The 186,054-nt window shown below is 67.0% G+C and carries 167 protein-coding genes and 2 pseudogenes; 87 read left to right on the forward strand and 82 right to left on the reverse strand.

The genetic code is table 11. The annotated features are described in order from the left end of the window. Window positions 1-433 precede the first annotated feature (433 nt). Both BLR75_RS18850 and BLR75_RS18855 read left to right on the forward strand, forming a co-directional pair. Window positions 434-919, forward strand: a complete 486-nt coding sequence (locus tag BLR75_RS18850; protein WP_090416124.1) for a glutathione peroxidase — start codon at window positions 434-436, stop codon at window positions 917-919. Next, window positions 916-1,410, forward strand: coding sequence for a MarR family winged helix-turn-helix transcriptional regulator (locus tag BLR75_RS18855; protein WP_084312117.1), 495 nt, complete (start codon window positions 916-918; stop codon window positions 1,408-1,410). The genes BLR75_RS18850 and BLR75_RS18855 overlap by 4 nt, the downstream gene beginning before the upstream one ends. Here BLR75_RS18855 and BLR75_RS18860 read toward each other — a convergent pair. After that, on the reverse strand, window positions 1,400-3,718 hold the full coding sequence (locus BLR75_RS18860) for a hybrid sensor histidine kinase/response regulator (RefSeq protein WP_084312119.1): 2,319 nt from the start codon (window positions 3,716-3,718) through the stop codon (window positions 1,400-1,402). The genes BLR75_RS18855 and BLR75_RS18860 overlap by 11 nt on opposite strands. A 123-nt stretch (window positions 3,719-3,841) precedes the next feature. Between BLR75_RS18860 and BLR75_RS18865 the strand changes: the two genes are divergently transcribed. Together BLR75_RS18865 and BLR75_RS18870 are read left to right on the forward strand one after the other, a co-directional pair. Then, on the forward strand, window positions 3,842-4,735 hold the full coding sequence (locus BLR75_RS18865) for an ATP-binding protein (RefSeq protein WP_084312121.1): 894 nt from the start codon (window positions 3,842-3,844) through the stop codon (window positions 4,733-4,735). After that, the gene (locus BLR75_RS18870; RefSeq protein ID WP_084312122.1) at window positions 4,732-5,214 is read left to right on the forward strand and encodes a GAF domain-containing protein; all 483 of its coding nucleotides are present in this window, start codon (window positions 4,732-4,734) and stop codon (window positions 5,212-5,214) included. The genes BLR75_RS18865 and BLR75_RS18870 overlap by 4 nt, the downstream gene beginning before the upstream one ends. Before the next feature lie 181 nt (window positions 5,215-5,395). On the opposite strand, the gene BLR75_RS18875 is transcribed toward BLR75_RS18870, so the two are convergent. The 5 genes from BLR75_RS18875 to BLR75_RS18895 form a co-directional block, all read right to left on the reverse strand. Next, entirely contained in the window at window positions 5,396-5,731 is a 336-nt protein-coding gene (locus BLR75_RS18875; RefSeq protein WP_139207044.1) for a hypothetical protein, read from the reverse strand. 55 nt (window positions 5,732-5,786) lie between these two features. Beyond that, on the reverse strand, window positions 5,787-7,130 hold the full coding sequence (locus BLR75_RS18880; protein WP_084312126.1) for a hypothetical protein: 1,344 nt from the start codon (window positions 7,128-7,130) through the stop codon (window positions 5,787-5,789). Window positions 7,131-7,487: 357 nt separating this feature from the next. Continuing rightward, on the reverse strand, window positions 7,488-7,988 hold the full coding sequence (locus tag BLR75_RS18885) for a hypothetical protein (protein ID WP_090416125.1): 501 nt from the start codon (window positions 7,986-7,988) through the stop codon (window positions 7,488-7,490). A gap of 68 nt (window positions 7,989-8,056) precedes the next feature. Beyond that, window positions 8,057-10,372: an Ig-like domain-containing protein gene (locus tag BLR75_RS18890; protein WP_084312128.1), complete on the reverse strand. Its 2,316-nt coding sequence runs from the start codon at window positions 10,370-10,372 to the stop codon at window positions 8,057-8,059. A 34-nt stretch (window positions 10,373-10,406) separates the two neighbouring features. Beyond that, window positions 10,407-11,783, reverse strand: a complete 1,377-nt coding sequence (locus BLR75_RS18895) for a hypothetical protein (protein ID WP_084312130.1) — start codon at window positions 11,781-11,783, stop codon at window positions 10,407-10,409. Window positions 11,784-12,337: 554 nt separating this feature from the next. Between BLR75_RS18895 and BLR75_RS18905 the strand changes: the two genes are divergently transcribed. Together BLR75_RS18905 and BLR75_RS18910 are read left to right on the forward strand one after the other, a co-directional pair. Further along, the gene (locus BLR75_RS18905) at window positions 12,338-13,837 is read left to right on the forward strand and encodes a sensor histidine kinase (RefSeq protein ID WP_084312134.1); all 1,500 of its coding nucleotides are present in this window, start codon (window positions 12,338-12,340) and stop codon (window positions 13,835-13,837) included. Beyond that, entirely contained in the window at window positions 13,812-15,245 is a 1,434-nt protein-coding gene (locus tag BLR75_RS18910) for a sigma-54-dependent transcriptional regulator (protein ID WP_084312136.1), read from the forward strand. Before BLR75_RS18905 ends, BLR75_RS18910 begins: the two co-directional genes overlap by 26 nt. A gap of 274 nt (window positions 15,246-15,519) precedes the next feature. Here the strand turns inward: BLR75_RS18910 and lysA are convergent, their stop codons facing one another. From lysA to BLR75_RS18935, 5 genes are all read right to left on the reverse strand, one after another. After that, on the reverse strand, window positions 15,520-16,764 hold the full coding sequence (gene lysA / locus BLR75_RS18915; protein WP_084312138.1) for a diaminopimelate decarboxylase: 1,245 nt from the start codon (window positions 16,762-16,764) through the stop codon (window positions 15,520-15,522). An 80-nt stretch (window positions 16,765-16,844) separates the two neighbouring features. Then, window positions 16,845-17,777, reverse strand: coding sequence for a LysR family transcriptional regulator (locus tag BLR75_RS18920; RefSeq protein WP_084312413.1), 933 nt, complete (start codon window positions 17,775-17,777; stop codon window positions 16,845-16,847). A 203-nt stretch (window positions 17,778-17,980) separates the two neighbouring features. Continuing rightward, window positions 17,981-19,291 carry an NAD(P)/FAD-dependent oxidoreductase gene (locus tag BLR75_RS18925; protein WP_084312140.1) on the reverse strand — a complete coding sequence of 437 codons (1,311 nt, stop codon included), beginning with the start codon at window positions 19,289-19,291 and terminating at the stop codon, window positions 17,981-17,983. 55 nt (window positions 19,292-19,346) lie between these two features. After that, window positions 19,347-20,726, reverse strand: coding sequence for a glutamine synthetase family protein (locus BLR75_RS18930; protein ID WP_084312142.1), 1,380 nt, complete (start codon window positions 20,724-20,726; stop codon window positions 19,347-19,349). A 97-nt stretch (window positions 20,727-20,823) separates the two neighbouring features. After that, window positions 20,824-21,003, reverse strand: a complete 180-nt coding sequence (locus BLR75_RS18935) for a hypothetical protein (RefSeq protein ID WP_084312144.1) — start codon at window positions 21,001-21,003, stop codon at window positions 20,824-20,826. A 168-nt stretch (window positions 21,004-21,171) separates the two neighbouring features. Here BLR75_RS18935 and BLR75_RS18940 point away from each other — a divergent pair, with 168 nt between their 5' ends. From BLR75_RS18940 to BLR75_RS18955, 4 genes are all read left to right on the forward strand, one after another. Continuing rightward, window positions 21,172-21,441 carry a MoaD/ThiS family protein gene (locus tag BLR75_RS18940; RefSeq protein ID WP_084312146.1) on the forward strand — a complete coding sequence of 90 codons (270 nt, stop codon included), beginning with the start codon at window positions 21,172-21,174 and terminating at the stop codon, window positions 21,439-21,441. A 2-nt stretch (window positions 21,442-21,443) separates the two neighbouring features. Then, window positions 21,444-22,550: a WD40/YVTN/BNR-like repeat-containing protein gene (locus tag BLR75_RS18945; RefSeq protein ID WP_084312148.1), complete on the forward strand. Its 1,107-nt coding sequence runs from the start codon at window positions 21,444-21,446 to the stop codon at window positions 22,548-22,550. Between the two features lie 134 nt (window positions 22,551-22,684). Beyond that, window positions 22,685-24,361 (forward strand): class II poly(R)-hydroxyalkanoic acid synthase, encoded by a 1,677-nt coding sequence (gene phaC, locus BLR75_RS18950; RefSeq protein ID WP_084312150.1) that lies wholly within the window; start codon window positions 22,685-22,687, stop codon window positions 24,359-24,361. A 118-nt stretch (window positions 24,362-24,479) separates the two neighbouring features. After that, the gene (locus tag BLR75_RS18955; protein WP_084312152.1) at window positions 24,480-25,067 is read left to right on the forward strand and encodes an eCIS core domain-containing protein; all 588 of its coding nucleotides are present in this window, start codon (window positions 24,480-24,482) and stop codon (window positions 25,065-25,067) included. 598 nt (window positions 25,068-25,665) lie between these two features. On the opposite strand, the gene BLR75_RS18960 is transcribed toward BLR75_RS18955, so the two are convergent. Continuing rightward, entirely contained in the window at window positions 25,666-26,574 is a 909-nt protein-coding gene (locus BLR75_RS18960; protein WP_084312154.1) for a DMT family transporter, read from the reverse strand. 131 nt (window positions 26,575-26,705) lie between these two features. On the opposite strand from BLR75_RS18960, the gene BLR75_RS18965 reads away from it, so the two are divergent. From BLR75_RS18965 to BLR75_RS18975, 3 genes are all read left to right on the forward strand, one after another. Then, window positions 26,706-27,143, forward strand: coding sequence for an Lrp/AsnC family transcriptional regulator (locus BLR75_RS18965; protein WP_084312156.1), 438 nt, complete (start codon window positions 26,706-26,708; stop codon window positions 27,141-27,143). A gap of 269 nt (window positions 27,144-27,412) precedes the next feature. Then, complete coding sequence (locus tag BLR75_RS18970) at window positions 27,413-28,411, forward strand: LLM class flavin-dependent oxidoreductase (protein ID WP_084312158.1); 999 nt, start codon at window positions 27,413-27,415, stop codon at window positions 28,409-28,411. Window positions 28,412-28,508: 97 nt separating this feature from the next. Then, entirely contained in the window at window positions 28,509-28,985 is a 477-nt protein-coding gene (locus BLR75_RS18975) for a nuclear transport factor 2 family protein (protein WP_084312160.1), read from the forward strand. Window positions 28,986-29,292: 307 nt separating this feature from the next. Here the strand turns inward: BLR75_RS18975 and BLR75_RS18980 are convergent, their stop codons facing one another. Beyond that, window positions 29,293-30,639: a nucleobase:cation symporter-2 family protein gene (locus tag BLR75_RS18980; protein WP_084312162.1), complete on the reverse strand. Its 1,347-nt coding sequence runs from the start codon at window positions 30,637-30,639 to the stop codon at window positions 29,293-29,295. A gap of 361 nt (window positions 30,640-31,000) precedes the next feature. On the opposite strand from BLR75_RS18980, the gene BLR75_RS18985 reads away from it, so the two are divergent. The 4 genes from BLR75_RS18985 to BLR75_RS19000 are packed head-to-tail and all read left to right on the forward strand — an operon-like array spanning window position 31,001 to window position 39,988. Beyond that, the gene (locus BLR75_RS18985) at window positions 31,001-32,302 is read left to right on the forward strand and encodes an MdtA/MuxA family multidrug efflux RND transporter periplasmic adaptor subunit (protein WP_084312415.1); all 1,302 of its coding nucleotides are present in this window, start codon (window positions 31,001-31,003) and stop codon (window positions 32,300-32,302) included. After that, window positions 32,299-35,430, forward strand: coding sequence for an MdtB/MuxB family multidrug efflux RND transporter permease subunit (locus tag BLR75_RS18990; RefSeq protein ID WP_084312164.1), 3,132 nt, complete (start codon window positions 32,299-32,301; stop codon window positions 35,428-35,430). Before BLR75_RS18985 ends, BLR75_RS18990 begins: the two co-directional genes overlap by 4 nt. Continuing rightward, a complete protein-coding gene (locus BLR75_RS18995; RefSeq protein WP_084312166.1) occupies window positions 35,430-38,540 on the forward strand; it encodes a multidrug efflux RND transporter permease subunit in 3,111 nt (1,036 codons plus the stop codon). Before BLR75_RS18990 ends, BLR75_RS18995 begins: the two co-directional genes overlap by 1 nt. Further along, the gene (locus tag BLR75_RS19000) at window positions 38,537-39,988 is read left to right on the forward strand and encodes an efflux transporter outer membrane subunit (RefSeq protein WP_084312168.1); all 1,452 of its coding nucleotides are present in this window, start codon (window positions 38,537-38,539) and stop codon (window positions 39,986-39,988) included. The genes BLR75_RS18995 and BLR75_RS19000 overlap by 4 nt, the downstream gene beginning before the upstream one ends. A 317-nt stretch (window positions 39,989-40,305) precedes the next feature. Here BLR75_RS19000 and BLR75_RS19005 read toward each other — a convergent pair whose 3' ends face one another. The 10 genes from BLR75_RS19005 to BLR75_RS19050 form a co-directional block, all read right to left on the reverse strand. Continuing rightward, on the reverse strand, window positions 40,306-41,052 hold the full coding sequence (locus BLR75_RS19005) for a class I SAM-dependent methyltransferase (RefSeq protein ID WP_084312417.1): 747 nt from the start codon (window positions 41,050-41,052) through the stop codon (window positions 40,306-40,308). Window positions 41,053-41,080: 28 nt separating this feature from the next. Next, window positions 41,081-42,541, reverse strand: a complete 1,461-nt coding sequence (locus BLR75_RS19010) for a mechanosensitive ion channel domain-containing protein (RefSeq protein WP_084312170.1) — start codon at window positions 42,539-42,541, stop codon at window positions 41,081-41,083. 480 nt (window positions 42,542-43,021) lie between these two features. Continuing rightward, window positions 43,022-43,984, reverse strand: coding sequence for an HlyD family secretion protein (locus tag BLR75_RS19015; protein ID WP_090416126.1), 963 nt, complete (start codon window positions 43,982-43,984; stop codon window positions 43,022-43,024). A 1-nt stretch (window position 43,985) separates the two neighbouring features. Next, window positions 43,986-44,192: a DUF1656 domain-containing protein gene (locus tag BLR75_RS19020; RefSeq protein ID WP_084312172.1), complete on the reverse strand. Its 207-nt coding sequence runs from the start codon at window positions 44,190-44,192 to the stop codon at window positions 43,986-43,988. Next, the gene (locus BLR75_RS19025; protein ID WP_084312174.1) at window positions 44,182-46,344 is read right to left on the reverse strand and encodes an FUSC family protein; all 2,163 of its coding nucleotides are present in this window, start codon (window positions 46,342-46,344) and stop codon (window positions 44,182-44,184) included. The genes BLR75_RS19020 and BLR75_RS19025 overlap by 11 nt, the downstream gene beginning before the upstream one ends. 9 nt (window positions 46,345-46,353) lie before the next feature. Then, window positions 46,354-47,271 carry a SphA family protein gene (locus BLR75_RS19030; RefSeq protein WP_084312176.1) on the reverse strand — a complete coding sequence of 306 codons (918 nt, stop codon included), beginning with the start codon at window positions 47,269-47,271 and terminating at the stop codon, window positions 46,354-46,356. Between the two features lie 66 nt (window positions 47,272-47,337). Further along, window positions 47,338-47,736, reverse strand: coding sequence for an OsmC family protein (locus BLR75_RS19035; RefSeq protein ID WP_084312178.1), 399 nt, complete (start codon window positions 47,734-47,736; stop codon window positions 47,338-47,340). A 235-nt stretch (window positions 47,737-47,971) separates the two neighbouring features. Beyond that, a complete protein-coding gene (ycaC, locus tag BLR75_RS19040) occupies window positions 47,972-48,592 on the reverse strand; it encodes an isochorismate family cysteine hydrolase YcaC (RefSeq protein ID WP_084312180.1) in 621 nt (206 codons plus the stop codon). A 30-nt stretch (window positions 48,593-48,622) separates the two neighbouring features. Then, window positions 48,623-49,309: a hydrolase gene (locus BLR75_RS19045; RefSeq protein ID WP_084312182.1), complete on the reverse strand. Its 687-nt coding sequence runs from the start codon at window positions 49,307-49,309 to the stop codon at window positions 48,623-48,625. Between the two features lie 107 nt (window positions 49,310-49,416). Then, a complete protein-coding gene (locus BLR75_RS19050; protein WP_084312183.1) occupies window positions 49,417-50,283 on the reverse strand; it encodes a pirin family protein in 867 nt (288 codons plus the stop codon). 140 nt (window positions 50,284-50,423) lie between these two features. Here BLR75_RS19050 and BLR75_RS19055 point away from each other — a divergent pair, with 140 nt between their 5' ends. Next, window positions 50,424-51,332 (forward strand): LysR family transcriptional regulator, encoded by a 909-nt coding sequence (locus tag BLR75_RS19055; protein WP_084312184.1) that lies wholly within the window; start codon window positions 50,424-50,426, stop codon window positions 51,330-51,332. 191 nt (window positions 51,333-51,523) lie between these two features. Here BLR75_RS19055 and BLR75_RS19060 read toward each other — a convergent pair whose 3' ends face one another. The 4 genes from BLR75_RS19060 to dkgB form a co-directional block, all read right to left on the reverse strand. Beyond that, window positions 51,524-52,621, reverse strand: coding sequence for an alkene reductase (locus tag BLR75_RS19060; RefSeq protein ID WP_084312186.1), 1,098 nt, complete (start codon window positions 52,619-52,621; stop codon window positions 51,524-51,526). A 95-nt stretch (window positions 52,622-52,716) separates the two neighbouring features. Beyond that, window positions 52,717-53,625, reverse strand: a complete 909-nt coding sequence (locus tag BLR75_RS19065; protein ID WP_084312188.1) for a LysR family transcriptional regulator — start codon at window positions 53,623-53,625, stop codon at window positions 52,717-52,719. Window positions 53,626-53,789: 164 nt separating this feature from the next. Continuing rightward, on the reverse strand, window positions 53,790-54,557 hold the full coding sequence (locus tag BLR75_RS19070) for an SDR family oxidoreductase (RefSeq protein WP_084312190.1): 768 nt from the start codon (window positions 54,555-54,557) through the stop codon (window positions 53,790-53,792). 47 nt (window positions 54,558-54,604) lie between these two features. Continuing rightward, on the reverse strand, window positions 54,605-55,408 hold the full coding sequence (gene dkgB / locus BLR75_RS19075; RefSeq protein ID WP_084312192.1) for a 2,5-didehydrogluconate reductase DkgB: 804 nt from the start codon (window positions 55,406-55,408) through the stop codon (window positions 54,605-54,607). Between the two features lie 541 nt (window positions 55,409-55,949). On the opposite strand from dkgB, the gene BLR75_RS19080 reads away from it, so the two are divergent. Both BLR75_RS19080 and BLR75_RS19085 read left to right on the forward strand, forming a co-directional pair. Continuing rightward, on the forward strand, window positions 55,950-57,329 hold the full coding sequence (locus BLR75_RS19080) for a DUF1329 domain-containing protein (protein ID WP_084312194.1): 1,380 nt from the start codon (window positions 55,950-55,952) through the stop codon (window positions 57,327-57,329). Between the two features lie 241 nt (window positions 57,330-57,570). After that, window positions 57,571-59,139 (forward strand): long-chain-fatty-acid--CoA ligase, encoded by a 1,569-nt coding sequence (locus tag BLR75_RS19085; RefSeq protein ID WP_084312421.1) that lies wholly within the window; start codon window positions 57,571-57,573, stop codon window positions 59,137-59,139. A gap of 279 nt (window positions 59,140-59,418) precedes the next feature. Here the strand turns inward: BLR75_RS19085 and msrA are convergent, their stop codons facing one another. Genes msrA through msrB form a run of 3 tightly spaced genes read right to left on the reverse strand, consistent with a single transcriptional unit; the run spans window position 59,419 to window position 62,435 of the window. After that, window positions 59,419-60,144, reverse strand: coding sequence for a peptide-methionine (S)-S-oxide reductase MsrA (gene msrA, locus BLR75_RS19090; RefSeq protein ID WP_084312196.1), 726 nt, complete (start codon window positions 60,142-60,144; stop codon window positions 59,419-59,421). A gap of 20 nt (window positions 60,145-60,164) precedes the next feature. Continuing rightward, a complete protein-coding gene (locus tag BLR75_RS19095; RefSeq protein ID WP_084312198.1) occupies window positions 60,165-61,931 on the reverse strand; it encodes a cytochrome c biogenesis protein DipZ in 1,767 nt (588 codons plus the stop codon). A gap of 15 nt (window positions 61,932-61,946) precedes the next feature. Next, entirely contained in the window at window positions 61,947-62,435 is a 489-nt protein-coding gene (gene msrB / locus BLR75_RS19100) for a peptide-methionine (R)-S-oxide reductase MsrB (protein WP_084312200.1), read from the reverse strand. 151 nt (window positions 62,436-62,586) lie between these two features. Between msrB and BLR75_RS19105 the strand changes: the two genes are divergently transcribed. The 4 genes from BLR75_RS19105 (at window position 62,587) to BLR75_RS19120 (ending at window position 68,149) form a co-directional block, all read left to right on the forward strand. Then, a complete protein-coding gene (locus BLR75_RS19105) occupies window positions 62,587-63,303 on the forward strand; it encodes a response regulator transcription factor (protein ID WP_084312202.1) in 717 nt (238 codons plus the stop codon). After that, window positions 63,300-64,748, forward strand: a complete 1,449-nt coding sequence (locus BLR75_RS19110; RefSeq protein WP_084312204.1) for a sensor histidine kinase — start codon at window positions 63,300-63,302, stop codon at window positions 64,746-64,748. Before BLR75_RS19105 ends, BLR75_RS19110 begins: the two co-directional genes overlap by 4 nt. A gap of 357 nt (window positions 64,749-65,105) precedes the next feature. Then, window positions 65,106-66,839: an ABC transporter permease gene (locus tag BLR75_RS19115; protein ID WP_084312206.1), complete on the forward strand. Its 1,734-nt coding sequence runs from the start codon at window positions 65,106-65,108 to the stop codon at window positions 66,837-66,839. Between the two features lie 8 nt (window positions 66,840-66,847). Then, on the forward strand, window positions 66,848-68,149 hold the full coding sequence (locus BLR75_RS19120) for an ABC transporter ATP-binding protein (RefSeq protein WP_084312208.1): 1,302 nt from the start codon (window positions 66,848-66,850) through the stop codon (window positions 68,147-68,149). 35 nt (window positions 68,150-68,184) lie between these two features. Here the strand turns inward: BLR75_RS19120 and BLR75_RS19125 are convergent, their stop codons facing one another. The 5 genes from BLR75_RS19125 to glcD form a co-directional block, all read right to left on the reverse strand. Beyond that, entirely contained in the window at window positions 68,185-69,855 is a 1,671-nt protein-coding gene (locus BLR75_RS19125; RefSeq protein ID WP_084312210.1) for a lactate permease LctP family transporter, read from the reverse strand. A gap of 324 nt (window positions 69,856-70,179) precedes the next feature. Beyond that, entirely contained in the window at window positions 70,180-70,581 is a 402-nt protein-coding gene (locus BLR75_RS19130; protein ID WP_084312212.1) for a heme-binding protein, read from the reverse strand. Between the two features lie 4 nt (window positions 70,582-70,585). Next, window positions 70,586-71,812 (reverse strand): glycolate oxidase subunit GlcF, encoded by a 1,227-nt coding sequence (gene glcF / locus BLR75_RS19135; RefSeq protein WP_084312214.1) that lies wholly within the window; start codon window positions 71,810-71,812, stop codon window positions 70,586-70,588. Window positions 71,813-71,824: 12 nt separating this feature from the next. After that, window positions 71,825-72,877, reverse strand: coding sequence for a glycolate oxidase subunit GlcE (gene glcE, locus BLR75_RS19140; RefSeq protein ID WP_084312216.1), 1,053 nt, complete (start codon window positions 72,875-72,877; stop codon window positions 71,825-71,827). Then, entirely contained in the window at window positions 72,877-74,376 is a 1,500-nt protein-coding gene (gene glcD, locus BLR75_RS19145) for a glycolate oxidase subunit GlcD (RefSeq protein WP_084312218.1), read from the reverse strand. Before glcD ends, glcE begins: the two co-directional genes overlap by 1 nt. A 206-nt stretch (window positions 74,377-74,582) precedes the next feature. Here glcD and glcC point away from each other — a divergent pair, with 206 nt between their 5' ends. From glcC to BLR75_RS19165, 5 genes are all read left to right on the forward strand, one after another. Then, the gene (gene glcC / locus BLR75_RS19150; RefSeq protein ID WP_084312220.1) at window positions 74,583-75,353 is read left to right on the forward strand and encodes a transcriptional regulator GlcC; all 771 of its coding nucleotides are present in this window, start codon (window positions 74,583-74,585) and stop codon (window positions 75,351-75,353) included. A gap of 217 nt (window positions 75,354-75,570) precedes the next feature. Next, on the forward strand, window positions 75,571-75,825 hold the full coding sequence (locus BLR75_RS19155) for a metallothionein (protein ID WP_084312222.1): 255 nt from the start codon (window positions 75,571-75,573) through the stop codon (window positions 75,823-75,825). A gap of 13 nt (window positions 75,826-75,838) precedes the next feature. After that, the gene (locus BLR75_RS19160) at window positions 75,839-76,354 is read left to right on the forward strand and encodes a CinA family protein (protein WP_084312223.1); all 516 of its coding nucleotides are present in this window, start codon (window positions 75,839-75,841) and stop codon (window positions 76,352-76,354) included. 11 nt (window positions 76,355-76,365) lie between these two features. Continuing rightward, window positions 76,366-76,518, forward strand: coding sequence for a PSPA7_2676 family Cys-rich small protein (locus BLR75_RS26570; RefSeq protein WP_139207045.1), 153 nt, complete (start codon window positions 76,366-76,368; stop codon window positions 76,516-76,518). A gap of 32 nt (window positions 76,519-76,550) precedes the next feature. Then, on the forward strand, window positions 76,551-76,997 hold the full coding sequence (locus tag BLR75_RS19165; RefSeq protein ID WP_084312225.1) for a phosphotransferase system, HPr-related protein: 447 nt from the start codon (window positions 76,551-76,553) through the stop codon (window positions 76,995-76,997). A gap of 287 nt (window positions 76,998-77,284) precedes the next feature. Here the strand turns inward: BLR75_RS19165 and BLR75_RS19170 are convergent, their stop codons facing one another. The 5 genes from BLR75_RS19170 to BLR75_RS19190 all read right to left on the reverse strand — a co-directional run bounded on the left by BLR75_RS19170 (window position 77,285) and on the right by BLR75_RS19190 (window position 79,685). Beyond that, entirely contained in the window at window positions 77,285-77,791 is a 507-nt protein-coding gene (locus BLR75_RS19170) for a DUF4142 domain-containing protein (protein ID WP_084312227.1), read from the reverse strand. Between the two features lie 112 nt (window positions 77,792-77,903). Further along, window positions 77,904-78,236: an ElaB/YgaM/YqjD family protein gene (locus BLR75_RS19175; RefSeq protein WP_084312229.1), complete on the reverse strand. Its 333-nt coding sequence runs from the start codon at window positions 78,234-78,236 to the stop codon at window positions 77,904-77,906. A 177-nt stretch (window positions 78,237-78,413) separates the two neighbouring features. Beyond that, window positions 78,414-78,593 carry a hypothetical protein gene (locus tag BLR75_RS19180; protein WP_084312231.1) on the reverse strand — a complete coding sequence of 60 codons (180 nt, stop codon included), beginning with the start codon at window positions 78,591-78,593 and terminating at the stop codon, window positions 78,414-78,416. Window positions 78,594-78,721: 128 nt separating this feature from the next. Further along, the gene (locus tag BLR75_RS19185; protein ID WP_084312233.1) at window positions 78,722-79,099 is read right to left on the reverse strand and encodes a Rho termination factor N-terminal domain-containing protein; all 378 of its coding nucleotides are present in this window, start codon (window positions 79,097-79,099) and stop codon (window positions 78,722-78,724) included. Window positions 79,100-79,253: 154 nt separating this feature from the next. Beyond that, entirely contained in the window at window positions 79,254-79,685 is a 432-nt protein-coding gene (locus BLR75_RS19190) for a Rossmann-fold NAD(P)-binding domain-containing protein (protein ID WP_084312235.1), read from the reverse strand. Between the two features lie 328 nt (window positions 79,686-80,013). Here BLR75_RS19190 and BLR75_RS19195 point away from each other — a divergent pair, with 328 nt between their 5' ends. Beyond that, window positions 80,014-80,532, forward strand: coding sequence for an MgtC/SapB family protein (locus BLR75_RS19195; protein WP_084312237.1), 519 nt, complete (start codon window positions 80,014-80,016; stop codon window positions 80,530-80,532). On the opposite strand, the gene BLR75_RS19200 is transcribed toward BLR75_RS19195, so the two are convergent. Both BLR75_RS19200 and BLR75_RS19205 read right to left on the reverse strand, forming a co-directional pair. Then, a complete protein-coding gene (locus tag BLR75_RS19200) occupies window positions 80,526-82,235 on the reverse strand; it encodes a sensor domain-containing diguanylate cyclase (RefSeq protein ID WP_084312239.1) in 1,710 nt (569 codons plus the stop codon). The genes BLR75_RS19195 and BLR75_RS19200 overlap by 7 nt on opposite strands. Window positions 82,236-82,327: 92 nt before the next feature. Then, the gene (locus tag BLR75_RS19205; protein WP_084312241.1) at window positions 82,328-86,383 is read right to left on the reverse strand and encodes a bifunctional nitrate reductase/sulfite reductase flavoprotein subunit alpha; all 4,056 of its coding nucleotides are present in this window, start codon (window positions 86,381-86,383) and stop codon (window positions 82,328-82,330) included. Window positions 86,384-87,049: 666 nt separating this feature from the next. Between BLR75_RS19205 and nirB the strand changes: the two genes are divergently transcribed. The 3 genes from nirB (at window position 87,050) to BLR75_RS19220 (ending at window position 91,800) form a co-directional block, all read left to right on the forward strand. Next, the gene (gene nirB / locus BLR75_RS19210) at window positions 87,050-89,602 is read left to right on the forward strand and encodes a nitrite reductase large subunit NirB (RefSeq protein WP_084312243.1); all 2,553 of its coding nucleotides are present in this window, start codon (window positions 87,050-87,052) and stop codon (window positions 89,600-89,602) included. Continuing rightward, window positions 89,602-89,988, forward strand: a complete 387-nt coding sequence (gene nirD / locus BLR75_RS19215) for a nitrite reductase small subunit NirD (RefSeq protein ID WP_084312245.1) — start codon at window positions 89,602-89,604, stop codon at window positions 89,986-89,988. The genes nirB and nirD overlap by 1 nt, the downstream gene beginning before the upstream one ends. A 168-nt stretch (window positions 89,989-90,156) precedes the next feature. After that, the gene (locus BLR75_RS19220) at window positions 90,157-91,800 is read left to right on the forward strand and encodes an acetolactate synthase large subunit (protein ID WP_084312247.1); all 1,644 of its coding nucleotides are present in this window, start codon (window positions 90,157-90,159) and stop codon (window positions 91,798-91,800) included. A gap of 65 nt (window positions 91,801-91,865) precedes the next feature. Here the strand turns inward: BLR75_RS19220 and BLR75_RS19225 are convergent, their stop codons facing one another. Further along, entirely contained in the window at window positions 91,866-92,312 is a 447-nt protein-coding gene (locus tag BLR75_RS19225; protein WP_084312249.1) for an anti-virulence regulator CigR family protein, read from the reverse strand. 56 nt (window positions 92,313-92,368) lie between these two features. Between BLR75_RS19225 and BLR75_RS19230 the strand changes: the two genes are divergently transcribed. Then, window positions 92,369-92,761, forward strand: a complete 393-nt coding sequence (locus BLR75_RS19230; RefSeq protein ID WP_084312250.1) for a GFA family protein — start codon at window positions 92,369-92,371, stop codon at window positions 92,759-92,761. 27 nt (window positions 92,762-92,788) lie between these two features. Here the strand turns inward: BLR75_RS19230 and BLR75_RS19235 are convergent, their stop codons facing one another. Further along, complete coding sequence (locus BLR75_RS19235; RefSeq protein ID WP_084312251.1) at window positions 92,789-93,610, reverse strand: PaaX family transcriptional regulator C-terminal domain-containing protein; 822 nt, start codon at window positions 93,608-93,610, stop codon at window positions 92,789-92,791. 117 nt (window positions 93,611-93,727) lie between these two features. Between BLR75_RS19235 and BLR75_RS19240 the strand changes: the two genes are divergently transcribed. Both BLR75_RS19240 and BLR75_RS19245 read left to right on the forward strand, forming a co-directional pair. Continuing rightward, complete coding sequence (locus BLR75_RS19240) at window positions 93,728-95,374, forward strand: isovaleryl-CoA dehydrogenase (RefSeq protein WP_084312253.1); 1,647 nt, start codon at window positions 93,728-93,730, stop codon at window positions 95,372-95,374. A gap of 188 nt (window positions 95,375-95,562) precedes the next feature. Beyond that, window positions 95,563-97,068, forward strand: a complete 1,506-nt coding sequence (locus BLR75_RS19245; RefSeq protein ID WP_084312255.1) for a class I adenylate-forming enzyme family protein — start codon at window positions 95,563-95,565, stop codon at window positions 97,066-97,068. A gap of 120 nt (window positions 97,069-97,188) precedes the next feature. On the opposite strand, the gene BLR75_RS19250 is transcribed toward BLR75_RS19245, so the two are convergent. After that, window positions 97,189-98,226 carry an ABC transporter substrate-binding protein gene (locus BLR75_RS19250; RefSeq protein ID WP_084312257.1) on the reverse strand — a complete coding sequence of 346 codons (1,038 nt, stop codon included), beginning with the start codon at window positions 98,224-98,226 and terminating at the stop codon, window positions 97,189-97,191. Window positions 98,227-98,464: 238 nt separating this feature from the next. On the opposite strand from BLR75_RS19250, the gene BLR75_RS19255 reads away from it, so the two are divergent. Beyond that, complete coding sequence (locus BLR75_RS19255; protein ID WP_084312259.1) at window positions 98,465-99,955, forward strand: PucR family transcriptional regulator; 1,491 nt, start codon at window positions 98,465-98,467, stop codon at window positions 99,953-99,955. On the opposite strand, the gene BLR75_RS19260 is transcribed toward BLR75_RS19255, so the two are convergent. Both BLR75_RS19260 and BLR75_RS19265 read right to left on the reverse strand, forming a co-directional pair. Continuing rightward, window positions 99,945-100,289, reverse strand: a complete 345-nt coding sequence (locus tag BLR75_RS19260) for a cupin domain-containing protein (protein WP_084312261.1) — start codon at window positions 100,287-100,289, stop codon at window positions 99,945-99,947. The genes BLR75_RS19255 and BLR75_RS19260 overlap by 11 nt on opposite strands. A 15-nt stretch (window positions 100,290-100,304) precedes the next feature. After that, a complete protein-coding gene (locus BLR75_RS19265) occupies window positions 100,305-101,690 on the reverse strand; it encodes an NAD(P)/FAD-dependent oxidoreductase (RefSeq protein ID WP_084312263.1) in 1,386 nt (461 codons plus the stop codon). A gap of 225 nt (window positions 101,691-101,915) precedes the next feature. On the opposite strand from BLR75_RS19265, the gene BLR75_RS19270 reads away from it, so the two are divergent. Beyond that, a complete protein-coding gene (locus BLR75_RS19270) occupies window positions 101,916-102,632 on the forward strand; it encodes a phosphatase PAP2 family protein (RefSeq protein WP_084312265.1) in 717 nt (238 codons plus the stop codon). On the opposite strand, the gene BLR75_RS19275 is transcribed toward BLR75_RS19270, so the two are convergent. The 4 genes from BLR75_RS19275 to BLR75_RS19290 form a co-directional block, all read right to left on the reverse strand. Continuing rightward, window positions 102,581-104,248 (reverse strand): phosphoethanolamine transferase, encoded by a 1,668-nt coding sequence (locus BLR75_RS19275; protein ID WP_084312267.1) that lies wholly within the window; start codon window positions 104,246-104,248, stop codon window positions 102,581-102,583. The two genes, BLR75_RS19270 and BLR75_RS19275, sit on opposite strands and share 52 nt — an antisense overlap. Window positions 104,249-104,390: 142 nt before the next feature. Continuing rightward, complete coding sequence (locus tag BLR75_RS19280; protein WP_084312269.1) at window positions 104,391-105,488, reverse strand: DUF1615 domain-containing protein; 1,098 nt, start codon at window positions 105,486-105,488, stop codon at window positions 104,391-104,393. Window positions 105,489-105,595: 107 nt separating this feature from the next. After that, entirely contained in the window at window positions 105,596-106,987 is a 1,392-nt protein-coding gene (ppnN, locus tag BLR75_RS19285) for a nucleotide 5'-monophosphate nucleosidase PpnN (protein ID WP_084312271.1), read from the reverse strand. 260 nt (window positions 106,988-107,247) lie between these two features. After that, entirely contained in the window at window positions 107,248-108,456 is a 1,209-nt protein-coding gene (locus BLR75_RS19290; protein WP_084312273.1) for an NAD(P)/FAD-dependent oxidoreductase, read from the reverse strand. A gap of 254 nt (window positions 108,457-108,710) precedes the next feature. Between BLR75_RS19290 and BLR75_RS19295 the strand changes: the two genes are divergently transcribed. Then, the gene (locus BLR75_RS19295) at window positions 108,711-109,613 is read left to right on the forward strand and encodes a LysR family transcriptional regulator (protein WP_084312275.1); all 903 of its coding nucleotides are present in this window, start codon (window positions 108,711-108,713) and stop codon (window positions 109,611-109,613) included. Here BLR75_RS19295 and BLR75_RS19300 read toward each other — a convergent pair. Beyond that, window positions 109,610-110,158, reverse strand: a complete 549-nt coding sequence (locus tag BLR75_RS19300) for a DinB family protein (protein WP_245726173.1) — start codon at window positions 110,156-110,158, stop codon at window positions 109,610-109,612. The genes BLR75_RS19295 and BLR75_RS19300 overlap by 4 nt on opposite strands. Window positions 110,159-110,347: 189 nt before the next feature. Here BLR75_RS19300 and BLR75_RS19305 point away from each other — a divergent pair, with 189 nt between their 5' ends. After that, window positions 110,348-111,205 carry an SDR family oxidoreductase gene (locus BLR75_RS19305; protein ID WP_084312279.1) on the forward strand — a complete coding sequence of 286 codons (858 nt, stop codon included), beginning with the start codon at window positions 110,348-110,350 and terminating at the stop codon, window positions 111,203-111,205. A gap of 473 nt (window positions 111,206-111,678) precedes the next feature. Here BLR75_RS19305 and BLR75_RS19310 read toward each other — a convergent pair whose 3' ends face one another. The 5 genes from BLR75_RS19310 to pchA form a co-directional block, all read right to left on the reverse strand. Beyond that, entirely contained in the window at window positions 111,679-111,963 is a 285-nt protein-coding gene (locus BLR75_RS19310) for a hypothetical protein (RefSeq protein WP_139207046.1), read from the reverse strand. A gap of 298 nt (window positions 111,964-112,261) precedes the next feature. Next, window positions 112,262-113,830, reverse strand: coding sequence for an FAD-binding oxidoreductase (locus BLR75_RS19315; protein WP_084312282.1), 1,569 nt, complete (start codon window positions 113,828-113,830; stop codon window positions 112,262-112,264). 13 nt (window positions 113,831-113,843) lie between these two features. Beyond that, window positions 113,844-114,533: a hypothetical protein gene (locus BLR75_RS19320; RefSeq protein ID WP_084312283.1), complete on the reverse strand. Its 690-nt coding sequence runs from the start codon at window positions 114,531-114,533 to the stop codon at window positions 113,844-113,846. Window positions 114,534-114,543: 10 nt separating this feature from the next. Next, complete coding sequence (locus BLR75_RS19325; protein ID WP_084312285.1) at window positions 114,544-114,879, reverse strand: c-type cytochrome; 336 nt, start codon at window positions 114,877-114,879, stop codon at window positions 114,544-114,546. Window positions 114,880-114,934: 55 nt separating this feature from the next. Then, window positions 114,935-116,410 (reverse strand): 4-hydroxybenzaldehyde dehydrogenase, encoded by a 1,476-nt coding sequence (pchA, locus tag BLR75_RS19330; RefSeq protein WP_084312287.1) that lies wholly within the window; start codon window positions 116,408-116,410, stop codon window positions 114,935-114,937. 540 nt (window positions 116,411-116,950) lie between these two features. Between pchA and BLR75_RS19335 the strand changes: the two genes are divergently transcribed. Beyond that, window positions 116,951-118,804, forward strand: coding sequence for a sigma-54-dependent Fis family transcriptional regulator (locus BLR75_RS19335; protein ID WP_084312423.1), 1,854 nt, complete (start codon window positions 116,951-116,953; stop codon window positions 118,802-118,804). A gap of 80 nt (window positions 118,805-118,884) precedes the next feature. Here the strand turns inward: BLR75_RS19335 and BLR75_RS19340 are convergent, their stop codons facing one another. Together BLR75_RS19340 and BLR75_RS19345 are read right to left on the reverse strand one after the other, a co-directional pair. Further along, window positions 118,885-119,820: a SphA family protein gene (locus BLR75_RS19340; protein WP_084312425.1), complete on the reverse strand. Its 936-nt coding sequence runs from the start codon at window positions 119,818-119,820 to the stop codon at window positions 118,885-118,887. Between the two features lie 208 nt (window positions 119,821-120,028). Further along, window positions 120,029-120,922 carry a helix-turn-helix domain-containing protein gene (locus BLR75_RS19345; RefSeq protein WP_084312289.1) on the reverse strand — a complete coding sequence of 298 codons (894 nt, stop codon included), beginning with the start codon at window positions 120,920-120,922 and terminating at the stop codon, window positions 120,029-120,031. 193 nt (window positions 120,923-121,115) lie between these two features. Here BLR75_RS19345 and pobA point away from each other — a divergent pair, with 193 nt between their 5' ends. Both pobA and tatA read left to right on the forward strand, forming a co-directional pair. Next, the gene (gene pobA, locus BLR75_RS19350; RefSeq protein ID WP_084312291.1) at window positions 121,116-122,303 is read left to right on the forward strand and encodes a 4-hydroxybenzoate 3-monooxygenase; all 1,188 of its coding nucleotides are present in this window, start codon (window positions 121,116-121,118) and stop codon (window positions 122,301-122,303) included. Between the two features lie 57 nt (window positions 122,304-122,360). Beyond that, window positions 122,361-122,600, forward strand: coding sequence for a twin-arginine translocase TatA/TatE family subunit (tatA, locus tag BLR75_RS19355; RefSeq protein ID WP_084312293.1), 240 nt, complete (start codon window positions 122,361-122,363; stop codon window positions 122,598-122,600). Between the two features lie 85 nt (window positions 122,601-122,685). On the opposite strand, the gene BLR75_RS19360 is transcribed toward tatA, so the two are convergent. After that, window positions 122,686-123,861: a lactonase family protein gene (locus BLR75_RS19360; RefSeq protein WP_281246556.1), complete on the reverse strand. Its 1,176-nt coding sequence runs from the start codon at window positions 123,859-123,861 to the stop codon at window positions 122,686-122,688. 201 nt (window positions 123,862-124,062) lie between these two features. On the opposite strand from BLR75_RS19360, the gene BLR75_RS19365 reads away from it, so the two are divergent. The 3 genes from BLR75_RS19365 (at window position 124,063) to BLR75_RS19375 (ending at window position 128,228) form a co-directional block, all read left to right on the forward strand. Further along, window positions 124,063-126,486: a glucose/quinate/shikimate family membrane-bound PQQ-dependent dehydrogenase gene (locus BLR75_RS19365; protein WP_084312295.1), complete on the forward strand. Its 2,424-nt coding sequence runs from the start codon at window positions 124,063-124,065 to the stop codon at window positions 126,484-126,486. Between the two features lie 748 nt (window positions 126,487-127,234). After that, complete coding sequence (locus tag BLR75_RS19370) at window positions 127,235-127,702, forward strand: PA2171 family ribosome-binding persister protein (protein ID WP_084312297.1); 468 nt, start codon at window positions 127,235-127,237, stop codon at window positions 127,700-127,702. Window positions 127,703-127,805: 103 nt separating this feature from the next. Beyond that, entirely contained in the window at window positions 127,806-128,228 is a 423-nt protein-coding gene (locus tag BLR75_RS19375; protein ID WP_084312299.1) for a low affinity iron permease family protein, read from the forward strand. A 62-nt stretch (window positions 128,229-128,290) separates the two neighbouring features. Here BLR75_RS19375 and BLR75_RS19380 read toward each other — a convergent pair whose 3' ends face one another. The 3 genes from BLR75_RS19380 to BLR75_RS19390 form a co-directional block, all read right to left on the reverse strand. Beyond that, the gene (locus BLR75_RS19380) at window positions 128,291-128,875 is read right to left on the reverse strand and encodes an HD domain-containing protein (protein WP_084312301.1); all 585 of its coding nucleotides are present in this window, start codon (window positions 128,873-128,875) and stop codon (window positions 128,291-128,293) included. Window positions 128,876-128,938: 63 nt separating this feature from the next. Continuing rightward, window positions 128,939-129,709 (reverse strand): class II aldolase/adducin family protein, encoded by a 771-nt coding sequence (locus BLR75_RS19385; protein WP_084312303.1) that lies wholly within the window; start codon window positions 129,707-129,709, stop codon window positions 128,939-128,941. Beyond that, window positions 129,702-130,796 carry a TauD/TfdA family dioxygenase gene (locus tag BLR75_RS19390; RefSeq protein ID WP_084312305.1) on the reverse strand — a complete coding sequence of 365 codons (1,095 nt, stop codon included), beginning with the start codon at window positions 130,794-130,796 and terminating at the stop codon, window positions 129,702-129,704. Before BLR75_RS19390 ends, BLR75_RS19385 begins: the two co-directional genes overlap by 8 nt. 200 nt (window positions 130,797-130,996) lie before the next feature. Here BLR75_RS19390 and BLR75_RS19395 point away from each other — a divergent pair, with 200 nt between their 5' ends. Both BLR75_RS19395 and BLR75_RS19400 read left to right on the forward strand, forming a co-directional pair. Continuing rightward, window positions 130,997-132,553 carry a long-chain-fatty-acid--CoA ligase gene (locus tag BLR75_RS19395; RefSeq protein WP_084312307.1) on the forward strand — a complete coding sequence of 519 codons (1,557 nt, stop codon included), beginning with the start codon at window positions 130,997-130,999 and terminating at the stop codon, window positions 132,551-132,553. Between the two features lie 83 nt (window positions 132,554-132,636). Beyond that, window positions 132,637-133,281: a TetR/AcrR family transcriptional regulator gene (locus BLR75_RS19400; protein ID WP_084312309.1), complete on the forward strand. Its 645-nt coding sequence runs from the start codon at window positions 132,637-132,639 to the stop codon at window positions 133,279-133,281. A gap of 52 nt (window positions 133,282-133,333) precedes the next feature. Here BLR75_RS19400 and BLR75_RS26790 read toward each other — a convergent pair whose 3' ends face one another. From BLR75_RS26790 to BLR75_RS19415, 4 genes and pseudogenes are all read right to left on the reverse strand, one after another. Further along, window positions 133,334-133,675, reverse strand: coding sequence for a cupin domain-containing protein (locus tag BLR75_RS26790; RefSeq protein ID WP_169720262.1), 342 nt, complete (start codon window positions 133,673-133,675; stop codon window positions 133,334-133,336). A 54-nt stretch (window positions 133,676-133,729) separates the two neighbouring features. Next, window positions 133,730-134,239 (reverse strand): annotated as a pseudogene (locus BLR75_RS26795) (MFS transporter); the annotation flags it as partial. 406 nt (window positions 134,240-134,645) lie between these two features. Next, complete coding sequence (locus tag BLR75_RS19410; RefSeq protein ID WP_084312313.1) at window positions 134,646-134,900, reverse strand: hypothetical protein; 255 nt, start codon at window positions 134,898-134,900, stop codon at window positions 134,646-134,648. 300 nt (window positions 134,901-135,200) lie between these two features. Continuing rightward, window positions 135,201-136,616, reverse strand: a complete 1,416-nt coding sequence (locus BLR75_RS19415) for a homospermidine synthase (protein ID WP_084312315.1) — start codon at window positions 136,614-136,616, stop codon at window positions 135,201-135,203. Between the two features lie 193 nt (window positions 136,617-136,809). Here BLR75_RS19415 and BLR75_RS19420 point away from each other — a divergent pair, with 193 nt between their 5' ends. From BLR75_RS19420 to BLR75_RS19465, 10 genes are all read left to right on the forward strand, one after another. After that, window positions 136,810-137,370: an ATP-dependent Clp protease proteolytic subunit gene (locus tag BLR75_RS19420; RefSeq protein WP_084312317.1), complete on the forward strand. Its 561-nt coding sequence runs from the start codon at window positions 136,810-136,812 to the stop codon at window positions 137,368-137,370. Between the two features lie 32 nt (window positions 137,371-137,402). Further along, a complete protein-coding gene (locus BLR75_RS19425) occupies window positions 137,403-138,188 on the forward strand; it encodes an exodeoxyribonuclease III (RefSeq protein ID WP_084312319.1) in 786 nt (261 codons plus the stop codon). A gap of 119 nt (window positions 138,189-138,307) precedes the next feature. Then, window positions 138,308-139,288 (forward strand): quinone oxidoreductase family protein, encoded by a 981-nt coding sequence (locus BLR75_RS19430; protein ID WP_084312321.1) that lies wholly within the window; start codon window positions 138,308-138,310, stop codon window positions 139,286-139,288. Between the two features lie 13 nt (window positions 139,289-139,301). Continuing rightward, the gene (locus BLR75_RS19435) at window positions 139,302-140,150 is read left to right on the forward strand and encodes a TauD/TfdA dioxygenase family protein (protein ID WP_084312323.1); all 849 of its coding nucleotides are present in this window, start codon (window positions 139,302-139,304) and stop codon (window positions 140,148-140,150) included. A gap of 76 nt (window positions 140,151-140,226) precedes the next feature. After that, window positions 140,227-141,279 carry a beta-keto acid cleavage family enzyme gene (locus BLR75_RS19440; RefSeq protein ID WP_084312325.1) on the forward strand — a complete coding sequence of 351 codons (1,053 nt, stop codon included), beginning with the start codon at window positions 140,227-140,229 and terminating at the stop codon, window positions 141,277-141,279. A 146-nt stretch (window positions 141,280-141,425) separates the two neighbouring features. After that, window positions 141,426-142,724: an MFS transporter gene (locus BLR75_RS19445; protein ID WP_084312327.1), complete on the forward strand. Its 1,299-nt coding sequence runs from the start codon at window positions 141,426-141,428 to the stop codon at window positions 142,722-142,724. A gap of 8 nt (window positions 142,725-142,732) precedes the next feature. Next, complete coding sequence (locus BLR75_RS19450; RefSeq protein ID WP_084312328.1) at window positions 142,733-143,401, forward strand: DsbA family oxidoreductase; 669 nt, start codon at window positions 142,733-142,735, stop codon at window positions 143,399-143,401. Next, a complete protein-coding gene (locus BLR75_RS19455; protein WP_084312330.1) occupies window positions 143,398-143,730 on the forward strand; it encodes a Rieske (2Fe-2S) protein in 333 nt (110 codons plus the stop codon). The genes BLR75_RS19450 and BLR75_RS19455 overlap by 4 nt, the downstream gene beginning before the upstream one ends. After that, a complete protein-coding gene (locus BLR75_RS19460; RefSeq protein ID WP_084312332.1) occupies window positions 143,727-144,737 on the forward strand; it encodes a YeiH family protein in 1,011 nt (336 codons plus the stop codon). The genes BLR75_RS19455 and BLR75_RS19460 overlap by 4 nt, the downstream gene beginning before the upstream one ends. Window positions 144,738-144,907: 170 nt before the next feature. Beyond that, window positions 144,908-145,651, forward strand: a complete 744-nt coding sequence (locus BLR75_RS19465; RefSeq protein ID WP_084312334.1) for a hypothetical protein — start codon at window positions 144,908-144,910, stop codon at window positions 145,649-145,651. Between the two features lie 129 nt (window positions 145,652-145,780). Here BLR75_RS19465 and BLR75_RS19470 read toward each other — a convergent pair whose 3' ends face one another. Beyond that, window positions 145,781-146,794: an AraC family transcriptional regulator gene (locus tag BLR75_RS19470; protein WP_084312336.1), complete on the reverse strand. Its 1,014-nt coding sequence runs from the start codon at window positions 146,792-146,794 to the stop codon at window positions 145,781-145,783. Between the two features lie 192 nt (window positions 146,795-146,986). On the opposite strand from BLR75_RS19470, the gene BLR75_RS19475 reads away from it, so the two are divergent. The 8 genes from BLR75_RS19475 (at window position 146,987) to BLR75_RS19510 (ending at window position 157,441) form a co-directional block, all read left to right on the forward strand. Continuing rightward, window positions 146,987-147,325, forward strand: coding sequence for a DUF6332 family protein (locus BLR75_RS19475; protein ID WP_084312338.1), 339 nt, complete (start codon window positions 146,987-146,989; stop codon window positions 147,323-147,325). 127 nt (window positions 147,326-147,452) lie between these two features. Beyond that, the gene (locus BLR75_RS19480; protein ID WP_245726174.1) at window positions 147,453-148,013 is read left to right on the forward strand and encodes an RBBP9/YdeN family alpha/beta hydrolase; all 561 of its coding nucleotides are present in this window, start codon (window positions 147,453-147,455) and stop codon (window positions 148,011-148,013) included. A gap of 103 nt (window positions 148,014-148,116) precedes the next feature. Further along, complete coding sequence (locus BLR75_RS19485) at window positions 148,117-150,033, forward strand: DUF1302 domain-containing protein (RefSeq protein WP_084312342.1); 1,917 nt, start codon at window positions 148,117-148,119, stop codon at window positions 150,031-150,033. A gap of 41 nt (window positions 150,034-150,074) precedes the next feature. Further along, on the forward strand, window positions 150,075-151,433 hold the full coding sequence (locus tag BLR75_RS19490) for a DUF1329 domain-containing protein (RefSeq protein WP_084312344.1): 1,359 nt from the start codon (window positions 150,075-150,077) through the stop codon (window positions 151,431-151,433). Window positions 151,434-151,496: 63 nt separating this feature from the next. After that, the gene (locus tag BLR75_RS19495) at window positions 151,497-152,549 is read left to right on the forward strand and encodes a WD40/YVTN/BNR-like repeat-containing protein (RefSeq protein WP_084312346.1); all 1,053 of its coding nucleotides are present in this window, start codon (window positions 151,497-151,499) and stop codon (window positions 152,547-152,549) included. An 18-nt stretch (window positions 152,550-152,567) separates the two neighbouring features. Then, window positions 152,568-155,006: an efflux RND transporter permease subunit gene (locus BLR75_RS19500; protein WP_084312348.1), complete on the forward strand. Its 2,439-nt coding sequence runs from the start codon at window positions 152,568-152,570 to the stop codon at window positions 155,004-155,006. Between the two features lie 64 nt (window positions 155,007-155,070). After that, window positions 155,071-156,741, forward strand: a complete 1,671-nt coding sequence (gene phaC / locus BLR75_RS19505; RefSeq protein ID WP_084312350.1) for a class II poly(R)-hydroxyalkanoic acid synthase — start codon at window positions 155,071-155,073, stop codon at window positions 156,739-156,741. Window positions 156,742-156,925: 184 nt separating this feature from the next. After that, a complete protein-coding gene (locus BLR75_RS19510; protein ID WP_090416127.1) occupies window positions 156,926-157,441 on the forward strand; it encodes a GNAT family N-acetyltransferase in 516 nt (171 codons plus the stop codon). A gap of 47 nt (window positions 157,442-157,488) precedes the next feature. Here the strand turns inward: BLR75_RS19510 and BLR75_RS19515 are convergent, their stop codons facing one another. Then, complete coding sequence (locus tag BLR75_RS19515; protein ID WP_084312354.1) at window positions 157,489-158,013, reverse strand: RrF2 family transcriptional regulator; 525 nt, start codon at window positions 158,011-158,013, stop codon at window positions 157,489-157,491. Window positions 158,014-158,277: 264 nt separating this feature from the next. Between BLR75_RS19515 and BLR75_RS19520 the strand changes: the two genes are divergently transcribed. Next, window positions 158,278-159,480: an NAD(P)/FAD-dependent oxidoreductase gene (locus BLR75_RS19520; protein ID WP_084312355.1), complete on the forward strand. Its 1,203-nt coding sequence runs from the start codon at window positions 158,278-158,280 to the stop codon at window positions 159,478-159,480. 35 nt (window positions 159,481-159,515) lie between these two features. Beyond that, entirely contained in the window at window positions 159,516-159,914 is a 399-nt protein-coding gene (locus tag BLR75_RS27110; protein WP_245726175.1) for a gamma-butyrobetaine hydroxylase-like domain-containing protein, read from the forward strand. Between the two features lie 3 nt (window positions 159,915-159,917). Here the strand turns inward: BLR75_RS27110 and BLR75_RS19530 are convergent, their stop codons facing one another. Beyond that, window positions 159,918-160,820 carry a LysR substrate-binding domain-containing protein gene (locus BLR75_RS19530; protein ID WP_084312357.1) on the reverse strand — a complete coding sequence of 301 codons (903 nt, stop codon included), beginning with the start codon at window positions 160,818-160,820 and terminating at the stop codon, window positions 159,918-159,920. 110 nt (window positions 160,821-160,930) lie between these two features. Here BLR75_RS19530 and BLR75_RS19535 point away from each other — a divergent pair, with 110 nt between their 5' ends. Together BLR75_RS19535 and BLR75_RS19540 are read left to right on the forward strand one after the other, a co-directional pair. Further along, on the forward strand, window positions 160,931-162,046 hold the full coding sequence (locus BLR75_RS19535) for an extracellular solute-binding protein (RefSeq protein WP_084312359.1): 1,116 nt from the start codon (window positions 160,931-160,933) through the stop codon (window positions 162,044-162,046). 4 nt (window positions 162,047-162,050) lie between these two features. Beyond that, window positions 162,051-162,815: an MBL fold metallo-hydrolase gene (locus BLR75_RS19540; protein ID WP_084312361.1), complete on the forward strand. Its 765-nt coding sequence runs from the start codon at window positions 162,051-162,053 to the stop codon at window positions 162,813-162,815. A gap of 100 nt (window positions 162,816-162,915) precedes the next feature. Here the strand turns inward: BLR75_RS19540 and BLR75_RS19545 are convergent, their stop codons facing one another. Next, a complete protein-coding gene (locus tag BLR75_RS19545; protein WP_084312363.1) occupies window positions 162,916-164,145 on the reverse strand; it encodes an OprD family outer membrane porin in 1,230 nt (409 codons plus the stop codon). A gap of 216 nt (window positions 164,146-164,361) precedes the next feature. Between BLR75_RS19545 and BLR75_RS19550 the strand changes: the two genes are divergently transcribed. The 4 genes from BLR75_RS19550 (at window position 164,362) to BLR75_RS19565 (ending at window position 169,500) form a co-directional block, all read left to right on the forward strand. Further along, the gene (locus tag BLR75_RS19550; RefSeq protein ID WP_084312365.1) at window positions 164,362-165,249 is read left to right on the forward strand and encodes a LysR family transcriptional regulator; all 888 of its coding nucleotides are present in this window, start codon (window positions 164,362-164,364) and stop codon (window positions 165,247-165,249) included. Window positions 165,250-165,343: 94 nt separating this feature from the next. Beyond that, on the forward strand, window positions 165,344-166,798 hold the full coding sequence (locus tag BLR75_RS19555; protein ID WP_371858128.1) for a YfcC family protein: 1,455 nt from the start codon (window positions 165,344-165,346) through the stop codon (window positions 166,796-166,798). Between the two features lie 29 nt (window positions 166,799-166,827). Then, window positions 166,828-168,693 carry a CocE/NonD family hydrolase gene (locus BLR75_RS19560; RefSeq protein WP_084312367.1) on the forward strand — a complete coding sequence of 622 codons (1,866 nt, stop codon included), beginning with the start codon at window positions 166,828-166,830 and terminating at the stop codon, window positions 168,691-168,693. A 138-nt stretch (window positions 168,694-168,831) separates the two neighbouring features. After that, a complete protein-coding gene (locus tag BLR75_RS19565; protein ID WP_084312369.1) occupies window positions 168,832-169,500 on the forward strand; it encodes a TIGR04211 family SH3 domain-containing protein in 669 nt (222 codons plus the stop codon). A 125-nt stretch (window positions 169,501-169,625) separates the two neighbouring features. Here BLR75_RS19565 and BLR75_RS19570 read toward each other — a convergent pair whose 3' ends face one another. Further along, entirely contained in the window at window positions 169,626-170,417 is a 792-nt protein-coding gene (locus BLR75_RS19570) for an alpha/beta fold hydrolase (protein WP_084312371.1), read from the reverse strand. Between the two features lie 164 nt (window positions 170,418-170,581). Next, window positions 170,582-170,734: a hypothetical protein gene (locus BLR75_RS26800; protein ID WP_169720257.1), complete on the reverse strand. Its 153-nt coding sequence runs from the start codon at window positions 170,732-170,734 to the stop codon at window positions 170,582-170,584. Between the two features lie 147 nt (window positions 170,735-170,881). On the opposite strand from BLR75_RS26800, the gene BLR75_RS19575 reads away from it, so the two are divergent. Beyond that, window positions 170,882-171,619, forward strand: coding sequence for a metallophosphoesterase (locus BLR75_RS19575; protein WP_084312373.1), 738 nt, complete (start codon window positions 170,882-170,884; stop codon window positions 171,617-171,619). A gap of 13 nt (window positions 171,620-171,632) precedes the next feature. Here the strand turns inward: BLR75_RS19575 and BLR75_RS19580 are convergent, their stop codons facing one another. Next, complete coding sequence (locus tag BLR75_RS19580; protein ID WP_169720258.1) at window positions 171,633-172,010, reverse strand: DUF3509 domain-containing protein; 378 nt, start codon at window positions 172,008-172,010, stop codon at window positions 171,633-171,635. 165 nt (window positions 172,011-172,175) lie between these two features. Then, window positions 172,176-172,325: a hypothetical protein gene (locus tag BLR75_RS26805; protein ID WP_169720259.1), complete on the reverse strand. Its 150-nt coding sequence runs from the start codon at window positions 172,323-172,325 to the stop codon at window positions 172,176-172,178. A gap of 155 nt (window positions 172,326-172,480) precedes the next feature. Between BLR75_RS26805 and BLR75_RS19590 the strand changes: the two genes are divergently transcribed. Continuing rightward, on the forward strand, window positions 172,481-172,906 hold the full coding sequence (locus tag BLR75_RS19590) for a LexA family protein (protein WP_169720260.1): 426 nt from the start codon (window positions 172,481-172,483) through the stop codon (window positions 172,904-172,906). 156 nt (window positions 172,907-173,062) lie between these two features. After that, window positions 173,063-173,902, forward strand: coding sequence for a UTP--glucose-1-phosphate uridylyltransferase GalU (gene galU, locus BLR75_RS19595; RefSeq protein WP_084312380.1), 840 nt, complete (start codon window positions 173,063-173,065; stop codon window positions 173,900-173,902). Window positions 173,903-174,114: 212 nt separating this feature from the next. On the opposite strand, the gene BLR75_RS19600 is transcribed toward galU, so the two are convergent. Beyond that, window positions 174,115-174,873, reverse strand: coding sequence for an SDR family NAD(P)-dependent oxidoreductase (locus tag BLR75_RS19600; RefSeq protein ID WP_084312381.1), 759 nt, complete (start codon window positions 174,871-174,873; stop codon window positions 174,115-174,117). Between the two features lie 113 nt (window positions 174,874-174,986). Between BLR75_RS19600 and zapE the strand changes: the two genes are divergently transcribed. Continuing rightward, the gene (zapE, locus tag BLR75_RS19605; RefSeq protein WP_084312383.1) at window positions 174,987-176,111 is read left to right on the forward strand and encodes a cell division protein ZapE; all 1,125 of its coding nucleotides are present in this window, start codon (window positions 174,987-174,989) and stop codon (window positions 176,109-176,111) included. Here zapE and BLR75_RS19610 read toward each other — a convergent pair. Together BLR75_RS19610 and BLR75_RS19615 are read right to left on the reverse strand one after the other, a co-directional pair. Continuing rightward, the gene (locus BLR75_RS19610) at window positions 176,090-177,115 is read right to left on the reverse strand and encodes a DNA topoisomerase IB (RefSeq protein ID WP_084312385.1); all 1,026 of its coding nucleotides are present in this window, start codon (window positions 177,113-177,115) and stop codon (window positions 176,090-176,092) included. The two genes, zapE and BLR75_RS19610, sit on opposite strands and share 22 nt — an antisense overlap. Continuing rightward, entirely contained in the window at window positions 177,112-177,822 is a 711-nt protein-coding gene (locus BLR75_RS19615; RefSeq protein ID WP_084312387.1) for a DUF421 domain-containing protein, read from the reverse strand. Before BLR75_RS19615 ends, BLR75_RS19610 begins: the two co-directional genes overlap by 4 nt. Before the next feature lie 130 nt (window positions 177,823-177,952). On the opposite strand from BLR75_RS19615, the gene BLR75_RS19620 reads away from it, so the two are divergent. From BLR75_RS19620 to BLR75_RS19630, 3 genes are all read left to right on the forward strand, one after another. Then, entirely contained in the window at window positions 177,953-178,450 is a 498-nt protein-coding gene (locus BLR75_RS19620) for a VOC family protein (RefSeq protein ID WP_084312389.1), read from the forward strand. Between the two features lie 51 nt (window positions 178,451-178,501). Then, window positions 178,502-179,440, forward strand: a complete 939-nt coding sequence (locus BLR75_RS19625; RefSeq protein WP_084312390.1) for a class I SAM-dependent methyltransferase — start codon at window positions 178,502-178,504, stop codon at window positions 179,438-179,440. Between the two features lie 421 nt (window positions 179,441-179,861). Continuing rightward, window positions 179,862-180,203 carry an FKBP-type peptidyl-prolyl cis-trans isomerase gene (locus BLR75_RS19630; RefSeq protein WP_084312392.1) on the forward strand — a complete coding sequence of 114 codons (342 nt, stop codon included), beginning with the start codon at window positions 179,862-179,864 and terminating at the stop codon, window positions 180,201-180,203. A gap of 44 nt (window positions 180,204-180,247) precedes the next feature. Here BLR75_RS19630 and BLR75_RS19635 read toward each other — a convergent pair whose 3' ends face one another. Next, a complete protein-coding gene (locus BLR75_RS19635) occupies window positions 180,248-180,715 on the reverse strand; it encodes a YbaK/EbsC family protein (protein WP_084312394.1) in 468 nt (155 codons plus the stop codon). A gap of 216 nt (window positions 180,716-180,931) precedes the next feature. On the opposite strand from BLR75_RS19635, the gene BLR75_RS19640 reads away from it, so the two are divergent. Both BLR75_RS19640 and BLR75_RS19645 read left to right on the forward strand, forming a co-directional pair. Continuing rightward, window positions 180,932-181,357, forward strand: a complete 426-nt coding sequence (locus tag BLR75_RS19640; protein WP_084312396.1) for a YciI family protein — start codon at window positions 180,932-180,934, stop codon at window positions 181,355-181,357. A gap of 17 nt (window positions 181,358-181,374) precedes the next feature. Beyond that, window positions 181,375-181,788, forward strand: a complete 414-nt coding sequence (locus BLR75_RS19645; protein WP_084312398.1) for a VOC family protein — start codon at window positions 181,375-181,377, stop codon at window positions 181,786-181,788. A 174-nt stretch (window positions 181,789-181,962) separates the two neighbouring features. Here BLR75_RS19645 and ppnP read toward each other — a convergent pair whose 3' ends face one another. Both ppnP and BLR75_RS19655 read right to left on the reverse strand, forming a co-directional pair. Continuing rightward, window positions 181,963-182,244 carry a pyrimidine/purine nucleoside phosphorylase gene (ppnP, locus tag BLR75_RS19650; protein ID WP_084312400.1) on the reverse strand — a complete coding sequence of 94 codons (282 nt, stop codon included), beginning with the start codon at window positions 182,242-182,244 and terminating at the stop codon, window positions 181,963-181,965. 76 nt (window positions 182,245-182,320) lie between these two features. Further along, window positions 182,321-182,872, reverse strand: coding sequence for a 3'-5' exonuclease (locus BLR75_RS19655; RefSeq protein ID WP_084312402.1), 552 nt, complete (start codon window positions 182,870-182,872; stop codon window positions 182,321-182,323). 99 nt (window positions 182,873-182,971) lie between these two features. Between BLR75_RS19655 and BLR75_RS19660 the strand changes: the two genes are divergently transcribed. Continuing rightward, a complete protein-coding gene (locus tag BLR75_RS19660) occupies window positions 182,972-183,844 on the forward strand; it encodes an NAD(P)-dependent oxidoreductase (RefSeq protein WP_084312404.1) in 873 nt (290 codons plus the stop codon). Between the two features lie 271 nt (window positions 183,845-184,115). Here the strand turns inward: BLR75_RS19660 and BLR75_RS19665 are convergent. Then, window positions 184,116-184,226 (reverse strand): annotated as a pseudogene (locus BLR75_RS19665) (DMT family protein); the annotation flags it as partial. Window positions 184,227-184,363: 137 nt separating this feature from the next. Between BLR75_RS19665 and BLR75_RS19670 the strand changes: the two are divergent. From BLR75_RS19670 to BLR75_RS19680, 3 genes are all read left to right on the forward strand, one after another. Then, window positions 184,364-184,618 carry a YkgJ family cysteine cluster protein gene (locus tag BLR75_RS19670; RefSeq protein WP_084312408.1) on the forward strand — a complete coding sequence of 85 codons (255 nt, stop codon included), beginning with the start codon at window positions 184,364-184,366 and terminating at the stop codon, window positions 184,616-184,618. Window positions 184,619-184,750: 132 nt separating this feature from the next. Continuing rightward, entirely contained in the window at window positions 184,751-185,362 is a 612-nt protein-coding gene (locus BLR75_RS19675) for an START domain-containing protein (RefSeq protein ID WP_090416129.1), read from the forward strand. Window positions 185,363-185,635: 273 nt separating this feature from the next. Then, a partial coding sequence (locus tag BLR75_RS19680; RefSeq protein ID WP_139207048.1) for an electron transfer flavoprotein subunit beta/FixA family protein occupies window positions 185,636-186,054 on the forward strand: 419 nt, incomplete at its 3' end.

Here is a 186,054-nt window from a genome sequence, read left to right on the forward strand (position 1 = left end):
AGCTTGCTGGCGATCCGAGGTATCAGCCGGCAACGCTGTGCACAGGGAAACCAATTGATCGCCAGCAAGCTGGCTCCTACGAAAACAGAGCCGTACCCCGACCGGTAGAAGCGCGCCATGCGCGCGATTCGCGGGCATGGCCCGCTCCTACACGGCCCATTGGATCCCCGCGTTCGCGAGGACGACGGGGGTTGGGAGTCGCACGGAGTTACCCGAGAAATCCGTCATTACTCGCTGCGCTCGCCCTTCGGGCCGCACTGAAGTGCGTTCAGCGCAAGCGCTGTCCCGCGGACGCGGGAAACCAGAAGACAGTTGCTCCTACAGGCTGCGCCGGCGTGCTCATTCCTGCAGGGTGATTCGCGATCAATTGAATTGTGTGCAATTGAATTGATCGCTATTCTTCGAATCCCACTTTCCGCCGGAGCCGTGTCCCATGAGCGATGCACTGCTGAACATTCCCTGCACCACCATCAAGGGCGAGCAGAAAACCCTCGCCGATTTCGGCGCCAAGGCCCTGCTGGTGGTAAACACCGCCAGCCAGTGCGGCTTCACCCCGCAGTACAAGGGTCTGGAAAGCATCTGGCGCAAGTACAGGGACCAGGGGCTGGTGGTGCTCGGCTTCCCCTGCAACCAGTTCGGCAAGCAGGAGCCGGGCAACGAGAAGGAAATCTCGCAGTTCTGCGAGCTCAACTTCGGCGTCAGCTTCCCGCTGTTCCGCAAGATCGAGGTCAACGGCGACAACGCCCATCCGCTCTATGTGCAGCTGAAGAAGCGCGCCCCCGGGGCGCTGGGCAGCCAGCGCATCAAGTGGAACTTCACCAAGTTCCTGATCGGCGAGGACGGCACGGTGGTCAAGCGCTTCGCCCCGCTGACCAAGCCGGAACACATGATCTCGGAGATCGAAGCGCTGCTGAAATGAACCAGGAGCCCCGCCAACTGCCCGCCGAGCCGACGCTGCTGCTGGACGACCAGCTGTGCTTCCGTCTCTACGCCGCGTCGCGGGCGGTCATCCGTGGCTACCGGCCGATGCTCGATGCGCTCGGCCTGACCTACCCGCAGTACCTGGCGATGCTGGTGCTCTGGGAGTGGCAGGCGCAGCCGCCGGAGCAGCCGACGGTGAAGGCGCTGGGCGAGCGGCTGATGCTCGATTCCGGCACCCTCACGCCCTTGCTCAAGCGCCTGGAACAGCTTGGCCTGGTGACGCGCCGCCGTGCCCGCCATGACGAGCGGGAAGTGCACCTGTGCCTGACGCCGGCCGGCCAGGCGCTGCGCGAACAGGCGCTGCCGCTGCGTGAGCGCCTGCTCTGCGAGAGCGGGCTGGACGCCTCCGCCCTCGGCGAGTTGCACGAGCGGCTGGGTGCCCTGCTGGAGCAGTTGCTGGCGCTGGACGGCGGCGCGCTCAGCCGCTGACCTTGCGCGCTGCCCAGCGGTCGAGGAGGGCGACCAGTTCGTCGCGGTGGAACGGCTTGGCGAGGAAGTCGTCCATGCCCGCCGCCCGGCAGCGCTCGCGCTCCTCGGGCAGGACGTTGGCGGTCAGGGCGATGATCGGCAGGTCCGGCCAGCGGCAGCTGGCGCGAATCCGCCGGGTGGTTTCGTAGCCGTCGAGGACCGGCATGTTGCAGTCCATCAGCAGCAGGTCGATCGGCTGTTCGGCGAGAATTTCCAGCGCCCGTTCGCCGTTGCCGGCGATGTGCACCTGGCAGCCGAGCTTCTGCAGCATGCCCCTGGCCACCAGTTGGTTGACCGGATTGTCCTCCGCCAGCAGCACCCGGGCGACATGCTGCCGTGGCTGCGGCGGCGGGCTGGCGGGTCGCGGCGCGGGGCGTATCGCCAGCGCTTCCTGCAGCGCCTGGTAGAGCTTGGTCCGGCTCAGCGGCCGCGCCAGTTGCCAGAGCGGCGCCAGCTGCCGGGCCTGCTCCGGTTCGAGGAAGCTGCCATAGGCCGCCACCAGCAGTGCCGGCGTGGCGCCGTGCCGGCGCAATCCGGCCAGGCATTGCGGCTGGTCGGAGAGCGCCACGTCCAGCTCGCCGGGATCCGGGCTGTCGCCGATATCCAGGCGCCGATAGTCGAGGCCCCAGCAGGGTGCCCAGGTTGCCAGCAGCTCGGCCAGGCCGCTGTCCGCGGCGCACTGGGCGACCAGACGGCCGCCGAGCGGTTCCGCCACGGCTGCGGGAGCGAGGCTTTCCAGCGGCAGGCCGACGCTGAATTCGCTGCCCCGGCCGGGCTGGGACTCGACCTTCAGCTCGCCCTGCATGACTTCGCAGAGCTTGCGCGTGAGCGCCAGGCCCAGCCCTGTTCCGCCGAACTGCCGGGTGATCCCGGCGTCGGCCTGGGCGAACGGCTGGAAGATGCGCTGGCGGGATTCCTCGGGAATGCCGATGCCGGTGTCGCGGACGCTGATGCGCACGCTACCGGCCGCCGGCTCGACGCGTACGTCCACCCGGCCCGCGCGGGTGAACTTGAGGGCATTGGACAACAGGTTGCTGACCACCTGGCGCACCCGGGTCGGATCGCCGGCCACCTGTGCCGGCAGCCGCGGGCTGACCAGGCAGGTCAGCTCCACTCCCGGCGCGGCGTTCTGCGACAGCAGGCTGGCGGTGTCCTCGATCAGCGTGCCGAGGTCGAAGGGAATCTTCTCCAGCTCGAACTGGCCGGCTTCGAATTTCGACAGGTCGAGCACATCGTTGAGCAGCTTGACCAGCACCTTGCCCGAGTCGTGGGCGATGGACAGCTGCTGGCGCTGTTCCGGGCCCAGCGGGCCGTCGAGGGCGAGGCCGAGCATGCCGAGCAGGCCGTTGAGCGGCGTGCGGATCTCGTGGCTCATGCTGGCGAGGAAGGTGGCGCGGGTCTGCGCCATGTCCAGCGCGGTCCGGCGCGCCTGGTCGAGGTCCCGGTTGGACTGCAGCAGGCGGGTGTTGGCCGCCTTCAGCTCGGCGGTGCGCGCGGCGACGATGTTTTCCAGCTCCTCCAGGTACTGGGTCAGGCGGTCTTCGGCCTCGCGCCGCTGCTGCATCTCCATGGCGATGCGGCTGAGTTGGTGGTTGGTGACCTCGGTCAGCACGCCGATCTCGTCATGCTCGTGGCCGCGCGGGCAGGGCAGGGCGTTGCGCGAGGGCGAGCGCGGGTCCTGCCGGCTGAGCGAGTCGATCAGGCTCACCAGCGGCTTGGTCAGCAGGATGTAGAACAGCACCAGCAGGATCAGCGAGAGCAGCAGGCTGCGCACGACGCCGGAGATGAAGGTCATGCCGGCGCGACGGAGGAAGTCGTTGCCGAAGACGAAGGTGTCGATCTTCAGGCGCAGGGTGCCCAGCGCCTCGCCGGTGGCGTGCTCCAGGTACAGCGGTTCCTCGTAGACGCGCATGTGGCCGAACAGGAAGTCGCTGACGCCGCGCAGGTTGCTCTCGTTGCTGCCGCGGCTGGCGTTGGCGAGGACGGTGCCGGCGTTGTCGACGATTTCCGCGTTGATCACCGCCGGCGAGCGCAGCAGGCCGGCCACCAGTTCCCGCGCCAGTTCGGTGTCGATGTTGTAGGCGATGCGTGCCGCCGGGTTGTGGCTGACATCCAGCAGCGCGCGTACTTCGCGGTTGATGGAGGCGTCCTGGCTGGCATAATCGACGCCCACCTGGATGACGCTGAGCAGCGTGCCCAGGATGAACGCCACCAGTACGGTAAGACCCGCCTGCTTGAACGAGAGGCGGTGGGTGAGCGCTATATCCATGGGGACGGGGCGTCGTCTCGGGGCGGCCTGAAGTGCCGCGTAGCATAGCCCATACCGACCGCCTGTCGGCAGCCGCCGGGACCTTCCCCGGCGGCCGAAACTTTCTGATTTCTGGAGAGCACCGTGGATTCCCGTCTGAACGATTTTCTCGCCCGCGCCGAAGGCGTGCTGGCGCGCCTGGAACCTCTGCTGCCGGCGCCCCGCGCGCCCATCGACTGGGACCAGTCGCTGGCGGCGCGCTGGCACCGCGACGGGCGCAGCGGTTACCTGCAGGTGGTGGATGTGAACCTCGACCTGCGCCTGGACGACCTGCTCGGCGTCGACCGCCAGCGCGAGCAGCTGACCCGCAACACCCGCCAGTTCGTCGCCGGCCAGCCGGCCAACCACGCGCTGCTGTGGGGCGCCCGCGGGACCGGCAAGTCCTCGCTGGTGCGCGCGCTGCTCGCCGAACTGGCGAGCGTCGGCCTGCGCCTGATCGAGATCGAGCGCGATCACCTGGCCGACCTGCCGCGGGTGGTCGAACAGTTGCGCGGTCTGCCGCAGCGCTTCGTGCTGTTCTGCGACGACCTTTCCTTCAGCGCCGGCGAGGACGACTACCGGGTGCTGAAGAGCGTGCTGGACGGCTCGCTGGAACAGGCGCCGGACAACGTCCTGCTCTACGCCACCTCCAACCGCCGCCACCTGGTGCCGGAGAAGGAGAGCGACAACCTCGACTGGGCGCTGGTCGACGGCGAAGTGCATCCGAGCGAGGCGGTGGAGGACAAGATCGCCCTGTCCGACCGCTTCGGCCTGTGGCTGTCCTTCTATCCCTTCACCCAGGAGCATTTCCTCGACGTCGTGCGCCACTGGGTCGAGGTGCTGGCGGCGAAGAACGGGCTGGCCTGGAACTGGAGCGAGGAGCTGGAGAAGGAGGCGATCCGCTGGGCCTCGCAGCGCGGCAACCGCAACGGCCGCTGCGCCTACCAGTTCGCCCGCCAGTGGGTCGGCCGCCAGTTGCTGGAGGGAGCGCAGGCATGATCGATCTGGACAAGGCCGGCGAAGGCCTGGACGGCTACGGGCTGCTGGCGGCGCAGGTGGAGGCGCTGTTCGCCGACGAGCGCGACTTCATCGCCAACGCGGCGCAGTTCTCCGCCTTCCTTTATCACGAGCTGGGCGACCTGAACTGGGCCGGCTTCTATCTCAACCGCGACGAGGAGTTGGTGCTCGGGCCGTTCCAGGGCAAGGTCGCCTGCGTGCGCATTCCCTTCGCCAGGGGCGTGTGCGGCGCCGCGGCACGTACCCGGGAGACCCAGCGGGTCGAGGACGTGCACGCCTTCCCCGGACATATCGCCTGCGATAGCGCCTCCAGCAGCGAGCTGGTGGTGCCGCTGGTGAAGGAGGGCCGGCTGATCGGCGTGCTGGACCTGGATAGCCCGCGCACCGGACGCTTCAGCGCGGAGGACCAGGCGGGTGTCGAGCGGCTGGTGGAGATTTTCCTGCGCCTGACCGATTGCTGATTTATTGGCGTCGGCGGGACCCGGAGGACATCCTCCGTAGGAGCGGGCCATGCCCGCGACCGGTCGCGCCCAGGTGCGCTCCTACACGGGGCAACCACCATCGTTCCCACGTTCCTGCGTGGGAATGCCGCTCTCGACGCTCCCGCGTTCCTGAAGTGGGAACCATGAAATGGTCCCCCCCTCAGAGCCGATGCAACGTCCGCTCGATCGGCTCCTGCTCGACCCCATCCACCCACCACCTCAACCTCGCGCGGATTTCCTCGCTGTTGCCGGCGCCGACCTGCAGGCGCACCGGGCAATGCCGCTCCTGCGCGGCGGTCAGGCCGCCGCTCTGGCGTGATCGGGCGCGGCCGCCCTGGCCGCGGGATTCGAGGTTCAGGTCGAAGCGCACCTGCTGGCCGTCGCCCTGGAAGCACAGGCGCACGGCGAGGCCGCCGGCGTCGGTCGGCTGCAGGTCGAGGCTGGGGCTGACCGGAACCAGGCCGGCCAGGAGCAATGCGGGGAAAAGATTGGACATGGTGAAAAAAATACCGCTGCCGCCGGGGGTGTGGCGACAGCGGCAAAAGGGGGAATTACTGCTGGGTAACCACGGCGATGTTGGAATTACCCGATTGCTGGATATTGGCCACGCCATTGGCTCCGCTCTGGTCGACCCTCGCGCTGTTGAGGGAACCGCTCTGCAGCACGTAGGCCAGGTTGGTGATGCCGGACTGGGTGATGTCCGCGGTGTTTTCGGTGCCGTAGCTTCCGCCCATGGCGATGTTGTCGCTGCCGCTCTGGGTGGCGACGAGGATGTTGTCGCTGCCGTTCTGCTCGAAATACAGCTCGTTGTTCGAGTCGGCCTGGCTGACGGTGGCATCGTTGAAGTCGCCGACCTGGCTCAGCTCGGCGGTCTGGCCGATACCCTTCTGGGTCAGGTTGGCGATGTTGTCGTTGCCTTCCTGGCCGATGGCCGCGCTATGTCCTTCGCCGAACTGGCCGCCTTCGCGGAAATCGCCGGAGAGGTTGGTGCCGTCCCAGTTGCTCATGTCCACCTTGTTGCGGTCGCCGACGGTGGTGATGGTCAGGCTGTGGCCGGTACCCTCCTGGTAGGTCAGGTGGCGGTTGTCGTCGCCCTGGACCGCCAGGTTCAGGCTGGCGCTGGAGCTGTTGAACTGGTCGGCGTAGGCGGCGTTGTTGGCGCCGGTCTGGGCTATCGACACGCTGTTGTCCGCGCCGGTGCCGTCCAGGCTGGTCTGGTCGACGCCGACGAACTGCCAGGTACCCGACTGGACGACCATGATGTCGCTGCCGAACTGGCTGTCCTGGTAGGTCTGCACGTAGTTGAGGTCGCCGCCCTGGTACACGGTGGTGTGACTGTCGCTGCCGGTGGCCTGCCAGACGTTCGCCTCGTTGACGGTGTCGGCCTGGTAGATGGAGGCCGTGCTGTCGGTTTGCTCGACCTGGTCGATCGCCGCCGAGTTGCCGTCGCCCGTCTGTTCGATGGTGGCCGTGTTGCCGCCGCCGAGGAAGTCCTGGCCGATCCAGGCGTAGTGATTGATGCCGGACTGGTTGGTGAACGCCTTGCTGCCGGTCTGGTCGGTCTGGAACACGTAGGAGCCGTTGAATTCGTCGGCCTGGGTCTGCTGGATCAGGTTGCCGCTGCCGAACGACTGGCTGCCGAGCATGTCCTGGTACTGACCGGTCTGGGTCTGGTTGATGGTGCTGGCGTTTTCCAGCGACTGGTCGGCATAGGCGCCGAGCAGGGTGCCGTTCTGGTTCTGGTTGATGGTGCTGTCGCCGGTGTTCAGCGACTGGAAGGTTTCGGCATTGTTCTCGTCGCCGACCTGGAGCTGGTTGGTCACGCTGTCCGCGGCCATGACATTCGTTGCTGCCACGAACAGTACTGCCGATGCGAGGGGGGTAAGCTTGAACATGATGTTGCCTCCTGGATGCACGTGTCCTGGGCGGCCTGCTCGTGCAGGCCTCCATTGCGTTGGCTTGGCGAATTTCAATGCGCAGGCCGGGGCTTGCGCTGGCGCCGGAAGGGTCGCCCGGGTGGTCTGTGGCGGGCTTCTCCCCGGCTGCCGTTGTGGCTGATCCGGATGCGGTTCGGCGAACCGCGCGTCATTTCGTTCGCTTGCTTCCTGCCTTGTCCCTCCCTGCTGGCGATGGCCATCCTGTCGGCGCCTTCCTGGTGAATGACGGCCTCCTGATTACTGCAGCTAGGGGCGTGAGCTTGAACATTTCGATGCCTCCGGGATGCACTCCCTCGTATGTCGGCAGACGATGTCTCATTGGCGTTGGCGGATCTCTATGCGCATGCCACTGCCGACCTGGCTTACGCTGGCTGCCAGCCCTTGCCCCGCCTGCTCGATGAGGGCGTAGTTCTGGTAGCCGTTCTGGCTGATCTGGGCGCGGTTGTTGGCGCCCCGTTGCACGATGTTCGCCTGGTTGCCATCCCCCTCCTGACTGATGAAGGCGATCTGGTTGATGCCTTCCTGGAGGATGAAAGCCTCCTGGTTGCTGCCCGCCTGTACGATCTGGCCGAGCAGCGAACTTCCCTGCTGTCCGATCACGGCGACATTCGCCTGCCCGGTCTGGCCGATGTTCGCCTGTTGTCCATCCGCCACCCGCGCCGGTACCAGCAGCACGACGTCGTCCAGTTCGCCGAAGCTCGCCAGGTCGCCGTTGTCCATCAGGTCATCGGCCATCGCCCAGGGGCTGAGGAGGCCGAACAGCAGACTGAAGGTCAGTCGTGCGATGAGTCGAATAGCCTGTGCCGGATACTGCATATCGGGGGGCCTTGTCCGTTGCCCTTCGTCACCCCCGCCTCCCCGGAGGGAGGCGGGGCACCGCGTCATTACCGGGTCTGTACCACTGGTACGGTGCGCTCCGTGCCGAACGACGAGCGGATGGTCGCTGTCGGGTTCGCGGCGGGCGCGATGTTGCTGTTGTTCAGGGTGAACCGCCACCGGCCGTTGGCCGCCACCGGCGCCGTGCCCAGGGTCACGGTGCCGGTACTGCTGGTCACCTGGATGGTCACGGTGTTGGCGTTGGTCAGGTTCGAGGTGCCGTCCAGGCTCCAGGTCCAGCGGTTGTTCGAGCGGGCCTGGAGTTCAGCGTTGGCGACGGTGAGGTTCTCGTTGGCCACCGGCCGCTGCTGCACGGTCACCGTGACGCTGCCGGGGGTCACCGAAACCGCACCCAGGGAGTCCCGCACCAGGTAGGTGAAGGTCGGGGTGATGGTGCCGGTGAAGTTGGCCGGAGGCGTGTAGGTGACGGTGCCGTCGGCGTTCGCTGCGACAGTGCCCTGGCCCGTGGCGGGCTGGGTGACGCTGGCGATGGCGAGCGGCAGGTTGTTTTCCGGATCGGCGTCGTTGGCCAGCACGGCGATGGTGACCGGCACGCCCAGGGTGAGGGCGGTGTCGTTCACTGCCACCGGCGGCTGGTTCGGACTGACGCTGACGGTGACCGTCACCGGGTCCGAGGCGAGCCCCTTGCTGTCCTTGGCCTTGTAGGTGAACACCGCTTCCAGCGGCACGTTGGTGGCCGGCGGCGTGTACACCAGGCTGGTGGTGCCGTTGAGCGCCACGGTGCCCTGGCCGGCTGCCGGCGGCACGAAGCTGTCGATGGCCAGCGGGGTGTCGTCGTCCGGGTCGCTGTCGTTGGCCAGCACGTTGATGGTGACCGGCACGCCGGAGCTGGTGCTGGCGACGTCGGCCACTGCGAGCGGCTTCTGGTTGTCGGCCGGAGCTTCGGCGGCACCAGCCACCACCACCGGTTCGCTGTCCGAACCGCCGGCAGCCGATTTCACCACGATGCTTTCCGGCGGCTGGGGCACGTCGTTCACCACCAGGGTTCCGTTGCCGGGCAGCGGGCCGAAGCCCTGGGCGACGAGCGAGGGATTGGTGACCTTGTCGCTGGAGCTGGCGGTGATGGTCAGCCGGTGGTTGGCCCAGTCGTAGCTCGCCGTGCTGATCTTCACCACGTCGACCGGCGTGCGCGAGACCGTGGTCGGCTTGTTCGCTCCGCCCGTTTCGCTGGCGGTCATCACCACGACTTCCGGCGGGGCACCGGCGGTGGTGAAGGTGGTGTAGAAGTAGCCGTTGTTGTCCGGCGTCAGGTTCGCGCCCGGCAGGCACGGCCCCGGCGGGGTGCCGACCAGGGTCAGGCTGAGGCGGTAGCACACGCTCGATGCGGCCGGTTCCGGCAACTGGGTCGTCGGGTTGGTGCGCAGCGAGTTGGCGAACACTTCCACGCGCGAGCCGCTGCCGTCACGCTGGTAGGTGACGCGCTCGACCTCGACCGGGGTTTGCGTGCGGTTGTCGTAGATCTTCCCGGAGAGGGCGAACAGGTCGGTGCGCAGCGTGCCTCCCGGACCGGAAATCTCCAGGTAGTTCTGCGGATTGCCCTGGGGGTCGAGGATCGGACTGCCCTTCACCTGTTCCTCGATGTTCGGGTCGCCGATGAACTGCTCCACCAATCCGGTTTCCGGGTTGGTCTCGGTGTAGTAGCGCGTCACTTCCTGGCCGGCTTCGTCGAGCACGACGTTGGGAGCGCTGGCACTGTAGAGGAACGGGCCGAGAGCTCCGTTCAGGGCACCGGTGTAGTTGAGGGTGGCGATGCCGACGTCGCTGGTGTCGTTGATCGCCCGCCGGCCGGTGCCGGCGACGGCGTAGACGTTGGTGCCGTAGGGATGGCGGACGGTATACATGCCGGGGGTCGGCACCGAGGCGCGAATACGGATGCGGGCGAAGTTGTGCTGCTCGCCGTCGATGATCTCCCCTTCGCCGGCAACCGCTTCCAGCGCGGCGACATACTGCTCGATACCCAAGGTGTCGCGGTCGCCGAGGCTGGCATCGGCAGTGAACCAGAAGCTCTCGCCCGGCCAGTTGTTGGGGAAGATGATGGGTTCGAGCGGGTTGAAGCCGCCTTCCGCGGGAATGGTGCACATGTGCCCGGGCGCAGCCGCGGTGCCCGGAGCGCGGGAACTGACTGCCTTGGACAGGCAGAGCTCCAGCGTCACCCCGTTGAAGTCCTGGTACCACATGGGGAACCGGCCGGTGGCGAGGGTGTAGGGACCGCGGTCGAAATCCTGCAGTGCAGCGTGCGCACCGCCCGCCATGGCTATGGACAGGCCCAGCGCGTTGAACATGAAACTTGGCAACTTGTTCATGATGCCTCCTGGCTCTTGAACCGAATTCGAACGGTCACTGGACGATGACCACTTCTTCTGTATCGCTGCCGCCGTTCGCCGAGGTCACCCGGACGCTTGCCGGAGGCACTGGACCGACACCGGGCGACATGCTCTTGTCGGCGCCGCCGGCGAGTTCGCCAATCAGTGCGCCGCTCGCGCCGGCGTAGGCGGTCAGGGTCGGTGGCGCAGTGCGGTCGCTGGTCGAGGCATCGATGCTCAGCTGGCCGCTGCCGAGGCTGTATTCGGCCCGGGTGATGGTGACCAGGTCGGTCAACGGGGCCTGCACCGTGGTCGGCGGAAGAGCGGTGGGGATTGCCAGGTGGTTGTCCGCGGTTACCGGCAGGCTCACCGGCAGCGTCGGGTCGACTGCCGACTGTCCGTACCAGCTGCCGGTGGAGTTGGCTTCGGTCATGGTCACCGGCGTGCCGGCGCTGTCGAGGAAGCTGGCCGTGCCGGGAGGCGGCGGCGCCATGGCGAACACGTCCTGCTGCGCCACCACCGCGCCGTCGCTGCTGGTCCGCGAGTAGGTGGCGCGCTGGACCAGGACCGGGGCGGGGAGATCGACGCTGGAGAGCTTGCCGGAGACGGCGAACAGGTCGGTGCGCAGGTCGATGCCGTTGGGGCCCTGGATGCGCACGTAGTTGGTATTGAACGGGCTGCCGGTGACCGCTTCCTCGATGTTCGGGTCGCCGATGAACTTCTCGGCCTGCTGGGTTACCGGGTTGATCTCGGTATAGGGGCCGTTGAGGCTGCGCAGGAACGGGCCGATGTCGCCCTTCAGCGCGCCGGTGTAGTCGATCCGCGGGGTGCCGATGCCGATGTCGCGGGTCATGTTGATCGCGCGGTCGCCGCCGGTGTCGGTGAACTCTTCCGGGGTGACGTTGAAGACCTCGACCCCGTACGGGTGGGTCACGGTGTATACCCCGGCGACCGGTACGTCGACGCGGATGCGGATGCGCGCGAAGCTCACCTGGTTGCCATCGGCGACGTCGCCGTTGAAGGCCGCTTCGATGGCCGAAACGTAGCCGAGATCGATACCGCTGGCGGCATCGGTGATGGCTGCGTCCGCGGTGAACCAGAAGGTTTCGTCCGGCCAGTTGTCGGGGAAGACCATCGGCTGGGCGGGATCGAATTCACCCGGGGCGGGGTTGAGGATGCACATGTACCCGGGGGCGGCGGCCGTACCGGGAGCACGGGAGCTGAGGGCCTTGCTTTGGCAGAGGTCCAGGATTCGACCGTGCGTATCCTGATACCAGGGGGCATAGCCGCCGGTACTGAGATCTCCTTCGGCCGGGGCTGGGGCTACGGCGTAGAGTGCTGCCTGCGCCGCACCTCCACTGATTGACGCAAGCAGTATCGAGCTTGCCAGTAGGGTCAATCTGTTGTGCATGATTCAGTCCTCACGAAAAGACGCTGGCTGGGAAATCAGCTCGGTCGAACGGAGCTGATGGGATATCGGCAACAAGCGTGCCAGCACCTTGACATTGGCCTGCAGCCCATGATTCGCGCGGGTTTCAGCGGCTCTCGGGTGGTCCGGGGAACGGTGGGGGTTGGGCTGGGCACCCAGGGTTGGGGAGATTTCCGGGTGCCCCGAATGTGGGGAATGGCGGGGGTGGAAGTGGGGGTGGTGGGGGATGCGTATGCCTGCAGGGTCGTTCTTCGCGGGATCGGCGTTTTGCGCGTCCGTTGATGCATCCCACGCAGGAGCCCGGAAAGGGCGAAGTTGCCCCGGCTGCCAAAAAAATCCCCGAACGGGAGGAAATCCTTCAGAAAGTGGCAATAATCCTTGTACGAATTCTTCCGTGGAGGGCGGAAGATTGACGTCAGAATCGGTAATGCCGGCGAATTACTATCAGGACGATCCTAAGCACGATTCGTGATTTAAATTCCCACAGGCACGTGGGCTATAACCACAAAAGAAATAAAGCGGATAGGAAATCCGACATGCAGATACTGCCGTTGAAGGGCGTGCTATCTCAGGGGCAAAAAGAAAGGGAGGCAGTGCAAGAGCAAAGTCCTAACAGGCAGTTCAACCTGCTTCGGTGGTTTTCTCTCGTCAGCCTTATCATCATTGCCACTGTGACCTTTTGTCTTGGTGTCGTCTCGATCCGCTTCGTGGTCAACGAAAGCGTCGAACGGGATGCGATGCTGACGGCGCAGTTCATCCAGACGATCGCCGCCACGGAAGTGCATCACGCGAACGTCTCCACCCGCCGCACCATGGGCGAATTCCTCGATACCCGCAAACCCCTCGATCTTCCCGGCGTACCGTCCGAGGTGGCGGCGCAGGCGCGGGAAGAATTCCTCGACCATATCGGTCGTCTTCCCGACGCGCTGCTGGTGAACATCTACGCGCCGGACCGGGTGATCATCTGGTCGACCAATCCGGACCTGGTGGGCAAGGCGGTGCTCGGCGACGAGGAGCTGGAGCAGTCGTTCAGCGCCAAGGTGCGCGTCGCCTCCAGCTACCACAAGATCGACGAGGAGCGCGAGGAGCAGGAATTCCTGCACCCGCCGGAAGACCTGTTCATCGAGAACTACATCCCGCTGTTCGACGCCGACGAGGACCACGTGCTGGCCATCGTCGAGATCTACAAGGAGCCGCGCGACCTGATCGAACGGATGGAGCGCGGCTACAAGGTGATCTGGATGGCCGCGGCCCTGGGCGGCACGCTGATCTACTTCGCCCTGTTCTGGATCGTCCGCCGCGCCGCCAGGCTGCTCGATTCGCAGCAGAAGCAGCTGCTGACCAACGAGACCTACGTCATCCTCGGCGAAATGTCCTCGGCGGTGGCGCACAGCCTGCGCAACCCGCTGGCGACCATCCGTTCCAGCGCGGAACTGGCGCTGGAGCTGGTGGACAAGCCGGTGCAGAAGAACATCGGCGACATCATCAGCCAGGTCGACCGCATGTCGAAATGGGTACGCGAATTGCTGATCTCCTCGCGCCCGCTGAGCGGGGAGTCCGAGGCGGTGGACGTGGTCGGCATCGTCGACGAGGTGCTGCACTCCTACGAGCAGCAGATCAGGCAGAACGATGTCCGCATCGAGTTCGGCAACCGCCAGGCGCCTTGCGTGGTGAGCCAGCGGATGCTGCTCTCGCAGGTGCTCAACAGCCTGACTGCCAACGCCCTGGAGGCGATGTCCGGCGGCGGCACCCTGACCGTCGACATCCAGCGGGAGCCGGACGGGCAGACGCTGATGCTGAGCCTGAGCGATACCGGCAAGGGCATGACGCAGCAGCAGCAGGCAATGGTGTTCAAACCGTTCTTTACTACCAAGCAGGGCGGCCTGGGAGTTGGCCTGACGTTGGTCAAGCGGATCATGGAACGATTCGGCGGAAGGGTGAGCCTGACCAGCCGCGAACACGAGGGAACCCGTGTGAACCTGGAATTCAAGATTGCCGAGGGTGGGGAGTATGGAACACAGCATCCTGTTGGTTGAAGACGACAAACTGCTGGCGGAGAACATCCAGACCTACCTCGAGCGCAAGGACTTCGAGGTGGTCGCCTGCCATTCGGCGGAAGACGCGCTGGAGCAGCTGAAGACTTTCCGCCCCGACGTGGTCCTCACGGACAATTCCCTGCCCGGGATGAGCGGCCATGAGCTGATCCAGAAGCTCAGCGCCAGCGACCCGGCGCTCAAGCTGATCATGATGACCGGCTACGGCAACGTCGAGGATGCCGTGTCGGCGATGAAGGAGGGCGCCTTCCACTACCTGACCAAGCCGGTGGCGCTGTCCGAGCTCAAGGTGCTGCTGGAGAAGGCGCTGGCCGCCGAGCGCATGGAGCGCAAGCTGTCCTACTACCAGGAACGCGAGGCGCAATCCTCCGGCCTGCAGGCGCTGATCGGCGAATCGACGGCGATGCGCGGGCTGAAGAGCGTGATCATGCAGATCCTCGACGCCGAGCGGCGGATGACCAGCAACGACCTGCCGCCGGTGCTGATCGAGGGGGAAACCGGCACCGGCAAGGAACTGATCGCCCGCGCCCTGCATTTCGACGGCGCGCGCAGCAAGGGCCCGTTCGTCGAGGTCAACTGCGCCTCGATCCCGTCCAACCTGCTGGAAGCCGAACTGTTCGGCCACGAGAAGGGCGCCTTCACCGATGCCAAGGAACGCCGCGTCGGCCTGGTGGAAGCGGCCGACGGCGGCACCCTGTTCCTCGACGAGATCGGCGAGATGGACCTGGTGCTGCAGGCCAAGCTGCTCAAGCTGCTGGAAGACCGCACCATCCGCCGCATCGGCTCGGTGAAGGAACGCAAGGTCGACCTGCGCATCATCAGCGCCACCAACTGCAACCTCGAACAGATGGTCCAGCAGGGCAAGTTCCGCCGCGACCTGTTCTTCCGCCTGCGCATCATCGGCATCAAGGTGCCGCGCCTGTACATGCGCGGCGACGACATCCTGCTGCTGGCCCGGCATTTCCTCGGCCACCACGGCAAGCGCTACGGCAAGCCGGACCTGCGCTTCAGCCCCGAGGCCGAGGAACTGCTGCTCGGCTACAGCTGGCCGGGCAACGTGCGCGAGATGCGCAACATGCTCGAACAGACCGTGCTGCTGGCGCAGAGCAACGAGATCCAGCCGAGCCAGCTGAACATCTGCCCCGGGCTGGTGGACGAGCCGCACCGGACCGCCGACCCGCACCCCTTCGAACGCCCGGCCCACGCCGAGACGCCGATGGACATGGGCAACATGAAACTGCCGGACGTCGAGCGCGACATGGTCATCCGCATGCTCGACAAGACCGACTGGAACGTCACCAAATCCGCCCGCCTGCTCGGCCTGACCCGCGACATGCTGCGCTACAAGATCGAGAAGCTGGGGCTGGTGCGGCCGGAGCGGCAGCATTGACGGCGTAGCTGACGGGAAGGTCGCGGGCATGGCCCGCTCCTACAAAAAATCGCGGCGCCACCTGTAGGAGCGGGCCATGCCCGCGACCCAAGAGCGGGGCAACCCGCCACAGGACACCTCAGCTCTTGCGTGCAAACGGCGGATGACGCTGGCGCGTCATGCGCCCTACGGTTACCGCCGTAGGATGGGTTGAGCGAAGCGATACCCATGCAGCTGCCGTAGGAGCGGGCCATGCCCGCGACCCAGGGGCGGGTGCAACCCGCCGCAATGAACCTCAGACGCCATCCAGCTCCAGCGCCAGCAATTCCTCGACGCGCTGCCGGCGGCGGATCAGCCGTACCTCCTCGCCATCCAGCAATACCTCCGGAATCAGCGGCCGGCTGTTGTAGTTCGACGACATGGACGCGCCATAGGCGCCGGTGTCGTGGATCAGCAGCAGGTCGCCTACCTGCGCCTTGGGCAGGCTGCGCGGGATCACCCTGCCGCCTTCGCCCTGGGTGAACACGTCGCCGGATTCGCACAGCGGACCGGCCACCACGCTGTCGATGGTCTTGCGCGAGGCGGCGTCGGCGGCGAGCAGGCTGATGCCGTGGTAGCTGCCGTACATCGACGGGCGCATCAGTTCGTTGAAGCCGGCGTCGATCAGCACGAAGTGGTTGCGGCCGACATCCTTGGTCGCGCGCACCTCGCTGAGCAGGCAGCCGGCCTCGGCGACCAGGTAGCGGCCCGGCTCGATTTCCAGGTGCAGCGGGTGGCCGAGCAGTTCCTCGGCGGCCTTGCGGGTGGAATCCCACAGCTCGAAATAGTGCCCGGTATCGACTTCCGGATCGCCGTCGCGATAGGGAATCGACAGACCGCCGCCCGCCGACAGCGCGCTCAGATCATGACCTGCGGCCTTCACTTCGCGGACCAGTCCGAGCATGGCGTTGCCGACTTCGGCCAGGTGCGCGTAATCCACGCCGGAGCCGATGTGCATGTGCAGGCCGACCAGGCGCAGGCCGTGTTCGCGGATCGCCGCCAGCGCCTTGGGCAGGTCGGCGTGCCAGATGCCGTGCTTGCTGTGCTCGCCGCCGGTGTTGGTCTTGTTGCTGTGGCCGTGGCCGAAGCCGGGGTTGATGCGCAGCCACACCGCATGGCCGGGCGCCTGCTCGCCGAGCTGGTGGAGCATGTCGATGGAGCCGGCGTTGACCGGCACCTGGTGCTCGATCACCGCCGCCAGGCTGGCGCGGTCGAGCAGGTCGGCGGTGTAGACGATGTCCGCGGCGTTCTCGCGGCAGGAGTAGCCGGCGGCCAGCGCGCGCAGCAGCTCGCCCTGGGAAACCGCGTCGACCTTCACTCCCTGTTCGCGCATCAGGCGCAGGATGTGCAGGTTGGAGCAGGCCTTCTGGGCGAAGCGGATGGTGTCGAAGCGCTGCAGGCGGGCGATCTGCGCGCGGATGACGGCGGCGTCGTAGATCCACAGCGGAGTGCCGAAGCGCTGGGCGAGATCCGTGGCGCAGGGCAGGGGAAGGCTTTTCATGAATAGGCTCCAAAGCTAGATGCCGCTAGTCTAACCCGGCCGTGGAAGGAGCTGTTAATGCCTGCTCTTCCTGGGTCTATTCATATCTGATATGTGCAGGTCGCGCCCAGGACCTGCAGCCGCCCGCTCAGGGCTTCGATCTCGCCCGTCAGCGCGCCGATGAAACGCTCGCGCAGCGGCGTCTGCGGCCGGTACAGCGGCATCACCAGGTTCACTTCGAAGGGCAGCGAGAACTCCAGCGGGCGGATGTGCAGGCCCTGGCCCTGGAACAGCAGCGCAGTGATCGGATTGACGATGGCGACGCCCAGCCCGGCCTTGACCATGCTGCACACCGACACCGCGCTGTCGGTCTCGACCCGCAGGTGGCGCTCGACGCCGGCCACCTGGAACACCCCGTCGATCAGTTGCCGGTAGCGGTCGCCGGCGGCCAGGCTGACGAACGCCTCGCCGCGGAAGTGCGCCGCTGCCAGCCGCCGGTGTTGCAGCAGCGGATGCCCGTCGGCCAGCACGCAGACCTCGTCCACCCGCAGCAATGGCTGCAATTCGCAGCCGCGCGGCGCCTCGCCGTGTTCGGTTAGGCCGATGTCGTGGCGCTGGGCGCTGAGCTGTTCCTCCAGGCGCGGCGATTCCAGCGCGGCGACCTCGATGCCGATGTTCGGGTTCTCCAGGCTGAAGCGCTTGCACGCCGCCGGCAGCAGCGCCTGGGAAAAGGCCGGCAGGCAGCCGACCGAGAAGCGCCCCTCGGCGAACTGGCCGAGCGTGCCGGCGTAGGCGACGATGCGGTCCAGCCCGGTGAAGGCGCGCTCCACCTCCTCGAACAGCATCAGCGCCCGTGCCGTCGGCGCCAGCCGGCCGCGCTCGCGGCGGAACAGCTCGAAGCCGACCAGTTGCTCCAGCCGCGCCAGCTCGCGGCTGACCGTGGGCTGGCTGGTGTTCAGGTAGAGCGCGGCGCGGGTGACGCTGCCGGTGGTCATCACGGCGCGGAAGACTTCGATGTGGCGGAGGCTGATCATGGCGTCGCTCGGCGGGAAGGACGCGGGCAGGGTACGACCGGCGCTCCGGGGTAGCAAACCGTAGGAGCGGGCCATGCCCGCGACAGCGCGGTTGGTCGCGGGCATGGGCCGCTCCTGCAAGGGTTCGCGAGCAAGCTCGCTCCTACAGGAAACACGCCGCTCGGCGTAGGAGCGAGCTTGCTCGCGAAAGAATGGCGGTTCGCTCAGCGCAGCTTTTCCAGCATCTGGTAGTACCACATCCCCGCCGCCAGCATCGGGTTGCCGAACACGTCACCCAGCGGCACCTTGATGTGTTTGCACTGGGCGAAGGTGTCGAACTTCTCCAGGTCGCCTGCCATCGCCGTGGCCATGATCTCGCCCATGATGTGGGTGGTCGCCACGCCGTGGCCGGAGTAGCCCTGGCAGTACCAGACGTTGCTCGACAGCTTGCCGAGCTGCGGGATGCGGTTCATCACGATGCCCATGGCGCAGCTCCACTGGAACTCGATCTCCACGCCCTTGAGCGCCGGGAAGGTGCGCTCGATGCACGGCCGCAGTTCGCCGGCGATGTCCCGCGAATCGCGCCCGGAGTAGTTGGCGCCGCCGCCGAACAGCAGGCGGCCGTCGCCGGTCAGGCGGTAGTAGTCGAGGACGAAGCGGCAGTCGTACACGGCGAGGTCCTGCGGGTTGATCCGCTGCGCCAGCTCGCCCAGCGGCCTGGTCGTGACGATGCCGCCCATGGCCGGGAAGATCATGCCCTTGAGCTTTTTGCGTTCCAGCTTGTGGTAGACGTCGCCGGCCAGCAGCACCTGGCTGGCATTGACCCGGCCCTGCGCCGTGACCACCGCCGGGCGCTCGCCGTGGACGATGTCCAGCACCTCGGAGTGCTCGAAGATCAGCGCGCCGAGGCTGGCCGCGGCCTTCGCCTCGCCGATGCACAGGTTGAGCGGGTGCAGGTGCATGTTGCGGGTGTTCTTCAGCGCTCCGCAGTAGATGTCCGTGTCCAGGTGCGCGCGCACGCCGGCGGCGTCGAGCAGGGTGACCTGATCGCCCATGCCGCGGCGCTGGGCTTCCTCACAGGAGGCCTTCAGCTCGTCCATGTGCGTCGGCTTCATCGCCGCGTGCAGGTGGCCGAACTTCAGGTCGCAGCGGATGCCGTATTTCTCCACGCGATTCCTGATGATGTCGTGCCCGCGCCAGCGCAGCTGCCAGATGAAGTCGTCGACGTCATCGCCCAGCCACTGGCTCATCTGCTTGCGCATGGCGCTGTCGCCGGAAAGGCTGCCGGTGACCTGGCCGCCGTTGCGCCCGCTGGCGCCCCAGCCGACCTTGTTGGTCTCGACGATCGCGACCTTGTAGCCGCGCTCGGCCAGCTCGACCGCCGTGGCGACGCCGGTGAAGCCGCCGCCGATGATGGCGATGTCGACGTTCACCTCGCCCTGCAGGGTGGGGTAGCTGGTTTCCTCGTTGAGGCTGGCGGAGTAGTAGGAGGGCGCACGCTCGGGGGCGGGCACGGGTTTGAGTGGGGCGTTCATTCTTTGTTGTCCTGTTACGTATGGGGCGGGGATTGGAACCGGCGGCTCCATCACTTCAGGCTTGCGTCAGATACCACCGCCAGTCCTGCTCCCCGACCTCGCCCATGAACTGGCGATACTCCTCGCGCTTCACCGCCAGGTACACGCCGAGGAACTCCGGCCCGAAGGCGTCCCGCGCCCAGCTGGAATGCTCCAGCGCGCACAGGGCGGTCAGCCAGTCGGTGGGCAGACGTTCTTTCGCCTGGGCATAACCGTTGCCTTCCACCGGGGCGCCGGGATCGAGGTTCTGGCGGATGCCGCGATGGATGCCGGCGAGGATCGCCGCAGCAGCCAGATAGGGATTGGCGTCGGCGCCGCAGATGCGGTGTTCGATATGCCGGCTGCTGGCGGGACCGCCGGGCACGCGCAGCGACACGGTGCGGTTGTCGACGCCCCAGGTCGGCGCCAGCGGTGCGTAGCTGTTGGCCTGGAAGCGCCGGTAGGAGTTGGCGTTGGGGCAGAACAGCAGCAGCGAGTCGAGCAGGCTGGCGAGCATGCCGCCGACTGACTGGCGCAGCAGGGGGGTGCCCGCCCCGCTCTTGATATCAACCAGGTCGCTGGCGAACAGGTTGCGACCCTCTGCATCGGCCAGCGAGACGTGCATGTGCATGCCGGTGCCGGCCAGATCGGAGAAGGGCTTGGCCATGAAGCACGCCTGCATTCCGTGCCTGTGCGCCACGCCCTTTACCAGTCGCTTGTAGCGTACCGCCTGGTCCATGGCTTCGAGGACATCGCCATGTTCCAGGGTGATTTCCACCTGGCCCGGCGCGTACTCGGAAATCGCCGTGCGCGCCGGAATGCCCTGGGCCTTGCAGGCGGCATAGAGATCGGCGAGGAACGGCTCGATCTGTTCCAGTTCGCGCAGGCCATAGACCTGTGTGCTGCGCGGCCGGCCGCCGTCGGCATCCAGCGCCGGTTGCGGGCGGCCGTTGGCGTCGCGCTGGGCGTCGAGCAGGTAGAACTCCAGCTCGCAGGCCATCACCGGGTGGAAGCCGTCGGCTTTCAACTGGTCGATCACCCTGACCAGCACATGGCGCGGGTCGGCGATATCCGCCGGCTTGCCCTCTTCGGGATGCATGCTGACCTGCACCGCGGCGGTGGGAATCCGCCGCCAGGGCAGGCGCACCAGGCTGCCGGGCAGCGGGTAGGCGCGGCAGTCGATATCGCCAACGTCCCACACCAGTCCGGAGTCCTCCACGTCGTCGCCGTTCATGGTCAGGCCGAGGATGGTGCTCGGCAGCGGCCTGCCGGATTGGTACACCGCCAGCAGTTCCTCGCGGTGCAGCAGCTTGCCGCGCGGCACGCCGTTGGCGTCGAGGATGAAGAGTTCGATCAGTTCGATATCGGGGTTGTGCGCCAGGAAATCCCGGCCTTCCTGCACGGAGGCGAAGTTCATTGTCGTTCTCGATAGGCGCCGGATGCGGCGCGCAGCAGTGCGCGGCGACGGCGAAAGTCGGAGTGCGCCGGTTCAGCCGGCGCCGGTTTCGATGCGGTCAGCGCAGGGAAACATCCGGCGGACGCGCATGGCGGCAGTGCCACAGCGCCCAGAAGGCCAGTTCGAGAGGAAGAGTCGGTGCGCTTCGGCGCGTGCGCTGGCGCGGCAGGCGGACCGGTGCGGCGGCCTTGGGGGCGGCAGCGGTGGCGATGCTGGCGAGCGCGGGGAGGAGGGGCATGGAAACTGCCGTGGCCGAAGATGCCGGACAGACTGGCACAGGGGAATGGATACGTTAAATGCGATTTTTACGACCTTTGGTTGAGCCAGTTCGAAACCGAATGCTGTCGATGGAGCGTGGTGCCGGACGACTAGACTGGAAAGGTTTTTCCACGAGCGCCGTTCGCCCATGCCCCGTGTCGTCTTCGCCCCATCGATCCAGCGCCACGTCCCCTGCGAGGAGCAGGAGGTGCAGGCGCGCACGGTCGGCGACGCGCTGGAGGCGGTGTTCGCACGCGAGCCGCGCCTGCGTGGCTACATCCTCGACGACCAGGGCGGGCTGCGCCGGCACCTGGTGATCTTCATCGATGGTTTGCGCATGCGCGACCGCGTCCGCCTGAGCGATCCGGTCGAGGCCGGGAGCGAGGTCTACGTCGTGCAGGCGCTATCCGGAGGCTAGCTATGGACGATCGACTGCTGGTGGGCACCCGCAAGGGGCTGTTCACTTTCCAGCGCGGCGCGGACAACCGCTGGAGCGAGACGCGCCGGGATTTCCTCGGCGAACCGGTGAGCATGCTGCTGCCCGACCCGCGCGACGGCAGCCTGTATGCCGCGCTCAACCTCGGCCACTTCGGCGTCAAGCTGTGGCGCCAGAGGGCAGGGGAGGACTGGCAGGAATGCGCCGTGCCGGCCTATCCGCCGCAGCCCGACCCGCTGCCCGCGGCGAAGGAAGGCGACGCCCCGCAGGCGCCCTGGAGCCTCCAGCAGATCTGGTGCCTGGAGACCGGCGGGGTGGACGAGGCCGGCGTGCTCTGGGCCGGGACCATTCCCGGCGGGCTGTTCCGCAGCGCCGACGGCGGCGACAGCTGGGAGCTGAACCGTCCGCTGTGGGACCGTCCCGAGCGCGCCCGCTGGTTCGGTGGCGGCTACGACTGGCCGGGCATCCACTCGGTGAGCGTCGATCCGCGCGACAGCCGTCACGTCACGCTCGCGGTGTCCTCCGGCGGCGTCTGGCAGACCCGCGACGGCGGCGCCAGCTGGGACTGCACGACCAGGGGCATGTACGCCGAATACATGCCGCCGGAGCTGCGCGAGGAGGGCGCCGTCCAGGACCCGCACCGCATGGTGCACTGTCCCGCGCAACCGGACGTGCTCTGGGTCCAGCACCACAACGGCATCTTCAGCTCCCGCGACGGCGGGGCGAACTGGCACGACGTGCGCGCGCAGCCGTCGAGCTTCGGCTTCGCCGTCGCCGTGCATCCGACGCAGCCGGATACCGCCTGGTTCGTCCCGGCGGTGAAGGACGAATGCCGGGTGCCGGTGGACGGCAACTTCGTCGTCACCCGCACCCGCGATGGCGGCGCCAGCTTCGAAAGCCTCGTCACCGGATTGCCGCGGCCACCGGCCTACGACCTGGTCTATCGCCACTGCCTGGACGTCGATCATGAAGGCGACTGCCTGGCCATGGGCTCCACCACCGGTGGCCTGTGGCTCAGCGAAAACGCCGGAGATGACTGGCATTGCCTGTCCGCGCACCTGCCGCCGATCTACTGCGTGCGCTTCGGCTGAGACAGGCGCGGCGCCGGATTCATACCGGAATTCATACTTTGGAGCGCTTCTGGAGTCAGCCCTTCCGGCCATACATTTCCTCGCCCAGTCCCTCCGGCACCGCCGGGGATTCGCACGATGTTATGGATGTCACGATGAGCAAGAAAGACGAGGAACTCTCCCGGCAAGCTGCCGAGCACACGCTGACCCTGAACCCGGTTGTCGGACCGAACCGCCGCGACCTGTTCAGCAGCGCCCGGAAGGTCCTGCGCCAGGCCCTGGTGCAGCCGCTGCACAGCGCCAGGCATGCCGCGGCGCTGGGCGGCGAGCTGAAGAACGTGCTGCTGGGCGGCTCGGAACTGCAGCCGGAGGCAGGCGACAAGCGCTTCAGCGATCCGGCCTGGAGCAGCAACCCGCTGTACCGCCGCTACATGCAGGGCTACCTGGCCTGGGCCCGTTCGCTGAACGAGTGGGTCGCCAGCAGCGACCTGTCCGAACAGGACGCCAGCCGCGGCCAGTTCCTCGTCGGCCTGCTGACCGACGCCCTGGCGCCGACCAACACCCTGGCCAATCCGGCGGCGCTCAAGCGCCTGCTGGATACCGGCGGCAAGAGCGTGCTGGACGGCCTCTCGCAACTGGTCAAGGACCTGGTCGAGAACGGCGGCATGCCCAGCCAGGTGGACAAGACGGCCTTCGAGGTCGGCCGCAACCTGGCCACCACCGAGGGCTCGGTGGTGTTCCGCAACGAAGTGCTGGAGCTGATCCAGTACCAGCCGCTCACCGAAAGCGTCTACCAGCGCCCGCTGCTGGTGGTGCCCCCGCAGATCAACAAGTACTACGTGTTCGACCTCTCGCCGGAAAAGAGCCTGATCCGCTATGCCGTGGGCAGCGGCCTGCAGGCCTTCGCCGTGAGCTGGCGCAACCCGACCACGGCGCAGCGCGAATGGGGCCTCTCCACCTACATCGAGGCGCTCAAGGAAGCCGTCGACGTGGTGCTGGCGATCACCGGCAGCGACGACCTCAACCTGCTCGGCGCCTGTTCCGGGGCGATCACCATGGTCACGCTGCTCGGCCACTACGCCGCCCTCGGCGAGAAGAAGGTGAATGCCTTCACCCAGATGGTCAGCGTGCTCGACTGGGAGATGGACGGCGACGTCACCCTGTTCGCCGACGAGAAGAGCCTGGAGGCAGCCAGGCGCCGTTCCTACCAGGCCGGCGTGCTGGAAGGCCGCGACATGGCCCGGGTGTTCGCCTGGATGCGGCCGAACGACCTGATCTGGAACTACTGGGTGAACAACTACCTGCTCGGCAAGGAGCCGCCGGCGTTCGACATCCTCTACTGGAACAACGACACCACCTCGTTGCCGGCGGCGCTGCACGGGGAGTTCATCGATTTCTACCAGAGCAACCCGCTGGCCCGCCCCGGCGCCCTGGAAGTCTGCGGCACGCCCATCGACCTCTCCCGGGTCACCCAGGACTTCTACTGCCTGGCCGGGTTGACCGACCACATCACCCAGTGGGACGCCTGCTACCGCTCCGCGCAGCTGCTTGGCGGCAAATGCGAGTTCGTCCTGTCCAGCAGCGGCCACATCCAGAGCATCCTCAACCCGCCGGGCAACCCCAGGGCGCGCTTCATGACCAACGGCGAGCTGCCGGACGACGCCAGCGACTGGCTGGCAGGCAGCAGCAAGCATGCCGGTTCCTGGTGGCCGCACTGGCTGGAATGGCTGCACGCGCGCTCCGGCGAAACCCGCAAGGCGCCGCGCAAGCTGGGCTGCAGGAACCATCCGGCGGCCGAGGCGGCGCCCGGCACCTACGTGCACCTGCGCTGAGGAACCGCGGCGGGCGGGAAATCTCCGCTGACAAGACGACGGGAACGCTGGCGCGCGGCCAGCGTCAAACCGCGCCAGATGGGGGAGAATAGCCCCTGCCGTCCGTCCGGAGTCTTTGATGTCGATCCCCCTGCTGTCCCGCGCCGCCGCGCTGTTCCTTTCCCTGGCCGTATCCCCCGTCCTGCTGGCCTGCCCGCAGGGGCAGCATGAAGTGTGCATCGCCGACTGCGTGTGCGTGCCCGATCCCGGGCCGATCTTCGGCGATATCCAGGAGAACATGGGGCGCATGGCCGCTTCCGCGCTGGAAACCTGGCTGATCCAGTCCCGCGAGACGGCGCTGCGCGAAGGCAGCGAGCCGATCCCGGCGGACATCCGCGAGCAGATGCGCCCGTACTTCTCCGAACAGGTGCTGGACGCGGCGCGCTTCAAGGTCGGCGAGGGCGACGAGCTGAACATCGGCGCCGCAGTGATGCACAACCAGGACACCGAGGCGGTGACGCTGGTGGACGTGATCGTCTTCCGCAGCCTCAACGACGCCATGGAAAACCTGCCGCTCTGGGCCCACGAGCTGAAGCACGTCGAGCAGTACCAGCAATGGGGCGTGAAGGAATTCGCCACGCGCTACAGCCGCGACTTCGACGCCGTGGAAAGCCCGGCCTACGAGATGCAGACCCGCGTGACGCGGGCGCTGCAGGCGAAGAAGTAATCCCGCCATGGTTCCCACGCTCCTGCGTGGGAACCCATCCCGGGACGCTCCGCGTCCCATCGACGCGGGAGCGTGGGAACGATCGCCATGCTCTGGTTCGCGGGCATGGCCCGCTCCTACACAGAGTCGCGCCGCCCCTGAAGCACGCACAGAACTTGTAGGAGCCAGCTTGCTGGCGATTGCCGTGTTCTCCTTCCACGCCGACGTTGAGGGAAAACCTGGATCGCCAGCAAGAACTAGGCGTCCCCCTGGCTCCTACAGGTATGGCGTCAAGCGGGCCATGAGCAGCCACGTAGGGCGCATAGCGCGCCAGCGCTATCCGCCATCCCATCGGCGTGGCCTGGTCGGCGGATGAAGCGTTCCGCTTCATTCGCCCTACACCTGCGCTAGGCCATGGCGCGAAGACAGTTGCTCCTATAGGTACGTTCCCGCTCGTCGTAGGACCGAGGGGGACGCCCAGTCCTTGCTCGCGAACAAAATGCACTGAGATACCAAGACAGTTGCTCCTACAACATCGCCGGTTTATTGGATCCCCGCGTTCGCGGGGAAGACGGAGCGCGTAGGGCGAATAACGCGTCAGCGTTATCCGCCGTCATCGTCACGAATTGATTGCCCGCCACCAGCGCTGCGAATGCTGCCGCAGATTGTTGCCCCAACCCCGCTGCATCCCCGCCGCCGCCAGCAGGATGGCGGCCACGCCCAGCCATTGCAGGGCGCTGAGGCGGTGGTCGAAGGCGAGCCAGTCGACGAAGATCGCCGCCACCGGGTAGATGAACGACAGCGCCCCGGTCAGCGCGGTCGGCAGTTTCTGGATCGCGCCGTAGAGCAGCACGTACATCAGCCCGGTATGCACGATGCCCAGGGTTCCCAGGCTGGCCCAGGCGGTGCTGTCCTGCGGCAGCGGCGAGAAGTGCGCCCAGGGCGCCAGCAGCGCCACGCCGGTGAGGGTCTGGATCAGCGCGATGAGGTGCGGCGGGATGCCGTCCAGGCGCTTGATGATCAAGGCCGCCAGCGCATACAGCAGCGCCGCGCCGAGGGCCAGGGCGATGCCGCCGAGGTAGTCGCTGCCGCTGTGGTCGCCGTGGGCACTGACGATGGCGAGCATGCCGGCGAAGGAAACGCCCAGCCAGGCCATCTTCTGCAGGGTGATCTTCTCGCCGAGGAACATCGCCCCCAGCAGCACCAGCATGAACGGCTGCACGTTGTACACCGCCGTGCCGATGGAGATCGACGCGCGCGGGTAGGAGGCGAACAGCAGCAGCCAGTTGCCGACGATGAAGACGCCGCTGAGCAGGGCGAGGAGGAAGGTGGTGCGGTCGAGAATGCCGGGGCGCAGCAGCCCGAGCGCGGCGCAGACCAGCAGCAGGGTCACGGCGCCGAAGGCGCAGCGCCAGAACACCACGTCGAGCACCGCTTGCCCGGAAATCAGCACCAGCCAGCCGATGGTCCCGCAGATCAGCATGGCGGCGACCATTTCCAGGGTTCCACGTTTGATCGGATCGTTCATGCTTGGGGCCTCCTCTGTACGGGCACAGTATGACGAGGCGAAACCCCGGCCTTCCATCCGTTATGTAAGGCTGAATCCGATCCTTGCCTTTACTATCAAGGTATACTTGAGGATTGCCTGACGAGGCTGCCATGACCGACGAAATCGACCAGATGCTGATCGCCGCCCTGATGGAAGACTCGCGCCGCTCGCTCAAGGCCCTGGCGCAGATCAGCGGGCTCAGCTCGCCCAGCGTCGCCGAGCGCCTGCGCAAGCTGGAGGAGCGCGGGGTGATCACCGGCTACACGGTGACCGTCGACCCGCGCGCCTTCGGCTACCAGTTGCAGGCCATCGTTCGCGTGCGGCCGCTGCCGGGCAAGCTGCACGAGGTGGAGCGGCAGATCCAGGCGATCCCGGAATTCACCGAGTGCGACAAGGTCACCGGCGACGACTGCTTCATCGCCCGCCTGCACGTGCGCGACATGGAGCAGCTGGATACGCTGCTCGACCGCATCAACGCCTACGCCGAGACCAACACTTCGGTGGTGAAGAAGACCCCGGTCAAGCGCCGCCTGCCGCCGATGTCCTGAGACCCTGTCCATGATCAGCTGCGCGTCGGCATAACTGCGTTGAAAATGGGCTCGGGATGCTCATTTACTCTGTGTAAACTCCGCTCCCTCGCCCATTTTCGCCTTGTTCTGCTCTAGCTCGCGGGATCATGAACAGGGTCTGGCGCGGCTCCATCATTGCCCGGCATGACCACTATCGATCCCGACAAATGGTCAGCCGGGGAGGGCGTCGCTAGAGTCACGCTCAAAGTCATGTCCGCCTCCGGGCGCGACCCCGAGTGGAGTGTTCAATGAAGTCCCTTTCCGAAACCGCCTTTTCCATGCTCGACCTGGTGCCGGTGCGCGATACCGGAACCGCCGCCGAGGCGCTGGACAACGCCGTGCAGACCGCGCGCCACGTCGAGCGTCTCGGCTTCACCCGCTACTGGCTGGCCGAGCACCACAACATGGAAGGCATCGCCAGTTCGGCCACCGCGCTGCTGATCGGCCACATCGCCGGCAAGACCGGGCGCATCCGCGTCGGTTCCGGCGGCATCATGCTGCCGAACCATCCGCCGCTGGTGGTGGCGGAAAACTTCGGCACCCTCGCCACCCTCTATCCGAACCGCATCGACCTCGGTCTCGGCCGCGCTCCCGGCGCCGACCAGGCGACCATGCGCGCGCTGCGCCGCGACCGCCTGCTGGGCGAAGGCGAGGACTTCCCGGAGCAGGTCGCCGAACTGGAAATGCTCCTCGGCCCGCGCCGCCCGCAGCAGAGCATCATCGCCTCGCCGGGGGAGGGCACCAACGTGCCGATCTGGCTGCTCGGCTCCAGCCTGTTCAGCGCCCGGCTGGCGGCGGAGAAGGGTTTGCCCTACGCCTTCGCCTCGCACTTCGCGCCGCGCTACCTGCACGACGCGCTGCGCATCTACCGGCAGAACTTCCGCCCCTCGGCGGTGCTGGACAAACCCTACGCCATGATCGGCGTCCCGCTGATCGCCGCGCCCAGCGACGAGGAGGCCGAATACCTCGCCACCACCGCCTTCCAGCGCACCCTGGCGCTGATCCGTGGCCAGGACCTCAGGCTGCGTCCGCCCGTGGAAAGCATGGTCGGCCGCTGGCTGCCCCATGAGCAGGAAGCGGTGGGCAACTTCTTCGGCCTGGCGGTGATAGGCGGCCTGGAGAAGGTGCGCAGCCGGCTGGAAATCCTGCTGGAGCAGACGAAGGCGGACGAGCTGATCTTCACCAGCGACATCTACGACCAGGACTTGCGCCTGCGCTCGCTGGAGATCGTCGCCGGCCTGCGCTGAGGCGGCGCCGGCGTTCGCCATGACCCGACGGGTGGCCCGCCAGCGCCCGCCGGGGCAGCTAGGTTGAATCTGGAGCTGGGCATATCAGGAGCTTGCCATGACTACCGATCAACCCCGTCCACCGTTCCCGCCGTTCACCCGGGAAACCGCCATCCAGAAAGTGCGCCTGGCAGAGGATGGCTGGAACAGCCGCAATCCGGAAAAGGTCGCGCTGGCCTATACGGTCGACAGCCGCTGGCGCAACCGTGCCGAGTTTCCGCAGGGGCGCGAGCAGATCATCGCCTTCCTGACCCGCAAGTGGCAGCGCGAGCTCGACTACCGCCTGATCAAGGAACTCTGGGCGTTCGCGGACAACCGTATCGCCGTGCGCTTCGCCTACGAATGGCACGACGACTCGGGGAACTGGTATCGCTCCTACGGCAACGAGAATTGGGCCTTCGACGAGAACGGCCTGATGTTCCAGCGTCATGCCAGCATCAACGACCTGCCGATCCGCGCGGACCAGCGCCTCTACCACTGGCCGCTCGGCCGCCGCCCCGACGACCACCCCGGCCTCAGCGACCTGGGACTGTAGCGCGGGCACCGCCGGTACCATCGACGCGGGGCGTGGGAACGATGAATTGAAGTGATCGATGGCGGGTAGGTTGTCGTAGGGTGGATGAGGCTTTTTTCATCCACCATTGCGCGCTGTGGCCGCTCTTCGTAGGAGCGAGCTTGCTGGCGAAGGCCGTGCCATCCGGCCGTGCCAGCGCTGAGGGGAAACCTGGATCGCCAGCAAGAACTAGGCGTCCCCCTGGCTCCTACAGGTTCGGCGTCAAGCGGGACAGGGTGCTTAGGGCGAATAACGCGCCAGCGCTATCCGCCATCCTGACGGGGCCTTCTCAATGATGCCCGCACAACGCATCCCGGCCGCGCTCGCCGAGGATGTTGAACAGCAGGTTCAGCGCCACCGCCCAGATGGCGGTCATGGCGATGCCGCTGTGGGTGATCGGCTCCAGCCAGTGGGGCAGGGCGGCGAAGAAGTCCGGGCGCACCACCGGGATCATCCCCATGCCGATGCTCACCGCTACCAGCAACTGGTTGCGGCGGTCGCTGATGTCGGCTTCCTGGAGGATGCGGATGCCGCTGGAGGCGACCATGCCGAACATGGCGATGCCGGCGCCGCCGAGCACCGCCGGCGGGATCGAGGCGACCACGAAGGCCACCTTGGGCAGCATGCTGAGGGCGATCAGGAAGCCGGCGGCGGCCACCGTGACGAAGCGGCTGCGCACCCCGGTCATCTGCACCAGGCCGATGTTCTGGGCGAAGGACGAGTGGGTGAAGGTGTTGAGGAAACCGGCCAGGAAGGATGCCCCGGCGTCGCAGAGCAGGCCGCGGCGCAGGCGGTTCGGGCAGATCTCGGTGTCGGTGAGCTTGCCCAGGGCGAGGAACATGCCGGTGGATTCGACGAAGATGATCACCACCACCAGGCACATCGACAGCACCGGCGCCAGGTGGAATTCAGGCATGCCGAAGTGCAGCGGGGTGACCAGGTCGAACATCGGGCGCTCGTCCATGCCGCTCAGGTCGACCATGCCCATGCCGGCGCCGATCAGGTAGCCGAGCAGCATGCCGATCAGCACCGAGACGTTGACCCAGAAGCCTTTCAGGAAGCGGTTGATCAGCAGGATCACGGCGAGCACGAAGGACGACAGGGCGAGGTATTCCACCGCGCCGAAAGTGGCGGCGCCGTGGCCGCCGCCGGCCCAGTTGATCGCCACCGGGAACAGGCTCATGCCGATGGAGGTGATCACCGTGCCGGTCACCAGCGGCGGGAAGAAGCGCACGATGCGGCTCATGAAGGGCGCGATGAGCATGCCGAAGAAGCCGGCGGCGATGGTCGCGCCGAAGATGCCGGGCAGGCCGACGCCGGGCATCCCGGCCATGGCCACCATGCTGCCGACGGCGGCGAAGCTGGCGCCCATCATCACCGGCATGCGGATGCCGACCGGGCCGATGCCGAGCGACTGCACCAGGGTGGCGATGCCGGCGACCAGCAGGTCGGCGTTGATCAGGAAGGCGATTTCCTCACGGGAGAGACCGGCGGCCTGGCCGACGATCAGGGGTACTGCGACGGCGCCGCCATACATCAGCAGCACGTGCTGGAAACCTACCAGCAGCAGTTGCAGCAGCGGCAGACGTTGATCGACTGCCGAGCCGCTCGCGCGGCGCTCGGTTACCTCGGACATACAACACCTCGAATTCTTGTTCTTGTCATTCGTTGGTGGACATCGCCGGCGAACGGCTGCGCCGGGGGCTTTCCGGCTTGGCGTTCGTCACGGGGGCAGGCGACGCGGTGGGGCGGAATTTATAGCGCGAGCCTGTGTTCTATTCAATCTGTTTTTGTATACAAAAATCTGACTCAAGGGTCCGTCTGCGAAGTGCCGGTCGAACGAACGCAGCCGAAGCCGTGCGCAGGCCCTCTCCGTGATACGTAACCCCCGGTAAAACAAAGGTAAATAGCGGGTAAAGAGGCTTTGCCCGGGACAGCTCAGCTCTTATCGTTCATCCTTGCCTATTGCCATACGTCCCCCCTTTCCTATGACCATCATGATCCCAAGCAACGGAACGCCCTCGAAACTGCGCGCACTGCGCCCCTGGCTGATCACTGCGGCGGTATTCGCCGGCGTGGCGCTGCTGATCATGTGGCTCAGCGCGACGCCGCAGCCGGAGCGCCAGGCGCGCGGCGGCCGGCCGGGGCCGGGCATGGGCGGCGGGCCGGGCGGGGCGATGATCACCGTCAGCGTGGCGCCGGTGGAGCAGGGCAGTCTGCCCGTCCACTACCACGCGCTGGGCACCGTCACCGCCTACAACACCGTCAACGTGCGGGCGCGGGTCAACGGCCAGCTGGTCAAGGTGCTGTTCCAGGAAGGCCAGGAAGTGAAGGCCGGCGACCTGCTCGCGGTGGTCGACCCGCGTCCCTACCAGGCGGCGCTGGCCCAGGCCGAGGGCACCCTGCAGCAGAACCAGGCGCAGCTGAAGAACGCCCAGACCGACCTTGCGCGCTACAAGGGCCTGTATGCGGAAGACTCCATCGCCAGGCAGACCCTGGACACCCAGGAAGCGCTGGTCCGCCAGTACCAGGGCACCCTGCGCACCAACCAGGGCCAGGTGGACGACGCCAAGCTCAACCTCGAATTCACCCAGATCCGCGCGCCGATCTCCGGCCGCCTCGGCCTGCGCCAGGTGGACGTCGGCAACCTGGTGACCTCCGGCGACACCACGCCGCTGGTGGTGATCACCCAGGTCAAGCCGATCTCCGTGGTGTTCAGCCTGCCGCAGCAGCAGCTCGGCACCATCGGCCGCCAGCTCGCCAACGACCGGAAGCTCCCGGTCGAGGCGCTGGACCGCAACCAGAACCGCACCCTGGCCACCGGCACCCTGATGACCCTGGACAACCAGATCGACACCGCCACCGGCACGGTCAAGCTCAAGGCCGGCTTCGACAACGCCGACCAGAGCCTCTTCCCCAACCAGTTCGTCAACGTGCGCCTGCTTGCCGAAACCCTGGACAACGTGCTGACCATCCCGGCCAACGCCGTGCAGCGCGGCAACGACGGCACCTACGTCTACGTGGTCGGCGAGGGCGACAAGGCGCAGCGCCGGCTGGTCACCCTGGGCATCGGCGAAGGCGAGCGGGTGGTGGTCAGCGAGGGCCTGAAGGCCGGCGAGCGGGTGGTGGTGGAAGGCACCGACCGCCTGCGCGACGGCTCGCCGATGCGCATCGCCGGCAGCCCGGAACAGGCCCGCGAAGCGGCCGCCGAGGCGGGCGAGAAGGCCGGGCAGAAACCCTTCGGCGCCAGCAGCGCGGCGTCCGGCGAAACCCAGGGCGACGACGGTAAGGCGCAATGAACCCGTCCCGTCCGTTCATCCTGCGGCCGGTCGCCACCACGCTGCTGATGGTGGCGATCCTGCTGTCCGGGATCATCGCCTACCGCTTCCTGCCGATCTCCGCGCTGCCGGAAGTGGACTACCCGACCATCCAGGTCGTCACCCTCTATCCCGGCGCCAGTCCGGAGATCATGACCTCCTCGGTCACCGCGCCGCTGGAGAACCAGCTCGGGCAGATTCCCGGGCTCAACGAGATGTCCTCCACCAGCTCCGGCGGCGCCTCGGTGATCACCCTGCAGTTCAGCCTGGACAGCGACCTCGACGTCGCCGAGCAGGAAGTGCAGGCGGCGATCAACAGCGCGCAGAGCCTGCTGCCCAACGACCTGCCGAACCAGCCGGTGTTCAGCAAGGTGAACCCGGCGGACGCGCCGATCCTGACCCTCGCGGTGATGTCGCCGGACATGCCGCTGCCGCAGATCCAGGACCTGGTGGACACCCGCCTCGCGCAGAAGATCTCGCAGATTTCCGGCGTCGGCCTGGTCAGCATCAGCGGCGGCCAGCGTCCCGCCGTGCGCATCCGCGCCAACCCCGCCGCGCTGGCGGCCGCCGGGCTGAGCCTGGAAGACCTGCGCAGCACGGTGAACGCCAACAACCTCAACGGCCCGAAGGGCAGCTTCGACGGCCCGACCCGTTCCTCGACCCTCGACGCCAACGACCAGCTGCGCTCCGCCGACGCCTACCGCGAGCTGATCGTCGCCTACGTCAACGGCTCGCCGCTGCGCATCCGCGATGTCGCCAGCGTCGACGACGACGCCGAGAACGTGCGCCTCGCCGCCTGGGCCAACAACACCCCGGCGGTGGTGCTGAACATCCAGCGCCAGCCGGGCGCCAACGTGATCGAGGTGGTCGACCGCATCAAGACCATGCTGCCGCAGCTGCAGGCGACCCTGCCGGGCAACCTCGACGTGCAGGTGCTCACCGACCGCACCACCACCATCCGCGCCTCGGTGAAGGACGTGCAGTTCGAGCTGATGCTCGCCGTCGCCCTGGTGGTGATGGTGACCTTCCTGTTCCTGCGCAACATCTCCGCGACGCTGATCCCGAGCTTCGCCGTGCCGCTGTCGCTGATCGGCACCTTCGGCGTGATGTACCTGTCCGGCTTCTCGATCAACAACCTGACGCTGATGGCGCTGACCATCGCCACCGGCTTCGTGGTGGACGACGCCATCGTCATGGTGGAGAACATCGCCCGCTACCTGGAGCAGGGCGAGTCGCCATTGCAGGCGGCGCTGAAGGGCTCGAAGCAGATCGGCTTCACCATCATCTCGCTGACCTTCTCGCTGATCGCCGTGCTGATCCCGCTGCTGTTCATGGGCGACGTGGCCGGGCGGCTGTTCCGCGAGTTCGCCATCACCCTGGCGGTGGCGATCCTGATTTCCGGCTTCGTCTCCCTGACCCTCACGCCGATGCTCGCCGCCAAGCTGCTGCGCCACGTCGACGAGGACAAGCAGGGCCGCTTCGCCCGCGCCGCCGGCCGCGTCATCGACGGCATGATCGCGCGCTACGCCGGCGCCCTGAAGGTGGTGCTGCGCCACCAGCCGCTGACCCTGCTGGTGGCCATCGCCACCCTGGTGCTCACCGCGGTGCTCTATGCCTTCATGCCCAAGGGCTTCTTCCCGGTGCAGGACACCGGGGTGATCCAGGGCATCGCCGAGGCGCCGCAGTCGATTTCCTTCCAGGCCATGGCTACGCGCCAGCAGGACCTGGCCAAGGTGCTGCTGGCCGATCCGGCGGTGGAGAGCCTGACTTCCTTCATCGGCGTCGACGGCAGCAACCCGACGCTGAACACCGGCCGCCTGCTGATCAACCTCAAGCCGCACGACGAACGCGACGACACCGCCAGCGAGGTGATCCGCCGCCTGCAGCCGGAGCTGGACAGGATTTCCGGGATCAAGCTGTACCTGCAGCCGGTGCAGGACCTGACCATCGAGGACCGCATCGCCCGCACCCAGTACCAGTTCACCCTGCAGGACGCCGACCCGGACGTGCTCGCCGAATGGGTGCCGAAGCTGGTGGAGCGCCTGCAACAGCTGCCGCAGCTCGCCGACGTCGCCAGCGACTGGCAGGACAAGGGCCTGCAGGCCTACGTCAACATCGACCGCGACACCGCCGCGCGCCTCGGCGTCAGCCTGTCGGACATAGACAGCGTGCTGTACAACGCCTTCGGCCAGCGGCTGATCTCGACCATCTTCACCCAGGCCACCCAGTACCGCGTGGTGCTGGAAGTGGCGCCGGAATTCCAGCTCGGCCCGCAGTCGCTGGAGAACCTCTACGTACCGGCCAGCGACGGCACCCAGGTACGGCTGTCGGCGCTGGCTAAAGTGGAGGAACGCGACACCCTGCTGGCGATCAACCACATCGCGCAGTTCCCGGCCGCCACCGTGTCCTTCAACCTCGCCGACGGCGTGGCGCTGGGGGAGGCGGTGGAAGCGATCCGTGCGGAAGAGGCGGCGCTGCAGATGCCGCTCAGCCTGCAGAGCGGCTTCCGCGGCGCGGCGCTGGCCTTCGAGTCGTCGCTGTCGAACACCCTGCTGCTGATCCTCGCCTCGGTGGTGACCATGTACATCGTGCTGGGCATCCTCTACGAGAGCTTCATCCACCCGGTGACCATTCTTTCCACGCTGCCCTCGGCGGGCGTCGGCGCGCTGCTGGCGCTGATGCTGGCGCGGCAGGACATCGGCATCGTGGCGATCATCGGGATCATCCTGCTGATCGGTATCGTCAAGAAGAACGCGATCATGATGATCGACTTCGCCCTCGACGCCGAACGCAACGAAGGCAAGCCGCCCCACGAGGCGATCTACCAGGCCTGCCTGCTGCGCTTCCGGCCGATCCTGATGACCACCATGGCGGCGCTGCTCGGCGCGCTGCCGCTGATGCTCGCCAGCGGCGCCGGCGCCGAACTGCGCCGTCCGCTGGGCATCACCATGGTCGGCGGCCTGCTGCTCAGCCAGGTGCTGACGCTGTTCACCACGCCGGTGATCTACCTGTACTTCGACCGCCTGGCGCGGCGCTGGAACGCCTGGCGCCGGCGTCACGGGCTGGACCCCTACGCCGATGACGAAGGCGGCGAGGCGGAGCGGGGCTGATGAACATCTCCCGTCCGTTCATCCTGCGGCCGGTGGCGACCACGCTGCTGACCCTGGCGATGCTGCTGGCCGGCATCCTCTCGTTCGGCCTGCTGCCGGTGGCGCCGCTGCCCAACGTCGACTTCCCGACCATCATGGTGCAGGCGGCGATGCCCGGCGCCAGCCCGGAAACCATGGCGTCGTCGGTGGCGACGCCGCTGGAGCGCTCGCTCGGGCGCATCTCCGGGATCACCCAGATGACCTCCAGCAGCTCGCTGGGCAACACCACCATCGTGGTGCAGTTCGAGCTGTCGAAGAACATCGACGGCGCCGCCCGCGAGGTGCAGGCGGCGATCAACGCGGCGGCGAGCCTCCTGCCCACCGGCATGCCGAACAATCCGACGTACCGCAAGGCGAACCCGTCGGACCAGCCGATCATGATCCTCACGCTCACCTCGGATACCTACACCCGCGGTGAGATGTACGACCTGGCGTCGACCATAGTCGGGCCGCGCCTGTCGCAGGTGAAGGGCGTGGGCCAGGTGAGCATCGGCGGCAGCTCGCTGCCGGCGGTGCGCATCGACCTCAATCCGGACCAGCTCAGCCACTACGGCCTGTCCCTGGAAAGCGTGCGCAACGCGGTGGCCAACACCAACTCCGACGGGCCCAAGGGCGCGCTGGAGAAGGACGAACGCCACTGGCAGGTGGACGCCAACGACCAGCTGCGCAAGGCCAGCGAGTACGCGCCGATCATCGTCCACTACAACGCCGCCACCGGCGCGGCGGTGCGCCTGAAGGACGTGGCGAAGGTCAGCGATTCGGTGGAGGACGTGCGCAACGCCGGCTTCTCCGACGATCTGCCGGCGGTGCTGCTGATCGTCAGCCGCCAGCCCGGGGCGAACATCATCGAGGCCACCGACGCCATCCACGAGCAGCTGCCGATCCTGCAGGACGTGCTCGGTCCGCAGGTCAAGCTGAACGTGATGGACGACCGCAGCCCGTCGATCCGCGCCTCGCTGGAAGAGGCCGAGCTGACCCTGCTCATCTCGGTGGCGCTGGTGATCCTGGTGGTCTGGCTGTTCCTGCGCAACGGCCGCGCCACGCTGATTCCCAGCCTGGCGGTGCCGGTGTCGCTGATCGGCACCTTCGCCATCATGTACCTGTGCGGCTTCTCGCTGAACAACCTGTCGCTGATGGCGCTGATCATCTCCACCGGCTTCGTGGTCGACGACGCCATCGTCGTGGTGGAGAACATCGCCCGGCGCATCGAGGAAGGCGACCGCCCGCTGCACGCGGCCTTGCGCGGCGCCCGCGAGGTGGGCTTCACCGTACTGTCGATGACTCTCTCGCTGGTGGCGGTGTTCATCCCGCTGCTGCTCATGGGCGGCATCACCGGGCGGCTGTTCCGCGAGTTCGCGGTGACCCTGGCGGCGGCGGTCATGGTTTCGCTGATCGTTTCCCTGACCCTCACGCCGATGCTCTGCGCACGCCTGCTGCGGCCCATCGAGCGGCCGGCCAAGGCCTCCCTGGCGCGGCGCGGCAACCGCTTCTTCGTCGCCTTCATGCTGCGCTACCGCGCCAGCCTGAGCTGGGCGCTGGAGCATTCGCGGCTGATGCTGGTGATCATGTTCGGCTGCATCGCGCTGAACGTGTACCTGTTCTCCGTGGTGCCCAAGGGCTTCCTGCCGCAGCAGGATTCCGGGCGCCTGCGCGGCTTCGCGGTGGCCGACCAGAGCATTTCCTTCCAGGCCCTGGAACAGAAGATGGCGCGCTTCCGCAAGATCCTCAGCGAGGACCCGGCGGTGGAGAACGTGGTCGGCTTCGTCGGCGGCGGCAGGTGGATGTCGAGCAACACCGGCTCGTTCTTCGTCAGCCTCAAGCCGATCACCCAGCGCGATTCCGCCGACGCCGTGGCCGCGCGCCTGCGCAAGAAGCTGGCGGAGATTCCCGGCGCCACCCTCTACCTGGTGGCGGGGCAGGACGTACGCATCGGCGGCCGGCAGAGCAACGCGCAGTACGAATTCACCCTGCGCAGCGACGACCTGGCGCTGCTCCGCGAATGGGCGCCGAAGGTGCAGGCGGTGCTGGAGAAGGTGCCGCAGCTCACCGACGTCAACAGCGACGCCCAGGACAAGGGCGTGCAGACGCGCCTGGTGATCGACCGCGACCGCGCCGCCACCCTCGGCGTGGACGTCGCGGCGGTGGACGGCGTGCTCAACGACTCCTTCGGCCAGCGGCAGATTTCCACCATCTTCAACCCGCTCAACCAGTACCGCGTGGTGATGGAGGTCGACCAGCAGTACCAGCAGTCGCCCGAGGTTCTGCGCCAGGTCCATGTGATCGGCAAGGACGGCCAGCGCGTGCCGCTGTCGGCCTTCACCCACTACGAGCCGAGCCGCGCGCCGCTGTCGGTGAACCACGACGGCCAGTTCGCCGCGACCACCTTCTCCTTCAACCTCGCCCCCGGCGCGCTGATCGGCCCGGCGCGCGACGCGGTGATGGCGGCGCTGGAGCCGATCAACCTGCCGCGGGACGTGCAGGCCAGCTTCGAGGGCAACGCCGGCGCCGTGCAGCAGACCCAGAGCGACATGCCCTGGCTGATCGTGCTGGCGCTGGTGGCGGTGTACATCGTCCTCGGCATCCTCTACGAGAGCTACATCCACCCGCTGACCATCCTCTCGACGCTGCCCTCGGCGGGCGTCGGCGCACTGCTCACGCTGCTGCTGTTCCGCACCGAGCTGTCGCTGATCGCGCTGATCGGGGTGATCCTGCTGATCGGCATCGTCAAGAAGAACGCGATCATGATGATCGACTTCGCCCTCGACGCCGAACGCAACGAGGGCCTCAGCCCGCGCGACGCGATCCTCGGAGCCTGCATGAAGCGCTTCCGGCCGATCATGATGACCACCCTGGCCGCCATCCTCGGCGCGCTGCCGCTGATCTTCGGCGTCGGCGGCGACGCCGGCCTGCGCCGCCCGCTGGGCATGACCATCGTCGGCGGGCTGATCGGCAGCCAGCTGCTCACCCTCTACACCACCCCGGTGGTCTACCTCTACCTCGACCGCCTGCGCCACTGGTTCAACCGCCGGCGCGGCGTGCGCACCGACGGCGCCCTGGAGACACCCCTATGAAATGCCCGCATTCCCTGATCGTCCTGGCACTGGCCGTCGGCCTCGGTGGCTGCGCCATCGGCCCGGACTACCAGCGCCCGGACCTGCAGGTGCCGGCCAGTTTCAAGGAGGCCGAGGGCTGGCGCCTGGCGCAGCCGCAGGACCTGCTGAAGCGCGGAGCCTGGTGGGAACTCTACGGCGACGCCACGCTGAACGACCTGCAGCGGAAACTGCTCGCCGCCAACCAGACCCTGGCGCAGTCGGAGGCTTCCTACCGCCAGGCGGTGGCGCTGACCAAGGGCTCGCGCTCGTCGTTCTTCCCCTCCGTCAGCGCCAACGCCGGCAAGACCCGCTCGGGGCAGGGCGGCAGTGGCGGCACCGTGCGCCTGCCGGATGGCTCGACGGTGAGCAGCGGCAGCAGCGGCGGCATCTCCACCAGCTACGACACCAGCATCGGCGTGAGCTGGGAGCTGGACCTGTGGGGCAAGCTGCGCCGCCAGCTGGAATCCGACACCGCGAGCATGGACGCCAGCGCCGCCGACCTCGCCGCCTCGCGCCTCAGCCTGCAGTCGCAGCTGGCGCAGAACTACCTGCAGCTGCGCGTGCTCGACCAGCAGAAGCGCCTGCTCGACGACACCGTGCAGGCCTACCAGCGCTCGCTGACCCTCACTACCAACCAGTACAACGCGGGCATCGTGACCAAGGCCGACGTGGCCCAGGCGCGCACCCAGCTGAAGAGCACCGAGGCCCAGGCCATCGACCTGGCCTACCAGCGCGCCCAGCTGGAACACGCCATCGCCGTGCTGGTCGGCCTGCCGCCGGCGCAGTTCGACCTGCCGGTGGTGGACGGCGTGCCGCAACTGCCGGCGCTGCCCACCGTGCTGCCCTCGCAACTGCTGGAACGCCGCCCCGACGTGGCCGCCGCCGAACGCCGGGTGATCGCCGCCAACGCGCAGATCGGCGTGGCCAAGACCGCCTGGTTCCCCGACCTGACCCTGAGCGCCACCGGCGGCTACCGCAGCGGCAGCCTGGACAACTGGATCAGCACGCCGAACCGCTTCTGGTCCATCGGCCCGCAGTTCGCCATGGTCCTGTTCGACGGCGGCTTCATCGCCTCCCAGGTGGAACAGGCCGAGGCCAGCTACGACCAGACCGTCGCCAGTTACCGCCAGACCGTGCTCGACGGCTTCCGCGAGGTGGAGGACTACATGGTCCAGCTCGACGTGCTGGAACAGGAGAGCGCCGTGCAGCAGGAAGCCCTCGACGCGGCGCGCGAGGCACTGCGCCTGACCAGCAACCAGTACAAGGCCGGAACCGTCGACTACACCAGCGTGGTCACCACCCAGACCACCGCGCTGAACAACGAGCGGACGGTGTTGAGTCTGCTGGGCAACCGGCTGACGGCCAGCGTACAGCTGATCGCTGCGCTGGGTGGTGGGTGGGATAGCGCGCAGATCGCGAAGCAGTGATCGGTTCCACGCTCCGGCGGACCAGCGACGGCGTGGCTTGTCCCCTCACCCCAGCCCTCTCCCGGAGGGAGAGGGGGCGCAATGGCGTGGGAATGTATGCCGTGCCAGCCGGCAGCTCCGAACGATTCCCTCTCCCTCTGGGAGAGGGCTGGGGTGAGGGAACCGGCAACTCAGGCGTCACCATTTACGCGCGGAAATGGTGGAAATCGCTTCGCGATTTCCACCCTACGCCCGGGATCGGCGGCGGTGGGTTTTGTAGGAGCGGGCCATGCCCGCGAGCGGTCGCGCCCAGGTGCGCTCCTACAGGGAACCGTCGATCATTCCACCCGTCCCAGGCTGGTGGTCAACGGCCAGCTCATCGCCCGAACCTCCGCGTCACCCCAGGCCCGCTCGAATTCCGCCCGCATAGCCTCCACCGGATCGATCCCCGTCGCAGCCTGGTAGCTCGCCACCGCCGACCAGCTCTGCAGATAGCCGAGCAGGCGCTGCAGGTTCCATTCCGTATGCAGCGCGAAGGGCGGCGTGGCGAGGCGTTCGAAGGGGAAGGGCAGGTCGCGGTAGCCGTTTTCCACGTGGCGGCGTTCCTCCGCCCAGTACGGGCCGACCACGTCGCTGTAGAGGTGGCGGACCAGCGCATCCAGACCCGGCTCGATCTCCAGCACGTTGTACGAGACCACCGCCAGCAGCGCGCCGGGGCGCGACACGCGGCGCACCTCGGCATGGAAGCGCTCGACGTCGAACCAGTGCAGCGCCTGCGCTACCAGGGTCAGGTCGACGCTGCCGGAGCCCAGCGAAGTGCTTTCCGCCGGTTCGCAGCGGTAGTCGATGTTCGCCTCGCGGGGCGCCTGGGCCAGTTGTTCGGGGTTGATGTCGGTCGCCACCACCTGGCGGAAATGCCGGGCCAGGTCGAGGCTGGCCTGGCCGGAACCGCAGCCGCAGTCCCAGGCGAGGCCGGTGCCCGGGGCGGCGCCGGCGAGCCAGGCGAAGAAGGCCGGGTCGTAGGTCGGGCGGTTGGCGCGGTAGGCGGCGGACTGGCGGCTGAACAGGGTGCGGGTGTCGGTCATGGCGGAGCCTGCGCTGATGAATGGATGGTCATGCCGGCCGACGGAATACCGCATGGCGGCGCAGCCAGTCCAGCAGGCCGCGTTTCTGCGCCATCGCCGGCTGCTCCTCCAGCAGCGCCTGGCTGGCCTGGATGCGGTAGTCGAGCAGGCGGGTCATGGCTTCGCCGATTTCCTGGCGGGCCTCCAGGCAGCTGTCCAGCGCCTGCTTGTCGATGCGGTACAGCGCGCCATCGCTGAGCGCGGTGAACTGTGCCTGCCAGGCGCTGTGGGTGAGCACGCCGGCCTCGCCGATCACCTCGCCGGGGCCCATGCGCCCGGCTTCCACCGTCCTGCCGGCATGGGGCATGGTCACGCTGACCACGCCGGATTCGACGATCAGCAAGTGCTCGCTGACCGCGCCGATGCCCAGCAGCACCTGGCCGGCCTTGAACGGCTCGCGGCGCATCTGGGTGGCGAGGGTGTCGCGCTCGTCGTCGGCGAGGGCAGCGAACAGCCGCGAGCGGTCCAGCAGTGCCCGCGCACTGGAGGCCGCCTTCTGCAGCGTTGCCGCCTGGTTGTTGAGCAGCTCGATGCCGGCCGCCTGCAGGTGGCGGTAGACCAGGTCGTAGAGCTGGTTGCGCACCTCGCGCTTCTCGCCCATGGTGGCGACGAAGCCGCTCAGTTCGTACTCCACCACATTGCCGCCGGCCTTGCGGATGCTCACCCCCGGAGCCGGGCTGGCGAGCAGTGCGCGGCAGCCGCCGAGCGCCTGTTCCAGCGCCTCGACCACCTGCCGCGGGCGCACCAGCGGGCTGACTTCCACGCTGATGCTGAGTCCGTAGAGATTCGGCGGCCGGCTCAGGTTGAGCACCTTGGCCTTGGCCACCAGCGAGTTCGGCACCACCGCCAGGCTGCCCTGGCCGGTCTGCAGGTAGGTGGAGCGCCAGTCGATCTCCACCACCTTGCCGTCGATGCCATCGATGGAAATCCAGTCGCCCAGCTGATAGGGCTTGGTGGTGTTCAGCACGATGCCGGAGAACACGTCGCTCAGGGTGCTCTGCAGGGCGAGGCCGACGACGATGGCGACCACCCCGGAGGTCGCCAGCAGGCCCTTCACCGGCAGGTCGAGCACGTAGCCGGCGGCGGCGATGATGGCGCCGAGGAACACCAGCGCGCCGATCACGTCCTGCAGCAGCCGCGCGGCGTGGCCGACCCGCCGCAGCAGCAGGGCGCCGAGCACCACCGTCAGGCAGCGCGCGGCGTACAGCCACCAGGCGATCTGCACCAGCGTCGCGCCGAAGTGGCTGGGCAGGTCGTCGGCCCAGGGCGCCTTGCGCAGCGGGTTCAGGCCGGATTCCACCAGCAGCAGGGTGAACGCCACGAAACAGCCCAGCCGCGCAAGCAGCCGCCAATGCGCCTGCTGCGCCGGGATCGCCCACCAGAGCAGCAGGTCGAGCAGCAGCAGAGCGGGCGCGACGATCAGCGGATGGCCGGTGAGCAGGGGCAGCATGGGCATCTCCAGCGAGGGGCGGCTCATTGAAGATGGCATAGAAAATCGCGGGTGTAGGAGCACGCCATGCGTGCGACGTCTTTTCGCGGGCATGGCCCGCTCCTACGGTGGCCCTCGGTTCTGCCTTGACCTGTAGGAGCCAGCTTGCTGGCGATCCGGTTTTCCTTCAGCGCCGGTGTGGCCGGATAGTGCTTTTTGTAGGAGTGGGCCATGCCCACGACCGACCGCGATGTCGCGGGCATGGCTGAGCTCCTACAGGTAGTCCAGGGCCGCGGTGCTTTTCGTAGGAACGAGGGGGGCGCCTAGCCCTTGCTCGCGAACAAACTCCACAGCGGGACCGGTTCGCGAGCAAGCTCGCTCCTACAGGGTCCGGTTCTGCGGAGGGCTGTAGGCGCACGCCCGGAATACAACGTCGCCGATTTATTGGATCCCCGCGTTCGCGAGTAATCCAAAAGACAGTTGCTCCTACGAAAAGCGTGTTCAGCGCCGGTTGCTTTCCACCACCGTCACCGTCGCCGTCGACCCCGCGCGCAAGCGCCCGAATCCTGCGTACTGCGGATCGATGCGTATCCTTACCGGAATCCGCTGGGCCAGCTTGACCCACGTATAGCTCGGGTTGATGTTCGCCAGCAGGCGGCTGCCCGGGGTGTTCTCGCGGTCGGTGATGGCGAAGGCGATGCTCTCCACCGTGCCGTCGAAGCGTTCGCCGCTCATCAGTTCGATGCGTACCGCGTCGCCTTCGTGGATGCGCGGCAGCTTGGTTTCCTCGAAGTAGCCGCTGACATGGAAGGAGTCGCTGTCCACCAGCGCCAGCAGTGGCGTGCCGGTGTTGGCGAAGTCGCCGGCGCGGGTCTGCAGGTTGGTCACGTAGCCGTTCACCGGCGAGTACACGCGGGTGCGTTCCAGGTCCAGTTTCGCCTGGACGTAGGCGGCTTCGGCGAGCTGCACGTTGGCCTGGGCCAGGCCGAGATTGGCCTGTTCTCGCAGCAGCTGGGCCTGGGCCACGGCGACGTCGGTGCTGGATTTCTCCCATTCCTCGTTGGAGATGGCCGAGCGCGCCTTCAGCGCGCGGCGGCGGACTTCCTCGCTCTGCCGCTGGCGCAGGGTGGCCTGGTTGGCGACGATCGCCGCCTGCGACTGGCCGAGGGCGGCCTTCGCCACCTCCACGGCCTGTTGGGCGTGGCGGGCGGCCAGCTCGTAGCGAACCGGGTCGATTTCCAGCAGCAGGTCGCCCTTCTTCACCAGCTGGTTGTCGTGCACGCGTAGTTCGACGATGCGCCCGGAGACGTCCGCCGACAGCGTCACCACGTCGGCGCGCACCCGCGCGTCGCGGGTCCAGGGGGCGCGGGTGTAGTAGACCCAGGCATAGCTGCCGAGGACTATGGCGAGCGCCACCACGGCCAGGGTGGCGAGGGGCGGGAGGAATTTGCGCAGGGCGTTCATGTCAGGCGGTGGCTCCCATCAGCAATACCAGGCTCGCGCAGATGCAGGCATACAGCGCGCCTTCGAACAGCGCCTCGTGCCAGACCCGGTGCAGCACGCCGAGGCGGCGCAGCAGCCAGTCGAGGACGAGGAAGATCGGCAGGGCGAGGATCAGCGCCTGGGCGATCGGTGGCAGGTAGACGCCACCGAACTGGATATCAGCGGGCATCGAGCGGTTTCTCCTCGGGCAGTGCCGCCGGGCGGGCGGCGTCTTCGGCGAACAGGTCGCGGTAGCGGTCGAGCAGGGTGGCGGCGATCAGCAGGCCGGTGGCGCTGACGAACAGCGCGCGCGGCGGGCTGTCGTCCTCGGGCGTCTCGTGCTGGGCGTCGAGTCGCCCGACCAGGGCGTGCATGCGCGCCAGCAGGGCATCCAGGTTCGCCGCGTCCGGGCGCTGGAACCAGTCATGGATCTCGCGCAGCAGCGTCCGCAGGCTCTCCCGCCAGGGTTCGGCGAGGCCGTGCGGGTCCTTGCTCTCGTGGCGCAGGTGATGCAGCGCCACGCCGAGCGCGGAGCAGGCCAGGCTGCATTCGAAGCGCTCGGCGGAGCGCGGGTCGGGGGCGCTGGGCAGCAGGCCGAGCATGCCGGTCAGGCGGTCGACCTGGCGGCTCTGGAAGGCGAAGCGGGTCGCCTCGCTGGGCGGCGCGCGCAACAGGGCCGGCAGTTCGTCGCGGGTCTCGCGGAACAGCCGGCGCAGGCGTGCCGGGGCGTTGAACGGGAAGACCCAGGCATACACCAGCAGGGCGAGGATCGCGCCGAACAGGTAGGCGCCGGCGAATTCGAACCACTGGCTCGCGGTGTTGGTCCAGGCGCCCTGGTTCTGTGGGCCGACCAACAGCATGGTGGACAGCCCCAGCCCCATGGCGATACCGGCGGTCTGCGGGCTGGCGAGGCCGACGGCGATGGCGTAGAACAGCGGCGCGGCGAGCAGGGCGAGCATCTCGAAGTCGCCCACCGTCGGCAGCAGGAGGAACTGGTAGACCGCCGCCACGCCCATCGCCAGCAGCAGGCCGCGCAGGTAGTTCTGGCTGGCCGCCAGCGGACGCGGGAAGGTCGCCATCAGCGAGCAGAGGATGCCGACCAGGATCATCCCGGCGCGGGCGCCGTCCCAGGCCGTCTCGATCCAGATCAGCCCGGCGCTGAGCAGGGCGATGAAGGCGCGCAGGCCATTGGCCGCCGCCAGCCGGTAGTCCAGGTACAGCGCGTGCTCGCGGCCCTGGCGGTAGAAGCAGCTGGCCGGGCGGCCGTCCCGGATGGCCTCGGCCAGTTCGATCATCTCGTCCAGCTGCTGCATCAGCCGCGCCTGTTCCCAGCGCAGCGCCCAGGCCAGCGAACGCAGCGAGGCCGGCAGGCCGTCGGCGAGCTGTTCGGCTTCCCGGGCGGCGGCGTCGAAGCGCTGGCTGAGGCGGGTGATCTGCCGCCGCGCCGGGGCGGGCAGGGCGCGGCCGTGTTGCGCCAGTTCGTCGAGACAGTCGAGCTCCTCGTCGCGCAGCTGGCGGATCGATTCCGGCAGCGGTATCTGCATGCGCTGCATGATCAGCCGGCGCTGCTGGCGCAGGATCGACAGGCGCGAGGTCATCAGCACCAGCTGGTTGCCGAGCAGCTGCACCAGCCCGTCGGCGACCCGCAGGCGCTGCGCGTCGAAATAGAGGGTGCGGCGCAGGCCTTCGAGGGCGCCGATCTCGCCGAGCAGCTGCATCTGCCGGCGATGGAAGTCGGCTTCCCCTTCCTCGCCGCGAATGGCCGCGGCGGCGTGGCTGGCGATCAGTTTCAGCAACTGGTCGACCTTGGCGAAGTAGCCGTGCGCCACCGCCTGCGGGCGTGCGCTGAGCAGGCTGATGACGGTGACGCAGGCCACCCCGAGCAGGGTCTCGGTGACCCGGATGATGGCGAGGAAATAGATGCCTTCCGGGTCCGGCTGGCCGAGCAGGGCGACGATCACCGCGGTGAAGCCGCTGAGCACGAAGGCTTGCGAGTAGGTGTAGCGCAGCAGCGTGCCGCCGGCGGTGCACAGTGCCAGCCACAACGCCAGGGTGACGAGGAACGGTATGGGCGCCTGGCCGAACAGCGCGGTGATGGCCACCGCCACGGCGCCGGCGACCACAGTGCCGACCACCTGGGCGAAGCTCTTCTGCAGCGCCATGCCGGCCAGCGGCGTACTGACGATGATCACCGTCATGGTCGCCCACTTCGGCTGCTCCAGGTCCAGGAGGAAGGCGATGTACAGCGTCAGCACCCCGGCGGCGATGGTGCGCAGGGCGAACAGCAGGGTGTCGCGGTTCGGCTGCAGGAGCGCGCGGAAGTAGAGAAGGAAGGGCTGCATCGTCGGGCCTCAGAACGCCACGAGGTAGCGCAGGACCAGCTGGTCGCCCTCGGAGCGGTTGCGCGCGCCGCTCTCGGCGTAGAAGTTGGCGAACAGCGATTGCTTGCCGCTGCGGTACATCACGCCGGGGCCGATGCCGAACACCCGCTCCTCCGAGTCGTGCTGGCGCCGGCCGTCGATGCGGTCGGCGCTGATCTGCTCCAGCTGGTAGCCGGCCAGGCCGATCCGCCAGTTGTCGTCCAGCGCATAGGACACCGAGAAGTTGGCGTGCACGGCCTCGCCCGGCTGCACGTCGTCGGCGCCGAGACGGCTGGCCGGGTCGTCGTTCTCGCTGATCCAGGAGTACATCAGCCGCGCGCTGAATTCGACGCGGTCGGTAGCTTCCCAGGTGAAGGCGTAGTAGGGCGTGAAGACCCAGACGTTGCTGCCGGTGTTGATCGAGGCAGCGTCGTCGTAGTCGCCGGTGGGCAGGCTGAAGACGAAGTCCAGGCGTTGCCAGTAGGGCCGGCCGAACAGGGAAACCGGCGCCCATTGCAGCAGCAGCGGCGCGACCACCAGGTCGCCCTGGCGGGTGCGCGAGCCGTCCGGGCCGCCGTCGATGTCCAGGTCGAGGTGCACCAGCGGCAGCAGTACTTCCGCGCCGTAGTGGGCGCCGAGAAAGGTGTTCTCGCTGATATAGGCGAAATGCGGCAGCACCGCGGTGCTGCGGACCTTCTGCCGTCCCGGTACGGAGTGACCGCGGGCGTCGCTGGCATCGTTGGCGCGGTAATGCTGGATGGGCAGCTCGAAGAGCATGCCCGGCCCGGCGACGCCATCCATGAAGCTGGCGTTGCCCAGCGGCAGCGGCGGCAGGCTCACGGCGTCGGCCCGGGCTTCCAGGCCGAGCAGCATCGGCAGGGCGCCAAGCAGGCGCAAGGTGTCACGCATGGAGTCTCTCTTTTCACTTGTCGTGGCGAGGGTCCGGCATCCGGCGTGCCGGACCGTATGGGCGCGTCAGGCGTCGAGCCGGCTGTCGATGCTGATCTCGCCGCTCAGCAGCTTGTGCACCGGGCAGGCGTTGGCGATGTCCAGCAGGCGCTGGCGCTGGTCCCCGTCCAGCCCGCCGTGCAGCTGGATGTCGCGGCCGATGCGGGTCTTTCCCGGGCTCTGTTCGAGGTAGCGCAGTTCCACGTCGACGCCTTCCAGCGGCCAGCCCTTGCGCCTGGCGTACATCGCCAGGGTGATGCAGGTGCAGGCGCCGAGGGACGACAGCAGCAGCTGGAACGGCGGCGGGCCGCTGTCGGCGCCGCCGAGGGAGGCGGGTTCGTCGGCCAGCCAGCGCTGCGTCTCGGCGCTGAAGGTGACCTGGTAGGGAATGCCTTCGTAGCGGGCGTGGACGGGCGATTCGCTCATGCGGAACTCCTTGTTCGTGGCCGCGGGGCGGCGGTTGCAACGGGCGGGAATGGTCGAGGCTGGTCCGGTAACGGTCCGGGCGGGAACGGCAGGGAACGTTCGCTGCGGTGCAGAGCCGTCGGCCTCGCAGGTATAACCCTAGCCGACGCGGCTGCTGGCGACCCGGCTCCGATCGACGCGAAGCCAGGCCGGTTCGGCTGCAAGGGAGAGGGGACCAATCCCCTCTCCACTGCCGTCACTTGGACAGCAGGTTGAAGCTGGTCATCAGGTTGCGGTAGTCCGGGATGTGGTTGGAGAACAGCGTACCCAGACCCTCGATGTCGTTGCGCCAGTCGCGGTGCAGTTCGCAGGCCACGCCGAACCAGCTCATCAGCTGCGCGCCGGCGGCGGACATGCGGTCCCAGGCGGCGTCGCGGGTGATCGGGTTGAAGGTGCCGGAAGCGTCGGTGACGACGAACACGTCGAAGCCTTCTTCAAGGGCGGAGAGCGCCGGGAAGGCTACGCAGACCTCGGTCACCACGCCGGCGATGATCAGCTGCTTCTTGCCGGTGGCCTTGACCGCCTTGACGAAGTCCTCGTTGTCCCAGGCGTTGATGTTGCCGGGGCGGGCGATGTACGGGGCGTCCGGGAACTGCTCCTTCAGCTCGGGCACCAGCGGGCCGTTGGGGCCGTTCTCGAAGCTGGTGGTGAGGATGGTCGGCAGGTTGAAGTACTTGGCCAGGTCGCCCAGGGCCAGCACGTTGTTCTTGAACTTGTCCGGCTCGATATCGCGGACCAGGGAGAGCAGGCCGGTCTGGTGGTCGACCAGCAGTACGGCTGCATCGTTCTTGTCGAGGCGCTTGTATTGGAAGGACATGACAGTTTCCTTTTTCTCTGGTGAGGTCGATCAGCGTTGCGAATCGAGGGTTTCGTTCTTGGTCACTACTTCCTGCGCCTTCAGGTAGCTTTCGATCAGCAGGCGGTAGTGCGGGAAGATCAGGCTGTAGGCTTCGGCCCACTGCTGGGCGTCCGGACGGTTCCAGGTCTGCTGGATTTCGGAGCAGACGGCGGCGGTGTCCATCGGCACCACGCCGGCCTGGACCACGCGGGCCAGGGTGATTTCCTGGGCCATCTTCGAATAGGTGCCGGAGGCGTCGATCACGGCGAACACCCTGTAGCCGGCATTCACCGCCGAGATGCTCGGGAAGGCCATGCACACGCTGGTGATGGTGCCGGCGATGATCAGGGTCTTCTTGCCGGTCTTCTCCACCGCGGCGACGAACTCGGGGTTGTCCCAGGCGTTGATCTCGCCCTTGCGCGCCACGTACTGGGCGTGCGGGGCGGCTTCGTGGATTTCCGGGATCAGCGGGCCGTTCGGACCCTGCGGGACGGAGGCCGTGGTGATGACCGGGATCTTCGCCAGCGTGGCGATCTTCGCCAGGGTGATGGCGTTGTTGCGCAGCTCGGTCATCGGCATGTCCTTCACCGTCTGGAACAGGCCGCTCTGATGGTCGATCAGCAGCATGGCCGTATCGTTCGGATCGATTACCGGGCGCTGGCCATTGAAGTTCGCTACTTGCGAGAAGTTGCTCATTTACAGGTCCTCTTCATGGGTGTGGGTGCTTCCTGATCCCAGGAGCCCGCGCTTCCCTGCGCGGGTAAACATCCAGACTAGGCTCTGGCCGAGTCCGGGTTGTGACTTCAGCCGGCCATTCGTCCGAAGCGACCGGCGCGGAAATCCTCGACCGCCTGGTGGATTTCCTGGTCGCTGTTCATCACGAACGGACCGTAGCCGACGATGGGTTCGTCGATCGGTTCGCCGCTGAGCAGCAGCACCAGGGTGTCGTTGTTGGCTTCCAGCTGGATGTCGCTGCCGTCGGGGTCGAACAGCACCACCTGGCCTTCGCGCAGCACGTCCTCGTGGTTCACCAGCAGGCTGCCGCGCAGCAGCACCAGCACCGTGTGGCGGCCCTCGACGACGCTGATGCGGGTGGACTTGCCGGCTGCCAGGCGGATGTCCCACACGTCCATCGGCGTGAAGGTCCGCGCCGGGCCCCGGTGACCCTTGTAGTCGCCGGCGATCACCCGCAGGCTGCCGGCGTCCTCCGCCAGCGCCAGGTTGGGAATGCTGGCGTCGAGGATGGTCTGGTAGCCCGGTTCGGCCATCTTGTCGCGGGCCGGCAGGTTGACCCACAGCTGCACCATGTCGAGGGTGCCGCCGCTGCTGCTGAATGCATCGGAGTGGTACTCCTCGTGGAGGATGCCGGCGGCGGCGGTCATCCACTGCACGTCCCCGGGACCGATGCGGCCGCCGGCGCCGGTGGAGTCGCGGTGCTCCAGTTCGCCCTTGTAGACGATGGTCACCGTCTCGAAGCCGCGGTGCGGATGCTGGCCGACGCCACGGCGCTGCGCGCTCGGCGCGAAGTCATGCGGACCGGCATGGTCGAGCAGCAGGAACGGGCTGATGTGCTGGCCGAAGTTGTCGTAGGAGAACAGCGTGCGTACCGGGAAGCCGTCGCCGACCCAGTGGGAGCGGGGAGCGCTGTAGACGCCGAGAATCTTTTTCATGATGTGCCTCCATTTGGGGGGCGGCGAGGTTCGGTCTGGACCGAAACTTCGACCGCCCGGTGCATGGAAAGCAGATTAGATTTGCAACGCTTGGCCCGGTAGATGGCATAAAATACCCTCAGCGTTCTATCTGGAGAACGATGATGGAAGACCTCAACGACCTGTACTTCTTCGCCCGGGTGGTCGAGCACGGCGGCTTCGCCCCCGCCGGCCGCGCCCTGGACATGCCCAAGTCGAAGCTCAGCCGGCGCATCGCCGCGCTGGAGGAACGCCTCGGCGTGCGCCTGATCCAGCGCTCCACCCGGCACTTCTCGGTCACCGAGATCGGCCAGGAGTACTACCGCCACTGCCTGGCGATGCTGGTGGAGGCGGAAGGCGCGGCGGAGGTGATCGACCGCCACCGCTCGGAGCCGCAGGGCATCGTGCGCCTGAGCTGCCCGACGGCGCTGCTGCACTTCTGGGTCGGGCCGATGCTGGCGCGCTTCATGGTCGCCAACCCGCTGGTGGAGCTGCATGTGGAGGCCACCAACCGCCAGGTCGACCTGATCCAGGAAGGCATCGACGTCGCCCTGCGGGTGCGCTTCCCGCCGCTGGAAAGCAGCGACCTGGTGATGAAGGCGCTGGGCAACAGCCGGCAGATGCTCACCGCTACCCCGGAGCTGCGCGCGCGCCTGCCGGAAAGGGTCACCCCGGCCGACGTCGCCGGCCTGCCGAGCCTGCACTGGGGCTCGGTGCAGCGCGACTACCAGTGGCAGCTCGACGGCCCGGACAACGCCCGCGCGGCGGTGCGCCATCACCCGCGCCTGGTCACCGACGACCTGGTGGCGCTGCGCCAGGCGGCGCTGGCCGGAGTAGGGGTGGTGCACCTGCCCAGCGTGGTGGTGCAGGCGGACCTGAACGCGGGCCGGCTGGTGAACGTCCTGCCGGACTGGGCGCCGCGAACCGGGCTGGTGCACGCGGTATTCCCGTCACGGCGCGGGCTGCTGCCGTCGGTGCGGGCGCTGCTGGATTTCCTCGAGGAGGAATTCAGGACCAGCGACATGGCGTAGGGCGGGCCTTTTTGCAGGAGCGCATCGGGGCGAGACCCGGTCGCGGGCATGGCCCGCTCCTACAAGGGATTCGCGAACAAAATGCGCCGAGAGTCCGGCACCGATGTCCGCCGTCTGCTGTAGGAGCGGGCCATGCCCGCGAAGAAACGGACGCGTTCCCACGCGGGAGCGTGGGAACGATCAGTCGATGCTCACGCCCGCGGATAATCCGTATACCCCTGCGCACCGCCGCCGAAATACCGGCTGCGATCCCCCGGCGCCAGCTCGACCCCATGCTCCAGCCGGTACGGCAAATCCGGGTTGGCGATGAAGGGCCGGCCGAAGCCGATCAGGTCGGCCCAGCCGTTGGCCAGCGCCTCTTCCGCGCGCTCCTTGGTGTAGGCGCCGGAATAGACCAGCGTGCCGCCATAGACGATGCGCAGCGCCTCCTTGAACGCCGCCGGCATCACCGGCGCGTCTTCCCAGTCGGCCTCGGCGATGTGGATGTAGGCCACGCCGATCTCGTCCAGCAGCCTGGCCGCGGCCAGGTAGGTCGCCTGGGGCGTGTCGTCCACCGCGCCCTGCAGGGTGGTGAGCGGCGCCAGGCGCACGCCGATGCGGTCTTTGCCGACCACCGCGGTCACCGCCTCGGCGACTTCGCGGAGGAAGCGCAGGCGGTTGGGCAGCGAGCCGCCGTACTGGTCGGTGCGGTCGTTGGCCTGGGAATCGATGAACTGGTTGATCAGGTAGCCGTTGGCGCCATGCAGTTCGACCCCGTCGAAACCGGCGTCCAGCGCATTGCGCGCGGCCTGGGCGTAGTCGCGGACGATGCCGTGGATTTCCTCGACGCTCAGTACGCGCGGTGCCGAGTGCTGGACCATCTCGCCGACGCCGTTCTCCGGCCCGCGCCCCTCGATATCGACGAACACCTTCACGCCTTCCGCGACCTTGGCCGAGGACGATACCGGCGCGGCATTGCCCGGCTGCAGCGAGGTGTGCGACACGCGGCCGACATGCCAGAGCTGGGCGAAGATGCGCCCGTTGGCGGCATGCACGGCGTCGGTGACCTTGCGCCAGCCGGCGACCTGTTCGGCGCTATGGATGCCCGGCGTCCAGGCATAGCCCTGGCCCTGGCGGCTGATCTGGGTGCCTTCGGAAATGATCAGCCCGGCGCTGGCGCGCTGGGCGTAGTACTCGGCCATCAGCTCGGTGGCGACATCGCCGGCGCCGGCCCGCGAGCGGGTCATCGGCGGCATCACGATGCGGTTGGTGGTTTCGATCCGGCCGAATGCATAGGGGGTGAACAGCATGGGAATTCGCTCCAGTGGATGTGGGATGAGCGAATTATTCCCTCGGGGATTCGTGCGAAAAATCGGCTCTGGAGCAAATCAACCTTGCGTGTGGATCACGAATAGGGCGCGTCCAGGGTTTCCGCCAGCCTTTGCTGGATGAAATCGAGGAAGCACTGGATGCGCAGCGCCAGCTGCGAGTTGCGGTAGTACACAGCATGGATCGGCTGGCGGCGTTCGCTGGTCAGCTCCGGCAGCACGCGGACCAGGCGGCCGGCGCGGATGTCGGCGCAGGTCATGAAGCTCGCCAGGCAGGCGATGCCCTGTCCGGCCAGGGTCAGCTGGCGCAGGGTCTCGCCGCTGGAGGCGGAGAGCGTCGGGGTGATCGCCAGGGTGTCGCCGCCGGCATGGCGGAGCGGCCAGACGTTCAGCGCTTCCGGCTGGGTGAAGCCGAGCAGGGAATGCCGCCGCAGTTGTTCCAGGTTTTCCGGCGTGCCGTGGCGGGCGAGGTAGTCCGGGCTGGCCAGCAGGTTCAGCTTGCTGCTGCCCAGCGGCCGCGCATGCAGGGTGGAGTCGGCGAGGTGGCCGATGCGGATGGCGACGTCGGTGCTCTGCTCCAGCAGGTCAATGTTCAGGTCGTTGGTGTTGAGCTGCAGCGCGATGTCCGGGTAGAGCTGGCGGAAGGCGTCGATATGGGGGACCACGGCGTGCAGCATGAATGGCGAGGCGGCGTTGATCCGCAGGCGGCCGACGGGCTTCTGCCGGCGCAGCGCCAGGCGTTCTTCCAGCGCTTCCATCTGTTCGAGGATGTGCCGCGCGCTGTCGAGGAAGAACCGGCCTTCCTCGGTCAGCTGCATGCGCCGCGTGGTGCGGTTGACCAGCGTGGTGCCGAGCTTTTCCTCCAGCTTCGACAGGCCACGGCTGACCCCCGAGGCGGTGAGGCCGAGCTGGTCGGCGGCGGCGGTGATGGAGCCGCAGTCGATGACGGTGACGAAGGTGCGCAGTTCTTCGGAGTTGGCTTTCATTGATGCGTCCCGGGAATGAATGCCTGGGAGTTTAGTGCTTTGGACGCCAGGAAGGCTTCTGCGTGGCAGGTGGAAAACGCTTCGCGTTTTTCACCCTGCGGAACCGGGAGAACCGTAGGGTGGATGAGGTTTTTTTCATCCACCATGCAACGGCAGAAGCGCGCTCAATAGGTCCCCGGATACGCCCCGCCATCGAGCAGCAGGTTCTGCCCGGTCAGGTACCCCGCATGGACGCTGCAGACGAACGCACAGAACGCCCCGAATTCCTCCGGCGTACCGAAGCGGCCGGCGGGGATCGCCTTGCGGCTTTCGGCGGCGGCCGTCTCCGGGTCGTCGCCGAGAGTGCTGCGCAGGCGGTCGGTGTCGAAGGAGCCGGGCAGCAGGGCGTTGATGGTCACGTTGCGCGCGGCCAGGCGCGGCTGGCGGGCCAGGCCGGCGATGAAACCGGTGAGGCCGCTGCGCGCGCCGTTGGACAGGCCGATGCTGCCGATGGGCGCCTTCACCGACGAGGAGGTGATGTTCACCACCCGGCCGAAGCCGCGCCGGGCCATGCCGTCCACCGTGGCCTTGATCAGCTCGATGGGCGTCAGCATGTTCAGCTCCAGGGCGCGCAGCCAGTCCTCGCGCTGCCAGTCGCGGAAATCGCCGGGCGGCGGGCCGCCGGCGTTGTTGACCAGGATGTCCACCTGCGGACAGGCGGAAAGCAGGGCGGCGCGCAGGTCGGGCTGGCCGACGTCGCCGGCGACGGTACGCACCTCGATGGCCGGATTGAGCCGGCGCAGTTCCTCCGCGGTGGCTTCCAGCGCTGCGGCGCCCCGCGCATTGATGACGAGGTTGACGCCTTCGCGGGCCAGCGCCTGGGCGCAGCCCTTGCCGAGGCCCTTGCTGGCGGCGCAGACCACCGCCCAGCGGCCTTCGATTCCAAGATCCATGTTTAAACTCCCTTCGCGATGGTTATCGCGGCACAAGATAGCGTCGTTCAGTCCCAGTGCGGCGCCAGGCCGGCAGGGCTGGTGATCCGCTCGTTGCGCTCCAGCGCAGCGATGGCGGCCATGTCCGCGTCCGCCAGGCGCAGGTCGACGGCCTGCAGGTTGCTCTCCAGGTTTTCCCGCCTGGTGGACGACGGGATCACCGAGTAGCCGAGCTGCATGGCCCAGGCCAGCACCACCTGCGCCGGCGTGGCGCCGATGCGCTCGGCGATGCCGACGATGGCCGGATCGGCGAGCACCCGGCCGTAGCCGAGGGTCATGTAGGAAGTGATGTGAATGCCCTGGCTACGGGCGAAGTCCGCCACCTTGGGGTTCTGCAGGTAGGGATGCAGCTCGACCTGGTTGGTGGCGATCTGGCCGGCGCCGACCGCGTCGATGGCTTCCTGCATCAGCGCGATGGTGAAGTTGGACACGCCGATCTGCCGGGTCAGGCCCTGGTCCTTCGCTTCCTTCAGCGCCCCCATGAACTCGACGACGGGTACCGCTCCACCCGGCGACGGCCAGTGGATCAGCGTCAGGTCGAGGTGATCTGTCTTCAGCTTGTGCAGGCTGTCCTTCAGGCTGGGGATCAACTTCTCGGCGGCGTAGTTCTCGGTCCAGATCTTGGTGGTGAGGAACAGCTGGTCGCGGGGCACCGGGCTCTGCGCCAGGGCTGCGCCGACGTCGGCCTCGTTGCCGTAGATCTGCGCGGTGTCGATGGCGCGGTAGCCGAGGTCGAGGGCGGTGCGGATCGAGTCGATGGCGGTCTGGCCCTTGAGGCGGAAGGTACCGAGGCCGAAGGCAGGAACGCTCATGTCGGGTTTTCCTTGCGAGGTTGTGTCAGATAGAGGGGACTGCGCCGCCGGTGGAAGGTTCGTCCATTGCGCCCCGGCGGTCGAGGCGGCCGCTCAGCACGGTCAGGCCGAAGGCGGCGACCACCAGGAAGGTGGTGCGCCAGCCGAATGGCTGGAGCGAAGTATCCGGATGCGGACTCGTGAGAAAAATGCGTGATTGGGAAAAGCATATTTGATTTTAGATCACGAAACGGCGGCAGGCAGGATGACCGCTCATCCGGTTCGTATCCGCCGCCAGCTGCTCCGAAGGGGGAGGGATGCCATGGCAACGGCCGATCCTCCATTCCCGGCCGTCTGCCTACTTCGATTGGACTTCGTGAGTTTCACCACAAACTAATCCCTTCGACCGACGCTGGACATCGATGGCATCCCTAGCATTGCCTGGCAACCTCGGCCATGGATGGTCATCGCCGTGGGTAGGCCGGCAATCCGGATCGATGGTTTCGGTTCGGCGGCCAGGCTACCGGCTCCGCTTGAAATCTGAGATGTACGGATGAAACCGATGAACAAAAGAACAATCACCATGCTGCAAACCGGCGCCCTGGCGCTCTCCCTGTTGGCTTCCAGTGTCATGGCTGCTGTCTCTCCCGATGAGGCCGCCAAACTGGGCACGACCCTGACGCCGGTTGGCGCGGAGAAGGCCGGCAATGCCGATGGCAGCATTCCTGCCTGGACCGGCGGCCTGAAGCCCGGTGCCGCTCCGGTGGACGCCAAGGGTTTCCTGGGCGACCCCTACGCCAGCGACAAGCCGCTGTTCGTCATCACCAAGGACAACGTCGACCAGTACAAGGACAAGCTGAGTCCCGGCCAACTGGCGATGTTCCAGCGCTACCCGGACAGCTACCGGATTCCGGTCTACCCGACCCGCCGCAGCGCCGCGCTGCCGCAGGCCATCTACGACCGCGCCAAGGTCAGCGCGCTGAACACCGTGACCGTGAACGACGGCGACGGCCTGGCCAACTTCGAGAAGTCGCGCAACTACGCCTTCCCGATTCCGAAGAGCGGCGTCGAGGTGCTGTGGAACCACCTGACCCGCTACAAGGGCACCAACTTCTCCCGGGCCGTCGCGCAGGCCGTGCCGCAGACCAACGGCAGCTTCACCATCGTCCAGTTCCAGGAGTCCGCAGCCTTCCCGGAGCAGTTGCCTGATGTCGATGCGATGGCGAACTCGAACATCCTCGTGTACGTCAAGCAGGTGACCGTCGCCCCGTCCCGCCTGGCCGGCGGCGTGCAGCTGGTTCACGAGACCCTCGACCAGGTCAAGGAGCCGCGCATGGCGTGGGCCTACAACTCCGGGCAGCGCCGTGTGCGCCGCGCCCCGCAGGTGGCCTACGACGGCCCGGCCAACGCCGCCGACGGCATGCGCGTATCGGATGACAACGACATGTACTCCGGCTCCCCGGACCGCTACACCTGGAAGCTGGTCGGCAAGCGCGAGATGTACATCCCGTACAACAACTACCGGCTGTGGTCGCCGAAGCTGAAGTACGACGACATCATCAAGCCCGGCCACATCAACCAGGACCTGACCCGCTACGAGCTGCACCGCGTGTGGGAAGTCGAAGGCACCGTGAAACCAGGCGAGCGCCACATCTACAACAAGCGCACCCTGTTCCTCGACGAGGACACCTGGGGCATCGCGGAAACCGCCCAGTACGACGGCCGTGGCCAGCTGTGGCGCGTCGGCGAGGGCTTCCAGGTGCAGAACTACGAGAAGCAGCTGCCGTACTACGCAGCACAGACACTGTACGACCTGATCGCCGGCCGCTACTTCGTCGGTGGCCTGACCAACGAGGCCAAGCACGCCGTGCAGTGGAACCAGCAGTTCACCATGAAGAACGACTTCACCCCGGCAGCGCTGCGCAACGCGGGCATCCGCTGAGCCACGCTTCGCCAAACACTCTGCGACCGCCCGTGTGCCACAAGCCGCGGGCGGTTTCGGATAGTGGTCTTGTACACATAACCGACAGGGGCTGAACGGCCGGTCACAAGCCTGACAGGCGAAATTCGCCTGGCCGTTCTCCAGCGGGACAGTGCCGAAACGGATGGTCCTTGCGTGATCCGTCTCGATGAAATGCCTGTTCCGTTGAGTTTCAACAAGAATAATCGGATTGGAGATTTCGATGTACATCACCCAAGGGCTGCACCGCCATTTGCAGCGGCGCCCGAATGCCACCGCTATCCGTTTCAACGGCCGCAGCGTGACCTATGCCGAATTAGGCGACCGCGTCGCCCGCCTGGCTGGCGCCCTGAAAAAACTGGGCGTGGCCAGCGGTGACCGCGTGGCCATGCTTTCCCTCAATTCCCAGCGCTACATCGAGTACTACCAGGCCGTGCCCTGGGCCGATGCGGTGCTCAACCCGGTGAACATCCGCTGGAGCGCCGCGGAGATCATCTATTCCCTGGACGATTCGGATACCACCGTCCTGATCGTCGATGACGCCTTCAAGGAACTCGGCGCGCGCATCGCCGCCGAAGCGAAGACCATCCGCACGGTGATCCATGCCGGCGACGGCGAAACTCCCGAAGGCATGCTCGGCTACGAGGCGCTGATCGAAGGCAGCGAGCCCGTGGAAGACGCCCGCCGTGGCGGCGATTCGCTGCTCGGCATCTTCTATACCGGCGGCACCACCGGCTTCCCCAAGGGTGTGATGCTCAGCCATGCCAACCTGGGCTTTTCGGCGCTGAGCGTGCTGGATTCCGGCAGCTGCCACGCCAACTGCACCTATCTGCACGTGATGCCGATGTTCCACCTGGCCGCCCTGGCAACGATGTCCGCGCTGTTCACCAGCGGTGGCACTCATGTGGTGCTGCCATCCTTCGTGCCGAAGCAGGTACTGCATGCGCTGGCCAGCGAGCGCGTCAACGAGCTCCTCATGGCGCCGACCATGATCCAGATGGTGCTGGATGCGCGTGACGCCGATCCCGCCCTGCAGCAACTCGACTACAGCGCGCTGGATCGCATCAGCTACGGCGCCTCGCCGATCACCCCGACGCTGCTCGACCGCGCACGGACTGTCTTCACTTCCGCCGGCTTCGGCCAGGGCTACGGCATGACCGAACTGGCGCCGGCGGCGACCATCCTCGGCCCGGAGTACCACAGCGCCGAATGCCAGGCCAACGGCAGGATGTACTCGGCCGGCCTGCCGGTGATCTGCGTGGAAGTGCGCATCGTCGACCCCGAGGACAACGAGGTGCCGCGCGGTATGCACGGCGAGATCGTGGTACGCGGCCCGAACGTGATGCTCGGCTACTGGAACAACCCGGAAGCCACCGCCGAAGCGCTGCGGGGCGGCTGGATGCACACCGGCGACGGCGGCTACATGGACGAGGACGGCTTCGTCTACATCTGCGACCGGATCAAGGACATGATCGTCAGCGGCGGCGAGAACATCTACTCCGCCGAGGTCGAGACCGCCATCGCCAGCCACCCGGCCGTGGCGCAGAGCGCGGTGATCGGCATCCCCAGCGACAAGTGGGGCGAGACCGTGCATGCGGTGATCGTGCTCAAGCCGGAAGCCAGCGTCAGCAGCGATGAAATCGTCGCCCACTGCCGCGAACGCATCGCCGGCTACAAGTGCCCGCGCAGCCTGGAGTTCCGCGACAGCCTGCCGTTGTCGAGCGTTGGCAAGGTGCTGAAGACCGACCTGCGCAAGCCGTTCTGGGAAGGTCGCAAGCGCGGCGTGGCCTGATACGCCCGTTGGCCATCGTTCTCGCGCTCCCGCGCGTGGGAACGATGGCCATCGCGCATGGGATTGCCTGTAGGAGCGTTCGGCGTTGGGGGTTCCCTCACCCCAGCCCTGGCTGCGCGCCCCGCTCCAGAGGGAGAGGGAGCAGATTGGCGTCGGGATGAATGCCGTGCCTGCCGGCAACTCCGAACGGTCCCCTCTCCTGGGGGAGAGGGTTAGGGTGAGGGGGATGCGCCGCGCCGATGTGAAGACAGTTGCTCCTACAATGGCATCCACGTCATCTCACGACGACTTCTTCACCAATACAGGCTCCTCCCGATACCTCTCCGGGAACAGCGCCTTCAGCTGCTCGATCTTCGGCAGGTCGTGAATCACGATGTACGGCTCGCGAGGGTTCTCGGTGAGGTAGTCCTGGTGATAGTCCTCCGCCGGGTAGAAGCTTCTGTCCGCCTCGATCCGCGTCACGATCGGCTTCGGAAATGCCCCGGCGGCGCCGAGCTGGGCGATGTACGCCTCGGCCACGCGGCTCTGGTCGGCGCTGGTGGGGAAGATCGCCGAGCGGTACTGGGTGCCGCGGTCCGGGCCCTGGCGGTTGAGCTGGGTCGGGTCGTGGACCACCGAGAAGAAGATCTGCAGCAGCGTGCCGTAGGAAACCTGCGACGGATCGAAGGTCACCTGAACCGCCTCCGCATGCCCGGTATCGCCATTGCTGACCAGTTCGTAATCCGCCGTTGCCGCACTGCCGCCGGCATAGCCGGAGACCGCGCCGGTCACCCCGCGCACATGCTGGAACACTCCCTGCACGCCCCAGAAGCAGCCGCCAGCGAAGATCGCGACTTCCCTGCGCATGCTGCCGGCCGGCTGGTCCAGCGTCGGCGGTGGCAGGGCGGTGGCCTTTTCCATGCTGCCCATCGAATAGCCGCTGCCCTGCCACAGCAGCAGGCCGGTGGCGACCGCCGCAAGCCCGGCGAGCAGGCTGCGGCCTTTACTCCAGATCGATACGTTCATGATTCAGCTACCTCCGCAGGTCAACCGAAGGTGAAGGCATAGGCCGAGACCTCGGGGTCGAGGAACTCGATGCTGAAGGTGCGCTCGCCGATCTCGCCGGGCTGGCGCACCAGCTGGTACAGGCGCTGCTCGGTGACCGTGCCGCTGCCGTCCGGCGCCACGTCGGTGCCGTGGGCGTCGCCCGGGGCCTTGCCGTCGATGGTCACGCGGAAGCGCACCGGCTTGCCGTCCGCGCCGGGGCCGAGCACCAGGTGCAGGTCGCGGGCATGGAAGCGGTAGACGATGCGCCCGGACTGGCCGGCGAGCACTGCGCGTTCCGGCTCGATGGTCCAGCTGCCGTCGAGGCCCCACTGGTTCAGCGCCGGTCGGGCCGGGGCGCTATAGGAGTCGGGCTCGTCGGGCTTCACTTCGCCGCTGGAGGCGAAGTTCTCGGCGCGGTCGTAGCCGAGGTAGGTTTCCGGCGAGCGCATCTGCTGCATGTCCGCCGCTGCCTGCACGCCCTGGCCGCGCACGTCGATCAGCCCGCCGGCGACCTTGCCCTTGCCGGCCTCGCGCAACAGCTGCTGGATCACCCGCTCGGAGCGCTCGTAGCCGCCCTCGCCGAAATGGTGGTGGCGGATGCGCCCGTTGGCGTCGATGAAGTAGTGCGCCGGCCAGTACTGGTTGGCAAAGGCGCGCCAGATCGCGTAGTCGTTGTCGACCGCCACCGGATAGTCGATGCCCAGCTTGGCCATCGCCTTGCGCACATTGCCGACATCGCGCTCGAAGGCGAACTCCGGCGCGTGCACGCCGATCACCACCAGCCCCTCGTCGCGGTACTTGTCCGCCCAGGCCTTCACGTAGGGCAGGGCGCGCAGGCAGTTGATGCAGGAGTAGGTCCAGAAATCCACCAGCACTACCTTGCCGCGCAGGCTTTCGGCGGTCAGCGGAGGAGAGTTCAGCCACTGCACCGCGCCGTCCAGCGAGGGCAGCGCGCCTTCGTCCGGCAGCGTGGACCTGGCGCGCATGGCGTTGCCGGCGGCCATCATCATCGCCGGGTTGTCGTTCTTCGGCGCCATGGCCGGCGCGGCGGGGCGCACCAGGTCGACCAGTCGCTGCTCCAGCGGCCCGGTGGAAGCCAGCGACAGCTGCGCCAGCACACCGGTATCCATTCCCAGGGCGATGGCGCCGACACCGGCCAGCATGGTCGCGCCGAGGCCGCGTTTCAGCCATTCGCCCACGCCGAGGGAGCGCTTCATGGCGGTGAACACCTTGCCGCCGAGCAGCAGGGCCAGGCCGAGCGAGGTCGCGGCGCCGGCGGCATAGGCGAGCAGCAGCAGGGCGGAGTCCAGACTGGCGCCCTGCAAGGCCGCGCCGGTGAGAATCAGGCCGAGGATCGGCCCGGCGCAGGGCGCCCACAGCAGGCCGGTGGCGATGCCGAGCAGGAAGGACGCGCCGGGACGCGGCCCGCCGCTCTGCGCGGAATCGGACAGGCGATTGCCGGCGGCGACCAGCGGGCGGGTCAGGCGCTCGGCCACCCGGGGCAGCAGCAGCGCCACGCCGAACAGCGCGAGCAGCGCCAGCGCGGCCCAGCGGCCCCACTGGTTGGCGGTCACTATCCAGTTGCCGCCGACGGTGGCCAGCGAGGCGACCAGGGCGAAGGTCAGCGCCATGCCCGCCAGCAGCGGCAGGCCGCTGCGCGAGAAGCGCTGGCCGGCGCTGGCGAAGACGAAGGGCAGTACCGGCAGGATGCACGGGCTGAGGATGGTCAGCACGCCGCCGAGGTAAGCGAGTAGGAGGAGCAGCATGGGGATGGGTCTCGATCAGGCTTCGGGAATGAAGGTCAGCGACAGGCCGTTCATGCAGTAGCGCAGGCCGGTGGGCTCGGGGCCGTCCTCGAACACGTGGCCGAGGTGGCCGCCGCAGCGCCGGCAGTGCACTTCGGTGCGGAGCATGCCGTAGCCGGTGTCGGTGCGGGTGCCGACGGCGTTGTCCAGCGGCTGCCAGAAACTCGGCCAGCCGGTGCCGCTGTCGAACTTGGTCTTCGAGGAGAACAGCGGCAGCGCGCAGCCGGCGCAGGCGAAGGTGCCGGCGCGGTGCTCGTCGTTGAGCGGGCTGCTCCAGGGCATCTCGGTGCCTTCCTTGCGCAGGATGGCGTAGCGCTCGGCGCCCAGGCGCTTGCGCCATTCGGCATCGCTGTAGCTGACTTCGAAGCTTTCCTCGGCGCGGGCGCCGAACCCGGGCAGCAGGCCGAAGCCGAGCACCGCCGCGGCGGTGGCTCCGGTCTGGAGAAATTGTCGTCTGGTGCTCATCGCGTCCTCCGCAGGGCGGTGGTGGTCGGGATGGCTTGCAGGCTATGGCCGCGGCGGTCGCGAAGTCCTCACGGAGAGTTAAACAATTCGTGATACCTGCGCCGTCGGAAATTTCGCACAATGAAACGCAACGCCCGAAAGGAACGCCTCCATGGATCAGCCTAGACGCGTCCTGCTGGTCGAGGACGACCAGCACATCGCCGACCTGCTCGCCCTGCACCTGCGCGACGAGAACCTGCAGGTGACCCACTGCGCCGACGGCAGCGAAGGCCTGCGCCAGGTGGAGCAGGGCGGCTGGGACGCGCTGGTGCTGGACATCATGCTGCCCGGCGTCGACGGCCTGGAAATCTGCCGCCATGCGCGGGCCATGGCGCGCTACACGCCGATCATCATCATCAGCGCGCGGGCCAGCGAGGTGCACCGCATCCTCGGCCTGGAGCTGGGCGCCGACGACTACCTGGCCAAGCCGTTCTCGGTACTGGAACTGGTGGCGCGGGTCAGGGCGCTGCTGCGCCGCGCCGAGGCCATGGCGCGCAATGCACGGCTGGATGCCGGCAGCCTGTCGCTGGACGGGCTGTTCATCGATCCGCTGGCGCGGGAAGCCAGCCTCGACGGCCGCCGCCTCGACCTCACCCCGCGCGAATTCGACCTGCTGTACTTCTTCGCCCGCCAGCCAGGCAAGGTGTTCTCGCGCATGGACCTGCTGAACGCCGTGTGGGGCTACAACCACGAAGGCTACGAGCACACCGTCAACACCCACATCAACCGCCTGCGCGCGAAGATCGAGGCCGACCCGCTGCAGCCGGCGCGGATCGTCACCGTCTGGGGCCGCGGCTACAAGTTCGCCGCGCCGGGGAGCGAAGCATGAGGCTGGGCCTGAGCCAGCGCCTGTCGCTGGTGTTCGCTGTGCTGCTGCTGGTCTCCAGCGGCACTTCCGTGTGGCTGCAGCTGCGCGCCAGCCAGATGCGCGAGCTGGAAGTGGTGCAGGGACTGTCCCGCGACCTGGCCGCCACCATCGCCCGCGACAGCCACCTGAGCGATGCCGCCGGCGTGCGCCCGGACGCGGCGCGCGCGCTGTTCGGCCAGTTGATGGTGGTCAACCCCAGCGTCGAGCTGTACCTGCTCGGCGCCGACGGCCGCATCCTCGGCCACGCCGCGCCACCCGGCCGCCTGCGCCGCGAGCGGGTGGACCTGGCGCCGCTGCGGCGCTTCCTCGCCGGCGACATGCTGCCGATCCTCGGCGACGATCCGCGCAGCGCGGACGGGCGCAAGGTGTTCAGCGCCGCGCCGCTGCGGGTCGGCGGGCAGGACATGGGCTACGTCTACGTGGTGCTGCTCGGCGAGGAACACGACCGCCTGGCCCAGCGCGACGCCACCAGCCTGGTGCTGCGCACCGCGCTCTGGTCCCTCGGGCTGGTCGCGCTGCTCTGCCTCGTCGCCGGCCTGCTGGCCTTCGCCTGGATCACCCGGCCGCTGCGCCAGCTCACCGAGCGGGTGCGCCAGTTCGACATCGACGCCACGCCGACCCCGCTGCCGCCGGCCCCGGAAGGCCTGCGCAACGACGAGATCGCCGTGCTCGACGGCGCCTTCCGGCAGATGGCGACCCGCCTCGGCGAGCAGTGGCGCACGCTGACCCGCCAGGACCAGGAACGCCGCGAACTGATCGCCAACATCTCCCACGACCTGCGCACGCCGCTGGCCTCGCTGCACGGCTACCTGGAAACCCTGCAGCTGAAGGACGCCAGCCTCGCCCCGGAGGAACGCCGGCGCTACCTCGGCATCGCCCTGGAACAGAGCCGCAAGGTCGGCGGCCTGGCGCAGTCGCTGTTCGAACTGGCGCGGCTGGAATACGGCTTCGTCAAGCCCGAGTGCGAGCCGTTCGCCCTCACCGACCTGGTGCAGGACGTGTTGCAGAAATTCGAACTGGCCGCCACCGAACGCCGCATCGCCCTGCACGCCCGCTTCGCCGAACCGCTGCCACCGGTATGCGCCGACCTCGGGCTGATCGAACGGGTGCTGACCAACCTCCTCGACAACGCCCTGCGCCATACGCCGCAAGGCGGGGCAGTGGAAGTCGCGCTGGAACGCAGGGGCGATGCGGTGGAGGTGACGGTCGCCGACAACGGCCCCGGCATCCCGCCGGAACTGCGCGAGGGCCTGTTCCAGCGCCCCTTCGACCTTGGCGGCGCTCGCCGCAGCGGCGGCCTGGGATTGCGCATCGTGCACAGCATCCTGCAACTGCATGGCAGCGAGATCGGGGTGGTGGACGAAGGACAGGGCGCGGCGTTCAGGTTTGCCTTGCCGGTGGTGTAGGAGCGCGCCGTGCGCGCGAGATGGGAACCCATCCCGTGACGCTCCGCGTCTCCATGGCCCGGACGCAGGAGCGTCCCTGGATGCGTTCCCACGCGGGAGCGTGGGAACGATGACGAAGACCCCCGCACCCTTGTAGGAGCGCGCCATGCGCGCGACATATCGGCGGCGCCGGGGTTCGCGGGCATGGCCCGCTCCTACAGGTTGTCCGGCGTTGGCTGGAGCATGGGATCGATGACGATTTCGCGGCAAAACCTGCGCCATCCGCCAGCGCTATCTATGCTGGAGCGCGACAGGGCCGAGTCGAAACCACCTGTCTCTTCCCATTGACCGCTTAAGCATCCCGAGGGAGCGCCTGCCATGCTCGAGCGCGCCAATCCGCAGAAGCGTGACAACGCCTTGCTCCGCACCTCGCCGAACCGCTGGGACTGGGCACTGCTGCCGCTGGTGCTGGCGGTATTGATGCTGCTGGCCTTCGGCGCGATGCAGATGACCCGGCCGTTCGAGGTCGGCGAGCCGTCGCCGATCTCGCTGGACCCGGAATACCTGCCGTACTACCTGCTGCGCACCATCCTGCGGATGTTCACCGCGCTGGCGTTTTCGCTGCTGTTCAGCCTGATATTCGCCGCTATCGCCGCGAAATATCGCACCGCCGAGAAGGCCATGATCCCGCTGCTGGACATCCTCCAGTCGGTGCCGATCCTCGGTTTCCAGGCCATCGCCATCGCGCCCTTCATCGCGCTGTTCCCCGGCAACGTGCTCGGTGTCGAGTGCGCGGCGATCTTCGCCATCTTCACCTCCCAGGCGTGGAACATGGCGTTCAGCCTGTACCAGTCGATGCGCAACGTGCCGGCCGAATTGAACGAGGCGGCGCGGGTGTTCCGGCTGTCCGGCTGGCAGCGCTTCTGGCGCCTGGAGCTGCCGTTCGCCATGCCGGGGCTGCTGTGGAACATGATGATGTCGATGTCCGGCGGCTGGTTCTTCCTGGTCGCCGCCGAGGCGATCTCGGTGGCCAACCAGGACATCAAGCTGCCCGGCATCGGTTCCTACATCGCTGTCGCCATCGACGAGCGCGACAGTGGCGCCATCGCCTGGGCCATCGGCGCGATGCTCGGTGGCATCCTGCTCTACGACCAGCTGTTCTTCCGCCCGCTGCTGGCCTGGGCGGACAAGTTCCGCTTCGAGGAATCCCAGGGCGAGACGGCGCAGCAATCCTGGCTGCTGGCCTGGGTCCGCCAGAGCAGCTGGGTCAGCGTGCTGGCCGGCCGCTTCTGGGCGCTGCTGCGCGGCACGCTGGGCTGGTTCAGCCTGGGTAACGACGATGGCGCTGTCGCCGCTGCAGCGCAGGAGAAAAACTCGCCGTGGCCGCGGGTGTGGGACGCGCTGTTGCTGCTGCTTTCCCTGGCGGCGGTGGTCCAGCTGGTGCTGTTCATCCACAGCGACGTCGGCTGGGGCGAGGCGGCGCGGGTGGTCGGGCTGGGCTTCATCACCCTGCTGCGGGTGCTGCTGCTGATCGCCCTGGCCTCGCTGGTGTGGGTGCCGATCGCCGTGTGGATCGGCCTGCGGCCGCAGTATTCCCAGCGCGTGCAGGCGCTGGCGCAGTTCCTCGCGGCGTTCCCGGTGAACCTGCTGTTCCCGCTGGTGGTGTTCGTGCTGGTGAGCCTGCAGCTGAACCCGAACATCTGGCTCAGCCCGCTGATGGTGTTCGGCACCCAGTGGTACATCCTGTTCAACGTGGTGGCCGGCGCGTCGGCGATTCCCAACGAGCTGCGCCTGGCCGCCGACAACCTCGGCCTGCGCGGCTGGCTGAGGTGGAAGCGCGTCTACCTGCCGGCGATATTGCCCAGCTACGTCACCGGCGCCATCACCGCCAGCGGCGGCTCGTGGAACGCCAGCATCGTCGCCGAGTACGTCAGCTGGGGCCAGACCACCCTGGTGGCGGACGGCCTCGGCAGCTATATCCGCGAGATGACCGCCACCGGCGACTTCCACCGCATCGCCCTGGGCATCGGCGTGATGTGCATATTCGTGATGCTGTTGAACCGTTTCTTCTGGCGCCGGCTGTACCTGCTGGCCGAAGACCGCAGCCGCTGAGGAACGCCATGAGCGAAAACGCATTGATCGAACTGAAGGGGGTGGCGAAGTCGTTCCGCGCGGCGGACGGCAGCGCGCGCACGGTGCTGGAGGCGGTGGACTTCCGCCTGGAATCGGGGGAGATCGTCGCGCTGCTCGGCCGTTCCGGCTCGGGCAAGTCCACCCTGCTGCGCATCATCGCCGGGCTGATTCCCGCCGACGGCGGCCAGGCCAGCTATCGCGGGCGGCCGATCCACGCGCCGGTGCCGGGCATCGCCATGGTCTTCCAGTCCTTCGCGCTGTTCCCCTGGCTGACCGTGCAGCAGAACGTCGAGCTCGGCCTGGAGGCCCAGGGCGTGGCGCCGGCCGAGCGCGAGCAGCGCGCCGACGCGGTGCTCGAACTGATCGGCCTCGCCGGCTTCGGCGGCGCGCTGCCGCGCGAGCTGTCCGGCGGCATGAAGCAGCGCGTGGGGATCGCCCGCGCGCTGGTCACCAATCCCGACGTGCTGCTGATGGACGAAGCCTTCTCGGCGCTCGACGTGCTCACCGGCGAGACGCTGCGCGACGACATGCTGGAGCTGTGGGAAGAGAGCAGGATTCCCACCAAGGGCATCCTCATCGTCTCCCACAACATCGAGGAAGCGGTGATGATGGCCGACCGCATCATCATCCTGTCGAGCAATCCCGGGCGCATCCGCAGCGAGATACGCAATCGCCTGCCGCGCCCGCGGGACATCGATTCAGCCGAGGTCCGCGCACTGATCGACGAGGTCTACGGCCTGATGACCATGCGCCCGGCGGCGGAACCGGCGACCGGTCCGGCGCGGCCGCTGCCCATTGGCTACCGCCTGCCGCAGGCCGATATCGAGCGCATCAACAGCGTGCTGGAGCTGCTGGCGGATTCGCCGTTCGACGGCCGCGCCGACCTGCCGCAGCTGGCCGAGGAAGCCGAGCTGTCCGACGAGGAACTGTTCCCCGCCTACGAGGCGCTCGGCCTTTTGCGCCTGGCCCACGTCGAGAAGGGCGACATCGCCCTGACCGCCCTCGGCCGGCACTACGTCGAGGCGGACCCGGCGCTGCGCCAGGAAATCTTCGGCCGGCAACTGCTCGCCCATGTGCCGCTGGCCGCGCACATCCGCCGCAGCCTGGAGCAGGAAGCCGGCGGCGAGCTGCCGGAAAAGCCCTTCCTCGATGCGCTGGAGGACGAACTCGGCAGCCAGGAAGGCCGCCGGGTCATGGGCGTGGTGGTGGAGTGGGGGCGCTACGGCGCGGTGTTCGAGTACGACTTCCATACCGGCCGGCTGGAGCTGCCGGGGGCGGACGAGGAGTGACGCGGCGCCGGCTACCCGGCGCCGTCTAACGCGTTTCAGTGCACCAGCATTCCGGTGAACACGTACGCCTGCAGCAGGGTGATCACCCCGATGATGGCGGCGAAGATGATGCTGTGCTTGAGGGTGAAGCGGAACAGGTCGGATTCCTTGCCGACCATGCCGGTCGCCGCGCAGGCCACGGCGATGGACTGCGGCGAGATCATCTTGCCGGTCACCCCGCCGGTGCTGTTGGCCGCCACCAGCAGGGTGTCGTTGACACCGATCTGGTGCGCGGTGGTGCCCTGCAGCGAGCCGAACAGCGCATTCGACGAGGTATCCGAACCGGTGAGGAACACCCCGAGCCAGCCGAGGAACGGCGAGAAGAACGGGAACATCGCGCCGGTTCCGGCCAGCACCAGCGCCAGGGTGGTGGACATCCCCGAGTAGTTGGTGACGAAGGCGAACGCCAGCACCATGCCGATGGTGGTCACCGGCCACTTCAGGTCCCAGAGCGTCTCGCCGAAGGTGAGCAGGCCGGTCTTCGGGCTGATCCGCAGGAAGATCATCGAGACGATGGCCGAGGCGAGGATCGCGCTGCCGGTGGCCGCCAGCGGGTCGAACTTGAATACCGCGGCGATCGGCGTCGGGTGGGCGACGATGGGCGCGGCTTTCACCACCAGCAGGTCGAGGTGCGGGATGGCGAAGTTGAACACGAACGCGTGCAGCACGCCGTCGGGGAGGAACATCGCCTTGAACGGCTTCAGCGTCCACAGGGTCACCAGCGCGGTGAGGATCAGGAACGGTGACCAGGCCTTGAGGATTTCGCCGCCGCTGTAGGGCAGCGATTCCCGTGGCGCCGGCCCGCCGAGCACCGCGGCGCCGCCGGAGACCTCAACCACATCGGCGGCGCCGGCCGGCTGCCAGACCTTCAGGAACAGCGTCAGGCAGACGATGCTGATCAGCGCCGAGGTGATGTCCGGCAGTTCCGGGCCGATGAAGTTGGAGGTGAAGTACTGGCTCACCGCGAAGCTGCCGCCGGCCACCAGCGCCGCCGGCCAGGTCTCGCGGATGCCGCGCATGCCGTCCATCACGAACACCAGCCAGAACGGCACGATCAGCGACAGCAGCGGCAATTGCCGCCCGGCCATGGCGCCGATCTTGAAGGCGTCGATGCCGGACACCTGTCCGGCCACCAGCACCGGCGTGCCGAGGGCGCCGAAGGCCACCGGCGCGGTGTTGGCGATCAGGCACAGCCCGGCGGCGTAGAGCGGGTTGAAGCCGAGCCCGACGAGGATCGCCGCGGTGATCGCCACCGGCGTGCCGAAGCCCGCCGCACCTTCGAGGAAGGCGCCGAAGGAGAAGCCGATCAGCAGCATCTGCAGGCGCTGGTCCGAGGTGATGGACATGACCGACTGGCGGATGATCTCGAACTGGCCGCTCTTCACCGACAGCTTGTAGAGGAACACCGCCGCGATGATGATCCAGGCGATCGGCCAGAGCCCGAAGATGAAGCCGTAGAAGGCCGAGGCCAGCGCCTTGTCCAGCGGCATGCCGTAGGCGGTGACGGCGACGACGATCGCCAGGACCAGGGTGATGGTGCCGGCGACGTGGCCCTTCATGCGGAACACGGCGAGGGCGAGGAAGAAGAACAGGATGGGGATCAGTGCCACCAGGGCGGACAAGCCCAGGCTGCCGAGCGGGGTGTAGACCTGTTGCCAAGTTTCCATGTGCGCGACCTCTTCTTGTTCTTGGGGGAATGTGGGGTGGGTCGGTCTTGCCTGTTGTCTATTGCGGGGTGTCGCGGGCATGGCCCGCTCCTACGGTTCCGGCGGGACTACGTGGGAACGTGCGTACCTGTAGGAGCCAGCTTGCTGGCGATCCGCGGTTTCATTCGGACCACGGCATTGCCGGCTGGCACGGTTGATCGCCAGCAAGCTGGCTCCTACACGTATGGCGCAGGCAACGGGTAGGGCGGATAACGCGCCAGCGTTATCCGCCAGCTCATTCCCCCGGCGGCCCATGGTTCCACTGCGACCCCGGCGCCGTGCACTTCACAGCGCGGCCACTCCGGCTTTCGCCACCTGGGCGTCCTCGCCCGAGCGGACGCCGGACACGCCGACCGCGCCGATCACCTGGCCGTCGACCAGCAGCGGCACGCCGCCTTCGAGCATGCCGTTGAGCAGCGGTACGGAGAGGAAGGCGGTGCGTCCGCCGTTGATCATTTCCTCGTAGGAACGCGACTCGCGGCGGCCGAGGGCGGCGCAGCGGGCCTTTTCCACGGCGATGTAGGCGCTGGCCGGCGCGCCGCCGTCGAGGCGTTCGAGGGCCAGCGGGTGGCCGCCGTCGTCGACCACCGCGATGCTCACCGCCCACTGGTGGGCCTGGGCTTCGGCGCGGGCGGCGGCGAGGATGCGGGTGACTTCCTCCTGGGTCAGTACGGCTTTGCTGTGCATGGCGTCAGTCTCCGGGTGGCAGGGCCTGGTCGAGCAGCTCGATCCAGTGCCGCACCGGCGTGCGGCCGGCGCCGTCGAGGTGGATCTGGCAGCCGATGTTGGCGGTGGCGATCAGGTCCGGATGGCCGCTTTCCAGCGCGTCGAGGCGGTTGTCGCGCAGGCGCCGCGAGAGTTCCGGCTGGGTCAGCGAATAGGTGCCGGCGGAGCCGCAGCAGAGGTGGCCGTCCGGCACCGGGGTGAGGTGGAAGCCGACCCGGCGCAGCACGTCCTCCACCGCGCCGCCGAGCTTCTGCGCGTGCTGCAGGGTGCAGGGGCAGTGGAAGGCCAGGCGCTGGTCGCAGTGCAGGCCGAGGCGTTCCAGCGGCTCGGCGCGGATCACCTCTACCAGGTCGCGGGCCAGTTCGCTGACCCGCCGCGCCTTCTCCGCGTACTGCGGGTCGTCGCGCAGCAGGTAGGCGTATTCCTTGACGAAGGCGCCGCAGCCGCTGGCGGTCTGCACTATGGCCTCGGCGCCGGCCTGGATCGCCGGCCACCAGGCGTCGATATTGCGCCGGGCGTCGTCCAGCCCTTCCTCCTGGGCATTCAGGTGGTAGTCCACGGCGCCGCAGCAGCCCGCCCGCGGCGCCGGGATGACGCTGATGCCGAGACGATCCAGCACCCGCGCGGTGGCGGCATTGGTGTTGGGTGACAGACCCGGCTGCACGCAGCCTTCCAACAGCAGCACGCGGCGTTCGTGGCGCGGCTGCGGGCGTACGCCGGGGGCCGCCACCCTGCGCGGCAGCTTGGCCTGCAGCGGGCCGGGCAGCAGCGGGCGCAGCGCCTCGCCGGTATTGACCAGCGAGCGGAACAGCTGCGGATGCGGCATCAATGCGCGCAGCCCCCCGCGCAGCAGGCGCTGGCCGAGCGGGCGCGGCACCCGCTCCTCGATGGCGGCGCGGCCGATGTCGAGCAGCTTGTGGTACTCGACGCCGGAGGGGCAGGTGGTTTCGCAGTTGCGGCAGGTCAGGCAGCGGTCGAGGTGTTCGCGGGTCTTCTCGCTGACCTGGTCCTGTTCGAGGAACTGCTTGATCAGGTAGATGCGCCCGCGCGGCCCGTCCAGCTCGTCGCCGAGTTCCTGGTAGGTCGGGCAGGTGGCGTTGCAGAAGCCGCAGTGCACGCAGGTGCGCAGGATGCGCTCGGCCTCGGCGGCGTGGGGCAGGCGGCGGGCGGCTTCGCTGAGATTGGTCTGCATCGTCGCTTCCTGTCAGAGCCCGGCATACAACCGGCCGGGGTTGAAGATGCCCTGCGGATCGAGGCGCTGCTTGAGCGCCTGGTGGTAGCGCAGCAGCGGCGCGGCCAGCGGGTGGAAGGGGTTGTCGCTGTGGCGGGGGCTGAAGCAGGTGGCATGGCCGCCGGCCGCGGCGACCGCGCCGCGAATCTGCTCGTCGCTGGCATCGGATTTCAGCCAGCGCTGGGCGCCGCCCCAGTCCACCAGCTGCTCGCCGGGCAATGCCAGCGGCGCGGTGGTGGCCGGCAGTGACAGGCGCCAGAGCGGTCGCGGATCGGCGAAGAACGGCAGGCGCTGTTCGCGCAGGTCGTCCCACCAGGCATGGTTCAGCGGCTCGCCGCCGATGCGGTCGCAGGCGGCGCGCACCGAGCCCTCGTTGCCTTCGAAGCGCAGGTAGAGGGTCTGCCCGTCGTGGCAGGCGGCGCTCAGCGGCAGTGGCTGCTGGCCCCATTCGCCGAGACGCTGCAGTGCGAGCTCCAGCGGGATGCCCTGGCGCAGGCTGACCCGGCAGCGTGGCTTGGGCAGCACCTTGAACGACGCCTCGGTGATCACCCCGAGACAGCCGAAGCTGCCCGCCAGCAGGCGCGACAGGTCGTAGCCGGCGACGTTCTTCATCACCTCGCCGCCGAAGCGCAGGTGCGTGCCGAGGCCGCTGATCAGCCGCGTGCCGAGGACGAAGTCGCGCACCGCGCCGGCCCACGGCCGGCGCGGACCGGAAAGCCCGGCGGCGAGCATGCCGCCCACGGTGGCGCCGGGGCCGAAGGCCGGCGGCTCGCAGGCGAGCATCTGCCCGTGGCGGTCCAGCGTCTCCTGCAGCTCGGCCAGCGGCGTGCCGCTGCGGGCGGTGATCACCAGTTCGGTCGGATCGTAGGAAACGATGCCGCTGTGCCCGCGTACATCCAGCGTCTGCGCGTCCACCTCGCGGCCAAGGAACGCCTTGCTGCAGCCGCCGTGGATCTGCAGCGGCGTCCGCTCGGCCAGGGCGCGGCGCACCAATTCCAGCAATTCGGCGCTGCGGTCGTTCGGCATCAGAAACGCTCCAGTTCGGGGAACGGCAGTTGGCCGCGGTGGATGTGCATGGCGCCGAACTCGGCGCAGCGGTGCAGGGTGGGGATGTTCTTGCCGGGATTGAGCAGGCCCTGCGGGTCGAACGCGGCCTTAACGGCGTGGAACAGGGTCAGTTCCTCGGCGTTGAACTGGCTGCACATCTGATTGATCTTCTCGCGCCCGACGCCGTGCTCGCCGGTGATGCTGCCGCCCACCGCCACGCAGAGTTCGAGGATTTTTCCGCCCAGCTCCTCGGCGCGCGCCAGTTCGCCGGGCTGGTTGGCGTCGAACAGGATCAGCGGATGCATGTTGCCGTCGCCGGCATGGAACACGTTGGCGACGCGCAGGCCGCACTCGGCGGACAGTCGCGCGATGCCCTCCAGCACCCGTGGCAGCTCGCGGCGCGGGATGGTGCCGTCCATGCAGTAGTAGTCCGGCGAGATGCGTCCGACCGCCGGGAAGGCGTTCTTGCGCCCGGCCCAGAATTTCTGCCGTTCCTCCTCGTCGCGGGCCTGGCGCACCTCGGTGGCGCCGGCCCGTTCGAGGATGTCGCGCACCCGCAGGCAGTCCTCGTGCACGTCGGATTCCACGCCGTCCAGCTCGCAGATCAGGATGGCCGCGGCGTCCACCGGGTAGCCGGCGTGGATGAAGTCCTCGGCGGCGCGGATCGCCAGGTTGTCCATCATCTCCAGCCCGCCGGGGATGATGCCGGCGGCGATGATGTCGGCCACCGCGCCGCCGGCCCTGGCGACGTCATCGAAGCTGGCCAGCGCGACCTTGGCCACCTGCGGCCTGGGCAGCAGCCTGACGGTGACCTCGACCACCACGCCGAGCATGCCCTCGGAGCCCATGAACAGCGCCAGCAGGTCGAAGCCGGGGCTGTCGAGGGCGTCGGAGCCGAGGGTCATGCGCTCGCCCTCGATGGTGACGATCTCCAGGCGCAGCACGTTGTGCACGGTCAGGCCGTATTTCAGGCAATGCACGCCGCCGGCGTTCTCCGCCACGTTGCCGCCGATGGAGCAGGCAATCTGCGACGACGGGTCCGGGGCGTAGTAGAGACCATGGGGCGCCGCCGCCTGGGAGATCGCCAGGTTGCGCACGCCGGGCTGGACGCGGGCGAAGCGCCCGACCGGGTCGATTTCGAGGATGCGCTTGAAGCGCGCCATCACTAGAAGAATGCCCTGTTCCAGCGGCAGCGCGCCGCCGGACAGCCCGGTGCCGGCGCCGCGGGCGACCACCGGCACCTGCAGGCGGTGGCAGAGCTTGAGCAGGGTTTCCACCTGCTCGACGCGCTCGGGCAGCACCACCAGCATCGGCGTGGTGCGGTAGGCGGAGAGGCCGTCGCACTCGTAGGGATGCAGGTCTTCCGCTTCGTGGAGGATTTCCAGGTCGGGCAGGGCGGCGCGCAGTTCGATCAGCAGCGCGGCCTTGTCGACCCTGGGCAGTACGCCATCCAGGCGCTCGTCGTAGAGGATGTTCATCGGCTCACGGTCGTTGTTGTTGTCGGAGCCGGCGTCGGCCGGATTGGTTTTCCAGCGTGGACCCGGGCGTGGGCAGCGTCCACCACTTCGATACTGGTCCGACCAGTTTCTGTGCAGGTGCAACGGCTGAAGCCTTCGGCCAGACTGCTTGCCGATTCCGGCATCCGTCTACACTGAAGCCCTGGTCCGACCAGTTGGAGAGCGACATGCACGGCGAGGAGAGACAGGAACGCAAGATCGCCGACCAGGTGGCCGGGCGCATCGAGCGGCTGATCGTCGATGGCGTGCTGAAGGTGGGCCAGGCGCTGCCTTCCGAACGGCGCCTGGTGGAGAAGCTCGGCTGCTCGCGTTCGGCCCTGCGCGAAGGCCTGCGGATACTGCGCGGGCGCGGCATCATCGAGACCGAGCACGGCCGCGGCTCGTTCGTCGCCGCGCTGGGCGGGACCGGCGACGTCACGCCGCTGATGCACCTGTTCAGCTCGCAGCCGCGCACCCTCTACGACCTGCTGGAAGTGCGCGCCCTGCTGGAGGGCGAATCGGCCCGGCTCGCCGCCCTGCGCGCCACCGAGGCCGACCTGATCCTGCTGCGGCGGCGCTACGAGGAGATGTTCCCGGCCCAGGGCGAAGAGCCGGCCGGCGACCCGCGCGAACACGCCCGGCGCGACCATGCCTTCCACCGCGCGATCAGCGAGGCCTCGCACAACCCGGTGCTGGTGCACATCCTGCAGTCGCTCAGCGACCTGATGATCAGCTCGGTGTTCGCCTCGGTGAACAACCTCTACCACCGCCGCCCGCAGAAGCGCCAGATCGACCGTCAGCACACCCGCCTGTTCAACGCCATAGTCGAGCGCCAGCCCGACCAGGCCCAGCGCGCCGCCCGCGAGCACATCCACAGCGTGCGCGACAACCTGCGCGAGATCGAACAGGAAGAACAGCGCCTGGTGCGCGCCACCATGCGCCTGGAAGGCTGGACCTGAGCGGGCCGGAAATAATCTGAACGTTTCCCGGCGGCGGCCGGCCGAACCTGTGTACCCCTTCAAGGTACAGTCCTCTTGTCGGCTTCGGCCCTGCCATTGGCGGGGCCGTTTTTTGTGTGCGCCGACCGCCGGGCAAACTCACTGAACTCCGACGCCGCCCACGGCTCCACCGACAAAGCCCCAACGAAACCGACTGGACGGCGAGAAGGTGAAGCCCATGAGCGAAAACACGTGTGCCTGCCCGGAATGCGTCTGCATCCCCGGCGCCGATGCGGTCCGCAAGGACGACAAGCTGTACTGCTGCGAGGCCTGCGCCGAACAGCATCCCCAGGGCAAGGAGCGTTGCGTCGATCTCGGCTGCCAGTGCGGCGCCGCGGCGGTGCGGCGCAGCAGCGAGAGCCAGCCGAAGGAAGAGCAGATCGACAAGGCGCTGGAGGAAACCTTCCCGGCCAGCGACCCGATCTCGCCCTGAGCGGATTGCGCCGATGGAAAGACCTTCTGCTGCTGCCGCCGAGCTGGTCGCCTACCTGAAGGACGCCGGCCTCACCCTGGTCACCGCCGAGTCCTGCACTTCCGGGCTGATCGCCGCGAGCCTGGCGGAGGTCGCCGATTGCGGCGAGGTGCTGGAAGGCGGCTTCGTGGTCTATTCGCCGGAAGCCAAGCAGATCCTGCTGGGCATCCCGGAACACCTGCTGGACGAGGTCAACCTGACCAGCGAGGCCATGGCCCGCGCCATGGCGCTCGGCGCGCTGGAGCGCAGCCCGGCGAGCGCGGCGCTGGCGGATACCGGGCTGGCCGGCCCGGATGCGAAGGACGGTATCGCCCCCGGCACCCTGTGCTTCGCCTGGGCATTCCGCACGCCCGGCGAATACGTGGTGTTCAGCCGCACCGAGCGCTTTCCCGGCGAACCCTCGACCGTGCGCCGGCAGGCCGCGGACTGGGCGATGAGCCAGCTGGAGCGCTTCCACCGGCAGGCCGGGCTCAGCGAGGACCGCTCCTAGCGGTGGCGCCCATGACCTTCCGTTGCCTGATCAGCGGCTGCCTGTGGAGCGCAACCGAGTGCCTGACGCTGGGCGGAGAGGTCCTCTGCCACGCGCAATGCCGGCGCTGCGGCGCGCATCGCTACGGCGCATGGCGGAACCTGCAGGCTGGCGGGGCGGATTGATGCATTCCCGAACGACCACGGAGGAACCGATCATGGTGGAGAAAGCCAGGAACCCGCAGGAAATCGACGACATCGAGGACCGCATGGGCCCGATGCGCGAGCTGGACTTCAGCGACAAGCGCGACGAGCGCCAGGGCCGTGTCGGCGATGAGCGGCCGCAGGACGAAGTGGAACGGGAGTTCCCGCCCGAGCGCGTGGAGCACGCCGGCATGAGCGGCGGCGAAGCGCTGGAGGACGATACCCTGGAAGAGGACCAGGTCACCTACGACGACCTCAGCCCCGGCACCCTGTACGACGAAACCGGCGCCAACTCCCCCGAGGAGGCGGGGCCGGGCGGCGCCAGCGACAGCGAGCTGAGCGTGGTGGACGAATCAGACATCGGCGGCGGCATCGGCCTGGACGAAGCCGAGCTGGCGCGCTCGGCACCGCTGGATGGCGAGCCGTGGACCGATGATGTGATCGACGAGGAGGAACGGTAGGGCGGGGATTGTAGGAGCGGGCCATGCCCGCGAAATGGCGCGGCACGGCTGGTCGCGGGCATGGCCCGCTCCTACGGGAAAGTCTGGCGTTGTGGCACCCTCACCCCAGCCCTCTCCCGGAGAGAGCAGATTGGCGTCGGGGTGAATGCCGTCTTCCCCGCGAACGCGGGGATCCAATAAACAAGCGATGAGTTTGTAGGGGCGGGCCATGCCCGCGACCATTGGTACGTATGACGTTTTCATGGTTCCCACGCTCTCGCCTGGGAACCATGAAGCCCATCCTGCACTCATTCCGCCCGGCCCTTGACCAGTTGTTCCGCCATGTCCCGGTGATGCTCCAGCAGCGGCAGGCGCGTCCGGGCGAAGTCGCGCAGTTCGGCGTCCTGGCTGTCGCGGGCCACCTGTTCGAACAGCGTCACGGCCTGCTTGTGGATGTACAGCTGCTGTTCGGCGAAGGTCAGGTCGAAGTGGTCGCTCTGCTCCAGCAGCGCGGCCCGGGCTGCGGCGTCGGCCTGCAGCCCGTCGGTGATCGCGATCTCGATGCCTTTCTCCTTCGCCAGGGTCTGCAACTCGGCATCCAGCCGGCCGTGCTCGTCGATCACGCGCTTGGCGTAGACGCGCACGCCGTTGCTTTCGCCCTTGTGCAATGCCAGGCGCGCGCTGTCGATCACCGTCAGGCCGGTGCCGAGGCTCTCCTCGATGAAGGCCCGTGGCGAGACCGGTTCGGCGGCGCCGGTCGGCAGGGCCGGGGCGAGCAACAGGCCGAGGCAGAAGAGGGCGGATGCGGCTTTCATGGCGGCAGGCTCCTGTGGGTCCGGTTATCCGGTGGAGAGCTGCCGGCGGCGAGGGTTCAATAACTTTCCAGGGCGGGGCGCCGCGGCGGCGGCACCCGCTCCTCCTGGCGGCCTAGCGACGATAGAGCAGCACGCAGGCCAGCACACCGCAGGCCAGTCCCGCCAGCAGCGCTACCTGCCAGGGATGCTCGCCGACGTACTCGCCGGTGGCGTGCACCGCCTGGCGGCTCTGGCGGGACAGGTTGCGCTGGGTGCGATTCAGCAGGTGGCGGCCGTCGTGCAGCAGATGGCCGAGGCGGTCGCGTACCTGGGGGATTTCCTCGGCGGCGAGGTGGCGGCCGCTCTTCAGCAGGTGGTCCATTTCATCGATCAGCGACTGCAGTTCGGCGACGGTCTTGCCCTGGATGTTGGCGAGTTCGTGGTGGTTTCGGGAGCTGAAAAGCATGGTGGTTGTCCTCTTCTTCGTTCGATGGACGAACAGTTCGAAGGGTAGCCGCGCCGGGGACAATCTTCCCGCAGGTCCGGCGGACGGTCTTCATACGAATGTGACGCCGCCCGGCGGGCAGCTATAGCTCTTGACCGGGCAGGGCAGAGGCAGGTTCAGCGAAATTGCCGGGAGGAATCAGCGGCCGGGCAGAAGCGGTGCGAGGTAGGTGATGCTGAGCAGTTGCGGAGCGCGCAGGGGGTAGCAGGCGAGCAGCCGGGCGCGGGCCTCGGAGAGGCTCATGTGGCGGGCGAACGAACGCAGGACGGTCTTGCCGGGGAAGCGGTCATCCTGGAAATGTACGAGAAATTCATGCATGGCGGCTGGATCGGCGGCTGGGGCGGGTCCGGTGAGGTCGCCAATGATATCCGGAGGAATGTGCGTCCGGTCTGCCATATGTCAACTCGATGGCACGCACCCCGGTGCGTCGAGCACCGGGGGCCGCCTCACGACGCCTTGCGCAATGCCTCGATCAGCTCCTGCTTGCGCATGGTCGAGCGCCCGGAAATGTTGCGCTTGCGCGCCCGCTCCATGAGTTCCTGCTTGGTCATGCTCTCCAGCCGCTGGCCCGGACGCGGTACGCCGTGCCTGGTCGCCACGGCGCGGCGGGCCGACGACTTGCGGGACTGGCGCTTGGCCTCGGGGCTTTTCTTCTGTCCGGAACCGCCGGTGCGCTCGCCGCCGCCGGACTGCTTGTTCACCGTGGCCCAGGCGCGGGCTTCGGCTTCCTTCTCGGAAACGCCCTTGGCCTCGTAGCTTTCCTCGATGTGCTCGGCCTTGCGTTTCTGCTTGTCGGTGTACTTGTCTTTGTCTCCGCGTGGCATGTGCGCATCCTCCAGGGCAGGGCGCGGAGTGCGCCCGTCTGAACGGGAGAGGGCGCGGCGCGGGCGCCAGTTCAGACCGGCGGATGAACGGCATGCCAAGACCGCTCCGGCGGGCCTGCCGCCGGAGATCGCGGGATGGGATGGGAGGAGCCGGCTACCAGAAGCCGCCGCCGTGGCGCTCGCCCGCGTAGTCCAGGCGCAGGTCGAAGGCGTGCTTGAAGAAGGCGGCGAGCTGGGTGTCCAGCACCATGGTGTTGATCGAGGCCAGACGAGCGGCGACGCGGCGGGTGCGCTGGCTGATCGCGCTGTATTCCTCGTGGACGATACCCTGGGTTGCCGGGTCGGCGATGATCCGGTAGCTGCTGTGGGGCAGGTCGTCGCGCTGGCGCGCGAGCAGGCAGAGTTCAGGGTTGCCGTCGTCGTTGGTGAGCAGTTCGACGGTACAGCTCAGTCCGCGATCCCGAGCGAACCGGCAGGCTTCCTCGAAGGCCGGCAGGGCTTTCTGCAGGACATGGGTTTCGAAAGCGAAGAAGAACGGATCGTCCAGATCATCACGAACAGGATGTGCGGCAGTCTCGCGGTACATTGCCGGGCCCTCCTTGTAGATGAAGCGGTGGGGATCGACGCAGGTATCGCTGCCTGAACCACGCAGATGCGCTTACATCGCCGGCATTGCGGCCGGCCCGCTGACTTCTGCGTTACCGATCGAGGTAGCGTTTTCGTCATTCCTCGCATGACACGTAATTGGCGCCAGACTGTCAACGCACAACTTTGCATATGCAGGCCGCTTGTAAATAGCTAACCGGGGAAATCCGACGCCATTTGCCGCCGTTCAACGGTTCGCCCAAACCCGCCGGCCATTGCCGCTGTCACTGCTGTATCGCCCGGCTTCCGGGCAACTGCGGGGAATGGCGATGGAACTGCTGGAGCGCATCGCGGCGACCCTGGCGTCGGAGTTCGCCGATCTCGGGCAAGTGGAGCAGATCGTCCGCGCCAGCCTGCGCCTGCTGCTGGCGGCGCTGCTCGGCGGGCTGCTCGGTTTCGAGCGCGAGGCCAAGGGCAAGGCCGCCGGGCTGCGCACGCACATGCTGGTGACACTCGGCGCGGCGCTGTTCGTCATGCCGCTGAGCCAGGCCGGCGCGCCGCCGGATGCGCTGAGCCGGGTGATCCAGGGGATCGCCGCCGGCATCGGCTTCCTCTGCGCCGGCACCATCCTGAAGAACGGCAGCGGCGAGCAGGTGAAGGGGCTGACCACCGCCGCCGGGCTCTGGCTGAGCACCACCATCGGCATCGCCGTGGGCCTCGGCCATGCCGCCACCGCGGTGCTGGGCACGCTGGCGGCGCTGCTGGTGCTGCATGCGCTGCTGTACCTGGAGCGTCGCGCCGAACCGCAGGAAAGCCGCCGGGACGAGGACGACGGCCCGCCTCAGTAGCACTCGATGCGGTTGCGGCCGCGCTGCTTGGCGCGGTACAGGGCCATGTCGCTGCGGGTGATCGCCGCCTCCGCGCAGGGGTCGGTGGGGTACATCAGGGCGATGCCGATGCTGATGGTCAGCGGAATGCGCCGGCCGGCCTCGAATACCGGCGTCTCGGCGAGATGCAGCTGGATGCGCCGGGCGATCAGCGCCGCCTCGTCGAGGCCGCTGTTGCCCAGCACCACGGCGAATTCCTCGCCGCCCATGCGCCCGGCCTTGTCGGTCTTGCGCAGCTGGTGACGCAGGATTCCGGCGAAATGCCGCAGCGCCTGGTCGCCGGCGGCATGCCCCCAGCGGTCGTTGATCGCCTTGAAATGGTCCAGGTCGCACATCAGGATCGCCGCGCTGCCGCCATCGCCGCGCTGCAGGCGCGCCAGCTCGGCTTCCACCTGCTGCAGGAAGTGGCGGCGGTTGGAGACCTGGGTGAGGAAGTCGATGGTGGCGAATTCCTGCAGCTCCGCCTCGATCTGCTTGCGTTCGGTGATGTCGGTGATGAAGCCGTGCCACAGCGTGCTGCCGTCGTCCAGCCGCCGCGGGCATGCATCGCCCTGGCGCCAGCGCACGCCCTGCCTGGGCAGGCGCACGCGATATTCCTGGTGCCAGGGCGTGAGGCTCGCCGCCGAGGTGTCCAGCGAAGCCCGATAGGCCGGCAGGTCGTCGGGATGGATCAGCGCATCGACCTGCAGGCTGCATTCGGCGAGCTGTTCCGGCTCGATCTCGTAGATGTCGCGGATGCCGGCGCTGACGTAGGTGAAACGGGATTCGCCGCCCGGCCGCAGGTGGTACTGGAAGGCCATGCCGGGGATCGCGTTGGTCAGGTCGGTGAGCAGCTCCGCCGAGTGCCGCAGGCATTCGGCCATGCTGCGCAGGGCGGTGACGTCGGTGGTGGTGCCGATCATGCGCAGGGCCTGGCCATCGCCGTCGCGGGCGACCACCCGGCCGCGGCTGCATACCCACTTGTAGTTGCCGTCCTTGCAGCGGAGGCGGTGCTCCACCTCGTAGGTTTCCGTGCGGCCGGCGAAATGCGCGAGCATCGCCGCCTTCACGTATTCGATGTCGTCGGGATGGATGCGCCGGTAGCTGTCCTCGATGCGGTCGCCGACTTCCCCTTCGGCGTAGCCGAGCAGGGCCTTCCAGCCGGGGGAGTAGTAGATCTTCCCGGCCGGCACGTCGCGGTCCCAGATGCCGGTGCCGCTGCCGGCGATGGCCAGGGCCATGCGCCGCTCGCTGTCCTGCAGGACCCGGACGTCGGCCTGCATGCGCTGCATGGCGCTTTCCTGGCGGGCGTTCAGGACGGCCTGGCGGGCGAGTTCCTGGAGGAATTCGAAGCCGGCGTGGTCGAGCTGCCGGGCACCGCGGTCGAGCAGGCAGATTGCGCCGATCTGGCGGTTATCTTCGTCGATCAGAGGGCAGCCGGCATAGAAACGGTGCTCGGGGTGGGCATCCCTGATGCGCGCGTCGCGGTGCAGGTCGGGGACCACCTGCGGCGTGTCGCAGGCGGCGAGCGGAAGGTAGCGGGTGGCGTCGGCAAGCCCCAGGCCGGCGCAGCCGCGCGGATAGCCGTCGATCACGACGAATGCCGCGCAGCAGCCGAAATGCTGCAGGACCAGGCGTGCTATGCCGTCGAATGGTTCATTCCCTGAAAGATGGTGCGAAGGCATGGCGCGGTTCCGTCATCTGCATCCGGCGACAAATCGAAGCGACTACGCTGGAGTCTATACCGGCAACCTGCCATCTGCCTTCTCCCGGAGCGTCAGTAGACGTCGCGCAGATAGCGTTTTTCTGCCGTCAGTCGGCGAATCCACTCCGCCGCAGTATCCTCGCCCAGCCCGCCATGGGTCCTGGCGACCTTGCGCAGCGCCTGGTCGACGTCCTTGGCCATGCGGCTGGCGTCGCCGCAGACGTAGACCCGCGCGCCATCCTGCAGCCAGCGCCAGAGTTCGGCGCCCTGTTCGCGGATGCGGTCCTGCACGTAGATCTTCTCTGCCTGGTCGCGGGAGAAGGCCAGGCTGAGGTGGTTCAGCAGGCCGTCGCGCTGCATGGATTCGAGTTCGTCGCGGTAGTAGAAGTCGCTGGCCGCGTGCTGTTCGCCGAAGAACAGCCAGTTCCGGCCGCTGTCGCCGCGCGCCCGGCGTTCGTGGAGGAAGCCGCGGAACGGCGCCACGCCGGTGCCCGGGCCGATCATCACGATGGGCGTGTCGCCGTCGTCGGGCAGGCGGAAGTGCTTCGACTGCTGCACGAACAGCGGCACCGCGCCGTCCTGCAGGCGGTCGGCGAGGAAGGTGGAGGCCACACCCTTGCGCCTGCCGAAGCGCACGGCGGCCACGGTCAGATGGACTTCACCGGCGTGGGCCTTGGGGCTGGAGGCGATGGAGTAGAGGCGCGGCTGCAGGCGCTTGAGGCTGGCGAGCAATTCGTCGGCATTGCAGTCGATGGGGAAGGACTGCAGCAGGTCGGCCAGTTGGCGGTCCCACAGCCAGTCCTTCAATTCCTCCCGGCGCGGGCCGAGCAGCTGGCGCAGGTCTTCGCTGCGGCTGCGCTCGGCGATCAGCGCAAGGGATTCGGCGCTGGGGCGGGCGATCTCGAAGTGGCTGGTCAGGGCCTCGCGCAGGGGCAGCTCGCCGACCTTGGCGACCGTCACCGGCTGCTCGCCGTCCAGGCGGATGAGATCGAGCACTTCCTGCACCAGTTCCGGGCAATTGCGCGGCCATACGCCGAGAGCGTCTCCCGCCTCGTAGGCCAGGCCCGTCCCGGCGATATCGAAGGCGAACAGGCGGGTGTCCTTGTTCGAGCCGGGGGCGTTCAGGCGCTGGTTGATCTTCAGCGGTGCGGGGCAGGGCTTGTCCTTGCTCGGCGGTTCGCTGGCGACCGGCGTGGCCGTGGTCGGTTTGAGCAGCGGCAGCAGCTCGCCGAGCCAGGCGTCGGCGCGCTCCTGGTAGTCGGTGTCGCATTCCAGTCGAGGGAGCAGGGCGCTGGCGCCCAGTTCGGCAAGGCGCGAGTCGAGGTTCTTGCCGTGCTGGCAGAACTGGTCGTAGCTGGGGTCGCCGAGGGCCAGCACGGCGTAGCGCAGGCCCTTCAGTTCATTGTGGGTTTTCAGGCCGTCCCAGAAGCCCTGGCCGTTGTCCGGCGCGTCGCCGTCGCCGAAGGTGCTGCTGAGCAGCAGCAGGTTGTCGACTTCCTTCAGCTTCGCCGGCGCGTAGTCGGCCATGCTGCTCAGCTCGACGGCGAAACCGGCCTCGCCCAGGCGCGTGGCGAAGCGCTCGGCGAGGGCTTCGGCGTTGCCGGTCTGCGAGGCCCAGAGCAGGGTGACCGGCGCGGCGATGGCCTCGTCGTTGGCCGGCACGCCGCCTTCGATACGGCTGAACAGGCCGGCGAGCATGCCGTCCAGCCACAGCCGGGCGGGCGTGGCGAGCGGCGCGTGGGGCGGCAGGCAGGGCACGCCGCCGTTGTGGTTGCGCAGGCCGTTGATGAAGCCGGACAGCCAGGTGCGCTCGCTGTCATTCAGCTGCGGCGGCGCGCTGGCGTCGATACCGACCTGCGCGGCGAAGGCGTCGATGCGCGACATGGTGGAATCCTTTGCAAGTTGAGAAGAGTGAAGTGGGGAAGGGCTGGCGAGCGCCGCGGGGGCGGGCGTCTCGAGAAACTGGTGGTCGATCAGCTCGACCCGGCGCAGGGCGACCGCGCTGAACTTGAATTCCGGCTGCTGCGACAGCGGGTCTACGGCGTCGCTGGTCACCGCGTTGATCGCGAGGTTCTCGCCGTAGACGTCGTTCCAGTGGAACGGCGCGAAGCAGGCGCCCGGCTGCACGCGCTCGCTGACCACCACCGGCAGCACCGCGTGGCCGCGGCGCGAGCGGATTTGCAGATGGTCCCTGTCGCGCACGCCGAGGGTTTGTGCGTCGTGCGGATGCACCTCGACGAAGGGACCGGGGTTGAGCTTGTTCAGCGTGGCGACCTTTCCGGTCTTGCTCAGGGTGTGCCACTGGTGCTGCAGGCGGCCGGTGTTGAGCACGAAGGGGAAGTCGGCGTCGGGCATCTCCGCCGGGTCCATGTGCGGGCGGGCGAAGAACCGCGCCTTGCCGTTGGTCGTGGCAAAGGCAAGGCGCGGCTGTCTGCCGTCTTCGGCGCGACGCAGGTGCTGGCTGACGCCATCGTTCAGGTAGCGCAGGGGATGGCGATCGGCGCCATCGTCCGGCGGGCAGGGCCATTGCAGCGGGGTTTCGCGCAGGCGCGCATGGCTGGCGCCGCGCAGGTCGTAGCCGGTGTGGGGGTTCCAGAAGCGCTTGATCTCCTCGAACACTTCCTCCGCCGATGCGTAGTCGAAGGCCTCGGCGAAGCCCATGGCGCAGGCCACGCGGGCGATGATCCGCCAGTCGGCCATGGCTTCGCCGGGCGGCTCGACGGCCTGCCGGGTGAGGGTGAGGTTGCGCTCGGAGTTGATCAGCACGCCGTCCGCCTCGGCCCACAGCGCGCCGGGCAGGAGGATGTCGGCATGGCGGTTGGTTTCGGTGTCGAGGAAGGCGTCCTGGGCGATCACCAGTTCGGCGGCCTGCAGGGCTTCGATCACGCCGCCGCGATTGGCGACGCTGGCGACCGGGTTGGTGCAGATGATCCAGCACGCCTTCACTTCGCCGGCGCGCATGGCGTCGAACAGCGCGATGGTGCCGGCGCCGGCCTCGCTGCGCAGGGTTCCGCGCGGCAGGTTCCAGGCGTCCTCGACGAAGGCGCGGTCCTCTTCGACCAGCGCCGAACGCTGCCCCGGCAGGCCCGGGCCCATGTAGCCCATCTCGCGGCCGCCCATGGCGTTGGGCTGCCCGGTGAGGGAGAACGGGCCGCTGCCGGGACGGCAGATCCTGCCGGTGGCGAGATGCAGGTTGCAGATGGCGTTGGTGTTCCAGGTGCCGTGGGTGCTCTGGTTGAGGCCCATGGTCCAGCAGCTCATCCACTCGCCGGCTTCGCCGATCCACTGCGCCGCCTGGCGGATGGCGGACTCGTCCAGCCCGGTGAGCAGGGCGACATGCTCCGGGGTGTAGTCGGCGAGGAAAGCCGGCATCTGTTCCCAGCCATCGGTGAATTCGGCGATGAAGGCTTCGTCGCAGTGGCCGTTCTGCCACAGCAGGTGCAGCAGGCCGTTGAGCAGGGCGAGGTCGGTGCCGGGGCGGATCGGCAGGTAAAGGTCGGCCTTGTCCGCCGTGGCGGTGCGCCGGGGATCGACGACGATCAGGCGGGCGCCGGCCTTGACCCGGTCCAGCATGCGCAGGAAGAGGATCGGGTGGCAGTCGGCCATGTTCGCGCCGCTGACGAAGAACAGGTCGGCGCGGTCGAAGTCCTGATAGGAGCCGGGCGGTGCATCCGAGCCCAGCGACAGCTTGTAGCCGCTGCCGGCGCTGGCCATGCACAGCCGTGAGTTGGACTCGATCCAGCGGGTGCCGATGAAGCCCTTGGCCAGCTTGTTGGCGAGGTACTGCGCTTCCAGCGACATCTGGCCGGAGACATAGAAGGAGAGGGCATCCGGGCCGTGCTCGGCGAGGATCGCCGTGAGGCGCGCGGCGGTGGCGTCGATGGCATCGTCCATCGCGGTCTGCACGGGTTCATGGCTGCGTTCGTGGCGCAGGTAGGCGTGCTCCATCCGCCCCGATCCGGCGATGGGCTGGTGGCAGGTGCTGCCCTTGGTGCACAGGCGGCCGAAGTTGCTCGGGTGGCTCCTGTCGCCCGAGACCTTGACCACGCGGTTGTCCGCGACCTCCATGACGATGCCGCAGCCGACGCCGCAGTATGGACACACGCTTTTTACCGTTCTGCTCGCCATAACCTTTTCCCGCCAGAAACGAAAAAGCGCCATGCCGCCCTCCGTTATAACGGGGGCAACACGGCGCCTTTGTCGTGGGTTGGGGCAATCGGCGTTGATTGCCCTGTCGGGGTTAAAGCAAGGTGCGCGCCAGATCGGTAGGGCGGGGGGAAACCCGCCGACATTTCGGTGGAGGGGATGCGGCTTTTGTAGGAGCGGGCCATGCCCGCGAAACGTGGTGCGGGGCGATGGTCGCGGGCATGGCCCGCTCCTACGGGAGGCAAGCCATCCGCCACGTCGGACGCAGGAGCGTCCATGGATGCATTCCCACGCGGGAGCGTGGGAACGATGAACACCGTGCATGGGGCTGGGGCAAAACGGCCTTTTGCGCACCGTTTTGGTTCCACTGGAATGCACGGCGATTCCGTGGAACCACTCCAAAGGCCCATTATTCGTGGCGTTCACCGAAACTGGCACACCCACTGCATATGTCCCGTCGAGCCCGCCGCGAACCTCGCCCGGGCCGCCCGACCGATCAATGGCGATCAGCGACCCGGGCTACAAAGGTGCTCCAGGCAGCGTGGCCCGGCGGCACCCACGAACGAACAGGCAAAGGCGCCTGGGACCCTCCGGTTCCAGGCGCCTTTTTTTGTCTCCGCAAAAGACGTGATTGGCTGGGAGCTTTCCATGAACGCTACCTTCAACGATTTGAAAACGCTGGTCGTCATCGGCAATGGCATGGTCGGTCACCACTGTGTCGAGCAACTGGTGGCGCGCGGCGCGCTGGACAGCTACCGCATCGAGGTATTCAGCGAGGAACCGCTGCGCGCCTACGACCGTGTGCACCTCTCCGAATACTTCGGCGGCCGCGATGCCGAGTCGCTGGCCCTCGGCGAAGCCGAGCTGTACCAGCGTCCGGGCGTGACCCTGCACCTCGGCGTGCCGGTGCTGGAGATCGACCGCGAGCGCCGCGAGGTGATCACCGCCAACGGCGCCGTCGCCTACGACAAGCTGGTGCTGGCCACCGGTTCCTACCCCTTCGTGCCGCCCATCGAAGGCGCGGAGGGCGACTCCCGTCTGGTCTACCGCACCCTGGGCGATCTCGACACCATCCGCGCGGCGGCGACCAACGCCCGCCGTGGCGTGGTGGTCGGCGGCGGCCTGCTCGGGCTGGAAGCGGCCAACGCGCTGAAGTCCCTGGGCCTGGAATCCCACGTCGTGGAGTTCGCCCCGCGGCTGATGCCGGTGCAGCTCGACGACTTCGGCGGCGCCGCGCTGAAGAAGCGTATCGAGGACCTGGGCGTCGGCGTGCACCTGTCGCGTGCCACCCAATCCATCAGCGTCGGCGAGGAGTACCGCTACCGGATGAACTTCGCCGGTGACGAATATCTCGACACCGACCTGATCGTCTTCTCCGCCGGCATCCGTCCGCAGGACGCGCTGGCCCGCGAGTGCGGCCTGGAACTCGGCCCGCGCGGCGGCGTGGCCATCGACGGCGCCTGCCTGACCAGCGATCCGGACATCTACGCCATCGGCGAATGCGCCGCCTGGAACGGCAGCGTCTTCGGCCTGGTCGCGCCGGGCTACCAGATGGCCCGCAACGTCGCCGCCCAGCTGTGCGGCGAGGACGCCGAGCCGTTCATGGGCGCGGACATGTCCACCAAGCTCAAGCTGCTCGGCGTCGACGTCGGCTCCATCGGCGACGCCCACGGCGCCACGCCGGGCTCACGCAGCTACCGCTTCATCGACGAAGCCGCCGGCAGCTACCGCCGCCTGGTGGTCTCCGCCGACGGCAAGCAGGTGCTGGGCGCCGTGCTGGTCGGCGACAACAGCTACTACGACACCCTGCTGCAATACGCGCAGAACGGCATCCAGCTGCCGGCCGATCCGTCCGTGCTGATCCTCCCGGCCGGCGAGGCGGCCCCGGCGCTGGGCGCCGACGCGCTGCCGGCCAGCGCCACCGTGTGCTCCTGCCACAACGTCAGCAAGGGTGCGATCTGCTCCGCCATCGACGGCGGCTGCAGCGACCTCGCCGGGGTCAAGGCATGCACCAGGGCCGCAACCGGCTGCGGCGGCTGCTCGGCGCTGCTCAAGCAGGTGGTCGAGCACGAACTGAGCGCACGCGGCGTGGCGGTGGACAAGAGCCTCTGCGAGCACTTCGCCTTCACCCGCCAGGAGCTGTACGGCATCGTCCGCGTGGAAGGCATCGAGACCTTCGACGAGATGCTGGCGAAACACGGCAAGGGCCACGTCGGCTGCGACATCTGCAAGCCGGCCATCGGCTCGATCCTCGCGTCCTGCTGGAACCGCCCGATCCAGGAGCCCTGGCTGGTGGCGCTGCAGGACACCAACGACACCTTCATGGCCAACATGCAGAAGAACGGCACCTACTCCGTGGTGCCGCGCATCCCCGGCGGCGAGATCACCCCGGAAGGGCTGATCGTCATCGGCGAGGTGGCCCGCAAGTACAACCTCTACACCAAGATCACCGGCGGCCAGCGCATCGACCTGTTCGGCGCCCAGTTGCACGAGCTGCCGGACATCTGGGCCGAGCTGATCGCCGCCGGCTTCGAGACCGGCCACGCCTACGGCAAGTCGACCCGCACGGTGAAATCCTGCGTCGGCAGCACCTGGTGCCGCTACGGCGTGCAGGACAGCGTGAAGATGGCCCTCGACATCGAGAACCGCTACAAGGGCCTGCGTTCGCCGCACAAGCTGAAGTTCGCCGTTTCCGGCTGCACCCGCGAATGCGCCGAGGCGCAGAGCAAGGACGTCGGCGTGATCGCCACCGAGAAGGGCTGGAACCTCTACGTGTGCGGCAACGGCGGCATGCGCCCGCGCCACGCCGAGCTGTTCGCCACCGACCTCGATGACGAAAGCCTGATCCGCTACATCGACCGCTTCCTGATGTTCTACATCCGCACCGCCGACAAGCTGCAGCGCACCTCGGTGTGGCGCGAGTCGCTGGAGGGCGGGCTGGACTACCTGAAGGCAGTGATCATCGACGACAGCCTGGGCCTCGGCGCCGAGCTGGAGGAGCAGATGCAGATGGTGGTCGACCGCTACGAATGCGAGTGGGCCAACGCCCTCGAGAACCCGGAAAAACTCAAGCGCTTCCGTACCTTCGTCAACGATTCGCGTCCGGACCCGGACATCCATTTCGTCAAGGAACGCGGCCAGCGCCGGCCGGTCCGCGAGCATGAACTTCACCTGATTCCCGTAGCAAAGGAGGTGGTCTGATGGCCCAGCACAGCGCAGAACGCATCGATAGCCGGATGTTCGACAGCAACCCGTACTGGCAGGACGTCTGCAGCCGCGACGACCTGGTCCCCAACTCGGGCGTGGTGGCCTGGGTCGAGGGCCGGCAGGTGGCGCTGTTCTACCTGCCGGGCGAGGTGGGCGGCGAGAAGCTCTACGCCGTGGAGAACCGCGATCCGCTGTCCGGCGCCAATGTCATCGGCCGCGGCATCGTCGGCCATCTCGGCGGCTCGCTGGTGATCGCCTCGCCGCTGTACAAGCAGCACTATCGCCTGGAAGACGGCAGCTGCCTGGAGTTCCCCGAGCAGCAGCTGCGCGTCTGGCCGGTGCGCCTGAACGGCGGGGCGGTGGAGATCGGTCTCGCCTGAGCGGGCTCCGCCACGGGCGAGTTTCGGGCCGCCCGCGAGACAGGCGCGTGGCGCTCGATACCGGCCGGCGGCCAGGTCGGTGTCGGCGCGCTACGCTGAAACGACCGGGGCCGGGCGCTGCTGCAGCGTCCGGTCTCTCCGAGTCACCATCCCAGAGGTAGCAGCAAGATGGCCAAGGCCGCCGATGTAGTAGTGCAATGCCTGGAGAGCGAAGGTGTCGAGTACGTCTTCGGCATTCCCGGCGAAGAGAACCTCGACCTGCTCGAATCCCTGCGCAAGTCGAAGATCAGGCTGGTGCTCACCCGCCACGAGCAGTCGGCGGGCTTCATGGCCGCCACCTACGGCCGCCTGACCGGCAAGACCGGCGTGAGCCTTTCGACCCTCGGCCCCGGCGCCACCAACCTGGTCACCGCCGGCGCCTACGCCTATCTCGGCGGCATGCCGATGCTGATGATCACCGGCCAGAAGCCGATCAAGAAGTCCAAGCAGGGGCGTTTCCAGATCCTCGACGTGGTCGGCATGATGCAGCCGCTGACCAAGTACACCCACCAGCTGGCCTCGGCCGACAATATCCCCTCGCGGGTGCGTGAGGCCTTCCGCCTCGCCGAGGAGGAGAAGCCCGGCGCCGTGCACCTGGAACTGCCCGAGGACATCGCCGCCGAGCAGACCGACAGCCTGCCGATCCCGCGCAGCCTCGGCCGCCGCCCGCTGGCCGAGCACAAGGTGATCCGCGCCGCGGTGGACAAGCTGCAGGCCGCGCGCAGCCCGATCCTGGTGATCGGCGCCGGGGCCAACCGCAAGATGACCGCCAAGGTCCTCAAGCAACTGATCGACCGCACCGGCATTCCCTTCGTCACCACCCAGATGGGCAAGGGCGTGGTGGACGAGCGCCACCCGCGCTTCCTCGGCAACGCCGCGCTGTCTTCCGGCGACTTCGTGCATCGCGCGCTGGAAGCGGCCGACCTGATCGTCAACATCGGCCACGACGTGATCGAGAAGCCGCCGTTCTTCATGGTCCGCGGCGGCACAGAGGTGATCCACGTGAACTTCCGTTCCGCCGAGGTCGACCCGGTGTACTTCCCGCAGATCGAGGTGGTGGGCGACATCGCCAACGCCGTCTGGCAGATCGGCGAGGCGCTCACCGACACCTCGCACTGGGACTTCACCCGCCTGCTGGCGATCCGCGAGGCCAACGAGGCCCAGGTCGCCGAAGGCGCCGACGATCCGCGCTTCCCGCTGTACCCGCAGCGGCTGGTCGCCGACGTGCGCCGGGCGCTGCCGTCGCAGGGCATCGTCGCCCTGGACAACGGCATGTACAAGATCTGGTTCGCCCGCAACTACAAGGCGCACATGCCCAACACCGTGCTGCTGGACAACGCCCTGGCGACCATGGGCGCCGGCCTGCCGTCGGCCATGGCCGCCCACGTGGTCTATCCGGACAAGCCCATCGTCGCGGTGTGCGGGGACGGCGGCTTCATGATGAACAGCCAGGAGCTGGAAACCGCGGTGCGCCTGAAGATGAACCTCACGGTGATCATCCTGCGCGACGACGGCTACGGCATGATCCGCTGGAAGCAGGCGAACATGGGCTTCACCGACTTCGGCCTGGACTACGGCAACCCGGACTTCGTGCTGTACGCCCAGGCCTACGGTGCCCAGGGCCACCGCGTGGAGAGCGCCGACGGCTTCCTGCCGCTGCTGCAGCAGTGCCTGGGGACTCCGGGCGTCCATGTGATCGACTGCCCGGTGGACTATTCGGAGAACGACCACATCCTCAACACGGAAATCCGCGAACGCAGCCTGGCGGTCTGAACGGACGAGAGGCAATCACCGGAGGCAGCCTGTCGAAGGCTGCTTCCGGTGGCGGTGCGATGGGCTCAATCGAGCACGTCATGCAGGACTTCGTAGATCAGCCCCGTGGCGGCCGCAACCAGGATCAGGTCCGTTCCGGCCTGGACCCAGTCGTAACCGTCGTAGTGCGGCAGCTGGCCGAGGAGCCTGCCGTCGAGCTTCTTGGCGATCCCCGGCGGCAGCGGCTTGCCTCGCGCCAGGTTCTTCTGGATGCCCGGCGGCAGGGGCGAGGCGGGGGCCCAGTAGTCGCGGTGGCCGTCGAGAATGACACGGATACCGCCGACATCGACTTGCGGCCCGCCGCGGTAGGCATTGCTGCCGCCCTGGCTTCCCTTGCCCGGATTGCCGTGTTGCTGGGCATGGGCGTTGCCCTTGGCGTTTCCATGGCTGTTGCCCGGATCGGCCAGCGACAGTGGCGGGGTGCCCAGCAGGGCGAGACTGGTGAGGACGGCGATCAAGGTATGTGGCTTCATATCCCTTTCCTTTCGTTGTGAGCGTTCCGACCGCTTGATATTAGAGGAGGAGCAACATGGATCGGTTCACCGGCGGCTGTCTGTGCGGGAACGTCCGGATCATGGCGTCCGGACTCCCATACCGGGTCGGCATTTGTCACTGTCTCGACTGCCGCAAGCATCATGGGGCGCTGTTCCACGCTTCCGCGGTGTTCCCCCGGGATGCGGTGACGATCGATGGCGAAACACGCGACTACGCCGGGCGCTTCTTCTGTCCCCGCTGCGGCTCGTCCGTATTCTCGCGCAGCGCAGACGAAATCGAAGTGAACCTGGGCTCGCTGGATGCTCCTGACCAGCTGATGCCGACCTACGAACTCTGGACCGTCCGCCGCGAGTCCTGGCTGCCGCCGTTTCCGCTCAAGCGGCGATACGAGCGCGACCGTGACGCTTCGGGGCGCTTCGAGGAGTAGCTGGCACGAGCGGGCCACGCCTGTCTGTCAGACGCTTGAAGCGAGGTAGTCGCGCCAGATCTGGTGGCCCACGGCATCGTAATGCCTGACCGCCTCACGGAAGGTCTGGCGACTCGCCACGCTGACCAGAGGGGCTGGCAGCAGCGGGTCGAACACCAGTTGGCGTATCGCCTGGTCGCCGAGGAAGTAGGTTTCCCGGGCTGCATCTTCCAGGGGCATTTCCTTGAGGCGCCCGAGGGAGTCCTCGATCCGGCGCTGGCCATCCCGATAGGTTCGCTCCAACTGCTGGGAGTCCCAAAGCCCCCTGGCCTTCGCCTCGCGCTCATCATCGAACTGCGTTGCCAGGAACACGGGAACCTGCGCCTCCAGGCCGAGACTCAACAGGCGGGCGCGAACGAAGAGCACGCCGTCCGCGAAATTGTCCGGGCGCACATGGAGACCTTCTTCCAGCTCGTGCATGCCCAGGAAAGCGAGTGCCCGCTGGCGCGCGCGCAGCTCCTTGCGGTCGCTGCGGCCTTGCGCGGAGGTCGAGGCCGTCACCCAGCCGCCATCCCAGCTGCGCAGGCTTTGTTCGGCGGTTCGCCAGGCGCCGACCTCCTGGGCGAGCGCCTGGCCATCGGCACCGAGGCGATACGCACCCCGAGCCACCGTCTCGATCAGGCCCGCGGCCTGGAGTCTGGCCAGGGCCACACGGGTGTTATTCGGCGAGATGCCGAACAGCGCTCCGGCGCGTACGGCGCTGGCTGCATCCAGTTCCTCGTCCTTCCTGCTTCCAAGAAGTTTGAGCAGCAGCTGACGAGGCGTGGGTGCGGCGTGTTCGTCGGCGGAATCAGGGATCAGGTCAAGCAAGGGAGAACCTCGGCAAGAAAAAAGACGACGTCAGGCGACCGGAAACATATTACACCAGTTGACGATATAGTTATGTTGTGTGTAATTTTCTTTCACCAACCCTATGGAGGTGCTCCCATGTCGACCGATGCCCAGTTTAAGACCCACGAGGTAGAGAACCAACCACTCCCCATGGCTCCGCTCAACGCCTGGCTGAGCGACAAGCCGCTTCAGGAGGCGGTCGAGCGGAACGGCGGGATCTGGGCCGAGAAGCACCTCTCCGATTTCGGCCAGGTCGCCGGCCACGAACTGATGGAGGCCGGTGAGCAGGCCAACCGCAACAAGCCGGTGTTCCACCCCTTCGATCGCTATGGCCGCCGCGTCGACCACGTGGAATTTCATCCCGCGTACCACGAGCTGATGCGCCAGGCCATGCAGGGCCAGGTGCACAGCTTCTCCTGGCGCCACAAGGATCAGGCCGGTTCCCATGTGGTGCGCGCTGCGCTGCTCTACATGTACAGCCAGGCGGACGCCGGCACCTGCTGCCCGCTCACGATGACCCACGCCAGCATTCCGGCGCTGATGCATTCCCCGGAGATTGCGGATGAGTGGGTTCCGCGCATCCTGGCTACCGGGTACGACCCGAGAACACTGCCGGCGAACCGGAAAACGGCGCTGACCATCGGCATGGGCATGACCGAGAAGCAGGGCGGTTCGGATGTTCGCCGGAACACTACGCGGGCCATTGCCCAGGCTGATGGCAGCTACAGGATCGTTGGTCACAAATTCTTCTTCTCGGCCCCGCTGTGCGATGCCCACCTCATCCTCGCCCAGGCCGAGGGTGGTTTGAGCTGCTTCCTGCTGCCTCGTGTGCTGCCCGATGGCTCGCTGAATGAAGTCCGTATCCAGCGTCTGAAGGACAAGCTCGGGGACTGGAGCAACGCCTCGTCCGAAGTGGAGTTCCAGGGTGCCACCGCGTACCTGGTCGGCGCGGAAGGGCGTGGCGTCCCGGTCATCATCGAGATGGTCTCGCTGACCCGCCTGGACTGCATGATCGGCTCCACCGGCCTGATGCGTCAGGCGCTTGTCCAGGCCCTGCACCACACCCGCAATCGCGAGGTGTTCGGCCGCGTGCTGATCGAGCAGCCGCTGATGCGCAACGTGCTGGCCGATCTGGCGCTCGAATGCGAAGCCAGCGTTGCACTGACCATGCGCGTTGCACGCGCCGTGGACGGCGCACGGCGCGATAGCCATGAGGCGGCCTTCGCCCGTATCGCCACGGCCATCGGCAAGTACTGGATCTGTAAACGTACCCCGGCGTACGTCAACGAGGCCCAGGAGTGCCTGGGCGGTATCGGCTTCGTGGAAGAGAACATCGTGCCCCGTCTGTACCGCCAGGCCCCGCTGAACTCCATCTGGGAGGGCAGCGGCAACGTGCAGTGCCTCGATGTGCTGCGTGCGCTGCAAAAGGAGCCCGAGGTGCGCAATGCGCTGTTCGTCGAGCTGCAAGGCGCAATGGGCAGGAATGCCCTCTACGACAGGCATGTGGATTGGCTCAGGAACGCCTTCGAAGATGTGGCCACGCTGGAAGTCCGCAGCCGCCTGGTCGTCGAGCGCGCCGCCCTGGCAATCCAGGCCGCGCTTCTGCTCAACGCAGGCAATCCGGAGATCGCGGAGACCTTCTGCCGCTCACGTCTCGCTCGGGAGCAGGGCTTCGCCTACGGCACGCTCGACCCGGACGCCCCGCTGGATCTGCTCATCGCGCGGGCAAGTCCGGCGGTGTGATGGGTAGCGTATCCGTCATCGCTCCTGAGATTACAAAAAAAATAAAAAAATAAGCTGTTTGTGTAACTTTCGGGGCGATGGACCTGGTCCACGCCTCCGTCTACCCGGTGCCCCCTGGGATCTCATCCGCTCCGCGCCGGCGAATCGCAGGGAACCGGGCCTGAAGCAGTGCCAACAAGGAGAACAATATGAGCGTGCATCTGGGTCAGCTGCTTTCCCAGCGAGCTGTACTGAGCCCTTCGCGAGAGGCCCTCGTCACGCCAGCCGGGCGATGGACATTCAGGCAATTCGATCAGCGGGTCGGCAGACTTGCGAGCTACCTGGCTGCCCAGGGGGTAAACGCGGGCGAGCGCATCGCAGTGCTCGCCAGGAACGGCGAGATTCTGAGCAGCGCTCTTTTTGCTGCCGGGCGCCTGGGAGCCACCCTGGTTGTCCTGAACTGGCGCCTCAAGGCCGAGGAGCTGGAGTACATCCTGTCCGACAGCACCCCGACGGCCCTGATCTACGAGGAAGAGTTCGGCCAGACCGTCGGGCGACTGCTGGCTGCGCGGCCCCGGCTCCTGCTGATCGGTTCGGAGCCGGACGGCCCGGGTGCGCACCATGAAAGCATCGTCGGCGCCGCTCACGGCTACCCGCCGGTCATTGGCAACCCTGCGTTCGAGCACCCGGCGGTGATCATGTACACGTCGGGCACCACCGGACATCCGAAGGGCGCCATGATCTCGCACAAGGCGATGATCGCGGGCTCGCAGGCCAACAGCTGTACCCTGGACTGGAGGCGGGATCACCGCTTCCTGCTGATCGCGCCGATGTTCCATATCGGAGGCCTGTCGCCCCTGGTGACCAATGTGCTCAAGGGTTGCACGACGATCCTGCTGCCTGACTTCGACCCCCTCCAGGCGTGGAAGACGATTGCCCAGGAGCGCGTCACCAGCCTGATGACCGTGCCGGTCATGCTTGAGGCTCTCCTCACGGCGGCCCGCAAGACACAGGTGGACAGCAGCACCCTGCAATGGGTGACCTGTGGCGCGTCTGCCGTACCGGCGCCGCTGATCGAGGCCGGCATGGCCGCCGGCATCAAGGTGCAGCAGGTCTATGGCGCCACCGAGTTCGGTGGCGCCATCAGTTTCTGGACAGCGGAGATGGGGCTGGACAAGGCAGGCTCCCAGGGCAAGGCCCTGCTTGGCGGAGAGGTGAAGGTCGTCGATATCGAAACCCACGGCAGTCTGGCACCCGGCCAGAAAGGCGAAATCTGGTGCCGTGGCCCGATGATGTTCGATGGCTACTGGCGGAATCCCGGAGCGACCAATAGCGCATTGATCGATGGCTGGTATCGAACAGGCGACGTTGGCTACCTGGACGAGGACGGGTTCATTTACGTGGTGGATCGCTGCAAGGACATGATCATCAGTGGCGGGGAGAACGTTTATCCCGCTGAGCTGGAAGCCGTAATCCAGGCCTTGCCCGGAATCGCGGAAGTCGCAGTGGTGGGGCGGCCGGACGAGCGCTGGGGCGAGGTTCCAATCGCTTTCGTCGTCGTCGAGGCAGGCGCCGAAATCACCGCCGATGCGGTGATGCAGATCTGCCGCGAGAAGCTGGCCGGCTTCAAGTGCGTGAAAGACGTTCGCTTCATCCAGGCGCTGCCACGCAGCGCAGTGGGCAAGGTGCTCAAGCGGGCGCTGCTGCAGCAGTAGTCTTCCCGGCTGGGCCGGACACACGCCAGATCGTAAAAAAACCGCCCGAAGGGGCGGTTGGAAAGGGCAGGGCCGGGAGGCCCCGCACTGTGGGTCACTGCATGTTCCGGCGCACCGCTATCACCTCGCCGCCCAGGCGTTGAAGCGCTGTTCCAGCTGCTCGCCGTGGTCCGCCCAGAAGCTGGCGTTCATCGCCACCTGATGCTGCAGGTTGGCGGTATCCGTCGGCATGTGCTTGCGGCGTTCCGCATCGACCAGGCCGACTGCCTCGGTGTTGACCGGGCCGTAGGCGATCTGCTGGGCGTAGGCCTTCTGCTGTTCGGTCTGCAGCACGAAGGAGATGAACTTCAGCCCTTCCTCCGGGTTCTTCGCGCCCTTCGGGATGGCGAAGGCGTCCATGTCGTAGATGCCGCCGTTCCAGACGATCTGCAGGTTGCTTTCGTCCTGCACCGCGGCGATGCGGCCGTTGTACACCGAGCTCATCACCACGTCGCCCGAGGCCAGGTACTGGGGCGGCTGGGCGCCGGCTTCCCACCACTGGATGCTCGGCTTGATCTGGTCGAGTTTGCGGAAGGCGCGGTCCTGGCCCTCGGCGGTCGCGAGCACTTCGTAGACATCCTTGGGATCGACGCCGTCGGCCATCAGGGCGAATTCCAGGGTGTACATGGCGCCCTTGCGCAGGCCGCGCTTGCCGGGGAATTTCTCCAGGTCCCAGAAGTCCGCCCAGCCGGTGGGCGCGACCTTCAGCTTGTCGGCGTTGTAGGCGAGCACGGTGGACCAGACGAAGAAGCCGACGCCGCAGGGCTGCACCGCTCCCTCCATCACGCTGGAAGCGGCCGCGGCGATGGCCGGGGCGTCGGTGAATTCTTCCAGCATGCCTTCGTCGCAGGCGCGCGCCAGTTCGGGCATCTCCATCTCGACCACGTCCCAGGACACGCTGTTGGTGTCCACCATCACCTTGACCTTGGCCATTTCGCCGTTGAATTCGCTGGCGACGATGCGGGTGCCGGTCTGCTGGCTGTAGGGCTCGTAGAACGCCTTGATCTGCGCGGCCTTGTTGGCGCCGCCGTGGGAAACCACGGTGAGATCGGCCAGGGCCTGGTTGGCGAGGCAGCAGCCCAGTGCGAGGGCCACGGACATACTCAGGGACTTGTACATTGTTGTTTTCTCCATCGAGCGGCGGGAGGCAGGTTTCGACGCGCCGGCTGCGATGGCACCCGGGCGGCGATCTGGCATCAGTCTCGGCGGCGCGATGCGGGCCGGACAATCAGACGGAACCAAGAATCGCGGCGGGGCGCTCATACTCGCGTACTAACGCCTGTGTTCCCGCACGACAGGGCGGGGCGTTCGGTGTCATCCTTGTCCGCAGAACCCGTTCAGCCCGCCGGACCCGACCATGCCCCTCAGCATCCACGACATCATCGAAAGTGCCCCCCTGCGTACCCGCCTGCTCGGCGGCTCCGCGGGCCTGTCGCAACGCCTGCGCTGGGCCCACGTGTGCGAACTGGCCGATCCCTCCGAGTGGCTGGGCGAGGGCGACCTGCTGATGACCACGGGCATCGGCATTCCGCCCGAAGCCGATGCGCAGCGCCTGTACGTGGAGCGCCTGGCCCAGGCCAAGGTGGCCGGCCTGATGATCGGCGAGAACATGCAGGCGCCGGCGGACATCGAGGCATTGCGCGAGGCCGCCGAGCGACTGGGCTTCCCGCTGCTGCTGACGCACTACTCGGTGCCGTTCTCGGCGGTGACGCGGGCCATCCTGGATGCCGGCCGGCAGGAGGAATTCGACCGTCGCAACGCCATCGCCCATGTCTACGAAAGCGCGCGGATGGGGCTGCGGGGGATTGGCGTCGGCGCCTTGCTGGAACGCCTGCACAAGGACGTGCAGGCCAGCCTGTACCTGTTCGACGCGCGCAGCCTGGGACCCTGGCTGCAGGGCCTGGAGCCGTTGCCGGAGGAATGGCGCCAGGCGCTGCTGGCGCGGCGTCTGGAACTGCGTGGGGCGGCTCCGGCGGTGCTGCGCTGCACTCGCGCTGATTCCGCCGACGAGGCGCTGGTGATGGCGCTGCCGACCCAACCGGCCTGCGAGATTCTCGCCAGCGGCGGCGAACTGCTCGACTACGGCCTGCTGCATCACGTGGTCGCGGTGCTGGGCATCGAGCTGGAACGCCTGCAGGTGGAGCAGGAACGCCAACTGCGGCTGGGCTCGGAACTGCTCGACGATCTGCTGCAGCAGCGCCTCGCCGAGCGCGCGGCGCGGGAGCGCCTGGAGCAGCTGCAATGTCCGGCGGAGCAGGCGGTGATGGCGCTGGCCCGTCCGGGCGAACTGGCCGGTGACTGGCAGCAGCAACTGCGCCGCCAGGGCCTGGAATTCCTGGTGCGCAGCCAGGGTCAGGAACTGATGGTGCTGCTCGCCGATCCCGACTCGGCAGCGCGCCTGCAGGCGGCGCTGGGCTGCCCGCTGGGCCTGGGCAATCCCCTCGGCCATCCGGCCCGCGCCCTGGAGGCGCTGCGCGAGGCGCGCCTGGCGCTGGCCCATGCCTCGACACAGCGGCCGCTGGTGGCCTACGCCAGCGCGCAGGCCGAACAGCCGTGGCTGCCCGGCAGCCTGGACGAGGCGGCGCGGGTCCATCGCAGCGTGCTCGGTCAACTAGTGGACTACGACCAGCAGCAGGGCACGCAACTGCACCAGACCCTGCGCGTCTTCCTCGAACAGAACCGCTCCTGGCAGAAGGCCGCGCAGCACCTCAACGTGCACAAGCAGACGCTGGTCTACCGGGTCCACCGCATCGAGGAAATCACCGGCCGCTCGCTGGACAGCACCGAGGACGTGGCCGTGCTCTGGATCGCGCTGCGCGCCGGCGATATCGCCGGCTTCAGGGAATGATCACGAAGCTCTTGCGCACGCTTTCGCGGATATCCCAGATGCCCTGGCAGTTCGCCGGGAACAGCACGGCATCGCCGGCGCGCAGCTCGATGGGGTCGCCGTCGTCCGGGATGAAGAAGCAGTGCCCGGCGATGAAATGGCTGAATTCGCGTTCCATCACCTGGCGCCGCCAGCGGCCGGGCGAGCATTCCCAGACGCCGGTGAGCAGGCCGTCGGCGCTTTCCTCGGCGTGGATGGCGGTGGCGGAAACCGGCGTGCCGATGGGTTCCTTCACCGGGCTTGGGGCGGAAAGCGGCAGGTCGGTCGTGGCGGCCAGCAGTACGGGTTGCGGCATGGGGTTCTCCTGGGCTCAGAGGCTCTTGTCTTCGAGGCCGGCGGGGGCGAAGCCGCTGAGGGCCTTGTCCAGCATGCCGGGGCGTTCATTTCGGGATTCGGCGCACTCCTTGCGCTGCACCGCCCCGCGCACCATCAGGCCGCCGAAATAGCGCAGCGGCTCCGGCGGGAAGCGCTTCGGCTTGCGCCCCACCAGCCCGCAGCGGCTCCACTCGTCGTCGCGGCCGAGCGCCAGGCTGGCGAGGATGCGTCCGCCGATCCGGCTCGGGCCGACGCCGTTGCCGCTCCAGCCGACGCCATAGAAGATGTGCGGCGCGTCATCCAGGTGGCCGAACACCGGCAGGCTGTCGTAGGTGCGGTCGATGGGGCCGCTCCAGGTGCAGTCGATGGGCACGTCGGCGAGCTGCGGATAGCTGCGGCGGAAGTCCTCCTCGGTATCGCGGCTCAGCTGCGGGTTGTCGTCGAAACGCTCGTCGACCCTGCTGGCGAAGCTGATCATGCCGGTGCCCTTGCCGAAGGCGATGCGGCCGTCGGCGGTGGTGCGGTAGTAGTCCACCATCAGCTGCGAATCGGTGATCGCTTCGCCACCGGTCCAGCCGATGCGCTCCAGGCGCTCGGGAATCGGCGGCGTGGCGACTATGGTGCTGGTGACCGGCAGGATGGTGCGGCGCAGCTCGGGGATTTCCGCCGCCCAGGCGTTGTGCGCCAGCACCACGCGGCGGGCGCTGACCTTGCCTTGCGGCGTATGCAGGACCGCGGGCTGGCCGCGCTCGAAGTTCAGCACCGGCGTCTTCTCGTAGATTTCCACGCCCTGTTCCCGCGCGACCCGGTACAGCCCGCGAACCAGCCGGGCCGGCTGCACCGTGGCGTTGCTGGCTTCGATCACGCCTTCCAGATGCTGCGGCGAGCCGGCACGGCGGGCGACTTCGCTGGCCGGCAGGGACTGGAAGACGTCCTCGCCCAGTCGCGCGCAGGTGGCCTGCACGTCGACCCAGGCGCCGCGCTGGGCTTCGCTGGTGGCGGTCCAGAGCCAGCCGTTGCGGCGGAAGTGCGCGTCGATGCCGTGGGCGATGCAGAACTCCTCGATCTCGCCGATCGCCGCCGCCGAGGCCCGCGCCAGGCGCAGCGCCTCGTCCCTGCCGCACTGGGCGGCGAGGGAACTGATCTTCGGCCACCAGGACATCACGAAGCCGCCGTTGCGCCCGGAAGCGCCACCGCCGCAGATGTCCCGTTCGAGGATCACCACCCGGCACGCCGGGTCCAGCTCCTTCAGCCGCAGCGCGGTCCAGAGCCCGACGAAGCCGCCGCCGACGATCGCCACGTCGGCTTCCCGGGAACCCGAGAGCGCGGGCGCCGGGGTCAGTTCGGCGGCGATTTCCTGGAGCCAGAGTGAGCGTTTCATCGTCGTGATCCGTGCAGGTTGTCGATGCCTCACTGTCGCCGCCGAACCAGCGCCGGACAATTGTCCGTTGCATGCAATCGGAGCGGGGGCCTTATACGAAGGTATGAACACTGGAGCCGGAGTATGGAGCGATCCCGCGTGATGCTTTTTTCACAACGGTTTTATCGAGACCTCACGGAGCGAACGCCAGACTGCCTGGCTCCCCATTTGCGCCAGGAATCGAAAATGCCTCATTCGCATCCCTTCAACTTTCTGCTCTGGAGCGGTCTTCCGCTGGCGGCGATGATCGTCCTGCTGGTGTTCGATACGCCCCGGCTCGACTTCGCCCTGGCGCATCTGTTCTTCGATCCGCAACGCGGTTTCATCGGGCACGACAGCGCCTTCCTCGAGGATGTGCTGCACGACCGCGCCAAGCAGGCGGTGATCCTGCTCGGCATGCTCGCCCTCGGCGGGTTCGTCGCCAGCCTGCTGTCCGCTCGCCTGCGTCGCTGGCGCCGGCCGCTTGGCTATGTGGTGCTGAGCCTGGGGCTGTCCACCGCGATCGTCACGCCGCTCAAGGCGGTGACCGCCGTGCAGTGCCCGTGGAGCCTCGCCGAGTTCGGCGGCGTCGAGCCCTATTCGCCGCTGCTCGGTCCTCATGTCTACGCGGAAAAGCCGGGACGCTGCTGGCCGGGCGGCCACGCCTCGGCGGGGTTCTGCCTGCTGGCGCTGTTCTTCGCCCTGCGCGACGGCAATCCGCGAATGGCCCGCGTGGCGCTGGTGGGCGCCCTGGTCCTCGGCAGCGTCTTCTCCCTCGGGCGGATGATGCAGGGCGCGCATTTCCTCTCGCACAACGTCTGGACCCTGCTGTTCGACTGGATGATCAGCCTGGCCTGCTACCGCCTGGTCCTCTATCGCCCGGCAGCGCTATCCGCGCTGACGTATCCGGCGGAAGGCAGGTGACCGCGGCAGGCGGCGAACATGTCCAGGTCGCCGTGGTATTCCCCGGTCTGCACCTGCAGCAGCCCCAGCACCGAGTGGAAGAAGTTGTCGTGGCTGAGCGGCCTGTCGCGTTCCCGCTCCAGGCAATCGGTATCCAGGGTGAAGTCCTCCTTGTAGCTGTCGGAGAACCAGGCGAGCAGGGGCACGTGCTTCTGCTGGTCCGGGGCCAGCACGTAGGGGGTGCCGTGGAGGAACAGGTTGTATTCGCCGAGGGATTCGCCGTGGTCGGCGATGTAGAGCATGGCGGTGTCTACCCTGTCCTGGTTCCTGCGCAGCAGGTCTACCAGGCTGGACAGCACATGGTCGGTGTAGACCAGGGTGTTGTCGTAGGCGTTGACGATGCTTTCCTGGCTGCAGGCGTTCAGCGCATTGCTGTCGCACACCGGGCTGAACTTCTCGAAACGCCGCGGATAGCGCTTGCGATACTCCGGGCCGTGGCTGCCCATCTGGTGCAGGACCAGCACGGAATCGCCCTGCAGCCGGTCGATGTAGGCCTGCAGGTCGTCCAGCAAGATCTCGTCGTGGCATTCGCCGTCGCCGCAGAACGCCGGATCGCTCCGGCGGCTGAGATTTTCCTGGGCGACCCGGTCGCAGGTGCCCTTGCAGCCGGACTGGTTGTCCCGCCAGGTCACGTCGAAACCGGCATGCCTGAGCACGTCCAGCAGGCCTTCCTGGTTGCGCGCGCGGGCGGCGTCGTAGTCGCCGCGTCCCATGTCGGAAAACATGCAGGGCACGGATACGGCGGTTTCGGTGCCGCAGGAATGCACATTGGCGAAGGGAATGATGCCCTGCTCGCGATCGAGCAGCGGAGTGGTGTCGCGCGCGTAGCCGAGGATGCCGAAGTGATCCGCCCGCGCGCTTTCGCCTATCACCAGCACGGTCAGCGACTTGCGCCGGTGAGCCTGCCAGGCCGGCGCCCTGCGGGCGTCGGTGCCGATCTGGCGCAGCGGTTCATGGGCCGCCACCAGTCGCTCGCGCAGATAGCCGTAGGAGGCGTTCAGGTAGTTGCTGGGCACCACCAGCAGGCGCAGTTCGTGGTGGTTGCGCAGCAGGGAGGCCATGCCCTGGTAGTTGACCAGCGCCACGGTGCCGAGCACGGCAAGGGAACCGACGGCCAGGGCCAGCTTGCCCGGCAGTTCCCGGCGCAGCGGCCGATGGCGGACCGGCAGCTTCCACAGCAGCCAGCTCGGCAGCACGCCGAGAACGAGGATGAACGCCAGCAGCCTGAAGGAGAGCAGGCCGCGCACTTCGCCGACATCGGTTTCCGCGAGGTTGCGCAACATGTTCGCGTCGATGAGCACCCCGTACTGGCTCATGAAATAGGCGACGCCGGAACTGGCGAGGAAGAGAAATATCAGCACGGGTTTCAGCACCCGGCGGAAGGAGAGCAGGACCAGCACGCAGTTGAAGATGGCCAGCACCATCACGGCGAAGGCGGCGCCCATGGCCAGGCCGCCGGCGCTCGCCGGAACGATGGAGAACACGTGGTTCCACAGCGGGAAGTTGTAGAGCAGGAGCAGCAGGAGGCTGGCCAGGAAGGTCAGGGTTTCCGGGCGGACTGAGAGGTTCTTGAACATGGCTCGCGCTCGACGGGTCGGTTGGGCGCGGAGCTTAGGAATGGCGGTATCAAGCCCTCGTGAAAAAAGCCTCGATAATTCGTTGAGGAGCGCAGGCCGGCGATTGCGCGACGCTGGAGACGATCAATTGCTCCGGCGTCGATCAGGTCCCTGCGGCGCGCTTCATGCAGTTCCGGTAGCGCCCGTCGACCCGCCTGGCGAACCATTCGGTCGTCAGCTTGCGGGTGATCTTCGGACTCTTCAGGTCGATGCCGGGCATCGTTTCGCGGGGCAGCTTGCGCCGCTCGATCTTCTCGGCCAGGGCGAAGACCCGCTCGTACAGATCGGTTTCCTCGAATTCCAGGCTGTCGCCCTTGAGCAGCGCCCGGCGGATGGCGGACTCGCCGAGGCCGAGTTGCTTCTGCAGGGCGCGTACCGCCAGTTCGGTGGCACCGGCCTTGCTGGAGCCATGGATGACCAGGTCCCCGTCCAGTGCCAGGGGAATTCCCGAGGCGAGGCTCACGGCCCGCTGGAACGCGGCGTTGCGGCTGGCGTACCAGCCGGCGTTGAAGTCGGCGAAGCGGTACAACTGCTGCGGGTAGTGGGCCGGGTATCCGAGCAGGTGGGCGATGCCGAAGTACATGCCGCCGCGCCGGGTGAAGACTTCCTCGCGAATGGAACCGTCGACCGGATAGGGGTAACGCTGCGCATTGGCTTCGGCGAAGGCGATGCTGACCTGCATCGGGCCGCCGGTGTGCACCGGGTTCAGGCTGCCGAACAGTTCCTGGCCGAGGGGCACCATGCCGATGAAGTCGTTGAAGATGGCGCTCAGCTCCTTCTCGGTGCGCACCCTGGACAGGCGCTGTTCGTAGGTCTTGCCGGTGGGCGAGTCGATCTTCAGGGCGGCGCTCACCAGCAGTGCCGGAATGTGCAGGCGACTGGCGCGCCGCTGGATTTCCTGCCGGGCGATCTTCGGCAGCCCCGGCACGGGCGGGTCCGCCTGGTAGGTGGACTCCTGCTCGGTGACCGCCAGCACCGCGCAGAGATTGCTGTCGCTGGGCGCGATGCCCTGTGCGGCGAAGGCGGCCTGGATGTCCGTGGCCCAGCCCTGGCGGTCGGGTACCCTGGCCGGCATCAGCCTGACCACCTTGGCACGTACTTCGGCCGGCCGCAGCACCGGCTCCTGCGGTTTCTGCGTGCCGCACGCGGCCAGGGCAAGCAGCGTGGCGAGCATGACGGGACGTGTGACGAGGTCGCTCATGGAATGTCTGTCCTCTCCCGGGACAATGGAGCGGGACCGCGGAAGGCGGCAGCCGGCCCGGGGCTGCCGGAGCAGAACGCGCCTGTCCGCCGTTCCCGCCCGCCGGTTCAGTTGGCGCCGACTACCCGGTAGCAGGGTTTGTAGGCCGCGCCGCCGGGAAGTTTCATGCGGTGCTGCTTGACGAAGGCCTGCAGCAGGCGATCGAGCGGCTTCATCACCTGGGCGTCGCCGTGGATTTCGTAGGGGCCGTGCTCCTCGATCAGGCGCACGCCTTTTTCCTTGACGTTGCCGGCCACTATGCCGGAGAACGCCCGGCGCAGGTTCGCCGCCAGCTCGTGGGGCGGAAGCGCGCTGCTGAGCTGCAGGGCGGCCATGTTCTCGTGGGTCGGGTCGAACGGGCGCTGGAAGTGCTCGTCGATGTTCAGCAGCCAGTTGAAGTGGAAGGCGTCGTTGCGTTCCCGGCGGAACTGCTTGACCTCCTTCAGGCCCTGGGCCATCTGCCGCGCCACTTCGGCAGGGTCGTCGATGATGATCCTGTAGCGCTGCTGCGTGACCTCGCCCAGGGCCGCACCGACGAACTCGTGCAGTTGCCGCAGGTAGGGCTCGGCGCTTCGGGGACCGGTGAGCACCAGCGGGAAGGGCAGGTCGCTGTTGGCCGGGTGCATGAGAATGCCCAGCAGGTAGAGGAACTCCTCCGCGGTGCCGACCCCGCCGGGGAAGATGACGATGCCATGGCCGACGCGAACGAAGGCCTCCAGGCGCTTTTCGATGTCCGGCAGTATCACCAGTTCGTTGACGATGGGGTTGGGCGCCTCCGCGGCGATGATCCCCGGCTCGGTCAACCCGAGGTAGCGGCCGCCATGGTGGCGCTGCTTCGCATGGCCGATGGTGGCGCCCTTCATCGGCCCCTTCATCACGCCCGGACCGCAGCCGGTGCAGACGTCCAGGTTGCGCAGGCCGAGCTCGTGGCCGACCTTCTTGGAATAGATGTATTCCTCGCTGCTGATCGAATGCCCGCCCCAGCACACGACGATCTTCGGGTCCACGCCCGGGCGCATGGTGCGGGCATTGCGCAGCAGGTGGAAGACGTAATCGGTGATGCCCTGCGAACTGTTCAGGTCGACGCGCTGGTTCTCCAGCTCGCTGGCGGTGTAGACGATATCGCGCAATGCGCTGAAGAGCATTTCGCGGGTGCCGGCGATCATCTCGCCGTCGACGAACGCATCGGCCGGTGCGTTGAGCAGTTCGAGGCGCACGCCGCGATCCTGCTGGTGAATGCGGACCTCGAAGTCGCGGTAGGCGTCGAGGATCGTTCTGGCGTCATCGATACGCGCGCCGGTATTGAGAATGGCCAGTGCGCACTGGCGGAAGAGGCCGTAGATGCTCCCCGTGCCCGCTTCACTGAGCTGTTGCACTTCGCGCTGGGAGAGGGTTTCGAGGGTGCCCTTGGGGCTTACGGCGGCGTTGACGGTGAATCTGGAGGACTTTACTGCTTCCATGTATGCGATTCCGACTTCAGGCATCTGGATCATCGACCGCGTGTCCGCGGTGTCCTGCCCCGGGTGGCCGCAAGGGCGACCTGAAAGGATGGGGCATGTTCGGATAGTAGTTCGACTTGCGACTATCCGAGTCAATGGACGAGTGGGATGACGATCATAGCGCGGCGCCGGTCGCCGGTCGCCGGTCTGCCTGCGCAGCAGGAAGGCTGGCCGGGATGGCCCCCGGCCAGCGCAAGCGCTGCGTTCCCGATGCGGAGGGATCAGGCCACCGGAATCATCGGATCGGCCGCCGCCAGGGCGGTGCTGCGGTCGGCGGCCGGCGGGTAGATCCACTGGGTGTTGATCTGGGTCTTGAGGGTCTTGGCTTCCTGGCCGATCAGCTTGAGCTCGCGCTCCCAGCCTTCGGTGAAGGCCGCGCCCCAGCCGCCCAGGTCAAGGCAGGTCACGTACTTGGGCTGGCGATACGGGATCGGCGCGATGTCCAGCAGGTCGGCGGCGGCATTGTTGCCGGCGTGGCGGCCGAGGGAGATCGCGTGCTGGCAGGACATCACGGCGAAGTTGCCGAGGTCGTCGGTGGCCGCATAGGCCACGTCGCCGGCGGCGAACACGCTGTCCTGGCCGGCCACCTTGAGGGTCTCGTCCACGTGCAGCCGCCCCTGGGCGTCGCGGGCGCCGGTGATCTGCTCGGTCAGCGGGCTGGCGCGGAAGCCGACGGTCCAGATCACCGTCTCCGCCTCGATCCGACGGCCGTCGGCGAGGGTCACGCCATCCGCATCCACGGCCGCTACCGTTGCGCCCAGCACCCACTCGATGCCCAGCTGCGCGGAGGCCTCGGTGATCGGCCCGCGGATTTCGTCGCCCATGGCGGCGGCGATGCGCGGGCCGCGGTCGATGACGATCACGCGGATATCGCAGTCCTCGCCGAGCGCGGCTCGCAGGCGTGCCGGCATCTCGGTGGCCGTCTCGATGCCGGTGAAGCCGCCGCCGGCGACGACCACGGTATTGCGCGCGATGCTGTGCGGCTGGTGCCGGAGCGACCTGATGTGGTCCTCCAGGCGGGTGGCGGCCTCGATCTGGTCCACGTCGAAGGCATGGCGGGCCACGCCGGGCACGGGCGGGCGCACGAGCTGGCTGCCGCTGGCGAGGATCAGCCGGTCATACGCCAGCCGGGCAGGGTGGCCGCCGCCGTCGCGGTAGTCGACGATCCGCGCCTGTTCGTCGATGCGCTCGGCCGTGCCCCTGACGAAGCGGATGCCGACCACGTCGAGCAGGGCGTCCAGCGGCGCGTACATGTTGTGCACCTCGGGCTCGTAGAAGCGCGGGCGGATGCGCAGTTCCGCCTGCGGGGCCAGCAGGGTGATGTCGATGTCCCGGCGGTTGTGCTGCTCCAGCAGGCGGGCGGCGCTCAGGGCGCTCCACAGGCCACCGAATCCCGCGCCGATGATGAGGATGTGCTGTTTGCTGTTCATGGCGATTCTCCCGAAACGAGGCGGAACACCCGGACGAAGACGAATCATGGGGCTGTCCCGTACTGTTGTTGGTTTTGCGGGTAGGCCTGGCCAGGTCATGGGGCGATTGTCGGTTCGGCCGGCCGGCGGGAACACTCGATTCGGCTGATAGTCGGTCTTCGGCGAAATGATGGCTGGGCAGGGGATTGCCGCGCGACGCGCGAGCCGGCGCTGGCTGCTTAACTTTCTTCGGGCTGGAGCAAGAGAGAAACGGGATGAATCGCAACGACCTGCGCCGCGTCGACATGAACCTGCTGGTGATCTTCGAAACCCTGATGTTCGAAAGGAACCTGACCCGTGCAGCGGAAAAGCTGTTCCTCGGCCAGCCGGCGGTCAGCGCCGCGCTGGCGCGCCTGCGCGAGCTGTTCGGCGATCCGCTGCTGGTGCGCAACGGCCGCACCTTCGAGCCGACCCAGCGCGCCCTGGAGATACTCCGGGAACTGCAGCCGGCGATGGACATCATTTCCTGCGCGGTCAGCCGGGCCCGTGAATTCGACCCCGCGACCGACCGCAACACCTTCCGCATCGGCCTCTCCGACGACGCCGAGTTCGGCCTGTTCCCGGCCCTGCTCAGGCGGATCCGCGAGGAAGCGCCGGAGGTGGTGGTCGTGGTGCGGCGGGTCAACTTCCTGCTGATCACCTCGATGCTTCACTCGGGCGAGATTTCCGTCGGCGTCAGCTACACCACCGACCTCCCGGCCAACGCCAGGCGCCGCAAACTGCGCGACATGCGGGTCAAGGTGCTGCGCGGCGACGATCGCCCCGGCCCGCTGACGCTGGAGGAATACTGCGCGCGCCCGCACGCCCTGGTGTCGTTCTCCGGCGACCTGAGCGGCAACATCGACAGCGACCTGGCGCGGGTCGGCCGGTCGCGCCGGGTGGTGCTGGCGGTGCCGCAGTTCAGCGGGTTGCGATCGATACTCGCCGGCACCGAGCTGCTCGCCTCGGTGCCCGACTACGCGGCCGCCGCGCTGATCGAGGGGACGAACCTGCGCGCCGACGATCCGCCATTCCCCATCGTCACCTCCGACCTGTCCATGGTCTGGGGCGAGGGGACGGACAACGATCCCGCCGAGCGCTGGCTGCGCAACAGGATCATCGAGCACATGGGCCACTAGCAGCGGTCGGCCGGCTCCATGGGCGTGTCGGTGAGGTACACCGAGAGATCGGTCATGGGCGGCATGGCGGGAATCTGGAAGTACATCTGCACCAGCCAGCCCCGGTGGTAGCTCATGTGGTTGACCACGTGCAGCAGCATGGCGCCCGCGCTCATGACGCCGGGGTTGCCCGACACGTAGCTGAACTCGATGGGCTCGGCGAGCGACTGCTCCGTCTGTCCGGCGCTCCAGGAGACGAACCAGTCGTCGATCTCCTCCTGGGCCTGGCGCAGTCCGGCGAGCGCCGGCCAGGGCATCTCCTGGCGCGACCTGAAGCCATGGTCGCGCCGCTGCAGATGTGCCTGCCAGATGCGATCCACCACGTACATGTGGTTGAGGACGGCGATCATGCTTCCGATCGGTCCGGCCCGCGGCCTGTCGAGTTCTTCCGCAGGCAGCGTGGCGAGGCCGTCGAAGAAGGTCCGGTCGGCCCACTGCTTGTAGCGGGCGAGCAGATTGGCCGTGGCGACGTTGAGCATCGGGTGTTCTCCAGCGGGCGAATGCATGCCTGTCCTTCCGTTTTCCCGGGCCGTTCCGTCGGCCGCCTACTGGATGGATATAGCAGCATCGCCGCCGGCGGGCTGAAAAACGGCCCGCCGGTAGCGCCGCAAAATCGCTCGAACCTAACAGGCCGCGGCGACCTCAGAATTCCAGGGGGCGTGATTGCCGGCCCCCGTCATTTTCCGGAGGTCAGCATGAACGACAAAGAAACCCTGCCGCCGCAACACCAGGACCGGCAGCCGGGGCTGGAGAGCGAGATGCACCCGCAGCCGGTCTTCCTTTCCGACGATTACCGCGCCGCCGGCAAGCTCGCCGGCAGGAGCGCCATCATCACCGGCGGCGACAGCGGCATCGGCCGCGCCATCGCCGTGCACTTCGCCATGGAAGGGGCTTCGGTGGCGATCGTCTACTTGGACGAGAACGAGGACGCGAAGAAGACCGTGGACGAAGTGGTGCGCAATGGCGGGCAGGCCATCGCCCTGGCCGGCGACGCCGCCGATGCCGGGTTCTGCCGCAGGGTGGTGGGCGAGGTCATGACCCGCTGGGGCCGCCTCGACATCCTGGTCAACAACGCCGCCGAGCAGCATCCGGAAAAGCAGCTGGAAGACCTGGAGGAGGAGCAGTGGGAGAAGACCTTCCGCACCAACATCTTCGCCATGTTCCAGCTCACCAAGGCGGCGCTGCCGCAGATGAAGGAAGGCGCTAGCATCATCAACACCACGTCGATCACCGCCTACAAGGGCAACCCTGTGCTGCTGGACTATTCCTCGACCAAGGGCGCGATCACTGCCTTCACCCGCTCGCTGGCGATGAACCTGGCGCCGAAGGGCATCCGGGTGAACGCCGTGGCGCCGGGGCCGATCTGGACGCCGCTGATTCCCTCGACCTTCCCGGAAGAGAAAGTCGCCCGGTTCGGTGCCGATACGCCCATGGGCCGCCCGGGCCAGCCGGCGGAAGTCGCTCCGGCGTTCGTCTATCTCGCCAGCAGCGATTCGTCCTATGTCAGTGGGCAGGTCATGCACGTCAACGGCGGCACCGTGGTGAACGGCTAGGCACCCGGAATTTCATGGTTCCCATGCTCCCGCGTGGGAACCATGGGACTCAGCGCATTTTGTTCGCAAGCAGGCTCGCTCCTACAGACAACGTGACCGTCGGTGTAGGAGCGGGCCATGCCCGCGACATCGCGGCCGGCCGTGGGCATGGCCCACTCCTACAAGAAGCACTATCCGGCCCCTGAAGGAAAACCGGTTCGCCAGCAAGAACTAGGCGTCCCCCTGGCTCCTGCAGGTCCGCTGTCAACCTGGCCATGTCTGCGAACGCAGGGAAAAACCTGTAGGAGCAACTGTCTCGCACCATGGCCAATCGCTGGTGTAGGGCGAATGAAGCGGAACGCTTCATCCGCCGTTGGGGCCGTGCCGATGTGGTGGCGGATAACGCTGGCGCGTTATGCGCCCTACCCGGACATGCCAGCGAAACGGTGTAAGCGGGCCATGCCCGCGAATCGCGCGCATGGCCCGCCATGGGTTCACTCCAGCTGTTCCAGGCGGCGTTCCACCAGTTCCAGGGCGACTCCCAGCCCTTCGTAGAAACGATCATGGCACTGCGTCGGCGGGTTCATCGCCCCGCACTGGCGCAGTTCCCGGGCCAGTGCGCGCAGTTCGTCCTCGCGTGTGCTGCCGAGGCAGCGGTCCGCCTCCACGATCATCACGTCGAGGATGCCGGGCAGGTCGCTCATGCAGCAGCCCGGCGTGGTCACCAGGTCGCGGGCCATTCTCAGTCCGGCCAGGTGCCGGCGGGTAGGCGTGTTCATGACGGTTCTCCGCTTGCAGGGCGTTCCTGTCGGTAGACCCGTGGCGGCGGCGGGCTGCTCAACCAATCTCGACGGCATCCGCCCGAGTTCTCCGCCTGCGCGCTTTCGCCGATCACCAGCACGGTCAGTGACTTGTGCCGCTGGGCCTGCCAGGCCGGCGCCTTGTGGGCGTCGGTGCCGATCTGGCGCAGCGGATCACCGTCCTGCCTGGCGCCGGCCGATCGCTGCGTGCCTCGCGGGCATGATATTGCACATGAAAAAGCCTCACCGGAGCACATCCGGTGAGGCTTTCGCTTCCTTAGAACTTGTTGGCGAGGTCGATGCCCGACTTGCCAGGAGCGAGGATGTTGTTCGGGTCCAGGGCGCGCTTGATGGCATGCTCGAGCTTGCGCTTGACGGGGCCGTAGCTCTGCGCCACGCGCTCCTGGAACGCCGTGTTGACGCGGTATACGGCATAGCCGTGGTTCTCGAACTCATCCAGCAGTTCGGCAAAGCAGGCATTCGCGCGCCTGGTTTCCTCCTGGCTGGTGCGGTCGTAGAGCACATCGATCACGTGGTGCATGTCACGCCAGCCGACGATGAACTCGCCAACGTAGTCGAGGCCATGCTTGTTGAGGATTCTCTTGGCCAGCGCCTGCTGCTTTTCGCACTCGCTGCCCCGCGCCTGGCTCACCGGCGCGAACCACATCGAGCCGCCGCCGCCGCGCCAGTTGTACAGGCCGAATTCCTGCAGGTTGGGTACGCCGGACATCAGCTGGGCGCGGTACTTGAACGGTTGGGTCTCGCCGGCTTCTTCCTGCGTGACGATCCTGCCCTTGCCCAGTTGCTTCAGGGCGCCGGTGACGATGTTCCAGTTCACCTCGACCTGTTCCTGGGTGCCGTACAGCGCGGCGTAGACGTTCCAGGCCCCGAGGTTCTTGTCCTTCTGGATCTGCTTGAGGATGGCGTCGGGGGTCGCCCCGGGCTCGGTGGTGTACTCGGAACGACGGGTGTCGCAGGTCGAGGCTTCCCAGAGTACGCCGGCGATCACCACGGAGTTCGGGATGACCTGGGCGATACGCAGGGGACGGATGAATTCGACGATCTCGGCGATGTCGGACTCGTCCTCGAACTTGATCTCGAACGGCTTGAACACCGGCGGCTTGGGCATCAGCCAGAAGCCCATCTTGGTGCAGATGCCGTAGTTGGCCTGGGTGAACATGCCGTCCAGGGTCGGGCCGTAGCCCCACTTGAATACCTGCCAGGCGTTGTCGCCTTTCACGCCGCCCATGCCGGTCCGGTAGACGTCACCGTTGGCCAGCACCACTTCCATGCCGCATTGCATCAGGAAGTGTTCGCCATAAGGGGTGTAGCCGACGCCACGGTCCATGGTGTTGCCCAGCGGACCGGCGATGGCCGAAGGGGCGGAGAACGACAGCATCAGCGGAATGTTGTTTTCCTGCAGGTAGTCGTACAGCTGCTGGTAGGTCACACCCGGTTCGACCAGCGCAGTGCACAGGTCCGGGTCGACGTGGAGGATCTTGTTCATTTTCTTCAGGTCGAGAATCACCTGGCCGCGCTGGCCCGGTGCCGCGGTGCCGTAACCGAAGTTCCGCCCGGTGGAGATGGTCCAGATCGGAATCCTGTGTTCGTTGCAGATCTTCACCACGCCCTGCACCTGCTCGACCGTGGTGGCGGTAACGGCAGCGGACGGCGCATGTTCGGCGTTGTCCACCGCCATCATGATCTTCGAGTAGGGGATCAGTTGCTCGTCCTTGACCAGGACATTCTCCTCGCCCAGCAACGTACGGAACTTGCCGATCGCCTGCTGGAAATTGGAGGCATCCACTCCGCGCGGGAGCAGGGGATTCTTGTTTGGCTCGGTCATTTGATTAGCTCCTTCAAGCCTCGATCGAGAACGAAACGAAAGTGCCGGTCAGCGGTGACTGACGGCTGGCAACCAGCGGTGCCTGTCCTGTGTGAGCGGTGCCCAGCATGGCCAGCGTGTATCCCAGGGCAGCGGCCCACTGCTCGGCGCCGGCCTTGCTGCGGGTGGCCGCGGATAGCTGGAGGGGAGGCTGGTGACCATGCGGGCGCTGCTCGATGAGTTCGAAGCCGGTGCCGCAGGTGTTCAGCTGGATGCCCAGTTGCAAGGCGCAACCATGGGCCGCGTCCGCGCTCAGCAGGTGGTGATGGGATGCGCCGGCATTGGCGCTGTGCTGGCCCAGCCACTGGATGCGGGCGCCACTGCTGCGGGCCAGGTCGACGATCAGGGCGGCGCTGGCGTCATCCACCAGGCCGATGATGCGTTGCGCCTGGCCGTTGCGCAGACGCTTCTGCACTCCCTGGAGGAAGTCCAGGCTGAGGTCGGCGGTCTGCACTTCGACCTGCCTGGCGGCCGGGCTGGCGCCGATGCCCTGGAGGAAGGGCGATCCGGCCACTGCCGCGTTGACCAGGACAAGGGTCGGGGCGATCCGCGGCTGCCCACCCACGATGGCATTGGCCAGGCTCAGGCTGGAGCTGCCCATGGCCACCCCGGCCAGGCTGCCCAGGGCCATGCCCTTGAGCAGGGAACGACGTTCGACGTTCATGGCGGGCTCCTCAGGGTTTGGCCGCGGGGGCGGGGGCTTTCGAGATGTATTCGGCGACCTGCTGCAGGGCCTTGTCATCGATGAAGGACGCCGGGAAGGCCGGCATGGCACGAAATCCATTGCGGACCACGGCGCTGATGTACGGCGCCGGCAGCTGACGGCCCTTGATCACTGGGCCCACGGTGCTTTCGTGGCAATGGCCGCAGACCTTTGCATAGACGTTCTCGCCGTTTTTCCAGACGCCGTCGCCATCTGCAGCGGCGTGGTTGGCAAGCAGGACGAGTGGCAGGGCAAGGCCGGCCAGCAGGGGCCGTTTCACAGCTGGGCTGTTGAGGAGTGAGGACATTTCGTACTCCGTTTTTTATTTATGGGGTGCAGGTTGATCGGAAGCCGCTGTCGAATCAGAACGGATACCGCCGCGGGGCGTGCTGCAGGGTGATCCAGTGGTCCGTGGTGAATTCCTCGATCGCCCAGTCGCCGTTGAAGCGGCCGAGGCCCGAGTTCTTCTCGCCGCCGAACGGCGCGTTGGGCTCGTCGTTGACCGGGATGTCGTTCACGTGGGTCATGCCGGCCCGGATGCGCTGGGCGAACTGCACGCCGCGTTCCAGGCTGGAGGTGAACACGGCGCTGGACAGCCCGTATTCGCTGCTGTTGGCCAGCTCCAGCGCATGTTCGGCGTCGCGGGCGCAGAGGATTCCCACCAGGGGGCCGAAGATTTCCTCGCGGGCAATGTCCATTTCCGCGGTTACATCGCCGAATACGTGGGGCGGCATCACGTTGCCCGCAGGCTCGCCGCCGACCAGCAGCCTGGCGCCTTCGGCCTTGGCGGTGGCGACCTTGTCCTGCAGGCCGGCCAGTTGCCTGGCGTTGATCACCGGGCCGATCACGGTTTCCGGCTTGCTGGGGTCGCCGCAGGGCAGCGCCTTCACGCGCTCGACGAACTGGCGGGTGAACGCCTCCAGCAGGGGTTGCTCGACGATGATGCGGTTGATCGCCATGCAGATCTGTCCCTGATGCAGGAACTTGCCGACCACGGCCGCGTTCACCGCCTGCTCGACATCGGCATCGGCCAGGACCACGAACGGGCTGTTGCCGCCCAGCTCCAGGGCCACGTGCTTGAGATGTTCACCGCCGCTGGCGATGCGACCGATGTTGCGGCCGACCTGGGTCGAACCGGTGAAGGAAATGAAGGCTGGAACCGGGTGCTCGACGAAGGCATCGCCGATTTCCGCGCCGGTGCCGACCACGACGCTCAGCACGCCCGCCGGCAGCCCGGCTTCCTCGAAGATACGCGCCAGCAGCAGGCCGCCGCTGACCGGGGTGTCGCTGGCCGGCTTGACCACCACGGCGTTGCCCAGGGCCAGCGCCGGGGCCAGGGAGCGGGCAGTCAGGTGCAGGGGGAAGTTCCACGGGCTGATGACGCCGATCACGCCCAGCGGGGCGCGATACACACGGCTCTCCTTGCCCGGGATGTTCGAGGCGACGATACGGCCGTGCACGCGGCTTGGCAGGCTGGCCGCCTCCAGGGTGATGGCGCGCGCCGCACCCCATTCGATCTGTGCCTTGATTCGGGTGCTGCCCGACTCGCGGATGATCCAGTCGATGATCTCATCTCGGCGCTCATCGAAAATTTTCACCGCGTCGAGCATCACCTGGGCGCGTTCGGCGGGCGCCTTGGCCGCCCATTCCGGCTGGGTGTCACGCGCCTTGCGGTAACTGGCGTCGAGATCCTCGCGATTGGCCAGGGTGATTTTCAGCAGGCTCCGTTGGGTGAAGGGGTCGAACACTTCCAGCGGTCGACCGGCGGCGCCGATACGCCACTCTCCGACGAGCGGCTGCAACTCCAGGTTCTGGTAGGCAGGGCGAACAGTGCTCATGAGGTTCTCTCTTGTTTGATCGGAAGATTACGCGGCCGCAGTCGGGCTGCTGGCCAACGAACGTTTGACAGCGATCCGGGTATGCAGAGCCCGCGGCTCAGGCTTGATGCCGATGCATCCAACCCAGGCGATGAATTGCAGCAGCGGATATCGACAACGCTTCTGGTGTGGCTGGCATGCAGCCGCGAGGAATAGGCAGTCTTGCGGAGGACATGGGGAATTACCTGCTGTGTTGTTGTTGTCTGATGTGCACGCACAGGTGCCCTAAACAACTATCGTGCCATTTTCTTTTGTTATTATTTTTTCCTTAGTAAACAGATAGTTATGATGATTAAAGGGTTCGGCGGAATGCCTCGGCCGAAGCTTTCGCAATCCCGTCGCGGAAAATTCTTCAGAGAAATATTGGCAGCGCGGAAAGATCTCCGCCGGAAAGCTGGAAGACTCTGTGCGAATACCGAGCGCTTGCCGATTGCCTTCAATTGACCGGTATGGACGGGCAGTCATACTGGAACGGTGTTTTCATGCGGCGTATTCATGACCATGACTCGTAAAGCTCCGAGCAAGCTTGGCCGGGCGCTGGGGGAGGAATTCCTCAAGCAGTTGCTGGGCACGCAGAAACGCCTGGTCGTCGACCGGGCTCGACAGTTTGGTGCCGCTGGCCTGCCCTCGGCGGAGCAACTGGCTGAAACCATTGCCTTCGCGCCCCAGGACGGCAACATCTGGCTGTGTGGCCAGCGCATGATGCTGTTGCAGGGCACTGCCTTCGGCGCCATTCGCCGCGAGCTGATCGAGGCGCTGGGCCTCGACAAGGCGCGTGGGCTGCTGACGCGCATCGGCTGGCAGGCCGGCGCACGCGATGCCGCCCAGGTGAGCGCGCAGTGGCCGGAAGGCGACCACGCAAGCCTTTACGCCGCCGGGCCGCGACTGCACATGCTTGAAGGCATGGTCAATGTCGAGGTCGTGCGTTTCGAGATCGACTCCAGTGCCGGCCACTTCTATTCGGAGTTCTTCTGGCACAACTCCCTGGAAGCCGATGAGCACATCGCCGCCTATGGCCTGGGTAACGAGCCGGCGTGCTGGATGGAAATCGGCTACGCCAGTGGCTATGCATCCTCGCTTCTCGGGCGCCTGGTGGTGTTTCGCGAAGAGCAGTGCCGCTGCATGGGGCACTCGGCGTGCCGCATCGTCGGCAAGCCCGCCGAGCAGTGGGCAGACCTCGATGTCGACCTGGCCTATCTGGATGCCGCCGATTTCCTGAGCCGGAGTACGTACTGTTCCGGCGAAGAAACCGAGGTCGCCCAGCTCGATGAGCCGACTGAAGAGCCATCCATCGTCGGGATTTCAGCGGCTTTCGTCGCTGCCAGCCAGCAGCTTTATCGCGTGGCGCCGACCCAGGTCACGGTGCTGTTGACCGGGGAATCGGGGGTGGGCAAGGAACTCTTCGCCCGCACGCTGCACCAGGCCAGTCCACGTCGCAACACACCGCTGGTGGCGCTCAATTGCGCCGCCTTGCCGGAGAACCTGGTGGAGGCCGAGCTGTTCGGGGTCGAGCGCGGCGCCTTCACCGGGGCGGAGCGCTCGCGCCCGGGGCGCTTCGAGCGGGCCGATGGCGGAACCCTGTTTCTCGACGAAATCGGCACGCTCAGCCCCAGTGCGCAGAGCAAGATACTCCGGGTGCTGCAGGAGGGCGAGGTCGAGCGGGTCGGTGGCACGACGCCGATCAAGGTGGATGTGCGGGTAATCGCTGCGACCAATCTCGATTTGCGCAATGAGGTCAAGGCCGGGCGATTCCGCGAAGACCTGCTGTATCGCCTCAACGTGTTCCCCATCCACCTGCCGCCCCTGCGGGAGCGTCGGGAGGATATCCCGTTGCTGATGAGCTATTTCCTGCGCAAGTTCAGCGCTCGCCACGGGCTCAAACCTGCGGGCTTCAGTACCCGGCTGGTCAACGCGCTGCTGACGTACCGCTTTCCCGGCAACATTCGTGAGCTGCAGAACCTGATCGAGCGCGGGGTGATTGCGGCGGGCAACGATGAAGTGGTGGATGTCGTGCACCTGGCGGAGGCAGGGGAGCCGCTGCGCTCGGCGGCGGTTGGCCTGACCGACGATGGGCACCTGTCGAAGCCGGCGGGCGGGACTGCTGCGAGCGAGGCGGAGCCGGCGGTGGCGGGTCCCGGCGGCAGGGAGGACGAGCGCAAGGTGGGAGAGAGCGAACTGGCCAGCCTGCAGGCTTTCGTTTCCGGGCGGGACCAGGCGCTCAGCACGTCGTTGAAGGACATCGAGCACCTGCTGGTCCAGCTCGCCCTGGATCGCACCGGTGGAAACATAACAGCGGCAGCGCAGATGCTCGGGATGAGCCGCGCCCAGGTCAGCTATCGCCTCAAGGGCGATTGATCCGCGGCGCTACCGGCGGATGGCCAGGCGCCCCGCGAACCTGAGTTGGCGGGGCGTTTTTTCAGGCTCTTCGGCTGGAGCTAGAGCGGCATGGTGAACTTCAGCCAGTAGGTCTGGCCTTCGGCGCGGTTGCGCACGCCGCTTTCATCCTGCCACTTGGCGCTGAGGGACCATCCGTCATTGCTGCTGTACTGGACCGCCGGGCCAATCGAGAAGGTGCGGCTGCGGTTGCCGTCGGTGGCATCGACCAGCGCGGCGGCGGCGCAGTTGGAAACACTGCACTTGTCGTCGCTGATCTGCTTGTAGGCATGCCCGCCGACACCGACCACCCAGCCGTTGCCGAGCCCCCAGCCAAGGGTGTAGTCGGCGTGCAATTCGCGGCCGGACTGGTAGTTGGTGTCCCTGTTCTCGAAGTTGTAGTCGTGCATCAGGCGGACATCGGCATTGAAGCCGGCGGGGTCCATGTACGTCATGGCATACACCGCCTGCACGGTGTAGTAGTTGGTGCCGAGGTTGACCAGGTCGTCCTTGTCGTATTGGCCGCCGGTAGGCAGCACGAAGTCGACGCCGACAGCGGTGTGGAACTTGTCGCTGTGGTGGAAGCCGACCACCGGGCCGAGATGGGCGTCGCCAATGCCGCGTTTGTGGTCGTGCGGACCGTTCTTGATGTTCAGGCGTATGTCGTTGAGCGGCAGCAGCGCATGGAATCCCAGGTTGCCGCCCAGCACCTTCTGCTCGGTAACCCAGACGAAGCGCGGCACGACGGTGGTGACGCGCAGGTCGATGTCGGCCGCCTTGTCTCCGGAGTCATCGCGCAGGGTGTCGGCAAGGTAGTTGCCGACGAACACCTGTCCGTAGGTCCCGGGGGGCGGAAGGACACCCATTCCGTATATTTCGATCCCCATCGGCCAGGAAGACACACCACCTTCGGTGGCCTGGGCTGGGGAGGTGGCTCCGGCCAGCAGCATACTGCTGGCGACAGCAAGGGCAGTGGAGTGAAGCGCGTTCTTGTGCATGGAAAGGCCAACCTTGTTGTTATTGGGGCGCAGCTTCTGGGTGTTGCGCAAAGGTTGCCTTACACAATTACCATGCCAGTTATGGGCTATCGAAAATATCCATAACTATCAATTGGTTATGGATTTTCGCGGGAGCCAGGCCAGTGATTTCACAGCGCAATGGCCGGATCGTGTTAAGAAAAATCCGCGGGCTGGATAAATCTCGACGCTATTCGACGTCGACAGTCGCCTGCTCGGCCGAGACCCGGAAAGCATTGGGCGTCTTCCCGCTGAGCCGGCGGAAGAAGCGCGAAAAATATGTCGGATCGCTGAAGCCCAGGCTGTCGGACAACTGGCTGATGGTCATGCTGGTGTAAATCAGGTTGCGCTTGGCTTCCAGGAGAAGGCGCTGGTGAATGACCTGCAGCGCTGTCTGCCCGGCCAGTCGACGGCACAGGGAATTGAGGTGCGCGCTCGATATTCCGAGCCGGTGCGCCAGGGTCTCGACTGCTGGATGCTCGCGATAGTGCTGCTCCACCAGCTTCATGAAACCTCCCAGCAGTTGCTGATTGCGGCCGTCACGACTGTCTGGCGGCACATTCTGCTGGTCGCGTCGGCTGATCCACACCACCAGCAGGTTGACCAGCGAGTGCAGCGACATATCCCGGGCGGGCGCGCTGCCTTCGTATTCCTGGTACAGGGCGCTGAACAGGGTATTGATGTAGCGGCGGTCGTGTCCTACCGGGTAGCAGCCGGAAGACGCCAGGACCGCCAGGGGCGCGCCCAGTTGCTCCTCCAGCCGCGCCACCAGCGGCGCGCCGATCGTCAGCACATAGCCCTCGATGTCTTCCGAGAACTGGAACCCGTGCACGCAAAGAGGCGGGACGACCTGGATCGCCGCTTCCAGGACGTCGCTGCGCCGGCCTTCGACCTCCACCGCCGCTCGACCACGCTGGACATACAGCAGCTGGAACAGGTCGGCGTGACGGTGCGGCTTGATTTCCCAATGGTGGAGGCTGCTGCGTTTGGGAATCGACTCGCAATGCAGCAGGTCCGGTGTCGGCCATGCGAGGTTTTCGCCATAGAGCTTGAATACGGGAATGCCGGAAGGACTGGTCTTCATGTGTTGTACCAGCGTGCCAGGAGCGCGCGAGAATGTTCGATAACCGGACGGTGTTTTCAAAAGTGCAATGTCGAGCCGGAATATCACCTTCTTTTCGCCATTCTGTCAGCAAAAAATGCAGGGGAACACTATTCCCCCCCAATTCCAGCCCATGCCTGGGCATCGGTTGGAGTGCACATGTGAGAGAACAAGAATGAACACTCAGATCGCGATTATCGGTGCCGGTCCTTCGGGTCTTCTGCTCGGCCAACTGCTGCACAAGGCCGGCATCGAGACCATCATTCTCGAGCGCCAGACCCCCGACTACGTTCTCGGCCGCATCCGTGCCGGCGTACTGGAACAGGGCACGGTCGACATGCTGCGCGAAGCCGGTGTCTCCGAGCGCATGGATGCCGAGGGGCTGGTGCACGAAGGGGTCGAGCTGGTGCTCGACGGCAAGCGTGTTCCGATCAATCTGAAGGAACTGACAGGCGGCAAGACCGTAATGGTCTACGGCCAGACCGAAGTCACCCGTGACCTGATGGACGCCCGCGCCGCCAGCGGGGCGCCGATCATCTACTCCGCGGAGAACGTGCAACTGCACGAGCTGAAGGACGGGAAGCCTTTCGTCACCTATGAGAAGGATGGCCAGAGCCACCGCATCGACTGCGATTACATCGCCGGTTGCGACGGTTTCCACGGTGTCTCGCGCAAAAGCATTCCCGCGGGCGTGCTGACCGAATATGAGCGCGTCTACCCGTTCGGCTGGCTGGGGTTGCTGTCCGACACTCCACCGGTCAACGAAGAGCTGATCTACGCACACCACGCACGCGGGTTCGTGCTGTGCAGCCAGCGTTCGCACACCCGCAGCCGCTATTACCTGCAGGTACCGCTGACCGACAAGGTCGAAGACTGGTCCGACGAGCGCTTCTGGACCGAGCTGAAGGCACGGCTGCCGCAAGACGTGGCAGACAGGCTGGTGACGGGCCCGTCGCTGGAAAAGAGCATTGCGCCGCTGCGCAGCTTCGTAGTCGAGCCGATGCAGTACGGCAACCTGTTCCTGGTGGGCGACGCCGCCCACATCGTGCCGCCTACCGGTGCCAAGGGCCTGAACCTGGCCGCTTCGGACGTGTGCTACCTGTACCGCATCCTGGTGAAGGTCTATCGGGAAGGCCGCATCGACCTGCTGGAGAAATACTCCGGGCTGGCGCTGCGCCGTATCTGGAAGGGCGAGCGTTTCAGCTGGTTCATGACCAACCTGCTGCACGACTTCGACGGTCACAAGGACGCCTGGGACCAGAAGATGCAGGAAGCCGACCGCGAATACTTCCTGAATTCTCATGCCGGCCTGACCAACATCGCCGAGAACTACGTTGGCCTGCCGTACGAAGACATCGAGTGAACCACACCTGCCTGGCGCCAACCCCGCCAGGCACATGCTGGACGAGGAGGGCAATCCATGGGCTTGTACGATTGGAAGCATTGGCTGGTGTTACTCGTGGTCGTGCTGGTGGTGTTCGGTGGCAAGCGGCTGAGAGGCCTGGGCGCTGACCTGGGCGAGTCGATCAAGGGCTTTCGGCGCTCGCTGGAGTCGGAGTCGCAAGCTCCGGGCATTGATGGCCTGGGGGACGCGAACGACTCTGCCCACGAGAAGGTGCGCCCTCGTGAACTGACAGGTAGCGGGAATACGCCAGCCTAGATAACCGATGAGGGGCTGATGCCGCGGATCGAGAAGCCCCTCGTCTCTCCTTCGGCGAGGGACGTCTCAACTCCAGGCTCGCCCGCTAGCGCCCGCGCGGCAGCAACTGGAGGAAGGCCGGCGAGTCCAGCGGCACGCTCTGCAGCTTGTCGGTGACCAGGCCGGTGAGCGGGTCGCGGGCGAACAGCTCGATGCTGTTGCTGGCCTGGTTGGCGACCAGCAGGAAGCGGCCGCCGGGGGCGATGGTGAAGTCCCGCGGCGACTCGCCTTCCACCGAGCGGCGCTTGAGCAGGGTGAGGCGGCCATCGCCCGGGTCGACGGCGAAGATCGCCAGGTGGTTGTCGTCGCCGCGGTTGAGCACATAAAGGAAGCGGCCGTCCGCCGACAGGTGCAGCGCGCCGGCGCCGACCTTGCCCTGGAAGCCGGGCGGCGCCAGCGGCAGGGTCTGCAGCGGAACCAGGCGCGCGCCGTTGCGCTGCAGGGCCATGACCGCACCGGACAGCTCCAGCGTCAGGTAGGCGAAGCGCCCGTCGGCTGAGAACAGGATGTGCCGCGGCCCGCTGCCGGCCGGTGCGGCGAAGAACGGCGGCTGCGCCGGCTGCAGCGGCCGGTCGCTGCGTTCGGGCTGGTAGCGATAGGCGAAGACCTTGTCGGCGCCGAGGTCGGCGGCGAACAGGAAGTCGCTGTGCGGCGCCATCGCCACCGAATGCGTGTGCCCGCAGGACTGGCGGTCGGGGTCGACGCCGCTGCCGGCATGCGACTCGGTCTGCACCACCGCGCCCAGGGTGCCGGACTGGCCGACGCGCAGCACCGCCAGCGAACCCTGCGGCAGGGTCGAGTAGTTGGCGACGAACAGGTAGCGCCCGTCCGGGCTGAGGCTGCTGTAGGTGGGCTCGTCGCCCTGGGTTTCCTGCTGGTCGATCTCGTGCAGCGCGCCGCTGGCGGCGTCGAAGCGGAACGAGGTGACCCGGCCGCCGGCATCGCCGCGCGGGGTGCGGCCGTTCTCGTTGAGCACGAACAGCACGCGCTGGTTGGCGGTGAAGCTGAAGAACGACGGATTGGGCGTGCGCGCCACGCCGAGCGGGCCGTCCAGGCGGCCGAGGCGGCTGTCGAAGCGGTACAGGTAGATGCCCTCGCTGCCCGAGCGGGTGTAGGTGCCCACCAGCAGATGGAACTGCGTGGCCTGGAAGGCGCCGTCCGCCGAGGCGTCGGCGAGGGGGCAGAGCATAACGGCGAGCATGCCGGCGAGCGATCTGGTCATGGCGGGCTCCTGCTGCGGTCTACGATTGACTCTAGGCCGCCGCGCGCGGTTCAGGCCGTCTGCGACGCCACTTTTCAGCCGTTCGTCGCGTATGCGCAACGTTGACCGGTGCGCCCGGTCAGCAGCTTGGGATGTGCCCGCGAAGTGGCGCCCGCATCCACCGTCGCTCCCCGGCCGGGGAGCTGGAGAAGGAGATGGGGAATGACTGCGATCGAGGCAAGACGTGGCGGCCGGCTCTGGCTGGGGCTTGCCGGTGGACTGCTGGTGCTGATGGGGATCGCCCTGCTGCTGGGCGGCCTGCGCCTGGTGGCGGTGGGCGGCTCGGCCTACTACCTGGTGGCCGGCCTGGCGCTGGTTCTCTGCGGGGTGCTGCTGGCGAGCGGGCATAGCCTGCTGCTGGCCGTCTACGGGCTGTTCCTGCTCGGCAGCTGCGCCTGGGCCTTGTGGGAGGTGGGGCTGAGCTGGTGGGAACTGGTGCCGCGCCTGGCCCTGTGGTTCGCCATCGGCGTGCTGCTGCTCCTGCCGCCGTTGCGCAGCCGGTTGCTGCCGCTGTCCAGCCGCGGACTGGGCACCGGCGTGCTGTTGGTGGGCGTAGTGGCGGGCGCGCTGGTGGCGCTGGCCAGCCAGTTCGGCGCCGAGCCGGGGCTGCTGGAAGGCCGCCTCGATCGCGCGCCGGCGGGTAGCAGCGCCGCGCCCACGCCGGATGCCGGCGACTGGCCGCACTACGGCAGGACGGCGTATGGCGACCGCTATTCGCCGCTGGCCCAGATCACCCCGGAAAACGTCGACCAGCTGGAGCTGGCCTGGAGCTTCCGCACCGGCGACCTGCCGGGCCCGGACGATCCGCAGGAAACCACGGCGGAGAACACCCCGATCAAGGCCAACGGCATGCTCTACGTCTGCACGCCGCACAGCCAGGTGATCGCCCTCGACCCGGATAGCGGACGGGAGATCTGGCGCTTCGATCCGCGCCTCTCCACCCTGCACGCCGACAGCTTCAAGGGCTGGGCGCACATGACCTGCCGCGGCGTCGCCTACCACGACGAGGACTACTACGCCGTCGGCGCGGGCGCCCAGCTGCCCGGCGCCACCACCGGCCAGTCCGGTCCGAGCATCGATGGCTGCACCAAGCGCCTGTTCCTGCCCACCGCCGACACCCGGCTGATCGCCCTCAACGCCGACACCGGCCAGCCCTGCAGCGGATTCGGCGAGGGCGGCTCGGTGGACCTCGGCACCGGCATCGGCCAGTTCGTCCCCGGCGGCTACTACTCGACGTCGCCGCCCAGCGTGACCCGCGACCTGGTGATCATCGGCGGCCACGTCACCGACAACCTCTCCACCGACGAACCCTCCGGGGTGATCCGCGCCTACGACGTGCGCAGCGGCCGCCTGGTGTGGAACTGGGACAGCGGCAATCCGGAGGCTACCGAGCCGCTGCCGCCCGGCCAGCAGTACACGCGCAACTCGCCGAACATGTGGTCGATCATGAGCGTCGACGAGCAGCTCGGGATGATCTACCTGCCCATGGGCAACGCCACGCCGGACCAGTGGGGCGGCAACCGCAGCAAGGCGGCGGAAACCTACAGCGCCGGCGTGACGGCCCTGGACATCGCCACCGGCAAGGTGCGCTGGACCTTCCAGATGACCCACCACGACCTGTGGGACATGGACGTCGGCGGCCAGCCGACGCTGATGGACCTGCAGACGGAGGACGGCGTGAAGCCGGCGCTGCTGGCCTCCACCAAGCAGGGCAGCATCTACGTGCTCGACCGCCGCGACGGCAAGCCGCTGGTGCCGGTGCGCGAGAAGCCGGTGCCGCAGGGCGCGGTACCCAGCGACTTCACCGCGCCGACCCAGCCGTTCTCCGACATCAACCTGCTGCCGGAACCGCTGAAGGAACAGGACATGTGGGGCGGCACGCCGTTCGACCAGATGCTCTGCCGGATACGCTTCAGATCGCTGCGCTACGACGGCATCTACACGCCGCCCTCGACCCAGGGCTCGATCGTCTATCCGGGCAACTTCGGCGTGTTCGACTGGGGCGGCATCTCGGTGGACCCGGTGCGCCAGATCGCCTTCCTCAATCCCTCGTACATGGCCTTCGTCTCGCAGCTGGTGCCGGCCGTGGACGTGGCCTCGGGGCCGGAACGCAAGAGCGAGCGGGAGGGCGTGCAGCCCAATGCCGGCGCGCCCTATGGCGTCATCCTCGAACCGCTGCTGTCACCCCTCGGCCTGCCGTGCCAGGCGCCGCCGTGGGGCTACGTGGCGGCGCTCGACCTGTCCAGCCGGAAGCTGGTGTGGAAGCACAGAAACGGCACCGTGCGCGACAGCTCGCCGATTCCGCTGCCGCTGCCCATGGGCGTGCCGAGCCTGGGCGGGACCATCACCACCGCCAGCGGCCTGGCCTTCCTCTCCGGCACCCTCGACCAGTACCTGCGCGCCTACGACGTCAGCAACGGCGAGCAGCTGTGGGAAGGGCGGCTGCCGGCGGGCGGCCAGGCGACGCCGATGACCTATGCCGGCAAGGACGGACGCCAGTACGTGCTGGTGGTCGCCGGCGGCCACGGCTCGCTCGGCACCCGGCAGGGGGATTACGTGCAGGCCTGGGCGTTGCCGCGCAAGTGACCAGCTTGCGCCTGGCTGTCCTGCAGGAATGGGCCATGCCCGCGAAATGCCGGCGCCGCCGATGTCGCGGGCATGGCCCGCTCCTACAGGTTTTCCCCTGCGTTCGCAGAGATGCCCCGGTTGACAGCGGACCTGTAGGAGCCAGCTTGCTGGCGATTGCCATGTTCTCCTTCCACGCCGACGTTGAGGGGAAAACCTGGTTCGCCAGCAAGCTGGCTCCTACAGGTATGGCGTCAAGTGGACCATGAGCAGCCACGTAGGGCGCATAGCGCGCCAGCGCTATCCGCCATCCCATCGGCGTGGCCTGGTCGGCGGATGAAGCGTTCCGCTTCATTCGCCCTACACCAACGATTGGCCATGGCGCGAGACAGTTGCTCCTACAACGTCGCCGATTTATTGGATCCCCGCGTTCGCGGGGAAGACGGAGTTGAGAGCCGCACGGAGTCATCCGGAAAATCCGTCATTACTCGCTGCGCTCGCCCTTCGGGCCTGAAGTGCGTTCAGCGCAAGCGCTGTCCCGGGAAAGCGGGAAACCAGAAGACAGTTGCTCCTACAACGTCACTCCCCCTTATCGTTCCCACGCTCCTGCGTGGGAATGCAGCTTTCGACGCTCCGGCGTCGATGCGCCCTTCCCGGAACGGCGTTCTGCAACCCCTTTCGCCCTTTTTCTCGAACCCCGCCGCATCCCGGCCGGTCACTGGGATATCTGCGTTGGGCAGATATTCCTTGGAATCGCCAGGAGACCGTGATGAATGCCATCGAACTACTCAAGCAGGACCACGTGATCGTCAAGCAGATGCTGGAAAAGCTCAGCGCCACCACCGACCGGGCGGTGAAGACGCGCACCGAGCTGCTGAACCGGATCCATGACGAGCTCGCCATCCATACCGAGATCGAAGAGCAGATCTTCTACCCGGCCTACGTCCAGGCGGGCGGCGAGGAGGAGGCCAACATGTTCTACGAGGCCAAGGAGGAGCACCGCACCGTCGAAAACCTGGTGCTGCCCGACCTGCTCGCCACGCCGCCGGACTCGGTGCCCTTCGCCGGCCGGGTGAAGGTGCTCAAGGAACTGCTGGAGCACCATATCCAGGAGGAGGAGAAGGAGATGTTCCCGCAGGCGCAGAAGCTGCTGGGCAAGACCCGCCTGGAGGAACTGGGCGCCGAAATGGAGAGCCGCAAGCGGCAGATGAAGCACTCCATGAACCACGCGGCCTGACCGCGCGACGCCTCCTGTCCCGGGACGGGAGGCGCATTCCACGAAGAACCGGGGAAGCCGACGAGGTCATTGCAGGTTCAACAAAAACATCGAGGGTCTCGCCATGAAATTTTCGTCCTTCTCCGCCCGGCTGTCCCACTGGGCCGGCAAACCCCAGGTCTTCCTCGCCGCGTTCCTGCTCGTGCTGCTCTGGGCGCTGAGCGGTCCGACCTTCGGCTTCAATGACAGCTGGCAACTGGTGATCAATACCTCGACGACGGTGATCACCTTCCTCATGGTATTCCTCATCCAGCACACCCAGAACCGCGACAACGACATGCTGCACATCAAGCTCGACGAACTGCTGCGCGCCACCGAGCGCGCCCACAACATGCTGATGAACCTCGACCAGCTCGACTCCCATTCCCTCCGTGAACTGCGCAAGGTCTATTGCCGGCTGAGCGAACTGGATTCGCCCGAGGATGGTGAGGAGGAACTGGAGAGCCGGATCAGGGCGGCGCGCAATATCGACGACGCGGCCTCCTGAGGGCGGCCGTTCGCCCTCAGGAGGCCGGAATCACCGGCGGCTTGCCCGCGTCCATTCCGGGCTCAGGCGGTCTTGGCGGGGGTGTACATGGAGCGTTTGGGTTCGGCGAACACCCGGCGCAGCATGGGCTCGAAGAACTCCAGCGGTTTGCTCGGGTACTCCGGGTCGAAGGCCGGCGCGTCGTACCTGGCGCAGAACTCGACGGTACGCTCGAAGTTCGGATCACCGCGGAACCGCTCGCGCAGGTCGCGATCCTTGCCGACCAGGTGGAAGAAGTAATAGCTCTGGAAGATGCCGTGGTTCTGCACCATCCAGAGGTTCTCCTCGCTGACGAAGGGCTTGAGGATGGCGACGGCGATGTCCGGGTGGTTGTACGAGCCGAGGGTATCGCCGATATCGTGCAGCAGCGCGCAGACGATGTATTCCTCGTCGCGGCCATCCTCCCAGGCGCGGGTCGCGGTCTGCAGGGAATGGGTCAGGCGGTCCACGGCGAAGCCGCCGCAATCGCCTTCCAGCAGCTTCAGGTGGGCGAGGATGCGGTCCGGCAGGTACGGACCGTAGTTGGCGCGGAACTCCCGGCCGATGATCGCCCAGTCCTCGGCGGTACCGTCTTCCATGTGGGTGAAGCGGGCACGTTCGTGTTGCATCACGGTTCTCTCTTTTTGTTGTTCTGGAAAAACGCCCTTCCCTGACCGGGAAGGGCGTTGGCGTCACTGATCGTAGCCAGGCATCTCGCGGTCGAGCTTGCGCAGCAGCGCCGGCCAGGCCAGCGGGGCGTAGTACGGGAACATCCGTTTGACGCCCAGCTCCTCGTTGAGGATGCGCGCCTCGTCGGCGACCCTGTTCAGCGCCCGCCCCATGCTGAGGGCGCGCACCTGCGCGGCGCAGGCACGCTCGAGCATGTGCATGCGCACGAAGGCCTCGGCGACGCTGGCACCAACGGTCAGGGTGCCGTGGTTGCGCAGGATCATCAGGTTCTTGCTGCCGAGATCACGCTGCAGACGCTCGCGCTCCTCCAGGTTCAGCGCCGGGCCTTCGAACTCGTGATAGGCCAGGTCGCCGGTGACGAACATCGCCGACTGGGTCAACGGCAGCAGGCCCTCCTCCATCGCCGACACCGCCATGCCGTCGAGGCTGTGCAGGTGCAGCACGCAGTGCGCATCGTGACGCACCTGGTGCACCGCGCTGTGGATGGTGAAGCCGGCCTTGTTGGCGCTGTAGGCCGAGGGCTCCAACTGGTTGCCGTCCAGGTCGATCTTCAGCAGGCTCGACGCGGTGATCTCGTCGAAGCCCATGCCGAACGGGTTGATCAGGAACTGGTCTTCATGCCCGGGAACGCGCATGGAGATGTGGTTGGCGATCAGATCGCTCCAGCCGAACAGCTCGACCAGCCGGTAGGCGGCGGCCAGGTCGACGCGCGCCTGCCATTCCAGTGCGGCCTGTTCTTCGGCGTTACCCGGCACCGATTTCAGCTCAGTCATGGCTGCCGCTTCCGAACAGTTGGACCTGGACGTTGCGCTCGCCATCGAACGGCGAGCGGCCATGCAGCACGAGGATATTGTCGACCAGCATCACTTCGCCGCTCTGCCACGGCGCGATCACCGTCGCCTTGTGGCCCGCCTCGCGATACTGCAGCACTTCATCGTGGGTCATTGGCGTGCCATCGCCGAAAGTGCACTCCGTTGGCTTCGGGCGGTTGGTGTAGCGCGCGGTGTAGGCTGGCCAGTTGATACTGTTCACGCCGCTATCGATGGTGTTCATCGTGTTGGCCTGGTTGAACATGTGCTGGGTACCCAGGACCGGATGGGTCACGAAGCCGCTGGTGCGATACACGGTTTCCAGGCTGCCGTCGTCCAGCCATTTCCATTCGAGATTCATCTTCTCGCAGGCGAGTTGGGCCTCTTCCTTGCTCTCGGTGAAGAAGGCTTCCTGCCACGGCCGATGCAGGCTGACCAGGTCAGGGTGCAGCTTGTCGTCACTTTCCAGGTACTTGTCGCGGAAGTTGCGCTTGTAGATCAGCCCGTGTTTGCGGATGCGCTCGAGAAAGCTGGGCTCCAGCAGGGACTCGAGGCGGGCGATGGAGCCGATGTCGGTTGCCCCGCCCTCGGTGGCGGCCACATGGCAGTAGAAGCCGACCATCAGTGGCCAGTGCTTGAGGTAGCTCATTTCCTGGTGCAGTGGCAGGCGGATGTGCTTCGGAAAGCGGGTGGCCTCGAACACCTTGCCGGCCAGCGCGGCGCGCGGGGTACCGCCGCCGGTGTAGCCCATGTCGGCGTTCGGATAGTGGGCCATCATCGCAGCGAAATCTTCGGAGCCGTGGATCGGGAAACCACGGAAGCGCAGCGCACCGTAGGTGTGCAGCAGATCTTGCAGCGGTTTCTCATGGCCGACGAACCATGCCTTGAACGCCGCGAAGTCGTTCTTCAGTCGCTCGGAAGCCGGCTCGACGAACAGCGGCAGACCTTCGGGGTGCAGGTGCACGCGGACTTCATTGCCAAGTTCGGGGTGGACGGCCGGCTGCGGGTAATCCGCTGTGGACATTGCGGCGGTGTGTGCGGAAGCGGTCATCACGTTCTCCAACTTCTTGTCTTTATGGGGTTGAGCGTTTTTCAACGAAATCACATCTGGCCTTCATGCCGGCCTCACAGCCCGAATCGATCAATAACAAGTCAATTGATATTCCGGGATATGTTTTCGTAAGATAGCCACGCCGATTTGCACCTGTCAACGCAGTCGTCCACCACAAGAACAAGTTCGAGGATCGCCAGATGTACCTGACCCAAGGGCTGCACCGTGCCCTGCAGCTTCACCCCACTCACACCGCCACCATCTTCCGCGAACGCCGCCACACCTTCCGTGAACTGGGCGAGCGGGTCGCGCGCCTGGCCGGCGCGTTGCAGCAGCACGGCATGCGCATCGGCGATCGCGTCGGCATGCTGGCCCTGAACTCCGACCGCTTTCTGGAATACATGCTGGCCACCTGGTGGGGCGGCGGCGTGCTCAACCCGGTGAACATCCGCTGGAGCGTGCCGGAGATCGTCTATTCGCTGGACGATTGCGATACCCGCATCCTGCTGGTAGACGACAGTTTCCTGCACCTGGCCGAAGACATCGCCGCGACCGCCAAGGTGCGGCCGCTGCTGATCCATGTCGGCGACGGCCCGGCGCCGGAAGGCATGCTCTCCTACGAGCTACTGATCGCCGAAGCCGCGCCGGTCGGCGATGCCCAGCGCGGCGGCAACGACCTGGCCTCCATCATGTACACCGGCGGCACTACCGGCCGGCCGAAGGGCGTCATGCAATCGCACCTCAACCTGTGGTCGTCGGCAATGTCACGCCTGGGCTCGTTCAACGTGCCGCAGAACTCGCCGGTGCTGCACGTCGCCCCGATGTTCCACACCGCCTGCCTGGCGCGCCTGGTGGTCCAGCTGATCGTTGGCGAGCCCCACGTGTTCGTGCCCTCGTTCGACGCGCTCGAACTCATGCAGACCATTGAGCGCGAACGCGTCACCGACATCCTCCTGGTGCCGACCATGCTGCAGGCGCTGATCATGCATCCGGACTTCGCCCGCCATGACCTGACCAGCCTCAAGCGCATGGCCTATGGCGCCTCACCGATCGCAGCGCCGGTTCTGGAGCTGGCCCTGGAGCGCCTGCCCGGCGTGGAGTTCACCCATGGCTACGGCATGACCGAAACCTCGCCGGGTATCTCCAGCAACGGCCCGGAAAGCCACTGCGCGGCGGGCATCGCCAATGGCCGCGTGCGTTCGGCGGGGCGTGCCGTGCTGGGGGTGAACGTGAAGATCGTCGACGAACACGACAACGAAGTGCCTCGCGGCACCGTCGGCGAGATCATCGCCCAGGGCGCCAACGTCATGCTCGGCTACTGGAACCGTCCGGAAGATACCGCCGAGGCTCTGCGCGGCGGCTGGATGCACACCGGCGATGGCGGCTACATGGACGAGGACGGCTACATCTTCATCGTCGACCGCATCAAGGACATGATCGTCACCGGCGGCGAGAACGTGTATTCCGCCGAGGTCGAGAGCGCCATCGGCCGCCACCCGGCGGTAGCCGCCAGCGCGGTGATCGGCATCCCGCATGAAAAATGGGGCGAGGCCGTGCATGCCGTGGTGGTGTGCAAGTCCGGCCAGGAAGCGAGCGCCGAGGAAATCATCGCCCATTGCCGCCAGCACATCGCCGGCTACAAATGCCCGAAATCGGTAGAGTTCAAGAAGGCACTGCCGCTCTCCGGTGCCGGCAAGATACTCAAGCGCGACCTGCGCGAACCCTACTGGAAAGGCCAGGACCGCGCAGTCAACTGAAGCCGGCAACGGTGTTCGGCTACTCACCCGGACGCCATAGCGGGTAAGCTCGCCACCACTGTCTCCCTGGATCTGCCCTCACGATGAAAGCTGCCCTGCGTGAACTCGACGGCTTGGCCGGCTACCAGCCCCCGCGCTACGCCCCCGGACTGCGCACCACCCACGCACTGCTGGAGGCAGGCCGGCGCCTGCTGCGTCACATGTCGCTGGACCAGCTCACCATCAACGATCTCTGCGCCCGCGCCGAGGTGACCACCGGCGCCTTCTACACGCGCTTCGAGAGCAAGGAGGTGTTCTTCAATGCGCTTCAGGTGCTGGTGCGGGTCGAGTTGCGTGACACCACGGCCCTGCGCATGGCGCAGTTCGACGCGCGGCCGTGGGAGCTGCGCGAGATGATCGAGACGATCGCCCGCAACCTCCGCCTCTGGGCATACCGCCATGAAGGCGTGCTGCGCGCCTCGATCATCCAGCGCGCCCGCGAGGGCGACGATCCGGTCAAGCGGCTGAACATGGCCTATGTCGAACAGGTGGTGCCCCGTCTCGCCCGGCTGCATCCTGCAGGGCCGTCGCCAGCAGTGGCGGAGCGCATCCTGTTCGCCTTCCAGATGATGCTCGGCACGCTGGTGTATGCGCTGGTCAACCACGGCGGCACCCTCTCGCTGACGGACCGCCGCACCGAGCGGGAGATGGCGCGTTCGTTCTACCTGTACATCACCGAAGAGTTGTAGGGGCTGGCGCAGCGGACCGGAACCCTGGTCCATGTTTGCCGCGCCAATACGCTCAATCGACCGGAATCACCGGCGGCTTGCCCTCGTCCTTGAGCAGGAACACCAGGAACTTCGCCGGCTTTTCCCGGCTGGCGTTGCGCCCGACCGTGTGGATGTCCTGCGGGCCTTCGTGGAAGCTCTGTCCCGGTGTCGGGGTGACTTCCTTGCCGCCCTTCACGCCCATGACGATGGCGCCTTCGAGCACGTAGATGAACCCGTGGGCGTCGTGGCGATGGACCGGATCGGCGCCGCCGGTCTTCGGCGAGCCGGCAAGGACTTCATGCCCCTGCTCGCGAAGGAAAGTGCAGACCTGGGTTCCTATCAGGCCCGTTCCGCCTATCGCCACTATTTTCATGGCTGTGCCTCCCCGGCGATTGCGCTCGGGCCGGACGGGCCCCTGCGCTCGGCGTCGTAGCAGTTCGATCACGTAGCCGCCGACCAGGAACGCCAGCCCGCCGCCGAGGAACGCGCCCATGGAGTAGAGGCCGATGGCGCGCCCGAGTTTCTCGCGCGGGAACATGTCGCTGAGCATGGAGTAGGTGGCCGGCGTCAGCGCCGCTTCGCCCACCCCGACGCCCATGCGGGCGAGGAACATCTGCAGGAAGTTCTTCGACAGGCCGCAGACGGCGGTGGCCAGGCTCCAGAAGGCGACCCCGATTGCGATGATGCGCACCCGCGAGGCGCGGTCGGCCAGGTAGGCGATGGGCACGCCCATGAAGGCGTAGAACAGCGAGAAGGCCAGCCCGCTGAGCAGGCTGAACTGGGTGTCGGATATCTGCAGGTCGGCTTTGATCGGCTCGATCATCAGCGACAGGATCTGCCGGTCAACGAAGGAAAAGATGTACGCCACCATGCACAGGGATACGATGTACCACTCGTAGGCATGGCCGGATTTGCGGGGATGAGGTGTGTGGGTCACGGTTACTGGCTCCAGGGTGGGGGTGAGCTCGTTGTTCTTGTTCGGTAACCGGGCGCGCTCCTGCACGGGGAGCGTGGCCGCTTGCGGATGGCGGAAAGGCTAAGAGAGGGGGCGACAGGGGAGAATCGGGACGATTCCCATGAGCGGGGGAATCTCCCCCTAGGCGACTAGGGGGAAACCTTAGGGGCGGGGTTGTGGGGGGGATTCCCGTGGTTCCCAGGCGGAAGCGAGGGAACCATCATGAAATGGCTGATGCATCGGCGGCGGCGGAATTTCGCGGGCATGGCCCGCTACACAGATACGTTCCCGCTCTTCGTAGGACCGAGGGGGACGCCCAGTCCTTGCTCGCGAACCTGGCGCAGGGCCATGCCCGCGACCCTGAGCCAGGACAGAGAGGGGGTTTTTCTCAGGCCTGCAGACGGATGTTGCCGCAGGCTTCCAGTTCGTCCAGCTGCTTTCGGATGTCGATGATGAGCAGGCTCAGCTCGCGATAGCTGGCCGAGCGGAAATCGATCGAAGGGATGACGTGGTTGCTGCGCTTGAAGTCGTTGAGGCGCAGAAGCAGGGTCGCGGTCTGGTCCGGGTTGAGGTAGCAATGGCATTCCACGTCACTGAATTCTTCTTCGATCACATCCTTGAACAGCTGGTAGGAAATATTCATCGGACATGCCCTTCGGTTGTTGATGCTTATTGCCAGGACTGCGAGGAAAACGACTGGAACAGCAAGCTTAGCAACGGGATCGTCGGATAACGGGTGGGTTTGAAATTTTGCGGGATGGGCTGACGACCGGGCATTTTTCAATTGCAAAATGCACGACGCGGTTGCGCTGGACCGATATTGAAGTGCTATCGCTTCTTCCCGCGGAAACGCCTGGCACGGCATATGGCATTTTCGCAGCAATATTTCCCGGTCGCGGTTATATCGAATTATTCAATGATGCATTCCGCTCCCCTGAAACGTTCAGGACGCGCGGAAGTTGCGGAACTGCCAGGGATCGCCCTGATCCAGCTGCGGTTCGGCGAACAGCCGTTCACGCCCGGCCAGGGGCGTCCAGTCGCTGTAGAAGCCGCCCAGCTCGCCGAGATAGGGCGCGCAGAGTTCGAGGATTTCCCGGTAGGGCAGGTCGTCCGGTTCGAGGATGCCACGCGCCGGGTTGCGCATGGCCCAGATCACCCCGGCCATCACCGCTGCGGCCACCTGCAGGCTGGTGGCGTTGTTGTGCGGGCAGAGCCGGCGGGCGTCGGCGATGCCCAGCCGCGAGCCGTACCAGTAGCTGCCGCGGGCGTGGCCCATGAGCAGCACGCCGAGTTCGTCCATGCCGCCGGCGATGTCGTCGAACAGCAGGCGCTGGCGGCTCTGCGCAGTCCAGTGGCGCGCGGCCAGTTCGTTGAGCGACAGCACGGCGTCGTCGCATGGGCGGTAGGCGTAGTGCACCGTGGGCCGGTAGGCGGGATGGGCGCCCTCGCCGAGGCTGAGGAACTCGGCGATGGAGATCGCCTCGCTGTGGGTGATCAGCCAGCCCAGCGTCGGCCCCGCGCCGGGAGTCCAGCTGTACACCTGGGTGGCGCCGCCGGGGCGCTGCAGGTAGATCGCCGCCTGGCTGCCGAAGGCGTGGCGGCGGCCGTCGGCGGGCAGGCCGCGTTCGTGGCTGCCCCAGCCCAGTTCGGCGGGCTGGCAGATTTCGCCGATGAAGCCGTCCACCGACCAGGTATTGACGAACTCGTCCGGCTCCCTGTGCCGGTTGGAATACTGCGAGTCGTACTCGGCGATGTGGACGCAACGCACGCCCAGGCGCTGCGCCAGGCGTGCCCAGTCCTCGCGGCTGGCGGGCGGCGCGGCCTTGTCGCCGAGGTCCCGGGCGAGGTTCTCCAGCGCCTGCTTGAGCAGGTGCGAGACCAGCCCCGGATTGGCGCCGTGGGTGAGCAGGGCGGTGGGCGAATCGGGCTTCGCGCGCAAGGCCAGCGCCGCATGACGCTGGGCGTAGTTGGAACGTTCCGAGGGTGTCTGCGAGGCGTCCGTATAGCCGCCGGCCCAGGGCTCGATGCAGGTGTCCAGGTACAGCGCGCCGCGGGTCTGGCAGAGGGCGAGCAATGCCTGGCTGGAAACCTGCACCGACAGGTTGAGCAGGAAATCGCCGCTGCCGAGCAAGGGCTCCAGCACCTGGTGGAAGTTCTCCGCGGTCAGCGCGCCGGACTCGACCCGCACGCCGTATTCGCGTTCGGCGTCGCGCGCCGCCTGGTCGGGACAGACGACCAGCACCTGCTGCGGATCGAGTTCGATGTGCCTGAGCAGCAGCGGCAGCACGCCGCGGCCGATGCTGCCATAGCCGATCATTACCAGGCGCCCGGCGAAGGGCTGTCTGCGTGGGGTGGTCATGCTGGCCTCCTCGATCCCCTGCGGTGGGTGCGCACCGGCCAACGGCGGGGCAGGGGCTTCTCACCGGACATCTCGGGATCTCCTTCTTTCAGCATAGGACCCCGGATTGGCCCGCCGCATTTCGGAAAGGTTGAACGCCCCGCGTGGAGACCTACTCTCACCAGCAAGCCGTCCAGACGCGGAGGTCACGAGCATGTCCAGCCACAGCACGCACGTCATCCACTTCACCGGCCCGATCACCGCCTCGACCTGCGGCAACCTGATCAGCACCTGCGTCAAGGTCGTGCAGCAGGAAGCCGAGCGCCTGGTGCTGAAGATCGCCACCATGGGCGGCGACTGCAGCTACGGCTTCACCCTCTACAACTTCCTGCGCACCCTGCCGCTGCAGGTCGACACCCACAACCTCGGCACGGTGGAGTCGATGGGCAACATCCTGTTCCTCGCCGGCGAGCGACGCACCGCCTGCCGCTACAGCAAGTTCCTGTTCCATCCGTTCCACTGGACGCTGCACGGCTCGGTGGACCACGCGCGGATGAGCGAATACGCCATGAGCCTGGACTACGACCTGCGCCTGTATGCCGACATCGTCGCCGAGCGCACCCGCGATGCGCGCGAGCCGCTGGACATCCCGCGCTACCTGATGGCCTATCCGCGCATCGTCGAGCCTGACGAAGCGCTGGACTGCGGGCTGATCCAGGCGGTCGACGAACTGCCCGTGGCGGGCTCCGCCCAGCAGTGGTCGGTGCACTGCTGAGGTCTGCTAGGCTGGATCGAGCAGCCCCCGGGATGGCCGGAATGAAGATCGCCAGCTACAACATCAACGGCATCCGCTCGCGTCTGCCGATCCTGCTGCAATGGCTGGAACGGGAGGCCCCGGACGCCGTCTGCCTGCAGGAACTCAAGGCGCCGGACAACGCCTTCCCCGCCGAAGAACTGCGCAAGGCCGGCTACGGCGCGGTGTGGCTCGGCCAGCCGTCGTGGAACGGCGTGGCGATCCTCGCCCGCGATGCCGAGCCGGTGGAAGTGCGCCGCGGCCTGCCGGGCGACGACAGCGACCTGCACAGCCGCTACATCGAGGCGGCGGTGAACGGCGTGCTGGTCGCCTGCCTCTACCTGCCCAACGGCAACCCGCAGCCGGGGCCGAAGTTCGACTACAAGCTGGCCTGGTTCGAACGCCTGATCGCCCATGCCGCCGGGCTGTACGCCAGCGGCCATCCGGTGGTGATCGCCGGCGACTTCAACGTGGTGCCCACCGACGAGGACATCTACGACACCCGCTCCTGGCTGAAGGACGCGCTGCTGCAGCCGGAAAGCCGCGACTGCTACCGGCGCCTGCTGGCCCAGGGCTGGACCGACGCGATCCGCGCGCGCCATCCGGACGAGCGCATCTACACCTTCTGGGACTACTTCCGCCAGCACTGGCCGCGCAACGCCGGCCTGCGCATCGACCACCTGCTGCTCAGCGCCGACCTCGCCCCGCATCTCGCCGATGCCGGCGTCGACCGCTGGGTGCGCGACCTGGCGCATACCAGCGACCACGCGCCGGTCTGGGTACTGCTCGACACGCCCTGATCACGCCGCCTGTCATGAAATGAAAAGTCTCTGTCGCCGGATGTGAAGCGCAGATTCCGGCCGCTCCCTAAATTCGGCTCCATGACCCCCTGAACAAGAATCAAGCTGGAGAAAAGGGCATGGCCAAAGCCGTTCGCTTCTACGAAACCGGGACCCCGGAAGTGCTTCGCTACGAGGACGTCGAAGTCGGCGATCCGGGCCCCGGCGAGGTGCGCCTGCGCCATGTCGCGGTCGGGCTGAACTACGCCGACACCTACTTCCGCAACGGCACCTACCCGGTCCCGCTGCCCAGCGGCATGGGCGTGGAAGCCGCCGGCGTGGTGGTGGCGGTGGGCGAGGGCGTGGACAACGTCGTGCCCGGCGACCGCGTCACCTACACCGGCTTCCTCAACACCCTCGGCGCCTACAGCACCGAACGCCTGATCCCGGCCGCGCCGCTGATCAAGCTGCCGGAGACCATCGCCTTCGAGACCGCCGCGGCGATGACCATGCGCGGCCTGACCTCCGCCTACCTGATGCGCAGGATCCACGCCTTCAAGGAAGGCGACAGCATCCTCCTGCACGCCGCCGCCGGCGGTGTCGGCCTGATCGTCTCGCAGTGGGCGAAGCTGCTCGGCCTGAACGTGATCGGCACCGTTTCCAGCCCGGCCAAGGCGGAAGTCGCCCGTGCCCACGGCTGCGACCACGTCATCAACTACAGCGAGGAAGACATCGCTGCCCGCGTTCGCGAACTGACCGGCGGCCGCGGCGTCGACGTGGTCTTCGACAGCGTCGGCAAGAACACCTTCATGGCCTCGCTGGATTCGCTCAAGCGCCGCGGCCTGCTGGTCTGCGTGGGCACCGCGTCCGGCCCGATCCCGCCGTTCGATCCGGTCCTGCTGGCGATGAAGGGCTCGCTGTTCGTCACCCGCCCGGCGCTGGCCGACTACATCGCCGATCCGGCGGAAAAGGCCGAGCTGATCGGCGAGCTGTTCGACCACGTCGGCAGCGGCCGCATCCGCATCGAGATCAACCAGCACTACGCGCTGGAGGACGCGGTACAGGCCCATCGCGACCTGGAATCGCGCAAGACCACCGGCTCTTCGATCTTCGTCCTCTGAGGGAACATCGATCATGCGCGTTGAACGACTGACCTGCTCCATCGGCGCCGAAATCAGCGGCGTCAACCTCGGCGATGCCGCCCGCGACGACGGCCTGTTCGCCGCGATCAAGGAACAACTGCTCAGGCACAAGGTGCTGTTCCTGCGCGACCAGGACATCAGCCGCGCCGACCACGTGGCCTTCGCCCGCCGCTTCGGCGAGCTGGAAGACCACCCGGTGGCCGGCAGCGATCCGGAGCATCCGGGCCTGGTGCGCATCTACAAGAACCCCGACCAGCCCAACGACCGCTACGAGAACGCCTGGCACACCGACGCCACCTGGCGCGAGATCCCGCCGATGGGCTGCGTGCTGCGCTGCATCGAGTGCCCGCCGGTGGGCGGCGACACCATGTGGGCGAACATGGCGCTGGCCTACGAGATGCTGCCGGCCGAGATCAAGGCGAAGATCGCCGACCTGCGCGCCCGCCACAGCATCGAGGCGAGCTTCGGCGCGGCCATGCCGATCGAGAAGCGCCTGGCGCTGAAGGAAATGTATCCGGACGCCGAGCACCCGGTGGTGCGCACCCATCCGGAAACCGGCGAGAAGATCCTCTTCGTCAACGCCTTCACCACCCATTTCAGCAACTACCACACGGCGGCCAACGTGCGCTTCGGCCAGGACGCCAACCCCGGCGCCGCCGACCTGCTGCGCTACCTGGTGAGCCAGGTGTACATCCCGGAATACCAGGTGCGCTGGCGCTGGCAGCCGAACAGCGTGGCGATCTGGGACAACCGCTGCACCCAGCACTACGCCGTCATGGACTACCCGGCGTGCCACCGCAGGATGGAACGCGCCGGAATCATCGGCGACAAGCCGTTCTGACCCCTTTTCGCCCGCCCGGTCACCCTCGCATTGCGCACCGGGTCGGGCCCTTTACAACCCGCTGAAGGACACCGACATGCAATTCTTCGACGATTCGCTGCACCCCGAGAACCAGGAAAAGGTCGTCATCACCGTGGCGCCCTACGGCCCCGAGTGGATGCCGGAAGACTTCCCGGAAGACATTCCGGTGACCATGGAGGAGCAGGTGCAGAAGGCCGTCGACTGCTACGAAGCCGGCGCCACCGTACTGCACCTGCACGTGCGCGAACTGGACGGCAAGGGCTCCAAGCGCCTGTCCAAGTTCAACGAGCTGATCGCCGGCGTGCGCGAGGCGGTGCCGGACATGATCATCCAGGTCGGCGGCTCGATCTCCTTCGCCCCGGAAGACGAGGGCGAGGCGGCCAAGTGGCTGTCCGACGACACCCGCCACATGCTCGCCGAACTGACCCCGACTCCGGACCAGGTCACCGTGGCGATCAACACCACCCAGATGAACATCATGGAGCTGCTCTATCCGGAGTACCTGGAAGGCACCTCCCTGAGCAACCCGCTGTTCCAGTCGGCCTATAGTGAAATGACCGTACCGGCCGGCCCGGCCTGGGTCGCCGAACACCTGAAGCGCCTGCAGGCGGCCAACATCCAGCCGCACTTCCAGCTGACCGGCATGCATGCCCTGGAAACCCTCGAGCGCCTGGTGCGCAAGGGTGTCTACCTGGGCCCGCTGAACCTCACCTGGATCGGCATCGGCGGCGGCTTCGACGGCCCGAACCCGCACAACTTCATGAACTTCATCCACCGCGCCCCGGACGGCTGCACCATCACCGCCGAGTCGCTGCTGAAGAACGTGCTGCCCTTCAACATGATGTCCATGGCGATGGGCCTGCACCCGCGCTGCGGCATCGAGGACACCATCATCGGCCAGCGCGGCCAGCGCATGGGCTCGGTGGAGCAGATCCAGCAGTGCGTGCGCGTCGCCCACGAGCTGGGTCGCGAAGTGGCGAACGGCAAGGAAGCGCGCGAGATCTACCGGATCGGCGTGCAATACAAGGATGTCGAGGAAACCCTCCGCATGAACGGCATGGCGCCCAATCGCCAGGCCGGTCAGAAGGGCGTGCCACAGCGCGCCTGACGGAACGGTATCGATGGCCCCTCAGGGCCAGCCGGTCCGGGACGACCACGCATTGCCCCGGACCTTCAGGTTGCCGGGTCGCGCTTACCAGCGCCGATCGCAGGCAACCTGTCTTTTTCCAGAACAACAACAAGGTACTCACCGCCATGGCCTTCCATCCCGCTGCCGCCGGCGACTCCCACCAGAGCGAACCCCGGGTTTCCCGTCCCTACGCCTGGGTGGTGTTCGCCCTGACCTTCGGCCTGCTGATCTCCGACTACATGTCGCGGCAGGTGCTCAATGCGGTGTTTCCGCTGCTCAAGGCCGAATGGAGCCTGAGCGATTCGCAGCTCGGCCTGCTCAGCGGCATCGTCGCGCTGATGGTCGGCCTGCTGACCTTCCCCCTTTCCCTGGTCGCCGACCGCTGGGGCCGGGCCCGGAGCCTGGCGCTGATGGCCATGCTCTGGAGCCTGGCGACCCTCGGCTGCGGCCTGGCGGAAAACTACCAGCACATGTTCCTCGCGCGCTTCCTGGTAGGCGTCGGCGAGGCCGCCTACGGCAGCGTCGGCATCGCCCTGGTGCTCTCGGTCTTCCCCGCCAGCATGCGCGCCACCCTGACCGGCGCCTTCATGGCCGGCGGCATGTTCGGCTCGGTGCTGGGCATGGCCCTCGGCGGTGTGCTCGCCGAGCAGCTGGGCTGGCGCTGGTCGTTCGTCGGCATGGCGCTGTTCGGCCTGCTGCTGGCGGCGGTCTACCCGCTGGTGGTGAAGGACCGCCGCGTCTGCGCGCCGCAAGCCACCCCGGAGCAGGCCCAGTCCGGCAAGCGTCCGCTGCATACCCTGTTCAGCAGCCGCTCGGTGATCTGTGCCTACATCGGCAGTGGCCTGCAGCTGTTCGTCGGCGCCGCGGTGATGGTCTGGTTCCCCAGCTACCTGAACCGCTACTACGGCATGGCCACCGACCAGGCCGGCGGGGTCTCGGCGATCATCGTCCTGCTCGGCGGCGCCGGCATGATCCTCTGCGGCATGCTCAGCGACCGCATGTGCCGCAACGCGCCGGATCGCAAGATCGCCCTGGCCATCGCCTACTGCGCGATCAGCTGCACCCTGCTGTCCATCGCCTTCCACATGCAGCCGGGCATGCCGCAGCTGGTGGTGCTCGGTCTCGGCATGCTGGTGACCACCGGCACCTCCGGCCCGGCCGGCGCCATGGTCGCCAACCTGACCCACCCGCTGGTGCACGGCACCGCGTTCGCCACCCTGACCCTGGCCAACAACCTGCTGGGCCTGGCCCCTGGCCCCTGGCTCACCGGCGTGCTGGCCGACCGCTTCGGCCTCGACCACGCCTTCCAGCTGATCCCGCTGATCAGCATCGCTGCCGCCCTGGTGTTCTGCGTCGCCCGGCGCACCTACCAGCGTGACATCCAGAAAATCGGCCCGCTGGCCATGAAAACCGCTGTGGTGTGAGTCCCGTCATGACGCTGTTGAACATCCAGATGACCTTCGACGTCATCTGTCCCTGGTGCCTGATCGGCAAACGCAACCTGGAAACCGCGCTGCGCTGGCTGAAGCCCAGCCATCCCGAGGTGGACGCCCGGGTCGCCTGGAAGGGCCTGCAACTGCTGCCCGACCTGCCGGCGCAGGGTATGCCTTTCGACGAGTTCTACGGTCGCCGCCTCGGCAGCAAGGAAGCCATTCGCGCACGCCAGGCCCGCGTGCAGGCCGCCGCCGAGCAGGCCGGCGTCGAGATCGACTACCCGCGCATCCGCACCATGCCGAATACCGGCGATGCCCACCGGCTGCTGGCCCGCGCCGCCGGGCTGGGTAGCGCGGAGCAGGCCGACGCACTGCTGGAACGCCTGTTCGCTGGCTATTTCCAGCAGGGCGAGGACATCGGCCAGGTGCCGGTCCTGTTGCGCCTCGCCGAATCCTGCGGCTACGACCCCATGGATTTCGCCGACGATCTGCATGGCGATGGCCGCCCCTATGCGGGTACCGACCTCACCCTGGCCAGCGTCGGCGTACCGGCCATCGTCATCGAGGGAGAACTGTCGACGGTCGGCGCCCAGCCGCCGGAGCTGATCCTCGCGGCGCTCTACCGCGCGGTACGCCAGCGGACGGCGCCCATGGAGCTGAGCGCATGAAGCGGCTGGTCGAGATTCCGCCGGACAGGCTGCCGGAGGAGGGCGGGCGGCGCCTGTTCCGCCACGAGGAGAAATCCGTCGTGCTGTTCCTCCTCGACGGCGTGTTCTACGCCATCGACGACAGCTGCCCGCACGCCGGCGCCTCGCTGTTCTGCGGCAAGCTGGAAGGCCGCTGGCTGCAGTGCCCGGCCCACGGCCTGCGCTTCAACCTGGCGGACGGCTGCATGGCCAGCCAGCGCGGATTCGGCGTCAGGCGCTATCCGATGGAGTCGCGCGACGGGGCCTGGTTCATCGATTTCACCGACATTCCGCGAGAGCTCGTCCTATGACCGCCACCACCATCGCTGCGCTGGGATCGCGCAGCCGCACCCTGCTGCCCGGCATCCTGGTCAGCGCCATGGTCGCCGCCGCGGCCACTTTCCTTGCCGATCACTACGGCGCGCCGGTGATGCTGTTCGCCCTGCTGCTCGGTCTGTCGGTGAACTTCCTCGCCACCGAAGGCCCGTGCAAGGCCGGCATCGAGTTCACCGCCCGCGAAATCCTGCGGGTCGGCGTCGCGCTGCTCGGCCTGCGCATCACCTTCACGGAAATCGCCGCCCTCGGCTGGCAACCGGTGGCGATGGTGGTGGTGCTGGTCAGCGTGACCATCCTGGTGTCGATCGTGGCGGCGCGCGCCATGGGCTTCAACAAGCTGTTCGGCCTGCTCTCCGGCGGCGCCACGGCGATCTGCGGGGCCTCCGCGGCGCTGGCGCTGTCCGCCGCGCTGCCCAGCCACGGGCAGAAGGAAAAGGCCACGCTGTTCACCGTGATCGGCGTATCCGCGCTGTCGACCCTGGCGATGATCCTCTACCCGATGATCGCCCGCGCCTTCGGCCTCGATCCGCAGCAGGCCGGAATCTTCCTCGGCGGCACCATCCATGACGTGGCCCAGGTGGTCGGCGCCGGCTACAGCATGTCCCACGAGACCGGCGACACCGCCACCGTGGTCAAGCTGATGCGCGTCGCCATGCTCCTGCCGGTGATCGTCTGCGCGGCGATGATCACCCGCGCCAGCGGCGCCGAACCGGGCAGCAAGCGGCCGCCGCTGCTGCCGTGGTTCGCCGTGGGCTTCGCCCTGCTCGCCGCGCTGAACAGCACCGGCTGGGTACCGTCCCTGGTGCAGGGCGTCGGCAACGATGTGTCGCGCTGGTGCCTGGTGATCTCGATCAGCGCCCTGGGCATGAAGACCCAGCTGAAGCAACTCGCCGCTGTCGGAATCAAACCGATCCTGCTGATGGTGGGCGAGACCGCCTTCCTCGCCGCGCTGGTGCTGGCGATGCTGCACTGGGCGAAGTAGCCGGGAGGTCCGTCACATCTCGCAAAGGAGAGTTCATCGTTTCATGCCGCGGGGCAGTAGCTCATCCGGACGCTGCGCGGCTTTTTTATTAGACTGCGGCTCGCTGCCGGCCCGCATGGGCCGGCCGCAATCATGAATATGTGTTCCCGAATAACAACAAGAACGGATACATGATGATGCGACCGACCCTGCTCCTGCTTTGCCTGCTGTCCTCCCTGCAATGCCTGCCCGCCTGGGCCAGCCCGCAAGACGCCCGACAACTCAGCGAAATCGCCAGCTACAGCCGGCTGGTCTGCGCCTCGGCGATGGCCTACTTCAACCCACGGGAACGCGAACCGAACCAGGACCAGCTGTCCGCGATGTTCTACCAGATGAACACCCTGGAACGGCTGGTCCAGCAGCAGGGCCGTCCGGACCCTCTGCAGCGCCCGCTGACTGCGATGAAGAGCCTGTTCCTCAGCCTCGACGGGCTGCCTCGCGAACGTGCAGACGAATATCCCGCGCTGGTGCGCCAGTTGCTGGAGCAGGCGCGGACGCTGCAGCGGAGCGCCGGCGAGGCGGCCGCCAGCGCCGGGGCCGATCCGCGCTCCGAATCCTTCGGCGCGCAGAGCCAGGCGCTCGCGGTGCTGCTGCTGGACTACGAGCTGCGCGGCTATCCGCTTCCCGACCGGCAGGCCTTCGCCCTCAGCGACACGGAGCTGCAGGCCCTGGACGACAGCGTTGGCCAGCGCTTCGCCGAACTCGAGGCGGGCTATCCGCAATATGCCGGCGAGGTGGGCAAGCTCAGCGGCACCTATCGCTTCGTGCGGGCGCAGTTGCGGGGGCAGAAGGCCTATGGACGCGGCGGCGCCGAGTTCTATCTGGGCCGGGCGGTCACCGACCTGAACGAGCTGGCGGAGAAGGTGGCGAACTGAGCTGCCGGTAGGGATGTTCCCATCGCTCCCACGCAGGACCGTGGTAGCGATGGGCCGGGTAGGAGCAACTGTCTTGGTATCTCAGCGCATTTTGTTCGCGAGCAAGCTCGCTCCTACAGGCAGTGCGACTCAGCCCTTGCCCTTGCAATGCTCGCTGCGCCAGCTCGCCGGCGACTGGCCGAACTGGCTGGCGAACCAGCGGGTGAACGAACTGGGCACCGAGTAGCCGAGCATGTCGGCGATCTGCGCCAGCGAGTAGCGCGGATTCTCCATGTAGCGCACCACCAGCTCGCGGCGCACTTCGTTGATCAGGTCGGAGAAGGTCACGCCGCCTTCTTCCAGGCGGCGCTGCAGGGTGCGCACGTTCATGCCCTGGGACTGGGCGATCTGTTCGATGGTGGCGTGTCCCATCGGCAGCAGCAGGTAGATGGCCTTGCGCACCTCGTTGAGGATGGACTGCTCGTCGGGGCGGCCCAGGGATTCGATGTAGCGCTGCGCGTAGCGCGCCATGCCGGGGTCGGCGAGGGGGTTGGCGAAGTCGAGGCTGGCGGCGGGGCAGACGATGCCGTTGAACTCGCTGCCGAACTCCACCTTGCAGCCGAACAGGCGGCGGTGGACGTGCAGGTCCGGCGGCGCGTCGTGCATGAAGTTGACGCTGGTCGGTCGCCAGTGCGAGCCGAGCAGGGCGCTGCACAGGCGGAACAGCACGCCGATGGCCAGCTCGATGCCCTGGCGCGAGTGCATCGGCGGGTCGGTGATGATCTCCTCGCGGATGATCACCATATTGCCGACCTCCTCGATATGCAGGGCCAGGGATTCATTGAGCAGGTGGCGGTACTCGACGATGGTCTTCAGCGCGTCGCGCAGGGTCGCCTGGTGGGAGATGAGCAGGCTGATCGCGCCGAAGTCGGAGAGCTGCCGCGATTCGGCCATGCGCAGGCCGAAGGTGGGGCAGTCGCTCAGGCGGGCCGATTCCTCCAGCAGCTTGACCGCCAGGGCGGTGGGGATGCGCTGCTCCGCATCGGTGGTCAGCAGGGACTGGCTGAGACCGGCCTCGCGCAGCAGCTCGCGGGGATTCAGGCCGAGGTGCCGGGCCACTTCGAGGTAGTTGGTCAGGGAGGCAACACGAACTCGGGTCGTCATGTCGAACGCTTCGCAGGCTTGGAGCCGCCGCCGCGGAACCGGAGTGCCCTCCGGCCGCTGGACGCCGCTCTTGTCATTATTGTGGCTGTCACGAAAAGACAAGCAGGCTAACCGCGCCCGACGCGGCCTGGCAATCTCTTTCACGACACTGGCTACGCTTTTCCCCAGGCAGCGGAACGAGGGGGAACTGCGATGAACGAACCACCCAGGAACTTCCAGGAGCGCGTGGAATACGGTCTCAACCAGGTCTTCGACAATATCCGCAACCTGGTGCTCTGCGCCCTGCTGTTCGCCGCCGGTACGCAGACGCTGAAAACCCACGAGGAGCTGTTCTTCGGCCTGTTCGTCTCGACGGTCGCCGGCTGGGGCCTGATCGTCGTGGCGGCGCTGCTGACCCTGGCGAACATCTGCGTCGGCCTGTTCAAGCTGAGCAAGCTGCGCCACCACGTGATGCTGCAGGCGGGGTTGTGCCTGATCTACGTGGTCTTCGCCGTGCGCGTGGTGGAGATTCTCTGGCACTACCGCAACTGAAGGCGCGGGGACTCGCCGCAGCGCCTGTCATCAAATGCGAAGTCACTGACGCTCAATGCAAAGCGGGCGTTCCCGGGTCTTCTTACTGTGTAGCCATCCCAGACACCGACCCGCCAGAGGCCACGCAGTGAACAACCAAAGCTCGACCGTCCTGATCGTTCCCGGCCTGCGCGACCACGTGCCGGAACACTGGCAGACCCTGCTCGCCGAACGCCTGCCGAAGGTGCGCTCGGTGCCGCCGCTGGAAACCGGCAAACTCGACTGCTCGGCGCGGGTGGAAGCCATCCGGCGCGAACTGGAGCAGATCGACGACACCGTGATCCTGGTCGCCCACAGCGCCGGCGTGCTGATGGTGGCGCACTGGGCCGCCCGCTACCTGGGGCGGATCAAGGGTGCGCTGCTCGTCACTCCACCCGATCTCGACGCCGACTGGCCGCAGGGCTATCCGAGCCGCGAGGACCTGGAAGCCGGCGGCTGGTTGCCGCTGCCGCGCCAGGCGCTGCCATTCCCGAGCATCGTCGCCGCCAGCAGCAACGACCACCTCGCCTCGCTGGACGCCGTGCGGCGGATGGCGCGGGACTGGGGCAGCACCCTGGTCGAACTGGGCGAAGTCGGCCACCTGAACCCGGCCTCCGGATACGGCGACTGGCGACAGGCCGACGCCTTCATCCGCCTGCTCGACAACTGACCGAAAGCATCCCCTGGCCCGTGGCGTACACGCCGCGGTGCTTCCCTGCACCTGCGTGACAGGGGTGGGGCGAACCACAACAACAAGAAATGGAGCCTGCTCGATGATCCACAGCCAACACCCGACCTTGCGCCGCACCCTGCTCGCCACGGCCATCCTGGCCGCCGCGCTGGGCGCGCCCAGTGCACAGGCGTTCGAAGTCGACACCGGCAACCCCGACTGGTCGGTGCGCTTCGACAACACCATCAAGTACAACTACGGCGTGCGTACCGAAAGTGCCGACAAGCGCATGCTGAACACCCCGAACAACAACGACGGCGACTACAACTTCCGCAAGTCGGGAACCAACATCACCAACCGCGTCGACCTGCTCACCGAGCTGGACGTGGTCAACCAGGGCAAGCAGGGCTTCCGCGTCAGCGCCGCCAGCTGGTACGACAAGGCCTACGAGAACACCGGGTCCAACTCCAACCCCTTCGTCAACGGCAACGACGCCTTCTCCAGCATCGTCGGCCAGCCGAGCACCAGCAATCCGGCCTTCGGCAGCCCGCACCTGAGCAACTACGCCCAGCGCTACTACAACGGTCCGTCCGGCGAGATCCTCGATGCCTTCGTGTTCTGGGGCACCGAGATCGGCGAGGAATCGCAGCTCAACATCAAGGCCGGCCAGCACAACGTGTTCTGGGGCGAGACCATCCTCAATCCGGTGCACTCGATCAGCTACGGCCAGTCCGGCCTGGACCTCGCCAAGCTGGCGCAGTCCCCGGGCACCGAGGCGAAGGAGCTGTTCGTCCCGCGCGAGCAGATTTCCGCCACCTTCACCATCAACCCCGAGCTGTCCATCGCCGCCCAGTACTTCTTCGAGTGGGACGCCGCGCGCCTGCCGGAAGCCGGCACCTACTACGGCAGCTCCGACCTGGTGGGCTTCGGCGCCCAGTCCTTCCTGCTCGGCCACACCGGCGGCCCGGGCCTGGCCGGCCCGAACGGCACCCTGACCACCATCCGTAACGGCAAGGACTACGAGCCGGACGACCACGGCGACTGGGGCCTCATGGCCAAGTGGTCGCCGGAATGGCTGAACGGCACGCTCGGCGTCTACTACCGCAAGACCGCGGAAATCCTGCCGCAGGCCGTGCTCGATGGCCGTGGCCTGAGCGCCGCGGGGCCGGCCGGCCCGATCGGCAACGTGCAGCGTTCCATCGCCACCACCTCGTACTCCTTCGCCTACGGCGACGACATCGACATCTACGGCCTGAGCCTGTCCAAGGATGTCGGCGGCGTCAGCGTCGGCAGCGACCTGAACATCCGCCACAACATGCCGCTGGCGAGCATCCCGGCGATTCTCAGCGCCCCCGGCCAGGGCGGCCTGGCGGGCGGCCTCGGCCTGCTGCCGCCGCGCGTCCCGGGCTCCGGCGTGATCACCGACGTGGCGCAGGACGGCGACAGCCTCAGCGCCACCGGCGAGACCCTGCACTGGACCCTCAACGGCCTGATGGCGATCGGCGACACCCCGCTGTTCGACTCGGCCTCGCTGCTCGGCGAGCTGTACTACAGCAACCTGCTGAAGCTCGATAGCCACAACGAGGCGCTCTACAAGGGCAAGGACAGCTACCGCGGCATCGACAAGCCGACCCGCGACAACTGGGGCATCGCGGTCAACTTCACGCCGACCTGGTTCCAGGTGTTCCCGGGCGTCGACCTGAGCGCGCCGATGTCGGTGAACGTCGGCCTCGACGGCGTTTCCCCGGTGCAGGGTGGCGGTGCGGAAGACACCGGCAACTACTCCGTGGGCATCGGCGCCGCCATCTACAACCAGTACTTCGTCGACCTGAAGTACGTCGATTCCTTCGGTGATGCCGAGAAGTGCGACAACGGCGCCACCGACGGTTCCACTCCCAACGCACTGGATGCCACGCAGCGCTACACCTGCTACGCCGGAGGCTATTCCTCCTTCTCCGGCGGCGGAGCAACCACGGAAGACCGTGGCGCGATGTACCTGACCTTCAAGACCACCTTCTGATCCCCACACCGCCTGGAAAACCCAGGCAGGAGACCTACGAGATGAAATTCGTACCTACTCTGTTGGCGGCTTCCCTTGTGGTGGCATTCGCCGGTACTGCCCAAGCCGCTGTTTCCGCCGCCGAAGCGGCCAGGCTGGGCGCCAGCCTGACCCTGGTCGGCGCCGACAAGGCCGGCAACGCCGACGGCTCGATTCCCGCCTACGACGGCGGCCTGACCTCCGCGCCGGCCGGCTTCAAATCGGGTGACAGCGTGCGTCCCGATCCCTTCGCCAACGAGAAGCCGGTGCTGGTGATCGACGGCAGGAACGTCGACCAGTACAAGAACCTGCTCAGCGCCACCACGGTCGAGCTGGCCAAGCGCTTCCCGAGCTTCCGCGTCGACGTCTTCCCGACCCACCGCACCGTGGCGATGCCCCAGGGCGTGCTGGACAACAGCGTGAAGAACGCCACCGGCGCCAAGTCCGAGAACGGCGGCCTGGCCATCGATAACGTGCTGCCGGGCGTGCCGTTCCCGATTCCGCAGAACGGCGCCGAGGCGATGTGGAACCACCTGCTGCGCTACCAGGGCGTGACCATCAACTCCAAGTACGACTCCTGGAACGTCGACTCCGCGGGCGTGCCGACCCTGGCCACCACCGGCAAGGCGTTCATCAGCTACCCGATCTACGAAGACCTGAACAAGCCCATCAGCAATACCGACGTGTATTACCAGATGAAGCTGTACTACACCGGCCCGGCCCGCCGCGCCGGCGAGGCGATCATGCTGAAGGACGCGGCCAATGCCGTCGAAGTGCCGCGCAAGGCCTGGCAGTACCTGCCCGGCCAGCGCCGCGTGAAGCTCGCCCCGAGCCTGGCGTACGACACGCCGAACCCGGGTACCGCCGGCGCCGGCACCTATGACGACGTGTTCGTCTTCAACGGTGCGCTGGACCGCTACGACTGGAAGCTGGTGGGCAAGCAGGAAATGGTCGTGCCCTACAACACCTACAAGCTGACCTACGCCAAGGACGCCAAGTCCGTGACCACGCCGAACCACCTGGCGCCGGACTACGTGCGCTGGGAGAAGCACCGCGTATGGGTGGTGGAGGGCACTCTGAAGTCCGGCGCCCGCCACATCTATGCCAAGCGCCGCTTCTACCTGGACGAGGACAGCTGGGTGGCCCTGGCGTCCGACCAGTACGACGCCCGTGGCCAGCTGTATCGCGGTTCCTTCGCCTTCCTCAGCCAGAGCTACGACAAGCAGGTGCCGGATTCCACCCCGTTCATGATCTATGACCTGGTGGGCAACTCCTACAACATCAACGGCATCGTCGGCCCGTACGGCGGCATCCACTACGTGGCCCCGCTGGCCAAGTCGCAGTGGGCCTCCGAATCGCTGGCTGGCGCCGGCATCCGCTGATCCTGCTGTAGATGGCCGCTGCCGCTTCACGGCGCAGCGGCCCGTTTCCGAGGTAACCCCACTATGTACCTGAACAAGCGGATCGCCCTGGCGAGCCTGGCACTGCTGCTGCCCATCGGAATCTGCCAGGCCGCTCCCTTCGTCGACGTGCTGGACCTCCCGGCCCAGCGCAGCGAACTGGCGGCACGCAGCCCGCTGCTGGACGTGGCCGAGGCCGGCAAGCGCCTGGTCGCAGTCGGCCAGCGCGGCCATATCCTGTATTCCGATGATGGCGGCAGCAGCTGGCAGCAGGCCGAAGTGCCGGTCAGCTCCGACCTCACCGCCGTGCATTTCCCCACACCGGACGAAGGCTGGGCAGTCGGCCACGACGGCGTGGTGCTGCACAGCGCCGATGCCGGACGCAGCTGGCAGAAGCAGCTCGACGGCCGGCAGATCGGCCAGCTGATGACCGAACGCTATGCCGGTGTCGAGCACTGGCAGGACGAGGCGCAGCGCCTGGCGAAGGAGGGCGCGGACAAGCCGTTCCTCGACGTCTGGTTCGCCAACGAACGCGAGGGCTTCGTGGTCGGCGCCTTCAACCTGATCCTCCGCACCATCGATGGCGGCCAGCACTGGCAGCCGTGGATCGACCGCGTCGACAACCCCAGCGCCTACCACCTGACCGCCCTGGCTTCGGATGGTGAGCATCTCTATCTCGCTGGCGAACAGGGCCTGCTGCTGCGTCTAGACGCGGCCGGCGAGCGCTTCGAGGTGCTGCAGTCGCCCTACCAGGGCAGTTTCTTCGGCCTTGCTGCCGAGCCCGGCGTGGTCCTGGCCTACGGTCTGCGCGGGCACGTCTTCCGCAGCGGCGACGGCGGCGCGAGCTGGACGAAGGTGGAAACCGGGTTGCCGGTGAGCATCACCGCCTCGGCGCGCGGCGCCGACGGCAGGTTGTACCTGTTCAGCCAGGCCGGCCACGTGCTGCGCAGCGACGACCGCGGCACCACCTTCCACGTGCTGGATACCGGCGCGCTGGTGCCGGTGGCCGGCGCCCTGGTGCGTGCCGATGCGGGCCTGCTGCTGGTCGGCAACCGTGGATTGAGCCAGCGCACGCTGGTTGCGAAATCACAAGAATAAAACGCGAGGCGACCCATCATGGGTGCGATGAAAGATGTCGAGATGCCGGTAATCCGGACGCTCGAAGAGTTCGATACGCGCAGCGGAAACCTGCTGGAGCGTATCGTGTTCAACAACCGGCTGCCGTTCGTGCTCGTCATCCTGCTGATGACCCTGCTGCTCGGCTACATGGCCGTGACCAGGCTCGAACTGCGGCCCAGCTTCGAGAAGATGATTCCCCAGGGCCATCCCTACATCCAGAACTTCCTGGCCAACCGCGATTCCCTGCGCGGCCTGGGCAACAGCGTGCGGATCGTGGTGGAGAACCCGAAGGGCGACATCTTCGACCCGGCCTACCTGGATGCGCTCAAGCAGGTGCATGACGAGTTGTTCCTCGGCACCGGCGTCGACCGCGCCTGGATGAAGTCGCTGTGGGCGCCCGGCGTGCGCTGGACCGAAGTCACCGAGGACGGCTTCCAGGGCGGCCCGGTGATGCCCGATGGCTACGACGGCAAGGCGGCGAGCATCGAACAGCTGCGGCAGAACATCGCCCGCGCCGGCATCGTCGGCAGCCTCGTCGCCAACGACTTCAGGTCGACCATGCTGGTGGTGCCGCTGCTCGACCGCGACGCGGCCAACGGCAAGGCCATCGACTACCACCAGTTCTCCCGCGAGCTGGAGGACAAGCTGCGCCTGCGCTTCGAGTATTCCGGCGACAGGCAGGCACAGGCTTCCGGCGAGGAAGGGCAGGGCGCGGTGAAGATTCGCGTGATCGGCTTCGCCAAGCTGGTCGGCGACCTGATCGACGGCCTGATCCGGGTGATGTTCTTCTTCGGCCTGGCGCTGGTGACCACATTCCTGATCATCTTCGCCTACACCCGTTGCCTGCGTAGCAGCCTGCTGGTGATCGGCTGTTCGCTGATGGCGGTGATCTGGCAGCTCGGCATCGTCGCCTGGTTCGGTCATGCGCTGGACCCGTATTCCATCCTCGTGCCATTCCTGGTCTTCGCCATCGGCGTGTCCCATGCCGCGCAGAAGATGAACGGCATCATGCAGGACATCGGCCGTGGCACCCACAAGCTGGTGGCTGCGCGCAATACCTTCCGCCGCCTGTTCCTCGCCGGGGTCACCGCGCTGCTCGCCGACGTGGTCGGCTTCGCCGTGCTGATGCTGATCGATATCCCGGTCATCCAGGACCTGGCGATCACCGCCAGCATCGGCGTCGGCGTGCTGATCTTCACCACCCTGCTGATGATGCCGGTGGCGCTGTCCTGCGTCGGTGTCGGCAGGAAGGCCGCCGAGCGCGCCCTGCGGATCGACTCCAACGCCGCGAAGCACAAGGGCTTCGGTCACATCTGGGACTTCCTCGATCGCTTCACCGAGCGGCGCTGGGCGCTGGGCGCGGTGCTGCTGTCGGTGGCGCTGGGCGCGGGCGGCTTCCTGGTCAGCCAGAAGCTGCAGGTCGGCGACCTCGACGCCGGCGCCCCGGAGCTGCGCGCGGACTCGCGCTACAACCGCGACAATGCCTACATCACCGGGCACTACTCGCTGTCCAGCGACCAGTTCGCGGTGATGGTGAAGACCGCGCCGGAAGGCTGCCTGAACTACCAGACGCTGATCCTCGCCGACCGCCTGGCCTGGGCCCTGCAGCAGCATCCCGGCGTGCAGACCACCGTCTCGCTGACCAACGCGGTACGCCAGATCACCGCCGGCACCTACGAGGGCAACCCGAAGTTCCTCAGCCTGCAGCGCAACCAGGACGTGCTGAACTACGCCGCCCAGCAGGCCTCGGTGAACAACCCCGAGCTGTTCAACACCGACTGCTCGCTGATGCCGGTGATCGCCTACCTCAAGGACCACAAGGCGCAGACCCTGAAGGAGGTCGCGGCGATTGCCGAGAAGTTCGCGGCGGATAACAGCACGCCGGAGCGCCAGTTCCTCCTCGCCGCCGGCAGCGCCGGCATCGAGGCGGCGACCAACCAGGTGGTGCACGAAGCCAACCGCACCATGCTGTTCTTCGTCTACGCCGCGGTCTGCCTGTTCTGCCTGATCACCTTCCGCAGCTGGCGGGCGACCCTGGTGGCGGTGCTGCCGCTGGTGCTCACCTCGATCCTCTGCGAGGCGCTGATGGTAGTGCTGGGCATCGGCGTCAAGGTCGCCACCCTGCCGGTGATCGCCCTCGGTGTCGGCATCGGCGTGGACTACGCGCTGTACCTGCTCAGCGTGCAGCTGCAATTCCAGCGCCAGGGCCTCTCGCTGGCGGACTCCTACCGCCAGGCGGTGTCCTTCACCGGCCGCGTGGTTGCGCTGGTGGGCATCACCCTCGCCGCGGGCGTGGTCACCTGGGCCTGGTCGCCGATCAAGTTCCAGGCCGACATGGGCATCCTGCTCACCTTCATGTTCGTCTGGAACATGCTCGGCGCGCTGATCCTGATTCCCGCCCTGTCGCACTTCCTGCTGAAGACGCGCAGCGTCTGACATCCGCACAACTCATTCAATGCGCCCCACCGCGAAGACGGTGGGGGGCTTTCAGGTTTCTGTCATGAGCAAGAAGAAAAGCCTTCTGTCGCAACAAGCGGCGGAAAACACCCTCAACCTCAACCCGGTGGTCGGCCCGCAGGGACGCGACATCCTCGGCACCACGCAGAAGCTGCTGCGCCATGCGATCTCCAGCCCGTTCACCAGCGCCGGCCATGCGATTTCCCTGGGCCGCGAGCTGAAGAACGTCCTGCTGGGCCGTTCGCAGCTGCAGCCGGAAGCCGGCGACCGCCGCTTCGGCGATCCGGCCTGGGCGCAGAGCCCGCTGTTCCGCCGCTACATGCAGGTCTACCTGGCCTGGCGCGGCGAGATGGACGAGTGGCTCGACAGCGCGGGCCTGTCCGAACAGGAACTCAGCCGCGGCAAGTTCGTCGTCAGCCTGCTCACCGACGCCCTGGCGCCGACCAACACCCTGGCCAACCCCGCCGCGCTCAAGCGCCTGCTGGATACCGGCGGCAAGAGCCTGCTCGACGGCCTCGGCAACCTGGCCAGGGATCTGGTCAGCAATGGCGGCATGCCCAGCCAGGTGGACAAGAGCGCCTTCGAGGTCGGCGGCAACCTGGCCACCACCGAGGGCGCCGTGGTGTTCCGCAACGAGGCGCTGGAACTGATCCAGTACCAGCCGACCACCGAACTGGTGCACGAGCGGCCGCTGCTGGTGATCCCGCCGCAGATCAACAAGTACTACGTGTTCGACCTCACGCCGGAAAAGAGCCTGGTCCGCTATGCCGTGGGCAGCGGCCTGCAGACCTTCGTCGTGAGCTGGCGCAACCCGACCACGGCGCAGCGCGAATGGGGCCTGTCCACCTACATCGAGGCGCTCAAGGAGGCGGTCGACGCGGTGCTGGCGATCACCGGCAGCGACGATCTCAACCTGCTCGGCGCCTGTTCCGGGGCGATCACCATGGTCACGCTGCTCGGCCACTACGCCGCCCTTGGCGAGCACAAGGTGAATGCCTTCACCCAGATGGTCAGCGTGCTCGACTGGGAGATGAACGGCGACGTCACCCTGTTCGCCGACGAGAAGAGCCTGGAAGCGGCCAAGCGCCGTTCCTACCAGTCGGGCGTGCTGGAAGGCCGCGACATGGCCCGGGTCTTCGCCTGGATGCGGCCGAACGACCTGATCTGGAACTACTGGGTGAACAACTACCTGCTTGGCAAGGAGCCGCCGGCGTTCGACATCCTCTATTGGAACAACGACACCACCCGCCTGCCGGCAGCCCTGCATGGCGAACTGGTGGACATGTTCAAGAGCAACCCGCTGTCGCGCGCCAATGCGCTGGAAGTCGCGGGCACGCCCATCGACCTCTCCCGGGTCACCCAGGACTTCTACTGCCTGGCTGGGCTGACCGACCACATCACGCCGTGGGAAGCCTGCTACCGCTCCGCGCGGCTGCTTGGCGGCAAGTGCGAGTTCGTGCTGTCCAGCAGCGGCCACATCCAGAGCATCCTCAACCCGCCCGGCAATCCCAAGGCGCGTTTCGTGACCGGCGCCGAGCTGGTCGAGAATCCCCTGGACTGGAAAGCCGGGGCGAGCGCCCACGGCGGCTCCTGGTGGTCGCACTGGCAGGCATGGCTGACGGAGCGCTCCGGCGCCTCGAAGAAGGCGCCGCGCAAGCCCGGCAACCGCGCCTTCCCGGCGCTGGAGCCGGCGCCGGGCCGCTACGTGCGCTGAGGTGCGATCAGGCTGGCGGGCGCGGGTCCGCCGGCGTCGTAGTCGCGCAGAGGGGCATGGCGCCGTCCACCGACTTCAGGGGATTGAGCGAAGCGCCGGAGAAATCCCGGCAGCGACGTTCCGGATATTGCCGGCATCGGCGAAAATGGCAGGCCAGTCCGAGAGTCCCCCAAGAGCGAATGTCATGTCCCTGAATGATGGTGCAACCAGCATCGAGCTGCTGCCGACCGGCCCGGAGCACATCGGGCTGATCCGCAACCTCTACCAGTTCTATGCCTACGAGTCCTCCGACTGGGAGCAGGAGGACGTGGAGATCGACGGCCGCTTCTATATCCACGAGGAACATCTGGCGCGCTATTGGCAGGAGCCGCACTGGAGCGCCAGCCTGATCCTGGTCGACGGCTTCATCGCCGGCTTCCTGCTGGTCGAGCGCAGCGAGCTGCCGGGTATCGATGCGCTGGAGCTGGCGGACCTGTTCGTCCTGAAGAAATACCGCCGCCGGGGCATTGGCCGCGCCGTAGCCAGGCAAACCTTGCTGGGCGGGGAGAGCGACTGGCTGGTGCGTTTCTATCGGCAGGATGAAACCGCCCTGGCTTTCTGGCGCGCCGTGCTGGACGAATTGCCCCTGCCGGCGCACGCCATCGAGGCGGATGACGACCCGCAACTGCTGACCTACCGGGTAACGCGGGCCACTCATTAGCCCGGCGAGAAGTACAACCTCATCAGCCTCGAACGGACCTCTGGCGCTCAGTCCGTGGAAGTCGTCACGCCATCGCGGCGGGCACCCATCCAGCGGACCACCTGCTCGTCGAAGGAGGGCGGCGCCTTGCGCGCCGTCTTGCGCACGAGGTCGAGCAGGGTCTGCTGGGCCAGCGCCTCTTCCATGCGCTTCTGCGCAGTCAGCATGAGCGCATGGATCGAGCAGGTCCCGCTGGTCGCCCAGTCCGGCGCCGAGCCATCGAACACGGCGCAGCGCCCACGAATCTCCCGGCATTCGAATATCGGCCTGGGTCCGTCGATGGCCTGCACCACATCGAGCACGCTGATCTCCTCGGCGGGCCTCGCCAGCCTGAATCCGCCTCGCACGCCTTCGGTGGCGACCACCAGTTTCGCCTTCGCCAGCTTGGTGAAGACCTTGGCCAGGAGCTCCTGGGGCACGCCCTGCAGTTCGGCGAGGACGCGGACGGTGGATTCGCGGCCATCGCCCCGCGTATCCGTCAGGTAGAGCAGGCAATGGATGCCGTACTCGACCCCTGCGCTGTATAGAGCCATTCATAACTCCGACTTATCTGGTCGTATTATTTTGCGTTCACCCGCCCACTATCGCAAGAGGCAGGGCGCTTGCGCCGACATGGACAAAGCCATTTATTGATGAAGGAAGAACCTTTTCGATGGCCGGCCATTTTTTGCACAAGAAAAATCTTGCGCCCTGTAACTACGACAAATATAGTCGTAGTTATTGAGCAGCTGTAAGACTTCCCGACTCCGACGTCAGGCGCTCGACCCAATGCACAACCTTTCCTCGCGGAGAACCCAATGAAGCAACGCATCCTGATCATCGGCACCGGATTCGCTGGCATGTGGAGCGCCCTGAGCGCCGCGCGCCTGCTGGACAGGCACGGCGACCGCAGCACCGAAATCGTGGTCCTCGCGCCCCAGGCCGAACTGCGCATCCGTCCGCGCTTCTACGAGCCGAACGTGCACCGCATGACCGCGCCGCTCGACAAGCTCTTCGAGGTGGTCGGCGTGAAGTTCATCAGGGGCACGGCCGAGCGGATCGACGTGGCGAGCAATACCGTCGGGTACCGTGATGCCGAGGGCGCTGCCGCGACCCTGGAATACGACCGCCTGGTCCTGGCCAGCGGCAGCAAGGTGGCCCGTCCGCGCCTGGCCGGCATCGAGCACGCCTTCGATGTCGACGACATCGACCAGGCCGTGCGCCTGGAAACGCACATCCGCTCGCTCGGCCAGCTTCCACCATCGCGCGCCCGCAATACCGTGGTGGTCGCCGGCGGCGGCTTCACCGGCATCGAGACCGCTGCCGAAATGCCGGCCCGCCTGCGCGAAGTACTGGGCGCGGATGCCGAGGTGAACGTCATCATCGTCGACCGCGGCAGTGAAATCGGCGCCGCGCTGGGCGACGGCCCGCGCTCGCTGATCGCCGAGGCATCCGTCGAGCTGGGCGTGGAATGGCGCCTCGACAGTTCGGTGGCGTCGATCGACGCCGACGGCGTCACCCTGTCCGATGGCCAGCGCATCGAAGCCAGCACCGTGGTCTGGACCGCCGGCGTGCAGGCCAACTCGCTGACCGAGCAGATTCCGGCCGAGCGCAACGCCCAGGGACGCCTGCACGTGGACCGTAATCTCAAGGTGATCGGCCAGGACGACGTGTTCGCCACCGGCGACGTGGCCTACGCCGCGGTGGACGACGCGGGTAACTACGCCCTGATGACCTGCCAGCACGCGATCGGCCTTGGTCGTTCGGCCGGCAACAACGCGGCGGCCAGCCTGCTGGGCGTCGAGCCGATTCCCTACAGCCAGCCCAAGTACGTCACCTGCCTGGACCTCGGTGCCTGGGGCGCGCTGTTCACCGAAGGCTGGGACCGCCAGATCCGCTTCCTCCGCGAGGAGGCCAAGAAGATCAAGACCGAGATCAACACCGTCTGGATCTATCCGCCGGCCGCCGACCGCGACGCAGCCCTGGCTGCCGCGGACCCGCTGATCCCCGTGGTCGCCTGAGACAGCGGCTTCGTCCCGGTAAGCCTCATCGGCGGATGAAGCGTTCCGCTTCATTCGCCCTGCATCTGAACGCGGATCGACCAGCGCGGCATCGCTCTTCAATAGGAGCCAGCTTGCTGGCGAACCGAGACGTCATCCGGCACCACATTGCCGGCGGGCATGATCGATCGCCAGCAAGCTGGCTCCTACATGGGCCGGCGTCGACCTGTAGGAGCGAGCTTGCTCGCGAACAGATTCCCCCTCGACGATACCGAGACAGTTGCTCCTACAGGCACATCGCAGCGCCCGGTGTAGAAGCGGGCCATGCCCGCGCCCCGGAAGTGCGCCTGCGGGCGATCCAGCCGCAGGGCTACGGCGTGCAACCGGTGTTCAGCGACGGGCACGACCGCGGTATCTATCCCTGGCAGTACCTGTGCGAACTGGCGGGTGGCTAGGACTCAGGCGCCGAAGAGGTCCCGGGCGGCCTGGTCCATGAGCCAGTCGATCAGCTGCGCCACCTCGGGCACATTGCGCCTTTCCTCCAGGCTCAGGCAGTAGTAGTCCAGCCCCGCGGGCACCTTGAGCGCGAATGGCCGCACCAGGCGTCCTTCCTCCAGGTCGCGGTAGGAATTGAACTCGTCGCTGAGCGCCACGCCGTAACCGTCGCGGGCGGCCTGCAGGGCGATGCCGAAGCTCTCGATATGCACGTCCGCATCGCCGGGGTAGGGCACCCGGGCTTCCACCAGCCAGCGGCGCCAGAGCGTGCCGTCGTCCTCGTGCAGCAGGCGGTGGTGCACTAGGTCGGCTGGCTGCCGCAGTCCGTTCGGCCCGTGCAGCAATTGCGGGCAGCAGACCGGGAACATGTGCAGGCTGCGCAGCGGACGCCACCAGAGCCCGTCCCACGGCGGCGCGTCGTAGAGCAGCGCGATGTCGGCCTTCTTCCAGTCCACCTCCGCAGCCTTGGCCGCGGAAATGACGCGCAGGCGGATGTGCGGATGCTCGGCGCGGAAGGCGAAGAGCCTGGGCAACAGCCAGGAGGCGCCGAACACCGGCTCGGTGGATATCGTCAGCAGCAGCGGCGGGGCGGCCTGCTGCAGTTCGCTGACGACCTGGCGGACGCCTTCGCCGATCTCCCGCATCCCCCTGGCCACCGCGCCGTGCAGCGTCAGCCCGGCCTGGGTCAGGACCAGGTGGCGCCCCTGTCGGGTGAAGAGTTCCACGCCGAGGCTGGACTGCAAGGATCTGATCTGCTGGCTGACCGCGCCCGGCGTGACGTGCAATTCCGCGGCCGCGGCACCGACATGCCCGAGGCGGGCTACCGTTTCGAAGACCCGGAAGGCGTTCAGGGGAGGAAGGTTCATGGTATCTATTTAGTTTTACTAAACGGAGTTGGCTAAAATTATATAGATTGTTTGATGCGGGCAGGGGGCCAACAATCGTCTGGCCAATCCAACAAGAGGCTTGTTCGCCGATGAAAAGCTCCCTTTCTTCCCTGCTCCCCATCCTCGGTTCGGCGCTGCTGCTGGCCGCCGGCACGCTCCATGCGGCCGACGCCCAGCGCACGGTGAGCCTGTACGGCTGGGCCGACTACATCGCCCCGGAAACCCTGGCGCGCTTCGAGAAGCAGACCGGCATCAAGGTGCAGTACGACACCTTCGACAGCGCCGACATGCTCGAAGCGAAAATGCTGACCGGAGGCAGCGGCTACGACGTGGTCATCCCCGGCATCGCCATGCTCGACCGGCTGATCCACGCGAAAGCGTTGCAGCCATCGGGCATGCAGAGCTATGCGCAGGTCGGCGACTACGACCCGCAACTGCTCTCCCAGCTCGCGGCGGTCGACCCCGGCAACGCCCATGCCGTGCCCTACGCCTGGGGCACGACGGGCCTGGCGTTCAACCGGGAGGCGGTCGAGAAGCGCATCCCGGATGCGCCGCTGGACAGCTTCGACCTGCTGTTCAAGCCGGAATACGCCAGCAGGCTGAAGGACTGCGGCATCGCCATCGTCGATTCGCCGCAGGAAGTGCTCAGCATCGCGCTGCACTACCTGGGCAAGGACGCCTACAGCAAGAATCCGGACGACCTCGCGGAAGTCCGGAAACTGCTCGCCCAGCTGCGCCCCAACCTGCGCTACATCGCCTTCGGCAAGCAGGCCAGCGACCTGGCGAACGGCAATATCTGTCTCGCCCTGACCTACAACGGCGATGCCGTCGCTGCGCGCAACCAGGCACAGGCAGCGGGCAAGAACTTCACCATCGACTACCGGATTCCCAGGGAAGGCACCCTGGTCTGGGTCGATACCCTGGCGATTCCCGTCGATGCGCCGCATCCCCGGGAAGCCAGGGACCTCATCGAGTTCCTCACCAGCGCCGAGTCGATGGCGGAGCTGACCAACAGCATCTACTACGCCAATACCAACCTGGCGTCGGCCGGCAAGGTGACGAAGGAACTGCGCGAGAGCCCGATCCTGTTCCCGCCGGAAGAGGTGCGCAGGACGCTGTTCGGCGAGGAGCCGCTGCCGAGGAAGACGTTGCGCGAGCGGACCCGCACCTGGGCCAGCTTCAGGACGAAGGTGAGCGGGGACTGATGCCATGACGCTCAAGGTCGCCGACCACTGGTTCGACAGACGGACCTTCTCCGATGGCATCACCCTGCTCTGGGAGCCCCACGTGCATCCGATGCTGCGCTGCAACATCTGGCACGTGTCCGGGAGGGAGCGGGACCTGTTCGTCGACACCGGCATGGGTGTCGGCAGCCTGCGCCAGGCTGCCCGGGACCTGCTGCAGAAGCCCGTCACGGCGGTCGCCACCCACAGCCATCTGGATCACATGGGCGGCCTGCACGAGTTCGACTGCCGGCTGTGCCATGCGGCCGAGTCGGCGGCATTCGCCCAGCCCAACCCGCATGACCGGCTGGTGCTCGACGAGGATCACTGGCTGGCGCTGTACATGCCGGACCTCGGGCCCGAACGGCTGATCATCGATGCGCTGCCCCATGCCGGTTTCGATCCGGCTGCCTGGACCCTGCAGCCGGCGCCGCCGACCGGCTTCCTGCGCGACCACGACGTGCTCGACCTGGGCGACCGCCACTTCGAGGTGCTGCACCTGCCCGGCCACTCGCCGGGGAGCATCGCCCTGTTCGAGGAGGCCACGGGCACGCTGTTCTCCGGCGACGTGATCTACGACGGGGAGCTGCTGGCGGACATCCCGGGCGCCTGCCTGGACGACTACGTCAGGTCCCTGGAGCGCCTGCGCGAGCTGCCGGTCCGGGTCGTCCACGCGGGGCACGAGGGCAGTTTCGGCAGGGCGGCTCTTCTGGAAATGATCTCCACCTGCCTGGCCGCCTGGAGGGCATGACGGCCCGGCGCCCCCGCGAACGGACGCGCGGGGGAGCCGGGCTTCAGGTGAAACCGCGGGGCTGTGGAAATAAAAAGGAGGGATGAAGCAGGGGAGAGAACTACCAGAGGGCGAATGTGTAGCTGAAGTAGAGCCGGTAGTTGTCGCGGTCGGCGGCATAGGTGGAGCGCGAAACCGAGTGGCGCAGTTCCGTGCCCAGTCCCCTGAGCGGACCGCCCTGGACCACGTACTTGAGGTTGGTGTTGGTTTCGTGCTCCCTGGCCGCCTGGTCCTTGTACACGCCGTGGTCGCCCTTGTAGTAGCGGACCATCAGGCTCAGGCCGGGGATGCCCTGGGCGGCGAAGTCGTAGTCGTAGCGCAGCATCCAGGTCTGCTCCTCGGCCTGGATGAACTTGCTCACCGACGCGTTGCTGAACGAGTAGAGGGTGCTGCCGCTGGCATAGGGCAGGGCGGTGTCGCCCCAGAGCTTCTGGTAGCCGAGGCCGATGGCGTGGCCGCCGAGGGTGTAGGTGAACAGGCCGCTGAACATGTCCGCATCGACCTCGCCGTTGCGCGCGGCGCCGGCATCGCTGCTCATGAAGTAGCGCAGGTCGCTGGTCAGGGAGCCGATTTCCAGCGGCTGGCGATGCACCATGCCGAAGAACTGCTGGCGATAGAACTCGCGCATTTCGCCGTAGTAGCTGGTGAAACTGAGTTGCTTGCTCGGTGTGAAGGTCGCCCCGGCGAAGTCGAAATCGGTCCCTTCGTTGCCCGTGTAGCCCTGGGGAAAGATGTCGACGCTGTCGGTGGAGTTACGTGCCTTGAACTGGTTGAGGTGGCCGGCGTGCAGGTACAGCCGGTCGAAGCCGCGGTACTCCACCTGGGTGCCGCGGAAGGTCTGCGGCAGCAGGCGGCCGTCGTTGTAGACCAGCACGGGAATCTTCGGCAGCAGGGTACCGGACTTGACCAGCAGGTCGTCGAAACGAGCCTTGGCGGTGATCCCCAGGCTGCCGAATTCCTTCGCCGCGCGGCCGTCGTCGTGCACCGGCAGCAGGCCGGTGCCTTCGCGTCCACGCCCGGAATCGAGGCGTACGCCGGACAGGCCCAAGGCATCGAGGCCCAGCCCGAGGCGGCCCCGGGTGAAACCGGACTGCAGGTCGAGCAGGAAGCCTTGCGCCCACTCCCGACGGTCGTCGCCGCCGTCGCGGTAGCCGTCATTGAAGTAGTAGTTGCGCAGGGTCAGGCGACCCTGGGCGTCCTCGACGAAACCGGCCGCCTCAAGGCCGGAAGGAAGGGCGCATCCGGCCAGGCCGAGGTAGGCCATGACGCCGGTGGTGGTGAACGCTCGCATGAATGACTCCTCTGCTGGCTCTTGTGTTGTTGTGGCAGCGGGAAAGCGGGAACCGGACCCGTGGGATGAGGCTGCCGCACAGGGCAACCCGCTGGACGCGGTCGCGATTCGCGGCAGACACTAACGGCCCCGAACGGGCGCCACAACGATATGAGCGATGCGCATTGGGCTATGCGTCCGGCGCGTCGCAGTCGCCAACCGAGAGAGGAGCGAGCGGTGAATCTGAAGCAGTTGGAGGCCTTCCTGGCCATCATGGAAACCGGCTCGACCATCGGCGCAGCGACGCGCCTGGGCCTGTCGCAGTCGGCGGTCAGCCGGCTGCTCGGGCAACTGGAGGAGCACCTGGGCTTCGCCATGTTCCTGCGCCGCAAGGGGCGGCTGATGGTGACCCCGGAGGCGGAAGCCTTCCTCCCCGCGGTGAGCGACCTGGTGGACCGCCTGCAGCGGGTCCAGCGCCTGGCCGACGACCTGCGCCACGGCAGCTCACAGCGGACCCTGCTCAAGGTCGGCGTGCCCAACAGCATGGCCCAGCACCGCCTGCCGCCCATCGTCGCGAGCTTCCTGCGGGAGCATCCCGACGTGGTGATCGAGCTGCTCAGCGGCGGCTACGACACGCTCGAACGCGCCGTGCTGGATCGCGACGTGGATTTCGCCTTCGTGCGCCTGCCCACCGAGCTGCAGGGCTTCGAGGTGATTCCGCTGCTGGAGGCGGAGGGTGTCTGCGTGCTGCCCGAGGGGCACCCGCTGTGCGCGAAGGACGAGATCCATGCCGCCGACCTGCGTGGCCAGCCACTGGTGCTCCTGGGGCGGCAGCGCAACCTGCGCCATGAGCTGGAACTGACGTTGCGCCGCGCCGGCTTCGCGCCGCAGGTGCGGGTCGAGGTGCATTCGGTCGGGGCCGCCTGCAGCTTCGTCGCCGAAGGCATCGGGCTGTCGATCATCAACAGCCTGCTGGCCAGCGACTTCTCCCACCTGCCCATCGTCACGCGGCCCTTCCGGCCGCTGCTGTCCTACTCCTTCGGCCTGGTCTTGCGCAGCGACGTGCCGCCCTCGCTGGTCAGCCGCAACTTCGCCGAGCACCTGTGCGAGGCGCTCGGCGCATAGCCTTACCCGCTTCGCGCATAAGATTGTGGGGCTCTCCGGCGTTGTTCTAGTGTTCGCTCCGCTTTACCGGCAGACCATAAAAACAACTCGAGGGCTGAACATGCCAACCGTCCATCAACACCTGGGTGACCCGACACCCGCCAGCACAGCGCAGGATTCCACCGGTTCCCGGAAGAGCACTCCGGTCAACCCGGCGATCATCCTGCTGGTGATCGTGCTGCTGGCCGTCTTCCTGACCTACGTGGTCGATTCCGGCACCTTCCGCCGCGACGGCATCGCGGTGGTTCCCGGTTCCTTCGCCACCCTGGAGAAGGACAGTTCCATCAGCCAGCTGTGGTCGTTCGAACCACGCAGCAAGGACGATGCGGCGACCCGTCCGGTGTCCCTGGGCGAGGCGTTCATGGCGATTCCCCAGGGCATCGAGAAGCGCGCCGGACTGATCTTCATGGTGCTGTTCATCGGCGGCATGTTCGGCGTGCTGAACAAGGTCGGCACCATCGAACTGGGCCTGGAGCGATTGCTCGGCATGACGCGGGGCAACCTCTACGTCCTGGTGCCCTGTCTGATGCTGATGTTCTCCGCCGGCAGCACCTTCATGGGGCTCGCCAAGGAATACATCCTCATCGTTCCGCTGATGGTCGCCATGGCCAATCGCATGGGCCTGCCGAACATCATCGGGCTGGCCATAGTCGCGATCTCGGTGAAGGTCGGCTATCTCGGCTCGATCTCCAATCCGGTGGTGCTCGGCGTCGCCCAGCCGCTGGTCGGCCTGCCGGTGTTCAGCGGGCTTTCCATGCGCGTGGCGACCTACCTGGTGTTCCTGCTGGTGTCCATCGCCTTCGTCCTCTACAGCATCCGCAGGCTGGGCTTCAGCGGCAGCGCCCAGTTCGACTTCCAGGCCGCGCCGCTGGGCCTGCGCCACGGTTCGATCCTGCTGGCGCTGGCGGTCGGCATCGGCTTCCTGGTGTATGCCTCCAACCGCTGGCACTGGAAATACCCGGAACTGTCGGCCTACTACCTCGCCCTCAGCGTGGCATTCGCCGGCCTCGCGCGACTGGCGCCGAGTGACGCCGCGGCGGCCTTCGTCGACGGCATGAAGAAGGTGCTGATGGCCGGCGTGCTGATCGGCCTGGCGACGGCGGTGGAAATCATCCTCAGCACCGGGCAGGTTCTCGACAGCATCGTCCAGGGCTTGTCCTCGCTGATGGGCGACCACGGTCCGCTGGTTTCCGCCTACGGCATGTTCTTCGCCCAGCTCGGCCTGGACGTGCTGATCCCTTCCACCTCGGGGCAGGCGGCCGTGACCATGCCGATCTTCGGTCCCCTCGGCCAGCTGTCCGGGGTCAGCGCGCAGAGCACCGTCTATGCATTCCTGCTTGGCAACGGCCTGACCAACCTGATCACGCCGACCTCCAGCGGCCTGCTGGTCCTGCTCGCCACCGCCCAGGTCGGCTGGGGGCAATGGGCGCGCTTCGTGCTGCCGCTGTTCCTGGTCTTCCTCGTGATCGCCCTCGTCCTGCTCAGCATCGCCGTATCCATCGGCTACTGAGCCCGTTCCACCGACTTCGAGCGTTACCCATGCAGATACTCAAGGACCGCATGGTCAGGATGCGCGACGGCGTGCGCCTGGCCACCGACATCTATTTGCCCGCCGTTGGCGCAGGCCCCTGGCCGGTGGTGATCGAGCGCACGCCGTACGACAAGAGCAAGCCCTCGCGCTCGGAAAGGCGCCTGGACGGCCGCCACCTGTCGCGCGAGGACATGGCGCTGAAGCTCACCGAAAGGGGTTTCGCCGCCGTGTTCCAGGATTGTCGCGGGCGGCATGGCTCGGAAGGGCACTTCATCAAGTACGTCAACGAGGGGGCGGACGGCTACGACAGCCTGGCCTGGATCGTCGAGCAGCCCTGGTGCGATGGCCGGGTAGGCAGCATGGGGCTGTCCTATGCGGCCCATACCCAGTTGGCGATGGCCTGCCTCGCCCCACCCGGGCTGTGCACCATGGTGCTGGACTCCGGGGGCTTCGCCGACGCCTACCAGTGCGGCATCCGCCAGGGCGGGGCGTTCGAGCTGAAGCAGGCCACCTGGGCGTTCAAGCAGGCCAAGGAAAGCCCGGCAGCCAAGGCCGACCCGGCGCTGCGCGCGGCGCTGGAGGCCGAGGACATCCGCGCCTGGTTCGCGCGCATGCCCTGGCGCCGCGGCGACTCGCCGCTGCGGCAGGTTCCCGAGTACGAGGACTACCTGTTCGAACAGTGGGAGCGCGGCGACTTCGACGATTACTGGCAGCAGTTGGGCATCTATGCCAAGGGCTTCTACTCGCGGATCCCGGACATGCCGATCCTGTTCATGTCCAGCTGGTACGACGCTTACGTCAGCTCCACGCTGGACAACTACCTCGGTCTCAGCGCCGTGCACGAGAGCCGCCACTGCCTGGTGATGGGGCCTTGGCTGCACGGTGACCGCAACATCAGTCACAGCGGCAACGTCGAGTTCGGCCCGGCGGCGAACTTCGACGGCAATATCGCCGGGGACTGGCTGGCCTGCCGCATCGACTGGTTCGAGACGCATCTCGCCGGGCGCCCGGGCGCAGGGCTGGCGGCGCCAGTGCAGGTGTTCCTGATGGGCGGCGGCAGCGGCCGGCGAACCGCGGAGAACCGGCTGGACCATGGCGGGAAATGGATCGGCGCCGAGAGCTGGCCGCTGCCCGGCAGTCGGCCACTGGAGCTCTATCTGACGGCCGCCGGCGAGTTGCACGAGGAACCGCCGGCCGCTGACGGGGCCACCCTTGGCTATCGCTTCGATCCGGACGATCCCGTGCCGACCATCGGTGGGGCGTTGACCTCGGGCGCGCCGGTGTTTGCCGGCGGGGCCTTCGACCAGGTGGATGCGCCAGGCTTCTTCGGCACCCGCGGTACGGGGCGTCCCCTGAACGAGCGGCCCGATGTGCTCAGCTTCAGCACGCCGCCGCTGGAACACGATCTCCTGGTGGCCGGGCCGGTCACGGTCGAGCTGTGGGTGGAGAGCGGCTGCCCTGACACGGACTTCACCGCCAAGCTGCTGGATGTCTATCCGCCCAGCGAGGACTACCCCGAGGGCTACGCCATGAACCTCACCGATGGGATCTTCCGCTGCCGCTACCGCAACGGCTGGAGCGAGCCCACGGCCATTGTTCCGCACCAGCGCTTCCGGGTGACGATCGAGCCGTTCGCCACCTGTAACCTGTTCCGCAAGGGCCATCGCCTGCGCCTGGAGATATCCAGCAGCAATTTCCCCCGCTTCGACGTCAATCCCAACAGCGGCGAGGCGCCCGGGCAGGCCCAGCACAAGCGGGTGGCGCGCAACACGCTGCATCTGCACGCGGAAGCGGCTTCCCGGCTGCGGCTGGTGGTAGTGCCGGCCGAGGCTTCGCCCGGGCACCATCCGTCCCGTTCCGCTTGCCCGCAGTGAACTCCAACGGGCCAACCGCTGTCTGTCAGCGGTCGGCCCTCCGGCACGGACCGCTCCGATCGCGCTCCTGTCTTCGCCTGGCCGGCGTCAATCGCGCCCGTGACGCGGGTCTCGTTCCATTGCCATGTGAAGATCGCCATGTCCTTATCCCTTCGTTTCCCCGCCTGTGTTTCTCCGCTCCAGCCCCGAGCCCTCGCGGCCTGCCTGTTGGGCGGCCTGCTGATGGCCGGAGTCCCGGCGCAGGCCGAGGAGGCCGCCGGCAACGTGCGCTGGGTGAGCGACAGCCTGACCACCTACGTGCGCAGCGGCCCGACCGACGGGCACCGCATCGTCGGCACGCTGGCCTCGGGGCAGAAGCTGGAATTGCTCGGCAGCCAGGGCGACTACAGCCAGGTGCGCAGCGAGAGCGGCAAGACCGTGTGGATTCCGACCCGCGACCTGCAGGAAGTCCCCGGCAAGGCCGAGCGCCTGCCGGAGCTGGAAAGGAAGGTGGCGGAGCTGACCAGCGAACTGGAAGGCATCAACGACAGCTGGAAGACCCGTGTGCAGGGCATGCAGGAGACGCTGGACTCGCGCAAGGCACTGATCGACGAACTGCAGGCGGCGCGCAAGGCGCTGGACAGCGAGCTGAACGAGGCCCGCTCCGAACTGCGCGAAGTGCAGGCGCAGCTGGGCGACGAGAACAAGCATGTGCTGATGCGCTACATGGTCTACGGCGGCAGCATCGCCGGCGCCGGGCTGTTCCTCGGCCTGATCCTGCCGACCATGCTGCGGGTGAAGCGCAAGCGCAACGATCAGTGGATCTGAGCGGGGAGAGGTCTCCGCCAAACCGTAGGAGCGGGCCATGCCCGCGACCGGTCGCGCCCAGTTTCGTAGGGTGGATGAGGCTTTTTTCATCCACCGTTGCCGCGTGCCTGCGCCAACATGGTGGATCACGCACCAATGAATCGCGTCACCGCCTCCAGCACCCGCTCCGCCATCTCGCGATGCGGAACGTGGTGGCAATCCTGCAGGATCAGCGATTCGCGACGGCCTGCCGCCAGCGCGGCGATGCGTTGCGGGTGCACCAGCGAGCCGTATTCGTCCTCGGCGCCGTGGATCACCAGCAGCGGGCAATCCACGGCCGGCACCATGCGCTCCAGCGTCCAGTCGGCGAACTCCCCGGACAGCCAGGTTTCCGTCCAGGCCGCCAGCACCCAGCCGGCCTTGTCGCCGTGGTACTTCTCCAGGCGCGCCATCTGCCCCGGCTGGGCGAACTCGTCGCGGGCCTGGCGGATGCCGTCCAGCGTCCGGTCCTCCACGAACGCCTGCGCCGACTCGGTGACCAGCGCCCGGCACGCCTGCGGATACAGCGCTGCGCAGGTCGCCGCCATGGCGCCGCCGACGCTGTGGCCGAAGGCGATGAAGCTGGCGATGTCCAGCTGCTCGCGCAGCAGCGGGAAGAAGCGTTCCGCCTCGGCGCGGATGAAGTCCGCCGACCACCCGCCCGAATAGCGATCGGAATGGCCGAAGCCGAGCCGGTCGTAGGCGATCACGTCACGCTGGGTCGCAGCCGCGAGCTGTTCGGGAAAATCCCGCCACAACTCCACGCAGCCCAGGGAGTCGTGGAACAGCACGATGGGCTCATGGCCGGCCACATCGGCGTCCGGCCGCCAGCGACGGGCGAACATGCGGCCATGGGGTGTTTCGATCCAGTGGTCTTCTCGGCTGATGGGGCAGGGCATGGGGCTTCTCGTTGTCGGTGGGTCCATGTGCCGGGCTTCCGGCGCAGGGGTTAGCTCAACAGATTGCCGGCATGCAGTCCACCTTGCGGGGCAGGAACCTTCCCCCGAGGGCCGGAAAGAAAGAGCCCGGCATTGCGCCGGGCTCTTTCTTTCCTGAACGTCATTCAGTAACCGCCGCCTCCACCCATCGGCTGGCGTTGCTGCGAGCTGCCACCATCACCGCCGTCACCACTGCCACCGCTGTAGTCATTGCAGGATGAACCGCCGAGGGCGATCGCCAGGGCGAGCATGAACACGGGTATCAAGTGCCTGAGCATCCGGGTTCTCCTGTTTCGTGAGCCAATTGCATCGGACGCTCGCCGGGGGACGCGCGGTCTTGCAGCGGGGAACCCGCGGGCGGCGTCAGGCGTAGTATGGATCCGTCAGGTGTGGTCCGCGCGAGTGGGATCGCGGGAGGTGGCGGCATGGCCAGGTTCGGGCATTTTCCGGCGAACCGGAGGGGGCGCGATATCGCCGTCGGCGATATCCACGGCCACTTCACGCGGCTGCGTGGCGTCCTCGGAGTGGCCGGTTTCGATCCGGCCGTCGATCGCCTGTTCTCGGTCGGCGACCTGGTGGATCGCGGCCCGGAATCGGGCGAGGCCCTGGAGTGGCTGGACCAGCCGTGGTTCTTCCCGGTGCAGGGCAATCACGAGGATTTCGCCATCCGCTATGCCCTGGAGGGACGCGCCGACGCGGCCACCTACGCAGCCAATGGCGGCCAGTGGTTCATCGACCTGCCGGAGCGCGAGCAGCGCCGGATCGCCCTGCGTCTTGCCGAGCTGCCACTGGCCCTGGAGGTGGAAACCCCGGATGGACTGGTCGGGCTGGTGCACGCCGACTGTCCGCTGCGCAGCTGGGACGACCTGCGCCTGGCGCTGACCAGCCCGGACATGCCGAGGCGCCTGTTCGAGCAGGTGAAGATGATCTGCCAGTGGTCGCGGGAACGCATCTACACGGCGGATGAGCGGGTGGTCGCCGGGGTGAGGGCGGTGGTGGTCGGGCACACGCCGATCCAGGCGCCGGTGGTCCTCGGCAACGTCCACCATATCGATACCGGCGGCTGGCTGGATGACCGCCGCGGGCATTTCACCCTGATCGACCTGCGCACCCTGCAGATACTGCCGACCACGACGGAAACCGCCCACGGGCGGGCCGCCTGAGCCGCCCGCCCGGTCATTGGACCGCGGCAGCGGTCGCCTGGGCCCTGGCCCGCAGCTTCGCCCCCGCGCGGACGATACGCCGCTTGCGCAGGGGCGGATTGCCTTCGAGGAAACTCTGCAGCTCGATGTGCTTCTTGAAATGCTCGGCATCGCTGTCCTGCAGCGGTCCCTCGCGGGTGGCGATATCCCTGTGGATGCGTTCCACCAGGCCCTCCAGCAATTCCGGGTTCCGTTGTTCCTCGGAAGTGATGACACGGCACAGGACGCAGGCACCCGTCGCGTCGTTCAGGGTGACCAGCAGTCGGCCGTCGGGGCGCGGTGCGAACAGGAGCTGGAATTCGTGGAACTGCTGGGTCAGGAAATCGGTGACTGGCAGTTGGCTGGAGAGCATCGGGTTTCTCCGGTTGGATTGCTGATGCTTTTCCATTGCAGCAGCCATACCAAACCGGGACGGAAGGGAAAACGTTGAAAATCAGCAGGTTGCCGTTTCGCTTGGGCGACTGAAGCATGCAATTTGCACGATCGGCCGCGAAATGCACGGCAACTTGCATCGAGATCAGTGCGGGACGGGAGTGCGTTGCGGCTCGGTCCTGGCCTTGTGCAGACGCACCTTGCGGCGGTGCACGCGAAGCAGGGCCCACAGGGTGACGGCCGCCAGCAGCAGCCAGCCAAGGATGAGGAGTGTGACGAATGTTCCGGGATTCATGCTGATAGCCCTCGCCCCGGTAAGGTTAGCCCAGCGCAATGCCCGGACAACGCTTCCAGCCGAGTGGTTGCAGTTGGCCGGCTGCGAGTGGCTTGCCGGCTGCCGATTCTTCTGTTATCTGTATGAATATACAGTATTCGTGCAGGTATTCCATCATGACCGCTACCTCATGCTTCATGCCCGGCTCCGGCGCGGCCGTCCTGTCCCGCCACGCGCATTCCCTGATGGCGGCGCCCGACCAGCCACGCCCGCAGGACGGCGTTTCCCTGGATGCGCTGCTGGAACTGCACAACTCCCATACGTGCATAGTCCGCGCACATGGCGACGGCATGACAGGCGCGGGAATACACGACGATGACCTGCTGGTGGTGGACCGCTCGGCGCTGGCCTGCGCCGGGGAAGTGGTGGTCGCGGCGGTGAACGGCGAGCCGATGGTGCGGCGCCTGGGCATCCTCGATGGCGCCTTCGCCCTGCTGGCGGCGAACGACCGCTACCCGCCGATCCGCATCGCCGAGGGCGACAATTTGTCCATCTGGGGCGTGGTCCGCTGGAACCTGCACCGGCATCTGGCGGGAGAGTGAGGGAACTCCGGCGGAAATGGATAGAACCGGCTGCGGACTCGCTTGTCTGATGCCAGGGCCCGCGCTGGCCAAAGGATGGCGCGGGCATTGCTAATGCGGACTCCGCCTGACTAGACTTCGCGCACCTCGTACAGCTGTCCCACCTGAAGGACTCCCATGATCAAGAAATGTCTGTTCCCGGCCGCCGGCTACGGCACTCGCTTCCTCCCTGCCACCAAGGCGATGCCCAAGGAAATGCTGCCGGTGGTCAACAAGCCGCTGATCCAGTATGCGGTTGAAGAAGCCCTGGAGGCCGGCCTGTCGGAAATCGGCATCGTCACCGGTCGCGGCAAGCGCGCCCTGGAAGACCACTTCGACATCAGCTACGAGCTGGAAACCCAGATTCGCAACACCGACAAGGAGAAGTACCTGGTCGGCATCCGTCGCCTGATCGACGAGTGCACCTTCTCCTACACCCGCCAGGTCGAAATGAAGGGCCTGGGCCACGCCATCCTCACCGGCCGCCCGCTGATCGGCGACGAGCCGTTCGCCGTGGTCCTGGCGGACGACCTCTGCCTGAACCTGGAAGGCGACAGCGTCCTCAAGCAGATGGTCAAGCTGTACAACCAGTTCCGCTGCTCCATCGTGGCCATCCAGGAAGTGCCGCCGGAAGAGACCAACAAGTACGGCGTGATCTCCGGCGAGATGATCCGCGACGACATCTTCCGCGTGAACAAGATGGTCGAGAAGCCGAAGCCGGAAGAGGCGCCGTCCAACCTGGCGATCATCGGCCGCTACATCCTGACCCCGGACATCTTCGAGCTGATCGAGCAGACCGAGCCGGGCAAGGGCGGTGAAATCCAGATCACCGACGCCCTGATGAAGCAGGCCCAGGACGGCTGCGTGCTGGCGTACAAGTTCAAGGGCAAGCGTTTCGACTGCGGCAGCGCCGAGGGTTACATCGAGGCGACCAACTTCTGCTACGAGAACCTGTACAAGACCGGCAAGGCGCTCTGAGCCCGATCGCTGGGAAAAAGCCACCTTCGGGTGGCTTTTTCGTTTGGAATGCCCGGCGCAGAACCCACTGCAGGAGCGAGCTTGCTCGCGAACGGGATATCCAGCCGCACACCGCGCTTCGTTCGCCAGCAAGCTGGCTCCTGCGCCTGAGATCGCCGGTTGGCACGAAATGCATCCCGGTGCCGATGCTCAAAGGGGGAGAGGAACTCCCGTCAGAGGAATATCCCCCCGGCCACCTCGATGCGCTGGCCGTTGATCCAGCGGGTGCCGTCGGCGAGCAGGGCGGCGATGGCGCCGCCGACGTCGTCCGGCACGCCCACCCGCCCCAGGGCGGTTCCCGAGGCGATCTGCCGGTTCATCTCGGCATCGTCGCGCACCACGCCGCCGCCGAAGTCGGTCTCGATGGCGCCGGGTGCAAGCACGTTCACCGTGATGCCGCGCGGGCCGAGTTCCTGGGCCTGGTAGCGGGTCAGCACCTCCATGGCGCCCTTCATCGCGCCGTAGGCGGCGAAGCCGGGCAGCGAGAAGCGCGCCAGGCCGCTGGAGACGTTGAGGATGCGGCCGCCGTCGGCGATCAGCGGCAGCAGCTTCTGGGTCAGGAAGAACGGACCCTTGAAGTGAATGGCGAGGAGCTGGTCGAACTGCTCCTCGGTGGTTTCGGCGAAGGGCGCGTTGATGCCGATGCCGGCGTTGTTGATCAGGAAGTCGAATTCCGGGCAGCCGAAACGGTCGTTGAGCACCGACGCCACCTGATGGACGAAGTCGGTGAAGCTCGAACTGTCGCCGACGTCCAGCGCCAGCATGGCGGCGCGGGCGCCGAGCTTCTCGATCTCCGCGGCGGTGGCGCGGGCCTCGTCGGCCTGGCTACGGTAGGTGCCGATGATGTCGACGCCCTGGGCGGCCAGATGCAGCGCGGCGTTGCGGCCGAGGCCGCGGCTGGCGCCGGTGATGAGTGCGATCTTGCGGGTCATGGCGGGTCCTCCTGCGGGCCTGGGAAATTCAGCTTAGCAACGCCGGGCGGAGTATCCGGTAAGCTGTGCGTTTTTTACCCGCGGCCGCAGCCGCAGATGGATTACCGCGCTCGATGACCAGTGCCCTCACCGATCTTTCGCCCCTGGCCGCCTACCGGCATGCCGTGGATGTTCTCGGCTTCGCCCCCGATTCCGCGCAGCTGCACGCCGCCACGCTGCTGGAGCAGTGCCAGTTGGCGCTGCACCGTGGCGAAAAGACGACCGGCGTCTACCTCTGGGGACCGGTGGGGCGCGGCAAGACCTGGCTGATGGACCGCTTCCACCAGAGCCTGCGGGTGCCCGCCCGGCGCCAGCACTTCCATCACTTCATGCAATGGGTGCACCGCCGCCTGTTCCAGCTCACCGGCACCGCCGACCCGCTGCGCGCGCTGGCCCGCGAGCTGGCGGAAGAGGTGCGGGTGCTGTGCTTCGACGAGCTGTTCGTCAACGACATCGGCGACGCCATGCTGCTCGGCGGCCTGCTGCAGGCGATGTTCGAGCAGAACGTGGTGATGGTCGCCACCTCCAACCAGCCGCCGGAACAGCTGTATGCCGACGGCTTCAACCGCCAGCGCCTGCTGCCGGCCATCGCCGCCATCGAGCAACACATGCAGGTGGTTTCGGTGGATGGCGGGCAGGATCACCGCCTGCATCCCGGCGCCGCGCTGCAGCGCTATTTCGTCCGGCAGGCCGGAGCGCCAAGTGCGCTGCCGGCGCTGTTCGGGGAACTCTCGGCGGAGGCCGGCAGCAGCGAGCCGCTGCGGCTGGCGCATCGCTCCATCGAGGTGGTGCGGCGCAGTAGCGATGTACTGTGGTGCCGTTACGCCGACCTCTGCGAGCAGCCGCTGGCGGCGGCGGACTTCATCGAGCTGTGCGACCGCTTCCGCAGCATTCTTCTCGGCGAGGTGCCGAACCTCAGCGCCGCCCAGCGCGAGGGGCGCATCGCCCGCGGCACCGAGGATGGCGTCGAGCGGGTGGTGGCCGGCGACCGCGAACTGCCGCAGCTGTCGCCCCACGACGACGGCGTGCGCCGCTTCATCGCGCTGGTCGACGAATGCTACGACCGCAAGGTGCCGCTGTACGTCGAGGCCGCCGTGCCGATGGACGAGCTGTACACCCGGGGCTACCTGGAATTTCCCTTCCGCCGCACTCTCAGCCGCCTGCGCGAGATGCAGCTTCAGCGTTTCGGGCAGCGCTGACGGAGGAAGGCCAGCAGGGTCGCTTCCTCGCTGCTCAGTCCCTTGCGCCGCCGCGCCTTGCGCAGGCCGGCCAGTTCGCCGGCGAGAAAGGCCTCGATGATCGCCGGATGGATGTAGCACTTGCGGCAGATCGCCGGCGTGTTGCCCAGTTCGGCGGCGACCAGGCCGACGATTTCCGCCAGTTGCCGGCCGGCCGTGGCGCCGTCGGCGCAGCGCCGCTTGCGGCAAAGCTCCAGCGCCAGGGCGCTGCCGGCCCAGGTGCGGTAGTCCTTGGCGGTGAAATCCTCGCCGGCGTGCTGGCGCAGGAAGTCGTTGATGTCGCCGGAGCCGAGCGGGCGGCGCTGGCGCTGTTCGTCCAGGTACTGGAACAGCTGCTGGCCGGGCAGTTCCAGGCAGCGGCGGAGAATCCGCGCCAGCCGCGGGTGGGAAATGCGGACGCTGTGCTTCACGCCGCTCTTGCCGCGAAAGGCGAAGCGGATGGTGCTGCCGGACACGTCCACGTGCCGGTTGCACAGCGTGGTCAGGCCGAACGACCGGTTGTCCCGGGCGTAGCGGCGGTTGCCGATGCGGATCAGGGTGTTGTCGAGCAGCGCTACCACAGTCGCCATCACCTTCTGCCGGCCCAGCCCCGGCTCCGCCAGATAGCCGTCGATCCGCCCGCGCAGCCCCGGCAGCGCCTCGCCGAAACGCAGCAGGCGCTCGTACTTGGCGGCGTCGCGGAGCTCGATCCAGCGCGGATGGTAGCGGTACTGCTTGCGCCCGCGGGCGTCGCGGCCGGTGGCCTGCAGGTGGCCGCAGGGATCGATGCAGATCCATACCTCGCGGTAGGCCGGCGGGATCGCCAACTGGTCGATGCGGGTGATTTCCGCGGCTTCGCGGATGCGTTCGCCGCTCGGCTGGAAGTAGACGAAACGCCCGCGCAGCTTGCGCCGGCGGATGCCGGGCGTGCGGTCGTCGACGTAGCGCAGGTCGGCCGGCAAACCGGCTGGAATCTCATCGTTCATGGAAGAGCGCGGGCGGAAGAGGGCCGATACGGCTGCTGCAGCGCCTTCGACCAGCGCGCGTTGCCGCAGCGCGAGCAGTTGTGGCGCCCGGCTTCGAGCTGCTGCGGCAGGCCGCAGTATTCGCAGGCGTAGAGGCCGCTTTCCTGAACTTCGACGTGGCACGGCCGCAGTTCGCGGGGCAGCACCGAGAGGCCGGGGCGCAACTGGTCTTCGCTGAAGAAATACAGGCTGACGTCGCCGTTCACTTCGAGAATGCCCAGGCGCACCTGGCCGAGATGCTCGACGTTGTGGCTGCGCAGCTCCATGAAGAATTCGTCGGCGGAGATGTTGTGCCGCTCCAGTGCCCCGGTGTCGTACAGCCCGTCGCGGATGATCACCACCGGCTCGCCTTCCAGCCAGGCGCCGAACGGCGCGTGGCGCTCCATCAGCCAGGTGGTCAGGCGGTAGAGCAGCAGCAGGCCGGCGACCGCCACCAGCACCACCAGCAGCGGGACGTCCTCGTAGAGCACCACGTCGCCGGCCGCCGAGCCGAGGGTGAGGATGGCCAGGATCTCGAACAGGGAAATCTGCCGCACGCCGCGCCGGCCGGACATCTTCAGGAAGGCGAACACCACCAGGAAGGCGAACGCCACGCGCAGCAGCACCTCGCCGAGGAACAGCGGCGGAAACTGGTCGAGAAGGATTCGTTGCCAGTCGAACGGAGTCATCAGCCGGCCCCTGCGGCATGCCTATGGCGATAGACCCGCCGCGCTTGTGGCTGGTTCGTCCGATCTTTCCGGCGGTCGGCGACGTCCGGCCTAGACTTGTCGGGCCATGGCCTTCAGTGGAGAAGCGACAATGTCCGTCCAGCGAATCAGCGCCTGCCTGTGGTTCGACGACCAGGCCGAACAGGCGGTCGGGTTCTACATCGGCATCTTTCCCAACTCCCGCGTGCGGCGCGTCAGCCACTATGGCGAGGTGGGCCGCGAACTCCACGGCAGGCCGCCGGGCTCGGTGATGACCGTCGACTTCGAGCTGGACGGCGTGGCCTTCACCGCGCTGAACGGCGGGCCGGTGTTCAGCTTCAACGAGGCCGTCTCGCTGCAGGTGAACTGCGAGACCCAGGCGGAAATCGATCATTACTGGGACCGGCTTTCCGCCGGCGGCGACCCGGCCGCGCAGCAGTGCGGTTGGCTGAAGGACCGCTTCGGTCTGTCCTGGCAGATAGTGCCGGCGGCGCTCGGCACGATGGTCGCCGACGGCGATCCGGAAAAGTCCCAGCGCACCATGGCGGCGCTCCTCGGCATGAAGAAGCTGGACCTGCAGGCGCTGCAGCGCGCCTACCAGGGCAACTGATCGTCCGCAGTGCGGGTAGAATGGCGCGCTTCGTTCCAGTGACAGTCCGCCATGAACCCGCAAGCCCTCGCCATTCTCCAGCAGCACCTCATTTCTGCCCTCGAAGCCCCGCCCGTCGAAGCCCGCCGCCTGTTCCATGGCCGCGGGCGGCGCTGGGAGGGGCTGGAGCACCTGACCGCCGACTGGCTGCAGGGCGTGTTGCTGGTGTCGCTGTTCAGGGAACCCGCGGCCGGTGAACTGGCTGCGCTGCAGGCCATGCTCCGTGCGCTGGGCGAAACGCCGGCCTGGCAGGGCAGCGGCGCGCATTCGCTTCTGCTCCAGCACCGTTATCTGCCGGACAGCACGACCGAGTACCTGCTCGGCGAGCCGATCGACCAGTGCGTGATCAGCGAGGACGGCCTGCGTTTCCTGCTGGACCTGGGGCGCAAGCAGAACAGCGGCCTGTTCCTCGACATGCGCTACGGCCGTCGCTGGGTCCGCGAGCATGCGCGTGGTGGCCGGGTGCTGAACCTGTTCGCCTATACCTGCGGCTTCTCCGTCGCCGCCATCGCTGGCGGCGCCGAGCACGTGGTCAACCTTGACATGGCCCGCGCCGCGCTGACCCGCGGCCGGGAAAACCACCGGCTGAACGGCCACGACCTGGAGCGGGTGAGCTTTCTCGGCCACGAGTTGTTCAAGTCCTGGGGCAAGGTCAGGAAGTCCGGTCCCTACGACCTGGTGATCGTCGACCCGCCGTCGTTCCAGAAGGGCAGCTTCGCGCTGACCCAGGACTACCGGAAGATCCTCCGCCGCCTGCCGGAGCTGCTCAGCGAGCGGGGCAGGGTGCTGGCCTGCGTGAACGACCCGGGCGTCGCCCCGGATTTCCTCATCGACGGCATGGCCGCCGAGGCGCCGGAGCTGGCGTTCGTCGAGCGCCTGGAGAACCCGCCGGAGTTCGCCGACGTCAGCGCGGACAGTGCGTTGAAGGTGATGCTGTTCGCCCGAACGTAGGGCGGGTGCAACCCGCCAGCATATAGACATGGTTCCAACAAGGAGCACGCCGAACCCTGTAGGAGCGAGCTTGCTCGCGAACGCTCTTGCTTGACTGCAGACGCGCCGAGGCGATGGGAACGGGACGATATGGCGGAGACGGCAGCATAGGGGCAGAGAGAGGTTCGCGAGCAAGCTCGCTCCTACGAGGTGGAAAACGCTTCGCGTTTTTCACCCTACAACTGCCCGAATCGGCCGCTTCGCTGTAACCAGCCTGTCATCCGCCAGCGGCATACTGATCCCAGCTGAAGGATCAGCGCCCAAGGCACAAGGCCCGCATGATGCGGGCCTTGTGCTTTTTCGTTTGTCACGCCACGCGATTCCTGCGAAAAACGCAGCCCCGGCAGCCACTCAGGGTCTGCCGCATGCAGGAGAGAAGCGCATGAGCAGCGAATTGCAGATCGAAGACATCGTCGTGGGCGACGGCAAGGAAGTGGTGAAAGGCGCGCTGATCACTACGCAATACAACGGCTTCCTCGAAGATGGCACCAAATTCGACTCGTCCTACGATCGCGGCCGGCCCTTCCAGTGCGTCATCGGCACCGGCCGGGTGATCAAGGGCTGGGATATCGGACTGATGGGCATGAAGGTCGGCGGCAAGCGCAAGCTATTCGTGCCGGCGCACCTGGGCTATGGCGAACGCCAGGTGGGGGCGCACATCAAGCCGCACTCCAACTTGGTCTTCGAGATCGAGCTGCTGGAAGTGCTGACCCGCGACGACTGATGTCGTTTGGGTATCGGCGGGTTGCACCCGCCACGCTATTCCGCTCAGGCGATTTCCTGGCAGACGTCCACCCAGCTCGCCTCGACCAGCGAGGCCAGGCGCTCCGGCTCGATGCGCACGGCGCTGTGCAGGGCGCCGGCGGCCGGCAGCACCTGGTCGAAGGCGCGCAGCGAGACATCGCAATACACCGGCAGCGGCGTCGCCAGGCCGAACGGGCAGACGCCGCCCACCGGATGGCCGGTCAGCTCCGCCACTTCCTCCGCCGCCAGCATGCGCGCCTTGGCGCCCAGCGCTTCCTTCAGCTTGCGGTTGTCCAGCCGCGCATCGCCGCGCGCGACCACCAGCACGGTGCGTTCGCCGACGCGCAGGGACAGGGTCTTGGCGATCCGCCCCGGCTCGACGCCATGGGCTTCGGCGGCCAGGGCGACGGTGGCGGTGCTGGTGTCCAGTTCGATGATGTCGATGTCGGGGGCCTTTTCGGCGAAGAAGGCGCGAACCGATTCCAGGCTCATGGGGCAGGTTCCTTGATTCCAGGCGAGCCGCTGACTGTAGGAAATCGACGCAGGCCTTGTCCAGACGCTTCGCCGGAGTTTGGCCTATCCTCATTGGCTCATGTCCGGGACCGCGATGGATGACCGGCCGTCGAGGAACGCTCGCCTGCTTGTCGATTCGCAGCATTCCGGTTCGACCATCTGGCAGAGCCACGACAACCACAGCAGGAGGACGACATGCGCTTCATGGTGATAGTCAAGGCCACCGCCGATTCGGAGGCCGGCGTCATGCCCGACGAGAAGCTTCTCGCCGCGATGGGCGCCTACAACGAGGAGCTGGCCAGGGCCGGCGTGATGCTGGCCGGCGAGGGGCTGCAGCCGAGTTCCAGAGGGGCGCGGGTGAGATTCTCCGGCGACCGCCGCGAGGTGATCGATGGCCCGTTCGCCGAGACCAGGGAGCTGATCGCCGGCTTCTGGATATTCCAGACCGCGTCGCTGCAGGAAACCATCGACTGGGTGAAACGCTGCCCGAATCCCTTCCACGGCGAATCGGAAATCGAAATCCGCCAGATCTTCGAGGCGGAGGATTTCGGCGAGGAATTCACCCCGGAGCTGCGCGAGCAGGAAGAGCGCATCCGCCAGCAGATCTCCGGCAAGTCCTGATAGAGAGGAGTAGCGCGATGTACATGAATGCCTATCTGACGTTCGACGGCAAATGCGAGGAGGCCTTCCGCCTCTATGCCCGGGTCCTGGGCGGCGAGTTGCCGCTGATGATGCGTTTCAGCGACGCCCCGGAGGACATGGGCATCCCGGAGGCGGAGCGGCAGCGCATCATGCACGTGCGCCTGCAGGTCGGCGACCAGGTGCTGATGGGTTCGGATACCTGCCAGGGCATGCCCTACGAGGGCATCAGGGGCGTCTCGGTGTCGGTGAACGTCGACAGCAAGGCCGACGCGAAACGCATCTTCGACGGCCTGGCCGAGGGCGGCAAGGTGACCATGGCGCTGGAGAAGACCTTCTGGGCGGCGCTGTTCGGCGCGCTGGAGGACCGTTTCGGCGTGGCCTGGATGATCAATTGCGAGCATGACCGCTGACGTTCCTGCGTTCGGACGCGAAGAAACGTGGGGTGGATGAGGTTTTTTTCATCCACCCTTGCGAGGGACGGTGGATCGATGGAGCTGATCCACCCTACGCATGCCCTGGCGGCGGGTTAGGGAAGCCAACAAAAAAACCGGCCATCAGGCCGGTTTTTTCGTTCCCGCTCCGTCTCAGCGGTATTCGCAGAGATAGGCGGTGTCCTGGGCGACCTTCAGCTGGAACTTGCTGTTGGCCGGCACGGTGAAGTTGGAGCCGGCGGCGAAGGTTTCCCAGTTGTCGCTGCCCGGCAGCTTGACGGTCAGGGCGCCGGCGACGACGTGCATCACTTCCAGCTGGCTGGTGCCGAATTCGTATTCGCCGGGGGCCATCACGCCGATGGTGGCCGGGCCTGCGGCCATTTCGAAGGCGATGGATTTCACGGTGCCGTCGAAGTACTCGTTGACCTTGAACATGGGGCTCTCCTGGGAGGGGGCGAAAAAAGGGCGGCCAGTATGCACAAGCGAACCGGCATCGTCACTACAACGGGGATCAGCCGCAGGCGGGCAGGGCCAGCGGCAGCAGGCGGGCGGTATTGCGGGCATCTTCCAGGGCGCGGTGCTGCTGGCCCTGGAACTTCAGGCCGGCCAGCTGCAGGGCGGCGTTGAGGCCGACCGGGCGCTTCAGTTGGCGGGCTTCGGCGAAGCGCTGCTTGAGGTTGACGTGGCGCACACGGCACAGCTGGCTGCACAGGTTCTGCCGGCGCCACTCCTGTTCCAACTGGCGGCGGTCGTAGTCGCCCCAGCTGGCCCAGCCCGCCAGGCACTGGTTGTGCCGCGCCAGCCAGTGTTCGAACTGCGGCCACACCGCACACAGCGGCTCGGCGGCGTCGACGTTGTCCTGGCTGATATGCGTCAGTTCGCGGCAGAAGGTGGTCAGCACGGGGCGCCGCTGCGGCCGCACGAAGCGCTGGAAGTGGTCCAGCTCGCGGCCGTCGTCCTCGCTGACCAGGGTGGCGCCGATCTCGATGATTTCCATTTCCTCGACGGGCCACCCGCCTTCTTCGGTGGTGGCTTCAAGGTCGATTACCAGCCAGTGGGGCATGGGTTTGTCCTCGATTTGCCAAGCAGTATGGAAGGCCTTTCCGGGCTCGGCAAACCGCTGTGCTAGGCTTCGCGGCTGATTCTGAAGGGAGTGCTGGCCATGGCGAAAATCGCTTTCATCGGCCTCGGCACCATGGGCTATCCCATGGCCGGGCATCTGCAGGGCAAGGACCACCAGGTCTGCGTCTACAACCGCACCCGCGCGCGGGCCGAGCAGTGGGTGGCGGAGCATGGCGGCAGTCTCGCGGAGACGCCGCGGGACGCCGCCCGCAACGCCGAATTCGTGATGTGCTGCGTGGGCAACGACGACGACCTGCGCAGCGTGGTGCTCGGCGAACACGGCGCGCTGGCCGGCATGCGCCCCGGCAGCGTGCTGGTCGACCACACCACCGCCTCGGCCCAGGTCGCCCGCGAACTGGGCGTACTGGCCGCCGAGCGCGAGCTGGGCTTCCTCGATGCGCCGGTATCCGGCGGGCAGGCCGGCGCCGAGGGCGGGATTCTCACGGTGATGGCCGGCGGCGAGGCGGAGTTTTTCCAGCGCGCCGAGCCGGTGATCGGCGCCTATGCGCGGATGATCCGCCTGATGGGGCATGTCGGCAGCGGCCAGTTGACCAAGATGGTCAACCAGATCTGCGTCGGCGGCCTGCTGCAGGGATTGTCCGAGGCGCTGCATTTCGCCCAGTGCTCGGGACTCGACGCCAAGGCGGCGATGGAAGTCATCAGCAAGGGCGCGGCGCAGTCCTGGCAGCTGGAGAACCGTCACCAGAGCATGCTGGAAGGTCGTTTCGACTTCGGTTTCGCCGTGGACTGGATGCGCAAGGACTTCGGCATCCTGCTCGACGAGGCGCGGCGCAACGGCGCGCAGTTGCCGGTGACGGCGCTGGTCGACCAGTTCTACGCCGAGGTGCAGGCGGCCGGGGGAGGGCGCTGGGATACGTCCAGCCTGATCACGCGGTTGAAGGTGCGGGATTGAGCGGAGATGGAGGACATCCGCCTCGCGGATTCCATCCCGCGGCTCGCGTCCCCGTAGGAGCGGGCCATGCCCGCGACCTGTCCAGATGTAGGGCGAATGAAGCGGAACGCTTCATCCGCCGATAACGCCACGCCGATGGGATGGCGGATAGCGCTGGCGCGTTATGCGCCCTACCCGGATGCCGCATCGAGCTGTAGGAGCGGGCCATGCCCGCGACCGGCCCAGTGCAAAAGCGTCGAGCTCTCCCGCAAAGAGCCAGCCGAACGGCGGCTCAGGCGCGGAAAATGAAATACACCGCGCCGACCATGCACAACCCCGCCCACAGGTAATCCAGCTTCAGCGGCTGCTGCATATAAAGGACGCTGAACGGCACGAACAAGGCGGGCAGCCTAATGCCTGCCGGCGCCTTTCGCCAGGGTCCCGACGTGCAGCGCTTGGCGGCGTGCCCCGCCGGCATTATTCTCGCCACCCGCATCGCCCGGAGCGGTGCGGATCGTCAAGCGAGAGAGTCTGCCAGACATGCAATGCCGAGCCGGTTGCGGCGCCTGCTGCATCGCACCTTCCATTTCCTCCCCCATCCCGGGCATGCCGCAGGGCAAGCCGGCGGGCGTCCGCTGCGTGCAGCTGGACGACGACAACCTCTGCCGCATCTTCGGCCAGCCCGAGCGGCCGGCCGTCTGTTCCGCCTTCGATGCCGACGCCGAAAGCTGTGGCGACAGCCGTGAGGCCGCCTTGCGCATCCTCACCGAGTGGGAACGCCTCACCGCCGCCTGACTGCTTGGAAGTCCGCCGATCTGCAGCCATACTTTCGCCGTCCCTGACCGGAAACCCGTTCAGGGTCACGGAGTGTGCAAGGATCGGGCCTTTGGCCACGATCCGGATAACCATAAGCAGAGGAAGAACTACATGCGTGGCGTTTTGCGAATGACCCTGGTGGCAGCCGCCGTCATTGGCCTGTCGGGTACCGCCGTGGCGGAGGACTGGCAGCTGGCGAAGGACGAGGACGGCATCAAGGTCTATCTGAGCAGCGTCCCCGGCTCCAAGTACAAGGCCTATCGCGGCGTGGTCGACATCAAGGCCGACGTGCAGGCCATCAATGCCCTGCAGGAGGACGTGGCGGGTTCCTGCAAGTGGATCCACGCCTGCGCGGAAATGCGCCTGGTGAAATCCGAAGGCCCCGGCGACAACTGGACCTACTCGAAGATCGACATGCCCTGGCCGGTGACCGGACGTGACGTGGTGATCCACGTGACCACCGAGAAGACCGCCGACGGCACCCTGATCCGCCACATGAAGGCCGACCCGAAGGCCGTGCCCGCGGTGCCGGGGCAGATCCGCGTGCCCAAGCTCGAAGGCGAGTGGCGGCTGGTGCCGAAGGGGCCGGGCGTGACCGAAGTGACCTACCAGGTGCAGACCGAGCCGGGCGGCAGCATTCCGTCCTGGCTGGCCAACAGCTTCGTGGTCGATGCGCCGATGAACACGCTGAAGAACCTGCGCAGCACCGCAGAGAAGCGCTGACGCCGCCTCTCTCCAATCCCCCTCTCTCCCGCAAGGGGAGAGGGCGATGCCCCATCCCCCTCCATGGTTTTGCCAATCGGAAAATTCCCTTCCCCTTGCGGGGATTAGCCGCTTACTACGCAAGAATACCCCTAGGGGCTACTCCATTCGGGTGGGGATTTATGGAAAGCGATGGGTTAGCGTTGGAAACCTTTCGCGTCGGCTGTGCGCGACGCGGAGCGTCAAGTCCCCTTGGTTCCGGGCCGAATGGCCCGGTCTTTTTCGGAGTACCCCATGAAAATCCTGGTCGCTGTAAAGCGCGTGGTCGATTACAACGTCAAGGTTCGCGTAAAGGCGGACAACTCTGGCGTGGACCTCGCCAACGTCAAGATGTCGATGAACCCCTTCTGCGAAATCGCCGTTGAGGAAGCGGTACGCCTGAAAGAGAAAGGCGTGGCCACTGAAATCGTCGCCGTCTCCGTCGGCCCGAACGCCGCCCAGGAACAACTGCGTACCGCCCTGGCCCTGGGCGCCGACCGCGCGATCCTGGTCGAGTCCAACGACGAACTGAGCTCCCTGGCCATCGCCAAGGCGCTGAAGGCCGTTGTCGACAAGGAACAGCCGCAGCTGGTCATCCTCGGCAAGCAGGCCATCGACAGCGACAACAACCAGACCGGCCAGATGCTGGCTGCGCTGTCCGGCTACGCCCAGGG

This window comes from Pseudomonas jinjuensis, from assembly GCF_900103845.1.
GTDB lineage: Bacteria > Pseudomonadota > Gammaproteobacteria > Pseudomonadales > Pseudomonadaceae > Pseudomonas > Pseudomonas jinjuensis.

Excerpts from the sequence above, each read along its gene's own strand:
- BLR75_RS18860 (WP_084312119.1), bottom strand. The coding sequence starts at position 3,718 with ATGGATATAGCGCTCACCCACCGCCTCTCGTTCAAGCAGGCGGGTCTT.
- BLR75_RS19295 (WP_084312275.1), top strand. The coding sequence starts at position 108,711 with ATGAATCGCAACGACCTGCGCCGCGTCGACATGAACCTGCTGGTGATC.
- BLR75_RS19370 (WP_084312297.1), top strand. The coding sequence starts at position 127,235 with ATGAATGCCATCGAACTACTCAAGCAGGACCACGTGATCGTCAAGCAG.
- BLR75_RS19395 (WP_084312307.1), top strand. The coding sequence starts at position 130,997 with ATGTACCTGACCCAAGGGCTGCACCGTGCCCTGCAGCTTCACCCCACT.
- phaC (WP_084312350.1), top strand. The coding sequence starts at position 155,071 with ATGAGCAAGAAGAAAAGCCTTCTGTCGCAACAAGCGGCGGAAAACACC.
- BLR75_RS19045 (WP_084312182.1), bottom strand. The coding sequence starts at position 49,309 with ATGAGCAACTTCTCGCAAGTAGCGAACTTCAATGGCCAGCGCCCGGTA.
- BLR75_RS26800 (WP_169720257.1), bottom strand. The coding sequence starts at position 170,734 with ATGCTCAGGCACTTGATACCCGTGTTCATGCTCGCCCTGGCGATCGCC.
- BLR75_RS19085 (WP_084312421.1), top strand. The coding sequence starts at position 57,571 with ATGTACATCACCCAAGGGCTGCACCGCCATTTGCAGCGGCGCCCGAAT.
- nirB (WP_084312243.1), top strand. The coding sequence starts at position 87,050 with ATGAACGCTACCTTCAACGATTTGAAAACGCTGGTCGTCATCGGCAAT.
- BLR75_RS19385 (WP_084312303.1), bottom strand. The coding sequence starts at position 129,709 with ATGACTGAGCTGAAATCGGTGCCGGGTAACGCCGAAGAACAGGCCGCA.
- ppnN (WP_084312271.1), bottom strand. The coding sequence starts at position 106,987 with ATGGAAGCAGTAAAGTCCTCCAGATTCACCGTCAACGCCGCCGTAAGC.
- BLR75_RS19240 (WP_084312253.1), top strand. The coding sequence starts at position 93,728 with ATGTCGACCGATGCCCAGTTTAAGACCCACGAGGTAGAGAACCAACCA.
- ppnP (WP_084312400.1), bottom strand. The coding sequence starts at position 182,244 with ATGTTCAAGGTCAACGAGTACTTCGACGGCACCGTGAAATCCATCGCC.
- BLR75_RS19055 (WP_084312184.1), top strand. The coding sequence starts at position 50,424 with ATGATGGAAGACCTCAACGACCTGTACTTCTTCGCCCGGGTGGTCGAG.
- glcF (WP_084312214.1), bottom strand. The coding sequence starts at position 71,812 with ATGCAGACCAATCTCAGCGAAGCCGCCCGCCGCCTGCCCCACGCCGCC.
- BLR75_RS19575 (WP_084312373.1), top strand. The coding sequence starts at position 170,882 with ATGGCCAGGTTCGGGCATTTTCCGGCGAACCGGAGGGGGCGCGATATC.
- BLR75_RS19195 (WP_084312237.1), top strand. The coding sequence starts at position 80,014 with ATGGAACTGCTGGAGCGCATCGCGGCGACCCTGGCGTCGGAGTTCGCC.
- BLR75_RS19410 (WP_084312313.1), bottom strand. The coding sequence starts at position 134,900 with ATGAATATTTCCTACCAGCTGTTCAAGGATGTGATCGAAGAAGAATTC.
- BLR75_RS19050 (WP_084312183.1), bottom strand. The coding sequence starts at position 50,283 with ATGAAAAAGATTCTCGGCGTCTACAGCGCTCCCCGCTCCCACTGGGTC.
- BLR75_RS19415 (WP_084312315.1), bottom strand. The coding sequence starts at position 136,616 with ATGACCACCCCACGCAGACAGCCCTTCGCCGGGCGCCTGGTAATGATC.
- BLR75_RS19170 (WP_084312227.1), bottom strand. The coding sequence starts at position 77,791 with ATGAAAGCCGCATCCGCCCTCTTCTGCCTCGGCCTGTTGCTCGCCCCG.
- BLR75_RS19630 (WP_084312392.1), top strand. The coding sequence starts at position 179,862 with ATGAGCAGCGAATTGCAGATCGAAGACATCGTCGTGGGCGACGGCAAG.
- BLR75_RS19315 (WP_084312282.1), bottom strand. The coding sequence starts at position 113,830 with ATGACCGAGCCAAACAAGAATCCCCTGCTCCCGCGCGGAGTGGATGCC.
- BLR75_RS19310 (WP_139207046.1), bottom strand. The coding sequence starts at position 111,963 with ATGAACACGCCTACCCGCCGGCACCTGGCCGGACTGAGAATGGCCCGC.
- BLR75_RS19290 (WP_084312273.1), bottom strand. The coding sequence starts at position 108,456 with ATGAACAGCAAACAGCACATCCTCATCATCGGCGCGGGATTCGGTGGC.
- BLR75_RS19120 (WP_084312208.1), top strand. The coding sequence starts at position 66,848 with ATGAGCGAAAACGCATTGATCGAACTGAAGGGGGTGGCGAAGTCGTTC.
- BLR75_RS19500 (WP_084312348.1), top strand. The coding sequence starts at position 152,568 with ATGGGTGCGATGAAAGATGTCGAGATGCCGGTAATCCGGACGCTCGAA.
- ycaC (WP_084312180.1), bottom strand. The coding sequence starts at position 48,592 with ATGTCCTTCCAATACAAGCGCCTCGACAAGAACGATGCAGCCGTACTG.
- BLR75_RS19205 (WP_084312241.1), bottom strand. The coding sequence starts at position 86,383 with ATGGCGAGCAGAACGGTAAAAAGCGTGTGTCCATACTGCGGCGTCGGC.
- BLR75_RS18940 (WP_084312146.1), top strand. The coding sequence starts at position 21,172 with ATGCCCCGTGTCGTCTTCGCCCCATCGATCCAGCGCCACGTCCCCTGC.
- BLR75_RS26805 (WP_169720259.1), bottom strand. The coding sequence starts at position 172,325 with ATGAATCCCGGAACATTCGTCACACTCCTCATCCTTGGCTGGCTGCTG.
- BLR75_RS19660 (WP_084312404.1), top strand. The coding sequence starts at position 182,972 with ATGGCGAAAATCGCTTTCATCGGCCTCGGCACCATGGGCTATCCCATG.
- BLR75_RS19130 (WP_084312212.1), bottom strand. The coding sequence starts at position 70,581 with ATGCACAGCAAAGCCGTACTGACCCAGGAGGAAGTCACCCGCATCCTC.
- BLR75_RS19400 (WP_084312309.1), top strand. The coding sequence starts at position 132,637 with ATGAAAGCTGCCCTGCGTGAACTCGACGGCTTGGCCGGCTACCAGCCC.
- BLR75_RS19185 (WP_084312233.1), bottom strand. The coding sequence starts at position 79,099 with ATGCCACGCGGAGACAAAGACAAGTACACCGACAAGCAGAAACGCAAG.
- BLR75_RS19530 (WP_084312357.1), bottom strand. The coding sequence starts at position 160,820 with ATGAACCTTCCTCCCCTGAACGCCTTCCGGGTCTTCGAAACGGTAGCC.
- BLR75_RS26570 (WP_139207045.1), top strand. The coding sequence starts at position 76,366 with ATGACCTTCCGTTGCCTGATCAGCGGCTGCCTGTGGAGCGCAACCGAG.
- BLR75_RS18970 (WP_084312158.1), top strand. The coding sequence starts at position 27,413 with ATGAAGTCCCTTTCCGAAACCGCCTTTTCCATGCTCGACCTGGTGCCG.
- BLR75_RS18910 (WP_084312136.1), top strand. The coding sequence starts at position 13,812 with ATGGAACACAGCATCCTGTTGGTTGAAGACGACAAACTGCTGGCGGAG.
- BLR75_RS19590 (WP_169720260.1), top strand. The coding sequence starts at position 172,481 with ATGACCGCTACCTCATGCTTCATGCCCGGCTCCGGCGCGGCCGTCCTG.
- BLR75_RS18925 (WP_084312140.1), bottom strand. The coding sequence starts at position 19,291 with ATGAACGCCCCACTCAAACCCGTGCCCGCCCCCGAGCGTGCGCCCTCC.
- BLR75_RS19655 (WP_084312402.1), bottom strand. The coding sequence starts at position 182,872 with ATGCCCCACTGGCTGGTAATCGACCTTGAAGCCACCACCGAAGAAGGC.
- BLR75_RS19270 (WP_084312265.1), top strand. The coding sequence starts at position 101,916 with ATGCCTCATTCGCATCCCTTCAACTTTCTGCTCTGGAGCGGTCTTCCG.
- BLR75_RS19390 (WP_084312305.1), bottom strand. The coding sequence starts at position 130,796 with ATGACCGCTTCCGCACACACCGCCGCAATGTCCACAGCGGATTACCCG.
- BLR75_RS19510 (WP_090416127.1), top strand. The coding sequence starts at position 156,926 with ATGTCCCTGAATGATGGTGCAACCAGCATCGAGCTGCTGCCGACCGGC.
- BLR75_RS18855 (WP_084312117.1), top strand. The coding sequence starts at position 916 with ATGAACCAGGAGCCCCGCCAACTGCCCGCCGAGCCGACGCTGCTGCTG.
- BLR75_RS19515 (WP_084312354.1), bottom strand. The coding sequence starts at position 158,013 with ATGGCTCTATACAGCGCAGGGGTCGAGTACGGCATCCATTGCCTGCTC.
- BLR75_RS19535 (WP_084312359.1), top strand. The coding sequence starts at position 160,931 with ATGAAAAGCTCCCTTTCTTCCCTGCTCCCCATCCTCGGTTCGGCGCTG.
- msrB (WP_084312200.1), bottom strand. The coding sequence starts at position 62,435 with ATGAGCACCAGACGACAATTTCTCCAGACCGGAGCCACCGCCGCGGCG.
- pchA (WP_084312287.1), bottom strand. The coding sequence starts at position 116,410 with ATGAGCACTGTTCGCCCTGCCTACCAGAACCTGGAGTTGCAGCCGCTC.
- BLR75_RS19245 (WP_084312255.1), top strand. The coding sequence starts at position 95,563 with ATGAGCGTGCATCTGGGTCAGCTGCTTTCCCAGCGAGCTGTACTGAGC.
- nirD (WP_084312245.1), top strand. The coding sequence starts at position 89,602 with ATGGCCCAGCACAGCGCAGAACGCATCGATAGCCGGATGTTCGACAGC.
- BLR75_RS19620 (WP_084312389.1), top strand. The coding sequence starts at position 177,953 with ATGTCCGTCCAGCGAATCAGCGCCTGCCTGTGGTTCGACGACCAGGCC.
- BLR75_RS19340 (WP_084312425.1), bottom strand. The coding sequence starts at position 119,820 with ATGCACAAGAACGCGCTTCACTCCACTGCCCTTGCTGTCGCCAGCAGT.
- BLR75_RS19490 (WP_084312344.1), top strand. The coding sequence starts at position 150,075 with ATGAAATTCGTACCTACTCTGTTGGCGGCTTCCCTTGTGGTGGCATTC.
- glcD (WP_084312218.1), bottom strand. The coding sequence starts at position 74,376 with ATGAACATCCTCTACGACGAGCGCCTGGATGGCGTACTGCCCAGGGTC.
- BLR75_RS18995 (WP_084312166.1), top strand. The coding sequence starts at position 35,430 with ATGAACATCTCCCGTCCGTTCATCCTGCGGCCGGTGGCGACCACGCTG.
- BLR75_RS18985 (WP_084312415.1), top strand. The coding sequence starts at position 31,001 with ATGATCCCAAGCAACGGAACGCCCTCGAAACTGCGCGCACTGCGCCCC.
- BLR75_RS19265 (WP_084312263.1), bottom strand. The coding sequence starts at position 101,690 with ATGAAACGCTCACTCTGGCTCCAGGAAATCGCCGCCGAACTGACCCCG.
- BLR75_RS19160 (WP_084312223.1), top strand. The coding sequence starts at position 75,839 with ATGGAAAGACCTTCTGCTGCTGCCGCCGAGCTGGTCGCCTACCTGAAG.
- BLR75_RS19065 (WP_084312188.1), bottom strand. The coding sequence starts at position 53,625 with ATGAAAGCCAACTCCGAAGAACTGCGCACCTTCGTCACCGTCATCGAC.
- BLR75_RS18990 (WP_084312164.1), top strand. The coding sequence starts at position 32,299 with ATGAACCCGTCCCGTCCGTTCATCCTGCGGCCGGTCGCCACCACGCTG.
- BLR75_RS19200 (WP_084312239.1), bottom strand. The coding sequence starts at position 82,235 with ATGCCTTCGCACCATCTTTCAGGGAATGAACCATTCGACGGCATAGCA.
- BLR75_RS19570 (WP_084312371.1), bottom strand. The coding sequence starts at position 170,417 with ATGCCCTGCCCCATCAGCCGAGAAGACCACTGGATCGAAACACCCCAT.
- BLR75_RS19545 (WP_084312363.1), bottom strand. The coding sequence starts at position 164,145 with ATGCGAGCGTTCACCACCACCGGCGTCATGGCCTACCTCGGCCTGGCC.
- BLR75_RS18955 (WP_084312152.1), top strand. The coding sequence starts at position 24,480 with ATGTCGATCCCCCTGCTGTCCCGCGCCGCCGCGCTGTTCCTTTCCCTG.
- BLR75_RS19125 (WP_084312210.1), bottom strand. The coding sequence starts at position 69,855 with ATGGAAACTTGGCAACAGGTCTACACCCCGCTCGGCAGCCTGGGCTTG.
- BLR75_RS19475 (WP_084312338.1), top strand. The coding sequence starts at position 146,987 with ATGAACGAACCACCCAGGAACTTCCAGGAGCGCGTGGAATACGGTCTC.
- BLR75_RS18930 (WP_084312142.1), bottom strand. The coding sequence starts at position 20,726 with ATGAACTTCGCCTCCGTGCAGGAAGGCCGGGATTTCCTGGCGCACAAC.
- BLR75_RS19155 (WP_084312222.1), top strand. The coding sequence starts at position 75,571 with ATGAGCGAAAACACGTGTGCCTGCCCGGAATGCGTCTGCATCCCCGGC.
- BLR75_RS19445 (WP_084312327.1), top strand. The coding sequence starts at position 141,426 with ATGGCCTTCCATCCCGCTGCCGCCGGCGACTCCCACCAGAGCGAACCC.
- BLR75_RS19020 (WP_084312172.1), bottom strand. The coding sequence starts at position 44,192 with ATGCCCGCTGATATCCAGTTCGGTGGCGTCTACCTGCCACCGATCGCC.
- BLR75_RS19230 (WP_084312250.1), top strand. The coding sequence starts at position 92,369 with ATGGATCGGTTCACCGGCGGCTGTCTGTGCGGGAACGTCCGGATCATG.
- BLR75_RS18920 (WP_084312413.1), bottom strand. The coding sequence starts at position 17,777 with ATGATCAGCCTCCGCCACATCGAAGTCTTCCGCGCCGTGATGACCACC.
- BLR75_RS18850 (WP_090416124.1), top strand. The coding sequence starts at position 434 with ATGAGCGATGCACTGCTGAACATTCCCTGCACCACCATCAAGGGCGAG.
- BLR75_RS19380 (WP_084312301.1), bottom strand. The coding sequence starts at position 128,875 with ATGCAACACGAACGTGCCCGCTTCACCCACATGGAAGACGGTACCGCC.
- BLR75_RS19345 (WP_084312289.1), bottom strand. The coding sequence starts at position 120,922 with ATGAAGACCAGTCCTTCCGGCATTCCCGTATTCAAGCTCTATGGCGAA.
- dkgB (WP_084312192.1), bottom strand. The coding sequence starts at position 55,408 with ATGAGCGTTCCTGCCTTCGGCCTCGGTACCTTCCGCCTCAAGGGCCAG.
- BLR75_RS19425 (WP_084312319.1), top strand. The coding sequence starts at position 137,403 with ATGGCCGGAATGAAGATCGCCAGCTACAACATCAACGGCATCCGCTCG.
- BLR75_RS19420 (WP_084312317.1), top strand. The coding sequence starts at position 136,810 with ATGTCCAGCCACAGCACGCACGTCATCCACTTCACCGGCCCGATCACC.
- BLR75_RS19450 (WP_084312328.1), top strand. The coding sequence starts at position 142,733 with ATGACGCTGTTGAACATCCAGATGACCTTCGACGTCATCTGTCCCTGG.
- BLR75_RS19675 (WP_090416129.1), top strand. The coding sequence starts at position 184,751 with ATGCGTGGCGTTTTGCGAATGACCCTGGTGGCAGCCGCCGTCATTGGC.
- BLR75_RS19440 (WP_084312325.1), top strand. The coding sequence starts at position 140,227 with ATGCAATTCTTCGACGATTCGCTGCACCCCGAGAACCAGGAAAAGGTC.
- BLR75_RS18905 (WP_084312134.1), top strand. The coding sequence starts at position 12,338 with ATGCAGATACTGCCGTTGAAGGGCGTGCTATCTCAGGGGCAAAAAGAA.
- BLR75_RS19255 (WP_084312259.1), top strand. The coding sequence starts at position 98,465 with ATGCCCCTCAGCATCCACGACATCATCGAAAGTGCCCCCCTGCGTACC.
- BLR75_RS18870 (WP_084312122.1), top strand. The coding sequence starts at position 4,732 with ATGATCGATCTGGACAAGGCCGGCGAAGGCCTGGACGGCTACGGGCTG.
- BLR75_RS19105 (WP_084312202.1), top strand. The coding sequence starts at position 62,587 with ATGGATCAGCCTAGACGCGTCCTGCTGGTCGAGGACGACCAGCACATC.
- BLR75_RS19520 (WP_084312355.1), top strand. The coding sequence starts at position 158,278 with ATGAAGCAACGCATCCTGATCATCGGCACCGGATTCGCTGGCATGTGG.
- BLR75_RS19470 (WP_084312336.1), bottom strand. The coding sequence starts at position 146,794 with ATGACGACCCGAGTTCGTGTTGCCTCCCTGACCAACTACCTCGAAGTG.
- BLR75_RS26790 (WP_169720262.1), bottom strand. The coding sequence starts at position 133,675 with ATGAAAATAGTGGCGATAGGCGGAACGGGCCTGATAGGAACCCAGGTC.
- BLR75_RS19060 (WP_084312186.1), bottom strand. The coding sequence starts at position 52,621 with ATGCTGTTCACCCCCTATGCATTCGGCCGGATCGAAACCACCAACCGC.
- BLR75_RS19325 (WP_084312285.1), bottom strand. The coding sequence starts at position 114,879 with ATGTCCTCACTCCTCAACAGCCCAGCTGTGAAACGGCCCCTGCTGGCC.
- msrA (WP_084312196.1), bottom strand. The coding sequence starts at position 60,144 with ATGAACGTATCGATCTGGAGTAAAGGCCGCAGCCTGCTCGCCGGGCTT.
- BLR75_RS19300 (WP_245726173.1), bottom strand. The coding sequence starts at position 110,158 with ATGCATTCGCCCGCTGGAGAACACCCGATGCTCAACGTCGCCACGGCC.
- glcE (WP_084312216.1), bottom strand. The coding sequence starts at position 72,877 with ATGCCGAACGACCGCAGCGCCGAATTGCTGGAATTGGTGCGCCGCGCC.
- BLR75_RS19635 (WP_084312394.1), bottom strand. The coding sequence starts at position 180,715 with ATGAGCCTGGAATCGGTTCGCGCCTTCTTCGCCGAAAAGGCCCCCGAC.
- BLR75_RS18935 (WP_084312144.1), bottom strand. The coding sequence starts at position 21,003 with ATGCCCCTCCTCCCCGCGCTCGCCAGCATCGCCACCGCTGCCGCCCCC.
- BLR75_RS19095 (WP_084312198.1), bottom strand. The coding sequence starts at position 61,931 with ATGCTGCTCCTCCTACTCGCTTACCTCGGCGGCGTGCTGACCATCCTC.
- BLR75_RS19010 (WP_084312170.1), bottom strand. The coding sequence starts at position 42,541 with ATGCTGCCCCTGCTCACCGGCCATCCGCTGATCGTCGCGCCCGCTCTG.
- BLR75_RS19360 (WP_281246556.1), bottom strand. The coding sequence starts at position 123,861 with ATGACCAGATCGCTCGCCGGCATGCTCGCCGTTATGCTCTGCCCCCTC.
- BLR75_RS19600 (WP_084312381.1), bottom strand. The coding sequence starts at position 174,873 with ATGACCCGCAAGATCGCACTCATCACCGGCGCCAGCCGCGGCCTCGGC.
- BLR75_RS18945 (WP_084312148.1), top strand. The coding sequence starts at position 21,444 with ATGGACGATCGACTGCTGGTGGGCACCCGCAAGGGGCTGTTCACTTTC.
- BLR75_RS19035 (WP_084312178.1), bottom strand. The coding sequence starts at position 47,736 with ATGAGCGAATCGCCCGTCCACGCCCGCTACGAAGGCATTCCCTACCAG.
- BLR75_RS19190 (WP_084312235.1), bottom strand. The coding sequence starts at position 79,685 with ATGTACCGCGAGACTGCCGCACATCCTGTTCGTGATGATCTGGACGAT.
- glcC (WP_084312220.1), top strand. The coding sequence starts at position 74,583 with ATGCACGGCGAGGAGAGACAGGAACGCAAGATCGCCGACCAGGTGGCC.
- BLR75_RS18980 (WP_084312162.1), bottom strand. The coding sequence starts at position 30,639 with ATGTCCGAGGTAACCGAGCGCCGCGCGAGCGGCTCGGCAGTCGATCAA.
- BLR75_RS19625 (WP_084312390.1), top strand. The coding sequence starts at position 178,502 with ATGAACCCGCAAGCCCTCGCCATTCTCCAGCAGCACCTCATTTCTGCC.
- BLR75_RS19335 (WP_084312423.1), top strand. The coding sequence starts at position 116,951 with ATGACTCGTAAAGCTCCGAGCAAGCTTGGCCGGGCGCTGGGGGAGGAA.
- BLR75_RS19435 (WP_084312323.1), top strand. The coding sequence starts at position 139,302 with ATGCGCGTTGAACGACTGACCTGCTCCATCGGCGCCGAAATCAGCGGC.
- BLR75_RS19320 (WP_084312283.1), bottom strand. The coding sequence starts at position 114,533 with ATGAACGTCGAACGTCGTTCCCTGCTCAAGGGCATGGCCCTGGGCAGC.
- BLR75_RS19465 (WP_084312334.1), top strand. The coding sequence starts at position 144,908 with ATGATGATGCGACCGACCCTGCTCCTGCTTTGCCTGCTGTCCTCCCTG.
- phaC (WP_084312150.1), top strand. The coding sequence starts at position 22,685 with ATGAGCAAGAAAGACGAGGAACTCTCCCGGCAAGCTGCCGAGCACACG.
- BLR75_RS18895 (WP_084312130.1), bottom strand. The coding sequence starts at position 11,783 with ATGCACAACAGATTGACCCTACTGGCAAGCTCGATACTGCTTGCGTCA.
- BLR75_RS19610 (WP_084312385.1), bottom strand. The coding sequence starts at position 177,115 with ATGAACGATGAGATTCCAGCCGGTTTGCCGGCCGACCTGCGCTACGTC.
- BLR75_RS19580 (WP_169720258.1), bottom strand. The coding sequence starts at position 172,010 with ATGCTCTCCAGCCAACTGCCAGTCACCGATTTCCTGACCCAGCAGTTC.
- BLR75_RS19560 (WP_084312367.1), top strand. The coding sequence starts at position 166,828 with ATGCAGATACTCAAGGACCGCATGGTCAGGATGCGCGACGGCGTGCGC.
- BLR75_RS19540 (WP_084312361.1), top strand. The coding sequence starts at position 162,051 with ATGACGCTCAAGGTCGCCGACCACTGGTTCGACAGACGGACCTTCTCC.
- BLR75_RS18890 (WP_084312128.1), bottom strand. The coding sequence starts at position 10,372 with ATGAACAAGTTGCCAAGTTTCATGTTCAACGCGCTGGGCCTGTCCATA.
- BLR75_RS19180 (WP_084312231.1), bottom strand. The coding sequence starts at position 78,593 with ATGCATGAATTTCTCGTACATTTCCAGGATGACCGCTTCCCCGGCAAG.
- BLR75_RS19275 (WP_084312267.1), bottom strand. The coding sequence starts at position 104,248 with ATGTTCAAGAACCTCTCAGTCCGCCCGGAAACCCTGACCTTCCTGGCC.
- BLR75_RS19250 (WP_084312257.1), bottom strand. The coding sequence starts at position 98,226 with ATGTACAAGTCCCTGAGTATGTCCGTGGCCCTCGCACTGGGCTGCTGC.
- BLR75_RS19430 (WP_084312321.1), top strand. The coding sequence starts at position 138,308 with ATGGCCAAAGCCGTTCGCTTCTACGAAACCGGGACCCCGGAAGTGCTT.
- BLR75_RS19000 (WP_084312168.1), top strand. The coding sequence starts at position 38,537 with ATGAAATGCCCGCATTCCCTGATCGTCCTGGCACTGGCCGTCGGCCTC.
- BLR75_RS19645 (WP_084312398.1), top strand. The coding sequence starts at position 181,375 with ATGTACATGAATGCCTATCTGACGTTCGACGGCAAATGCGAGGAGGCC.
- BLR75_RS18885 (WP_090416125.1), bottom strand. The coding sequence starts at position 7,988 with ATGCAGTATCCGGCACAGGCTATTCGACTCATCGCACGACTGACCTTC.
- zapE (WP_084312383.1), top strand. The coding sequence starts at position 174,987 with ATGACCAGTGCCCTCACCGATCTTTCGCCCCTGGCCGCCTACCGGCAT.
- BLR75_RS19565 (WP_084312369.1), top strand. The coding sequence starts at position 168,832 with ATGTCCTTATCCCTTCGTTTCCCCGCCTGTGTTTCTCCGCTCCAGCCC.
- BLR75_RS19280 (WP_084312269.1), bottom strand. The coding sequence starts at position 105,488 with ATGAGCGACCTCGTCACACGTCCCGTCATGCTCGCCACGCTGCTTGCC.
- BLR75_RS19220 (WP_084312247.1), top strand. The coding sequence starts at position 90,157 with ATGGCCAAGGCCGCCGATGTAGTAGTGCAATGCCTGGAGAGCGAAGGT.
- BLR75_RS27110 (WP_245726175.1), top strand. The coding sequence starts at position 159,516 with ATGAAGCGTTCCGCTTCATTCGCCCTGCATCTGAACGCGGATCGACCA.
- BLR75_RS18975 (WP_084312160.1), top strand. The coding sequence starts at position 28,509 with ATGACTACCGATCAACCCCGTCCACCGTTCCCGCCGTTCACCCGGGAA.
- BLR75_RS19005 (WP_084312417.1), bottom strand. The coding sequence starts at position 41,052 with ATGACCGACACCCGCACCCTGTTCAGCCGCCAGTCCGCCGCCTACCGC.
- BLR75_RS19175 (WP_084312229.1), bottom strand. The coding sequence starts at position 78,236 with ATGCTTTTCAGCTCCCGAAACCACCACGAACTCGCCAACATCCAGGGC.
- BLR75_RS19015 (WP_090416126.1), bottom strand. The coding sequence starts at position 43,984 with ATGAACGCCCTGCGCAAATTCCTCCCGCCCCTCGCCACCCTGGCCGTG.
- BLR75_RS18960 (WP_084312154.1), bottom strand. The coding sequence starts at position 26,574 with ATGAACGATCCGATCAAACGTGGAACCCTGGAAATGGTCGCCGCCATG.
- BLR75_RS19110 (WP_084312204.1), top strand. The coding sequence starts at position 63,300 with ATGAGGCTGGGCCTGAGCCAGCGCCTGTCGCTGGTGTTCGCTGTGCTG.
- BLR75_RS19670 (WP_084312408.1), top strand. The coding sequence starts at position 184,364 with ATGCAATGCCGAGCCGGTTGCGGCGCCTGCTGCATCGCACCTTCCATT.
- BLR75_RS18880 (WP_084312126.1), bottom strand. The coding sequence starts at position 7,130 with ATGTTCAAGCTTACCCCCCTCGCATCGGCAGTACTGTTCGTGGCAGCA.
- BLR75_RS19365 (WP_084312295.1), top strand. The coding sequence starts at position 124,063 with ATGACTGCGATCGAGGCAAGACGTGGCGGCCGGCTCTGGCTGGGGCTT.
- BLR75_RS19225 (WP_084312249.1), bottom strand. The coding sequence starts at position 92,312 with ATGAAGCCACATACCTTGATCGCCGTCCTCACCAGTCTCGCCCTGCTG.
- BLR75_RS19455 (WP_084312330.1), top strand. The coding sequence starts at position 143,398 with ATGAAGCGGCTGGTCGAGATTCCGCCGGACAGGCTGCCGGAGGAGGGC.
- tatA (WP_084312293.1), top strand. The coding sequence starts at position 122,361 with ATGGGCTTGTACGATTGGAAGCATTGGCTGGTGTTACTCGTGGTCGTG.
- BLR75_RS19115 (WP_084312206.1), top strand. The coding sequence starts at position 65,106 with ATGCTCGAGCGCGCCAATCCGCAGAAGCGTGACAACGCCTTGCTCCGC.
- galU (WP_084312380.1), top strand. The coding sequence starts at position 173,063 with ATGATCAAGAAATGTCTGTTCCCGGCCGCCGGCTACGGCACTCGCTTC.
- BLR75_RS18965 (WP_084312156.1), top strand. The coding sequence starts at position 26,706 with ATGACCGACGAAATCGACCAGATGCTGATCGCCGCCCTGATGGAAGAC.
- BLR75_RS19305 (WP_084312279.1), top strand. The coding sequence starts at position 110,348 with ATGAACGACAAAGAAACCCTGCCGCCGCAACACCAGGACCGGCAGCCG.
- BLR75_RS19640 (WP_084312396.1), top strand. The coding sequence starts at position 180,932 with ATGCGCTTCATGGTGATAGTCAAGGCCACCGCCGATTCGGAGGCCGGC.
- BLR75_RS18875 (WP_139207044.1), bottom strand. The coding sequence starts at position 5,731 with ATGTCCAATCTTTTCCCCGCATTGCTCCTGGCCGGCCTGGTTCCGGTC.
- BLR75_RS19070 (WP_084312190.1), bottom strand. The coding sequence starts at position 54,557 with ATGGATCTTGGAATCGAAGGCCGCTGGGCGGTGGTCTGCGCCGCCAGC.
- BLR75_RS19025 (WP_084312174.1), bottom strand. The coding sequence starts at position 46,344 with ATGCAGCCCTTCCTTCTCTACTTCCGCGCGCTCCTGCAGCCGAACCGC.
- BLR75_RS19460 (WP_084312332.1), top strand. The coding sequence starts at position 143,727 with ATGACCGCCACCACCATCGCTGCGCTGGGATCGCGCAGCCGCACCCTG.
- BLR75_RS19080 (WP_084312194.1), top strand. The coding sequence starts at position 55,950 with ATGAACAAAAGAACAATCACCATGCTGCAAACCGGCGCCCTGGCGCTC.
- BLR75_RS19165 (WP_084312225.1), top strand. The coding sequence starts at position 76,551 with ATGGTGGAGAAAGCCAGGAACCCGCAGGAAATCGACGACATCGAGGAC.
- BLR75_RS19375 (WP_084312299.1), top strand. The coding sequence starts at position 127,806 with ATGAAATTTTCGTCCTTCTCCGCCCGGCTGTCCCACTGGGCCGGCAAA.
- BLR75_RS19495 (WP_084312346.1), top strand. The coding sequence starts at position 151,497 with ATGTACCTGAACAAGCGGATCGCCCTGGCGAGCCTGGCACTGCTGCTG.
- BLR75_RS19260 (WP_084312261.1), bottom strand. The coding sequence starts at position 100,289 with ATGCCGCAACCCGTACTGCTGGCCGCCACGACCGACCTGCCGCTTTCC.
- lysA (WP_084312138.1), bottom strand. The coding sequence starts at position 16,764 with ATGAAAAGCCTTCCCCTGCCCTGCGCCACGGATCTCGCCCAGCGCTTC.
- BLR75_RS19615 (WP_084312387.1), bottom strand. The coding sequence starts at position 177,822 with ATGACTCCGTTCGACTGGCAACGAATCCTTCTCGACCAGTTTCCGCCG.
- pobA (WP_084312291.1), top strand. The coding sequence starts at position 121,116 with ATGAACACTCAGATCGCGATTATCGGTGCCGGTCCTTCGGGTCTTCTG.
- BLR75_RS19485 (WP_084312342.1), top strand. The coding sequence starts at position 148,117 with ATGATCCACAGCCAACACCCGACCTTGCGCCGCACCCTGCTCGCCACG.
- BLR75_RS19030 (WP_084312176.1), bottom strand. The coding sequence starts at position 47,271 with ATGCGTGACACCTTGCGCCTGCTTGGCGCCCTGCCGATGCTGCTCGGC.